This is a genomic window from Pseudoalteromonas sp. APC 3893 (assembly GCF_030408095.1).
In the GTDB taxonomy this organism is placed as follows: domain Bacteria; phylum Pseudomonadota; class Gammaproteobacteria; order Enterobacterales; family Alteromonadaceae; genus Pseudoalteromonas.
The window spans coordinates 1-230,686 of record NZ_JASDCD010000002.1; the positions used below are offsets into that span (position 1 = coordinate 1).

Sequence of the window (230,686 nt, forward strand, 5' to 3'; positions counted from 1 at the left end):
ACTTAAAGATTGGATGTACATATTACCATCGCTCATGTTTTTTTGGTTTTTGTTTGGACCACTCTGGTACACAATATTTCAAAAAACTAAGCCCCAAATTGCCAGTGAATAATATACAAACCATAATCGGGTAGCCGGAGGTCTCCTCCAGCCCCACACCACCCATCATGCGCTTTTTATTAACAGGAAGTGCAATGGGCGGTTCACCTCCCGTAATGAATATTGATCCAAATATCTTTCAATGACACTAAACCTTGTGATGCTAAATAGTCATTGCCTAGCGCAATGTTAATTCCTTTTGTTTTTGAGCTTCTACAAGGGCCTTTACTGGAGATACCACAGGCTATGGCGAGTCGTTCGCTAACACCCAATTTCATTAAACTGCGTACTTTAGTGCGGGCTATACCTTTATAAAGAGTGCCATTGCCGCCAGTAGCTCATCCTTATCCTACGGCGGATCCAATGATTTAAATCCACTGCTAGCTAATTTAAATAAAGGTCAAAATAGACAGCACAATGGGGAGACGGCAGCTTTTTATTGAAGTAATGGCAAATGATTTGATTGTATAGAGCCTGCTTTCCTTTAAATAAAAAGCGGAATATTACAGTCAATAAAGGCATGAATAAATTGACCTTACGGGTCAAACGAAAGTGGATGCATTCACTTGATTCTGCGGCAAATGTATTGCTTAGTTCATAATATAGAAGGCTGTAAAACACGATGTATTAAGAAGGATAAGTCCTTATTGGAGTTTTTCAAGTTAGTTGTCGCCTCGAGAGAACAGAACAAACAACAAAATATGCCTGTCCTTTTTATTTGGCTGTAAGCCTAATAACCCCTCTGGGTATATGCACGAGCTTACCCCATAGTTGAGGTAAGCTCGCAAAGTTATTTTAGAAAGTCCAGTTTAGTCCAACATAGTAACGACGACCGTTAGTCCATTCGTTAACATATACCTTGTCTAAATGGTTTTCATAGTAAGGTTTAAGCTCTTCAACAGAAATGCCACTTGCTTCAGATAATATAGCAAATGCAGCATCGCCAGTCACTGACGATTCAACAATGTTATTGCCATTATCATCAGTTGCAATAACACGGTTACCCGTTGGTACACCATCATCACCAATTTCATCTACCCACTTCATATTATTAATGACTGGATCATTGACAATTTGTGAACGATCTAAGTAGTGCACGACATTTTCGTTGGTCAAGTTGGTCACAGCGAAACTAGCTACTACGTTATCCATGATTTGATAGGTCGCTTTAAAGTCTAATTGCGAGCGAGCGTCTGTGTAACGTATTCCCTCGCTATCGCTTTGGTTAGCAAATTCACTACGATAGTTATACGAAAGTCGCGCAGAAAACGTTTCATTTTCAAAATACACAGAGGCATTTAACGTATCTTGAGATTGACCAAACATAGGTTCCGATTGAACGGTTGTCTTGGTGCTAAAGCCTGTTACTTCAAAATAATCACGTTGTGATGGGTCGCTCACATGCGTTTCAACATCGCTCATATCGCCGACTTCATAGGCGAATGTAGAGTTGGTGAACATCTGATCTGGTACGTCGGTGTAGGTATAGTTAACCAAACCACCAAAGCCATTGCCAAAGTCGTGTTGAAGTTGCATCTCAAGACCTTTAACTTTTTGTTCTCCGGTATTGAAGTAAGAACTGACAACGTAGTCACCAAAAACAGGGTAGCCGTTATTATCCGTTCTGCCTTCGTCTCCTAAATAATCTAAGTTTTGCACTTTAGATGTTGCGCGTACCATATCCTTGATATCTTTTTGGAACGCCGTAACAGAGAATATTGAAGACTTATCAAAATACCACTCAACCCCAATTTCACTGTTAATTGAGGTGTAAGAGCCAAGATCTGGATTACCCACCGAGCCCCTACGTTGTGAGTCCATAGCTAAACGCTCGGCTAAACCTTCTTCGGTTAGGTCTTGCTGGCGTCCATCGTTATATAACCTATAACGTTCGGTGGCTAGGTAAAAGGTGCTTCTCATCTGGTTTAGGCTAGGGTGAGAGATATTTTTCGACGCGGCAGCTCTTAAAATCAGATCATCGGCCAAATCATAAGAAATATTAAAGCTCGGCAAGTAATCTTTTGTGCTACTGGTTTGTACTAATGGTGCGTAAATATTAAAGCCGGCCAACTGTTCTACATAACCTGCTTCACTTGAATCTAAAGGGTAAGATAACGGCTGGCCATTTTCATCTTTGGCTACTTCATTACCGATAGATTCACGTTCGGTGTCTACAACACGTAAACCGACATTACCGCGAAATTTTTCGCCGCTAAAGTTGGCCATGGCATAGTAAGCTAAATATTCTTCGTTTACATCGTAATAGTCACCAGCAGATTCCGTCATACCTGAGCGACAACCGTAATAGTTATTCGGGCCAGAGTAGGCGGCAATGGCGTCTTCACAACTGCCTTTGTTTGGCGTGCCTTCTGAGTGTAATACTAAAAAGTGATCGTTGAGTAGTGCATCTCGCTTATTCTGATCAATAGCAAAATATTCATCTGGGATATCATGGCCGGCGGTATCTAAGCCTGATACGGTGCCGCCTGCAATTTCTCCGGCTAAAATAACTGGGAACGCGCTGACTTCGTTGGAATAACCGTGAAATCTTGCATCTTCAGTAAAGTAGTCTTCAGTGTGGTTTAGCTTACGAAGTTTGCCACCAAATTTCACACTGTCAATGTAGAACTTGTTGTCTAGTTCCCAAGTGATATCAGCCTGAAAGAAGTCTTCGGTATTTTCACGGTAGCGAGCTGTGTTGCGTAAACCACCCGTTAGCAAGTAAAACTCATTGGTTGGGGCAAGTAAGAAGTTTTGGGCGCGCTGCTGTGCAGCTGCTAATTCATCACCAGTTAAAGAAGGGTCGGCTTCTACACCCCAATATACTTTACCTGTATCAGGGTTATAACCGTAGCCGAGGTTGACACCTTCATAGGTTGGAATTTTAAGGGCTGTATCATCACCAGAATAGGGGGTTTCAGAGTCGCCATATCGGCTAGCTAGGGTGGTTGCACGATCTAACACGGTGCTTTCAGCGCTTGTGCGTCCTGCTTGAAGTTTAATCTCAAATTGGTCTGCCGTGTAGTCCATAGTAAGATGGACTCTACTTTGATCGGTTTCGGTACCGCTGCGATCATTGGAATCCCTACGCACCATTTCACCCCATGTAGCTGGGTTCGTACGATAGCCATTGCCATCCCAAATTTCACCAGCATTACCCACTAAGTATACGCCATCAACAGGATAGGTTGCTGATAAAACAATATCTTGAACGGGATCCATTACTAACCGAGGATCAACACCGGGTACACCATTACTATAGAGTAGCTGACTGGCTCTGTAGGTTTGCGCGTATAAGTTATCACTCTTATTGTCGCGATCTGAGCTGTTTTGGTTTAATTCAAGGTTAAAGTTTAGCGCATCGGTTGGCGCCCACTGTAAATTTATTGTTGTGTCAAGACGGCTTTCCTCAGTGGAAAAGGCTGGTGAATAAAGCATATTACCGATATTTAAAGGTGCGGTTTGGCCTAAACCGCCATCTCTACGGCTACCCCAGAAGAGCCCCCAATCAGGATCTATATAAGTGGGATTCATCACTTCATCAAGCTGCCCCCAATTTTGGGTGTTATTGTTCCAGACGCCCGAGTTATTTGACTCAACGCCAGCTTGTGCAAATGGCCAGTACCCTTCGTATAGTCCATCAGCATTAAAGCCATTACCTGCTACGGCTTCTAAGTCACCATAGGTATAACCATTTAAGGCCATATGGCGAGTGACAATTAAGTTATGCCCACTCATATGTCTTAACTTAATATCACTGCTTAAACATTCTTCGGTTGGACAATCGATAGGATCAGTTTTTTGAAAGCCTGTACCACTGCCTACGCCACCTGATTCAAAACCAGAGCGTAACGCATTACGTTGTTGTAAGCTGACGCTAATTGACGCACCAAAAGTTTGCTCGTCATTGACAAAGTTATATGCGGTGGAAACTTGTGGCGATGACTTTTCTGAAGAGTCGTTGTATTCAGCTTCAACATTGAAGTAACCATAACCATCTTCCTGCTCTAACGGTTTTTTGGTATGCAATACAACGGTGCCACCAATACCGCCAGCGTCTAAGTCAGCGCGCGCTGACTTGTATACTTCAATTTTCGATACTTGATCAGCAGGGATGTTAGAAAAGTCAAAAGCATTGCTCTCCGACTGACCGGGTAAATAGGAAACAGATTTTGCTGATTGGCCATTAACTAGGGTATTGGTTAGTTCAGGAGATGTGCCTCGAATTGAAACTTTTGAGCCTTCTCCAAATTGCCGCTCAATTTGCACCCCTGCAACACGTTGTAGAGCTTCGGCCATATTTTTGTCAGGATTTTTGGCAATATCCTCAGTATTAATGGAGTCAACAACGGTATCAGCAAAGCGTTTATTGTTTAAGTTCTCACGCAATGAAGAGCGAATACCGGTTACTTGAATAACCTCTATTTCTTCCTGTGATTTATTTTCTAATATTTTATTTTCTGTTTTCTCTGTGTTGGATTGCTCTGCTAAAACAGTGGTAGAGATACTTGCAGTTAAAAATATAGCCGAATGAATTGCAACGGTTATTCTGGATAAGCGTGGTTTCATGTTTTTCCTATTGATTTATATGTTATTTTAATGCCGTCGCACCTTTTCTATGAAAGGTTTATTACGAATGACCCCTTGAACAACTCTATTGTTACTGAATTGAAGTATTAATATAGTGTAAAAAAAATAAATATCAAGAATATAATATTCTTTATCTTTTATTTGTTCTTTTATTTTATATTCTTGTGAAAAACGAGATACTGAATATATGGGGTCATCGGATGCTACTGCGCCGCAGTACAATAAATAAAATAGGACAGCCATAAAAATTTTTGCAAGAATCATAGTATCAACTACTGTTGTTATACATAGCTAAATAAGGTTGGTATTTTATGACTCGCGCAAGAAAATAGCTGATTGATTTAGCATCCACATCTTATTATCACTTAATCTCACGGTGTGCTAGGCGAGCGTTTTTGTGTGAAGATGATAAAGATACAGATACAGGTAAAAACTGTGATCATCGTCGGGAGTGGCTAGTAGCACGGATAAAGCTATTAAGTAAGTATTTGCCATAGAAATTGCCGCCTACGCGATAATGAGCAATCACTACCACCTTGTTGTGAATGTCAATAGACGTCAGGCACTTGATTAGTTTGATGATGAAGTAATTAACCGCTGGTATCAGCTTTACAATGGTCATGTTTTGGTTGATCGCTGCTAAAATGGAGAGAAGTTAGATAAGGTAAGTGACTTATTTTTTAATGAAGTTATCGTAAAATGGCGAGAAAGATTGTATGACATCAGCTGATATATGAAAAACCTCAATGAGTACATTGCCCGTGAGGCCACTGAAGAAGATAACTGCACAGGAAAGTATTATTCGCAGCCATCCCTGGCGCTCACCCTTCGGGCTGCCTAACGGCATTCAAATTTATTTCCTATTAATTTGTGGGAAGGGCCTTTCCTTTTGTTAAAGATCAATCACAAGCATTATTAGATGAAACCGCAGTGCTTAGTTGCATGGCCTACGTTGATTTAATCCTATCAGAGCAAACATGGCCGATACGCTTGAAGACAGTGATTTTACGTCAATTCAAGAGCGTATAGCGCATTTCAAAGCTCAAGCCATTTGGCGGCAACCACATTAAAGACACGCTCCCTTTTGCCTTATTGGATTACATTGAATTAGTCGATTGGAGTGGCCGTCATATAGCTCCAAAGAAAAAAGGACATATCAACAAGGTTGTGCCAAAAGTGTTGCTCAATTTGAATATAGAAGAAGCGCACTGGCTTGAATCAATTCAACGTTTCAGGCAGCAAACAACGGTTAAAGCAACAAGCTGCAACCAATGACGTGAAATGGTACAAAAGCGCAGGTTGAGTGAAAAGTGAAAGTCTCTTCAAGTGAATTGTCAAAAAAATACAATTAAGTTATTGATAAAAATCAAATCTCTAGATCATATTTACTGCCTAAAATTCATTCCAAGCTACTTAACTTTACGTTTTGCAACAAACATTGCATAAAAAATAATTCCAACGTTATCCACGATGAGAGAGTTGTTAAATTTTTAACCACAAAATATGCCAGTCCTTTTTATTCTATACTTTACGTAAAATCGACGTAACTAATTGAATAAAAATAGGAACTCGGCTATGGTTAATGCATCAATAAAAATAAATTAAAAACGTGTAATTCTACAGGCTCGTTATACGTTTAGTCAGGATTGGAGTTCAATGGACGATCAAGCAATTAAAATTCAACGAAGTGGGTACCTGATAAAAGCTTTGATGTTATTTGTAATGTATTTACAAGTGGCTCAGTATTATCAAACAAACATTTTGGACTTTGGCGAAATAGCTGCCACCTTTGGAATACTGTGTTTCTTTCGTGGTCTTCTGCTAAACCCATTATTACTGGCATCTCCTTTAAAAAGTTGTTTTAAATCAGGCTTCAGATTTACCAAAAGTAGTTACAAATATTTTCTACTTGCTGTAGTTTTAATAGCAGTTGGTGCATTGTAAAAAAATGTACAACACATATGGGCCTTAACTCTATCAATAGGCACTAGTATTTTATTTGACCGTTTTTATACAGTGGCGGTCAATTCCAAATCAACTCTAATTCAATAAGTAAATTCGTTTACTTCGTCTGTCGATGTGGTTATTAAGCAAGTTGCTTACGGCAAACACATTTAGGGTGCGTTACGCAGTAATCTCTTATTGCGATCTCATCGCAGCTAGGCTTTTCCTATATCCTTTTGGGGTTGCTGGAGCACTACGAATAAATGGATTGATGTTTTATGTAAGTTGCAACATTTTGCAATCATCACTTATGCAGTAGACCCTTCAAGGTTCGCTGGGATGTTTCCTGCACGTTTTAAGTTAGACACCTTACAAATCAACGATGAAGAAAAAGCGCTTATTTCAGTAGTACCATTTATTGATGTTGACTTTACTTCCGCAGTTTATCCATTTCCTAAATTTACTATGGGGCAAACCAATTACCGGATCTATATAATAGATAAGCAAACCAATGAACGCTGTGTTTGGTTTTTGGGAACCACGTTAGATTCATGGACTCTCGCAGTACCCAGGTTACTTTGGAATTTACCTTGGTACCCAGGTAAAGTTAAGTTTGATTGTGCGTTTGATGAAACAGAACAAATATACCGTAAATATAAAATGACGACAGAAGCTGCCTGGGCTCCTGTAAGCGTCGAACTAACACAGAGCAAAGATGCAAAAATTGAATTGTTGGGATTCCCTGATACGTAAACGGGGCTTGTGTATTTAACGCATCCATTAGCTGGCTTTTATTATCGTCATGATGGAAAACTAGGTACTTATAGGGTGTGGCACAAGCAATTAGAAGTAGCTTCTGCAAACGTCAATTTAGCTCGTTTTGGTTTATTATCTCGCTTAGGTTTAGTTACAGAAAAAGAGCAACAATTACCGCACAGTGTGCTAATTGAGCCGACAAATGAATTCACTATTTACTTACCGCCAAAAGTAGTGAAATAAAAATATATTATTCAAATTCATTTAAAGAGTGTTTTGAAAACTTAGGTATCACCACCTCTAAAGTAGCAATGACGAATGTTAGTTATACCCGAACAACAAACTAGTTTACTTTGAAATACCACGCGATTATAAAATCGCGTGGTATTTATTATGGCTTATGAGTTAATACGTCCATTTAATTGTAAAGTCGATATTTTGAGGCTCACCGTAGTTGGCAAAATCAATATTAGCCCAATATTTTTCGTCAGTTATATTGGTTGCACTTAGTGTTGCATTCCATGAATTATTAAAGCGCCAGTTAGCGTATAAGTTAACCAGCATGTAAGCACCTTGTTGGTAAGTTACGCCTTCACTTTCTAGTGGATGATTCACACCATATCCAGTGATTTCACTTTGCCAATTAATGCCGCCACCTATATTTAATTTATCTAACGATCCTGTGAATTGATAATGCGTGGAAAGCTGAACAGAGTGTTCTGGTAAATTAGTCCATATGCGGTCATTCTCATTCCGTGTGGTGTCAACATAGGTGTATCCAGCATTGATCTGCCATTCATTGCTGATGCGGCCACTTAAACTAATTTCAACCCCTTTACTTTCAGTGCCATCAACACCTTTATAAGCAGAACTGCCATCTGGCAATGAGTAATCTGGCTGGGTTAGATCTCGTACACCGTAATTATCTTGTTTGGTATTAAATATGGCAAAGGTTGCCATAAGTTGACCATTATAAAATTCACTTTTAATACCTGCTTCTAAGTTGCTACCGAGTACGGGGGCAAGCAAGTTATTATTTTTATCTTTGTAGTTTTGTGGTGTAAAAATATCTGTGTAGCTTGTATAAAGGCTTGTTGCTGGTGTCAGATCATAAACAACACCTACATAGGGGGTAATTTCGTTACTTACTTTATAGTCACCAGTCGTATTGGCATAAGCTGAGTCTGTATCATAATTGTCGGTGCCTGTTTCCCAAGAGGTAACCCGTGCGCCCCCGACGAATGATAAGGCCTCGGTTACCCGAAAGCGCGTTGCCGCATAAAAACCATATTGATCTGTTTGGCTTGTTCGGTACGCCCCAGTAGTAGCATAGCTGGGTTTGGGGGCTTCACCATCATAATCCCACGCATTTGGTACATTGTAAGACCAGTCAGATAGTGAAGAGTAACCTAAGCTTGTTGATTCATGTTGGCTAATGTTAAGGCCGAACATGAGTTCATGCTCACGCTCAAACAAACTGTAACTGCCCGTAAGGTACAAATCTAGGCTGTCGCGCGTGTCTTCAGTAGAGCCCACTGCACCTCGTAAGAATACCCCTTCACCAGTGTCACGATCAGGCAAACCAGAGGCATAAACACGCAAACTTTCAAGCTCACCTTCGGTGTGGTTTAACGCTGCTCGTAATTGCCAATAGTCGTTGAAGTGGTGTTTTACATCAGCAAATACAGTAGATGATTCTCGTTGCCATTTAGTCCACTTAGGCGCATAGCTGGTGGTAACTGGTAAGTTTGCTTCGTTACCATCACTGGCAAAAATTGGGATGGTACCCCATGTACTTCCCTCGGGGTTATTATCTTGGTTTTGATAACCCAATGATACTGTTGTGTTTTGGGTAATGTCGGCTTCAATAATACCCATCATAGCTAACTTGTCTTCTTGATAACGCTCAAGATAACTATCAGAATCTTGATAAGCAACGACTAGGCGACTTCTAACGCTGCCATCTTCGGTTAGGGGTAAAGAAATATCGGCAACACCACGGCGTCGATCCCATGAGCCAATGCCTGCAGATATAGACGCGTCGAACTCTTGTTTTGGGCGCTTTCGTATCATATTAACCGTGGCCGAAGGTGAACCAACACCACTTAATAGGCCATTGGCACCACGGATCACTTCGACTTGTTGATAGAGTGAGGTGTCGTATTCTTGATTGGTTGAGCCACTATAAGTTGGAATGCCATCTACTTGGAAGTCGGTAATTTGAAAGCCTCGAGCAAAGTAGAGCGGGCGCTGACTATCATATTTTGTGACATTCACCCCTGGTACATTCAGCATTATATCGTTTATGTCAGTAATACCGCTTAAATCCATCAGTTCGCGCGAAATACTCGTAACAGACTGCGGTAGCTCTTTGGCTGACAGTGGTATTCTAGTAGGGTTTTGACTTGAAAAAGGGGAGCTTTTTACCTCTATAACTTCTATATCTTGGTTGTTTTTGTTTATATCTTTAGCTTCTTGCGCCAAAAGTGCTGGTCCATAAAGAGCCGCTGTAATAGCTAAGGCTAAAGAGTATCGATTTTTTTTAAAACAGGGAGCTGATGTCGTTGACGTGTTTTGCAAGCTGTGTTCGTTGTTAAAGCTCATGTATCTATTTTCCCTTAAAAGATTACGTTAATGATAATTGTTTGTATTATCTTGATTTGAGGTCTACGAGTCAATCGAAGATCCAGCAAAAAAGGTAAGAAAGATAAATAAACAGCTATGGTATTGATGACTATAATGAAATAGTTAAGGGCAAACTTAGGTAGCAGTAAGTGTTCGTTAATAGAAGGTATAGTAGTTTAGAGTACCTAAATATTTGCGAATATAGGAGTACAGATGGGGTTGTTCAGAGGTATGTTTGCGATATTTAGCACGCTAATTTTATTGAGCGGCTGTGATAAGTTTGACGATAAAGTTGAGGTGTCTGCTGAGCAGCATGCTTATTTACTGCCTGATCGCCAAACACAAAATGCTCAGTTACAGCAGCAATCGGCTAATGGATTATCTCATGAGCAACTTTATCAACGCGCTTTGAGTTTATGGCCTATTGATTATCGTGAGTTAAGTATTCCTACTTCACTTGGTCAAGCTAGAGTTATTGTTGCGGGGCCTATAGAGGGAGAGCCTGTTTTACTATTACATGGTATGCAAGCAAACTCGGCCATGTGGTATCCCAATATTACAGCATTAGCAGAGCATTATCGGGTGTATGCTATTGATGATTTACTGGGCTCCGGTGGTTCGCTTGCCAATACTGATATTACGGACATGACGCAGGTAGTAAGCTGGTATCAAGAATTGTTTAATCTTATGGGGCTAGATTCAATCCATTTAGTTGGAGCCTCTCGCGGTGGATGGCAGGCAACAGCGATTGCTTTAGCTGAGACGCGTAGCGATTCCTCTCGTATAGCAAGCTTGGTATTACTTAGCCCAGCTCAAACCTTTGGGTGGATTGAGTTTAGCGGTGATCTACTGTCGAGCATTCTTTTTACGCTAAACCCTGAGCGGAATAAAGTGCATGAGAGCTTACAAAGTTTGTCGAGCAATGCACATCAGATTGACCCTGTATACCTTGATCAATATGTAGCAGCGCTGGATAACGACCCGATACCCGATCTAATTACTGAGATACGGCCGTTTTCAGATCAACAGTTACAGCAAATAACCTTACCAACATTAGTTATGATTGGTGATAACGACATAATGAATAATCAAAATAGTCTTGATCGGGCAAGAAAAATGTTGAAATCAGTACAGGCTGAGCAAGTTCAAAGTGCGGGCCACTTTTTAACCGTCGATCAAGCAGAGCATGTAAACCGTGTGGTATTAGATTTCTTATCACGGTGATATTTTGTTCTATACTTGTTTTAATAAGGCGGACAAGGCCATTATTCAGTGTATCTGGGTTCTATGCAATCAATGCCGCCTTTTATCAAGTTGCGAGGTTTAACCGATGAAAAATTATAATTATGATGAGTTTACAAGTAAAAACTATGACTTAGATAATTTTTACGGGCCCGATACTGGTGAAAAAGCCATGGATTTCGCATTAACGAACACTGATGGACAAACCGTACAATTACTTGATTTTTATAACGAGTTTTTGGTGCTTGAGCTTGGCAGTATTACATGCCCATTATTTCAAGGTCGACGAGAAGGAATGGCAAAGCTAGTTAGTTTATTTCCCATGGTTAATTTTTCAGTTTTATACGTAAGAGAAGCACACCCCGGAAGTAATATACCTTCACACAAATCGGCAGCTGAGAAAGTTCGCTGTGCGATAGCACTAAAAAATGATCAAGAAATAAGATCTATCCTTATTGATGACATTAAAGGAACTGCACATGATGCTTATGGTGGTTACCCGAATGCCGTATTCATTATTAATCGTAATGGCTGTATTGTGTATAGAAGTGATTGGAATAATGTGTCGGCTATAAAAAAGGCACTTCATAGGCTTTTGAGTGGTAAGCCCGCTAATTCGAAGAGTTACTTTTTGCCAGTGAAACCTACAATAGCTTTAAAAACGTTGAAGCGAAGTGGTCAAGGTGCGATCAAAGATTTTTTGCTGGGGCTACCAACCTTGATATGGAAAAATGTAATTAAAAGAAATGTATTACTTTTCTTTGATTTAACAAAAACTGTCTCGCCAGATAAAAGGTGTTGAACTGTACCGCGAGACGCAAGCTCATGCCTCACGGTACAGTTTGGTTTTTATACGCTTTGCGCACAAAGCTGGTTTGAATTACTTTCTAGCGAAAGCTCTTCACGAACAATGTTTGCTCCTTCACTGAGTGCATTTAGCTTACCTCTCGCTACAGAGCGAGGCAGGGGAGCCATGCCACAGTTTGTACATGGGTAAAGCTTATCTGCATCAACAAATTGCAATGCCTTTCTTAGGGTGTTTGCAACTTCTTCAGCTGTTTCAATGGTATTGGTTGCAACGTCAATTGCGCCCACCATTACTTTTTTACCACGTATTAGTTCAAGTAACTCCATAGGAACATGAGAGTTATGACATTCTAATGAGATGATGTCGATATTTGACTTTTGCAGCTTAGGAAAGGCTTCTTCGTACTGTCGCCACTCGCTGCCCAACGTTTTCTTCCAGTCGGTGTTCGCTTTGATGCCATAGCCGTAACAAATATGCACAGCTGTTTCACATTTAAGGCCTTCAATTGCTCTTTCTAAAGTGGCAATGCCCCAATCGTTTACTTCATCAAAAAATACATTAAATGCGGGCTCATCAAATTGAATAATATCAACGCCCGCGGCTTCTAGCTCTTTCGCTTCTTGATTGAGTATTTTGGCAAATTCCCATGCCAGTTGTTCGCGACTCTTATAATGATCATCATAGAGGGTGTCTATCATGGTCATTGGCCCAGGTAATGCCCATTTAATTGGTTTGTCTGTTTGCTGGCGTAGGAACTTAGCATCCTCGACAAACACTGGTTTTTGTCGTGAAACCGGGCCTATAACACTTGGCACACTGGCGTCGTAACGATCACGGATTTTAACTGTTTGTCGCTTTTCAAAGTCAACACCATTAAGGTGCTCAATAAATGTGGTAACAAAATGCTGGCGTGTTTGTTCGCCATCACTGACAATATCAATACCCGCTTGATTCTGTTCTTGCAATGACACTCGCAGTGCATCCTGTTTGCCCTCAATGAGTTGCTCGTCTTGTAGTTTCCAAGGAGACCAAAGTTTTTCAGGCTCTGCAAGCCAGACAGGTTTAGGTAAACTGCCAGCAGTTGAAGTGGGTAAGAGTATTTTGCTGTTAACTGTATTCATAATAAAATTGAGCCGTTTATTTAGTTAATTTTAAATTTTGCCGTTCTTAGTGCGATACCTAGGCGTAATTTTGAGACCATTGCTCAAGCACATTCTGATATGGCTTTATAAAGTGTTGCTCAGCAAACTTGCCTTGCTCACTCGCTAACTGACTACGCTCTTCTCGGTCATAAACGATTTGTGTTAATGAATGATCAAGGTTTTTTAAATTAGGTTGATAGCATTTTCCAGCAACCGCATTGGCGTTATAGATCTCAGGTCGATAGATTTTTTGAAAGGTTTCCATCGTACTAATTGTGCCTATTAGCTCTAGCTGCGTGTAGTCATTGAGTAAATCACCAAAAAAGAAAAATGCTAATGGTGCAACGCTATTTGGGGGCATAAAGTAGCGTACCTGTAGACCCATTTTTTTGAAATATTGCTCAGTTAACGAAGATTCATTCGGGTGATATTCAACACCTAAAACAGGGTGCTGATTTTCACTGCGGTGATAAGTTTTATTATCAGACACACTAAGGCATATCACCGGAGGCTTCTTAAAGTGCTGCTTGTAAGTTTGTGAGTTAACAAAGTACTGGAATAGTTTACCGTGTAGCTCACCAAAGTTATCAGGAATACTGAATGTGGTTTTTCCTTTATTATGAGCTGGCAGCAATATACTAAAATCGTAATCGCGTACATAAGAAGAAAAGTTGTTGCCAACAATGCCTTCAATGCGTTTATTGGTTTTGCTGTCAATAATGTTTGTTTTTAGTATTTCGATAGATGGAAAGCTATCACCACTGCCTTGCACGTCAATATCAACAGAGACAATTTCAAGTTCAACAGAATAGCGGTCGCCGTTAGGGTTATCCCAATGTGCTAGTGCATTAAAGCTGTTGTCGATCATTTTTAAGGCGTTACGTAAGTTCTCTTGGCGATAACTGCCTCTTGCTAAATTAGCAAAGTTGGTAGTGATACGTGTGCTGTTAGATGGGTGGTAGTTTTCATCAAGGCACTCACTCTTAACTGTAAATGTGAAATTTGTATTCATTGCTGTGGTATCCAATCTGTTTTAAAGCGTGAGTTAGTTATACGTGGATCGATACATGAATAAAAACGGTATAATTTCACATAAAACATGAATCATCTTCATGCTATTTTTTATATACACTCGCTTATTGCGTGATATTAGGTGTTTAAAATAAATTTTTGACCAATGATTTATCTGGATTTCTATACATCTAGACTTCTTTTTTCTTGATGTGTATTTTTTTCATGTGAAACATGAGGATTATTCAGCAGTTATCATCGATTTAAGCCTGAATGGGCATCATTTATATTGATATACTCGCGTTTGGTGGAGTTAGTTACACCTATTTATAAGAGCATTGTAATTATTAAAATAAGAGATAAGTTGAATGAGTGAAATGATATTATTGATTGTATACTGCGCAATACTTGGGTGCGGTGTGGGTTTTTTAGCCGGGTTACTAGGTATTGGTGGGGGGCTTGTCATTGTACCAATATTGAGCAGTATATTGCTTCATTTCGAGATTTTACCAGCTGAACAAGTGGTGATTGGCGCAATTGCCACATCGTTAGCCTCAATTTTATTTACGTCTACGTCATCTGCAATCGCCCATCATAAAAATGGTAACGTGCCTTGGGATTTAGCGCCATGGGTAATGACTGGTGTAGCCTTAGGTGCGCTGATCAGCGGCTTTATTGCTGCACTTTTACCGGAATCAGTTGTACGTTTGGTGTTTGCAGTGAGTGTGGTGCTTATCGCAATCAAGATGTTTTTTAGTAAAAGTACCTCAACGAATGAGCGCGACATTCCTAATAAAGGCGTGCTTACTATTTTTACAACACTCACAGGAGGTCTATCTGCCATGATAGGCATCGGTGGTGGTGCATTATTAGTGCCTTTGTTAACGTTCTTCTCAGTTGATATGAAAAAAGCTATTGGTTGCGCATCTGCTTGCGGCATTGTAATCGCATTATTTGGCTCTTTAGGGTATGTCAGCTCGGGGAGTGCTTATTTTTCGCTTGAAGATGGTTTCGCTGGATTTGTATATTTACCTGCGCTTTTTGGCATTGTTTGTACATCTTGGTTTATGGCACCTGTAGGTGCAAAAGCCACTCACTACTTACCAGTTGCGACGATTAAAAAAATCTTTGCCGCCTTATTGGTTGTGACTGCCATAAAAATGATTATGGGTTAACAGTTTGTTTAACCGCCTAAGTTAGGCTATCTAACGCTTTTGACAGGGTTGGGTAAGTAAAGGCAAAGCCTGCGTCTACTAACTTTTGTGGCAAAACAAATTGACCATGAATAAGCAAATCAGCCATTTCGCCCATCAAAATATTAAGTACCCACGCAGGCATAGGTAATATAGCGGGACGATGAAGCGCTTTTGCGAGTATTTTACTAAAATTGTAATTGCTCACAGGTGATGGGGCTGTGGCGTTTATTGCCCCATTTAGGTGGGGGGTTTCAAGCGTAAACTCTAATAATGAAACCATGTCATCAAGATGAATCCATGACATGCCTTGCTCACTACTTGCTATAGGGCCGCCTAAGCCTAGTTTAAATGGCGGCAGCATTTTCGCCAAAGCACCGCCATGACTTGCTAGTACAATACCTGTGCGAATCACGCAGACTCTGGTGTGTTGTGATTGCGCGCTTAGTGCTGCTTGTTCCCAGTCATCGCAAAGTGTGTGGCTAAATTCTGGATGGATTTTTTCATATTGTTCGTTGATAAGTTGAGAGCCTTGACGACCGTAATAGCCAATGGCGCTGCCTGATATAAAAGTGTGCGGGGGAGTGTCACATTGCATTATTGCATCACTAATTTGGTGAGTTAAGCCGATGCGGCTATCTCTGATTTTTTGCTTTTGTTGTGAACTCCAGCGTTTATTTACAATAGGTTCGCCAGCAAGATTAATTACACAATCAATGGTGTTAAAGTTAATGTTACTTACATCATTTACATAGCATAGTTCGTTACCAAGTTTTTGTTCGGCTGATTGTGTGTCTCTAGTTAAAACGCTCAATGTGTGAACGCGTTTTAATTTTTTACACAAAGCACTCCCAACCAAGCCTGTTGCACCAGTGATGAATATGTTCATTTGCCTACCTCAGCGATTATTCAATTAAATTGTTATACGAAGTAAAGCTGCTTTTGATCACTTTGCAAACATTTCATTTTATTAACTTTTCACATACACTGACTGCAGTTTTTATTTTCAAGGATTGTGGTTTGGCGGGACTAACTGGAGTAAACAAAAGTTTAGTTATTTTTGCGGCATTGGTTGTAGGGCTTGCAGGTATTAAAGCTGCAAGTGTTATCGTAATTCCGTTTGTATTAGCGGCATTTTTGGCGATCATCTGTAACCCTTTGTTAGGATTTTTTGCGCGTTATAACATCCCTAAAGGCATTGCTATTATGTTAGTAATGCTGATGGTAATTGGTATTGGCGTTAGTTTAGGTGGGCTTGTAGGGCAGTCATTAACTGATTTTTCAAAGGATTTACCTGAATACAAAGCTAAGCTACAAGAAGAGTTTATTTGGCTGGTGGATGTAGCTGGGCGTTACAATATATTAATTAATAAAGAACAGTTAATCTCAATGTTTAACCCTGGAAAAATGATAGATGTGGCTACAAACATGCTTACAGGACTAGGTGGCGTAATGGCCAATTTGTTCTTAATCATTTTAACTGTGGTGTTTATGTTATTTGAAGGACCGATGTTTAGTAAAAAAATACATATGGCATTAGATGATCCGGATATGAAAATGAAACAAATCGATCGGTTTTTAAATTCGATTAATTCATATTTAGCTATCAAAACGCTAGTGAGTTTGGGGACAGGTGTATTAGCTGCATTAATATTGTGGGTACTAAACGTTGACTACTTTGTATTGTGGGGAGTGGTTGCTTTTATGTTTAACTACATTCCTAATATTGGTTCGATTATCGCGGCAATACCTGCTGTTTTACTTGCGTTAATTACACAGGGTCCTTTAATTGCGGGGATTGTAGGCGCTAGTTATTTAACTATCAACACGGTAATGGGTAATATTGTCGAGCCAAGGTTTATGGGCAAGGGGCTTGGGCTGTCAACGCTCGTGGTCTTTTTATCTTTAATCTTCTGGGGGTGGTTATTGGGCACTGTGGGTATGCTGTTATCGGTGCCTTTAACTATGATAGTAAAAATTGCACTGGAGACCAGCGACGAAGGGCGTTGGCTTGCTACCTTACTTGGTAATGGTGAAGAGATAGAAAAATAACGAAGCTAATTATGCTTGAGTTAAATTAAATAGCCACGCTCTGATGCGTGGCTTTTTATTGCTTGATTAAAACAACTTAAGTGGCTGCTTTAATACCTCAATATGCTGCTCTAAAATAGCTATTTCACAGCGTTTATAAACAATAGCAGCTTGCGTCGCGTTGGGCATTTTGTGCAGGTAACGCCAACGACAGCTATCTTCTAAAAAGCGGTTTTGGCTTTTAATACTGCGTTTAAAGATTGGCATTAACTGGGTGTTACCCGTATCGTCCTGGATTTTACCTAAATCCAATGTCAGTTTATTGATCCAAGTTTGCTGACTGCGCTCTAAAGAGGCGATTTCTTTATCCAAACATTGAATGTATTTTTTAGATTCATCTGTTGTTGGTTGTTCCGCTAAGGTGCATTCATTTGCATATGATGCAGTGCTAAACATCATACATAGTGTGCTTATATATAGATTTAAGCGGTTATTTTTTGCCATTATAATTAAACTCTAAAGTAAATTGCGCGCCATTAAGTTGCTCTGAATCGGCAATTGTTAATGTGCCGTGGTATGACTTCACAAGATCTGAAACGATAGCCATTCCAACTCCATGTCCGCTTTCGTATGTATCTAAGCGGGTGCCGCGGGTAAGTAATGATTCACGTTTATCTAGGGGTACACCTGGACCATCATCACTTATCACAATGCGAAGCGACTTGCTTTGTATAACTTGTATATCGACCTGAGAGCGACAAGCTTTACAGGCGTTATCGATTAAGTTTCCAAGTAACTCAAGTAAATCTGTTTTGTCCCCTAAAAAGTAATCTTTATCAGAGGCAGTACAATGAAATATAATATCTTTGTCGCGGTAAACTTTACTCATTGCATTCAAAATAGAATCAAGAACAGGCTTAATAGCAGTTTGTTTTTTCCATGTGTCTGATGCGCCAGTTGCTGCACGTTTTAATTGGTGTTCGATCATCACATTAATACGGTCTAGTTGCTCTTGCGCGTCGGCATCATTGGCCAGCGGACTTGATTTTAATACGGCAAGTGGCGTTTTTAGCGCATGGGCTAAGTCACTTAAGGATGCTCTATAGCGCTCTTTTTGGCGTTGTTGTGATTCAAGCAGCAGGTTTAAGTCAGATTTAATCGTTTGTAATTCAACAGGGTAAAGTCCCTTTATTTGTTGAATGTCGCCTGATTCGATGGCTTTGATTTCTTTATCTAAGCGTTGCAGGGGGCGTGCGCTCCACACAAAACCAACGGCCATTAATGCTGCAATGGCAACACCCATTACATACATCCAGTTCACTAAGGTTTGTTTAAAGCCATCCATTAAGCGCAGCAATGCATCGTTGCGCTTTAGCAGAATGAACCGGGCTTGCTCTGATTGATCAATATTATTGAGAATAACAGTAAGACTTAATTGCCAATAAATTGTGTTTTTGTATTGTACTCGTCTAAAATCAGCTGCACCGGCTTTTGTTTCTACATAGTCAGGAACAAAGTTCACATTAACAGCAGATTCTGAGTGCCATACTGGCTGATCATCACGATAGATCATGGCGTAGGTATCGGAGTTTAGCCTATTGAGCTCTGGCGCCAAAATTGTGCTAGGCATAATTATGCCGCGCTCAGTAAAGTCGACTTCTGATATCAGGGAATATAAATGTGCTTCAAGTGTTTTTTCTGTCGCTTCAACAAGTGAAGCGTAATAGGCTTTGCCTATAGAGAAAAACAGAATCGGTAAGGCAACTAATAAAACAAAGACAAGGATAAATCCTTGCCTTACTTTTAACGGGATTTGCGAAGCTACCACTGGCTTTTGAGCCTATATCCACGTCCGCGCAGTGTTTCAACTGGGTTTAAGGTACCATCAGGGTCAAGCTTTTTACGTAAACGCAGCACAAATACTTCAATTACATTTGAGTCTAGGTCAAAATCTTGGTCGTAAATGTGCTCAGTTAACTCTGATTTAGAAATTACTTTTTGTGGATTTACCATCAAGTATTCAAGTACTTTGTACTCGTAGGCCGTTAAGCTTAGCTCTTTATCGTCAACCCAAACTTGCTGTGAACGAGTATGAATTTTGATTGGGCCAGCGGTCATTTCAGGATTTGCTTTACCAGCACTGCGGCGAATTAACGCATTACAACGGGCAATTAACTCTTCAACATGAAATGGTTTAGTAAGGTAATCGTCAGCACCAGCATCAAGTCCTTCAACTTTGTCTTGCCAGCGGTCACGCGCAGTAAGGATTAAAATAGGAATAGTCACGCCTTGTGCGCGAGCTTTATTGATTAACTCGATACCGTCGATTTTAGGCAGGCCTAAATCGACAACGGCCATATCAAGTGGGTATTCTGTAATGTGGAATAAACCAGCCTCACCGTCGTGACAAAGATCAACACTGTAGCGTTCTTTTTCTAAAGCATTACGCAGGTTATCTGCTAAGTGTAAATCATCTTCAATTACTAAAATTCGCATTTCTTAATCCTTTTTCACTTTGCCGGTTTTTTTATTAACGTGAACGTCGACTACATGGCCGTCATTTTTTAATATTCTTACAGTATAAATATCGTTTTGGTCAGTAATTTTTAGTGTTTTACCATCTTCGTTTTTTTTAGCAAGCTCAACAGCTTGCTTTTTGCTTATTGCTGCTTTTTTAACGTGGGGTTCTGCAACGCTATTATTCGAATAAACGCTACACAATAAAGCAAACGCCACAAGATTGAAGGCAAATACAGTACGCATGATGGGGAAACTCCTAAACCAGACCTTATTAGTTTAATGAACCAAGCAACTAAAACTCAAGTAAAAACCGTAAAATAGTGTGATTCATTTTAACTAGTCTAGTTAACAACCAGTGAACAAACCCTGAACTTATTATTGAACTTTTTGGTTTTTATTTACCAAACACTTTTTTAAATGGTTTTACTACGGAGCTATCGTAAACACCGCCACTTACATAAGGATCAGCAGCAGCCCATTCACGCGCCTCTTCTAAAGATTCAAATTGTGCAACTACTAACGAGCCTGTAAAACCAGCTTCGCCTGGGTCTTCACTGTCAATGGCAGGTAAAGGGCCTGCTGTTAACAAGCGGCCTTGGCTATCAAGCTCTTCTAATCGAGCAAGGTGAGCAGGGCGAGCCGCTTTTCTAAATTCTAAACTATTCTCTATATCTTTAGAGTAAATCATATACAACATAATGTGTGCTCTGTGTTTGCGAGTAAGAATAAGTCCCATATTAGCACAGGGAATTTAGTCGGCGAAGATTTTAGCTTTACAGTGTGTAACTATTTTTAAACTGAATCTGCTTGAAAAGCCCAGTAGAACACTGGTAGAGTCGCTGGGATAGTACAAAATAATAATAAGGTTTTTAAATGAGCGATAATCGTGAGCACTTTAGCTCCCGCCTCGGATTTATATTAGCAGCTGCAGGTTCTGCGGTAGGTATTGGTAACCTAGTGGGCTTTCCTGTTTCTGCAACAAAAAATGGTGGTGGAGCATTTTTGCTTATTTATGCACTGTTTGTCATTTTTATTTGCTTACCAGTGATGATGGCTGAAATGGCAATGGGCCGCCAAGCGCAAAAAGATCCACTTAATGCGTACAAGCTGCTTTCTGGCAATGATAAAAAATGGACATTTGCTGGCTTTTTAGCTGTGTTAACGCCTTTTATGATTGCAGTATTTTATATGGTTATTACCGTATGGATTTTTGGGTATTTAAGTCAGGTCGCAATGGGTAATCTCGATCAACTTGCGGATCCTAAAAGTTTTGGTGCGTTTATAAATAGTACCAGCGTATTTGGTTACATGGCCGTTGTTGCAATAATTGTAAACTTAATACTCATGGGTGGGGTTAAGCAAGGTATTGAAAAGGCGGCTAAATTCTTAATGCCGGCTTTGTTTGTATTACTCATTGCTCTGGTTGTTTATGTATTGACACTTGATAACGCGATGGCCGGTGTTAAGTATTATATCATTCCTGATATATCAAAAATGAATGCAAGTGTGCTCAATGGCGCATTGGCTCAAGCGTTCTTTTCATTGTCATTAGGTATGGGTATTTTAATGACCTATGCTTCTTATATATCGAAAAAAGACGATATAGTTGGTAGTGCGAAAATGGTTGCTGTTACCGACTCTTTGGTAGCGTTCATTGCAGGCTTAATGGTGTTGCCAGCTATCTTTAGTTTTAACCCAAATACGGATCCAGCGAAGTTATCTGATTCATCAGTATCTATGATTTTTGAATTTTTACCTAAGATCTTACTCGCATTACAAACTGATATTGGTTATCTGGGTGCATCAGTAGTGGCCTTTATATTCTTTTTGTTGGTGTTTTTTGCTGCGATCACCTCTTTGGTGTCAATAGTTGAAGTACCTACAGCAACACTCAGTGAGCGCAAAGGCATCAGCCGTAAGATGGCATTGTTAATTTTATCTGCCACGGTCGGTTTACTCACTGTTTTGTGTACCATGTCATTTGGGATGGTTGAAGGGTTAACATCATTTGTTAACTATGGCGGCGGTTCAAAAAGCATGTTTGACCTTGTGTACGATGTTTTTTATGACACAATTTTACCGCTCAATGGCTTAATGGTGTGCTTGTTTGTAATGTATCGCTGGAAAAAAGCACGCTTAACTGAAGAACTAAGCCAAGGTTGCCCAAGTTACGCCGGTAGTTTCACTGAAAAGTACGTGAACTTTTCACTGTCTACTTTTATTCCTGTCATTTTAGTACTGATATTTATCAATACCGTTGCAACTAAGTTTTTTGCAGTGAGTATTTTTGGTTTTTAGTTCTAGATAATAACTTCCCATAATCAAGCCGTACATTTTATAGTGCGGCTTTTTTATAAGCGTCATAATGCTCCTGCATCTAAATACTGGCCAATGCCAAGCGTAAACATCCAAAGCCCCCATAAACTATGTTCAATCACACAAACAAAGGTTGAGCGGCTTTGGGCGTAGGTATAAGAGAATAACAACCCGCCCAAAAAAGCTAACAGCACAGCAACCCAATTAGCATACACAATATGGGCTAACGCAAATACAGATGCGCTGATCACAATACGTACTGTTTTATTTGGCATTATGCGTTTATAGCGGTGAAAAAAATAAGTTCGAAATATTAGTTCTTGCGGTAATACTGAAAGTAACGGGTAGAGTACAAGCAGTAATAGCCAATCATTAAACGATGTACGGGGCATTATAAACCAGTTGCCTTGATTCATAATTGAATAAAACACGCCTGAGAATAATGCGCCGATAAAAAAGAAACTAAATAACCTGCGCTTAACAGCTGAAAACTCCCCTAAGCTGGTTAATCGAAAACGTTTAAATTGAGGGTCGCCTAATAACAACATACCACATACACTCATCAAAATGATAAGTGCAGGAATAAGCCAATTTGCTAAATGGGCTCTAAGGCCAAACCCGATTAAGGGTAAGGCAATAAATATTAAGGTAAATTCAAACCAACGGTATTGAGAGGCGTTCAAGGTCATCTCGGCTTTGACTTTGCTCGCTAGGCTATCAAGCTAAAACGACATATTTATGACATAGACGGCGATTTTTGCTTATTTACTAGGCTTCACGTTATCCTCGGGGAAGTATTTGTAAAGCGCTAAAATACTGGCAAAGATACTAACAAAGGTGATTGCCATTAAACCAAATACTTTAAAGTTGACCCAAATATCAAGGGGGAAGTTATAAGCAATGTATAAATTAAGCGCTGCTACACTTGCGGTAATGATTATCCAAACTAGATTAAGCTTTTCCCAGGTAGCCTTTGGTACAGCAATCGGTTGCTGCGTATCAAAGGCATTGTTTAGCATCGACTCTAATGCTTTTTGTACTAAGTTTTTAGCAAAAATATACCGGCTAACGATTAATGAAATTGCTAACCCTGCATAAATAATTGTCGCTTTTAGTTTTACGAATTGTGCATCATGAAATACCAGTGTAAGCGTACCGAGTATTATCGCTAAAGCTAAAAATAACCACTGTCGGGTTGGGACTCTGCCTACTTTTAAATAGCTGTAGGCAACTTGGATAAATGTGGTAGCCATTAATAGAGCGGTTGCCCAATAAATATCAGCTAACTTGAATACAATAAAAAATAACAGTAGCGGAATAAATTCAATAATTGCGTGCATACAGCGCTTAGTAAATAAAATTAGGGTTGACGTTTTACCAAGTTATTTACCTAGATACAAGGTTGACTTACGCGTGTGTAAGGCTTAGCCTGCGTGCCTTTGATTTTTAGACCAATTTGAACCGTAACGTTTCGCAACGGGGATTTAGGAGCATTTTATGAATAAAGCAGAACTTATTAGCGCAATGTCTGAGCACAGTAAATTAACTAAAAAAGATTCAAAAGCAGCCTTGGCTAGCATGCTGACAACAATTACAAACTCACTTTCACAGGGTGATCAAGTACAAGTAAACGGATTTGGTACTTTTGCTTTAAGTTATCATCCTGCGCGCTCAGGGCGTAACCCGCAAACAGGTGAAACTATCGAAATTGAAGGTGCGAACAAACCGGTTTTTAAACCCGCCAAAGCGCTTAAAGACGCACTATAATGTAGATTATTCTCACCCTGTTACGCAATTACAGGGTGTTGCTCCTACCTTTTAAATATCTTTAATAATTTCAATAGGTTAGGCGTGGCATGTTGTCTGCTTTTAATTCTAAAAGGTTTTTAAATAAGGAGATAATATGTCTACATTACAAACAGGTACACAACTTAGCGGTAAAACCATCGCTATATTAGCAACCGATGGCTTTGAACAAAGTGAGCTATTTTCACCGCGTAGCGCATTATTAGATGCGGGTGCAAAAGTTGAAATCATCTCAATTAAAGAAGGTGAAATCACCGGCTGGGATGAAGATGTATGGGGCGATAAAGTCACTGTTGATAAGCTCGCAAGCGACGCTGACAGTGGTGATTACGATGCTTTACTCTTACCTGGTGGACTATTTAACCCAGATAGCTTACGCCAAGATAAAGATGCAAAAGCGTTTGTGGATGGCTTTTTTGGTGCGAAAATGAATAAACCCGTTGCGGCAATTTGTCATGGTTCTTGGCTATTAGCTGAGATCAATAAACTAAGAGACCGTACTGTCACGTCATTCCCAAGTATTAAAACAGATTTAATGAATGCAGGCGCTAACTGGGTTGATGAAGAAGTGAGTGTGGATAAAGGCTTAGTAACCAGCCGCAGTCCCGCTGATTTAGCTGCGTTTAATCGTAAATTTATTGAAGAAATTATCGTAGGCAAGCATCAAGCGCATTAATGGCATTTAAAATATAATAAAAAGGGGGCGCTTTGTGCGCCCCTTTTTATTGGTAAACCTTACAGCTGTGTCGCTGCTTTCATTGATGCGACAAACTCTTTCAGGCCTGTCAGCATAGCATCTGGGTTATCGAGGTTTGTTTCGATAATTTTAACTACTGCAGAGCCTGAAATAGCACCTGTAGCGCCAGCTGCTAGCGCCGCTTTTACATCATCTGGTGTTGAAATACCAAAGCCTAATAGTGCTGGAGCACTGTGGTACTCTTTTAATTTAGTGACAATTGACGATGCGGGCATTTGTGCTTTAGTTTCAGTGCCGGTAACTCCTGCACGAGATAGCAAGTAAGTATAACCGCGGCCATATGAAGCACACTGACGCACAGTATCATCTGAGGCGTTTGGCGTAGCAATAAAGATAGGGTCAATTCCGTTACTCATTGCAGCTTGGCGAAACATTTTTGATTCATGTAGGGGCACATCTGCAACTAAGATTGAATCAACGCCAGCAGCTTTTGCATCAGTATAAAACTTTTCAAGGCCACGCTTAAAAACCAAGTTAGAGTACAGTAATAGGCCGATTGGAATATCAGCATTATATTCGCGAACTTGTTTAATGATATCAAAGCAGTCTTGGGTATTAATGTTTACATCAAGCGCACGAATATTTGCAGCTTGGATCACTGGACCGTCGGCAATCGGGTCTGAAAATGGAATACCGAGCTCTAGTGCATCAGCACCACCGTCAATTAAGCTTTTAATTATCTCTACACTTAGCTCTTTATTTGGATCGCCAATGGTCACAAAGGGGACGAAAGCACCTTGATTTTGCTCTTTTAAGGCTGCAAACGTTTTACCGTAACGGTCAGATTGTTGAGGTGCTTGGCTCATGATTGCTCTCCTTTTGACAGTACATCCATTACATGTGATAAGTCTTTGTCACCTCGGCCACTTAAATTAACCACTAAAACAGTTTCTTCTGTTTGTTGCTCAGCGTATTTTAATGCGTATGCAAGGGCATGACTTGACTCAAGTGCTGGAATAATCCCTTCATTTTTAGCCAGTAGCTGAAACGCTTCAAGTGCTTCGGTATCTGTTATACCCACGTATTGGGCACGGCCTGTTTCGTGTAAAAACGCGTGCTGTGGACCTACAGCTGGGTAATCGAGCCCCGCAGATACAGAGTATGATTCTTCAATTTGGCCATCATCATTTTGCATAATATAGGTATATGTACCGTGTAAAATACCTTTAGTGCCTTTACAAATTGTTGCGCCGTGTTCATGGGTATCTAGCCCTTTACCAGCAGGCTCTACACCGATGAGTTTTACACTCGGCTCGCCAATAAAATCTGTAAACATACCAATGGCATTTGAGCCACCGCCAACGCAGGCAAGTACGGCATCAGGCAAACGGCCTTCTGCTTTTAATACCTGTTGTTTGGCTTCTTCACCAATCATTTTTTGAAACTCACGAACCATGGTTGGGAACGGGTGTGGTCCAGCGGCCGTACCAAGTAGATAGTGTGCATCTTTATAATTAGCAGACCAGTCGCGAAGTGCTTCGTTTACGGCATCTTTAAGTGTGCCAGAGCCTGCGGTTACAGGGATGACTTCAGCGCCCATTAACTTCATACGAAATACGTTTGGCTGCTGGCGTTCAACATCTTTTGCACCCATGTAAATACGACATTTTAAGCCAAGTAAAGCACACGCTAACGCCGTTGCTACGCCATGTTGGCCTGCGCCTGTTTCAGCGATTACTTCTTTTTTGCCCATACGCTTAGTTAACAACGCTTGACCTAATACTTGATTGGTTTTGTGCGCGCCACCGTGTAATAAATCTTCGCGCTTTAAGTATAATTTTACTTTCGGGTTTTTAATTAAATTACGTGTAAGCGTTAGCGGTGTAGGGCGACCTGCGTACTCATTCAGTAATTTTTCAAACTCTGCCTGAAAGGCTGCATCAGTTTGTGATTTATTAAATTCATCTTCTAACTGCTTAAGCGCAGGAACTAGGAGCTCTGGCACAAACATGCCACCAAACTCACCAAAATATGCTGGATTGTTCATTTTAACCTCAATATTTACGGATGCTGTTAAATGCATCATTTAATTTGTTTTGGCATTTTTTGCCTGCGCTTAGCTCAACCCCAGAGTTTAGATCTAGACCTTGAGCACCTTGGTATAAAGTGCCTTGGATATTACTTGCGTTTAGTCCACCTGCTAACATAAATGGCTGTTTCGCATTGTTTAGAATTGACCAATCAAATGTTTTACCTGTGCCACCTTCATGGGTATCGCTGTAGGTGTCGTAAAGGTGGCGATCAACGCTATTAAGTTGATCAGGCAAGTTATCTTTGACCGCTTGGGCTTTCCAGATTTCACAATTGTTTGGTAACAGCGGGCGTAGTTCGTCAATGTAAGCTTGGGTTTCTTGTCCGTGTAACTGCACTGCTGCTAGCTTTAAGGTTTGTGCATGTTCAGCAACCTCACCAATGCTGGCATTTACAAACACACCGACAAACGCAAGAGGCGCGCTCTGAGTAATTTGTAACGCACAATCAAGGTCTATAAAGCGGGGAGATTTAGGCGCAAAAATAAGTCCGCCAAACACAGCTCCACTGTTATAGGCAGCGATAGCATCTTGGCTACGGGTTAAGCCACAGACTTTATTTTCACCTAAAATAACACTACGACAGGCGCGTTCTAAATCGCGTTCAGCCATTAATGAGCTACCAATTAAAAACCCGTTACACAATGGCGCAAGGCGTTTAACATCTTGGTGAGTGTAAATACCAGACTCAGAGATAACGACTTTGTCATTAGGGATCAGTTTACGTAATTTTTCAGTCGTCGCTAAATCAGTGCTTAAGTCACGTAAATCACGGTTATTAATACCAATAATTTGTGCATCAAGAGCAAGAGCTCGCTGTACTTCAGCTTCATTGCTCACCTCGGTTAATACTGCCATATTAAGGCTTTTGGCAACGCTTGCTAAAGCTTCATATTGGCTATCGTCAAGCACTGAAAGCATCAGTAAAATTGCATCGCCACCATAAATTCGAGCCATGTAAATCTGATATTCATCAATGAAAAAGTCTTTACAGATCAGTGGTTGCTCTACTTGACTGCGAACAAATTCTAAATAATCAAAACTGCCTTGAAAATATTTTTCATCGGTTAACACACTGATACAACTTGCATGATTTTTATAGACACTGGTGATTTCGGCTAAATCAAAGGGCTCACGAATAAGTCCCTTCGAGGGAGATGCTTTTTTACACTCTAATATAAACTGTGTGCCAGGGGCCGCTAACGCTTTATAAAAGTCACGGTTTGTTGGTATTGCTTGTGCTTTGAAGCTTTCAAGCGGGCGTTTGGCTTTTCGCTCAGTTAACTCTATTTTTTTATCGGCGACTATTTTGTCTAATACATTAGCCATTGGTTACCTCTGGGTTTATGACTTTATTACTTTGCTCAACAATGGCGTTTAATGTGTTTAAGGCTTGACCAGATTTTAAAACGTCGGCAACTTGCTGTGCGCCTGTTTTAAAATCATCTACTTTAGCAGTTAAATACAGCAGCGCTGCGACGTTAACTATAATCGCTGCATTGTGTGCTGGCATGCCTGTACCAGCTAAAATAGCTCGGCTGGCATTTGCGTTGTATTCTGGGCCTTCACCGGCTAGTAATTCAAGTGAATAGTTTGCAAGACCAAAATCTTCAGGAGTAAGTGTGTATTCTTTAAGCTCACCATTATCAAGCTCAACAACAGTGGTGGTGCCATGTAATGCAATTTCATCCGTGCCGGCACCATGAACGACCATCGCCCGCTGTGTGCCTAACGTTTTCAGTGTTTGTGCCATAGGCAGGCATAAACTTTCATCGTAAACACCAAGTAGTTGTACTTGTGGAGCTGCTGGGTTAGCCAGAGGCCCTAGAATATTAAAGATTGTACGTGTTTTTAATGTAGTACGAACGCCCATCGCATGGCGAACACCACTGTGATAATGAGGAGCGAATAAAAACGTAAAACCTGTTTGCTCAAGGCATGCAACGGCTTGTGCTGGGGTCATATCAATATTAATACCCAAGGCTTTAAGTAAATCGGCAGAGCCTGAATTACTCGATACACTGCGATTGCCATGTTTAACCATATTTATGCCGCAAGCTGCGGCTACAATTGCAGCAGTAGTACTAATATTGATGGTGTTTGAACCATCGCCACCAGTACCGCAACTATCTGCAAGCTGCGTTAATTGTGTTTCAAATTGCACTGCATTGGCACGCATAGAGGCAGCAGCGCCAGCTATCTCGTCGCTGACTTCGCCTTTAATTTTTAATGCGACGAGTAAAGCAGATAACTCAATCTCGCTCACTTCGCCTTGCATGATTGCATTGAACAACTGTTGGCTTTGGCTAAAGCTTAATGATGTTTGTGCGAGTAACACATCAATAAGAGCATGGGTGTTATGCGTTGTTGATTGCTGATTTACTGACATAAAATCCTCTACTGCTGTGCGTTAGCTAAAAACTGCATACTTTTTTGCAAAAGTGCTGCGCCATTAGGCGTTAAAATTGACTCAGGATGAAACTGATAGCCAAGGGCGTTATCTTGCTGGTGGTAAATAGCCATCGGGATAGCGCCGAAGTTTGCAATCACGGCTACACTATCAGGGACCATAGTGGCCATTAATGAATGATAACGTGCAACCGGCATGCGCTCGCCCATCCCATTGAAAACAGGGTGTTCACTGAGCTCTATGATTGATGACTTACCATGCACGGCTTCGCCTGCATGGCCAATAATACCACCGTAACTTTGTGTTAATGCTTGTTGCCCTAAGCATATTCCTAGCATTGGAAATTTCCCTTTGCACAATTCAATTAGTGCCATTAAACAACCTGCATCTGACGGTGTTCCAGGACCGGGTGATAACACTAAAATGACAGGTTTTGTCTCACTGCACATTTTATTAAAAATAAGCTGCGCATCTATGTTGTTACGATATACCACTAAATCGCTGCCCAACATAGAAAGTTCATCGACTAAGTTATAACTAAATGAATCAAAGTTATCTAAAAAATAAATTTTTACATCGGCAAGGCTGCTATTATTCAAGCTCATTTTATTGTCCTTGGTACGTCGATTGAATGGCTGTAATAACCGCTTGTGCTTTAGCGCGCGTTTCATTGGCCTCTGATTGTGGATCTGAATCATGCACTACGCCAGCACCAGCTTGAACGTATGCGGTGTTATTTTTAACAAATGCTGAGCGAATCACAATGCAGCTGTCCATCGTACCATCACCTGTTAAATAGCCTACCGCGCCACCGTAACTGCCACGGCGCTTGCCTTCTGTTTGGCGAACAAGTTCTGCTGCACTTACTTTAGGTGCTCCAACAAGCGTCCCCATGTTCATGCAAGCCTGATAGGCGTGTAAGGCGTCAAGCTCGGGTTTTAAAGTACCAACCACTCGCGACACTAAGTGCATTACCTGCGAGTAGCGGTCAACTTTTAATAGTTCTTTCGCATGGCGAGTGCCCGGTACACTAATACGTGCTACGTCGTTACGGGCTAAATCGACCAACATTAAATGTTCTGCGCGTTCTTTTTGGTCGTTACGTAATTCAAGCTCTATACGGCTGTCTAAGTCTGGGTTGATTTGGCCGTTAGCAAACTTGCCACGTGCACGTGTGCCCGCAATAGGATAAACCTCAACCTGTTGACTGGTCGGGCAAAACTTCAATGCTGATTCAGGAGATGCACCAAATAGAGCAAATTCACTGTCGCGCATATAAAACATATAGGGGCTTGGGTTTTGCTGCTTAAGTTTGCTGTAAGCGTGAAGTGGGTTTGCACATGGCAATGAGAATGTCCGTGAGGGAACGACTTGAAAAATATCACCATCAACAATGTGCTTTTTCAAGCCTTGCACTTGCTCACAATATACCTCATCACTAATATCGACATTAACCGTGCTGGTGCCGCTTGTTTGCTCTGCACTGAAATCGCACGCTTGATCGCATACTTTGTTTAAACGTTCGAGCTTTTTGCCTACTTCAAAGCAGTTAGCATGAACATCAGGGCCATTAAATACATTACCGATTAACTCAGTTGTTTTTGCTTGATGATCAATAATAACGAGTGTTTCTGCAAGGTAGAATACATAATCAGGGCAGGTGTTTTCACCATCAGGTACGTCACTGAGCTGTTCAAAGTTAGCTACCATATCGTAGGCAAATACGCCGCCTAAAAATAAAGAAAATGGATTGTGCGTGGTGCTAGTTATATTATTGATACAACAGCGCAGGGCGCTAAATGCGTTATCAGCAACCAACTTACTGGCTTCATCAATATCAGCCGTAGTGCCTTGGTATTCAATGGTTAATGTGTTCTGATTTAATGTTGTGATGCAATTTTCTAACTTATCGTTTAAATAAGGGAGTAATTGCATACCATTGTTAGATTGTGCTGTGACCGTGACGGTTTTACCTGTGCAGGTAATTTTTAATGCGCAATCGACTAAAATTAAACTCTTTACACTGTCTTTTGAATCGATCTCTGCTGATTCTAATAGTAATGAATTATCAGTATCGAGTAACGCATACAATGCCAGTGGGCTGTGTATGTATTCTCGCATTTCGGTGATGCTAGTAACTTCACCTGGCATTGTTGTTATGTGACTAAAAATCAAACCTCATTCCCTCAAAATAATAAACCCCGCAAGCTATGCTGTGCGGGGTTTGAATAACGATATCTATATTTTAGATAGACCATTACCGTCCCGCTATACCAGGCGCCACCACCAACGATGTGTAAGAGTTGTTACGTTATTCATGTTTGTTACCCTAAAATTTAAATATAAAAAAACCCGCATTAAGCGGGTTTAGAATGTGTTAGACACGACAATTCGTCACCCGATAATTTACGAGTGCCACCACCAGATAGTGTTTTGGATTGAATTGATCATTGTTTTTATTCTTTATGTGTCTGTAAGTGGCTACAGTAAACCGTACCTGAGGCGTTAGTGTCAAGTGTTTATTTAAAACAATTTATTTAAAAAATTTGTTATACTTCATAACAATTAAACGATTATAACTTTAGCAGTCATCTCTTTTGATAAAATACGACTTACATAGCCACACCACACATTCAGACGGGCAATTAAGCGTTGAGCAATTATTGCTGCGCGCCGTTGAAAAAAATATCGATGTGTTTGCAATCACTGATCATGACACTGTTGCGGCTATTGAGCCTGCTCAAGCATTTATAAAAAGCCAACAATTACCGCTGTCATTGATCCCAGGTGTTGAAATATCAACAAAGTGGGAAAGCTTCGAGATCCATATTGTCGCGCTCAACGTAGACGTACAACAGATCGAGCTTTGCGATTTACTATCACAGCAGCAGCAAAAACGTGCTGAACGGGCAAAAGAAATTGGCCGACGTCTTGAAAAAAATGGCTTTGACGGCATTTATGAACAGGCAAAAGCACTTGCAGAAGATGCTCAAATAACCCGTGCGCATTACGCCAGAGCATTAGTAGAGCGCGGTGTTGCTAAAACGATTCCGGGTGTGTTTAAAAAGTATTTAGGCCGCGCTAAAACGGGTTATGTACCAAGTACGTGGTGTGATATGCAAACGGCTATTAGTGCAATTCATGCTGCTGGTGGTGTCGCGGTTATCGCGCATCCTGGGCGCTATCAAATGTCTAATAAATGGCTACGCAAGTTATTGCTACAATTTAAAGAAGCTGGTGGCGATGCAATGGAAGTTGCACAGCCGCAGCAAGCGCCTAGTGAGCGCCAGTTTTTAGGTGAGTTAAGTCGCGAATACGGCTTACTTTGTTCACAAGGGTCAGATTTTCATTTTCCTACCAGTTGGTTAGAACTAGGAAAAAACTTATATTTGCCAAAAGATTGCCAAGGCGTTTGGCAAACTTGGGAAGGCCAAGAAGGAGACGCACATGAGTGATTTTTTTCATATTCATCCAGATAATCCGCAGCCGCGATTAATAAAGCAAGCGGTTGATATTATTAAAAAAGGTGGTGTTGTTGTCTACCCAACAGATTCTGGCTATGCAATTGGCTGCAATTTGGGTAACAAACAAGCAAAAGAGCGTATTGAGCGCATTCGTGGTATTGAGAAACACCATAATTTCACTTTGGTTTGCCGCGATTTATCCGAGTTATCAACTTATGCCAGAGTAGATAATCAGTTATTTAGGCTTATAAAAAATAACACGCCAGGGCCTTATACCTTTATTTTTAAAGGTACTAAAGAAGTGCCTAAACGGTTATTAAACGATAAGAAAAAAACCATCGGGATCCGCGTAATTGAACATCCAATTACTTGTGCATTACTGGCCGAGTTAGGTGAGCCGTTAATGTCATGCTCACTGATTTTACCAGACGAACAATTCACAGAATCAGATCCTGATGAAATTCGTGACCGCATTGGCCCATTGGTTGATTTAATCATCCACGGCGGCTATTTAGCAGAGCAAGCAACCACGGTAATAGATTTATCAGAAGATGATGTTGAAGTGCTACGAGTTGGCTGTGGTGACACCGCACCGTTTGAATAGCGCATATTGTAGTGAACGGTGTGGATAACCCAAACCCTGTTGAGCCTCAAGAGCCAGTGCAGCAAAAGCTGCCGCTGGCTTTTTTGCATGGCAAAGCGGTTATTGATACCCCCGAAGATTTATATATTCCTCCTGATGCTCTTGAAGTTATTCTTGAAACATTTGAAGGGCCGCTGGATTTACTACTTTATTTAATAAAAAAGCATAAACTAGATATTCTTGAGTTGTCCATTTTTAGTATCACTGAACAATATGTTCGATACGTAGAAATGATGAGCGAATTTCAACTTGAACTGGCGGGAGAGTATTTAGTAATGGCGGCGCTTTTAGCGCAAATAAAATCGAGATTATTGTTACCAAAACACGAAGAGCTGGAAGAAGAGGAAGATCCTCGTGCTGAGCTGATACGCCGTTTGCAAGAATATGAACAATTTAAAAAAGCAGCTGAAAACCTAGATGAAATCCCTCGAGTTGGGCGAGAAATATTTACAGCTCACGCTTTAATGGCCGAGCAAGAAGAGCCAAGTCAATTATTACCGGATGTAGAATTAAAAGACCTACTTTTAGCGCTCAGTGATGTGATGGCCAGAGCTAAAACCTTTGAGCATCATCAAATAACCGCTGAAGCACTCTCAACCCGAGAGCGAATGAGCTTAATTTTGGCGAAACTCTCTAATGCGGGCACACAACTGCCATTTACTGAGTTATTCACCCTAGATGAAGGACGCAGCGGCGTAGTCGTTAGCTTTATCGCCATGTTAGAGCTCATTAAAGAAAGTTTGATCACTTGTCTACAAGTAGAGCCTGCCACGCAAATATATATAGGTTTAGTTGAAAATAATTAGTGTTGCGTAGTTCATATTCGATCAGTTAGTTTTGGCTGCTATATCAAATCAACGAGTTAATCTGCTTAATTGCTCAGACTCATCGCGACTGTGTGTTAGAAAATATCATTGCTTAATTGTTAAATATTCGGTTTAATAGGGACATAATGAATGCTGAGTAGCGCAGGGATAGCTTAGATACGATAGGCACGCCAGTAAAGTTGGCTTGATATCGCTTAGGTCATAAAAAACCTTTCCTTATAAGTAAAGTCCATAGCATAAACAACACCAACTCTAACACACCGAGCAGGTAGCGCCTCAGTCCAACAAGCGATTATGCAACATAAACTGCGTGTCGCATAAATACTAAAATGTTATGTGCTTCAGAAGTTGAGATTATGCATTTAAAGTTTTTGAGTATTACAATCCTTTTGATTATGTTGTCGGCGTGTGCTGAACGGCGAATTGATATCATTGATCGAAATGGAAAAATAGTTGGTGGTTGTATTGCTGGGTTTGATTGGCATCTTCATGGATTACAAGACTCAATTGATTACATGCTTTATCAATGCGCTAAAGAGTCGATAGCGGCGGGGTATTCTATAACCGATAACTCACTACTCGAAAAGGATTTTTCTCTACCCGATCCCCCAGCGGGTAAATCGTGGAACAGGAAATTAGCAATAGAGAGTTATAAAAAAGGGGACATTACAGAAAGGAAATTAGGGTATGTTCTTGCTGAGATTGAATACAGTTACCAAAAAATCATAATGGCAGCTGAAGATGACCTGTCTGAGGGTAAAATAGATATGGTCGAATTCAATCAGATAACCAGAAAAGCTAGATTTGAGTGGCTTGGTGAGTAAAGCACATAACAAACAACTGTTGTCGCTCACTGCGTTCGCTGGGACAGTAACATGGAGGCTTCTGTTGCTTCGCTCCAAGTTAAGCCTGCATGTTACTGCCCCAAAGTTGGGCGTTAAAATTTTAGGATAGTCCAATGGTAACTCCAATAATAATTCTTTTAATTCTCTTTTCCCCGTTAGTAATTGCTTTTCTTTATTCGAAATTTAAAAAAGTACCAATTAACATAAACAAATATGCTTGTTGGGGGCTAGGTCTAGCATTCATATTCTTTTTTATCGGTCACATAGTAAAAGCAAATGGAATGGCTGAAATGTTACCGCCTTGGGTGCCTTTTAAAATGCCATTAATATATATTACTGGTGCAATTGAGCTGTTAGTTGGTATCGCTCTTTTTGTATCAAGATTTCAACTTGTCGCTGCAAAACTTGGTATTATTATTTTAATAGTTTTCTTCCCTGCAAATATATATGCTGCATTAAATAGCGTTGGCCTTGGTGGGCATCAATGGGGGCCTATTTATTAATACGCGCTCCCTTACAAATAATATTAATAGTATGGGCGTATTATTTGTGCATAAAAAATTATAACACATATAAGCCTTTACTCTGTCAATAGGCACTAGTATTCTTTTTGACCGTTTTTATACTGTGACGGTCAATCCTAAATCAATAAACAAATTCGTTTTCTTCGTCAGTCGATGTGGCTGTTAAGTAAGTCGCTTATGGCAAACATATAAACAACAAAACAGGACATGCACATTTTTAGAAAAATTATGTGTTTTCTTTTTAATTCTCTCCAATTGTAAGTACAATTGACCTGACTCGCCAACTCGCACTCTTTACAATAAATGCCAACTCGCACCTTTGATATGAGGTAGGCCAAGTTACACTTTCCATACAAATACAAACCTGTCATTTTTATTGTGCATATACGCACATAACTTGTTTATTGTTCGCTATTTTCTTTTTATTCGGTACGGGCTATTCTAGGTCCATCAAATCAAGGAGCCGTTTAGTATGTTTAAAAATACGCAGTCAAGTTATGGTTTAGTCGCAATTTTCCTTCATTGGCTCATGGCATTGATGGTAGCAGGGTTATTTGGCTTAGGGTTATATATGGTTGAATTAACCTATTATGATAGCTGGTATAAAGGGTCAATGGATTTACATAAAAGTGTGGGTATTACACTGGCAGCTTTGCTTATTTTTAGATTTGCATGGCGAGCATTAGGTACACAACCTGATCCAGTTGCAGGCTCAACTAAGTTAGTCAATAAAATAGCGCACAGCGCACACCTAGTGATCTATGTATTATTAATTGGCATCGTGATTTCAGGGTATTTGATTTCAACTGCAGATGGTCGCTCAATTGACGTGTTTACGTTATTTAGTATTCCCGCCATTGAGTTCTCAGTTGAAAATCAGGCAGATATTGCAGGTAAAGTTCATTACTGGGCAGCATGCAGTTTAATAGGCCTCGTAATTTTGCATGCACTTGGGGCATTAAAACATCACTTTATCGATAAAGATAAAACCTTAATTAGAATGATCAAACCACTAAAGGATGATTAGAATGAAAAAGTTATTTGTTACTGCAGCAGTTGCTGCAACACTTTTCGGTGCCACAGCTGCACAAGCCGCTGATTATGTTATTGACACTAAGGGCGCTCACGCGTTTGTTAATTTTAAAATTAAGCACTTAGGGTACAGCTGGTTGCATGGTCGTTTTAATACATTTGACGGTGAATTTAGTTATGATGCTAAAAACCCAAATGCATCAACGATTATGGTCAATATTGATACAAAAAGCATCGATTCAAATCATGCCGAGCGTGACAAGCATTTACGTGGCGGTGACTTTTTAAATGTTGATAAATTCCCAAAGGCGAGCTTTAAAAGCACATCAATAAAATTTGATGATGATGGTGACGAAGCAGATGTAACCGGTGAATTTACACTGCACGGCGTGACGAAAATCATTACCTTTGAGATTGACAAAATTGGCGAAGGTAAAGATCCATGGGGTGGTTATCGCGTTGGTTTTGAAGGTGAGACGAGCCTGAAGCTGGCCGACTATGGTATTGACTATAACTTAGGCCCAGCATCGACTCATGTTGATATTGGCTTATATATTGAAGGTGTACGTAAATAGCCTTTAACTTAACTAGCTAAGTTGACATTGAGCGCCTCATTTTCGTGAGGCGTTTTTTTGTAAGCGCTGGGCCAAAATAGGCCTTAAATTATCGGGTAGCCAACGTAATAAGATTTCATTGTAAGCTTGCTGTTGTTTTACTGCGATAAGGGCTTCATTCAACACATTAATATGCTCATTACCTAGGGTAGTATCTGTACAACCAATGTATCCATCACTCAATTTTGCGGCTTCAATAAGTTGTAATTGAGTTAACTCATCATCGTACCCCATCGATTTTGCAATATAAAAATGCTCACTTGGGTAGCCTAATAAAATATCAATACGTTTCTTTTTTAACATATAAGTAAGACTTGCCAATGTGTCTCGCCCTGGTCTAATAATGATAGAGGCATCGGCACTATTATTAATTATTTTATCTATTTCAACGCCATAAGAGCGACTCATTGAAATACCAAGCGTGAGTTTCTGCTCGTTGAGTAGTTGACTAAAAGATATAGGGTCTGCAGCATCGATTTTTAGCTGGCTAAGAAGTTCTTTATGAATTGATAGCGATGGCGACAAACCCGTTGTGGAGCTTTCCTCACTGAAGCTAATATGTTGGCGGCGATGTTTACTTTGATATAAAGAGAGCATACAGAATGTTTTATTCGGGTTAGACACTTCTTGTAGAGCTCTACTTGACGGGAGTATGACCCTATTAAACGTATAATGAGGTAGTTGTGTTTCTAGTAACGAGATCACACTTTCGTCACGACCTGTACCTGCATATTGCCCATTTAATATATAGTATGGTGCAAAGTCGACTATGACCCAGTTAATTGTTTTGCTTTGCACGTTTAGAGAAACACAACCACATACAATAGAAAAAATGAAAACACGTAACATTGAATAATCTACCGACTTTATGATTCATTAATAGAGTGTAGCAGGGGAATTATTTAAGTAAAAAGTAAAACGCCAGCAAAAGCTGGCGAATATGGTATTGAATGTGTTTATCAAATTAGATTAATTAGCTTTTAGCCATTTAACAAATTGACGAGCATCACTCGCTTTAGTGAATAAGGCGTTTTTTAAACCTTGTGTATCAGAAAAAATGACACGTTGTTTATTCACTGAAATTGATTGCACCGGATGGGCAATTTGGATCATAGATCCGTTATAACTATAAGACATAATAAAACTCACTTTTTTCTTGTTATCTAGGTGCTGCTAATTTTTTATTAGCCTCAAAAGCACATATAGATAGACCATTTGTGTTTAGCTTCATTATAGTGTTGACGATCTTTATGACATTTATGCGACCATATTAAAAATATGTCGTAATCTGAATTAGGGTTCTCGCCGTACAATAACTTAGCTTTATAATATACGTTTTTGCGGGCTTACTGGATCAGGGTAAAGGGGTTAACCGCTAGGCTTTTTAGGACCAAGAGATAATCTTATGTCAGTTTTTTACTTTAGGCAAGTGTTATTTATTTTTTTCTGGTGTTTAGATTCATTTCATTGTAGTTTAAATAGGTAACAGTCGGATGAGCAAATAACAATAAAGTAACCAACTCATGAAATACATATTTGTTAGTGATATTTTTGGTAAGACCGCCCCTCTTAGCCATTTTGCTAGGCAGTTTAATGCTGAGCATCGAATTATTGATCCATACAACGGACAACTTCAAACTGTTGTTGATGAGCCTATCCAATACGCACATTTTATTGATAAGTGTAACCACGATGGTTACTTTCACAAACTTAACTCTATTTTAACTAAGGTTAGTGAATCTACTACGGTAATTGGTTTTAGTGCAGGTGGTGCAGCTGCTTGGCGTAGCGTGGCTAAAGTGAAAAATCCCCATATTAAAAAGCTCATCGCCTTTTACCCGAGTCAAATTAGACATCACCTTGATGTTGCTGCGCCCATTCCCTGTGAAATAATTTTCCCAAGACAAGAACCCCATTTTGATGTGTATACAGTGATGGAAAAAGTCAGTACACAACATAAAATAACCTGCAAAGTTAGTGACTACCAACATGGCTTTATGAATCCGTTATCTGCAGGGTTTAATAGTGCTGGCTACCAATATTTTAGCCAATATTTATTAGCTTAAAATAAGTGTTACCCACAAAGGGGTCTATACTTGTTTTTTTAATTGAAAATATTGACTATGATTTCTTGTTCTAAGCAGTACCAACACTTTTTATCTAACCCAATTGCTAAGCCGCCTTGCAGAATGACTAACGCCAAGATGTATGGCTTTTTTGCTCAAATTGATGAAGTAAAAGTGCAGCGATTCATTGATAACACCTTGAATGTCGCCGCACCACCTCATACTCGATTTGAGGGAGTTGGTGAATATGGCCTTATTACATTCACGGATATCGAAAAAATAGCCTCCCTGACAGCACCTTATGATCAACATGGCTGGATGCAAGAAACTGACATAATCATTTGGTTACCTGTGGCTAAAGTGGTAGAGCAGGGGGGTGATGAAAGTATTACTCACTTGTATTGGTACCCGGCGTTTATTTGCGTTAATAATATTTATGCCTTGATTAATGGCCGTGAAACATGGGGTTATAACAAGTACATGTGTGATTATACAATGCCCCTTACACCTTCCCATGAACTCAACTTTTCGATTTCCATGGATTGCTTTAAGTACTTTGCTCCAGATTCAAAATTACAACAGCACGAGCTTTTTACCATTGTATCGGGTGAAAGTGATGGTCATAGTTTACTCTCAATGCTTGAAAATTTTGGTGAGGATATAGCGGATTTATTCGCACAGAAGCATTTAACAATTGATACAGCTTTATTAAAGCAGTTGTTGAGTGGCTTTGTTAATCCACAAATGGATCAAATATTGTTTAAGCAATTTCCTGATGGCAAAGGCGATGAAGCGGTGTACCAAGCCGTTTTATATTCACCGTCTGAAATTAAAAAGGTGCATAGTTTTAAACTATTAAAACCAGATTTTGATTTAACCTTGAACCAACTTGATAGCTTCCCGTTGGCAGACATGTTTGGTTTTAAAATAGGCAAGCAACCGCTTTATTTACCATTTTATATTGAAATGGACTTTGATCAGCTTGAAGCAAATCACCTCTAACCGGTTATATTGAGAAAAACATGAGTCAAGAAAAGATAGTTATCATAGGTGGCGGAGTTGCCGCTATGACAGCGGCTGTGTACCTTACAGAGCAGAATGATTGGCAAAAAAAGCGTCAAATCACAGTGTACCAACAAGGGTGGCGACTTGGTGGAAAGGGAGCAAGTGGGCGTAACAGTGCCAAAGGAGAACGTATAGAAGAGCATGGATTACATGTTTGGTTTGGTGCTTATGTGAACAGTTTTAAAACCATTGAGACGGTTTATGATAAGTTAAATCGGCCTGCAACTAGTCCTCTAGCCACTTGGCAGCACGCGTTAAAACCGCACAGTTTTATTGTCCTTGAGGAGTTTATAGATAACCAATGGCAAACATGGCCAATTGATTTTCCTTTGCTACCTGGTAATCCAGCACAAGGAAGCCTAGATATTACCCCATGGGATTTTGTGAAAATGACCTTAGCATGGCTTAAAAAATGGATTTTTGAATTACAAACTGTAGCTGATAACGCTAATAGAAAAACACAATTAAGTACAACCAAAAATCGAGACCAATCTTTGCTAAGGCATTTATATCAACAGGTGGAAGACGTGGCTGAAGATAGCCAAGAACTTTGGCAACGATTCAGTGATGACATACATCAGCGAGCAAAAACGATTAGCTCGACTCCGAGTTTATTAATCGATAAGTTAAATAGTTTTGTTCATGCAGATAAAACCTTACTCCCACAGCTTCATGAAAAAAAAGACGGTTTAGTTATTTGGTATATTGTAAGAAAGCTCAAGCGTTGGATAAATGAAGAGCTTATCGAATTAATGGATGAGAATGCTGAACTTAGACGTTTATATATTTGCGCCGATTTAGCTATTGCGATGTTAGTAGGACTCGTCAAGGATAAAGTGTATCGTGACGGCTTTGGTGTTATTAATAAATACGATTTTCGTCAATGGTTAATAAGAAATGGAGCAAATAGAAAGTACAGTGCTGATTCTGCCCCTGTGCGCGGATTTTACGATTTAGTTTTTGCATACCCTAAAGGAGACTTTAGTAAACCTAATGTAGAGGCGGGGGTCGCCGCGTTGGCAATGCTTCGTATAGCGCTGTGTTATCGTGGTGGCGTAATGTGGAAGATGCAAGCGGGCATGGGAGATGTTATTTTTGCACCCATTTATGAGTTGTTAAAAAAGCGGGGAGTTACATTTCACTACTTTCATCAATTGCAAAATATCAGCCCAGGTATTAATCGTCAGGGTGATAACTATATTAAGTCTCTTGAAATACAACAGCAGGTATTACTAAAGCATTCACATTACGACCCATTAATCGAGGTTAAGAACCTACCTTGCTGGCCAAGTGAACCTTTGTACGAACAAATATCCCCTGAACAAGCGACGTTACTGCAACAAAAGAGCGTTAATTTGGAGTCTTTTTGGAGTGATTGGCCATCTATTTATAGGTTACACTTTGGCGAAGACTTACCGTGCGTTAAATTACAACATAAAGTTGATTTTGATTGTGTTGTATTGGGGGTTTCTGTTGCATCATTAAAGCATGTTTGTCCTGAATTACTCTCAGTGGACGCTAAGTTATCAGATCAGGCAAACTACGTTAAAACCGTGGCGACGCAAGCGAGCCAATTATGGTTGAATAAAACAGATGAGCAACTTGGTTGGCAGTTTTCACCTGCGAGTAAAGAAGGGCCGATCCTGAGCGGCTTTAGTGAACCATTTGATACTTGGGCCTCAATGGGGAATTTATTAGATAAAGAATGCTGGCCTAATGCAAATCAGCCAAGCAATATTGCATACTTTTGTAGTGCATTTGCGTGTGATGACACCCCGCCAAAAACAGATCATAACTTTGTAAAAAAAGCACAGGCGCAGGTTAAAGCGAACCTCATAAGTATGCTAAAAGAGAGAATGCAGCCATTGTGGCCACTTAGTTACCATGACAATGAATTTGATTGGTCTGTTTTGTACGGAAAAAACATTGCAGAGCAAAGAGTTGATGAACAATATTGGCGGGTTAATGTCGATCCTAGCGAGCGGTATGTGTTGTCAGTTGCAGGCTCTAGCCAGTATAGAATTGCAACAGATGAAACGATTTTTAACAACTTATTTATTACTGGTGATTGGATCAATACAGGTGTGAATGCCGGGTGTGTAGAGGCCGCGGTAATGGCGGGCATGCAAACTGCAAGGGCTATATGTGGCTATCCAGAATATATAAGTGGAGAGAATGCTTTTGAGCCACCGGAGTATTAAATAAACTTTTTTCTTTGGTGCAGTTTTAGCCAATGAGTTAGTCTATAATCAATGATATAACAGCATATTTACATACACTCACAATAAGGTTGGCTGCATAATGAAAACCCACAGTAACTTTATGTTAAAAAACATAGGGTATATGAGCTCATTTGGTTTATTGCTTCCTTTACAGTTACACGCAACGGGTGAGCAGGTTTTGCATGAAACTAACATCGACGTGATTGAAGTTTATGCACAAAAAAGAGCGCAAAAAATAGAAGAGGTTGGTATTGCCATCAGCCAAGTCAAAGGTGATGTACTTAAAGCTCAGCATTATAAAGATTCAACAGAATTATCGGTATTTTCACCTAATTTTAAAATTAGCCAAAATGCGGCTGAAGGCACCCCGCCAGCGGTAAATATCCGTGGCGTTGGTTTAATTGATTACAACACGGCAAATACATCACCGGTTGCTATATATGTTGATGATATTGCTGTTGGCTCTGCTAGTAATCAATTAGTAAACCTGTTTGATATAGAGCAAGTTGATATTTTACGCGGCCCTCAAGGCACACTATTTGGTCGTAACTCAACCGGTGGAGCGATTTTAATTCGTTCAAAACGCCCAAAGTTCGAGCAAAGCGGCTATTTCACCGCCGGAGTTGCTAATAATAATGCCAATAGTGTTGATGCTATGTTCAACAGGTCGTTGAGTGATAATACGGCCTTGCGGGTAGCATTTAACTACCAAGACTATGACTATTCAACAAAAAATACTTACCCTGCGGCTCCCACAGCAGGGATGGAGCAAATAAATGCACGCATTTCTTTTTTAGCTGATTTTGATTCAGTGCAATTATTACTTAAAGGTCATATTCAAGATTGGGAAGGAATAGTTCAACCTGTAGGGAGTATCGGGGTGGTTGCCAACCCGTTAACGGGAGAGCGATGTAGTCCAGCTCAAGCAGGTTCAACACAATGTTTTGATAGCTTTGGCTTTAATGATGCAAGTGATGATTTTTACACCGTGAGCGTAAATAATGACTCTCCTCATAAAAGTAATGGAAAAGGCGTAAGTGCGCATTTAAATTGGCAACTTAGTGATAATAATGAGCTGATTTCTTTAACCAGCTTTAATGAGCTGGAGCGTCAACATGCTTTCAATTGTGATGGCTCACCCGCTCGCTTATGTGAAGGGAGTCTAGGTTTAGATACACATCAATTTACGCAAGAGCTTAGATTACAGTCGCAATTAAGTGAGCATTTTTTAACAGCTGGGTTGTATTTTGCTGATGAATCTATAAAGCAAGATAACGTGAACGATATTTTACGTGATTTTCGCGGCGTTCTGCCCGCAGATCTCACAGCTACTTTTTTTTACGATAACCACATCACAACACAAAGCATCGCGGCATTTACACAGTTAGATTATCAATTATCTACCAATTGGTTACTGAGTGCTGGTTTGCGTTATTCTTATGAGTCCTTGGATTTTGATTCTCTCTCAGAGCTAAATATTGTGGCCACACCTACAGATTTAAAAGGCGTGCGAGTACCTTTTTACCAAGTACAAGGCGCTCAATCTGATAATGGATTTTCAGGACAGCTAGGGCTAAATTATCAATTTGAGAAACACACGCATGGCTATTATCGCTTTGCAAACGGTGCAAAAAGCGGTGGCTATAATGGTGGTTTTTTATCTTCACCTGAGCAAGCTCAGCTTGCTGATTATCAAAGTGAACGTTTGAATGCACACGAAGTCGGCACTAAATCTTGGTGGCCAGAACAAGGAGTGCGGTTCAATTGGGCTGCATTTTATTATGACTATAATGACCAACAAGTATTTATGAATCAGCCTTCAGCATCTCCCCAAAGCCCACCCGTACAGCTGTTGGAAAATGTGGGAGACTCAATAATATACGGTTTGGAGGCAGAACTTGATTACGCTATCTCAAGGGGACTTAACCTTCAATTTACCTTAGGCTATATCCCTCATGCTGAATTTGAAGAGTATATAGACCCACTTGGCAATGAGCTTACAAATAAGCGGCTCCCATTTACCTCAAAATGGAATGCAAGTGCTGGACTTAAGTACACATTTGAGCTTGCGACAAACCCCTTAACTGCGCAGTTACTTATAGATTATCAGTCAGATTACTATTTTGATCAAAACCAGAACCCGTATGCGATGCAAGATGGTTATAGTATTGTTAATGGTAACCTCCGTTATCAATTAGAACAGTGGGGCTTTGTTGTTTGGGGTAAAAACCTGTTCGATACCCAGTACAGTAATTTAAAGTTTGATTTAAGTTCTTTTCTAGGCATGCTCGAAGATTTTAAAGGTGAAGGGCGACGTTATGGGCTGGATATTAGCTATCAATTCTAGCCATGATATATTTATTTAAGGTGCGATGTATGCCAGCTCGGGCAACGCTAAGACAATTGCTATACATTTTAATGATCTGTTGCTCGCATGTGGCCGTAGCAAATAATTCAGATGTATATATTTATAATACGCCTAATCAAAGTGGAAACTTATTAAATCAAGGGCGTGTACTTGAAGTTCGAAATGGCGCTTTTCCTAGTAGTAGTACCGATATCTCCGCTTGGCTTGAAAATAAAAAGCCTCAGAACAGAACCACCTTTTTTGGCGGAAGTTTTTGGTTTGTTATTCAGCTCGAAAATCAAAGTCAGTTACAGGAGTTAGTGTTATTTCCTTACAATACCTTGTTGTCAAAAATTGAAACGCGTATTTATGACATGTCAGACTCTAGTCGTACTGTTGCGCGTTATGAAACAGGCGGGTTAGTCGAAAATGAATTCGCCTTTCATTATGGTAATAAAATACAGCTTACGCCCAATAAACCCTACTTTTTAATCGCTAAATTTCAAAGTGACTATTTTTATACTCCTCCTAAGCTAGTGCTTACACCTTATGATGAGTTTTTTGCTAAAACGACTATTCAAAATATTATCATGCTGCTGTGCTTTGGAGTGGGTATTGCACTTGGCTTATATAACTTACTGATATACTTTGCCGCTCGTGATGTAACCCATCTTTATTATGCGCTATTCACCGCGTGCTGGGTGCTGGCTTGGAGCCAGTTTTTTCATATTCCGGATCAACTTTTTGGTTTTTACAACGCTCATTTTCATTGGTTGGGCTTTAGTCTTATTCCGATGGCTAATATACTGTTTTATAACAATCTACTAAGGCTGAAAGAAACGTCACCTAAATTATCCTTAGTGTCTTTATCATTAGGGTGTATTGCTACTGCGGGGGTGCCATTAGCGATCATTTGGCCCGGTTTTGGCTTTATTTGGGCCACACTCGTTACTGGATCTACCTTATGCTTAGGTATGCTAGTAGGTATCAGAAGTTGGATGAGTGGCTTTAAACCAGCTCGTTACTTTGTGCTTGCTTATTTAGCAATGGCTATCCCTAATATGATCGGTAATTTAACCAACCTTGGCTTGATTGCGCCGATGGCTTTTGATTTATACTTACTTGGTTTAATTGGTACTGCGCTTGATGCCATGTTATTAGCATTTGCTGTGGCTAATAAATTTAGACTTCTACACGAGGAAAATGTAGCGCTAACGAAAAATTTAGAGCAAAAAGTGCAATCACGTACTCACGAGTTACAACAATTAGCTGAAGAACTGCGTGATGCCAGCGAAGCGAAAAGTCGCTTCTTAGCAAATATGAGTCATGAAATTCGCACCCCTATGACCTCTATAATTGGTTATGCAGATGGTATTATTTTGGGTGATATCAAGCCCCATGAGCGTAATCATGGTATCCGAGTTATTTTGCAAAACAGCCGCCATGTGTTGGGTTTAATCAATGACATATTGGATATGTCGAAAATTGAGGCGAACCGTTTAGAAATTGATTTAGTTGAAACTGACTTATTTGCCACTATCGCAGAGATTGAATCGCTACTTGGTAAGCAAATTCGAGATAAAGGATTAAAATTTGGTGTTGATTATGTCTTTCCGCTACCCGATTGGATTATTTCTGATCCAACGCGTCTTAGGCAGGTCTTATTAAACTTAGCAACGAATGCGCTTAAATTTACCAGTGTTGGGCATATTCAGTTAGTTGTTGCTTGCTCGGCAGAGCAGCTTAAAATTACAGTTAAAGATACCGGAATTGGCATGACACAAAGCGAGCGAAAAGAATTGTTCTCGCCATTTTATCAAGCTGATTCATCAATTTCGCGTAAATATGGTGGGACTGGCCTTGGCTTAAATATCTCTAAGAGTTTAGCTCATAAACTCGGTGGCGATTTAACCGTGAGTTCTGAAGTTGGTTGTGGCAGTGAGTTTTGTTTAGAACTTAACTTAAAAATTACGGATAAAACAAAATGGATTAATTCATTTGATGAGGTGATCTGCCATGAATCAAAAGAGGTCCCCGAAAATATCTGCCAACAAAACCTAGTCGGCGAGGTATTAATTGCAGAAGATCACCCAGAAAATCGCCAGCTTATAAAACGAATTTTGGAACGAATGGGCTTAACAGTAACAGCCGTCGAAAATGGTCAAGATGCAGTTCAAGCAACCCTTGATGAGCAATTTGACTTAATTTTACTTGATATACAAATGCCAATTATGGATGGTGAGCAAGCGATTCATATTATGCAAGCAACAGGACTTTCCACACCCATTGTCGCTTTAACGGCAAACACGATGAAACATGAAATCGACCGCTATTTAAAGCAGGGGTTTATTGATCATATCGCTAAACCAATTGATAGAACACAGTTTAGTCACAAGATTGCCAGTTACTTGGATATAGAAATAGCTGATGATGTGAAGCTCCCTGATCATGAATTTGAATTACTCAAACATGATTATATTAAAGGGCTACGCATTCAAAAAGAAACGTTACTGCAACAGTTTAAATCCGGTGATATGACGGGCTTTGCCCAAAGCGTGCACATGATAAAAGGGACCGCAGGGATGTTTGATTGCTTAAGCCTTTATAAAAAGTCAGTTGAATTAGATAAAGTTATAAAAGCTGATTCAGTCACGCTTGATTCTCAGTTAGTGAATGCTTTGTTTACAGCCATTGATGATGTTCTGGCTGAGCCATCTTAATGGTTAACTATTTAACTGTTGAATAGTCGATATCACTTTTTGAATGCAGACAAGTCAGTAAGTAGATGATTTAATATATTATCTTCTCTGGTATGAATCATGTAAGAGGCTTAATGGATTATCAACACATTTCAGTGCCAAGCGAAGGCGAACAGATTAGCATAAATGCCGAAGGGCAATGGCATATTCCGAATAAGCCCATTATTGCTTTTATTGATGGTGATGGTGTTGGCGCAGATATCTCCCCCTTAGTACGCCAGATTGTTGATAATGCAATAGCTCATTGTTATGGCAGTACTAAAAAAATTTACTGGCTTGAAGTGTTTAATGGTGAAAAAGCTGCAAAGTTATACGACGGTGATTGGTTCCCACAAGAGACAATTCACGCGGTAAGGCAATTTAAAATCGCGATTAAAGGCCCGCTGACTACTCCCTTAGGCGGAGGTTTTCGCTCACTTAATGTAGCGCTACGCCAGGAAATGGACTTATTTGTTAATATGCGGCCAATCAAAGGCTATAGTGCACTGCCTTCACCGTTAAAATATCCTGAAAAAACCAAGATTGTTGTTATTAGAGATAGCTCTGAGGATATTTACTCTGGTATTGAATGGCAAGCAGGTAGTGTTGAAGCCGAAAAAATGTTGGATTTTTTATCTCAAGAGATGGGCGTGACACGATTACGTTTTGATCAGCAATGTGCAATAGGGATAAAGAATATTTCTAAAGAAGGCGCTGAGCGATTAATGCGTTATGCTCTTGAGTATTCACTTGAACAGCAAAGTGATTCACTTACCGTGGTTCATAAAGGCAATGTATTAAAGTTTACAGAAGGTGCATTTAAACGTTGGGGGTTTGATTTAGCTAAACGAGAATTTGGTGCGAAGGAGCATGAAAATGGTCGTTGGCTTATTATAGAGCGTGTTCAGCGAGCCCCACTTATTATTAAAGAAGTGATAGCAGATAATATGTTACAACAAGCATTAATGACCCCCGAGCAATTTGATGTAGTTGTAACGACAAATCAAAATGGGGATTACTTAGCGGATATGCTGACTGCACAAGTGGGCGGCATCGGTATTATGCCAGCGGCAAATTTAAATAATGACGTTGCGTTTTTTGAACCCACACATGGGCCATTTGAACGAATTGCTGGCACTGATACTGCAAACCCTAGTAGTAGTATTTTAAGTGCGGTGATGATGTTGCGGTTTATGAATTGGCATGATGCTGCACAAGCGATAGAAAATGCACTTGCCGCTACATTAGATGCGAATGAAATAACATTTGATCTTGATACAAAATCGCATAGCGCGACGATCCTCAGCTGCAGTGAATTTGCAATGAAGATCATCGAGCGTGTAAAGCAGTCATAATTTAAGCTGCGTTACTATTGGTAAAACTTTCGCGGTACATGCAAGGGCGATTAGTAAGTTTAGCAGCACGTTGATAAATAACTTTAGCGTCATGCTCATTGCTTGGCGTGGCACTGAGTGTATCCATTAGAGCTACAACAATAATTGCAGGCACTTGACAACAAAACTCATCTAAAACGGCCGTTGTAGTTTGAGCATCTGCATGACAATGTGGGTGCGCGTGCTCAACTTGATACGCGTGAAGCAAAGTTTGGGCATCTAAAGCTGCATCATTTTCATGTTTGTTTTTACGGCACTGGCAGCCAAATTCATCCACCAATGTTGCTAAGGCTTGATAAATCTCTTCGCTCGTTAACCTTGTTTTTTGGCAAAGTTGCTGTTCAATAAATGCATGAAGATTACCATCGATGAATAAGCCGTCTTGTTGGGTGAAACGTTCTGTAGTTTGCATCATAATAATATCTCTTAGTTATAGTGTGAGTGAATCATTTGTATGACTTCACTCTAGCGCTAAGAGTACTATTTATGAAATTGTTGTTTTCAATAACTGATATTGATTTTATCAATATTTAAGAGCTTATAATGTGTTGGTCTTTATTCATGGCTTTGAGCACGTGTTTTGCGACCTCAAACAGAGAACATTGTTGGTCCATTGCTTGTTTCTGCAAACGTTTGTGGGCTTGCTCTTCAGTGATATCTAGATGTTGGATCAAGATTAACTTTGCTCTATTTAATGTTTTTTGTTCACTTATTACTTGTTTGGCATCTTGCAAGGCATCGTTCATCTGTTTTAGGTGTTCACTTTGTTCCATGATTAAATCGTAAAAAGTGCGGTTGCTTGTGAGTCGATGCTGCGCTAAGTTGCTATTATTAGAGGTGTAATCAACGCTCGAACCTGACCCATCTAAAGGAATGTCACTCAGTGCTTTTATATGATTTTTGTGTTCATGTAATTGACGTTTAGCAATATGAATCTGTTTCTCGGCGCTAGTTGTTAGTTGCTCTGCGATTAACTTCTCGATTCTATGCATATGATCAATACGTGTGGTTGTGATGTCGTACCAGACTTCGCTTATTTCGTTGAGCTGTGAACTACCTTGCGGTAACTCTTGTATTAAATTGCGCAGCCTTTGTAGTTGAACGCTTGCTTCGTCTTCAGTTAGTTGTGCGTACGCTGTAGTTAAATCATTACCGGCATATTTTAAAAATATAATAAAATTGTCTTGCTGTGTATTTTGTAAGTGAGCTAGCTGGTCTTTGCGCTGTGTGCTAAATGCACCAGATGCAAAACCGATAGCACCGCAAGCACGCTCTTGTCCGGCATGTTCTTTTGCTTGCACAAAATTAAATAGTGCAATTAAAAGTCGGGTGATCAGTGGATCACTTGCGCCATCAGCGGCTTCTAATAGAATATTTAATAATGAACTAATATGTTGTGAAAAAGCTTGGCTGGCATGCTCTGCCGTTACTTTTTGATTGCGAATTTGTTCTCGTAAAATGGGTAATCGTGCAAGGCATTGTAAGCTAAAAGTTATTCGATTAAATAAACGTGTATTACCTATGCTGTGTTTTGAATTTAAGTAATGTTGCTTTAACTCAGTATAAAGTTGTTGCTCGGATTCAATACTCTGCGCAATTTGTTCACGACGTTGTTGCACAAAACGCTCACAACCTGAAGCAATAAAAATATTACTGATACCACGTTCTTTTTGAAGTTGATGAATAAAGTGGCCTAGAGTTATTAATGTTTTACAACTTATGGCTAAGTGCTGTAGCGCATTAATTTCTTCATGTTTTGCTGCAAGTAAAAATTGTTCTGTGAGAGGGCTGACTCTGGGCATAAAATTTAATATGTTTATATTATTATTGTTAATAATAGTGCAACCCTTGTTCCAGTCAGCAAAAATATTAGGTCAGAATAAAGCATCGCTTTTTAAGGTTATGAAATAACGAGAATTAAAAAGTATATAGTTTATTTTAACTAAGCAACTTTTGGCACTTAGTAATATAAAACACTCACTTTATCTGATCTTTTTGGTGCGTAAAATGGAAATTCGCACTATGTTGGCGCAAATGAATTCACCGTTTATTCTGATTAAAAGTGTATAACCATCTGTTTAAAAGTGACTTTTAAACAGATGGTTATATTGGCACTGTTGTTGCTTTAGTAATAAAGTCAATCGGGTTGTGTGCCCTCACAGTGTGTTTTAGTTAAGACGAAGACGTCTACTTATTTGCTCAATAAGCAAGTAGTAGGCGTTTTTTTTTGCCTGAAATATAGCAACGCACAGTGGTAATTAATCAATAACAACGAAGGTGAATACTATGGCTTATTTAATACCCACAGAATTTGTTACAAAAATGGTCGACTCTGGTGAGTCAAAAATCTATATGTCGACTCGCGATACACTAATACGTGCGTTTATGGCGGGCGCTATTTTAGCATTAGCCGCAGTATTTGCGGTGAGTGTAGCAGTGGCAACTGGATCTCATTTATTAGGATCAGTGTTATTTCCTGTTGGATTTATCATGTTGTACTTGATGGGGTTCGATTTATTAACAGGGGTATTTGTATTAACCCCTTTAGCATGGCTTGCCAAGCGTCCTGGAGTCACGTGGTCACAAATTCTACCGCACTGGGGTAAAGTATTCGCAGGTAACTTCTTAGGCGCATTAACTGTTGCATTTATGATGGCGTTTATATTTACCTATGGTTTTAATACTGATGGCGGAGCAATCGCAGCAAAGGTTGGCCACATCGGTGAAGCACGTACGTTAGGGTATGCGGAATATGGTACTGCTGGTTGGCTAACTATTTTTATTCGCGGCATGTTATGTAATTGGATGGTCTCTCTCGGTGTTGTCGGTGCGATGATTTCAACACATGTTAGTGGCAAAGTGATTGCGATGTGGATGCCAGTGATGTTGTTCTTTTTTATGGGTTTTGAGCACTCTGTTGTGAATATGTTTTTATTTCCGTTTGCACTTATGATGGGTGGCGATTTCTCAGTAATGGACTATTTAGTATGGAATGAAATACCAACTGCACTAGGTAATTTAGTGGGCGGGTTGGCATTTACTGGGTTAACTTTATATACCACGCATTATAAAACTGCACCAAAGCGCTCTTTAAATACGCAAGAGCCTATTAGTAAACCTGTTACGGGTTAACGCATAGTGACACAGCTAAGCCTACGGATAGGGCAACACTCAAGCGCCGGTAGCAAAGATATTAATCAAGATTGCTACGGCGCTTTTGTGCCAAATAGTCCTGAACTTGAACTCAAAGGAGCTGTTGTTGCATTAAGCGACGGAGTAAGCAGCTCACAAGTCAGCCAAGTTGCGAGTGAAACAGCAATAAAAAGTTTTCTATCTGATTATTATTGTACCAGTGATGCGTGGTCGGTTAGCCATGCGGCGCAACAAGTTTTGACCAGTACGAATGCATGGCTGTATGCGCAAAATCAGCAAGGTCCTTATCGGTTTGATGTTGAAAAAGGCTATGTTTGCACTTTTTCAGCGGTGATATTCAAAAAACAACATGCCCATATTTTGCATATTGGCGATAGCCGTATCTATCACCTTAGAGAGGGTAATGTATCGCAGTTGACTCGTGATCACCGCTGGTATCAGGGAAGCGATACCAGCTATTTAAGTCGTGCACTTGGTGCCGCAGGCCATTTGCACTTAGATCACGACAGTGTAGAGCTTGTACAAAATGACGTGTTTTTTTTGATGACGGATGGAGTCAGTGATTATTTAACTCCAATCCTGATGCAGGAAATATACGCCGAATATTTGCATGACTTAGATGCTTGCGCTGAGGCGTTTGTTGAAACAGCACTTAATGCTGGTAGTGATGATAACCTCACGGTGCAAATTGTGGTGGTTGATCATGTAGATGATAAAAACCAGCATTGTCTATTTGATGAGCCTCTTCCATTACCACCTATGTTATCAAGTAACGATGAATTTGATGGTTATAAAATACTTCGTTCTATTCATCGTTCAAGTCGCAGCCATGTATATCTAGCTGCGGATTTAACGAGCGCTCAACAATTGATAATAAAAACCCCTTCAATTGATTTATCCTATGACCATGAATACCTAGAGCGTTTAATGCTCGAAGAGTGGGTCGCAAAAAGAGTGAGTAGTCCTCATGTCATTTCGATTCCTCGCATATCACGGGAGCGCAGCTATTGGTACACTGTAAGTGAATATATTCAAGGGCAAACCTTAGCACAGTGGCTTGTTGATCATCCACAGCCTAGCATCATAGACATACGAGCTATCATTGAACAAGTGGCGAAAGGGCTGATGGCTTTACACCGAAGCGATATTTTGCACCAAGATCTACGCCCTGAAAATATAATGGTAGACAATAATGGCACGGTAAAAATTATTGATTTAGGCTCGGTGCGCGTTGCAGGTATTGCAGAGCTTGAGGACTCACAGTTACTTGGCACGGCGATGTATACAGCCCCTGAGTATTTTGTTGGCGGTGGTGGCAGTGCTTGCTCAGATCTGTTTTCATTAGCTGTACTCACATATTATATGCTCTGTGGTCGTTACCCTTATGGAGTCAATGTTGCTAAAGCTCGAACGTTATCAGCACAATATAAATTAAATTATCAGTCAGTTGTTGATCCTGAACGTGATATCCCACTCTGGATTGATGCAACCCTCAAAAAAGCGTTACAGCCCAACCCTGCAAAACGCTATCAAGTATTATCTGAATTCATTTTTGATTTACACAACCCAAATCCTGCATTTTTAACCAATTTAAATCCGCCATGGGTAGAGAAAAATCCAGTGCGTTTTTATCAAGGCTTATCGGTGCTATTAGCTTTGTTACTCGTCGTATCATTAATAACATAGGCACTATCTGTTTCCGATGAAATACAACGATTAGCAAAGTCAGTAGTGAAAAAGTGGGCCTGTAGGCCCATCATAAAGTGGTTAGGAAGGGAGTGGGGAATCTCGTAATAAAAGTGTTAAACCTGTGCTGCGCTTATTTCAAGCAATTGTTTTTCAATAGCCATTTGATGATGTATTACCTCTCCAATCATGATCAAGGTAGGGCCTGTGAGGTTTGCAGTTGCTGATTTATTGGCGATATCTTCAAACGTTCCACTAATTACTTGTTGGCTTGCGGTTGTGACTTGCTCTAGTAAAGCAATGGGGGTGTTTATTGGCCAACCTACAGAGCATAAACCATCTACTAACTGAGATAGGCGGCCTAAACCCATGTAAACAACTAAAGTTGGATTGTCTTGATTAGGCAGGTGATGATAATTTTCCCATTTTGGCTGTTGTTTTGGGTCTGCAAACTGTGCTGTCATAAAGGTAACACTACGGGCAACCCCACGTGCTGTAAGAGGGATACCTGTGTAAGCAGATGCTGCACATGCGGTAGTTACACCCGGCACTATGGCAAAGGGAATATTATGCTCTGCAAGGGCATCAGCTTCTTCATTAACGCGGGCAAAAATACTTGGGTCGCCCCCTTTTAACCGAATGACTGTATGTCCCTGCTGAGCATAGTTAACTAATAACTTACTTATATTAGCTTGTTGCATTGAGTGTTTGTTAGCACGCTTGCCAACAAACACCCGTTGTACGTTTTCAGGAAGAGTACGCAGCAGCTCAACCGAGACTAACCAATCGTATAAAATAACATCGGCACTTTCAATTAACCGCTGCGCTTTAACTGTGATCAGTTCTGGATCGCCAGGTCCTGCTCCAATTAAATAGACATGACCTTGCTTTTGGCGGGTTTTAGATTGATTAAATGGTTTGCTGATCAAATTAGCTAACCAGTTTGATTCTGACCCCATAAAATAAGAAAGTACACTCATAAGTTTTCCCTAAACAATTAACTAAGCTGCGCTAGTTTGCTCTGCACAGACTTGTGCTTGGACAAATACGCGGTCGTTTTCAATTTTGACGGGGTACGTTGCAACACAAACATCGCTTTGTTCTATACATTGCCCTGTTTGAAGGCAAAAATGCTGTTTATATAACGGAGAGGCGACAACTAGCGCGTTTTGCATACTGCCGATAATGCCCCGAGATAAAACATTGGCATCACCGATAGGGTCATAGTTATTGATGGCAAAAACCGCTGCTGGCTCTTGTGGAATATAGAATAAAGCGATTTGTGTATTCTCAACTAATGCACATACGCCGCTGTCTGCTACTAGATCATCAATTGATGCGATATCATGCCACAACATTGTCTTGCTCCTTTTCAATTTCAACAACTGGGATTAACTGCTCGGTACTACGCGAATGGTTTCGTTTTTCTAATTTTGTTGCCGGGCGGATTTGGTTCCGCTCTTGGACAAACAAAATATTACTGTCTTGCTCTGGGCTATTTACAAATTGGCGGAAGCGTTTGACAGCTGTTTGGCTTTCAATAGTGGTTTTCCATTCACATTGATAGGTCGCTACTACATGCTCCATTTGTGCTTCAAGCTCGGAACAAATATTTAAGCTGTCTTCGATAACAACTTTACGTAAATAGTCTAAACCTCCTTCAAGGTTCTCCATCCACACAGATGTACGTTGTAGTTTGTCTGCTGTTTTAATGTAGAACATGAGTATGCGGTCAATATAGGTGATCAGCGTTTGCGTATCGAGATCAGTGGCAAATAAGTCAGCATGGCGTGGACGCATGCCGCCATTACCACACACATAGAGGTTCCAGCCATTTTCAGTGGCAATTACACCAATATCTTTACTTTGTGCTTCAGCACATTCACGGGTACAGCCAGACACGGCCATTTTAATTTTATGTGGTGATCGTAAGCCCTTGTAGCGATTTTCAATGTCTATTGCTTGGCCAACACTGTCTTGTACGCCATAACGGCACCATGTACTGCCAACACAGGATTTAACCGTACGCAAGGATTTACCATAGGCGTGGCCTGTTTCGAAGCCAACATCAATCAGCTTTTGCCAAATAATTGGCAGGTGCTCAAGGCGGGCGCCGAATAAATCAATACGCTGACCACCTGTAATTTTACAGTACAGATTAAACTCTTGTGCTACCTCCCCAAGAACAATGAGTTTATCTGGTGTGATCTCGCCTGCTGCAATTCGTGGAACAACTGAGTATGAGCCATCTTTTTGCATATTAGCTAAGAAGGTATCATTGGTATCTTGTAAGCCAACATGGGGTTTATTGAGAATGAAATCATTCCATGTTGCCGCTAATATGTTAGCCGCTGCTGGTTTGCAAATATCACAACCTTTACCTTGACCAAACTTGTTTAGTAGGTCATCAAAAGTTTTGATGCCATCAACTTTTACGAGATGCATCAATTCTTGACGAGAGTAGGCGAAGTGTCCACAAATGTGATTGTTAACTTCAACACCGCGCGACTCTAATTCTTGATCAACCACTGTTTTTAGTAAGGCGGCACATCCGCCACAGCCACTGGCAGCTTTTGTACAATTTTTAACTTCGCCCAGCTCACAGGCACCCCCATCAATGGCGCTGATGATGTCGCCCTTACTGACATTGTGGCAAGAGCAAATCGTTGCGGCATCTGGAAGTGCTGAACTAGAAAGTGTTGGAGCGTCACCAGTTACTGGTAAAATTAAACATTCAGGGTTTTCTGGTAGGGTCATGTCGTTCAACATGTATTGCAGTAATGTATCGTAATCACTGGTATCGCCAACAAGTACGGCACCAATTAATTTGTCTGTTTGCTCATTAAAAACGATTTTTTTGTAACTACCACGAATAGGGTCTTGATAGACCATCTCTTTACAATTTTCGGTTTTGCCGTGAGCATCACCAATTGAGCCCACTTCAACACCAAGTAATTTTAATTTAGTGCTCATATCGGCGCCAGAGAAGGCTAAATCACCACCACTGAACTGACTTGCGACAACACGCGCCATATTATAACCAGGTGCAACTAAACCAAATATGAAATTGCTCCACAAGGCGCATTCACCGATAGCATAAATATCCGGATCAGATGTTTGGCATTGATTGTTGATAACAATACCGCCTCGGGGACCTATTTCAAGCTCTGTGGCACGGCCTAATTGATCGTATGGGCGAATGCCAGCCGAGAATAAAATAATATCTGTTTCAAGGTGACAGCCATCGCTGAAGTTCATTCGGTAACGGCATTGCTCCCCTTTGACAATTTCTTGTGTGGCTTTACCGGTATGAACGGTAACACCTAATTGTTCTATTTTATTTTTAAGTAATTCACCACCAACTTCATCAAGTTGTACACCCATAAGTTGTGGCGCAAATTCGACCACATGCGTATCTAACCCAAGTTGTTTTAGGGCATTACTGGCCTCAAGACCTAATAGACCACCACCCACTACCACACCTACTTTACTCACTTTGGCGCTTTGTTGAATTGCTTCTAAATCTTCTAATGTACGATAAACCAAACAATGGGGCTGATCATTACCAGGAATTGGCGGTACAAATGGGTATGAGCCGGTTGCTATAACAAGTTTATCGTAGTCATATTGCTGACCAGTTGTTGTTTTAACAACTTTATTTTGTTTATCTATCTGATCAACCCATGTATTAGTGTGTACACTTATATTGAGTTGCTGATAGTTTTCTGCAGTTGTTAAAGCTAAATCAGCAGGGCTTTTACCATCAAAAACGCTCGATAGATATACGCGGTCATAGGCTAAATGAACCTCACCGCATAACACGGTTATGACAGCATTCGCATCGCTGGCACGCATTTGCTCTACAAAGTGATGACCCACCATGCCATTACCAATGACGAGAATTTGTTGGGGTGTTTGCATGTGGTATTCCTTAGTTTTGACGGTTTTACAAACACAAAAAAGCCCGCCACTTAAAGTAATAAAACAGTAAGTATGCGGGCTTCTTTGCCTAAAATTTAAGTTGTTTTTTTTATTGTTTTAGTAAGCGCAATTAAGTGCTCTTAATTCTTATAAAGCAGATAAAGTGCCAACTTATTAAGTTGTTGAATTTAAGTGTAATTTATAAGTGGAGAATGAAATCATAACGAAGTATTGATCTATTTTAGTGCGCCTTAGCACCATCTTGGTCGGTACAATGATACTTAACGATCTGCGACGGTGCTTGCAAAGTTCAGTAATTCACGGCGTAGCCATTGGTGCGGGCTGGCATGATGTAGCAGTGGGCTCCACAACATCTTTATTTCAATCGGGACCACTTGAAATGGCACTGGGCTGATAACTAAATCTGTATGTTTAGCAAGGAGCATGGCTTGTCGACGAGGCAAAGTGGCGATAAGTTTTGCCGATTGGCAAAGTAAGCTTGCCACCATATAGTGGCGGGTGGACACCCGGATATGTCGTGTTTGCTCTAATTGCCACAGAGCCTCATCAACCCAGCCTAGCTTTTGACTGCCTGACTTATTCGTAACGGCGGCTTCAGCCCCCCAACCGGCTCTATTAACCCATATGTGCTGCGCAGCTAAGTAGCTTTGTAGATCAGGTTTATTTAAATAACGATTATTAGGGTGCATTAAGCAGCAATAATTATCGCGCCATACACTGGCTTGATGAAATGAGCGAGGCATGCCATTAAAGCGATTGATTGCTAAATCAATAGTGCCTTTTTCCATATCTTGAAGGTTTACGTCACTGGGACTGAGCACATCAAAATTAAGGCCAGGGTGTTTTTCGAGTTGTTCAGTAATGAAGGGCGCAACTAAGGTAGACTCTAAATAATCGTTAGCCATTATCCTAAAAGTGACTTGGGCATCGGTTGGGTCAAATAAATCACTGGGTTGTGTTATCGCTTCAGCCATTTTGAGAAGCGCTTCTATTTCAGGCTTGAGGCTCAATGCTTTTGCTGTTGGCGTCATATTACCGGCAGCGCGAACGAGGAGTGGATCATCAAATAAATCACGTAAGCGTTTTAGTGCATTACTCATGGCAGGCTGTGTTAACGCAAGTTTATTTGCAGCTTTTGAGACATTTTGCTCGTCAATGAGTACATTGAGATACACTAGTAAGTTGAGATCGACATTTCTTATATTCATCTGATCAATCTTATTCATTCGCTTTATTAATTATCTAAATTAAAGCCTGCTTGCTATGCTCTGTAAACAGCTAAAATAAAATAGTCGTCATAAGTGATAAAAATATGCCAAATCTACAGCCTGCATCATCTTACAATTGTGCGCTTGAACACGTTATTGCAACTAAACTAGCACGAGCAGTATTCGCAGGCTTTGAAGCCATGTTTGCAGAATTTTTAAATATCACCTTGGGCGCACAAAGCCGTTTTGAACAAAGGCAATGGCATGATATACAAGCAGCTATGCGAGCACGTTTACAAGTATACGAGCGCCAAGTTGCCAATGTTAGCGATACGGTAAAACTCATTGCTTACAATGAATATGATGATGCAGCAATCTGGCAACAAGCAAAAAATGTCTATGCTGCGATGGTGTCGAATCATGAAAACCAACCTATCGCCCATACGTTTTTTAATTCAACATTTGGTGCGATATGGCACGATAAAAAAATTCGCACAGTCCACTTATTTGTTTTAAAGGCAAAATATCGTACAGCTCCTCGGCCATTTGATAGTTTAGTGAAGCGAATATCATTACAATTTGGTTTCTCTGAGGCAGTAAAGCAGCTTATTTTAGCGCAAGCATTTCGGGTCAAGTTTAGTAATTTTGAGCATGATGTTACCCAGTTACAGCATACTTTAACAATGGGGGCGAAACACCAGTGCCGCCAAGTATATGAACTTATAAACTTAAATAATGGTTATATAGAATATGCCAATTCATTGTTTTTTAGAAATAAAGCATGTTATTTGATAGGCCGGTGCATTGCTAAAAATGGCGACAACATGCCCTTTGCGATTGCCATATTAAATACCGAGGATGGTTTAAAGTTAGATGCGGTGATGATGGGGGCAGATCAACTCAGTTTACTATTTGGCTTTGCTCGTACTTATTTTATGGTAGATACCGACCAACCAGCACGCTATGTAGATTACCTATCAGTGCTATTGCCACATAAACAGCGGTTTGAGCTGTTTAATGCGATTGGATTTATTAAACATGCAAAAACTGAGTTTTATCGTTACAAGGTAGACACCACTAAAAACAGTCCAAAATCAGATAAGTATATCAGCGCCCCAGGTACCCCTGGTATGGTTATGTTAGTGTTTACCACCCCTGGTTCTGAATACGTTTATAAAGTAATTAAAGATAAATTTAACGCACCCAAAACCGCGACAAAAACCCAAGTTATGGCTAAGTATGATTTTGTAAAGCAAGCTGATAGGGTGGGCCGGCTGGTTGATACACATGAGTTTAGGTATTTAGCGTTTGACTTATCTCGCTTTAGTGATGAACTCCTAAGCCATATGCAACAAATGATTGGTAGCAGTATGGCCATCTCTGAAAAAGCACTTATTTTAAAGCATGTGTATGTTGAGCGTAAAATGACACCGCTTAATTTATACCTGAATCAATGCGATGGCACAGAACTAACCAAAGTGATGATTGACTATGGTAAGGCTATCAAAGATTTAGCTGGGGCAAATATATTTCCAGGCGATATGTTAATGAAAAACTTTGGCGTTACCCGCTGGGGTCGTGTGGTATTTTATGATTATGATGAAATTTGTCCATTAACTGAGTGCAATTTCAGAGATATTCCAAAAAGTGACAGCCAACATGATGAGTTAAGTGCGCACAGTTATTTTGATATTGCAGATAACGATGTGTTTCCGAGTCAATTTAACATTTTTTTTAGCGCTAACGACACGGCATTTACTGTATTTAAGCAACATCATAGCGATATTTTTTCAGCGTCGTTTTGGCAACAATGCCAAGCAAATATAACCGCAGGGCACATATACGACGTTTACCCGTATAAAACTAGTTGGCGGTTTAAGAGTATCGACCCTAACCAGAAGTATGATAGGGATTAATTTCAGTAAAAGGTACAATTTGCAAAAACTTTTAAAGGAAAAATTATGAAAGCCTATTTACTAACAGGGTTACTACTTGTCGCGGGGCAAACATTTGCAAACCCACTGTTGGGGAGTTGGGAGTTTGTAGAGGGAAAATATGCGGTTGATGATGGCTATGTAACAGCCAAAGCCCCGCAGTTAACCTCAGTAAAATTAATAACAAAAACACACTTCAACTACATAACACAAAAAAGCGGCAAGTTTCATTATGCTGGCGGCGGTAAATACATAATTAAAAATCAACAATTCATAGAAACATTTGGTTATGGTAATATTTCTTCATTATTGGGTAAAACAATGGCTTTTGATTACAAAATTGAAGGTGATTTGTGGCATCATTCGCTCACTGAAAATGGTAAGTTAGTAGAAGCTGAAATATGGCGAAAGTTAGACTAAAGACCACACTGAGGAGCCTATGAAATTTATTGCACACGAAAATAAAACATTATCACTGAGTGAAACAACAAAACCAAACTTACAAGCAGATGAAGTACTTATAAAGGTTGCAGCTATAGGAGTTAACCGTGCCGATTGTATGCAACGACAAGGTAAATACCCTGCACCAAAAGGCGATAGCCCTATTTTAGGGCTTGAATGTGCTGGCACTGTGGTTGAGCTTGGCGCTGATGTAGAAAAAAGTTGGCTCAATCAGCGCGTTTTTACATTGTGTGCCGGTGGTGCGTATAGTGAATATGTGGCAGTGGATGCTGCACAAATAATGGCTTTACCAGATAGTATATTGATGGAGCAAGGCGCAAGCATAAGCGAAGTGTATTTAACTGCATATGGTGCACTCTTTGGGTTAGGTAACTTACAACAGGGGCAAACCGCGCTTATTCATGCTGGGGCCAGTGGGGTAGGCGGGGCTGCAATTCAAATGGCGAAACGCGTGGGAGCGACTGTTGTTATTACCGCAGGGAGCGACGAAAAGTGCCAACACGCCAAAGAGCTGGGTGCAGATCATGCCATTAATTATAAAACAGATGACTTTGTTGAATATATGCAAACCCATACATTAACAGCCAATGTCATTGTTGATCCGGTATCTGGCCGATACTTAAATAAGAATGCAGCAATCGCGGCAATGGATTGTCAAATTATTATGCTGGCGTTTTTAGATAGTCGATTTGCTGAGGTTGATTTTGCTCGACTATTACAAAAACGTATTTCGTTTCATGCCTCTACTTTACGTAACCGCAGCAAAGCATTTAAACGCCAATTACGCGATGAGTTCGTTAACCAATTTTATGATGATATTGCTAACCAACATTTTGATTTTAATATTTATAAAACTATGCCATGGCAACAAGCAAATGAAGCCCATGCAATTTTAGAGCGCAATGAAAATGCCGGTAAAGTCGTGTTACAGGTTAAATAAGTAATATCTATTTAAAACTAATTATTTGCCCATATAATTAGTGCAATTAAAAGTAATGTAAGGTAAGAATATGAACCCAATTATAGCAACATTAAAAGAACATGATGTGAGTGATGAAAAAGTTCACGAGCTTTTTCAAGCATTTACGCAAAACCCAATGATGGCAATGGGGTTAGTACAACAATTAGGTATTCCACCAGAGAAACTACAAGCGTTAATGGGTCTTGTTATGACCCAGCCACAGCTAATCAAAGAAGCTGCTGCATCATTAGGTATTTCTGATGGCGAACTTGAAAAAGCCAAAGAGCAATATCAAAATCAGTAATAACTAGTTTTTAAGCTGTTTGACTAATCAAATAACTAATAGAGCATTGCTTTGGTACTGCTCTTTTTTATGTATTTATTTTTTAGAGATATTAATGCGATTGTTTTTGTCCCGTATGGCTGCAACGAGCCAGTGCCCACCACGCAAACCCGTGAGTAAAATCATGTGGTCGTTGTTAGGCTCTTTTTTAGGTATTTACTTAGTAGCCTTAATTGGTAAAACGTTGCAATTTGATCCCTTAACTAACTTATTTTTAATTGGCTCATTAGGCGCAACAGCAGTCCTCATATATGGAGCGCCACTAGCAGAATTTTCACAGCCGAGAAACCTTGTAGGTGGGCATGTTTTAAGTGCTTTGATAGGCGTTACAGTGGCTAAGTTTTTAACTGCTGATTTAATGCTAGCGAGTGCTATTGCAGTGTCACTTTCAATCGCCGTTATGCACTTAACACGAACTTTACATCCTCCGGGTGGTGCAACAGCATTGATTGCAGTTATCGGTGGTGAAGGAATTAATCAACTTGGTTATTATTATGTGATTAGCCCCGTTTTATTTGGCGCGTTGATTATGTTATTGGTGGGTTTACTTGTTAATAACTTATCGCGTAACCCTAAGCGGCATTACCCTGTGTATTGGTGGTAATGCACAAAGGTTTAAGATGGTAGCAGGCTACCATCTTATGACTTACTTACTTTTCTAAGCCTGTTTTGCTATACAAAGATACTTTATCTGAGACTAAGGTGATCTCGATGTTTTTTGTTTCATCTCCCCACGTACAATTAGTATGGAGGGTTTTTTCAACGCAGTCATCAGCACTTCCTAGAATTGCTTCAACCTCAGTTTTATCCATCCCTATTGAGATTTTTTCGTAGTTTTCTAAACTTACTTTTGAGCAAGCAGCAAGTGATAAAGTAGCCGCAATAATTAAAAGCTTTTTCATAGGTAGTGTCCTTTTTAGTGTTTAAATTTTCTTATTTGTACAATCATGCCCATTTTGGGGTGGTCAAAATAATGAACTTCACCACTTATTACGCGTTTAAATTGTGAAAAACGGGCGCTTTGGATTTCTCCGTTAACACGCTTTTCACTGATATCAATATTTGCATTAATATAAAGGTAGTGGCGTAGATAAATATTAAAAAAACCGTCTAATTCCCATTTTTCAGAAGCTTGTTGCATTGCTGGCTCAAATGATTGGCTTGGATTAACTAAGCTTATAAAGTTAGCGTTATTAGCGAGGCTAGTATTTGTAATTGGCGGTGTGGTTAGGTGTTGCCCACCAAATAGTTTGATACTTTGTGAACGCGATTTACTTGCTCCTTCAAATCGCCAACCAGTGTGCAGTAAAGGTTTTAAACCTTTACGCACCAACTCGCGTTGTTGGCTTTTAAATTGTAGCTGCTCAGGGTTTAACAAATAGGTGCTGACCATGTCATCTCTGGTTTCTGCTTCTGGGCTCAGCGGCAAAGAGTCATAGCTAGCAATGTAATCAATAGTATCATCACATAAACTTGAACGGCTGGCGCCAATTACAGTATCAGTTAGCGAAGTTGAACTAAATCGGCTGTCTCCAGCAATACATTCTTGTTTAGCTTGTTGAGCATACAAAGGTGTTAGTAAGTCAATTTTGTTGCTTGCCTTAATAGGCTCTTTTTTAAGGCTAAAATCTTCTTGTAAATAAGGAGCAGGGCGCTGTTTGAATATAAGCACTTCTACTTCAAACCATCGCTCTGCGAATGCTGCGCTGCTAAATACACAACACAAAATTAATAATGATTTTTTTAACAACATTAATGGCTAACCTTTTTAGAGAAATCTGCAATCATTGCAGTGACCATCTTTAAGCGTTCACGGGCATTAGCCTCGCTGATCGCAAAGCGCAGTTTATTTGCGCCATCCATTTTGTACACATGGGGTGCACTTTGTATCAAACCAATGATGAAGCTTGGGTTAACCTTTGTATTTTGGCTAAACTCAAAATAACCACCTTTTGGATTTGCTTCAATCTTTTTAATACCTAATTCACTGGCTTTTAGCTTAAGTTGCTGCAAACTAAATAGGTTTTTAGTTGCATCGGGCAGTAAACCAAAGCGGTCAATTAGTTCAACTTGAAGTTCATCCATATCATCTACAGTAGCACAGCTTGCAATACGTTTGTAAATACCCAAGCGGGCGTTTACATCATGAATATAGTCATCAGGTAGTAATGCGGCGAGTTTTAAATCGACCTCGCTTTGTTGTTGTAATAAATTATCAAGGGTTGGCTCTTTACCTTCGCGCAGTGATTGTACGGCTTGTTCGAGCATTTCCATGTATAAATTAAAGCCAATGGTTTGCATTTGCCCTGATTGGTCATCACCGAGTAATTCACCCGCGCCACGAATTTCTAAATCATGTGTCGCTAATGCAAAGCCAGCACCTAAATCCTCAAGTGATTCGATAGCCTCTAAGCGTTTTACCGCATCTTTAGATAATGACTTAGGGTGACCAGTTAATAAATAAGCGTATGCTTGATGATGGCTACGACCTACACGGCCACGTAGCTGATGCAGTTGGGCAAGGCCTAACTTATCGGCTCGGTCCATGATGATGGTATTGGCGGTTGGAATATCTATACCGGTTTCAATAATGGTGGTACACACTAAGACATTGTATTTTTGATGATAAAATTCACTCATTAACTGTTCGAGTTCACGCTCGCGCATTTGTCCATGCGCTGAAGCAACACTCGCTTCAGGCACCCACTCACTAATCTCTTGAGCCACGCGGTCAATGGTTTCTACATTGTTGTGCAAAAAGTATACTTGGCCACCACGCTTGATTTCACGTAATACAGCTTCGCGAATAAGCTCTGCATCGCGCTGGCGAACAAAGGTTTTTACTGCCAAACGCTTAGCTGGTGGAGTGGCGATAATTGATAAGTCACGCATGCCACTCATTGCCATATTTAATGTACGTGGAATTGGTGTTGCGGTAAGTGTTAAAATATCGACATCGGCGCGTAATGATTTGATCTTTTCTTTTTGACGCACACCAAAGCGGTGTTCTTCATCAACAATAAGTAGGCCTAAATCTCTAAAATTAATATCTTGCTGTATTAACTTGTGCGTGCCAATGACAATATCGAGTTTACCTTCGGCCATTTTTTCAAGGGTGTCTTTTTGCTCTTTAGGTGAGTTAAAGCGTGAGAGCACACCAACTTCAATAGGAAAATCAGCAAACCGGTCTTTAAAGTTTTCAAAATGTTGTTGGGCAAGTAGGGTAGTGGGGACTAATACGGCCACTTGTTTATTGTCGCTAACAGCAATAAATGCGGCGCGCATAGCAACTTCTGTTTTACCAAAGCCAACATCACCACAAACCAGTCTATCCATGGCATGTTTACTTTGCATATCACCAAGCACAGCTTCAATGGCATTGCGTTGATCATCGGTTTCTTCAAATGGGAAGCCATCACTAAATATGCGGTATGCACTGCCATCGAGGGAGAAAGCATTACCGGGTTTTGCTTGGCGCTGAGCATAAATATCAAGCAGCTCTGCGGCGACGTCACGTACTTTTTCAGCCGCGCGTTTTTTGGCTTTCTCCCAAGCGTCAGAGCCGAGCTTATGCAACGGCGCCGTGGCTTCTTCACCACCAGAGTATCGGCTTAACATGTGCAGTGCCGATACAGGGACGTAAAGTTTAGCTTCACCGGCATAGGTTATGGTGACAAACTCAGTGACGAGTCCAGCAGCATCAATAGTTTGTAGTCCTTGATAACGGCCAACACCGTGATCTAAATGCACAATGGGTTGACCAACTTTAAGCTCAGCTAAGTTGCGGATCAGCGCATCTTGGCTTGCTTCGTATTTATGCTTTCGACGACGGCGCTGAGATACTTTAATTCCCAGTAATTCTTGTTCGGTAATAATACTAAGCGCGGGCTTTGCACTTAATAGTACACTTTGCTCAAGGGGGCTGACGATTAAACCTACATCGCTATTGCTAGTGGTAAAGTCATCAAACGAGTCAAACTCTTTGAGTTTTAAGCCACTGGGTTTGAGTAATGCAAGTAAAGACTCACGACGTCCGTCAGATTCTACCGAGATCAGCACGCGGCCTTTTTGTTTCTTTTGCGCCGCTATATATTCAATAAAAGCTTGATACGGTTCATGTTGCTTGTGATCAATTCGTACAGCAGGGAGATCGCTTGTGGCTAAGTTTTTATTCCCTGCTTTGGTCGGTAATTTTGCTTGGCTTAAGCGTATGCGGGCAAAGTTACCTAAGTTTGAAAACAGCTCATTGAGTGGCTGATAAAGCTCAGTTGGCTCAAGTAAAGGTCTTAACGGGTCTACGCGACGGTTTTCATAGCGAACATTTACATCATGCCAAAATTGATCGGCTGCATGCTCTAAATCACCATATTGCATCACTGTTGTAGTATCTGGTAGATATTCAAATATGGTTGCAAGCTGCTCAAAAAACAGCGGCATATAATACTCAATACCCGCAGGCCAGTTTCCTTTAGTGACTTGCATGTAGACGGAATCTTGCTCTGAGCTGGCGCCAAACTTTTCGCGGTAGTTTATTCTAAAACGCTCAATGTCAGTTTCATTGGTCGGAAACTCATGGGCAGGGAGTAGTTCTATTTTATCTACTTTTTCGTCAGAACGTTGAGTTTCAACATCGAATAGGCGAATTGAGTCGAGCTCGTCATCGAAAAAATCTAACCTAAATGGGTGCGGGCTCCCCATAGGGTATAAATCAACTATGGAGCCACGAATAGCGTATTCACCATGCTCCATAACCTGTTGAACATGTAAATAACCCGCTTGCTCAAGATTACTCCGTAAGCTGTGTGTGTCGAGATTATCGCCTACTTTAAAGTTTAGCGTAGAGCCATAAATAAACGAGGCAGGGGCAGTGCGCAGCATTAAGGTAGATACAGGAACAATTAATACACTTTGTTGTTCTTTTTTCAGTGTATTAAGAGTCGCCAAACGTGACGAAATAATATCTTGGTGTGGCGAAAAGTGATCATACGGCAGGGTTTCCCAATCAGGAAACACCATCACCGGGTGATCAGGTAATAAATAATCAAGTTCCGTCTCTAAACGCAGCGCACTGGGTGTATCTGGGGTAACAATCAGCACTAAGCCACTTTGTTGTTTTACCCCTTGTGCAATAGCGATACTGAGACCGCTACCGGTGAGTTGCCCCCATTGAATTTTATCTTTTTGAGATTTTACCCAAGGCAAGGCTGCCCATTGCGCAAACGCCATTTATTACTCCTTAAATGCGCCTCAACTGAGGCGCTAATTTATTCTAATCGCGGTAAATTTTAGTGAGGTCTTGATAGTGATCAATTCGACGATCACGTAAGTAAGGCCATATACGTCTTACGTTCTCTGAGCGTTTTTGATCAAGTTCTACCACTAAAATTTGCTCGTCAGTATTATTTGCTTCGCTGAGCATTTCACCCTGAGGGCCTGCAATAAATGAATTGCCCCAAAATTGAATACCGTCACTTTGCTCGCTTGGATCACTTTCATGACCTACGCGGTTGGCACTGATAACGGGCACGCCATTGGCAACAGCATGGGCACGTTGCGAAATAACCCATGCATCTTTTTGTCGTGTCTTTTCGCCGTCATCGTCACGTGGGTCCCAACCAATCGCGGTTGGGTAAATTAATAACTCAGCACCCGCCATCGCCATCAAGCGTGCAGCTTCAGGAAACCATTGATCCCAGCACACTAATACACCTAATTTACCTACTGAGGTTTGAATCGGCTCAAAGCCTAAATCGCCTGGGGTAAAGTAAAATTTTTCATAAAACCCAGGATCATCAGGAATATGCATTTTGCGATATTTACCCGCAATCGTGCCGTCTTTTTCTAGCACAATAGCGGTATTGTGATAAAGACCTGTGGCACGTTTTTCAAATAATGAGGCCACTATGACAATGTTTAACTCATTTGCTAATGCACCCAATGCGTCACTACTTGGCCCAGGGATAGTTTCTGCTAAATCAAACACATCAACGTCTTCGGTTTGGCAAAAGTAAAGGCTGCGGTGCAGCTCTTGGAGCACCACAAGTTGAGCACCTTGGCTTGCAGCATCACGTATGGCGGCAATTGATTTTGCCATGTTTTGCTCGGCGTTATCACTATTGCTTTGCTGCACTAAGGCAACTGTTAATTTATTTGACGAAGTCATTATGCTGCTCCAACTAAAAATCCGCGAGGTAATTGCATCGTGATGCAATGTAAGCTGCCAAATTGATGAATAATAGGCAAACAGTTTATAGCAATAATGGTGTGCTCTGGGTAAGCACGTTGAACTTGCGCAAGTGCCTGTTCATCGTTTTCATCATTATAGGTAGGCACTAATACGGCATCATTGATAATTAAATAGTTTGCATAGGTCGCAGGTAGTCTATCACCATCGCTGTTATACACAGCTTTTGGCCATGGTAAATCAATCAAGGTATAAGGGTGACCTGATGGTGTTTGAAAACCTTGTAATTGTGTTTGCATTTTATCGAGCGCGTTAAAATGCTCATCCGTTGTATCATCACACTTTACATAAACTAGGGTGTTGTTCGGTGCAAAGCGTACAAGGGTATCAATATGGCTGTCAGTATCATCACCGGCTAAATAACCATGATCAACCCATAAAAATGAACTGACACCTAATTGCTGTTGTAACTGTGCTTCAATTTGCTCAGCGCTAAGTGTTGGGTTACGGTTTGGATTGAGTAAACATTCGCTGGTGGTAAGCAGTACACCGTGCTCGTTTATTTCAACCCCGCCGCCTTCTAATACTAAATCAATTTTTTGGTATTGATTTGCAGGTGCTGCCAACTGTTTAACAAGTATGTTGTTAATTTGATTATCAAGGGTGCTTTCAAACTTGTTACCCCAGCCATTGAAGGTGTAATCAAGAATAGCTAATTGGTTCGCATCCTGTTGGTTTGCACAGGTCAAAGGGCCATGATCGCGCGCCCAGGTATCATTACAAGGGGTGATCACAAAGTGCACCCGAGCAAGGTCAATCTCATTGCTGGTTAATAATTGGCTTATGTGTGTTTTTAATGCAGTGTTATGTGCAACAATAACAACCAATTGATGCTGGCATATATGCTTACAAAGGGTAATATAAACAGGCTCTACAGCACTGAGGTTATCTCGCCAATCAGTATCTTGATGTGGCCAAGTAAGCATAACAGCATCTTGCTCAGCCCATTCAGGTAAAAGTCTAAAGTTCATGAATTTAATAAACAAATAAAGGTGTGCCTAGTTTAGCATTTCAAACAGATATGTCAGCTTTTTATAGCTCAGTAGGTTGCTCATTTTCAGGTTTGTGTAATTGTTGCTGTTGGCGCTTTTTTAGTTGCCTTGTTTGTGCGTGCAAACTGGCTCTTACGACTAGCTCTTGATCAGAATCGCGGATAGCAGTAAATAAAAGTGTGTATTGCTTTTGTCCATCATCAAGTTTATCTATAGCAATTACTTCGGTATAACAATAAACCGCTGACGCTTCATGTTGCAAAAATAGTTTAGTACGAAATGCTTGGCCTATTGTATATTGCTCGCTGGTGGTAAATTTAACCCCACCGCCGCCATAGCTATCGCAGTACATGGCATTATCTTGTGGCTGTTCAGACGCGAGGATATGGCTCATTATGAGGTCAATTTTACGCGATTGGGCTTGTAAAAATACAGCCAGTTCTTGGGCCACATCACCTAAATTACGCAATGGTCTTAATGAGCTTTGCTCAAGCTCGCTTACTTCATTAGCTAGTTTAAATAGTGGGGGAATATCAGCTTCTAATTGAGCAGGGCTTTGTGGCACGCTGTGCTTGTCAACAGCAAATAAATTGACTCGGTTACTTTCTGCTATTTGAAAATACTGCTCAAACTCAGCTATTTTTTCACTACTCATTAGTTTGCTCCACAACGCGCGTTTACTAATAGTAGCGCTGACAAGCTTAAATTGCTAGTGATGTAACTGTTATAAAAAAGGGCAAACCTATGTTTGCCCTTAATTTTTTAAAGGTTAATGGTTATAAATTACCTTCAGTGGTATCTACGTTTTCGCGTTTATGATGCGCGGCTATTTCATCCGCCAGTTCATTACGGGAGCGTTTTTCACTGAGTTTACGATCTGTCAGCCAGTAGAAAAACAAAGGAACAAAGAATACTGCTAAGAAGGTTGCAGCCATCATACCACCCATAACACCCGTACCAACGCTATGACGTGCACCTGCACCCGCACCTGAGCTCAGCACTAATGGCACAACACCTAATATAAACGCCAGTGATGTCATTATGATAGGCCTAAATCTAAGACGCGCTGCTTCAAGTGCTGCCGCACTTGCACTCCAACCTTGCTGGTGTTTCATTAAGGCATATTCAACTATCAAAATGGCATTTTTACTGGCAAGACCAAGTAAAGTAACCAAACCAATTTGGAAATACACATCGTTAGTCATGCCTACCAACCAAATGGACACTAGCGCGCCAAAGGTACCAAAAGGCAGAGCCAGCATTACTGATAATGGCAGTGACCAACGCTCATAAAGCGCAGCAAGAATTAAGAACACCATGATCACAGCAAGACCAAGCGCAATACCGGTTGTGCCCGAGCTGCGTTTTTCTTGGTAGGCAGAGCCAGTCCAATCGTAAGTCATGTCTGGTGGAAGTACGGCTTTTGCAATACGCTCCACTTCGGAAATAGCTTGCCCTGAGCTGTAACCTGGTGCTGCATTACCCAATAACTTAACCGCTGAAAGGTTGTTATAACGGTTTAGGCTTTCAGGACCACGACTAAATTCTATATTAGTAAACGCAGACATGGGCACCATAGTGCCTTGGCTATTTTTAACATAAATACGGCCGATGTCGTCGGGTTTCATTCTAAACTCAGCTTCAGCAGACATAAGTACTTGCCATGCTCGTCCAAATTTATTGAAGTCATTAACGTAGTAAGTGCCTAGCGTACCGGCAAGAGCAGTGAAAGCATCGTCAATTTCAATACCCATGGCACGGGCTTGTTCACGATCAACATCCACTTTTAACTGTGGCGCATTAGGGCGCCAAAGTGTCTGTAAGCCACTTAGAACTGGGCTTTTCTGCGCTTCTGCCATCATTAATCCCATGGCTTGTTGCAGTTTCTCGGGGCCACCAGCGCCTTTGTTTTGAATATAAAACTCAAAACCACCGGTGTTTCCTAAACCAAAAATAGCGGGTGGGTTAAAAGCCAGTACCAGTGCTTCGTTTATATGAGCGGTTTTCATAAATAGCTCATTAACCAAGCTTTTAGTATCTATTTCACGTTCATCCCAGTGTTTTTGCGTAACAAATAAGGTTGCCGCACTATTTTTATAGCCACCACCAATAAAATCAAAACCGGTAAATGCGACAACATTTTCATTTGCAGGGTTTGATTGCACCGCTGCAACGACTTGCTTAACCACTTCTTCAGTGCGCTCAAGGGAAGAACCGTCGGGTAAGAAGATAGCCGAAATGTAATAGCCTTGATCTTCATCTGGCACGAGGGAGCTAGGGGTGTTTTTCCAAAGCCCAATAGTGATAGAGACCATACCTATCATTAATAGCAAACCCAGTGCACCGCGACGAACCATAAAGCCAACAGTACCAACGTATTTACTGGTTATTTGCGTAAAGACTCGATTAAACCATAAAAAGAAGCGTGCGGTTTGTTTGTGCTCTTGTTTCAAAATAAGTACACACAAAGCAGGAGTCATTGTTAGTGCAACAACACCAGATAAACTCACTGCAATTGAAATGGTGATTGCAAATTGGCGGAACAGTTCACCTGTGAGACCACCTAAAAATGCAATGGGCACAAATACAGAGCAAAGCACCAATACAATGGCGACAACAGGCCCAGATACCTCTTTCATTGCTTTAATGGCTGCTTCATGAGCACTTACATGCTCTTCGTGCATAATTCGTTCAACGTTTTCGAGCACAACTATCGCATCATCAACAACAATACCAATTGATAACACCATACCAAATAATGTCAGCGAGTTGATTGAGTAGCCCAGCATGTACATGCCAGCAAAGGTGCCAAGTAATGACACGGGTACTGCTAATGTAGGAATAAGCGTTGCACGCCAGTTTTGTAAAAATAGATACACCACCAAAAACACTAAGATCATGGCTTCGATGAGGGTGATGACCACTTCTCGAATAGATACTTCAACAAAGCGTGTGGTGTCGTATGAATTTAAATGAGCAAGTCCGGTTGGAAATTGCTGTTTAATCTCAGCAAGTACACCGTTTACTTCAGCAGCAACATCTAGCGCATTAGCACCCGGTTGTAAAAATATGCCTAATAAAACAGCTTCTTTGCCATTAATTGTACCACTAAAGTTATAATCTTTTGAGCCAAGCTCAACGCGAGCAATATCTTTTAAGCGTAAACTACTGCCGTCAATATTTGAACGGATAATAATTTCTTCAAATTGTTCAGGCTCCGATAAGCGCCCTTGGGCCGTAACACTGTAGACAAGCTCTTGCGCTGATTGTGAGGTTGGCGTTGCACCAATAGAGCCCGCAGCATATTGCGAGTTTTGGCTACGAATTGCGCCAGCGACTTCTTCAACGGTCACACCGAGTTGGCTCATCACATCTGGGCGTAACCAAATACGCATCGCGTAATCTTTCGCCCCAAATATTTGTACGCTGGTGGTACCTGGAATACGTTTTATGCGATCCAATATATTGAGGGTAACGTAATTTGACGTCCATAAACTATCTCGACTGCCATCGGGTGAGTAAAACGCGTGAACTTGTAAAAAGCTTGAAGACCCTTTTTGCACCACCACACCTTGACGGCGTGTTTCTTCTGGCAAACGGGCTTCAACTTGTTTAACACGATTATTAACGTTAACAGCTGCTTGGTCAATATCAGTGCCAATTTCAAAGGTTACTTCAATGGTGGTCGCGCCTGAGCTGGTTGAGGTTGATGCCATATACATCATGCCTTCAACACCTGTAATTGCATTTTCAATCGGTGCAGCGACAGTTTGTTCAAGTACTTGCGCTGACGCACCGGGGTAGGCTGCTGTAACCTGTACTACAGGAGGGGCAATTTCAGGATACTGTGCAACCGGCAAGCTGCGCATTGCGGCAAGGCCTGCCAGCACAATAACAATTGATATAACAAACGCAAATATGGGTCTGTCTATAAAATAACGAGAAAACATAAGACTCCCTGTGCTTATTCAGCGTTCGCACTGTTTGATGCATTATTTACCGCGACAGGCATGCCTGGGAAGAAAATCTTCGCCATGCCATCGATGATCACTTCGTCACCTTTATTAAGCCCTGACTTAATCAGCCAAAAGTTTTTATCGCCTTCGTTTTCTGGCTTTTGGATCCATTCACCTACTTCTACAGGTGCAGGGCGAGCAATTGTGCCACCTTGTTCATTTTTAGCGACAAGGTAAACAAATTTGCCTGTGCCATTATCAAGTACAGCACGCTGTGGAATAACAAAGGCATTTTTACGCACAGCGCCATTTAAACTAACACGCACAAATTGGCCAGGTCGTAGTTGAAAATCAGGGTTGGGAATAATAGCCTGTAATTCGCTGGTGCCGGTATTTGGGTTGATACGTACATCGGAAAAGTTTACCTCACCGGTTTGGCCATAAAGTGAACCATCTTGCAGTTTGAGAGAGGTTTTCCATTGACCATTTTTAGGTAGAGTGAGTGAGCCATTAGCCATATCTTGGCGCATTTGTAATTGTTCGCGCTCAGAAATACCAAAACGTAAGCGAACAGGGTCAAGTTGTGTGATTTGCGTAAGTAATAAATCAGGGCCAGAGACATAAGTGCCCTCTGAGACAAATTCACGGCCCATAACCCCAGCTACAGGCGCTTTGACTTGAGCGTATTCAAGATTAAGTTTTGCTTCGTTTAGCGCTACTTTAGCAGCCGCTAAATTGGTTTGTGCAATATCTTGTGTTGAGCTGGCATTATCGTAATCACGTTGTGAAACCGATTTATCTGCACGCAGCTTTGCCAACCTTTTAACATCGCGCTGTGCTTGGATAAGCGATGCATTTGCACCATCAAGCGCCGCTTGCGCACGCTCAACGGCCAATTGATAAGGTTCTAGGTTGATTGTAAATAAAGACTGATCTTTTTTTACTGTTTGGCCTTCATCAAAATTACGTGATTCTAATATACCTGTTACACGGGCTCTTACTTCAACTTCTTTAGAACCTGACAGTGTCGCAGGTAATTCAATAGTGAAAGGCGCATCTTCTGTTGTTGCTAAGATGGTCGATACTGACGCAGGATGCATAGCGGCTTGTTGTGCTTTAGGTGCTTCACTACATCCTTGAAGAAAGAGCGAGGCAGAGGTAAATAAAAATAATGACAATTTCGATAGTGCGAAAGGCTGACGCATGGTTACTCCACAGTTCCAATTGTATAAGTATAGGTTCAAAGCAAGTTAAGCTGGTTGAGTATGGTTTGTTGTGTGATTTATAACCATAGCGTTCAATTAATGATAGATATTCAGCTTAAGTAAACGCAAGTGTATACCTATTTTCTAAATGGGTATACACTTGCGTTTACTTTTTTCAATGTTAATGTGAAAAAGAAATTGATTAAAATAGGGGGCGATTTGGAATCAAGTAATAGTAAACAAAATGATGTGTTGTGTGCCGCGATTCAAGAATTTGCACAATACGGATTGCTCGGAACTACAATGGAAACAATTGCCAAGCAAGCCAATGTTTCAAAGCGCACCTTATATAAACATTACCCGAATAAAAATGCGCTATTTGACGACGTTGTTGCATTACTATTAGAACGCTTCTCACAATTACACAAATACCAGTATCAAGCTGATGTCAGTATTTACGCGCAATTGAAAGAATTAGCAAAGGTATGTTTGTCACTTGGCAATGATGAAAACTACGTAACCTTATCGCGTATTGTGATCATTGAGTCGATGCGTGATAAAGAACAAGCCGCACGATTAGAAGAAAAGTTTTTAGACTGCGAGAAGGGGTTACTTACGTGGTTTGAGCAAGCCCATAAAGCGGGTGTATTAAACGATGTGCCTGCGGATATCGCTGCTTCATTTTTTTACGGTGGATTAAAAAATATGGGCTATTGGGAGCAAGTTATAATGTGGAAGCCAGCTCTTGATGAACAACGCTTAGAGCAATTAATAGATTTGACTTCACGGTTTTTTGTTAGCGGTATTAAGTTAAGTTAAATAAAAAGAGGTTGAGCCTATCCTTAAGTTCAACCTCTGGGTATTGATTTATTTCAGTGTAATATAGTTATTTTAGTAGTTCGACTAACTCAGTTAAATTTTGCACATTAAAGTCTGGTTTTTGTGCAAGTGGGTATAATGCCTTACCAGGACGAGCAATAAATGCAGTTTGTAAGCCAGCTTCCTTCGCTCCAGCTACATCCCAACCATGAGCTGCGACCATTAAGGCATCTTCAGCTTTAACGTTTAATTGTTTAAGTGCCCATTCATAGGCTCGTAGGTCAGGTTTATATATTTTGATATCTTCAATACTGTATCTAGCTTCAAAGTAATCAGTTAAACCTGCACTTTCAAATTGAGCTTTTACGCCATTATTAGATGAGTTAGTTAAGCTGACCAATTTATAACCACTGTCTTTCAAAGCTTGCAAGCCTGCTTTAACGTCAGGGTGAGCAGGTAGGCTTAATAATGGTGTGACGATAGCTGTTTTAGCTTGTTCAGCATTAATTTTGATATCATTGTTTTGTGCCACCATTAATAATGATGCAACGCCAATTTTGCCAAAGTCTTGATAATCACCAATTGCAGTGCTTACTAAAGAATGGTGTAACATAGTCGAAAACCAAAGCGGAAGTAAATCTTCTCGTCCACCAAGCGCTTCACCAATCGATTCACGCATTGAATTTAGATCAAGTAAAGTTTCATTTACGTCAAAAATAATTACCTTAGGTTTAGGTTGAACAGATTCTGCTGCCATCGCATCCCCTCCAATTAATTGGCCCAACAGAACTAATGATAGACTTAGTTTTGTTAGCGATTTAAAAATAGTCATATATTTAATGCCTTTTAGTCACAGTTACAGAGGAGTAGTAATTAAAGATAATAACTTTCCAAACCCTCTAGTATAAAACTTTTGATCAGTATAATGTTTGGATTTTATAAATAAACTCTGTAAAACTAAAAGCTATATTCGAAAATATTAAATGTTATTGAGGAGTGTTTATGTATAGTGTGAGTGATCTCGAAACATTTATTGCAATAGTCGAAAACAAAGGCGTACTAGCAGCGGCAAGCGCACAAGGACTTTCAGCTGCGACCGTCAGCCACAGGTTAGCAAAACTAGAGCGTGAATTAGCGACAGTATTGGTTTTTAGGGATAGCCGACGAATTCGTTTATCGCCAGCAGGTAAAGTGTTTTATCACAAAGTGGCAACCATTCTAGAGGCATTGCATGATGCTGAATATTGTATTGGTGCACGAGGTTCGTCAGTGAGTGGCTTGTTGAGAGTAACCATGCCGCCATGGGTGTTTTCAAAGTTTGTAATGCCTAAACTAATCGCGTTTGAGCAGCAATACCCTGATTTGCAATTGGATTTTTCAATTTCTGATAATTTCGTCAATGTGGTCGATGATGCACAAGATATTGCAATTAGAGTCGGTAAGTTAAATGATTCGGCGCTACTGTCACGAAAAATAGTCAATAATCATCGTGTTTTATGTGTTGCGCCAAGTTATGTTGAAAAATACGGTATGCCTGCGTCTTTTGAGCAACTCCAAACACATTTTTGGGTATGCTTACCTTGGCAGCGGCAATTAAAGTTGAAAGATGACAAGGGAAAAATAGTTAATTTCAACGCCAAGACGCGCTTTACTATTTCAAACTCAGACAATATGACCCAAGCGGCTATTGCAGGGCACGGTATTGCAATTAAATCTAAGTTAGCTATTCAAAATGAGTTAGATAATGGAACATTGCTTGAGGTATTACCTGGCATTTTAGCGGATGGTGACGCACCAGTCTGGTTTTTAAAACCACAGAACAGCTTAACAACACGTAAAACAGAAGTATTTTATGAGTTTATGAAGTCATTATTTGTAAGCCAAAATAGCTTATCTTAGCTAGAGTAAACATGGTAACCCTAAAGTAACGATAATTTAACAATTTATCTTGTAATTAGCGCTAAAACTCGTAACCTTAGCGTAATAATAATATTATGGGGTGATAGGATGGCACAAAGTAAAGTACCAAGCGCATTTGTTGAGCTGTCGTCACAAATACGACGTTTTGTTTCCCGCATAGTATTACCAGATGACGTTGAAGACATTGTTCAAGAAACCTTCGTGAAAAGCTATGAAGCTGATTTAAAACAAGATATTAAATATACCCATAGCTACATGCTAAAAACCGCAAAAAACTTGGCGCTAAATCACATAGCTAAATGGGATAATAAGCATAACGATTCACTTGATACGGGTGATGATTATCAGCAGCATCTAAAATCGATGCAGCTCGAAGACGAAGTAACATCGAAAGAACGGTTTTTACTTTTCTGCCGCGCGACTGAACAGTTAAGCCAGCCTGTACGTAAGTGCTTTATTTTAAAAAAAGTCTATGGCATGAGCCAAAAAGAAATTGCACAGCAAATGAAGTTAAGCGAAAGTACGGTTGAGAAACACATAGCTAAAGGGCTGCTAAAATCGATGCAATATATGCAGCAACAAGAGCAAGTATCCACAGGCACCGAGCAAGTAAATGCGACTACCAGGAGGGTGGGTAAATGAGCAATATTCATCAATTTTCATCTAAAGACGTTATTCAGGCGCAAGCAAGCCGATGGATCAGCGCTATGGATCGCGGTTTAAATGACGACGAAAGAGCACAATTCCAGCAGTGGGTACAACAAAGTAAAGCACATCAAGATGCCGTATTTGATTTAGCGCAGCTGTGGGATGAGCTAAGTGTACTCAATGAGTTAAGTAGCTTATTCCCTAATAAACAAGTGCCTTCAAAAAATTCAATTTCAAATACTCGCTTTACATTAGCCGCAAGTATTTTTGCAGTGATGCTAATGGCGACATTTATGTTTGCAGGACACAACTATTACCCGAACTCAGTGCAAGATCAGGCCAAGTACAGCAAAATATACCGCACTAAAGTGGGAGAGCAGGCAACCTACGTATTACCAGATAGCACCATAGTGCAATTAAACACTAATAGCTTATTAGAAGTGGCTTATACCCAAGGACGCAGACAGCTCATTTTAAGTCGTGGTGAAGGGCGCTTCAATGTCGCTAAAGATGCATCACGGCCTTTTAGCGTCATGGCGGGTGACAAATCGTTCACTGCGTTGGGTACTGTGTTTAATGTTCAGCGTAACGACTCATCTGATTTAGAGCTGGTGGTTACTGAAGGGAAAGTGATGATCACTGATCCAAGTGTGGCGGTTAACGCGGATGATTTTGTTAGATTGCAACAGGCTAATAATGAGACTGAGCAAGTGAAGAAAATTAACGCCAGTATTGTTATCTCTGGAGAAAAAGCACTTATTAAAGAAAGCATTACAAAACCAATTAAACAATTATCTATGGATGATGTGCAGCGAGATTTAGCATGGCAGCATGGCATGTTAATTTTTAACGGCGAACCTTTGAGTGAAGCATTACAAGAAGTGAGTCGTTATACTGCTACACGATTTGAGTTAAAAGACCCTTCACTAGCGTCGCTGAAAGTCGCAGGGGTGTTCAAAGCCGGAGATATAATAGGTTTATTAGATAGCCTGCAAGCAAATTTAGCAATAGAGCATGAGCGATTAGGTGAGCATATTGTTAGCCTAACACAAGGCGATCATAGTTAAGTTGGTGAGTTAAACTCTGACTAAAAACATGAAAAGTAGCAATGCTGAAAACAAAAAGTAAAAAAATAACAAATAAAAAGTCAAAGGCATGTAGAGGATTATTCGTTCTCAACTGTTTGTATAAGTTGCGTAGTAACCAAACGTATCCATTATGTGGGTTTATAGCATTAGCACCTTTAGTATGTAGCCTAAATGTGCATGCCAATGCTGTTGAATCACAAATGGTGCAATTTGATATTAAAGCGCAACGAGCAGACCTAGCACTGATTGAATTTGCAAAACAAACTGAACAAACCGTGGTTTTTTCATTTGAATTGGCAAAGCAATATCAAGCTCAATCAGTGTTTGGTTATTACACCCAGTTGGATGCACTTTATACGATGTTGCAAAATACTGAACTCGATGCGGTTGTTGATCAAAATGGTTTACTGAGCGTAAAACTCAAACAAATCAATAGGAATGATAACAACATGAAAAAGCTTTCTGGGGTCAGTGCAGCCGTTATACCACTTTTAATGGCAACAAACAGCCAAGCCGTTAATGCGCAAGAGCAAGCGGCACAAGAGAACATAGAAAAAATAGCTATCGTTGGTAGCCGTGTAGCAGGGCGTTCGGTCGAAGATTTACCTGTTCCTGTTGATATCTTAAGTGCAGAAGCGCTGGAAAATACGGGTCAGACAGAAGTTGGCCGGATGTTACAAGCCATTGCGCCTTCATTTAACTTTTCTAGCTCATCAATCAGTGACGGTACAGATGCACTTCGCCCCGCAACGTTACGTGGCTTAGGGCCAGATCAAACGCTGGTACTTATCAATGGTAAGCGTCGTCACCAAGCCAGTATCATTCATATTAATACATCCGTTGGGCGTGGTACTGCCGGAACAGACATGAATGCCATTCCTGCAGCATCAATTAAACGTATCGAAGTTTTACGTGATGGTGCTGCCGCACAGTATGGCTCTGATGCGATTGCAGGTGTTATCAATATTGTACTTAAAGATGCCGAAGAGGGCGGAAAAGCGGCAATTAACTATGGTCAATACTCAGAAGGTGATGGCGAAACCGTTAACATTGACTTTAATAAAGGCTTTGCTCTGGGTGATGATGGATATTTAAATACCACGATTAATTATCGCGATCGTGCGCCGACTAATCGCGCAGGCCTGCATGGTTCTTGTCAATTTTACGGTTGTGAGGAGCTAAGCGATGGTACTTTACTTGCTTCAGATCCACGTGAACTCACAGCACCGCGAGATACGTTCAGAATTGGTGACGCTGACTCACAACAGTTTGCCTTAACAGTAAACACAGGTTACGAGTTAGCGGGTGGTGAGCTTTATGGTTTTATCACTTATTCAACCCGAGATAATGAGTCTGCGGCGTTTTTCCGTCATAATGCTAATGCAGATGGTAACCCAGTATTACAAGATGGTGATGCTGTTATCCCGATGGGTTTCTTGCCAAAAATAAACACCACGATAGACGACATTTCATATAACTTTGGTTTTAAGAAAGAATTTGATAATGATTCAAGCCTCGACCTTTCATACACCTATGGTGAAAACAGCATAGACTACACCACCAGTGATACTATCAACGGCTCATATGCTAATTTATTACGCTACGAGCAAGGGCTAAGTGCAGATGATATTCGCGCAACTATTCCTCGCGAGGCTTATGCTTATGGCATGGAGCTTTCTTTGCAAACCCTAAACTTGGATTACACAAAAGATTATGATGATTTTTCACTCGCCATGGGGGCAGAGCTGCGAACAGATGAATACCGAATACTTGAAGGCAGTGAATATGCATACCGCGATTACGACACCAATAATGGTGTTAATATTTATGATGGCCTAAGTGGTGGTGTCGGCAGTGAAAATGCAGCGGGTGGTACGCAAGGCTTTGGTGGTTCTTCGCCAGAATCATCAGTAGATGAATCTAGAGATGTTATTTCGTTCTATGTTGATGCTGAAACTTATGTAATTGATGATGTGATCATTTCAGGTGCATTGCGTTACGATAACTATAAAGGTTTTGGTGACACGGTAAACTTTAAACTTGCCGGTAACTGGTCAGTTACTGATGATGTTTCATTACGAGGTGCGGTTAGTACAGGCTTTAGAGCACCTTCAATGCAGCAATTGTACTTTAATAATATTAGTACGCAGTTTGTTGTGGGCCCTAATGGAGATTTAATCGCAGAAGAAGTGGGCACATTTAGAAATGACAGTACCCTTGCACAAAGCATTGGTATTCCAAAACTTAAAGAAGAAAAGTCAGACAATCTCAGCCTAGGTATTGTTTATAACGTGACTGATAACATTAATGTCACTATCGATTATTACTCAATTGACATTGATGATCGCATCGTGATCAGTAACCGTTTAGGTAAAGGTTTATCTTCAACGCTTGATGCTGCGCTGGTTAGTTCAGGTGCTGGTGCTGGCCAGTTTTTCTTAAATGGTGCTGATACCGAAACGCAAGGTGTGGATTTTGTTGCAACGTGGAACACAGAAGGCCTTGGTGGCACGCTAGATTTCACCTTAGCAGCTAACTTCACTGAAACTGATGTGGTTGACTTATTTACCCCTGCAGGCAGTGGCCTTGAAACCATCCCGGTAGAAGATGTTTTTTCAGCTCAAGAAACATCTATTATCGAAGAGTGGCAACCACAAGATAGGGTCAATTTAAGCGCGCTTTACCGTTTAGAAGATTGGACTGTGAACCTATCACTGAACCGTTATGGTGAATACACTGTGGAAGATGGCGGCCGCCAAACGTACGGTGCTGAAATTCTGACAGATGTAAAAATAAATTACTTTGTTACCGACAATCTATCATTAAATATTGGTGCTAATAACTTATTTGATGTCTACCCAGACAAAAACACCATTGGTAACTCAAGATCTGGCACAATTGTAGACGCCTCAGGCAATACAATTGTCAGTTCAACAGGTGTATTTGAATATTCACGTCGTTCTGCACCATTTGGCTTTAATGGTGCTTATTACTATTTAGGTGCCGAATACCGTTTCTAAATAACTTCTCCTACGTTATTTATCTTTTGAAGGGCCGTAAGGCCCTTTTTTTGACTTACCGAATTATATTAGTGCTTTTGTTGCATGCGGCTCATCTCAGTATGGCAGCTTTGCATTGTGAGTAAAACTTTAGATAATGCAGCTTCGCAATCATGAGGCTGGGGTTCTTTCATAGCGGCTTTAATTTCTTCTAGCGTTTTATCTTCAACTTCTTCAAGCTCTTTCACGTAAGTTTGATCGTTGTCTGAGCTGAATTTAGTAATTAATGATGTATACGCACGGCGTGCTTCAACAGCAAACGATGAACCATCTTCGCGTTCACCTTGTTCATTAATAGCATAGGGTTGTAAGCTTTCTACACTTACTTTACGGGCATCTATCATACGTTGAAAAAGTGCGCCAATTGCAGGGTCTTCAACTTTATCTTGGGCTTTTTCATAAAATTCAATGCCGCTGTTCATTACTTGGATAATGTCAGTGATATGATTTGCGTCTTGTCCTTGATGGGTATTCATAATAATGACCTCTTTAAGTTAAATGAATTTAAATGTCACTTACTTCAAGCAAGGCCTGTTCCATCTTGGTTTTTGTTTTTAACACCATGATTCAAAATAACTTATATGAAAAATGAGTTTAACTTACTCACTGGCTTCGCAAATTTTACAAGCTATTATGTAATTGTTTTACTTTAACTCATTTGCCACTTCAGCTATTTTCTGTCTAAGCCAAATATGACTGGCATCACGGTGGAGCAATGGGCTCCATATCATATCTAACTCAAAAGGTGGGATGGGAAAAGGCGGCTCAAGAATTGTTAAACCAGGATCGTCTACATATATATTGGCAGCCTTTGACGGCAGTGTAGCAACTAAGTTTTGTTCTTTGGCTAAATGAATTGCAACGTGATAGTTACGGGTAAATGTGGCAATGTTTCTATGTTTGCCAAAGTGGGCAAGGGCTTCATCAACCCAGCCAAGCTTTTGCACATCTTTAGGATCCATACCTACACCGACGCCAAAACCGGTTTTACTGACCCAAATGTGGCGTGCTTTTAAATAACTATCAAGGCTGAAATTTTCAATGATTGGGTTATCGGTTTTTACTAAGCAGCAAAAGCTGTCTTTCCATATGCGCTTATGATGAAAAGACTGAGGTAAGTTTTCAAAGCGATTGATGGCCATATCAACTTTACCATTTTCAACATCGTGGAAGGTGACATCACTGGGTGTGAGTATATCTAAGGTGGTGTCTGGGGCTTCTTCATGTAATTTACTTAGTAAACGTGGAGCGAGCGTGCTGGCTGCATAGTCACTGGCCATAATTCTAAACACGCGCTTACTCTGACTCGCTTCAAACTCTCTGTTAGGTGCGAGGGTTTCCTCTAGTGTCATTAAAATCCCACGGATCACTGGCTGTAATTCAATAGCGCGCTCTGTCGGGACCATGCCATCACTGGTGCGTACTAAAATAGGATCATTAAATAAATTACGCAGCCGTTTTAGGCCATTACTCATTGCTGGTTGGGTGATACTGAGTTGGTTTGCTGCACGGGTAACGTTGCATTCACGTAGAAGCGTGTCTAAATATACCAGTAAATTTAAATCTATCTTGCTGATGTTCATTGTGTGTCCTTGCGTTTACCAGTGCTGAATAAAACGTTGTGTGTTCGGATATGGATAAATATGGCTCACTACACCATCTTTAATATTCTTTTGAGCCTGCTGCCAGTAACCTACATCCAAAAGCTCTGGATGTGCCTGCATAAAAATAGTTTTATAACGCGGGTTTGGCATTACAAATGTACATAACTGCTCAGGAAATACATCTTGTGGCGCTACAGAGTAACTTTGCTCATCAGTTAAGTAGTCATCATAACTTTGTGCTTTAGGCAGTGTCCGAAAGTTCATGTCTGTCAGGTATTGCACTTCATCATAATCATAAAAAATAATACGATTATGATTACTAACCCCAAAGTTTTTAAGTAACATGTCACCAGGGAAAATATTCACTGCAATCATCTCTTTAAGCGCTTGCCCGTATTCATTGATTGCTGTTACCGCTTCTTCGTCAGTGGCTGATTCTAAAAATAAATTCAGCGGGGTCATACGTCGCTCTATATATAAGTGCTTTATAATGACTAAATCATCTTCGATAACCATTGACTCACCAATAGTGTTTTTAAGCTGTAGGAGTAAGTTATCGTCAAAACGGGATAAAGGAAATACGACGTTCGAATACTCTATGGTATCAGCCATACGACCGACTCGGTCATGACTTTTAACAAGCTGGTAGCGTTTTAGTACGGTGTTTCTGCCAAATGGTTTGCTCTCGCTAAATTTATCTTTAATAACTTTAAATACATAGCCAAATGAAGGAAGGGTAAACACCATCATTACCATACCAGGGGTTCCTGGCGCTATAACAAAGTCATCATTCGAGCGGGCAAGGTGAGTCAAAAACTCTCGATAAAATTCTGTTTTACCTTGCTTGTGAAATCCAATTGCGTTGTAAAGCTCAGCTAATGTTTTATTTGGCATTAGCTGATTTAAAAAGCGGACCAATGCCGAAGGGGCATGCGTTTCGACCATAAAGTATGCACGAGCAAAGCCAAAAATAACCCGCATTTGTGAGGAGTTTGTAAGTAGTGCATCTAGGTAGAGGCCTTTCTCTTTATGATGCAACACTGGAATAATAAAGGGTTGTATACCACTGCTTGATACAACGCGGCCGACAATATAAGCCGCCTTGTTGCGATAAAAAGGAGTTTGCAATATATCAAAACGCATTTGCCATGCGCTGTGATGGGTATCTGGTGCTTGATTATAAAATGCTTTTACGAGTAGGCGAATATCACGTTCTAAGTTTACAAAAGGGGCTTTAAAATCAAATTGGTTTATTATTTTACGGATCGTGGGCTTTAATCCATCAACAACAGGAAAGAAACTTCTATATTCAGCTTCGATTGGTAAAGCTGGGGCATTAGCGAGTGAGGTTTCTACAAAGATAAAATCATTATTAAAATAACGTCGATGAAATAGCCTGCAAAATACGGAGTTATAGAATGTTTCAGCAAGTTCAGCCTGCGGGTGGAACTGTAAAAACTGTTGATAATGTCGCTTACTTTCAAGCCAGAGTTCTTCATCTAATTGATTCGCTAAGGCAAGGTGAGCTTCTTTTAATTGTGTAATGGTTTCATTTACACGGGTGTCGTAGTGGCTAATTCTAAGACGGCTGATTTCATGTAATTGCGGCCAGTCCTGCTCTGAAAAAGCTATTGGCGCTTGCGAAGTGATTTTTTGAAATAACCGATAGTGCTTTTTAAAGCCCTTTAATATGAACTCTGCAATTGTGTGTGCGTGCATGTGTGAGAGTACTCCTAAAAAAACGACATAGAGTTATTACTCTACGCTTGTTAAGAGTATGCTAAATAATAGTAAAACCCAATAGCTTATTCATAACGTTTTAGTTTTTTTTCAAGCTTATCTATTTGCTTTTCGACTTTTTTAACATCTCTAGCATAACGTTTATTAATCTCTTTGAGTTGTTTTTTTATATCTTTAGTAACTTTTTTTATTTCACTGTCACTCAAAATACGCTTTAAGCGTTGTTGTTGATTAAATTCGGCACGATCTCTGTCGCGTGAAAGTATATCAAGCTGGTGATTTTGACTTCGAATTTGTGCATTCAGGTTACGAACTATTTGTTGTTGTTCCAGCGTATTAAGTGTTTTAACATGGTTCGCGTTAGGATCCGAAAAAGCTACATTGGTTTGTTTAATTTTGTGCTCAGTTGCATTGGAACCACAAGGGAATTGACTAAATACAGTGCCACGATCAGTAGTGCATTTGTAGTAATGCGCATTAGCGGCAATACAATAGCCCGAAAATAGCAAGGTAAGTAAAAAAGATAAAAATAGGATGAGGTTGGTTTTCATATCAGCTTCCTTGCATAATTATCTTATACAAATATAACCCAAAATAGGTAAATAACAAGTCATGTAATAGAGCCACTTAAAATAATTACAGTGGCCCTCGCTTCATAGCTTAAGCTTAATTAGTAAACGTTTTTAACTTTTTAATACTTTGCACTAAAAACGGAATATCTAAGCCTTGCTCAATAGAAAAACCTTGCGCTGCAGAGATGTTTTTATAATTCCCGTCTGAATCAATTAATGTGATCCGGTCTTTTTTATAAGCAATAAACACACCTTGTGAGTAGGTTACCCCTGTATCATCTTTTTTAGCGTATAAGTTTACACCCAGCATACTTTGATTGGTGATTTGCGAGCAATTTAAGTACTCACCAATACTAGTTGCAATGATATCACTTGGCTGAATAAGCCCTTCGACTTGGTTAATTTTTTTATCTGAACTGTAAAGAGTGGAAGTAGTTACTACGTCATTGCTATTTTTAGCTAAGCTGAATGCAAAAATATGGGCTGCATCATCGAATATAAGAGATTCAATGTCCGTATCATTTGCATTAATTATACGAATCGCAGCGTTTTTAGATGCTGTCTCATTGATATAATCAAAATCTGCAAACCCTGTTATTGTTAAACTGCGCTGCTTATTTTGCCAAGCAGGAAGCGCTTGCTGTGTAAACAAAGCGGGTTTGTAATAAGCGGGTAAGCCATAAATCAAGTTAAATAAGCTATCTTGGGTATTTACTGGCTGTAAAAACTGCTCTGTTTGATGTAAGTTGCTGTGCTGATTAGCAAATTCAGCTAAAAATTCATTGTCATTAAATACTAAAATTGTAATGTTAGCTGCTTCATTCGCTTCACAACGTGGGAGCGGTGTGGGCAAAACATAATTAATGTTTTGGCTAGATAGCTTCACGTTATGTGCTTGTTTATAGCTTTCGATATCGAGTAAATCGTTTTTTGCCAGTAAGCTTTTGGCGGTAGTAGGGTATGACAATGGTAAAACGTTATCTTGTTTAGTTATGTCAAACTCCAGATTTGCATCAGCCCAAATATGAATACTGTGGCTTAACGCAAAGCAAGTGACCAATACAGACGTGGCATAACGGCCAAACTTATATTGTTTTAAGCGTGCTAAATGGTGCCAGGTATAATTACTAACGAGTAGCTGGAACGCTAAAATTAGTATAACAATCCCGCCTGCTAATAAAGTTGTAAGCGCTGGTGAGCTTGTGAGGCGGTGCCACAACAGAGAGACGATTTCAGGCAGCGCTGAGCTACTTAGATGATACCCTAAATTAAAATATACATAGGCGTCTAATGTTAATAGTGATGCCCCTAATGTGGCTAATACCGCTGCCATACCACGAATGTGGCGAGGATAAGGAAACACTAAACTAAGCGGAAAAACCGTCAGCACAAATGCAATGAAGGTAATAAAGCTAGTGTGGCTAAGCCAAGTAACCAGCATGTAAAGGGTACCCATTGCTGTTGTCGGTGGCGAGTCGGCAAATAAATAGCTTAAACTAATAAATAAGACTAAACCGATATTAGCAAAGGTAAACCAATGCCCCCAGCTTAGTAATTGACTCGCTTTAGACGAAAACTGATTGTGCTGCGATAAATTCATATATGTTATTTAACCGATTGCGCTAATGCTTTGGCAAAGTTATCAGCAACGGCTTGTCTTTTCCCTGTTGGTACATGCTCTTTTAAGATATGCGTGATAGAATTTCCTAAACACATAAGACTTAAATCAACCGGCGCATTGTGCTCAGTTAACACATCAATGAGCTGATCGACGATTTGTTCTACTTCATCATTAGAATATTTTGATAAGATTGGCATCAGTTGGTTCAATAAAAGAGTTATATTCTCGTATTTTAACACCAGAGGCGTGAAAAACAAAGATGACAATAGATGTTAAAAAGTTAGTCGTTCATTATGTAGACAAAAAAGACGACGATACACAGATCCATTTACGCAACGATGAAATGGCTGTTAATGATAAAGTTGCAGTTTTTATTGAGCAACTACATCACGCATACAATGGCAAACCAGGTAAAGGCTATTGTGCTTTCAGTGGTGATAAAAATAGTGTTGTTGCATCAGCAATGCAAAGCTATCGCAACGACGAGCTTGGCTTTTGGCACATGACAGAGCAAGCGACAACAGTATTGAAAGAAGAGTTAAATAAGTACGCGTTCAATGAAACCGGTTATTTAATTTTTTGTCATTACCAGTATGTTGCCACTGATTATATGTTGATTGCCATGATCAATATTAAAGAACATTACTCTATTACTTCAGAGCTTGATTTAGCCTCATCACGTCACTTAGATATTTCACGTATGCAATTAGCAGCGCGAATAGATTTAACAGGTTGGGATACCCAAGCCGATGACAACCGTTATATCTCTTTTATAAAAGGGCGTGCAGGGCGTAAAGTGGCAGACTTTTTCTTAGACTTTTTAGGGTGTGAAGAAGGCATTGATCCAAAACAGCAAAGCCAAGTTATGCTTAACGCGGTTGAAGATTATTTATCTGAGCAGCAATTTGATAAGTCAGAGAAAGACGACTTACGCAAACAAGTGTTTGATTACTGCAATGACTGCGTAACCACAGGGGAAGACGCCAATGTCTGTGAATTATCACAAGCACTTACAAAAGGCGACGACAACCCATTTGACAGCTTTTGCAAAGAGCAAAGCTACGATTTAGAAGAGTCATTTCCAGTAGATAAAAAAACCGTCACGAGCATGGTTAAATTTTCCGGCCTTGGTGGCGGCGTGAGTATCAGCTTTGAGCGAAAGCACTTAGGGGAACGTGTAACCTACAACGAAGCCACTGATACGCTGGTTATTAAAGGTATCCCGCCTAACTTAAAAGATCAGCTGCAACGGTTTATGGAAAGTGAAGACTAGAGCTGTCAGTTTTAGCTTTAAGCCATAAGCGATAAGTCTTAAGCTGTTTTGAGGTAGTTTAAAGCGAAGTGTAGGCACTTCGCTTTTTTTCTTACTGTGATTGTTTGTTTTAGATTAAAACCCATAAAGTTAAGATGATTAGCTTAAGGACACAGCTAGATGTTTTGGAGAAAGAAAAAACAATATATGTTTCCGCATGATTATACTTCCTTCACTGAGGGGTTGTTTGTTGTGTGTGAGTTAAAACATTCAATTAGTTTTATCGAAGTGTGTAATCATAATGGGGTGCAGCACTGTATAAACCGAAAAGCAACAATGAAGCAGTTACTAGCGAATCATGATGGTAATTTGTACTTCAGAGGTTTTTGCGAAGAACTAAAAGATATTCGAGTTTTTGAGTTGTTAATGCCTGAGTATGAAATTGACGGACAGCTTCAAGTCATTTCACAATGGTTTTTTTCGGTAACAGGTGAAACTAAGTATTCGTTTACACAACGTTGCTATAGACAATCACCTAAACTAATGTGGCAAGGGGAGTGTGAAGTCACATTTTTTATCGATGTTTGCACTATAATCGAGAATGGTCAATTGAAAGAAGCATGCATTAAAAGAAAATTTGATGCACTTAAACTTTATACAGATTCAAAAGATGACTTCTTTGTTGAATTCACTGATTTGAATATTAATAAGGTTATTCGTACTTATCCACTACCATTAAAATTCACCACAGGTGAATCAAGCTACCTTTTTGAAGAATGGTGTAAAAATATTCTTGGTTTTAAACTTTGGAATTTTTTCCCTCCGGAACACTAATTCAACCTGAACAATAGCTCCTTAAAAATTGTGATAAATAAGCTAGATGGAATAATCTAAGTCTTTAACTACTAATAAAAAGCCGCGTTAATTTTCATTAACGCGGCTTTTTATTTTACTTTTGGCTAAAGCCAGAGTGTTAGTCAACACTCATGGTTTTAGTCATTTCAGCGCTTGCGCGACCAGCAGGCTTGATCGAACCTGCACGTAAGCCGCTATCTGGGATAGCTTCTCGTTGGTCGTGTGCCATCGCTTTTGGTGTATGAGCAGCAATATCACTATCAGCAACTGGAGTAGGCTGTGCCATTGGTGCGCTTGCATGTCCAGCAGTAATCACTGTTTTAGTGTTTACGCTAGCAGAAGCTACTTTAGCTGTATCTTCAACTATAGCCGCTTCTTTAGCTTCTACAGGCGTCTCTACAGTGCTAACCGGTGCTGCTTCAGCTTCAACTGGTGCTTCTTCAGTTACAACAGGTGCTTCTTCAGTTGCAGCAGGTGCTTCTTCAGTTGCAGCAGGTGCTTCTTCAGTTGCAACAGGTGCTTCTTCAGTTGCAGCAGGTGCTTCTTCAGTTGCAACAGGTGCTTCTTCAGTTACAGCAGGTGCTTCTTCAGTTACAACAGGTGTCTCTTCAGTTGCAGCAGGTGCTTCTTCAGATACAGCAGATGCTTCTTCAGATACAGCAGGTGCTTCTTCAGTTGCAGCAGGTGCGTCTTCAGTTGCAGCAGGTGCGTCTTCAGTTGCAGCAGGTGCGTCTTCAGTTGCAGCTGGGGCTTCTTGAGTTACTTCAACCTTTGCTAAATCTTCAGTCGCAAGTGCTTGCTCTACTTGCTCTGATGCATCAGTCGCTGTTTCTTCTGATTTCGCTTTTAGTTCTGCTTCATATTCTGCAGCGGCTTGATCCGCAACTGGAATAAACGCAGGTGGCTGAGTACTTTGTGTTTCACTGCCTTCTTCACATTGTTCAGGACGACGGCGACGTTGACCTGCAGCGCGTAAATGGCGAGGTGAACGACGTGAGCGAGTACGTGTTTGACCTTGCTCTTCATCAGCTGATGCATCTTGCTCAGGAGCAGCAGTTTGCACTGGCTCTGATTTTGCTGTTTCAGCTGCTTTCTCCGCAGTTGCATTTGTTTGTGCTTCAACTTTTTCAGTTTCAACAACAGGTTTTGCCTCAGGCTTTTCTTCAGCGGCTTTTACAGGCTGTTGTACTGGCGTTTGTTCAGTTGTTGAATCTACAGCGGTAGTTTCGTCATTTTGCACACGAACTTTCTTGCGAATATTACGACGTTGACGACGTGCTTTTGGCTTTTGCTCAGTTTTTTCAACGTTAGCGTCTTTATTTTCTACAGACTCTTTAACATGAGTTGCTGGCTTTTTGTCATCATTGCGGTTTTCATTGCGTTTACGAGAGTTCGGATTACGACGGCGCTTATTGCGGTTCTCGTTTTTGTTCTCTTTTTGCTCAGTGTTGCTGCTATCAACTGCAGTAACTTCCTCTGTAGAGCGTTCATTGCGTTCATTTTGTGGTTTGTTACGTGAGTTGTTATTACGACGACGTTGGTTATTACGACGGCGGTTATCACCCTCGTTGTTACGATTACGGTTATTACGCGTATTTGGTTTGTTGCTTTGTTCTTTTTTCTCTGGCTCTTGCTTTTCACTTGAGTCAGCGAATAAAGACTTAAACCAATTACCAATGCTTGCTAACAGGCCTACTTGCTCGGTGGCATTAGGTACAGCTGTTTGTTGCGTTGGAGCTGGTTTTTCAGCCGCTTGAGGAGCTGGGGTTGAAGGCATTACGACACCTTTCAATCTTGGCTCTTCACGTACTGCAACAGCAGGTGTTTTAGATGTCTCAAACACTTCTGGTTCAGGTGCTACAACTTGGTCATAGCTCACTGTTTCAAGTGTTTCATCTTTACGTAAGCGCATAACTTCGTAGTGCGGTGTTTCCATGTGTTGATTCGGAATGATCACTACATCACAGCTATGACGTTTTTCAATACGGTGTACGCTACGGCGCTGTTCGTTTAGTAAGTAAGCAGCAACAGCAACAGGCACTTGTGCGTTAACTTGCGCTGTATTGTCCTTAATGGCTTCTTCTTCGATTAAACGCAGAATTGATAATGCAATTGACTCGTTTGAACGAATAGTGCCTTGACCACTACAGCGAGGACATGGTCCTTGACTTGCTTCACCTAGTGAAGGGCGAAGACGTTGACGTGACATTTCAAGTAAACCGAAGCGTGAAATTTTACCAATTTGTACACGGGCACGATCTGGGCGAACAGCATCTTTTAAGCGGTTTTCTACTTCACGCTGATGACGCGGTGGTGTCATATCGATAAAGTCGATAACAATTAAACCACCTAAATCACGTAAACGTAATTGGCGAGCAATCTCGTCTGCGGCTTCTAAGTTTGTGTTCAGTGCGGTCTCTTCGATATCACCGCCTTTAGTGGCTTTTGATGAGTTGATATCGATAGAAGTAAGCGCTTCAGTTGGGTCAATCACAATTGAGCCACCAGAAGGCAGACGTACTTCACGTTGGAACGCAGATTCGATTTGGCTTTCAATCTGATAATGTGTAAACAATGGCACTTCGCCAGAATAAAGTTTTACACGGCTCATAAAATCAGGGCGAAAACGCTCGATATGGGCTTTAGCTTCTTCAAATACACGCGGCTTATCAATTAAGATCTCACCAATGTCGCGGCGTAAATAATCACGAATAGCACGGAAAATCACGTTGCTTTCTTGGTGGATTAAAAACGGCGCTTTGCCACTGTTTGATGCTTGTTGAATCGCATCCCAGTGAACAAGGAGTGCTTTTAAATCGTAGTTTAGTTCTTCAAACGATTTACCTACACCTGCTGTACGAACAATTAAGCCCATGCCTTTAGGCAATTCTAAACGGCTCAATGCTTCTTTTAGCTCAGTACGTTCATCACCTTCGATACGACGTGAAATACCGCCAGCACGAGGGTTATTCGGCATAAGTACTAAGTAGCTTCCGGCAACACTGATAAAGGTAGTAAGTGCCGCGCCTTTTTGGCCGCGTTCTTCTTTATCAACTTGTACGATAACTTCTTGGCCTTCTTTTATTACGTCACGAATGTTCGGACGACCTTGGAAGGTGTAACCTTGCGGAAAGTAAGTACGAGCGATTTCTTTTAAAGGAAGGAAACCGTGTCGTTCAGCGCCGTAATCAACAAAGGCTGCTTCTAATGACGGTTCAATACGTGTGATCTTGCCTTTATAAATATTGGCTTTTTTTTGTTCGTGACCCGGGCTTTCGATATCTAAATCATACAGGCGCTGGCCATCAACCAGTGCTACGCGCATTTCTTCTTGCTGCGTCGCATTGATTAGCATACGTTTCATATTGTTACTCTACTGTGTTATGTCGCTGACATGACGAAACTTTTCGCCTGTTCAGTTGCCCCTTTCGCTTCTTTTTATGCAGTCTCACGACTGGAACTGTGGCGGAGCTTGGTGCTGTATTAATTACAAGTATCTTTATGGTGCTGGCTGACAATAACGAGTTGTCACGTTATTAGGTTCATAATGGCGACAAAACTAGCGGCTGTTGTACAGCATCGTCTTGGTGTTTTGTCCTGAGTCGACCATTTATTAAATAAACTTGTGCATTTACAGCACATCTGCTGAACGGCGTTTAACGCCGTCACGATCAGACAAATTATCTGTTCAAATTGCTTTTATTTCTGCAATTAAGGCTGTTCATGCTCAAACTTAACTTACGATATATTACGCGCACCGTAGTTAATTGAACGCACGTGTAAACTAGGTCTGTATAAAAGCTTTGGAAAACTTATCTCGGATCTGTATGATCAATTACCTAGAATGTGCATCACGAATGTCTTAATGTGTTAAAAAGCACCGTTGTTATTGCAAATTTAAATCTGCGACGGTGATTATCCCACTATTATAACCGTGTTAGCAACTAAATTATTTTACTTAAATCAGTGATTAGGCAATGTCAGAAAAAACCGGCTTACAAGTATCTTTCGTCACGATTACCGAAGACCACCTAGGTCAACGGATTGATAACTTTCTTATTACCCATTTAAAAGGGGTGCCTAAAAGCGCTGTTTATAAGATTTTACGTAAAGGTGAGGTGCGAGTTAACAAAAAACGCATTAAACCTGTATATAAACTCCAGCTTGATGATGTGGTACGTATACCTCCGATTAAAATTGGAGATCGTCAAGACGACTTTGTACCAAGTAAACTTGAAAAAGTTAAGCAGCTTGAAGATGCCATTTTATTTGAAGACAAATACCTTATTGTGATCAACAAACCTTCGGGTATGGCTGTGCATGGTGGCAGTGGTCTAAGTTATGGCTTAATTGAGGCATTACGCTCATTGCGCCCAGATGAGCGTAGCCTTGAACTCGTTCACCGACTCGACCGTGACACTTCTGGCTGTTTATTAATCGCAAAACGTCGCTCTGTATTAACGGCTTTACATGAGCAACTGCGTGAAAAAACCATGGAAAAAAACTATTGGGCACTTGTCGATGGCCAGTGGGAGTCTAAAACCAAGAATGTGAAAGAGGGCTTACGCAAAAATACCTTGCAGTCCGGCGAGCGCATTGTCAGGGTAGATAATAGCGAGGAGGGCAAGCCATCACATACCCGTTTTAAAGTACTTGAACGTTTTGATGAATGTTCGTTAGTACAAGCATCACCAGTAACAGGGCGTACTCACCAAATCCGTGTTCACACCCAGTGCCAAGGTCACCCAATTGCCTGTGATGATAAATATGGCGATCAGGCATTTGATGCCGGCATGCGTAAAATTGGTTTGAATCGATTATTTTTACATGCCCATGATTTGAGTTTTTATCACCCTAAAAACGAAACCACTATGCGTGTTGAAGCGCCACTTGATAAAACGTTAACTAATTGCATAAAAACGTTACGCGCAGCTAAATCGTGAAAAATTATAAATTAGTGATATTTGATTGGGATGGCACCGTAATGGATTCGGTGACTAAAATCGTCAATTGTATGCGCGAATCTGCATTAGTATGTGGCTTAGTGCCGTCAAGTGATGAGGCAATAAAAAATATTATTGGCTTATCGCTTGAGCATGCCGTGGCGAAGTTATTCCCCGGTAACGCCAATTTATACGCTGATTTGATTGCACAATATAAGCATCAGTATAAATATGTTGATGTAACACCTACGCCTTTATTTGCCGATGTAGCAGAGACATTGGCAAGTTTAAAAGCCAAAGGCGTTATGTTAGCGGTAGCGACAGGGAAGAGCCGAATAGGGCTTGAGCGTTTATTGGAAGAAACAAAGCTTGGTTATTATTTTTCGACCACACGCACAAGCGATGATGCACAATCTAAACCGTCACCAGATATGTTGCTTCAGCTACTTAAAGAGCTTGATGTAAGTGCTGATGAAGCGCTGATGATTGGTGATACTAAAATTGATATGGCGATGGCTCAGGCTGCTCATATTGACCGGTTAGGTGTCACTATGGGGGTGCATAATGAAGCGCAACTAAACGAATTTGAGCCAATTGCTACGGTTGGCTCATATCAGCAGTTATCTGCGCTGTTACTCGACTAGCCGGCTTGGTTGTCTAGTACGTCTAATCCAAACTCAGTCAACATTTGGCTGAGTTTAATCAGCGGTAGTCCAATTAAGCTATTTGGATCATCGCCGCTTAGCTTTTCAAATAAACAAATACCGAGTCCTTCACTTTTAAAGCTTCCCGCGCAGTTATACGGTTGTTCAGCATCACAGTAAGCACTTATTTGTGCTGATGTGAGTGTTCTGAATGTCACCTCAAAAGGCTCTACAATGGTTTTTGACCTGTCGGTATTTAAATCGTACACAGTTAAACCTGTTAGAAACGTAACCGTATTTGCACTAAATAAGCTGAGCTGTTTAATGGCGTTTTCTTTATTATGTGGTTTACCTAATATTTGATCATTAAAAACCGCGACTTGATCTGAACCAATGACCAGCCCGTTGTCAAATTGACCTTTTGCGGCTTGGGCTTTTAATGCACTTAAGCGCATAACTAACTGGCTGGATGATTCGTTGGCAATAGGTGTTTCGTCAACATCAGGGGAAAAACTGGCAAATGGAAGATTAAATTTTTGCAATAAAGACTGACGAAAGGGTGAACTTGAAGCTAAAATAAGTGAGTGCTGCATGGATTATTTTCCTAATGAAAATCAGATTGAGTTAGGATAAATCAGATCCGTTGGCAAAACAAAGAAATGAATCAGGAAAAACCAGCTAAAAATGGTTTTTTACTTTGACTAACTAAGTAACTATCTATATGATGCAGCCCCTATGCAAAAGGTGAAAATTCCCATCACTCTTCATCCAGGTAAAGCAGCTCAGCACCGTTTAAGTTATGACGGTATTGTACAGCTTGAGAAACTGACTCGTTTACGAGAAGTTATCCAGGAAGAAGTAGGTGAAATAGCGGTAAAAATTCATTGCAAGAATGATGAGCAAGGTTTAGTTGTGATCCGTGGCAATTTGTCCACACACGTAACTGTAACTTGTCAACGTTGTAATGGTGATTTAGGGTTGGATTTGGATCAAGACTTTGTGTATTCGCCAGTCGGTTTGGATGCAGAGTCAGATGATCTTCCAGAAGACTACGATGAAGTAGCACTTGATGAAAATGGTGAAATAGACGTTTACGAGTTAATCGAAGACGAACTATTATTAGCAGTTCCATTAGTGCCTACACACAACGAAGCTTCATGCAGTTATTCAGCAAAGCCTGCCAGCTTTGGTGTATTAAAGGCGGAAGATGATAAACCAAATCCATTTGATATTTTGAAACAACTTAAGAAAGATTCTTAGGAGAAGACTATGGCTGTACAAAAAAGCAAAAAGTCTCGTGCAAGACGCGGCATGCGCCGTTCACACGATGCGATCAGTGGTCCAACTTTAACTGTAGACCAAACATCTGGTGAGACTCATCGTCGTCACCATGTGACTGCAGATGGTTACTACAAAGGCGTTCAAGTAATTTCTAACTAAGAGATTGCTTATATGCTGACCAATCTAACCATTGCGTTAGATATGATGGGGGGCGATTATGGCCCCCGTTCATCTATCCCCGCAGCCGTTAACGCGGTAAATGCCAATGCCAACTTAAGACTCATCTTATGTGGTAATGAGCAAGTAATATCTAAAGAACTTGAATCTCTCGATTCTTTATCTCATCCAAGATTAACTATTCGTCACTGCAGTGAAGTGGTCACTAATGGCTGTGAGCCTGCTTTAGCAGTACGTTCTAAAAAAGATTCATCAATGCGCGTAGCCCTTGATTTGGTTAAATCAGGTGAGGCACAAGCGTGCGTAAGTGCTGGTAATACCGGTGCATTATTGTTTATGGCGCATTACGTATTGAAAATGTTGCCCGGCGTTAAACGCCCCGCATTGATTTCAGCGGTTCCAACCGAGCAAAAACACCCAGTATATTTACTTGATTTAGGGGCAAACGTGCACTGTGATGCGCAAACCCTATATCAGTTTGGTATTATGGGCTCAGTGGTTGCAGGTCAAGCACTCGGTTGTGATAATCCGAAAGTCAGCTTATTAAATATTGGCTCAGAAGACATAAAAGGCCATGAAGATATTAAACAAGCCGCGCAGCTTATGCAGCAATGTGATTACATTAATTACACGGGTTACAGTGAAGGCAGTGATATATTCACGGGTAAGTCAGATGTTATCGTGTGTGAAGGTTTTGTGGGCAATGTTGCGCTTAAAACCTGTGAAGGCATCGCAAAGCTGATTATGTTTAAGCTAACAAAAGCGCTGAGAAAACACTTTTTCTATAAATGCATGGCTTTTATGCTACGCCCTGTCATAAAAAAACTCTATAAAAGGGTGAACCCCGACCAGTATAACGGCGCTTCTCTGGTAGGATTGCGCGGTATTGTTGTAAAAAGCCATGGAAATGCATCAGCTAAAGCATTTCATGCTGCAATCGATGAAGCTGCCAGAGAAGTAGAACGCCAACTTCCCGAGAAAATAGCCGCTATCTTCGAGCAAACACATTCAACTACAAAAGTAACGGCTGACGAGTAATTAATTATGTCAGGCGCTTACTTAAACATTTATTTATTTGTTTAATAAAAAAGAGCAAAGTATGGCACAAAAAATCGCACTTGTTTTTCCAGGTCAAGGCTCACAATCTGTGGGTATGTTAAGTGAGTTACTTGCAGAGTCTGATATTGTAAAAGCAACATTTGCTGAGGCGTCAGACGCACTTGGTTATGACTTAGCAGCACTCGTACTGAACGGTCCAGAACAAGAACTAAACCAAACCCACCGTACTCAACCTGCTTTATTAACTGCTTCGGTTGCTATTTATCGTCAATGGTTAACAGCTAACCCAGACGCAGAGGTTACTATGGCTGGTCACAGTTTAGGTGAATACTCTGCACTAGTGTGTGCAGACGTACTGAGCCTTGCTCAGGCAGTTAAACTCGTTGAAAATCGTGGTTTATACATGCAAGAAGCCGTGCCTGCGGGTGTGGGTTCAATGGCTGCAATCATCGGTCTTGGCGATGATGAAATAAAAGCTGCTTGTAGCGCATCAGCGCAAGATGAAGTTGTAGCACCGGTAAATTATAACTCGCCAGGCCAAGTTGTTATAGCCGGGCACAAAGCGGCCGTAGATAGAGCGTCAGAAGCGTGTAAAGAAGCAGGTGCTAAACGTGCATTGCCACTGTCAGTAAGCGTACCTTCGCATTGTGAATTGATGAAGCCTGCTGCAGATAAACTAGCAGCTGATTTAGCCGCTTTAACATTTAATACACCTAAGTGTGATGTAATTAATAACGTTGATGTCAGTGCTGAGAATGCAGCTGATGCAATTAAAGATGCATTAGTACGTCAATTATATAGCCCAGTTCGCTGGACCGAAACAGTACAAGCATTGGTAGCACAGGGTATAACCCAAAGCTACGAATTTGGCCCAGGTAAAGTATTGACGGGGTTAGCAAAACGTATTGATAAAGCAATGGTATGTGGTTCGGTGAATAGCCAAGCTGCCATTGATGAAGCTAAATAAGAGTAGGATAATAATGGCAAATTTATTTTCACTAGAGGGCAAAGTTGTCCTTATTACTGGCGCGAGCCGTGGTATCGGTAAAGCAATTGCAACGACCTTAGTGGCTCAAAGTGCTAAAGTTGCAGGTACTGCAACGAGTGAATCAGGCGCTGCTAAAATCAGTGAATATTTAGGTGATAATGGTAAAGGCTATGCGTTAAACGTAACCGATCCTGCATCGATTGAGGCGACACTTGCTGCAATAAAAGCAGATTTAGGCGATATTGATGTATTAGTCAATAATGCCGGTATTACCCGTGATAACTTATTGATGCGTATGAAAGACGGTGAGTGGGATGATATCATCGACACCAACTTAAGCTCTATATTCCGTTTATCTAAAGCGGTATTACGCCCAATGATGAAGAAAAAGAATGGCCGTATCATTAACATTGGCTCAGTTGTGGGCACTATGGGTAATGCTGGGCAAGCTAATTACGCTGCGGCTAAAGCGGGTGTAATCGGTTTTTCTAAATCGTTAGCCCGTGAAGTAGCGTCGCGCGGTATTACCGTAAACGTTGTTGCGCCTGGTTTTATTCAAACAGACATGACAGATGAGTTGACAGAAGAGCAAAAAGCAGCAACGCTTGCTAATGTACCTGCAGGTCGTTTAGGTCAACCAGACGAAATTGCGGCTGCTGTTTGTTACTTAGCATCAGATGCTGCTGCGTACGTTTCGGGCGAAACGCTGCACGTTAACGGCGCAATGTACATGGTTTAAGGAACTTTGTTCCTAATTTGTTTTAAGCGAGTTTGTCGAAAAATGTTGAATTTTTTGTGATCTTGCTTTAAACATACTTGAATTCGCTGTGAAAATAAGCGATAAAAGACACAAATAACCCTCAAGAGGTTTGACCAGATAAATAATTATCAGCAAATCCTTGAATCACAGAATTATGCGCCGTAAACTACGCCGCAATCTGAAAATAACGCATTGGCGTTTTTAATAAAGGAAAGAAGAATGAGCGACATCCAAGAACGCGTAAAGAAAATCATCATTGAGCAACTAGGTGTTAAAGAAGAAGAAGTAAAGCACGAAGCTTCTTTCGTTGATGACTTAGGCGCAGATTCACTTGATACTGTTGAATTAGTAATGGCTCTTGAAGAAGAGTTTGACACTGAGATCCCAGACGAAGAAGCTGAAAAGATCACAACAGTACAAGCTGCAATCGATTACGTTACAGCTCACGCTGAGTAATCAATCGCAAATTAAGGGCAGCATTCGCTGCCCTTAATCTATCCGTAATATGATACTAATTAATTTAGTACACACCCCACCTAAAATAATAATTCCCTTATTGGAGGCAACCCGTGGCTAAACGTCGAGTAGTCGTAACTGGCTTAGGAATGTTGACACCGCTAGGTAACGATGTTGAATCAACCTGGCAAGGCTTGTTAAACGGCAAAAGTGGTATTCAAACTATCACGCATTTCGATACTTCAAGTTTTGGCACCAAATTCGCAGGCTTGCTGAATGATTTTAATGCGTCTGACTTTAATATGTCGCCTAAAGATGCTAAAAAAATGGATTTGTTTATCCAATATGGCATAGCAGCGGGTGTTCAAGCACTACAAGATTCTGGCCTTGAAATCACAGAGCAAAATGCACCGCGCGTTGGTGTTGCTGTTGGTTCAGGTATTGGTGGTTTAACGTTAATCGAAGAAAACCACATAAAACTATTAAACAGTGGCCCACGTAAGCTTTCTCCTTTTTACGTGCCGTCGACTATTATCAATATGATCTCGGGTCATTTATCGATAATGCACGGTCTACGTGGTCCAAATATTTCGATTGTCACAGCCTGTACTACAGGTTTACACAACATCGGTCATGCAGCTCGTATGATTGCATACGGTGATGCTGATGCCATGGTAGCAGGGGGCGCTGAAAAAGCCTCGACACCAATTGGTATGGGTGGCTTTAATGCGGCTCGCGCGCTTTCAACTCGTAACGATGACCCACAAGCAGCTTCGCGGCCTTGGGATAAAGACCGTGATGGTTTTGTACTTGCAGACGGCGCCGGTGTTATTGTACTTGAAGAATATGAGCACGCTAAAGCACGTGGCGCTAAAATTTACTCAGAGCTCGTTGGCTTTGGCATGAGTGGTGATGCATACCACATGACTTCGCCTCCTGAAGATGGTGCAGGTGCAGCCCTTGCGATGGAAAATGCGTTAAACGATGCAGGCGTAAATGCTGATCAGGTGGGTTATATTAACGCTCACGGTACTTCTACCAACGCAGGTGATAAAGCAGAAACTTCAGCGGTTAAATCTATCTTTGGTGATGCAGCCAAAGATGTGATGGTGAGTTCATCTAAATCAATGATGGGTCACTTACTCGGTGCTGCAGGTTCAGTTGAATCAATCATTACTATTTTGTCGTTGCAAGATCAAAAAGTAAGCCCAACAATTAACCTTGATAACCCTGATGAGGGCTGTGATTTGGATTATGTTCCTCACACAGCACGTGATGCGAAATTAGACTACGCATTATGTAACTCGTTTGGTTTTGGTGGTACTAATGGCTCGTTGCTATTTAAAAAGGTATAATATTTTTAAACAACGAGACAGAATAATAGCCCAGTTGTGACTGGGCTTTTTTATATGCAGAATACACAACAAATACAACAAAATATAATCACTGAACAGCCTAGTGTTGTTAGTAACCGTGATCGCGGCTTAAACTATGGTGATGGCTTTTTTACTACAGCAAAGATTGTTGATGGCAATGTTGAACATTGGTCATTGCATCGTGCGAGATTAATTGAGTGCGCAAGCCGTTTAGCATTTCCTGAAATAGACTTTATTGAACTTGAAGCTGCAATCAGCCAACTTATTGCAACACAAAAATGTGCAGTCCTTAAAGTGCTCGTTACGCGCGGCGAAGGCGGGCGTGGGTACGGTTTACCTGAGCAACCGTTATTAAACATTGTGCTCAGCGTTGTTGATTTTCCAGCTCATTATGAAGCATTGGCTACAAAAGGCCTTAGCTTAGCTGTAAGCCCCATAAAATTGGCATCTCAACCATTACTTGCTGGCCTAAAAACACTAAACAGGTTAGAGCAAGTCATGATCAAGCAAGCCATGCAAACACAAGATAGTGATGATGTACTGGTTCTTGATTATCAAAACAATGTGATAGAAACCTCTACAGCCAATGTATTTGCAATTAAAGACGGACGACTCTTTAGCCCTTTACTTAATGAGTGTGGAATTAAAGGGGTTTACCTGCAATCGTTATGTGCTAAATTGCCTATAGAGTTTGTGAATTTAACATTAAAACAATTAAAACAAATGGATGCAGTATTTATTTGTAATAGCTTAATAGCTGTTATACCTGTAAAAACAATTGATAATGTTAACTTTGATATTGATAATAGTTTAAGCGTATTAAATGGTTTAATCGCCAAGGAGTTTACGTGTTAAAAGTGATAATGGGCATTATAGCTTTAGCTTTGTTAACAACAGCGATTGGCTATCAGCAATTACAAGCGACTATTAACAGCACCTTAGCCGTTCCCGCTAATACTCAATTTGAAGTAAAAAATGGTACAGGGTTTAATCAGCTATGCCAGCAGTGGCAGGCAAGAAAATGGCTTAATAGCTGTTTTAAGTATCAGATAGTGGCAAAATTAGACCCTAGTCTCACTGATTTAAAAGCAGGCCTTTACGAGCTAAACCAAGGCACAGTACTTGATAATATTCGTCGTATTAATGAAGGTGAACAAGTTAGCTTTAGTTTTACCATTATCGAAGGGCAGACAGTACGGGATGTGCTAGCGGCAATTCAAAATGCAGCTAATTTAAACCAAGATTTAACTCAGGATAACTTAAGTCAACAAATCTTAGGCTCAGATCAGCATTTAGAAGGCTGGTTATACCCAGATACATACCACTACCATGCTGGCGATAGTGCAAGCTTATTGCTCAAGCGTGCGCACACTTTGATGAAACAGATTTTAGCTGATGCTTGGCAGCAACGTGCCGATAATTTGCCAATTAATTCTGCGTACGAGGCTTTGATCATGGCCTCAATTATCGAAAAAGAAACCGGTCTTGCAAGCGAGCGACCTATGATAGCGTCTGTGTTTACGAATAGGCTTAATTCAAAAATGCGTCTACAAACCGATCCTACCGTCATTTATGGTCTAGGGACTGCTTATGATGGCGATATTAAACGCAAAGACTTAACCAGTTACACACCGTATAATACCTATAAAATAAATGGTTTACCGCCAACGCCAATTGCTATGCCCTCGAAGGCGGCGATTTTAGCAGCGGTCAACCCACCAAAATCTGATTATGTGTATTTTGTTGCGAAAGGAGATGGCAGCCATCAATTCTCAAAAACACTTAAAGCACATAACAAAGCTGTGCAAGATTACTTACGTTATCAAAAACAATTAAGTAACTAGCCAGTCGCAATCTGAATTACTAAAAGAGATACCATGACAGCAAAATTTATTGTGATCGAAGGGCTAGAAGGAGCAGGTAAATCAACTGCTATTTCAATTTGTCAGCAGTTTTTAACCCAGCATAATGTTGATTTTGTCAATGTACGAGAGCCTGGTGGTACCCCGCTTGCTGAGCAGCTTCGTAGTTTGATAAAAGCGAATCACCAAGAGCAGATTGCCAGCGAAACAGAGTTGTTGATCATGTATGCAGCGCGTTCTCAATTAGTTAATAATGTTATTCGTCCTGCGCTTAATAATGGTCAGTGGGTACTTGGCGACCGCCATGATTTATCATCGCAAGCGTATCAAGGTGGTGGGCGAGAAATCGAGCATACAACGTTAAAAGCACTTTCTGATATTGTATTAAAAGGGCTGAAGCCTGATTTAACAATTTACTTAGATATTGAGCCTTCAATCGGCTTAGCCCGTGCGAAAGGCCGCGGAGAGTTAGATAGAATTGAACAAGAAGCGTTGAGCTTTTTTGAGCGCACTCGTGCACGCTATTTAGCACTTGCAAATAGCGATGATTCCATTAAAACGGTCAATGCAAATCAAACGATGGCGCAAGTTCATAATGATATCATTGCGGTTTTAGAGCAGCTTTTGCAAAGTAATAATTAATATGACCTACCCATGGCTCAACGATATTGAACAACAACTTAGTACTAGCTTTGCAGCTGGGCGTTTTCATCATGGTCAATTATTTAATGGTCAGCAAGGTGTTGGTAAAGCTGCCTTAGTTGAACAACTTGCCAATGCGCTATTGTGCCAACACCCAAACGGTGTTCAACCTTGTGGTCAATGTAAGAGTTGTCATTTGAATCAAGCGGGCACACACCCCGATAAATTTAATGTCACAATTGAAGGGCAGAGTATTGGGGTTGATGATATTCGTACAGTGAGTCACTTTATGAGTCATTCAGCGGCGCAAAACGGCAATAAGGTGGTGATCATAAAAGACTGCCACAAAATGACCACAGCCGCGGCAAATGCACTGTTAAAAACACTTGAAGAGCCAAGCCCTGAACGGTTTTTATTACTTACCAGCACGACAACCACGCAGTTACCCGCAACCATATTAAGCCGTTGTTCGCGTACTGATGTACAAGTGTCTGATATAGTGAGTGCTCAACAGTGGCTCGCATCATTACAAATAATTGACTACCCTTGGCTTAGTTTGTTTTATAAACAGCCTTTATTAGTTCAAGCTTGGCAAGAGGCTGAGCAATTAGAGAGCGTTGATCAACTCTATAAGTTTGCAACTGAACTAAAACAAGGCCATAATTTCAGTGCGTTAGTAGATATAATAAATAAAGACAGTGAACTAGTACGGGTCTTTTGTTTATTTATTAGTGAGCAGTTAAAGCAACAACTCGTGTCTGGTATGGATTTTGATACTTATCAGCAGTCACAACAGGCTTTAACGGAATTTTATCAAAATAGTACGCAAGTGCTGGGGCTCAATCTGCCTTTAGCTATTTCTCGTTTGGCGTACTCACTACGTAAATAACAATAATTAGGATTTTTATGCAAGAACTACTTGTTGATTTAGAAGACTTAGATGAGCTATATCGCAGCTATATGCCGTATTTAAAAACCGGTGGTTTATTTGTACGGACAAATATGCGTTACGAAATGGGGCATTCACTGGCGTTAAAAGTAACCTTACCTGATGCCCTTGAAGATGATGTCATAACGGGTAAAGTCACGTGGATCACACCACAAGGTGCGCAAAGCTCAAACCCACCGGGTATAGGTATCAGCTTTTTAGATGATAAAACTAACCTTAATGCGAAGATCGAAAAATTACTAGGGACTATGTTAAACTCTGGTAATCCAACTTATACCATGTAGTAAGCAGCAACCGTGATTGTAGATTCTCATTGCCATTTAGACCGACTCGATTTTGATAAACTTGATTTAAACCTAGACCAAGTACTTGATAGCGCACGCGAAAAACAAGTAGAACACTTTTTATGTGTGAGTGTCACGTTAGATCAATTCCCTAGCATGCTTGATAAAATTAAAGATTATAACGATGTTTCGGCTTCTTGCGGCGTACACCCACTTGATCAAAAAGATGCTCTTGATAAACAACGCTTAATTGATTTAGCAAGCCACGACAAAGTGGTTGCGATTGGCGAAACTGGCCTTGATTATTACTATTCAAAAGACACCCATACGATTCAGCAAGAGAGTTTTGTTGGCCATATTGAAGTGGCAAACCAATTACACAAGCCGTTAATTATTCATACCCGTGATGCCCGCGCCGACACGATTAACTTAATGCGCGAGCACAATGCTGAAAAATGCGGTGGTGTATTACATTGTTTTACCGAAGACTGGGATATGGCTAAAAAAGCCATTGATTTGGGTTTTTATATTTCTATCTCTGGTATTGTTACATTCAAAAATGCTGTAGAGCTAAAAGACGTCGTTAAACAAATTCCACTCGATAGACTACTTATCGAAACCGACTCGCCTTATTTAGCACCTGTGCCTTATCGTGGTAAAACAAATCAGCCAGCGTATGTGCAAGATGTGGCTTATTATATTAGTGAACTTAAAGGCATTAGTTATAAAAAGCTCGCAACTGCGACCACAGCCAACTTTTATTCCTTATTTAATTTAGCAGGTTAACACTTTATGAGCCAAGCACCACTTCCTCTACTTTTAATGGGGCCAATGGTGCGCCGTGCTGATATAAATGAGGTTTGTATTCAATTTGCAACCTCGATCCCAATTAACTGTCGTATTGAACTTGCTCATTATGATACCTACTGTGAACATGAGCCGATTCGTTTAGGTGAGCAACTATTCTTACACTTCGTTATTGTAAAGCCTATCGGTGTTGAGTTTCCTTTTGATGAATTAATCAGTTACCGATTGTTTAATAATGACAAAGAAATTGCTCTCAACGCATTTTGTTACCCGAATAAACATACCCCAGAATTTGCAATACCCAACACGCTAAGGCAAATTTTACACGGCTCGTGTCGAAACCCTCATCATCCTGCAAAAGATAGTTTGGTTGCTGCTAATCACTTTGTACAAGCAAAGCGCAGTGATAATGAAATAGGCGCTGATATTTTGCTGCTATCAGGGGATCAAGTTTATGCCGATGATGTCGCCGGTGCCACGCTAATCGCGATTTCTCGTTTAATCGATGTGCTGGGTATTTATAAAGAGCAACCGCTTGATATAGACTTACCCCAAGACTTACAACAACAGCTGTATCAGCGTCATTTGTATTTACCCAAAGTACCTTGGCAAAAGCGAAATAAAATTGGGGTAGGGTATTGGCTGAAAAAAGACGTACCACATTTTTCAAGTTTAAAAGCCGATAACCATTTAGTGTTTTTTGAAGAGTTTATTGCCCTTTATTTATTAAATTTTAGCCCATCTGTTTGGCAGTTAATTGATTTTGACAGCATTCATTACCAAGCGAGTACAGCTAAATGTCAGCAAATATTTGATAATGAAAAAGCGGCCTTATCAGGTTTTAAAGACGGCCTAAAAGACGCACAAGTTTTATTTGCCAATGTACCCAGCTTTATGATGTTTGACGATCATGATGTGACCGATGACTGGAACTTAACCGCAGGGTGGGAGCAAGTTATCTATCAGCACCCAGTTAGTAGGCGAATCGTTAATAATGGTTTAATTAGTTATTGGCTATTTCAAGGGTTTGGCAATGATGCAGGAAATAAAACTAAAAGCCTTTTAAAACCGTTTCAACACAGTTTTACTACAGATAAGCAGTGGCAATTTAAACCCTTTGATAAAACCATTTTAGAGTTTAGCCTTTGGCATTACGAGCTTAATACCGTGCCCAAAGTGGTGGTGCTTGATACACGCACCCATCGTTGGCGCAACGAGCAAAACTTTAATGAACCATCAGGTTTATTGGATTGGGAGCGGTTAACAGAGCTTGAAGACAGCTTATTAACTCATGAGCAAGTAATTATCGTGTCGCCTGCGCCAGTTTTTGGTGTTAAATCGATAGAAGCCATCCAAGCAATGTTTAATATTTGCGGCCAACCATTATTGGTTGATGTTGAGAACTGGATGGCACATGAAGGCTCGGCGAAAAAGTTACTCGATACCTTTCGCCGTGACGACACTCCCAAAGAAACGCTTATTTTATCTGGCGACGTACATTACTCATTTTGTTTTTCAGTGCAAAAACGCTTTGGTAAACACCCTAACCGTATATGGCAACTTACAGCCAGCGGGATTAAAAACGAATTCCCGCGTAAGTTAATAAATATTCTCGACAAGCTCGATTCAATTTTATATGCCCCCAAGAGTCCTCTCAACTTTTTTACCAAACGTTGGCAAATGGAAGTTGATAAACATCAAACCAAAGGTGAAGGACAAAAATATTTAGTGAGTGACTCCGCCATCAGCTTAATTAGTTTGGAGCAAGGTAACCTTGATAAGTACGAGCTAATTCATGGGGATGGGCGCACCACCGAGTTTGATTTAGAGCATTAAATCTCATCTCTATGGTGTTGAATATAATCCGCAACTTCACTCACAGTACCTAGCCAGTATTTATTTTTCGGATCTTTAATATAGCTAATTAATTGCTCGAGTACTTTTACATCAGTGGTAAATTGGTCGCCTTTGCCGATTTCATGGCCAGCTAAAATAAGCCAGCTGTTATTACCTCGAAGTTGCTCTAACATTGCTATGATTTCATCAAAACGTAGGCCATCAATTTTCAGACTCGTTAATTGAGCAAAGTCGGTGAAATTTGGGTTGTTTGCTGTTTCATCTAGCCAAGTACGGCCGGTATCAAAGTGTTTTGCGATCAGCGGAACATAGCTTTGGGTATTTATACCCCGACCAACAAAGGTATTACCGCAAGGGTAGGCAAACGCGCGAGGAGTAACCCCTAAATTAGCTTTTATATACACTTGCGCATCTAAGATATCTTTTTCTAGCCACTTCAAGGTTGTTTGTTCAAGCGATAGATCTAGTTGGCGCAGCCATTCAAAGTTACCTGTGCATACATGCGAACTTGTGTGGTTGGCAATTTCGTGATCAGCAGCCACTGCTTTTTTCCATTTATCGAGTCGCTCTTTAACGTTAAAAGGTGATACATAAAATGTGGCCTTAACATTATGTTTATCTAAAATTGCTAAACCGGTATCAACTTGGCTGTGGCGGGCATCATCAAACGTAATGCTAATAGCGTTTTGAGCTTGATCAGGGTAACCAAAGCCAACGTATTTATTCGTAGCTGCTACATTTTGGGCACAAAAAAGTGCAGTAGAAATTAACAGTAATTGTTTGAACATACTTGTTTCCTTTTTCTTTTATGGAAACAAATTAAGAAAGTGAAATATATGCTACTTAAGCATATTAAAGATAAAAAAATGCCCAGAACGAATCCGCATTGTTCTGGGCTTAGGGGTGGCTCTTGGCGAGCCTGCGCTAACTTTAAAAAACACCTTCTATTCGTTAAGGGAGAAGTAGAAAGTAATATTAAGTGTAGTTAACAAACGTAAAAACGCCCAATAATTGTTGTTTTTTTATACTATGTTAAAACAAGCGCTTGCATAATTAATTTATAAAAAGTGTGATTTTTATACAGGGTTTATTTGCAACTTACCCACAGTTTATGCTTGCCATGTGATTAGTTGACTATTTTGTACCAAATCTCGTGGTAGTGAGTTTTTGATTTTGTTTTTTTGCCATTTACCTAAGCCAATGGGGCAACCACATAAAGTTAATACCACCTCATCAGTTGCATTTGTTACCTCAGCTAAGCGGATGTCTTTACCTTGAAAGTAATCGTTTGCTTGCTGATCAGATAGTGCATAGGTATTTTTTACACAACTCCCACCGAATACAGTGGCAAATTCGTGCGTTAGCCGTACACCGTTTTTATGGATCATACCTAGCTGAATCCCCAACCGCGCATATTTAATTTTATTTTCAATTGCGTTAAACCCATCGGGGAATAACCAAAGCTCTTTATCACGCTGCATCAAGGTCCCTGGTAGTGAGCTTAAACCAAACTGTTTTTTTATAGTCGCGGTAAAACTCTGGCTGGCTTTTTTATCAAATGGTTGAAAAGGGAAGGCCCCTTTTTTGATTTTTTGATTAGGGTTATCAGCACTTACAACTTTTTTAAACTTGGCGATAAAAAAGCCTTCACTATCGAATGTTTGCGGCCAAACGTGTAAATAACCTTCGTCAGTGGTTGCTTGCTCTGCATTTGGAAATAAGTTGGCTAGACTTTGAGCTTCAATACAATCAGGGAATTGCTCAAGCAAATAATCACACACTTGTTGGTTTTCAAGCGGTGTTAAAGTACAGGTTGAGTACACTAAGGTACCACCGGGTTTTAACGCATAAAAGGCGCTTTTAATTAAGCTTTTTTGTACTTTAGCAATATCAATATTCGACTCAATCGACCAGTTTTTTAGGGCGTCAGCGTCTTTACGTACTGTGCCTTCACCCGAGCAAGGCGCATCGAGCAATATGCTGTCAAAGCACTCGAACATGTAATCACCAAATATGACGCCATCAAAATGCGAGAGTGCACAATTACCGACACCCATACGCTTTAACGTAGCACTAAGCACCTTTAAACGAGATGACGATAACTCATTGGCAACAAGCACACCTTGATTGTTCATCAATGCCGCTAATTGTGATGTTTTTGAGCCAGGTGCTGACGCCATATCGAGCACATGCGTAGCATCAAGGAGTGACTCTTTAAGTGCCATGGGTGGTAGCATTGAGCTTGCTTCTTGTACATACATTGCGCCACTTAAATGTAAGTCGGTATTACCGAGGGCAAGGGCATTTTCTTCATCTGCAGGACGCTCTAGCCAAAAACCATCTTCACACCAAGGAATTTGTGTTAACTGCCAGTCTTTTTGTTTTGCCGCAAGTTTAAACTCTTCAACTGACATTTTTAATGTATTTACACGTACGGACTTACGCAGTGGCTTGCGACACGCATTAATAAAATCGTCTAGTGTTAGGTGCGCAGGTAAGTAGCTGGCTACATCATCTATAAAATGCTGAGGAATATACGTGTTGGCGTTCAAGGCTGTGCTCACGAAGAAGAATAAAAGCGTATTCTATCATTTTCAATGTGTACTCATAAACATAAATTTGGTGATATGACCTGTCGACACTTAAAGGGGGCTAACTAGTTATTAGGGATATTAACTAGTATTTACTTTGTTTATGTCGACAATAATTTGTTTTAAGCTCCATTTTTGTCGATTTAAGGTTGACACAATTTCACATAAAGACCATAGTGTAACCATGAATTGTCGACAATCTTAAAGAAGTAACCAATGACACAAGACGCTTTTAGCAAAACGCTTATTACTACCGCATCGGATCAGGTGTTTGTCGATATGCGCCGTGAGATTGTTGAGGGCAGTATTGAGCAAGGCAGTAAAATTTCAGAGCCTGAGCTTGCTAAGCGTTATGGTGTAAGCCGCGCAACGCTTCGGGAAGCGCTGAACCGCCTTGAAAGTTGCTACCTAATTGAACGAAAGGCGAATGTAGGGTGTAGAGTGGTTGCACTTACCGCGGAGCGATTAATCGAAGTGTATCAAGTCCGCAGTGCTCTTGAAGGTTTAGCATGCCGCTTGGCTGCCGACAATATGGCAGCTGATGAAGTGCAAAGCTTAAAACAATTACTCAACCAGCATTTGCAAACACAACGAGTAAAAGAAGGCGAGTCTTATTACCAAGAAGCGGGTGATTTAGACTTTCACTATCGAATAATCAAAGCCAGTAAGAATGAGCACCTTATTCATTTATTAAGCAACGGTTTATATCAGTTAATTCGCATGTACCGTGTGCAAATGGGCATGGTAGGGCCGCGGGTGTCTAAAGCGTTTGATGAGCACTTAGCCATTATTAACGCGATTGAGAACCATGATGGTGAATTAGCAGAGTTATTGATGAAGCGCCACATAAGTGCATCACAATCCAATATCCAAGCAAAATTTGACTTAATAGCAGCACAAAAGAAGGCTGCGCAGTAATTTAAGACAGTCACACTGTCATAGTAAGTATTTAAAAATAAACGCTGCCTCGAGCAGTGACCGTTCAAAGGAGACAGCAATGTCAGCAGGATCAAAGTTTAAACAGGCGATAGCAAACAACCAGCCATTGCAAGTGGTAGGTACTATCAATGCTTATACAGCCATGATGGCTGAAAAAATGGGTCACCAAGCTATTTATCTATCAGGTGCTGGGGTTGCTAATGCCTCTTTCGGCATGCCTGATTTAGGTATGACCAGCCTTGATAACGTACTTGAAGATATCCGCCGTATCACAGGTGCCAGCGATTTACCTTTATTGGTTGACGCAGACACAGGTTGGGGCGGGGCATTTAACATTGCGCGCACAGTAAAAGAAATGACTAAAGCTGGCGCAGCAGGTTTTCATATTGAAGACCAAGTAGCACAAAAGCGTTGTGGTCATCGCCCTAATAAAGAAATTGTGAGCCAAAGCGAAATGGTTGACCGTATAAAAGCAGCGGTTGATGCTAAAACAGACAGCGACTTTTACATTATGGCGCGTACTGATGCGTTTCAAAAAGAAGGCTTAAACGCTGCGATTGACCGTGCTGCGGCTTGTGTTGAAGCGGGCGCAGATGCCATTTTTGCTGAAGCCGTGCATGATCTTGCGGATTATCAGGCATTTGCTAAAGCGGTTAATGTGCCAATCTTGGCAAACATTACCGAGTTTGGTCAAACGCCCATTTATACAAAAGAGCAATTAAGTGATGTTGGCGTGCAAATGGTGCTTTACCCGTTAAGTGCGTTTAGAGCGATGAATAAAGCGGCGTTAAACGTGTATTCAGCTATTTTGAATGAAGGCTCACAACAAAGCCAGATTGAGAATATGCAAACACGTGCTGAGCTTTATGACTTTTTAGATTATCACACGTATGAAAACACTCTTGATAACCTTTTTTTCAGCAAATAAATAATAATAAAAAATAGTAGGAGAATACTCATGGTCGATAAAGCATTAGGTGGCGCAGGACTTCGCGGACAAGTAGCAGGTCAAACAGCATTATGTACAGTAGGGCAAACAGGCTCAGGTTTAACATATTGTGGTTACGATATTAGCGAGCTTGCAGACAAAGCACAATTTGAAGAAGTATCATTTTTACTTTCACGTGGCGAGTTGCCAACTACCTCAGAACTTGCAGAATATAAAGCTAAACTTAAAAGCCTACGTGGTTTGCCAGATGCACTTAAAACAGTGCTTGAGAATATTCCAAAAGACGCTCACCCAATGGATGTAATGCGAACAGGCTGTTCAATGCTGGGCAACCTTGAAATGGAAAACGACTTTAGTGGCGCAGATGATGCAATTGACCGTATGGTTGCAATATTCCCAAGTGTTATTTGTTATTGGTACCGCTTTACTCATGATGGTGTGCGTATTGAAACACAAACGGATGATGACTCTGTCGGCGCGCATTTTTTAACAATGCTGCATGATGAAGCGCCATCTGAGCTTTTTGCTCAAGTAATGAATGTATCGCTTATTTTATACGCAGAGCATGAATTTAATGCATCAACCTTTACAGGGCGTGTATGTGCGTCAACATTATCTGATATTCATTCATGTGTAACGGGTGCAATTGGTACTTTACGTGGTCCATTACACGGTGGGGCTAATGAAGCTGCGATGGACATGATCCAAGCGTTTTCGAGTGCAGAACATGCTGAGCAAGAAATTATGGGTATGCTTGAGCGTAAAGACAAAATTATGGGCTTTGGTCATGCGATTTACCGTGAGTCGGATCCGCGTAATGTGATCATTAAAAAATGGTCTGAAAAATTAGCGGCAGAAGTAGGTGACGATGTGCTTTACCCAGTATCAGTAAGTTGTGAAGACGTTATGTGGCGTGAGAAAAAGCTATTTTGTAATGCTGATTTTTTCCATGCATCGGCGTATCACTTTATGGGTATTCCTACTAAGTTATTTACGCCTATCTTTGTAATGAGCCGTGTAACTGGCTGGACTGCACACGTTAAAGAGCAACGTGCTAATAACCGTATTATTCGCCCAAGTGCCGATTATACCGGGCCTGAAGCACGTAGCTATACACCAATTGAATCAAGAGGCTAATCAGTTAGCGTTTAAGGTGAGCACTCGGCTCACCTTTTATTGTTTATAACGCTTTTACCACACTCTCCTCCGTCACCAAATTAGCGAATTTATTATGACCATTATTAATAACACCCAATACCGAAAGCCTTTACCTGGCTCAAATGTAGATTACTACGATACTCAAGCCGCGGTGGATGCCATTAAACCGGGCGCTTACGCCACTCTCCCTTATAGCTCGCGGGTATTTGCCGAAAATTTAGTGCGTCGCTGTGAGCCCGATATGTTAACCGATGCGCTTAGCCAAATTATTGAGCGCAAAAAAGATTTAGATTTTCCGTGGTATCCGGCACGCGTTGTATGTCACGATATTTTAGGGCAAACAGCCCTTGTTGATTTAGCAGGTCTACGTGATGCAATTGCTGAGAAAGGGGGCGATCCTGCAAAAGTAAACCCTGTGGTGCCCACTCAGTTAATTGTCGACCATTCATTAGCCGTAGAGCACGCAGGATTTGACCCTGAAGCGTTTGAGAAAAACCGCGCTATTGAAGATAGACGTAACGATGACCGTTTTCACTTTATAAACTGGACTAAAACCGCGTTTAAAAATATTGATGTGATCCCACCGGGCAATGGCATCATGCACCAAATCAACCTAGAGAAAATGTCGCCGGTTATTCAAAACCGTGATGGTATTGCGTTCCCAGACACGCTAGTAGGTACCGACAGCCATACTCCTCATGTTGATGCGTTAGGTGTTATTGCTGTAGGCGTGGGCGGCCTTGAGGCTGAAAGCGTAATGTTAGGGCGAGCATCGTACATTCGTTTACCAGATATTGTGGGTGTTGAACTCACAGGTAAACGCCAATCAGGTATTACTGCTACGGACATCGTGTTAGCTATTACCGAATTTTTACGTGAGCAACGTGTGGTATCGACTTACCTCGAATTTTACGGTGAAGGGGCTGATGCACTAACCCTAGGTGACAGAGCGACCATTTCTAACATGACCCCAGAATTTGGCGCAACCGCGGCTATGTTTTACATTGATGATAAAACCATTGATTACTTGCGTTTAACTGGTCGTGATGAAGAGCAAATTGCACTGGTTGAAAACTACGCTAAAACAGCAGGTTTATGGAGCGACAGCTTAAAAACAGCGCATTATGACCGTGTGCTTAAATTTGATTTATCAAGTGTTGGGCGCAACATTGCAGGACCTTCAAACCCGCACCGTCGTGTATCTACCAGCGATTTAGCTAAAGAAGGTATTTCGGGCGTTGTTGAGAGCGAAGAAGGCTTAATGCCCGATGGCGCGTGTATTATTGCCGCTATTACTAGCTGTACTAATACCAGTAATCCGCGCAATGTAATTGCGGCAGGTTTATTAGCGAGAAATGCAAATGCCAAAGGATTAATGCGTAAACCTTGGGTTAAAACCTCATTGGCACCGGGTTCTAAAGCAGTGCAATCGTACCTTGAGGACGCAAACTTATTACCAGAGCTTGAACAGCTTGGTTTTGGTATTGTTGGTTTTGCCTGTACTACCTGTAACGGTATGAGTGGTGCACTAGACCCTAAAATTCAACAAGAAGTAATTGATCGCGATTTATACGCAACAGCGGTGCTTTCGGGTAACCGTAACTTTGATGGTCGTATTCATCCATATGCTAAGCAAGCGTTTTTAGCGTCTCCACCGCTTGTGGTTGCTTACGCAATTGCCGGTACCATCCGTTTTGATATAGAAAAAGATATACTCGGTAAAGATCAGCAAGGTAACGATGTAACCTTAAAAGATTTATGGCCATCTGATGAAGAAATAGATGCAGTGATCAAGCAAAGCGTTAAGCCTGAGCAGTTTAGAAAAGTATACGAGCCAATGTTTAACTTAACCGTTGATTACGGCGAAGATAACGACCCACTCTACGATTGGCGCCCAGAAAGTACCTATATTCGCCGTCCTCCTTATTGGGAAGGTGCATTAGCAGGCGAGCGCAGTATGACAGGTATGCGTGCATTAGCAGTACTAGGCGATAACATTACCACCGATCATTTATCTCCTTCTAATGCAATTATGGCAAGCAGCGCTGCAGGTGAATACTTGACTAAAATGAATGTGCCAGAAGAAGACTTTAACTCATACGCAACCCACCGAGGCGATCACTTAACCGCGCAACGAGCCACGTTTGCAAACCCTAAACTATTAAATGAAATGGTACTGGACGAAAACGGTGAAGTGAAGCAGGGCTCCTATGCACGTATAGAGCCAGAAGGTGAAAATACACGTATGTGGGAAGCAATAGAGACTTACATGGAGCGTAAACAACCGCTTATTATCGTCGCTGGGGCTGACTACGGCCAAGGTTCGTCGCGCGATTGGGCAGCAAAAGGCGTAAGGCTTGCTGGTGTTCAAGTTATTGCAGCTGAAGGGTTTGAACGTATTCACCGTACTAACTTAATTGGTATGGGTGTATTGCCGCTTGAATTTAAACCAGGCACAACACGTAAAACACTTAATCTTGATGGCAGCGAAAGTTATGACGTTAAGGGCGAACCAGCACCAGGTGCAACCTTAGAATTGCTGATCACCCGTAAAAATGGTGAAGTGCTAACTGTGCCAATGAAGTGCCGATTAGACACGCAAGAAGAGCTCTCTATTTATGCTGCAGGCGGTGTATTGCAGCGTTTCGCGCAAGACTTTTTAGAAGCAACACAAGCTTCATAAGGACGTACGTTTATGTTTAAGCCACAAATTAAAGTGCCAGCAACCTACATGCGCGGTGGTACTAGCAAAGGCGTGTTTTTTAATTTAACGGATTTACCAGAGCCTGCCCAAGTGGCAGGTGAAGCCCGCGATAACTTATTGCTTCGTGTTATTGGCAGCCCTGATCCTTATGGCAAACAAACCGATGGAATGGGCGGAGCAACATCAAGCACCAGCAAAACGGTTATCTTAAGTAAAAGTGAACAACCTGATCACGATGTAGACTACTTATTTGGCCAAGTCGCTATTGATAATGCATTTGTCGATTGGAGCGGTAATTGTGGCAATCTCACCTCAGCTGTCGGCGCTTTTGCAATTAGTAACGGGCTAGTTGATAGCGCACGTATCCCACAAAACGGGATAGCGATAGTGCGTGTGTGGCAAGCTAATATTAAAAAAACTATTTTAGTACACGTGCCAATTACACAAGACGAAGTACAAGAAACGGGTGATTTTGAACTTGATGGGGTGACATTTCCTGCAGCAGAAGTAAAACTTGAGTTCATGGATCCAGCTGACGGTGATGGGGCGTTATTCCCAACAGGTAATCTAGTTGATGAGCTTGAAGTGCCAGAGTTTGGCGCACTTAAAGCGACCATGATCAATGCAGGTATTCCTACTGTGTTTGTTAATGCACAAGATATTGGTTACAACGGCACAGAGCTACAAGACGATATAAACAACGACGACGCTGCGCTTAAAAAGCTTGAGTCTATTCGTGCCCACGCTGCAGTTAAAATGGGATTGATCAACAATATTAATGAAGCGGTAGGGCGCCAACACACACCAAAAGTAGCCTTTGTAAACAAGCCAACCTCTTACATTGCATCAAGCGCAAAAGAAATAGCAGCTTCAAGTATTGATTTAGTGGTACGCGCTATGTCGATGGGCAAATTACATCATGCCATGATGGGCACAGCGGCGGTTGCAATAGGCACCGCTGCTGCTATCGAAGGCACTCTAGTTAATTTAGCCGCTGGTGGCGGTGAGTTGAGCGAAGTAAACTTTGGTCATCCATCAGGTACCTTAAAAGTCGGCGCAGAGGCTAAGTTAGTCAATGGTAATTGGCAAGTAACGAAAGCCAGTATGAGCCGCAGTGCACGGGTACTGATGGAAGGGGTTGTTCGTGTACCTTACGATTTCAATGGAGCAAATCACTAAAATAACTGCAAAGTGATTTTACATATGTGAAAGAATGTAAATAGTCCAACAAAGGGGGGAAATCCCCCCAATCTACAGTAAAAAGAATCTATTAAATTAAATCGACAAATTATACTCGCTAGAGTTTAAGTGCATCCTCCTGTTTTTGTTTACTTTTATTTGTCACTTCAATGGTGTTGGAGAGCTTGAAAGGGATTGAATTTTAAATTAGTAATTACCGCAAATTGTCATAAATCAATGCTAAATTAGAAAACTCATGAGAATTAATGGCTCATTACATAAGCATGTACAGTTTGATACAAAATTTTAACTTAATAGTTCAATCATATTGATGTAGTCTTATCTTAAATAGTACTATTTAATAACAAGCGCTCAAGGAGATTTACATGGCGACTAAAATAATAAAATTTACTCCAATTGCAGCCTCGGTTGCACTGACACTCGGCCTAACAGGTTGTGGTTCGGATAATGACAACAATAAATATGTTAAACCGGATCCTGTTACCGTTTATAACGCAGAAGTATCTACAAGTTTTAACACACAAGTATCAGGTAAGGCTGTTAAAGGGGCTTTGCAGTCGGCTCAAGTAAGTGTAATGACACTTAATGATGCAGGTGAAGAAGTTCCAGTTGCTTTTCGTTTAGAGGCCGCTGAAGAAAGCTTTACGGCAGAATCTACAACATCTCAAGCTGATGCGGATGCAAGCGCTCAAGCAAAAATTCTAGAATCAAACCCAGAATCAACAATGACAGCGTTAAACGGTGTTTATTCTATTTTCATTGAAGATGGTTTTACAGGCCCACTGACAATTACAGTAACTGCAGCTAAAGAAGGTGATGAGAGCTACGTTAAGTGTGACTCTTTTGTTGGTTGTGGTGATTACACAGAAACGCCAGCAGCATCTGAAGAAGCAGGAATAGTAAATAATGGCGATATGAGCATTGATTTTGGCGAGTGGTATAAAGATGATTTAACACTGCAAGTTGTTAAATATATTAAAGCACCCGAAACAGCGGTTAGTAATGTTCGAAGCGCAAATTTTGCTGAAGGGGATGCATCGGTCAACTCATACTCTGCAAACGTGACTTTATACACAAGTATTGCTGCGAAAATGCTACTTGACTCAGCTAAAGAAGGAACGGCTGTATCAGATGACACAATTGCAGCTGCGAGCCTTAAAACTTTAGTGCAAGTGCTTGGTCCAGATACGGCAATAAAGGCATCTGCTTTACTTGCTGATATTTCACTGGGCGGTGCAGTCGATTTTACCGATATTAGCGAAGGCGATGCGTTAGATGCTGGAACATTAGCACTTGTTCAAACTGCCGTATCATTGCAGTCACTTGCAGGGACCGGGGAAAATGGCTCGTTGAGCGATGTTATTGCTAACCTTTCAACCGCGGTGCAAGAAGGTAAGGTGGCAAATAATGATAATGACGCGATAAAACAAATTGCGGCTGAGCTACAAAAAGCCGTTGAGAATACAAGTTTAATTTTTGCTGCCGTAATTACTGGTGAAGGTATTGACGAAGCGTTTGCCAAAGTTGCAGAAAATATGGGGATCACTGACCCTGAAGCGATTGCAAAATTAAAAGAAAATGCAACTAAAGCAGTTGAAGATGTAAAAGCTAAAGCGACTGAAGCGGGTGTTGGCGAAGATCTGATTGAAACAGCTAAAGAAGTAAAAGATGCTCTTGAGAAAATTGGTTGTGAAGATAACTGTGATGTAGGTGAAGATTTTGATGCAGAAGTTGCTGCACAAGTAAATGAACAACTTACTGCCGTTCAAAGTTTTATTGATCAAGTTGCACCACAAGTTGAAGTTGCTGAAACAGAATTAAATACAGTTGTTGAGTTAGGTGATGTAGGTCTTGAAACATCAGATCAAGTATTAGCATTTAACGATGCGGTATTTACTCTGTCTACTAACTTACCTAAATACAATGATTGGCAACTTGCTATCCAAACGGCTCTAACTAAAGCATCTGGTTTAGTTAAAACGGCGCAAATCCTAGCCGATAATAATACAATTTATGATCAAACACTTACAACAGCTCAAACCGTTGAAGCTGATTTAACATCTGGCCTAGCTGAAGTGGTTGCTATTATTGCTGGTGTTGAAGCGCAAGTAATTCGTGCTAGTGATGCTGTGACTGAACTTGGTTTAGAGCTTGATGTAGCTATTGCAAATGCGACAGCGGCAACTACAAGCATTGAAACGACACAAAGCGCAGCTAACACCTCAGCAACAGAATTAGATACTGCAATGATAGCAGTAGATGCAGCGATGCTGACAAACTCTGAAACAGCGACTTCTGCCGTTGAAGTTGCTAATACTGCAATTGCCGCAGCTCAGTCACTTGCACTTGATGCTGAACAATTAGAACTTGCCGCAGTAGCAGGCTCATCGGCAGCAAGTGCGTTAGCAGGGCTAGCACAAGAAGAGGCTGATAAAAATTTAGCAACAGAACTTGCTGCATCAGCAACGAGTGCGATGACTTCGTCAACAGAACTTGTAAGCCAAGCGGCAACTGCTTTATCAACAGCACAAACATTACTTAATGATGCAACCATGGCCATTGCTAAGTTTGAGTTTCTTACTCAAGTTAAAGCGGATACAGCAACTATAAGCGACGTTTCACTTGTGACTAAAACAGGTGGTAAAGCTGCATTTGATGTCGGTGAAATGGTGTATGACGTTTTAGATGAGGCTTATGACTTAGGTGATGAAGCCACTGATGTTGTATCAACTCGTTACCCACAATGGACATACAGCTTTAATAAGACAAACCAAGGTGAGCAACGCTTGTTCTTATCACTTAGTCACGAAGATGGTGATCAGTTTGTTGAATTAAAAGGCGAGTATATTTATGACTCAAGTAAAACCGAAGCCCCAGCTCGTTTAGCGTTAGCTTATAATGGTTACCTTGCAGTTGATGTGCTTGATGAAAACGATGAAGTTACTCACACAGTAATGGCATCCTTAGGTAATTCAAACGATGACTTATCAATAGTTGCATCAGCGTGTTTAGCCGGTAATGCAGAGCAAGGTGATACCTGTACTATTTTTGATTTCAGTGGTGATGTGTCATTTGATGATATATTCAACAGCTCACTAGTAGGTGTTGAATCACAAAATGAAGTCACTTTCACAGATGGTGACGTAGGCTTTGTTGGCACTGTTACAGCTAGCGGTGATGATATTACAGAAATGGGTAACATTACAGCCACAGGCGTGACTGGAGATTTAGATTTTACCGCTATGGTTTGGTTGGATGACTCTGTGGAAGATGAAGCATATGGCGTAGAAGTGAAGCTTCATAATGAAATTAGCTACAGCATTTCAATGTTTGCTACTGATAGTAATGATGAATTTACTGGGTCTGTAAATGCAACTTATAACGACATGATGATGCAGTTTGGTACTGTTACTGAAATCACCAATGGAATTTCTGTTGAATACATTGATGGTGAAGTAATCGACTACACTGATATTACATTTTTAGACGAGTCTAAGTAATGTAACACTAAGAGGGAGAAATGTTCTCCCTCTTAACTACAATAATAACAAGTGATAAAAGTATGAAAAAAAAAATTCTTACGTTAGGATTTTCCACATTACTAATTTCCCCATTTAGCTCCGCAGATAGCGATTTTCAAATTTTCTCAACGTTTGATTCTGAAGTTTATACCGAAGCACAACCCGTTAAAGCATTTATTGATGATTTTGATGCACCGTTAACATCAGGTGATAGCGCATTCACTTATAATGTTTTTGAACTTGGTGTTGGTTACGGCAATTTTAAAATAGGGTATCAAAGCCGTTTTGATTATGTGTTAAGTTTTGATCCAGACACAGCCAATTATCTGCATACAGAAAAGAATGACCTGCCATTTGAAGAGCGCGATTATGTTTATTATTTAGATGGTAAACAATCGACTACCAATGGTTTATTTATCTCTTATGATTTTAAATTTTTAGAGTCAGATGCGCTTACAATCACCCCTAAACTTACCGTGTTCGCTAGTACTCATTTTCAAGATGCGAATGTAGAGGGCACTGTATACAGTGATGAAATCCAAGGCGCGTTAGAAGTCGATTATTACTTTTCAAAAGATGTGTTATTCAAGCGTTTTACTCCCGATGAAAACCCATCAGGTGTAGGTTACAGCTTTGATTTAGCCGCTGATTGGAAGGTCAATCAAGATTTAACTCTAGGTTTCTTGGCACAGGATTTATTTTACGAAACAGAATATGAAGACAGCGGCTTCGTTACTGGTTACTCCACAGAGGTGCCATTTACCGAGACTTCAGATGGTGGCATTGCTACTGAACCTACCATACGTTTAGCCACATCTGAACTGGGGCACGAAAAAACACATACATTTGAAATGCCTGTCCGGTTAAAAGCCTATGTGGATTACCGTATTAATTCACAGTTCTCTAGTGAAATAATGATAAAGCGTTACGATCAAGATACTTTTTCACAAGTTAAAGGACGTTTTCACTTTTGGGATCATTGGGCTTTAATTGGCGGTTATGAAACTAATAGTAAATCATTTTTACTTGGTGTAGAAAATGAGTACTTTGGATTAAATGTACAAACAGATAATCTAAACATTGATAAAGCCTATTATGCCAATTTGAATTGGTATATGAAGTTAGCGTTTTAAGGATCACCTATGTTGAAAAAAATATTGTCAACCTGCTTAATTTTGGCGCTATCTGGCTGTGGTAGTTCTTCTGATGACTCATCTGAGAACGAGTTAACGTCAGTTGCTGTTGAAACATCATCGACAGTGAGCTTTTATATTGCCCCGTGGCAAAGCCCAGCAGGTACTTTAATAATAAGTAATGAAGACTCATCACAGGTTCAAACACAGTTAGTCGACGACATTAACAGCGTTACCTTGGCATTAGATAGTTTAGACTTTCACCGAGTAGAGTTTATCTCTGAATCAACAAGTTTAACGTGCCCAAGCTTTGATGGTTGTGGTCGTGCCCTACGAGATAACGAAAATGATCTTAATGGAAACCGCCTAATTGATTTTGAAGAAGTTATGCCGTTTTCTTTAAGTTATAAAGCTATATTCTTTACCGCACCAGGGGAAAATAAAGTATACCTTTCACCTTTGAGCTCACTTGCTGTCGATGAAAGCTTAGATATGAGCCTTGCAAGCTTGAGTGCAACGCCTTTTTATCATCTGACTCATAGTCAACTGAATGATAACCTTGAAGCTGAAATACTGACTAATGCGCTGACTTTTGGTGTCATTTTGCAAGTAGCAAAAGAGATCGAAGCGAATCTTGGTACAGATATAGAACCGCTAACCACCATTGCGACTAGTTTAACTGACATCACAGATTACGCTACTTATGCACAGCAATACGCCACCGAAAACTTGCTAAATACACAAGGCAACCAGCTGATTCAAGCGGTCATTGGTGATGTCAAACAACGGTTATTTTCAATCGGTCAGATGAAAAGTACACAACCTTTTGATATCACCGAGCAAGCGCTTGATTCGCGGGTATTGCTTGAAGATGTTCGTGATGTAATCGGTGTTATTCGACTACAAGAACAAAAATACAGCGATGAGCTTGAAGCAAAATTAACAGAAGTTGAAACTTTATTAGATACTGATTCGCAACAGACAGTGCTGACCCTTAGCAATGTTTTATATGATGTACTTTCTAACTTTTCACCCATATCAAATGAAGATCCGGGAACTTACAGTCTAGGTGATTTAAGCGTTGTGTATACGGATTCTCCTTATACTTGGCAAATCACAGGTACTTATGATGGACAAGACGTTTCTATTGACATGAATGTACCAAAGTGGCAAATAAGCAGTGTACTAGGTAATCAAATCATCGGTGAACTAAATGCAAAAATCAGTAACGAGACGACTGTACTTAGTGTCGATGTAAGTGAGCTGACAATTAGTTTTGACGGTACAGATGATCCATTTGAGCTGGAGCAAGATGAGGTAACAGGTATTGGCACAATCACAACCGATATCTTACTTGAAAAGGATAACGCTCAGCTTGCAGGGACGATAACAGCGTCAATCGATAGATTTGTCAGCCCATTCGAAGAGTTGCTAACGGTGGTGTCAGGATTTGACTTTGATGGCGAAGTTAGTTCAGAGCTACAAAACACAGGGATTATCGTTCAGGCCATTGAAACGACACCTTTTATTAATGAAGAGAATGCAAATATCGCTTTTTCATTAGAGTTGGCTATGGCTTTAAATGGGGCTCCAGAATTTAAACTAGCCTATGTTGGCGAGCTTGATGAGCTAGATAATGTAAGTAATGCTGATCTATTTTTAACGCTGCAAAACAAACCATTAGATGTCAATATTCGCCAAGTTGGTGAAAATATCAATGCGGTAATAAAAGGTCAATATGGTCGCTGGCTTGATATTAAACAAAAGGGTCGAAATTACAGCGGCGGTTTGTACTTTGGTGATACCCAAATTGCCGATGTGACCGCGGTTAGAGGTGTTCCGGGGATATTATTTCCTGATGGCACATTTGAATCTTTGTTTTAAACCTGTTTTGGCTGCCTCACTGGGTGAGGTGGCCATAGGCTTCTTTAGAAACCCTATAATCATTTTTAATATCTCTAAACCTTCAGTTACCAATTAGACTTTACTTTATTAGTTTAACTTCATTATTTTAAACGTGATTTTAACATCAGTACTATTTGTTAAGTGCTCATATTTAACTGCGTTATAAAATAGCTAAGGTTAACATTGGCAATGCATGATCGAAATATCTTCTATGGCCTACTTACTTGCTCCATAATATCGCCATAACTGCAAATATGCGTTTGATTGGATCTCTGCTCCTCATTCAAACCCACACTTGCTCAATGGGAACTAGCTTGAGTGAATAGGGAGGAAATGCTATCACAAACACATATTTAATGCCCTCAGCAATATTACTCTTAAGCCAGCGTGAGCGAGCACCAATGACCACAGAGCGCTCCCCACATTGCGTTGCACCTGAAATAAGTTGTATGCGTAGCCTCTATAATAGCCTCGGTTTGTCCTGTTATTAGACATAATATATCGCCGAACGGTTTTTAATTTCATGAAGTTGGGCATCACAACTTAATAGCGGGTTTTAATCATGCATCTGTGTTGTAGTGAAATCTTATTATCGAGTTCATCAAAAAGTGAAACATTATAGGTGAAGCAGACGCTTTTACGTTGAATTTAAGGCTTATTCGAGAATAAGCCATTAAAATCTTTTGATGAAGAGCTCAAAAGATTTTTTTGCTAAACTTCCAACCCGTGTACACAGCCCATCAAGGTTTTCTTAGCAGACTCTAAATGTTGCTTCATAGCAAGTACAGCACTTGCATGATCGTGTGAAATTAGATGTTCAAGAATAATGATATGCTCGTTAATTGCGACAGTAAAACGTTCTAACTCACCATTTTTATCCCACTGATAATGGTAATGGCAGATAAATGAAACAATCTCATAAAATTGGTCAATAAAACGGTTTGTTTTTTTAGCGCGTAGTTTAAAATGAAAAGCCTTATCTAGATCTGGAAATTCCATATAGCGGTTTTTCATATCAGTTCGTACTTCTTGATGGGCTTGTAATAAATCAGCGAGTTCAGACCAAATTTTGTCATCATTAGGTGCTCGAAGTAAATCATTTAAAGCATTCATTTCAAGCATTTCTCTGAAGTCGATAAGCTCTTTAGCAAAGGCTTCATCAAATTCAACCATTTGCCAACGGCCACGAGGAATTTTTTTTATTAAGCCATTATTTGAAAACTTAATTAAAAACTCCCTTACACTAATTGTTGTACAGCCTGAGTTCTGAGCTAAGCTCAGTTCAGAAAACCTATCTCCTGGGAGTAACTTTCCATGATGAATTAGGCTCATAAAATATTTTTCTATTTGCTCATCTTTAGTAGATGCTTTGTTTTCAATATCAAAGAAATCAGTATCTTCAGGTTGTCGCAATACAATCTTATGGGAGCCTTCACGCTTCACTAAACCATTTTCAATCAAATATTCTATACATGCCCTAACGGTTGTTCGACTTATTTTTAGTTGCCGAGTTAACTCCATATCATTAGCCATAACATTTTGGCCTTCTGGTAACTCATTGATATGATTTAATATCAGGTTAATGGATTGTTTGAACAGATAGGTTTTATTCGACGCCATATTAATCTCACTTTTTATAAACGTTATCCATACTATTGAGACATACCACTAATTAAGTAGAATTTTATAGTTAATAACCATATACAGTAATTTTCATTTTAAGCCTAAACAGGACTTATTTACAAAACAAATAATGTAAATTGTATTTTTTAAGGTGTAAATCAAGTCTAAAACTCAAATTTTCAGTATTAAAGAGATGTTTCATAGAATTTTAAACGTAGTTTATTGAAATGCTTTCTTTGTTATCAAAGAGTGCTTTATTAATTTTAATTATTGACTTCCACTTTATATGTGGATTTGCATATAAAAACACACATTGATTGCGAAGCACCTATAAAGGTTAAAAAATAACAAAGTAGTGTGCAAAGTTTAATAAGTTGATTAGCAATAGAAAATAAAGGGGGTTCAAATAGAGAGATTCAATTTCAAAGACAAAAACATAAAAATAATTTAACGAAAGAATGGCTTTCAGTTCTTTATTTTGTAAGTCCCGTTAGACTGACATCGTCTGTTTTGAGTCCAATTAAATTTCTTAAAGATTAAGCTAGTAGCTAAAAGTGCCAATGATGGGCACTGCCAACGAAAAACCATCACGTTTTCTAGCCATGATTGGTTAGCAATTAATACAGGTCAGGAGGCATGGCTTCCGGGTTTGTTGATGACAAGTTTGGTAAACCGGGTGATAACGTGTCCCTGATAAAGCCAGTTCAAATACCTGGGAAGGTATAGCAACCACCAATCATACAAGGGGCGATAGTTCATATGATCACGATTGGAAAAGCTCAAAGGAATTGCTTTATTGGTTAGTGGAGAATGTGAGTAAAGGTGGTAATTTCTTACTCAATGTAGGTCCTGATGGTCAAGGCGTCATACCTACAGAGTCTGCAGATATCTTAAAGGAAGCAGGGCAATGGCTCGCTGTAAATGGCGAAGCAATCTATGGCTCTAAGCCTTGGGATGTCAATCATGAAGGACCTACAAAAATTGACATTAAAGGGACAAAGTATCGTCAAGATAACCAAGTTACTTTTGACTTTACCGACAAAGACTTTTGGTTCACCGAAAAGGAAAATAAACTATACGCAATCTCGTTTGCTTGGCCTAAAAATAATAAAGTGCTAGTTGCCTCTTTGCATGTACAAAATATAAAATCTATTCGGACACTCGGTCAAAAAGGCCGTGTTCAATGGAAGCAGACATCGAAATTACCTTATCTACTAATACCAATCAGGAACCTGGTTATACTTTAGAGGTTCAGTTATTTTAATTAGATTATTGCAGTAAGTAATGCGCCTTATAGGATCTTATTCACTGAAGTATAAATAGCCTTCAGCGTTAAAGTTCCTCAAAAATTTCTCCTTTAGTATAAAATGTGAACGCTGCTTACACGAGCCACATAAGTAAAGGTAAACGCTTTCCAATATTAAGCAGTCTTAATCTCATAACAACACAGTAACTTAAGTGAGATTGTTCACACTCATGTATTCACTAACCCCAACTTACTAGTTATGATTTATGTGTAATATGAATATAATTAAACCATTTTTATTTTTTGTTTTTTAAATTTATCATTTGTTTTCAATTGTTTATTTTATTTTGTTATTTTTAATTGCTTATTTTGTGTGTTTTTATATGTAAAAGTATTGTCATGCTGATTTAAATATGTCATTGTGAACGTGATGTAAATAATAGTAACTAAAATAATGGGGAACACACACAATGCATAAAGTTCTTAGAGTTAGTGCGCTGAGTTTAGCAATCGTTAACATATTAGCCGTTTCAACATTTGCGAGTGCCGCACAGGAAAATGAAAAAGCACAAAAGGATATTGAAACAATATCTGTCACAGGTATCCGCTCTAGCTTAAGCCGTTCACAAATGGTGAAGCGTTACTCTGCATCTGTTGTTGATGCCATTTCTGCTGATGATTTAGGTAAATTTGCAGATGAAAATATCGTTGATGGATTGTCCCGAGTGCCAGGTGTTCAAGTTGAAAGAAATGATGGTGGACAGCAAGGAGATAGAATTAGTGTCCGTGGTTTAGGGCCGCAGTTTGTGACTGCTACTGTAAATGGGCGTACTTTGCTTTCTGCTGGTAGAGAGGGTGGGCAAGGTAGTGTGCGCTCTGTTAATATGAATGTACTACCACCAAATATGTTTTCAGGTGTTGTAGTTAAAAAAACCCCTACAGCTACAGATACCGCGTCAGGCTTAGGTGGTTCAGTTGATTTACAGTTATTAAAACCTGGTGACCTCTTCAAAAGTGGTGATGAAGGAAATGTAGTCGGTTCTGTATCAATACGCAGTGATTATCCAAGCATCTCAGAAGAGTTTGGTTACAGAGTTAACGGTATTGTTGGTTTTCAAAGTGATGATGAGGCTTGGTCTGGTTATATAACCGCTTTAAAAGGCGAGTCACACCCTTCAAGAAATCAAAACTTTCCAATCAATACTACCAGCCTTGCAGATATTAATTTGGACGATAATGGTGATGGCATTGCAGATCGTACAGAAACAGTCACTGCTTTTGATGCTGTAAACTTAGAACCCATTAGAGAAGATAGAATAACTAACTCAATCTCAGGTGCGATTCAATTTACTCCATCGTCAGATCTTACAATTATAGCTGACTATATTTCTACGGAATTTGATAATAAATCATTTCGAAATCGTGGTCGATTAAACCTCTTACCCAATGGAGGCGGTGATGCATTCCAAGCTGACCATGTTATAGATTCTAGTTCAGTGAACATTAATGAAAATGGCATTTTAACTTCAATTGACTTTGATGGGTGTGCTGGCTGTGACCCTAAGGGCCAATTAATGCCAATTCTATTTAATAACTTAACAAAAACAACGCTTACAGGAATAAACTTTGATTGGCAAATAAGTAATCGTCTGAAGATGGTAACGGATCTGTATTTTTCAGAAACAAAGTATGAACAAGACCTTAAATATACATCATTACTTGTTGACTTAAATGGTGGAAGTGGCGTTAGTTTCGAAGCCACTAATGAGTCTATGATGATTGACTTTGGTGAAAGCCTTTTCGATAAAAGTAATACAATTTTTACAAATGGTGCTACAAGAAGAGATTATTTTGACGCGAAGGATTATGGTTTAAAGTTAGATTTCAGCTATGAGTTAGATGGTGTCATAACATCGGTTGACTTCGGTGGTCGCTATTCTGTTGGTGATGTAGATGCCCAACGTACAGCTGTTGGTTTGGTTGCAAATAATACCGGTTTTGATCAAGGTGATGGTATTAGTTACCCTGCTAACCCTGGGGAAGCTGAAGCGGCTTTGGATGCAACTTTAGCTGGTGGTACTAGTAATTTCGGAAGTATATTTCCAATGCTACCAAATCTTAGCATTGAGAATGCAATAGATGTATTGCCTGCATTGAACGGTATACCAGCAGTAGACCTCTCTTCCTCTTATAAATTGAAGGAAGAAATATTAGCTTTATACACACAAGTAAATTTTGATTTCGATTATAAATGGACTGGTAACCTAGGTTTAAGAGCAGTTCAAGTGAAAAGCACTGCCGAAGGCGCTGAAATTGCCGGTAGCTTAGTTGCGGGTAACTTGCCCCCTAATAGTACGACTATAATCACCCCTGTTAAAATTGAAAATGATTATGTTGAATTCCTTCCATCACTTAATTTAAGCTATAAATTTACAGATGATGTAATTCTACGCCTTGGGGGCTCTAAAACTATAACTATGGCAGATCCCTCAGAACTAGCCCCTCGAGCAAACGTATCAGTAAACGAAAAAGGTGAGGCGCTTTCTGTCTCAAAAGGTAATCCAAATTTAGACCCTCTTAGCTCTATTAATTTTGATGCAACTATCGAATTTTATACAGAGAATGATGGTTCAATTGTTTTTAGTGTATTTAGAAAGCAGGTTAGTAACTTTATTATTCCAGAGGTTGCTTATACTCAATATGGAAACTCTGTTGGTGAAATACCTGTGTCTCAATTTGAAAATTATTCAGATGGTAATCTCGGTGGATTTGAAATTGGAGGTAATCAACCATTAGATTTCATAATCGATGGTTTGGGTATACAAGCCAATTATACTTATGTTGATTCAAGTTTTGACGAAGATGTGGGAGATGAAGGCTTTGGATTTCCTGGATCTTCTAAAAATAATTTTAATGCAATTATTTATTATGAAAAAGCTGGTTTTGGTACTCGCTTAACGTACAGCTATCGTGATGATTACTTAAATTGTTTAGCAGGAAATTGTGATCAAAATGTATCTGGCAGCCCTTTATTTACTCAAGCTCAAAGTATCGTCAACATAAACTTTGGCTATGATATAACAGAGAATATAAATGCAACATTTGAAGTTAATAATATCTTTTCTGAGGATAGGCGAGATTTTGCAACAGATCAGTCACATTTCGCAGGCTATTATGAAAGGGAAAGAACAGTTGTTTTAGGCTTTAGTACTAAATTTTAAATTAACTTAAACTGTAATGTAGCAAAAGTTAGGAGATCATAGAGAGAACTGCACTCTATTGATCTCTATACCAACAACACAGTTCAAAGGTTGGGTTTTATACGTTGGAACTTTAGTCACCTAGCATAGAACCCTCTACTTAATAAACAATATGACAGGGATTAATTGAGATAATTCTATTGCCTATAAACCTTTTGATTTAGTGGTGATAACTGTTCATAAGGACAAGTTATATCATGGGTCTCGATTGTGTAAGTTGATCCATAAACAGCATAAGTTTGAGCTCTAGTGCTTTGAGATTGTTTATGATAGGGAAAGTGAAACTTAGTTAGGTGAGCTCATTCTTCGCTTTATATCTAATGATTACCAGTGACATATATTCGAGCAATAAAAGAAGAATTACAGTGACTTATTACCGTATCAAAGTTCCCTTACTAAAGCCAGCTTTAACTAAAGGCATCTTCACAGCGAGTGAATTCGAGTTTAAAAATATATAGGGGAAAATCCAGTAATGTGTTTGTGGTAAATATGATGAGCTGGCCAAGAGCTGAAGTACTTATGTCAATCGAGGCCTGTTAAAAAATTAAATTTAAAGTCACATAAATTCTTACTTTTCGTTGATATTCTTATAATTGGTGCTGTTATAAATAAAAATACAGTTTTTATGTTTTAATTTTCATGACGATATTTAAATAAACGGCGAATCCATTATTACAAATATTGGGTTCATGCAAAAAGCTAAAAGTAAAGGTAAGAAAGACAAAATGAATACAGCTTTAGTTCAGAGGGTTATAAGAGATTTTATTAAAGCTGGTTAGGTTTAAATTTAACGAATAAGTAACATATAAAATAATAGGAATATTCAATGAAAATCTTCAACACACATTTATTTTCAGGCATTGCTAGTGCCTTTATTTTAAGCAGTACCTTCAGTGTATATGCCCAAGAAAATTCATTATCAATGGATGAGCTGTGGGGGGAGACAAGTATGAAAGCCTCCCAAAATGTTGATAAATCTAGTCAGCAGCAGTTTATGCAAGACAAATATTCAATGTTCATCCATTGGGGATTGTATTCTATTCCCGCTGGTGAGTGGAAAGGCAAAACCTATTATGGAATTTCTGAATGGTTAATGTCTGACCGTGTTGCTGATATTGCCGTAGATGAGTATAAAAAATTAGCGACGGATTTTTACCCTGATCAATTTGATGCAAAGGCGATAGTAAAAATGGCGGTAGATGCCGGTATGAAAAATATCGTTATTACCGCTAAGCATCACGAGGGGTTTGCTATGTATCATTCAAAATCGAGTGATTATGATATTGAAGATGCCACCTCATTCTCTCGTGATCCATTAAAAGAGTTAGCACAAGCTTGTCAAGAAGCTGGGATTGGTTTGGGTTTTTATTACTCGCAAATGCAAGATTGGTATGAACAAGGTGGTGCAGGTGTAAGTTGGTCTTCACCAGAACAAAAAGGTGATTTTGATACCTATTTTGAAGAAAAAGTTGTCCCGCAAGTGACTGAGCTATTGACTCAATATGGGCCAATTCGCACTGTTTGGTTTGATACCCCTGGTAGTATGACTAAAGAGCAGTCGATGAAACTTGTACACTTAGTGCGTAACTTGCAGCCAAAATCATTAATTAATAGCCGTATTGGTAATGGGGTTGGTGATTTTTCTACTTTAGGCGATCACAGTCTTTCAGAAGTAAATCATCCAGGGTTATGGGAGACCATAGACACCACTAATAACAGCTGGGGCTATGCTTGGTACGATAAAAACTGGAAATCTGGCACAGAAATATTACGTCGTTTGATTTCAACCGTTGGTCGCGGTGGCAACTATATGTTAAATATTGGCCCTGATGCTAAAGGACGAGTACCAGAGTTGGCTAAGGCCGGATTAGAAAGTGCAGGACAATGGTTAAAGCAATATGGCTTTACTATTTATGGTGCACAATCATCACCTTGGGGGCGCGCACAAAGTTGGGGTGATATCACAGTACAGGGTAATAAAGTTTATCTACATGTGTTTGATTGGCCTGAAGATGGAAAAATTCACCTGTCAGGTTTACAAAACCGTATCCTATCTAGCAAGTTACTTGGAAGTGATGCAAAAAAAGTCTCTGTCAAAAAACAAAGTAATGGCTGGTTAACCGTGAATGTGCCTTTTGTAGGAGTAGATGAGCGGATCTCAGTTATTGAGTTAGAAGTGGTCGGTGCGCCTAAAGTTGATGACACCCCTGGAATCGATCCGAGCATTACCACGATACTTAATTCAGCCTTTGCTGATTGTAACGGCTGTAAGAATGCAGAAATCCGCTGGATGCAAAAGTTTGGTGATTGGAATTATGCTAATAATTTAATGGATTGGCAGAACAACGCTAAAGGGTCGTGGCATGTAGATGTTGCTAAATCAGGTTTTTATCGCTTAGAAGTAGAGTATTCAGCAGATGACGTTGTTGATTTCAGTGAGTGGTTCATTAATTTTGGCGAGCAATATTTGATGTTACAAGCACTGGACACTGGCGAGCGTAAAAATTCATTGCGCCAATCTAAAGGTCGTACTTTATATCGTTACCGCACCGATGTTGTTGGTGTTATTGAGCTTAATGCAGGTAAACAGAATATCACTGTAACACCCAAAGACAAGGTTGTTGGTGGAGGTATTAATCTCAAAGCTATCCATTTAGTTCCTGTGGAAAAGTAAGCACTGACTGTTAATACTAGTTTGTAAATTAACAAAGCACGCAAGCCAATCTGCGTGTTTTTTTCTTCAGTGATTGAAAATATAGTAATCATAATAAAGTGCTACATCGCATTTAGTGTTTTTCTTGGCTTTACGGTCCAAATCTACAGGTAGCTAAAGTTGAATCTACATGGTAGTTCTTATCCGAAAACTATAATACCAAGCAAACAAGGTATTAAATTACTTTGCTAGTGAGTCTGTCCCGTACGTTTAAATTCCCTGCTAAGTCAGCCCCAACTCGTATTACGATCAAGCGTTATCACTATGAAATCTATATTGCATTTTTGTTAGTAAAACTCATCTGAATACCTATTAAATTCCTTACACAATGTTTGGGTTTATTTTACATTTAAAAAACAACTGCATGATTGGATTTATTACTTAGCCTTTAATCCTTAGATGTACATTTAAATATAAAAATACATAAATTTATTGACGCTAATGTTAATAAGTGATTAAATTAAATTATGTTCAGAGATAGCTTATAAACAGCCAAGTAAATATTTTCAATAAATGTGGGAGGGTCTTTTTACTTGGACATAAACAGCCCGCTGGAAGAATATTGTTAGGATGTAAGAATGATAAATAAACATTTTGTTCTATTGAACAAAGACGACAATGTTTTTGTATGTTGTAGAGAGTTACTCAAAGGTAACTCAATAACGTTAGAAGGCGTTGAAGTAATAATGACTGCAGATATTACTGTTGGTCATAAAATTTCCAGAAAGCAGGTTACTAAAGGTGACAAAATTTTAAAATATGGCGTTTCTATTGGTTCAGCAACTCAAGACATCGCTTTTGGCGAACATGTACACCTGCATAATATGAAAAGTGATTACATAGCAAGCCATACTCGTCAATCGAAAGTAGGGAAAAACTCATGAAAGGCTATTTAAGGAAGGATGGCCGCAAAGGCATTCGTAACGTTATTTTGGTGACTTATTTAGTTGAGTGTGCCCATCATGTAGCAAGAGCAATTGTGAATGGCTCAGCTCAAGACGATGTGCAGTTAATCGGGTTTCCAGGTTGTTATCCAAATGATTACTCTTTAAACATCATGGAAAAATTATGTACTCACCCAAACGTAGCAGGTGTGTTGATTGTGTCTTTAGGGTGCGAAGGGTTTAATCGAGAGCAATTGGCAAATACAATCACTTCGAGTGGCCGTGATGTTGAAACCTTGGTCATTCAAAAAACGGGTGGTACTCGTAAAACAATTGATGCTGGTTTAGCTAGCGTTAAGAACCTTCTCCAAAGTGCATATCAAGCAGAAATCGTGCCTATGGACATCAGCGAATTGGTGGTTGGCACCATTTGTGGCGGTTCAGATGGTACCAGTGGTATAGGGGCAAACCCAGCTGTTGGCGTTTGTTTTGATAAGTTAATTACTGATGATGCCGTTTGTATGTTTGAAGAAACGGGTGAGTTAATTGGCTGCGAACAAATTATGGCTGAACGTGCCATTACCCCAGAGTTGGGCGTGGAGATCATGAAGTCGGTCGAAAAAGCTGAGCGCTATTATACCAAAATGGGGTACGGTAGTTTTGCGCCAGGTAATGCGGAAGGTGGTCTGTCAACGCAAGAAGAAAAATCAATGGGTGCTTACGCAAAGTCGGGTAGTTCAAAAATACATGGTTTAATTAAACCCGGTGATATTCCCACACAAGGTGGCTTATACCTAATGGATGTGGTCCCCGATGGCGAACCCATGTTTGGCTTTCCGAACATTGTTGATAACGCCGAGATAGTCGAAATGATTGCATCTGGTTCGCATATTATTTTATTCACTACCGGTCGCGGCTCGGTTGTTGGCTCTGCGATTTCGCCTGTAATTAAAGTGTGCGCAAACCCAGAAACCTATGACAATTTGTCAGACGATATGGATATTAATGCGGGTAAAGTGATTAATGGCGAGGCAAGTGTCGAGCAAGTTGGTGAAGAAATTTATCAGCTGGTACGCGAAGTTGCTCAAGGTAAGTCATCTAAATCAGAGGCATTAGGCCACCAAGAATTTGTTTTAACTTATAAGAAGTTTGAGGCAATTGGCCCAACTTGTTTACCTACAATTAGGTAGTGGAGTTAAGTTGTATGTTTAAAAATAGACAAATTGGTAATACAGCAGTAAAGGTATCTGAACTAGGTTTTGGTGCGGCATCACTCGGTAATTTATATAAAAAAATATCGGATGATGAAGCCCAAAAAACATTGCATACGGCGTTATCTTTGGGGATCAATTTATTCGACACTGCGCCACGCTATGGCTTGGGGTTAAGTGAACGTAGGGTGGGCGATGTACTGCGCACTCGCGCTAAGTCTGATTATGTTATATCGACTAAGGCTGGGCGGATATTAACCCCCGATCGCAATGCCAAAGTAGATGAATTGAGATATGGCTTTGATACCCCGATGCCATTTGATGCCCATTATGACTATACCTACGACGGTATTATGCGTTCGTTTGAAGATAGTATTCAGCGCTTAGGCTTAGCGGAAATTGATATTTTGCTGGTTCACGATATTGGTGTAGATACGCATGGTGATAAAGACTCTTACTATTACCAACAATTAGTTTCAGGTGGCTATAAAGCACTGGATGAACTTCGCCAACAAGGCTTGATCAAAGCAGTCGGCTTAGGCGTAAATGAAACTGAAGTTTGTGAAAGAGTGATGGGTTTAGGTCAATTTGATTGTTTCTTATTGGCAGGACGTTACTCGTTATTAGAGCAAGATGCCTTAGATAGCTTTTTACCTAAGTGTCAGCAGTATGGCGCTTCGATAATCTTAGGCGGTCCTTATAACTCAGGGATTTTAGCGACAGGCGTACAAAATGGTGGCGTGCCGCATTACAACTATGAACCTGCACCTACAGATATCATCACTAAGGTCAGTAAAATAGAAGATATTTGTAAGGAATTTGCGGTTCCTCTTGCAGCAGCCGCACTGCAGTTTCCACTGGGCCATGATGCCGTTGCAACCGTTATTCCGGGAATGGGCAGTGAAAGCAGAGTGAGTAAGACAGTCGAGTTATTTAAGCACGAAATACCAGACGAATTTTGGTCAAGCTTAATCCAGGCTGGTTTATTAAGAGAAGATGCGCCACTTCCTAATAAAAGGTAAATGTTATGTCTCATACAGTGATAGATAGCCATCATCATTTTTGGCAGTTAAGCCGAGGTGACTACCAGTGGTTAACACCAGCGCTAACGCAATTGTATCGTGATTATTTACCTGAAGACTATACGCAAGCAGTCAGTCTGCATAAACCAGCTCAAACTGTGCTGGTCCAGGCGGCTGCCACAGATGCTGAAACTGATTTTATGTTAGCACTGGCTAAAAATAGTGCAGTTATTGGCGGGGTTGTGGGTTGGATTGATTGGACCTTATCTGAACAACAGGTATGTCAACGATTATCTACCCTTTGCGAGCAGCAAAAATTTAAAGGTGTACGACCTATGCTGCAGGATATTGAGGATGTTGAATGGATTTTAAATCCCGCTTTTGCACCGATATTTAAGCAGTTAGAAACCCGGGGTTTAACCTTTGATGCGTTAGTTAAAACAGAGCATCTGGAGAGTATAAAAAACATTTCACAGCAGTATCCGCAGTTAAACATTGTTATCGACCATTGTGCGAAACCAGACATTGCCAATAATGAGTTTCAGACATGGGCAACTGCGTTAAGTACTTTTAAAACCTGTAGCAATGTGTATATCAAACTATCTGGCCTAACAACAGAAGCTGCGAGTGAGCAAACTGAGGCTGTAAATTTCATTCATTATTTACAGCTCGTGACTGAAATTTTTGGTTCGTCACGAATGATGTGGGGCAGTGATTGGCCGGTGGTCAATATTAACAGTAGTTACACGGATTGGTACTCATTAACCGAGCAACTAACTGATGATTGGTGCGCAGAAGATAAACAAAACCTTTGGTCTAATACGGCGAAAGCTTTTTATAAATTAGTAAGTTAAGGAATATTAAAATGAAAAATAAAATAGCAGTAGTAACCGGCGGTGGCAGCGGCATTGGCTACAGTATTTGTAAAGCTCTCGGCGAGGCTAACTATAAAGTAATTGTCCTTGATTTAAATTTAGCAGCGGCAGAAGCCACTGCCACAGAAATTAAAACTACGGGCTGGCAAGCCGATGCATTCGCGGTAGATGTTTCAAATGCAGCAGCGGTGTCTGACGTATTTGCACAAATTACACAAGACAATAAGAGCATTGATATCTTAATCAATAACGCGGGTATTGGTTCAGTTGGCACAATTGAAGAAACATCAGAGCAAGAACTAGATAAAGTTTATAACGTCAATGTTAAAGGTGTTTACAACTGTGCTGCCGCGGTAGTGCCTATCATGAAGGCGCAACGTGCCGGGATTATTATTAATATGGCGTCGATAGCGTCAACTGTGGGTATCCCAGATCGTTTTGCCTACTCAATGAGTAAAGGGGCTGTTTTAACGATGACCTATTCAATTGCCAGAGATTATGTTGATTACGGTATTCGTTGTAACTGTATTGCGCCTGGGCGTGTTCATACTCCTTTTGTTGAAGGCTATCTAGAGAAAAATTACGCCGATAAAAAAGAAGAAATGTTCGAAAAGTTATCTAAATCTCAACCTATTGGCAGAATGGGAACACCAGAAGAAATTGCGGGTTTAGTACAGTATTTATGCTCAGAGCAGGCATCGTTTATTACTGGCACCAATATTCCGATTGATGGTGGGTTTGTCACTATTAATAACTAGTCAATACAAAGCTAACACACAACACAATACACAATAAAAAAGGTTGTCAAAATGAACAACACATGCGTAATGAGCAATACATCTCAAAAGTATGAAGTCGTACCGAAGGCGTTTTTAGCATCATTTATTTTGGTGACGTTATGTTTCCCTTTATGGGGATTTGCTAATGATATTACTAACCCTTTAGTGAAAGCGTTTTCTAAAATTTTGCAAATGAGCGCTGCTGAAGGCACGTTAGTGCAAGTTGCCTTTTATGGTGGGTATGGTTTGATGGCTATTCCCGCTGCTATCTTTATAAAAAAGTACACTTATAAAGCGGGCTTAATTTTGGGATTAGCTTTTTACGCATTAGGGGCTTTTTTATTTATTCCTGCAGCGGGAGCACAAGCGTTTGCGCCCTTTTTACTGGCATTCTTTGTAATGACCTGTGGTTTGTCTTTTTTAGAAACCAGTGCTAACCCGTATATTTTATCAATGGGGCCAAAAGAAACAGCTACACAACGCTTGAACTTAGCACAAGCATTTAACCCTGTTGGATCTTTATTGGGTATGTTTATTGCCACCCAATTTATTATTCAAAAACTAAATCCGGCAACAGATGCACAGCGCAGAGAGCTCGCTGCCCAAGGATCTAATTCCGCTTTAGAGCAACTGGCTGCAATTACAAGTAATGATTTACAGGTTATTCGTAATCCTTATTTAGTGATTGGCTTTGTAGTACTTGTGGTTTTAATCATTATTGCTATTAAAAAGATGCCTACGACAGAAAAAAAATCGAGTGACTTAGATGTTCGCGGCACGTTTAAACGCTTGTTTGAAAACCGTAACTATCGTGAAGGGGTTATCGCACAAATGTTTTATGTGGGTGCACAAATTATGTGTTGGACCTTCATTATTCATTATGGCACTGAAGTGTTGGTTAAAACGGGTATGTCAGAAAAAGCGGCTGAAGCGCAATCACAAATGTACAACATATATGCCATGATCATTTTTTGTATAAGCCGTTTTGTATGTACGTTTTTACTAAAGTACATTAATCCAGGTCGCTTACTGATGATATTAGCCGCGGCAGGCATTGGCTTTACTATTGCCACTATCTTTTTAGAAGGTATAGCGGGTATTTACGCATTAGTTTGTATTTCAGCTTGTATGTCACTTATGTTCCCTACAATTTATGGTATTGCGCTAGAAGGGACTGGCGATGACGCGAAATTAGGCGCTGCAGGTTTGATAATGGCTATTGTCGGTGGCACGTTCTTACCAATGGCACAGGCATCAATCATCGATATGAACACTGTGCTAGATGGATTCTCTGCGACAAAAGCATCGTTTGTACTGCCACTTATTTGCTTTGTTGTTATTGCGAGTTATGGCAAACGCTCTCAAAAAGTAGGGTAAATGATGAAACAGTATTGTTTGGCGCTGGATCTCAAAGATGATCCTGAGTTAATTAACGAATATAAAAAGTACCACGCTAAGGGCAATGTTTGGCCTCAAGTGATTGACTCAATTAAGCAAGCCGGAATTAGAGATATGCAGATTTATTTGCTAGGTAATCGCTTGTTTATGACTGTAGTGGCAACAGATGATTTTAGCTTTGCACAAAAACAACAAATGGATCTTATGAACAATAAGGTACAAGAGTGGGAAGCATTAATGAGTACATTTCAGCAAGCATTACCAGGTTATGACTTGGGGAGTAAGTGGCAGCTGATGGAAAGAATTTTCGATTTAAATGAATAGTAATAATTAACGAATAGAGGTATTTATGAAATTAGTAAGATTTGGTGAAGTAGGTCAAGAAAAGCCAGGTATTTTAGATGCTGACAATGTACTTAGAGATGTATCAGAGCATATTAATGACTATGACAGCGCCTTTTTTGCTGAAGATGGCCTAGCTAAATTACAGAAAATTGATCTCGCATCTTTACCTGCAGTTGCAGACAATGTACGTATTGCTGAGCCAGTCGCAGAAGTAGGAAAAATGATTTGTGTCGGGCTTAACTATGCTGATCATGCTGCTGAGTCAGGCATGGATGTACCGCCAGAGCCGGTATTATTTTTTAAAGCGACGTCATCAATTGTCGGTCCTAATGACAATGTCGAATTACCTCCTAAGTCTGAAAAAAGTGATTGGGAAGTTGAGCTAGGTGTGGTAATTGGTAAAGAAGCGAAGTACGTATCAGAAGCCGATGCTATGGATTATGTTGCTGGGTTTTGTGTCATTAATGACTTATCTGAGCGCGAGTACCAAATTGAGCGTGCAGGCCAGTGGTGTAAAGGCAAGGGCTGCGATACTTTCGGCCCAGTAGGACCATTTTTAGCCACCCCAGATGAAGTAGGTGACTTTAATAATTTAAGTATTTGGTTAGAGCTTAATGGTAAAACAGTACAAAATGGTAATACCAATACCATGGTCTATAAAGTGCCTTTTTTAGTGCACTATATTAGCCAATATATGAGCCTACAACCAGGTGACATCATCAGTACGGGTACCCCTCCTGGAGTTGGTCTAGGTATGCAACCGCCAGTGTACCTTAAAGAAGGTGATGTAATGCGCTTAGGTATTGGTGGTTTAGGTGTGCAAGAGCAAACCGTTGTGCGCTATAAAGGTTAATAAGTGTAAGAGCAATTGAGAAACATAACTTAATTGCTCTTAATTATTCTAAGGAATAGACGATGATTATATCTGCACCAACAGATTTCAGAGCAGCAGCCAAAAAGCGGCTGCCTCCATTTTTATTTCATTATATTGATGGCGGCTCTTATAAAGAAGATACACTGCGCCGTAATGTTGAAGACTTATCTAATATAGCGCTAAAGCAACGTGTATTAAATGATATGTCTAAGCTTGATTTGAGCACTGAGATATTTGGCGAAAAGTTAGATTTACCGATTGCTCTTGCGCCTGTTGGCTTAACCGGAATGTATGCTAGACGCGGCGAAGTACAAGCGGCTAAAGCGGCTGAAAATAAAGGCCTGCCTTTTATCATGTCAACGGTTTCAGTATGCCCTATAGAAGAGGTTACTCCAGCAATTCAAAGACCGATGTGGTTTCAGCTGTATGTGCTAAAAGATCGTGAATTCATGAAAAATGTCTTGCAAAGGGCTAAGGCTGCAGGTGTAACAACGTTAGTGTTTACTGTTGATATGCCAGTACCGGGCGCACGTTACCGCGACATGCACTCTGGGATGAGCGGTCCTTTTGCTTCTTCTCGGCGTATTCTCCAAGCTATGAAGCACCCTAAATGGGCGTTGGATGTTGGGGTGTTAGGTAAGCCTCATGATCTTGGTAATATCTCTAAATATCGAGGTGCTCCCACCGAGCTTGAGGATTATATTGGTTGGTTAGGCACCAATTTTGACCCTTCAATTAGCTGGAAAGACTTAGAGTGGATCCGTGATTTTTGGGATGGCCCTATGGTCATAAAAGGTATTTTAGATGTCGAAGACGCTAAAGATGCAGTCAAGTTTGGTGCTGATGGTATTGTGGTGTCTAACCACGGTGGCCGCCAACTTGATGGTGCAATCTCTTCCGCTCGTGCACTCCCTGCTATTGCTGATGCCGTAAAAGGCGATATGAAAATATTTGTAGACTCTGGTGTACGCTCTGGTTTAGATGTTTGTCGGATGATGGCTCTCGGTGCAGATTGTGCGCTATTAGGCCGCTCTTACATATATGCTTTAGCTGCTAGAGGGCAACAAGGTGTTGAGGAACTTCTTGATCTATATGATAAAGAAATGCGAGTAGCAATGACCCTCACTGGCGCTAAGACGATTAAAGACTTAACCCGAGACTCATTATACAATATTGATTTTTAATAAATTAACAAGCCTGTTTAAGTTTATTAAACAGGCTTTTTTGTGAGCTAATAAAAAGATAACAACAAGAACTTAAGGTGGATGTTTTTATAGCTAAGTTGCTGTATTTTATAAATAGTAAGACCTTGTTTTGAAAAGGTTTATTTACCTACCTATCTAATTAATTTTTTATCGTTCAAGTGCTTATTTTATATAGCGATATTTAAATATTTAATTTACATCATATGAAGATTGACTTACAGGGAATTGGTGTTTATTCTATATAATTATACACATAGGTTACCCTGGTTTTATTGTTTGGGTTGTCCAGTCAGCCAATCCATTTAAAAACTAGATCCTGCTATAAAGAGCGAACCGTTATTACTAATATTTCGCAGCAGTTTACAATCTTAACTGAATAATTATATAGAAATACACAGTTATAAAATACAGTGGTTATAAACCATAAATAACTTATATCTATAAAAATAAAAACTTACTCTTTGAGTTAAAATGGGAAATATATGAATATATTAAAATCATTAGCGCAAAAGAACCGCAGGACACTTAGTCTTTTCTTATTATGTGTTATAGGCATTACAGGCTGCAATGCACCTGAGCAATCTCAACAAAAAGCTGTACAAGAAGATTTATCTAGTCAGAAACACAAACGTCCAAATATCGTATTATTAATGACCGATGACCAAGGTTATGGTGATTTCAGTATTTATAACAACCCGATTGTTAAAACACCTGAAATTGAAACATTAGCAGCCCAAAGTCAACGTTTCACAAATTTTCACGTAGATCCAACATGTTCACCAACGCGTGCAGCTATTATGAGTGGTAAATATTCATTAAGAGCTGGTGTATGGCATACAGTGATGGGTAGACATATGCTATCTGATAAACATCATATTTTGCCTGAAATATTAAAAGAAGCCGGTTATAACACCGCTATGTTTGGTAAGTGGCACTTAGGTGAGAATTACCCATTCCGTCCACAAGATCAAGGTTTTAATCATGCACTCATTCACGGTGGTGGCGGTGTTGGACAATCGCCAGATTATTGGGAAAATGACCAGTTTGATGATACCTACTTTTTAAATGGTGAAGAAAAGCAATATCAAGGTTTTGCTACTGATGTGTGGTTTAATGAAGCAATAAACTTTATGAAACAACAAAAAGATAAAGACTCCCCCTTCTTTGTTTATTTATCTCTTAACGGCCCGCACATCCCTTGGCGCGCACAAGCCAAATATATCGAACCTTACACCGCATTAGGTTTACCTGAAGATATGGCTAAGTTCTACGGTATGATTGCTAATATAGATGAAAATGTTGGACGCTTGCGTTCTGTTCTTCATGATGAAAAACTTGAAGATGATACTATTTTTATCTTTATGACCGATAACGGTTCATCGATGGCAGCTAAAAGTAATGGTGAACCATTAAATTGGCTTTCAGAAGATGTCAAATTAGCCATTGAAAAACAAACAGGTAAAAAAATAAATACTTTAAATAGTTATATGCGCGGAGGCAAAGCTTCAACTTATGATGGTGGTCATAGAGTGCCATTTTTTATTCGCTGGCCAAATGGTAATTTGGGAGACCCAGCTGATATTAATGATTTAGCTTCTCATTTTGATATTTTACCAACTTTATTAGATTTAGCCGGTATTAAAACCGACAACGTTGATACTGATGGTATTTCGTTAACACCTGTTTTGAAAAACGAAAGTAGCTTACCAAATAGAACATTAGTAGTAACAAACCAAAGAGTGTTAAACCCAGACCCTCAGCGTCCATATTCAGTGATGCAGGGAAATTGGCGTTACGTTCATGCCGTTCAAGATGGGGGAGTGGAGTTATTTGATTTGACAAATGATCCTGGTCAAAAACACGATATTAGCGCGCAACACCCGGAAAAAGTTGCCGAGTTATCTAAATATTATGAACAGTGGTGGCAGTTCACAACGGGTAAAGGTACGCCAACAACTAGACCTATCATTGGTAGTCAATTTGAAAACCCATCACGCTTAACAGGCATGGATTGGTTATCACCAAATACAGGACAAGTGCCATGGTGGCCAGGTTTTGGTGAAGATAAGTGGGGGAAAGGCCACGGCTGGGTTGGTAATGAAGATAAATTTATGGTGTCTCCATGGGCATTAAAAGTGGCTGAAAATGGCCTGTATACCCTGACTTTATATTTACATGATATTCCAGCAAAAAAGGTAATCCCAAAGCGTTTTGCACATTTACAATTAAATGGTGATGTGAAAACTTTGCCAATCCCTCAGGGAGCTACATCAATCTCGTTCAAAGTGCCATTATCGGTTGGTGATTTAGATATACGTGCATGGTTTGATGACCTTAAGGATGAAAGTGGTTTAGCTACAGGCATGCCGGCTTTTTATATGTATGTTGAGAGACAAGAGTAGTAGATAGCGCTCCAACCAACTGAGTTACGGTCGTACAATAGGATTCTTAAATTAAACTTATTACAGGGAGTAATATATTTGGTACGACCGAGTGGATTCGAACCACCGATGTCGGCGTGGGGCATAAAGAGTGGGTAGCGCTCTAACCAACTGAGTTACACTCGTACAATAGAATTCTTAAATTAAATTCATCACAGGGAGCGATAAATTTGGTACGACCGAGTGATTCGAACCACCGATATTGGCGTGGGGCATAAAGAGTAGGTAGCGTTCTAACCAACGGAGCTACGGTCGTACAATAGAATTCTTAAATTAAATTCATCACAGGCAGTAATAAATTTGGTACGACCGAGTGGATTCGAATCACCGATATTGGCGTGGGGCATAGAGAGTAGGTAGCACTCTAACCAACGGAGCTACGGTCGTACAATAGGATTCTTAAATTAAACTTATTACAGGGAGTAATAAATTTGGTACGACCGAGTGGATTCGAACCACCGACCTCTACCATGTCAAGGTAGCGCTCTAACCAACTGAGCTACGGTCGTACAATAGTGCTCTTAAATTAAATTCATCACAGGGAGTGATAAATTGGTACGACCGAGTGGATTCGAACCACCGACCTCTACCATGTCAAGGTAGCGCTCTAACCAACTGAGCTACGGTCGTATCATAAATTTAAGCGCTGTTAATTGCTTAACAACGGTCGATAATATATAGCGTGCGCTTGTGTGAATCAAGCGAGAATAGTGTTTTTTGGTTTGTTTGCCGTTTTTTTATTCATATCGGACTGATTTCGCACGTTTTATAAAATCTTTGCCACCAAATTACATGCTCTTTCGCTGATTGCTTTAAGCCGTTAAGTAGATTGTTTGACTTACTAGGTTGTAACATGGGTGCTAAAGCGTTATCCACATGATCACTTTGCAACCAAAGAGCGCGATAAAGGGGCATGAGTCGCTCTAAAGCACCAGTAAGCTGTGCTTGATACGGCTGTAGCTGCGTCAAATAATATTTTTTAAATACATTGCTGACAATCTGCGCCTGTTTTTTATTTTTTATTGGATTACAGAGACTAGTTAAATCTATATCAGCTAAGTAGTTTGTTGTTACATTATTGAGCTGCGTTTGCTTTCTTACTGCTGTGATGAGTGCTTGATTAAAGTTAAAGCGATTTAACTGCTCTAAACTTTTATAAATATGGTGAGTATTAATTTGCTGATATTGCTCAGCGTTTATTTGATTTTTTATATTCGCTAATTGCTGTAAAGCCAGCTCTGTTTCTACTAAGCCGTTGAGGTTGGTATCGAGTTCATAATGAGTTAGTTGCCAACTTTGTTTGAGTTCAGCTTCGGCATATAAAAATTGCATGAAGTAGGCAGGCAGCTGCGCCTGTTTATAATGCAGTGCGGCCTGTATTTGTTGGTAGCTATTTGATGTTTTGTTGAGGGTCCGCAAACACGTTGGAGCGGTCTTAATGAACTCTATTTGATAAATCAATTTAGTCGCAGGAGTGGCTACTTTACCTAGTTGAGAGTTGTGCTGAGCAATTAAGGTGCTCAGTGCGCATGAGCTAAGTTGCGCTAGTTGTAGAATGCTCACGTTGAGCTGTGTTTGGCTTAATAAAAGCTGGGGGTTTAATTTTATATTAGTAAGCTGTGCGTTCGTTGGCACAGGGGATGACAGCGCATTAGCAAGACGCGACTGGTATTCGTGATACGTGTCACTGGGTTGCTCGCTACAGGCTGTAGTCAGTAAAATTGAGACAAGCATAGTCAGGTAAACAAAAACGCGTTTGTGCTTACCTGATACTGTTTTAAAGTTATTGAATAAATGGTTCACGTTTAAAGCGCTTAGCGACGGTTAACATTAATAAAATAGCAGCTACGGTTAAACCAACAATAATACCTATCCAAAACCCGTGTGGGCCCATCGCTGGCACAATCAAATTAGTACGAGCTAAAACATAGCCTAATGCAAAGCCTATTAGCCAGTACGAAATAAACGTAATGTACGAAATTGGCGCTGTGTGTTTTAAACCTCTTAGAATGCCATTTGCGGCAACCTGTAGAGCGTCTGGTAGCTGATAAATACAAGCTAAAATCATAATCGATGTTGCAAGTGCGATTACTCGCGAATCGTCGGTGTAGAGTTGGCTTATAATATCACGACCAAAAAATGTTATGGCTGCTAATAATATCGCTATCATAACGGCTAATAAGTAGCTGGTGGAGATTGCTTTTTTCAATTGCTCAAAGTGATTTTGCCCATACAAGTTACCAATACGAATACTGATAGCGATAGACAAGCTAAGTGGCATCATAAAAAGTAGAGTGGTGACACTGGCTGCTATTTGATGCCCAGCAACCGCCACCGCTCCTAAATGGGCAATAAAAAGTGGAATACAGGCAAATAAGGTAACTTCAAAAAAGGTGGCCAGTGAAATAGGAATACCTACTTTGGTAATATTCCACATTGTCGCTATCTGTGGTGCTTTAAAATTCGCGAGTAGCCCTTTTGCATCGACTTTTTTACTCATTTGACAATATATCACCTGCGCGATTGCCATGGCAGTAAATACCAGTGCAGTGGCGATACCACACCCAGCGCCGCCCAATTCAGGCATGCCAAATTTACCGTGAATGAATATATAGTTAGCGGGGATGTTAACAGTAAGTCCGAGTAAACTAATATAAAATGCAGGTTTAGTCATGCCCATGCCTTCGGTAATATTACGATAAACACTGAACACTAAAAAACCGCCAATGCCCCATTTTACAAAATGAATATATTCATAGGCCATAGCAGCAATGGCTGGGCTAGTATCAAGTTGCAAAATGATTAAGTCAGCAAAATAAGCAATTGAAAAACCAAGTACACTTAATAAACCGGCTAAATAGAGCCCTTGTTGAAAGTAGTGACTAATGCCGTTTTTATCATTAGCGCCTGAGAACTGGGCAATAATACCCGTTAAGGCCAGTAGTATACCTTGCAGGGCAAGCATTGCAGGGTTCCAAACACCGGTAGCTATTGACAGAGCGGCTAGATCAGTAGGGCTCACTTGACCTGCCATAATGGTGTCAACCACCGACATTAATACTAAGGTTACTTGTGCTAAAAATACTGGGATCGCAAGAGAAATAAGGCGTTTAGCTTCCCAATTACAAAAAGTCATAGTGCTTGCTAAATAAGAAATAATTGGCCGCTAGTGTAATTGATTTATAAAAGAATAAAAGTTTATATCGATGATTCACTAACCCTTAAGTGATAAACTCACTACCAACGTAGAAAAGTGAAGATGATTTAATATGTTTACTGGAATAGTACAAACTAAAGCGACAGTTTTATCGACAGAGCAGCGTGAAGGCGTATTACGCTTAACACTCTCGGTAGGCATCCAATACATTGATAAATTAGAAATCGGTGCAAGCATTGCGATTAATGGTTGTTGTTTAACTGTAGTGAAATTTAGTCCGGCTGAGAACCAATTAGCGCATGTTTATTTTGATGTGATTGACGAAACCCTCAAATTAACAAACTTAGGTCAATTAGCGGCTGATGGCAAAGTTAATTTCGAGCGCTCAATGATATTTGGTTCTGAATTAGGCGGGCATATTATGTCGGGTCATATTCATTGTACAGCACGTATCGATGACATTATTAATACGCAAGATAATTGTAAAATAAGACTAGCTTTAACCTCTCAGTGGCAGAAATTTGTATTGTATAAAGGCTTTGTTGGTGTAAATGGCGCGAGCCTAACTGTGGGTGAAACCGATGATAATGGCTTTTGGTTGCATTTAATTCCAGAGACATTAGCTATTACCAACTTAGGCTTAGCAAAGGTTGGCGAACAGCTAAATATTGAGGTTGATCAACAAACCTTTACAATCATCAACACTGTTGAGAACTATTTAAAGCAAAGCCGTTAAAATATTTGTTCGTCGTCACTATCGATGTGTAACTCTATTTTATTATAAGCATGATCGATATGCATATTAAAATGAATAGGGTTACAGCAGGCACTGCAATCTTCAAAGTAATCTTGGTCGCCTTCGCTGGCGTCTAAGGTTACGTGGATATGATGCCCGCAATGTGGGCAGGTAATGCGTTGTGAGAGTTGATTTTTCATAATTGCTCCAACCTGGCAATTGAGCCAAAGGAAACAGTGCTAAACACGTATCGAGTCATTTTAGCGACTGCACGGGTTTTCAAAATCCTATTTTAAATATAGTCGGTATTACGGCTTTATGACATCGTCTTTACAATAAAAAGTACGTTATTTTAAGAGTGAATCAATTTGTTTTTTAGCTTCAGTGAGATAATGACCAGCAAAAATATTAGCATGATTTAATATTGGGTAAAGTTGGTAGATTTGTTTGCGGCTCTCGTATCCATTACTCAGCGGGTACTGCTTATTGTAAGCTAGGTAAAATGCTTCGGGAAGCGGGGCGAATAGTTCACTCATGGCAATATCGACTTCCCGATCACCATAATAACAAGCAGGATCAAATATACAGGGTACGTTTTGAATAAAGCCCATATTCCCACGCCAATAATCGCCATGCAGTAGCGAGGGCTCCACATGGTGACTATGGAGTAAGTCTTTTATAAATCGGATCAAATATTCTTTATCAACTAAATTAATGCCTTTTTCTTCAAGTAACTGTAATTGCCAACCAATACGTTCTTCAGCGTAAAATACATCCCACTTTTTATGCCATCGGTTGGGCTGTAGAGTTGGGCCAACAAAATTGTCATGATCAAAACCAAACATCGCTTGTTGATGTTTTTGGTGGAGGCTTGCCAGATGTTTGCCCATAATATGCCACATAGTGTGTGGTTGTTGATCGAGCTTAAGCCATTCAAGTACTAAAAATGCATATTCAATGTTGGATCCACTTGTGACGCAATCGGGCACCATAAAGAGGCTTTCTTGGGTTAGAAGTTTTAAGCTATGAGCCTCAGACTCAAACCGCTCTAATTGTGTATGATGGGCAACTTTTACAAAGTATGTGTGAGTACCATCGCTTATTTCAAATAACATATCGTCATTTGAACTTTGCAATTGGCGTTTAAAGGTATACTTAAAGTCAAAATGCATTGCTTGGCTGATCTGCTCATTAACGGTATTCCACATAATATTGCTCGCCTTTTATACATATTACTAAACTATGGCAAAAAGTAGTTAAATAAACAAACTCTTGTATGTAAAATTCAATAATCAGTTTTAAGCAATGATTTAGCCTTCTATGGAGAATAAAATGAACAAAAGTACGCTCACTAATTTTACAGCTGCAATTCTAGTATTAGTTGGTTACTTTTTTAACCAGGCGATTGTACTCTCAATTGGTTTGTTTGCTTTATCGGGGGCTTTTACCAACCTACTTGCAGTGCATATGTTGTTTGAAAAAGTACCATTTTTATATGGCTCAGGTGTTATCCAAGTAAAGTTTGCCAAGTTCAAACAGGCTATCAGAGAGCTAGTTATTACTGAGTTTTTCTCTAAAGACAAAATAGAACAATTACTTGCAACTAAACAGCCGCAGCTAGATTTAAAGCCAGTGATTGAAGAAGTGGACCTAAACCCAGCATTTGACAGCTTACTTGAAGTGATCGAACAGTCTCAATTTGGCGCAATGCTTGCTATGTTTGGCGGCACAGAAGCGGTTGAGCCAATGCGTGAATCATTTATTGAAAAAATGAAAAATTCACTGTCAAATATGAGTGAGACCACACAGTTTAAACAACTTGTAAATGACAAACTAATGCAAAAAGCAATGTCTTCAGACAAGTTATACGATACGGTATTGGGCCTTGTTGATGACAGGTTAAATGAATTAACGCCAGCGATGGTCAAAGATATAATTCAAACCATGATCCGTGAGCATCTTGGTTGGCTCGTGGTTTGGGGTGGGGTATTCGGTGGTTTATTTGGTTTGCTTGCAGCTATTATTTAACTGTAAAAATATTAAGCAGGCCAACTACACGCCTGCTTAATTATGGCTTAAGTATTCCATACTCTATTTTGAACCAGCGACGACTAAAATAGTGCTATCGTTTGTTTTCGCTAAATCATGAATACTTGTTTTGCCAGTTGTATCGAGATTTAAGTATTTCGCGCTTTTATTAAAACCATGCATGCCTGCAAATTTTCCTAGCTCCATATCGTTACAGTGTAACTTGTTTATTGCTACTTTTTTGCTCATTCGTACGTCACGCAAAGTGGCTGACAATGTAATAGGTTTGTTTGAAGTAACGGCCATACATACTACAGTACCTGGGCTGTTATCTGCCGCAACAAATTCTGCTGCTTGAGTTGTGGTTGCTGTCAATGTTGCTGTGCCAATAAGTAAAGTTGTACAAAGAGTAGTTGCTAAAGTTTTCATCATCATTCTCCAGTGTTTGATGTTAGTTGACGAGTTAATTATTGGCTTTATTTATAAAGAATGCTGTAAATGAAAATCGACAATATGTAAGTAACTATGTCAGTCATGTATTACTAATTTAAATGCTTGATTTAAGATAATTTAAAATATGTCTTTTGACACATTTAAGGTGATTTATTTTCCAGTTTTTATTGGCTTTTGATTGTTTTTCATCCTGTTTTCATTGGCTTTACAGCACATTTACTTTAGAGTAAAAGCACTTTATAGATTATCTTGGCTGACATATATTCTCAGGCTGTTATCATTCTCAATAATTATTTTTATCTCGCTATGGAGACTATGTGAGTAGCAAGTTTTCCCGTTACTACCAGCAAGCGTATGCTTGCGAACAACAAAACTTTAATCAGTGTTTTTATTGTGGCTGCGAGGCTACAGAGCGAGATCATTGCCCGCCATTGCATATGCTACAAAGCATTATAGATTTGGGTGAGGATGCGGATTTTATTAGTATAGCTGCCTGTTATGAGTGCCATGCATTACTACATAATGAACGATTATTGACAATTGATGAGCGCTTTACCAAGCTTAAGAAAAAGCTCGCATCTAAATATGCTAAGCCATTACGAGTTTATAATATGTGGCACGAAAGTGAGCTCATTGATATGAGTGATGAATTTGCGCATAGTATCAAGGCCGGTATGACACTCGGTGAAGAAGCGGCACAGCGCATGGCGTTTACGGGCTTTAGTTATGCAACTGAAGAAGCTAAAGTTACCGTTAGAGAGAAAACACCTGAGTTTGATGTTGAGGGCGTGATCTTTACAGACTTTAAAGAAGCACTTAATTACTGTATTACAGAGCTCAAAGTACACAAAAGCGACTTTTATAAAATACTTGTAGAAGACTACCAAGGTGATTTTAATAAGGCACTGAGTCAGTATCGCCATCGCCACGACAAAGTAACAGCAGCAAAAGATGGCAATAGCTTAATAAAAGATTTTTCAAAACAGCATAAACAAAACTCAGACTTTGTTACTCGCACGGTAAAACATTTTATTAATAAAGATCCAAGTTTAACTACAGAAGCTGCTTTAGATAAGCTCTACATTAACTATATAAAAAAATAACATATGATGTAATTAAATTACATTTACCTTAAATAAACGCAGCTTCAGCTTATTTTTTGGCTTTATGCTGCGCATTTATATACATTAATAAAAAAACAACAGAGATTAACATGATGCAAAAATTTGCTCCCTCATTGCTGGTCGTTGCACTGGGTGTCGCTTTAGCCGGCTGCCAAGATAACGGACCACAAGACGAAAAAGTAACAATCAATAAAAATCCATACCCAAGTACCTATCAGCCACTTAAATCAACTAGTACGTTGATCACCAATGCCACAGTTTTAACTGGCACCGGTGAGCGTTTAGAAGAAGCTGACGTTTTACTGGTTGATGGTAAAGTACAACAAGTGGGTAAAGACTTATCAGCCAGTGCCGATCTTACAATTGATGCACAAGGTAAATGGGTAACGCCTGGATTAATCGACGTTCACTCACATTTGGGTGCGTATCCAAACCCATCAGTTGAGTCACATCAAGATGGTAATGAAATGACCAGCCCTAATACAGCAGAAGTATGGGTTGAACATTCTATTTGGCCACAAGATCCAGGTTTTAACCGTGCTCGTGAAGGCGGTATCACTTCGTTACAAATTCTACCTGGTTCTGCAAACTTATTTGGCGGGCGTGGGGTAACACTTAAAAATGTGCCAGCTCATACGATGCAAGGGATGAAGTTCCCAGATGCACCGTATGGCTTAAAGATGGCGTGTGGTGAAAACCCTAAGCGTGTTTATGGTCGTAAAGGCGTATTACCTTCAACACGAATGGGTAATATGGCAGGCTATCGTACTGCATGGATTGGTGCGGCTGAATATAAGCGTGAATGGGATAAATACGAGTCAGATTACGCTGCAGGTAAAAACCCGGAAGTGCCACACCGAGATATCAAATACGATACATTACGTGGCGTATTAGATGGCGAAGTCATGATCCATAATCATTGCTATAAAGCCGAAGAAATGGCAATGATGATTGACCTATCTAAAGAGTTTGGTTATCACGCTGGTACATTCCACCACGGTATAGAAGCCTATAAAATTGCTGATTTATTAGCAGAAAATGGCTCATGTGCTGCACTTTGGCCAGATTGGTGGGGCTTTAAAATGGAAGCCTACGACATGGTTCAAGAAAACGTTGCGATTGTTGATGCGGTTAAAAACTCGTGTGCCATTGTTCACTCGGATTCTGATACAACCATACAGCGCTTAAACCAAGAGGCGGGTAAAGTAATGTTCCGTGCAAATGACAATGGTTTTGATATCTCCGAAGAGCATGCCATTAAATGGATCACTGCTAATGCTGCTAAATCACTGGGTATTGCAGATAAAACAGGCTCACTTGAAGCAGGTAAGCAAGGCGATGTAGTAATTTGGAATCAAAGTCCTTTTAGTGTTTATGCTAAAGCAGAACAGGTCTTTGTTGACGGTGCCAAAGTGTATGATCGTGATGATGAAGCATTCCAAGCACAAAGTGATTTCATGTTAGGTCAAAAATAAGGAGTAACTAGAATGACAAAATTAAAACAATCATTTTCGCTCTCACTAGTTGCTGCTGGTTTAATCGCAAGTGCAACAGCTAATGCAGAGTCTTTAGCCATCATTAATGCCACAGTTCACACATCAACAGAGCAAGGTGTTTTACAAGGTGCCAGTATCATTATTGATGAAGGCAAAATTACTGCCATTAATCCAGCAAAAGTAGATGCAGATACAATTATTGATGCTAAAGGCCAAATCGTAACCGCTGGTTTTATTGGCAGTATGAATCAGTTAGGTCTGGTTGAAGTTGGGGCTGTAGCTGGCTCGCGTGATGCCGGTGATGATAAAGCAGGTATCGACTTTGATCCAAGCTTAGCTTTTAACCCTCGCTCAAGTCTTATCCCTTATGCGCGCAAAGGCGGTATTACTCGTGATGTTGTTACTCCGCACGGCGGTGACAGTATTTTTGCAGGTCTTGCCAGCGTAGTTGATTTAAGTGGTGAGTTTGACAGCGTTGAACAAACACAGGTTGCATTAGTTGTTCACTTAGGTGAAAAGCGTAAAGGCTCTCGTGCTATGTCGCTTAAAACATTGATTGATAAGCTGACTAGCCATCAGCAAAAATCAACGAAAAAAGATAAAAAAGACGATGGCAAGCCGAGTACTGAAGATACAGTATTAACAAAAGTACTTGCCGGTGAGATGCCACTTTTAGCCAGTGCTTCACGTGCATCAGATATCATTGAGCTTATTAAACTAAAGCAGCAATTCTCACTTAACTTAGTGATTGCAGGCGCACAAGATGCGGTGGTTGTTAAACAGCAACTAGCAGACGCGCAAGTTCCTGTGATTGTAAGTTCGATGGACAACTTACCGGGTAGCTTTGATTCATTACATGCTGGTTTAAGTAATGCGGGTGAACTTGAAAAAGCAGGCGTAAAAGTGTTACTCGCAATTGCCGGTGATGGCAGCCATAATGTGTATCAACTGCGCTTTGATGCAGGCAATGCTGTGTCATATGGTATGACACAAGAAGGCGCTTTAAAAGCGATTACAGCTAATGTTGCTGATGTGTTTGGTATTAATGCAGGTCGCGTTGCAGTGGGTACTACGGCAGATTTAGTTATGTGGAATGATGATCCGTTTGAGCTCAACAGCCACGTGACTAAAATGTTCATCAACGGCGAAGAAGTATCAACTGAATCACGTCAGGACAAATTACGTAACCGTTACATGACTGACTCAGAAATGCCACGTGCATACACTAAATAGTGTTTAGTTAGTGTAAAAAAGCCGCAGCAGCGGCTTTTTTTATACACTTTGTCATAGAGCTGGTTTATCCCAGACACAAAAAAGGCGCTCAGTGAGCGCCTTTTGTACATATTAGCGATTAAACTAGTTTAGCTAGAATATCGTTAAATGTTGCGCTTGGGCGCATTGCTTCAAATGCTGACGTATCGTTAGGTTGGAAATAACCACCTACATTTACCGCAACACCTTGTGCATTGTTAAGCTCAGATACGATCTGCTCTTTTTGTGCTTCTAAGTCACTAGCAATTTGAGTGAACTGAGCTTTAAGCTCTGCATCATCGTCTTGCTTAGCCAGTTCTTGAGCCCAGAATAAAGATAAGAAGAAGTGAGAACCACGGTTATCAATTTCTTTTACTTTACGAGAAGGTGATTTGTTTTCTGCAAGGAAAGTACCCGTTGCTTTATCAAGTGTATCTGCAAGTACCTGTGCTTTTTTGTTATCTGTATTCACTGCTAAATGTTCTAGTGAAGCAGCTAAAGCTAAGAACTCACCTAGAGAATCCCAACGTAAGTGGTTTTCTTTTTCGAACTGTTGTACGTGCTTAGGCGCTGAACCACCTGCACCCGTTTCAAATAAACCACCGCCATTCATAAGTGGTACGATAGACAGCATTTTCGCACTTGTACCAAGCTCAAGAATTGGGAATAAATCAGTTAGGTAATCACGTAATACGTTACCCGTTACTGAGATAGTGTCTTTACCTTCTTTAATGCGCGCTAGTGAGAAAAGAGTTGCTTCAAGAGGTGCTAAAATTTGAATATCAAGACCATCAGTATCGTGGTTTGGTAAATATGCATTTACTTTTTTGATGATTTGCGCATCGTGTGCACGGTTTTCATCAAGCCAGAAAATAGCTGGGTTACCTGTAGCGCGAGCACGGTTTACTGCAAGTTTAACCCAATCTTGAATTGGTGCATCTTTAACCTGACACATGCGCCAAATATCGCCTTGCTCAACATTGTGCTCTAGTAAAGTAGTGCCGTTAGCATCAACAACACGAATCACACCGTCAGCTTTTGCTTCAAATGTTTTGTCGTGAGAACCGTATTCTTCTGCTTTTTGCGCCATAAGGCCAACATTTGGCACGCTACCCATAGTGGTCGGATCAAATGCACCGTGCTCTTTACAGAAGTCGATAGTTGCTTGGTAAATACTTGAGTAACAACGATCTGGAATTACAAAGCTAGTATCTTGTAATTTACCATCGTTATTCCACATTTGACCGCTAGAACGAATTGCTGCAGGCATAGATGCATCAATGATCACATCACTTGGAACATGGAGGTTAGTGATACCACGGTCTGAATCAACCATTGCGATAGCAGGGCGCTGTGCATAAACAGCTTGAATATCTTCTTCGATCTCAGTGCGTTTTGCCTCGTCTAAAGATTGAATTTTAGAATATACGTCGCCAAGACCGTTATTTACATCAACACCTATCTCTTCAAATAACTCGCCATGTTTTGCAAATACGTCTTTATAAAATACTTTAACAGCGTGACCAAAGATGATTGGGTCCGATACTTTCATCATGGTTGCTTTCATATGTAATGAAAACAATACACCTTTTTCTTTTGCAGAATCAATTTCAGCTGCTAAGAAAGCTTGTAATTTAGCTGCGCTAATTGATGATGCATCAATGACTTCACCTGCAAGTAACGGAGTGCTTTGCTTAAGAACAGACACATCACCATTTTTAGCAACGTGCTCAATGCGTACATCTGTTGCTTGCTCAACCGTTACTGATTTCTCAGAACCAAAGAAATCGCCTTCGCTCATGCTAGCAACGTATGAAGCAGACTCTTTGCTCCATGCACCCATTGAATGTGGGTTGTTTCGTGCATACTCTTTAACAGAACCTGGCGCACGACGGTCAGAGTTACCTTCACGTAATACAGGGTTTACTGCACTACCTTTGATTTTGTCGTAAGTCGCTTGAATTGCTTTTTCTTCGTCTGTTTTTGGTTCAGCTGGGTATTCTGGAAGAGCATACCCTTTTGCTTGTAGTTCTTTGATCACAGCACGTAATTGTGGAACAGAGGCACTGATATTTGGTAATTTGATGATGTTAGCTTCAGGTGTCTTAGCAAGCTCACCTAGTTCAGCTAGTGCATCGCTAATGCGTTGCTCTTCGGTTAAATACTCAGGGAAGTTTGCAATTACACGGCCAGCTAAAGAGATGTCACGTGTTTCAACTTCAACACCAGCGGCATTTGTGTATGCTTGAATGATCGGTAGCAAAGAGTAAGTTGCGAGTGCCGGAGCTTCGTCTGTTTTAGTATAGATAATTTTTGATGTCATCATCATTCCTAGATAGTAGGCATAAAGCCATATTCAACAATGCAAGAATATCATCACCAATGCTGGCAATGATCAGTCTGTTAGGTGTTAATACTGTAATTCAATAACCACACCTGACGGACTGCTATAAATTTAATGTTAAAAACCCGCCAATGGAATTAGCCATTAGCATAGTTTTACCACTTAAAGGGCCATTTTCGGGCTTTTTAAGCACAAAGAGTGTAACAAGCTTGGCACAAAAGGGCTAATACAAAATATACCCAAACCACCTCAAGATATGAGTTTCAGTTGGAATTAAAAGCGATTTAGGCAAGGCATTGATTGCAAGTAATAGTGGTTCTATTGTTAAAATCAATAACGCAGAATAAATCGCTTTTAAACCAACCCGCAGGGCGCTTCACAGAAACTTACTCTCATCGTTGTTACTTCTTAGAAGGGAGTGCCATTATTGCAAAGTAACGCCTTGATATTAAGCCCCTGTGAAACGCTGAATTCTGAATCTTGAGGTCGCTTGGGTATTATATTGGGGTATTAAAAAGTAATTTCAAGACTAAGGACAGATTTTGTGCTTTTAAAGTATTTAATTAACAAAGCGCAGAGCTGTAATAGAGAAGGGAATAGAAAATATCAGAAAAAGAAGTTAAGCGAGGATCTTTACAGGTCGCTCGCTTGTAGTGTCGAACTTCTATAACAACTACACTAACTCTTCGTTAGGAGCAATATTAGTCGCATGTAGGCCTTTAGGACCTTGTTGCAATTCGAATGTTACATCTTGACCAGCTTTAAGTGTTTTATAACCGTCCATTACAATCGTTGAGTAATGGGCGAATATATCATTCTCGCAGCCGTCTTCTACGATGAAACCAAAACCTTTGGCGTTATTGAACCATTTGACTTTACCACAAGCCATACTTCTACATCCTTCTATAAGTTGACTAATTTAGTTATTCTAAACCGTATAATTTGATAGACTGACTAAGGTTTAATCAATCTATAATTGACTGTAGTTTATTTATACGATCAGTCAAGTGTTTTAAACTATTTTTTAACAATTAATTTATTTTTTTATTCAAGTTTGCTTGAGTTCCAAAGACAAGACTATATTTAATTATGAGTGGCATGAAAGATTCAGGTGTTTTAGACACAGTTCGCGACAGTGAAAAGCAAAAGCTACAACCACCGCGAAAATACAAAGTCATTTTAAATAATGATGATTACACGCCTATGGACTTTGTGATAGAAGTACTAGTGACGTTTTTTAATATGGATAGCGATAGAGCAACAGATGTGATGCTACAAGTTCATCAAAACGGTCGGGCAATATGTGGGGTGTATACCGCAGATGTTGCAAATACCAAAGTTGATCAAGTAAACCGTTATGCACGTGATAACGAGCATCCACTGCTTTGTAGTTGTGAGCAGGAATAATACCAAGGTAGGGTGATCAAAATACCCATCACAACGGTATATATATTTATCTCAGTAAGGGGTTGCCAATGCTAAACAAAGACTTAGAACTAACTTTAAACGCGGCGTTTCGTGAAGCGCGTACTCGCCGCCATGAATTTATGACAGTAGAGCACCTATTACTTGCACTACTAGATAACCCTTCTGCAAGCGAGGCGCTCAATGCTTGCGCAATTGATATGGCAGCGCTTAAAACAGAGCTATCAGAATTTATTGACGAAACCACGCCAGTTATTCCTGATCTAGAGGAAGAGCGAGAAACACAACCTACGCTGGGTTTCCAACGGGTATTACAGCGTGCAGTATTTCATGTGCAGTCGTCGGGCAAAAACGAAGTAACTGGCGTTAATGTACTGGTTGCTATATTTTCTGAGCAAGAAAGCCAAGCGGTTTATCTACTCAAAAAGAGCGATATTTCACGCCTTGATATTGTTAATTTTATTTCCCACGGTATTGCTAAATCTGATGATGAAATAGGCGGTGAAGATGTTGATGATATCCATGAAGAAGTGCAAGAAGTGCAAGGAGAAGAACCCTCTAAGCTTGACAACTTCACCACTAATTTAAACGCTCAAGCGATTGAAGGTAACATTGACCCTCTTGTTGGTCGTGATAACGAAGTCGAACGTACAGTACAGGTTTTATGTCGTCGTAAAAAGAATAACCCGTTACTGGTTGGTGAAGCAGGGGTTGGTAAAACCGCTATTGCTGAAGGCCTTGCGTATCGCATTGTAAATGAACAAGTACCGGATGTAATAGCTGATGCAGTCGTTTACTCGTTAGATATGGGTGCACTATTAGCAGGCACTAAGTACCGCGGTGATTTTGAAAAACGTTTTAAAGCCTTGCTTAAAGAGCTTCAGGCGCAACCAGGCGCGATTTTATTTATCGATGAGATTCACACCATTATTGGTGCAGGAGCGGCATCAGGTGGCGTTATGGACGCGTCTAACTTACTTAAACCGTTATTATCAAGTGGTAAACTTCGTTGTATGGGTTCTACAACTTACAACGAGTACAAAAACATCTTTGAAAAAGACCGTGCTTTAGTGCGTCGTTTTCAAAAGATTGATGTGCTTGAGCCAAGCGTGGCTGATACCACCAAAATTCTTAATGGTCTAAAAGAACGTTACGAAGAGCACCACGGTATTCGTTATACGCAAAAAGCACTTAAAGCAGCTGCGGAGCTCAGTGCCAAATACATTAATGAGCGTCATTTACCAGACAAAGCTATCGATGTGATTGATGAAGCAGGTGCGAGTCAACGCTTACAACCAAGCTCAAAACGTAAAAAGACAATTGGTGTAGCAGATATAGAATCAATTGTCGCGAAAATGGCTCGTATTCCACAGCAAAGCGTGTCATCGAGTGATAAAGAAACACTCAAGAACCTTGATCGTAATCTGAAAATGTTAGTGTTTGGTCAAGACCAATCAATTGACGCGTTAACCTCGGCGATACGCTTGTCTCGCTCAGGTTTATCAAACGAAGATAAACCAGTCGGCTCGTTCTTGTTTGCAGGGCCAACGGGTGTTGGTAAAACTGAGGTCACAAAACAGCTAGCAAAATGTATGGGCGTTGAGTTTATTCGTTTTGATATGTCTGAATACGTTGAACGTCATGCTGTAAGTCGTTTAATTGGTGCGCCGCCAGGCTATGTTGGCTTTGAACAAGGGGGCTTACTAACAGAAGCGGTTATTAAAAACCCACACTCAGTGGTGTTGCTTGATGAAATAGAAAAAGCGCATTCTGATATCTACAATATTTTATTACAGGTAATGGACCACGGTACCCTAACTGATAATAATGGTCGTAAAGCGGATTTTAGAAACGTAGTTGTGGTAATGACAACTAACGCCGGTGTACAAGAGACTGTGCGTAAGTCAATTGGCTTCACTGAGCAAGATCATTCTCATGATGCGATGAGCGAGATAAACAAGGTGTTCTCACCTGAGTTTAGAAACCGTTTAGATAACATTATTTGGTTTAACCACCTAGAGCGTGATGTGATCTTATTAGTGGTCGATAAGTTTATTGTAGAGCTTCAAGCTCAGCTTGATAAAAAATCAGTTAACCTTGAACTGACTTCAAAAGCACGTGAATGGTTAGCTGACCAAGGTTATGACAAGGCTATGGGTGCACGCCCCATGGGACGTGTTATTCAAGAGCAACTTAAAAAGCCATTGGCGAATGAGATTTTGTTTGGCGAGTTAATCGAAGGGGGCACAGTAAAAGTGTCACTAAAAGATAAAAAATTGCGTTTTGATTTTGAAACCGATTTAACGCCTGCATAATCGTTACAATCATGTAGACAACAAAAAGCCCAGCAAATGCTGGGCTTTTTGTTTATTAAATGTAATGGTCTGCAGGTGCTTTCAATTACATTTAATAAACGCTTCAAGCTGTGTAGAAAGTAACTAAGTTACTTAATCAACTTAGCTAAAAACTTGATATTTCGTTAACGCACTAACTTAGCGAGCACGGAATACGATGCGACCTTTTGATAAATCGTATGGGGTCATTTCTACGGTAACTTTATCGCCGGTTAAAATACGGATATAGTTTTTACGCATTTTACCTGAAATGTGAGCCACAACAACGTGACCATTTTCAAGCTCAACTCGGAACATTGTATTTGGTAAAGTATCAAGGACCGTCCCTTGCATTTCGATTACGTCTTCTTTCGCCATGTTTAGCGTAACACCTCTTTAATAGTTAAACGATGCAGATTTTGCCCAAAATACACCAATAAGTAAAGCCACAGCGGCTATTTTTGTAAATTAAATAGCCAGCCAATCATCACCAACCCTATTTTCGGCAGGCAAAAACTGAGTTTTATAACGCATTTTAGCGCATTCGTCTATTTGATAGCCTAAGTAGAGGTGTTCTTTATTATACGCTTGCGCGAACTTTATTTGCTCTAAAATCATTAAAGTGCCCACACTGTAATGCTCAAAATCAGGATCAAAAAATGTATAAATAGCAGAAATTGCATTGTCCATACAATCAGTTACAGCAACGCCGACCAAGGTGTCAGCGTGCCATAGTTCAATGAATGTAATAGGTAACCAATGGCAAAACAGAAAGCTTTTATATTGTGATTGCTCTGGAGGATACATAGAGCCATCCTGATGACGCTCGGTGATGTACTTACTATAGAGTGGGTAATATTCAGCGCGCTCTTGCTCTGAATATTTAACTTCAAAGACCGTTTTTGCTTTATTAAGTTTACGTTTTTGAGATTTAGACGGCAAAAATTTGTTGGCTAACACACGCACCGACTTACACGCACTGCACACAGGGCAGTGTGGTCGGTAAATTTGGTCGCCACTTCGGCGAAAGCCTAAGCCAAGTAAGGCTTCAAATTTACTGCTGTTGTAACAGCTGGGATCTAAGATAACCAGTAATTGCTCTTGGCGGTCGCCCAAATAGCTGCAATCAAATTGTTGGCTTAAACCTAAGCGAGCGGGAAGATGATCAGTCATAAATTGCTTTAAGCTCCTGAGCTTGCCACATAGTTGCTGGAATTTTGTAACTTGCTGCTTGTTCAAGTTTAGTTAAAAAATCAGCTCTAGGTACAATTTTTTCACCTAAAGTAACTAAATAAGGGTTTTCTAGTTGGCAATCAATAAAATGAGCATTGTGGCGTTTAAGCCAATTAACCAACGCCCACATCGCAAGCTTTGAGCAGTTGGTTTGGTAATGGAACATAGACTCGCCACAGAACACCCCAGCTTGCATTATGCCGTACAAACCGCCTACCAGCACACCGTTATCCCATATTTCGACACTGTGAGCCAGAGAGTCTAAATGAGCTTGTTTATAGGCATTGAGCATTTCTTCTGTGATCCAAGTCCCTTCGGCGTCAATACGCTGTTGTTGACATGCTTCAATCACTTCATCAAAAGCGGTATTAATCGTAACAGTCACGGGGTTTTTACGTAAATGCTTACGCAAACTTTTACTGACATGAAAATCAGCAAACTCGATAATGCCTCGCTCACTCGGCGACCACCACATAATAGGCTCGTATTCACTAAACCAAGGAAAAATTCCCTGACTGTAAGCGTTTTTTAACCGCGCAACAGATAAACAGCCTCCTACAGCTAGTAACCCATCAGGATCATCTAGCGCATACTGTGGGTCTGGGAAAATAAAATGGTCTTGGGATAATTGATAGAGTTGTTTTGTCATAACACCGTTTCTTGTGACTACGCCAGCAGATAAATTGTAACTTGTTGCTTTAAAATCACAAACAACAAATTTTAGGCATAAAAAAAGCGCGTTATAAAAACGCGCTTATTTGAACTACTAACTCAATCGAATTAGCTAACAACTTTCACTGGCACTGCTTGCGCAGCGTCATATTTAGTTGTCATCGCTTCTTCAACAGGTGTAAACGATGTTAGATCAATGCCTTCAACTGCAGACTTATACTCGTCCATAGTCGGGAAGCGACCAAGTACAGTAGAAAGTACTACCAGTGGTGTAGAGCCCAGTAGTGATTCACCTTTCTTCTCAGATGTATCAGCTACTACACGGCCTTGGAAAAGACGTGTTGATGTAGCAATAACAGTATCGCCTGGTTCAGCTTTTTCTTGGTTACCCATACATAAGTTACAACCAGGGCGTTCTAGGTATAAAATGTTTTCATACTTAGTACGTGCCGCTGTTTTAGGTTTAGAGTCATCAAACTCAAAACCAGCGTACTTAGCTAGAATATCCCAATCGCCTTCAGCTTTAAGCTCATCAACTATGTTATAGGTTGGTGGCGCAACAACTAATGGCGCTTTAAATTCAATTGAACCGTTTTTCTTTTCTAGGTTACGTAGCATGTGAGCAATAATTTTCATATCGCCTTTGTGAACCATACACGAACCAACAAAGCCTAAATCAACAGGTTTGTCATTGTAGAATGAAACAGGGCGGATCACATCGTGAGTATAACGCTTAGATACATCATCGTTATTTACGTCTGGATCGGCAATCATAGGCTCAACGATTTGGTCTAAATCAACCACAACTTCTGCGTGGTATTTAGCGTTGTCATCTGGAGAAAGAGCAGGCTCTTCACCAGATTGGATACCCGCAATACGCTTATCAGCTAAGTCGATTAGACCTTGCAGTGTTTGCGCTTCGTTATCCATGCCTTTGTTGATCATGATTTGGATGCGTGATTTAGCAAGTTCAATTGACTTGATCAATGTTTCATCGTTTGAAATACAGATTGACGCTTTCGCTTTCATTTCTGCAGTCCAGTCAGTGAAGGTAAACGCTTGGTCAGCCATTAAAGTACCGATGTGAACTTCAATGATACGGCCTTGGAACACATTTTCGCCACCAAATTGCTTCAGCATTTGCGCTTGAGTTGCATGCACCACATCACGGAAATCCATGTGCTTGGCCATTTTGCCTTTAAACGTCACTTTAACTGAATCAGGAATTGGCATTGCTGATTCACCCGTAGCTAAGGCAACCGCAACAGTTCCTGAATCGGCACCGAACGCGACACCTTTTGACATACGTGTATGCGAATCACCACCGATGATGATTGCACGGTCGTCAATTGTAATGTCGTTCAGTACTTTATGGATAACGTCAGTCATTGCATGGTAAACGCCTTTCGGGTCACGTGCAGTGATAAGACCAAACTTATTCATAAATGCCATTAGTTTTGGAATATTTGCTTGTGCTTTGCTATCCCATACTGACGCTGTATGACAGCCAGATTGATAGGCACCATCAACAAGTGGTGAAATTGTTGACGCAGCCATTGCTTCAAGTTCTTGAGATGTCATTGGGCCGGTTGTATCTTGCGAACCAACGATATTCACTTTAACGCGAACATTTGAACCTGCGTGAAGTGGTGTATCAGATAATACACCTACCGCATTACGGTTAAAGATTTTTTCAACCGCAGTTAAACCTTGACCTTCATGTGAAATTTCTTTTGAAGGTGCATAAACAAGCGGTGTTTCAATGCCGAGTGTTTCAGCAGCAAATGTTTGTAGTTTTTTACCGAATACAACAGCATAAGAACCGCCAGCTCTCATGAATTCAACTTTTTGCGGTGTGAATGCTGATGAAATATCAACAAGTTCTTTATCACCGTTATAAAGTTTTTTCTCTTTAGTATCGATTGTTAAAACAGTGCCTGTGGCAACAGAGTACGCTTCTTCAAGAACAGCATCACCATTTGCATCAGTCACTGTATTCCCATCAGTATCGACTTTTTTAACCCAGTTTTTAAGGTCAAGACCAATACCACCGGTAACATCAACCGTGGTTAAAAAGATTGGTGCGATACCATTAGTACCTGCAACAACAGGTGCAATGTTGATGAAAGGAACGTAAGGACTTGCTTGTTTACCTGCCCAAAGTGCGACGTTATTTACGCCAGACATACGTGATGAACCAACACCCATAGTGCCTTTTTCAGCAATCAACATTACTTTAGCATTTGGGTGTTTCTTTTGAAGTTCAACAATTTCTTGCTGTGCTTCAGGTGTGATCATACACTGGCCGTGTAATTCACGGTCGGCACGTGAGTGCGCTTGGTTACCTGGAGACAGTAAATCAGTTGAAATGTCGCCTTCACCAGCAATGTAAGTTACTACATCTATTTTTTCTTCGATGTCAGGTAATTTTGTAAAGAACTCAGCTTTTGCAAAGCTCTCTAGTAAATCTTTAGCAATTGCGTTGCCTGCTTCGTATGCCGCTTTTATACGCGCCATGTCAGCATCGTATAAGAATACTTGTGTTTTAAGAACTTCGGCAGCTTGTGCAGCAATTTTAGCATCTTCGGCCAATGCTAAATCAAGTAGCATTTCAATTGACGGGCCGCCTTTCATGTGTGAAAGAAGCTCAAATGCAAAATCTGGAGTGATTTCTGCTACCGTTTCTTCACCAAGAATGATTTCTTTTAAAAACTGTGCTTTAACGCCCGCAGCACTGGTTGTTCCTGGTAATGTATTGAAGATAAAGAAATGCAGTGAATCTTTACGGTGCTCGTTATTAGTATCTTTAATTTGAGCAATTAATTCAGATACTAGCTCAGCGCTATCGATTGGTTTTGGGTTTAATCCAAGTTCCGTTTTACGGGTTTGGATTTCTTCCATATATTTTGTATACAAACTCATAGAAAACTCTCGGTATTTTACTTGATATGAAGCTGGACATTTTAACTTATTTTACAGTCTTTCGTCATGCCCAAATGAATAAAGCGTTTATGCCCAACTATAATTATAGCTCATTTTACTTGCGTTACTTTGACGGTAATCATTGCACCGTTCAGATCCTACCGTACTTCCACCATTAATTGTATATATAAAATGAATCTTCACTATAAATTTTGTGAATGCCGTTTGATATCAAAAGTAATGGGAATAAAGAAACTATCAAAATAACTCACTAATTAAACATTTTTTGTTAAGCACAAAAAAGGGCTGAAAAAATCAGCCCTTCATGCAATTGGTATAACTGTATAAATTACAGGTTATCTAAAAAGCGTTCAGCATCTAATGCAGCCATACAACCTGTACCTGCAGAAGTAATTGCTTGACGATAAATGTGATCAGATACATCACCGGCTGCAAATACACCCGGTACGCTAGTTTGAGTTGCGTTACCGTTTAGGCCAGACTCAACAACTAAATAGCCGTCTTTCATTTCAAGTTGGTCAACAAACATGTCAGTATTTGGTTTATGGCCGATAGCGATGAATACACCCGCTAAATCAAGCTCTTCGGTCGCATCTGAATTGGCATCTTTAATACGAATACCTGTCACACCCATTTGGTCGCCAAGTACTTCGTCTAATGTGCGGTTATAATGTAGAACCACGTTACCATTTGCTGCTTTTTCTGCTAAACGGTCAGCCAAGATTTTTTCACTACGGAAACTATCACGACGGTGGATAACATGTACTTCATCCGCAATGTTTGATAAATAAAGCGCTTCTTCAACGGCTGTATTACCTCCGCCAACGACCGCTACTTTTTGGCCTTTATAGAAAAAGCCATCACAGGTAGCACATGCTGAAACACCACGACCTTGAAAGTTTGTCTCAGACTCTAAACCTAAATATTTAGCAGATGCACCGGTTGCGATGATTAAAGCATCACATGTATATGTGCCTTGATCGCCAGTAAGAGTAAATGGGCGTTTTGATACGTCAACTTTATTTATGTGATCAAACACAATTTCAGTTTCAAAACGCTCTGCGTGTTCTTTCATACGATCCATTAATGCAGGACCTGTTAAACCATGAGCATCGCCAGGCCAGTTTTCAACTTCAGTTGTTGTTGTAAGTTGGCCACCTTGCTGCATACCTGTAATTAATACAGGGTTTAAATTTGCGCGTGCTGCGTATACTGCTGCAGTATAGCCTGCAGGGCCAGAACCTAAAATTAGTAACTTACAATGTTTTGCTTCACTCATGCTTTTTATCCTAAACGTTTTGATAGCGTATTAATGTGCTCGATTTTAAGAGAAACAAGGGGGAAGTAAATAAAACTATCGATTATTTTTTTTAGCAAATCGCAAAGCTGTCAAATATTGTGTACTAGAATGCACAAAACAACCGTTCTGTATGATATATGAACTATCAAACCATTATTAATCTAACAGACACCGTTAATTCATGACCAAGCTCGGTTTTTTTGATATGTTTTAATTAATTTTGATTTGTCCCCCTGCACAAGGGTGACCTAAGTGAATAGGCAACTATGTTATTTTGGCAGGAAAAACCCGCATTTGGGTTGACTTCAAAAGACGTTAACGTCTTAACCAATGCAAAACAGTACCACACACAATTACTTGCTTTGATCGCAAGCGCACAAACACGTATATATATTACCGCGCTTTATTTACAAGATGACGAAGCAGGGCGAGAAATACTTGAGGCATTACATCAAGCATCATTAGCCAAACCAGAACTAGAAGTAAAAGTACTGGTTGATTTTCACCGTGCCCAACGCGGGTTGATTGGCGCAGCAAAATCAGATGGTAACGCCAGCTTATATTGTGACTATCAACAAAAGTATCAATCTAATGTTCAAGTATATGGCGTTCCAGTAAAAGCAAAAGAGCTATTTGGTGTATTACACTTAAAAGGCTTTGTAATAGACGATACCTTGCTTTATAGCGGTGCAAGCTTAAATAATGTGTATTTACAGTACGATGAACGCTATCGCCTAGACCGTTATTTTTTAGTTAAGCAGGCATCCTTATGTAATGCAGTTGTTGATTTTATTGAAGGGCAATTATTAAGCTCTGAAGCAGTTCCGCGCATTGATACACGTCCGCTTACTAAGTTTAACGACATTAAGCTAGCGCAAAAACAATTAATGCGCTCTTTAAAGCAAGCTAGTTACGCTCACGCAGTCGATGAAAATACGCAGCCGCTTGGGGTTAGACTGTTTTTAGGTTTAGGGCGTCGCAGCAATGAGCTTAATCGACTGATAAAGTCACTGTTTGATAGCACGGAGCAGGAGCTGGTGTTGTACACACCTTATTTTAATTTTCCTGCACCATTAATGCGCTCTTTAAGGCGTTTGCTCAAACAAGGTAAAGAAGTCACCATTGTGGTCGGTGATAAAACTGCCAATGACTTTTATCTACCACCGAGTGAGCCGTTTAGTAAAATAGGTGCATTGCCTTATTTATATGAAACTATTTTGCTTAAGTTTTTGAAATCGCAAAAACGTCATATAACGAATGGTAACTTAAATGTCTATTTGTGGAAGCATGAAAGCAATTCGTTTCACTTAAAAGGTATCTGCTCTGATCGTAAGTATCATTTACTAAGTGGCCATAATTTAAACCCACGTGCATGGGGCTTAGATATTGAAAACGGCATCTTATTGGAAGATCCTGAGCAATCGCTCATGCCTGCAATTGATAATGAAAAAGCAGAGATCCTAAAGCACTGTAGGCGCCTTAATGGGCCAGAAGATTTAGAAACAATGGATAACTATCCGCAAGCGGTGAAGAAGTTGTTAGGGCAGGCTAAGCGCGTTAAAGTTGACTTTATAATTAAACGCTTTATATAACACTAGGGTCTGTTGACAGCAGACTCTAAGATTTAGATACAAAAAAAAGCAGCTAAATTTAGCTGCTTTTTTCATTTATGCGTGTTGCAGTTTATGCATTTTCAACAGCAGTACGTGGGTCCACGTATTCCATGTTGAACGCTTCGGCAACTTCTTTATAAGTAACTTGGCCTTTGATCACGTTTAGACCTTTAAGGAAGTTAGCGTCATCTAATAAAGCTTTCTTATAACCTTTATTTGCAAGGTTAATGATGAAAGGCAGTGTTGCATTGTTAAGTGCAAACGTAGAAGTACGCGGTACAGCACCTGGCATGTTAGCAACACAGTAGTGCACAACTTCATCAACGATGTAAGTTGGATCAGCGTGAGTGGTTGCTTTAGAAGTTGCGATACAACCACCTTGGTCGATTGCAACGTCAACAATTGCAGCGCCAGGCTTCATTGCTTTGATGTGCTCTGCTGTTACAAGCTTAGGTGCAGCTGCACCTGGGATAAGCACGCCACCGATTACTAAGTCAGCTTCTAACACGTGCTTTTCAAGTGCATCAGCCGTTGAGTAAATCGCTTTAACTTTATTACCGAACTGTGCGTCTAGTGCACGTAGTACATCGATATTACGGTCAAGTACAACAACGTCAGCACCTAGGCCTACAGCCATTTGTGCAGCGCTACGACCAACCATGCCACCACCAATTACAACTACTTTAGCTGCCTCAACTCCTGGTACGCCACCTAATAGCATGCCACGGCCGTGGTTTGATTTTTCAAGTGCTTGTGCGCCAGCTTGAATAGACATACGACCAGCTACTTCACTCATCGGAGCAAGAAGTGGTAAACCACCGCGTGAATCAGTGACTGTTTCATAAGCGATACAGATTGATTTGCTCTTAACAAGGTCTTCAGTTTGTGGAAGATCCGGTGCAAGGTGCAGGTAAGTGAAAAGAATTTGGTCTTCACGTAGCATTGCACGTTCAACAGCTTGTGGTTCTTTTACTTTTATAATCATTTCTGCTTTTGCGAATACATCTGCAGCTGTCGGTAAAATTTCAGCACCTGCAAGGGTGTAATCTTCGTTAGTAAAACCAATGCCCATACCTGCATCAGTTTCAACAATCACTTGGTGGCCGTGATTTACTAATTCACGAACACTCGCAGGAACCATACCTACACGGTATTCATGGTTTTTAATTTCTTTAGGTACACCAATAATCATAATCTTTGCCTTGTTGGAACGGGATAAAATTTTTCACTATTATATTCATCATTGACCAGTGTGTCTCACCTTTTTTAAGTTTCTAACTAGTGATATAATCTAAATATAGAAAATAAACAGTGTAAAAAACTAGTTGGCCAAATGCATGAGTTATTAGACCGAATTGATCGTAAAATATTGATGGAATTACAGCATGATGGCCGTATTTCTAATGTTGAACTGGCCCGACGAGTTGGCCTCAGCGCCACGCCCTGCCTAGAGCGCGTAAAAAAGCTGGAACGAGAAGGTTACATTGTAGGTTATAAAGCTGTGGTAGACCCAACTAAGTTAGGGCAGGGCTTATCGGTTTACGTAGAAGTGACCATTACTAAAACATCCCCGGATGTATTTGATGAGTTTAGCGCAGCGGTGAAAAAGCACGATGAAATCATAGAATGTCATTTGGTGTCGGGTAATTTCGATTTTTTACTAAAAACCCGGGTTAATGATATGTCCGAGTATCGAGGGGTATTAGGCGATATTTTATTAAAGCTACCTAATGTCAGTGAAAGCCGTACTTATGTGGTGATGGAAGAAGTAAAAGGCGAACAAGGCGTGATCATTAGACCTTATATCGCGTAAATCTTAAAAAGCCGTTCATAATCAGGCCATCAAGGTTAAGATAAAGTGCAACAAAAAGTATTTCCTGCTAAGGTATTCCACTGCTAAGTGTGAGAATAAAGAAAAATGAGGAATAGGGAATTATGCGCCTAAACGGTGTACAAAGACTATTAGAAACCGGACTAATCATTAGTAGCTTCGCGGCAATATTTATTTTGTGTGCGTTAATTAGTTTCGATCCTGCCGATCCTGCATGGTCGCAAACAGGTGAATTTAGAAACGTCAATAATATTACCGGCGCCGCAGGGGCTTGGATAGCTGATATTTTACTTCTTACTTTTGGTTGGTTAGCTTATTTAGTGCCTGCTGCGATTCAAGTATTCGGTTATTTATTATTTAAACAACCCCATAAAATTTTTCAGCTTGATTACACCACACTTGCCTTAAGAGTAATTGGATTTGCGTTATTTATTACCTCGGCCACAGCAATTAGCAGCATAAATTTTGATGATATTTATAACTTTTCATCGGGTGGGGTAGTAGGAGATGTGATTGCTGGGGCCATGATGCCAGCGTTTAACTTCACCGGTACATCAATCTTATTACTGTGCTTTTTTTTCGCTGGTCTTACATTACTAACGGGTGTGTCTTGGGTGCAGTTTGTTGACTTCTTGGGTGATTGGGTCGTACGTATTTACAAATACATTGCGGCACAATTTAACAGTTGGTTACACCGTGAACGCGAAGCAACACGCCCAGAAAAACAGAGCAATTTAGACGAACCTTTAGTTGAAGCAGACGCAATTAGTTTTAATGATGAACCAACTAACGAACAACCACCAAAAAGATTTACCGCAGATCAAATGCAGTCGCAACCACAGCATAATGCCTTTGATGAACTCGATGATATTCTTGATCAAGAAATTAACTTTAGCGCCATAGATGATGAGCCAATGGATACCGCTGCTGCATTAAATGCACTGGATCAAAGCCATGTGGCTGAGCCTGAAAAACCAGTAACAACGGTTGTTTCACCAGCGAGACCTATGCCTAAGCCAAAAAGCACCTATCAGCCGCCACCTACAGCGAAAGAAAAGTTTGAGCAGTTATTAGATGAAAAGCCGCCAAGTGCGCCGCTGCCAACCCTTGATTTACTTGACAGGCCAGACAAAGCGAAAAACCCAATTTCGCCTGAAGAGCTTGAAGCTGTATCTCGTTTAGTTGAAACCAAATTACTTGATTTTAACGTACAAGCAGCAGTTGTCGGGGTATACCCAGGCCCTGTAGTTACTCGTTTTGAATTAGATTTAGCACCGGGTATAAAGGTGTCTAAAATTACCGGCCTTGCTAAAGATTTAGCCCGTTCATTATCAGCGGTGAGCGTACGTGTTGTTGAAGTCATCCCTGGTAAAACCTACGTGGGGATTGAGCTGCCAAATAAACACCGTGAAATAGTGCGTTTATCAGAAGTCATTGACGCGCCTAAGTTTGAGCAAAATCCATCACCGCTTACTATGGTGCTAGGTAAAGACATCGCGGGTGAGCCAATTTGTGCCGACTTAGGCAAAATGCCGCATTTACTTGTAGCCGGTACAACGGGCTCAGGTAAGTCAGTGGGCGTTAATGTGATGATATTAAGCTTACTGTATAAATCAGGCCCAGATGATGTTCGCATGATCATGATTGACCCGAAAATGTTGGAACTTTCGGTTTACGAAGGTATCCCACATTTATTGTGTGAAGTTGTCACCGACATGAAAGAGGCCGCAAATGCGCTACGTTGGTGTGTGGGCGAGATGGAACGTCGTTACAAGTTAATGTCAGCGTTAGGTGTTCGTAACTTAAAAGGTTACAACCAAAAGGTACTGGAAGCCAAAGAAGCGGGTTATCCAATTCTAGATCCATTATTTAAAGACACCGACGGCATGAAAGAAGGCCCAGATGAGCTTGATAAACTACCAAGCATCGTTGTAGTGATTGATGAATTTGCCGACATGATGATGATTGTTGGTAAAAAAGTTGAAGAGCTGATTGCACGTATTGCGCAAAAAGCCCGTGCTGCGGGGATTCACTTAGTACTGGCAACGCAGCGCCCTTCGGTTGATGTAATAACCGGTTTAATAAAAGCCAATATACCAACGCGTATGGCGTTTCAGGTATCAAGTAAAATTGACTCGCGCACCATATTAGATCAACAAGGTGCAGAAAACCTACTTGGTATGGGTGACATGTTGTATTTACCGCCAGGGACCAGCGTACCTGTGCGTGTACACGGCGCATTTGTAGACGACCACGAAGTACATGCGGTGGTTGATGATTGGAAAAAACGGGGTAAACCAAACTACGTAGATGAAATACTTAACGGTGATGCCACAGAAGAGATATTACTGCCGGGCGAAGCCAGCGAAAACGCGGATGAAGAGTCTGATCCGCTTTATGATGAAGCAGTATCATTTGTGATTGAAACCGGCAAAGTGTCGGTTTCGAGTGTACAACGTAAGTTGCGAGTAGGGTATAACCGCGCAGCGCGTTTAGTCGAGCAAATGGAAACGTCGGGTATTGTGAGCGCACCAGGACATAACGGTGCTCGCGATGTTTTAGTGCCCAACAGTGGAGCAAATTAAATGAAAAAATTTAACTATTTAGCACTAGCAGTAAGTTGTGTTTTATCTACAACTGCAATAGCCAGTGACAGCCAAGCACTACAAGATAAACTTGCCGAGCTAAAAAGTTTTCAAGCGCAGTTTGTACAACAAGTTAATGACGACCAAGGTGAGTCAATCATGCAAGGGAAGGGCAATATTGCCTTACAACAACCTATGATGATCCGTTGGCAACAAGCCAGTCCAGACGATACCTTGTTTATATCAAATGGTGATAAAACGTATTATTTTGACAGCTTTGCTGAGCAAGTGACTATCATGAATACCCATAGCTTGATTGATTCAACACCGTTTGTATTATTAACCTCAAAAGACCCAGCGCAGTGGCAAAAGTACCAAGTGAAAGCCACTGAAACAGGCTTTAGCGTGACACCAAATAAAGGCGTTGAAAGCCAAGTTGAACAGCTTGATATTGTATTTGCTCAAGGCCAAACAGGGCTTGAAAAACTACTGGTTAAAGACAGTTCAGGTCAATCATCTACCTTCACCTTTAGTGATACCAAAGTAAATGAACAATTAGCCAACGCAACGTTTGAATTTACCATTCCTGAAAACGTTGAAATAGATGACCAAAGCCAAGGCGAATAATAGCAGTGAGTAACTTAGGCTTTAATTTTGGCCCAGATGTGCGCCCGCTTGCAGCGCGTATGAGACCAACGAACCTTGAGCAGTATATAGGGCAGCAACACCTATTAAGCCAAGATAAACCACTGTACCAGGCGATATTAGCAGGGCGCTGTCATAGCCTTATTTTGTGGGGGCCACCGGGCGTCGGTAAAACCACCCTTGCGCAAATTATAGCGAATCACGCAGATGCCGCGCTGATTCAAATGTCGGCGGTAACTGCAGGTATTAAAGATATTCGTGATGCAGTGAGTGAGGCTCGCAATAACCTTGAGGGCCGTGGGCAGCGTACATTATTGTTTGTTGATGAAGTACACCGCTTTAACAAATCTCAGCAAGATGCATTTTTACCACACATTGAAGATGGCACCTTTATATTTGTTGGCGCCACCACCGAGAACCCATCATTTGCGTTAAATAACGCGATTTTATCCCGTGCCCGAGTATATGTGCTTAAGTCATTACAAGAAGCTGATTTACATTTAGTTATTGAACGCGCCCTTGAAAGCGATGATGAACTCAGCACAAAAACCATTACCCTTGCCGATAATGCAAAAAAAGCACTGTGCCAAGCAAGCGATGGTGACGCCCGAAAAGTGCTTAATTTACTCGAACAAGCCATTGATTTAACCACACAAAGCAACGGTCAATACTTAGTGGATGAACACGTATTGAGCCAAGTACTACCAACACATTTAGCCAAATATGACAAAGGCGGTGATGAGTTTTACGATTTGATCTCCGCGTTTCATAAGTCAGTGCGCGGTAGTTCACCCGATGGTGCCTTGTATTGGTATTGCAGAATACTGGCTGGTGGCGGCGATCCGCTTTATGTTGCAAGACGATTATTAGCCATTGCCACAGAAGACATCGGTAACGCAGATCCACGCGCAATGGAAGTGGCCCTAAATGCATGGGATATTTTTCAGCGCGTAGGGCCAAGCGAAGGCGAACGAGCTATCGCCCAAGCGACTTTATATTTAGCCAGTGCGCCAAAAAGTAATGCGGTTTATATGGCGTTTAATCAAGCCAAGGTGGATGCGCAAAATGAACCCAGTTACCCTGTGCCTGAGCATTTACGCAATGCGCCTACCAATCTAATGAAAGACTTAGGCTATGGTGCCGAGTATCGTTATGCACATAATGAAGAAGGTGCATTTGCCGCAGGCGAAAATTATTTTCCTGAGCCAATTGCCGACACGCAATATTATTTCCCAACAGAGCGTGGCCTTGAGCAAAAAATTAAGCAAAAGCTTGATTACCTCAAACAACGTGATCAACAAAGTGAGCTAAAGCGCTATGACAACACTTAAGTTCTACCTCATGATTGCAGCGGGTGGGGCATCTGGTGCTTGTTTACGCTTTTTTATTAGCGAAAGCATGCTAAAACTGCTAGGTAGGGGATTCCCTTTTGGCACGTTGGCGGTTAATATTCTGGGTTCATTGTTGATGGGCGTATTATACGGTTTGATAGAGCGCGAAATTATCACCGTCAGCCCCGCTAAATCCCTTATCGGAATTGGCTTTTTAGGTGCTTTGACCACCTTTTCGACATTCTCAATGGATTCGTTGTTGCTATTGCAACAAGGCCACTTTTTAAAAATGGCCCTCAATATCGTCTTAAACGTGACGGTGTGTATTTTTATGGCTTGGCTGGGCCTTCAGCTGGTAATGCAAAAAGGTTAAAAAACTAACATGTTAGATTCTAAATTATTACGTCAAGATATCGAACAAACAGCAGCGCGCCTAGCAGCACGTGGCTACGAGCTTGATACAGCGACTGTCAGCGCACTTGAAGAAAAACGTAAAACACTGCAAGTAAAAACACAAGAACTACAAAGTGAGCGTAACAGCCGCTCCAAAGCGATTGGCCAAGCAAAAGCAAAAGGCGAAGACGCACAACCATTACTTGATGCAGTTAGTAGCTTAGGCGCTCAACTAGATAGCGTTAAAGCTGAGCAAGATGCAATTTTAGAACAATTAAAGCAGCTCTCGCTTGCTATTCCTAATTTGCCTGATGAATCAGTACCAGCAGGTGCAGACGAGTCTGAAAATGTTGAGATTTCAACATGGGGTGAGCCAAAGAAATATGATTTTGAAGTTAAAGATCACGTTGATTTAGGCCAAGACCTAAATGGTTTAGATTTTGAAATGGGCGTTAAAATCACTGGCTCTCGTTTTACTGTTATGCGCGGCGCAACTGCACGCATGCACCGTGCGCTAGTTCAATTTATGCTAGATACCCACACGGATAAAAACGGCTACACAGAAATGTACGTGCCGTATTTAGTTAACCGCGACAGCCTATACGGCACAGGTCAGTTACCTAAATTCGCTGAAGACTTATTTCACACCAAAGGTCTAGTTAATGATGACGGAGAAGAGCAAGAAGGTTTTAGCTTAATCCCAACAGCTGAAGTACCGCTTACTAACAGCGCTCGTGATGAAATTTACGACGAAAAAGACTTACCTATTCGTTTAACTGCGCACACGCCGTGTTTTAGAAGTGAAGCGGGCAGTTACGGCCGTGATACCCGCGGCCTTATTCGTCAGCACCAGTTTGATAAAGTAGAGCTTGTACAATTAGTAAAACCTGAAGATTCAATGCAAGCACTTGAAGAGCTAACAGGCCATGCTGAACAAATCTTACAAGCTTTAGAATTACCGTACCGTAAAGTGATTTTATGCATGGGCGACATGGGTTTTGGCTCTGCAAAAACTTACGATTTAGAAGTCTGGTTACCAGCACAAGACACGTACCGTGAGATCTCATCATGTTCTAACATGGTTGATTTTCAAGCACGCCGTATGCAAGCACGTTTTCGCCGTACTGGTGAGAAAAAGCCAGAATTACTGCATACACTAAACGGCTCAGGTTTAGCCGTTGGTCGTACACTAGTAGCAATACTTGAAAACTACCAACAAGCCGACGGTTCAGTTGTCGTACCAGAAGTACTACGCCCATACATGGGTGGACTTGAAGTGATTAAATAAGCTGAATAGCTTTAATAAGAGAAGCCGCTGTTTGTGACGAACAGCGGCTTTTTTGTTAATTAAGGTTTAGTTAGCGAGTTAGCAAGAGTAAAGTTAGCGAGTTGTGAGATTAACTCGGTGTTAAATTTATTACGTAGGAATAGGCTTTAGCCATGATTTTATCAAGTTCATATGAAGGTTAAGCTTTTGGCATTAAAATTTATGCTCATCGTAGGGCATGCTTTAAATAGCTGTTTTATAACCCGCGTAATTACTTGTTTACATTGGAGTTGTATAATGGAATTATTAGCGCATGCAATATGCACCGTTTTGGGTGTTATAACATCCAAAATTTTATTCAGTAAGGCTTGTTAGCTTTTACTCAAGGAGAGAGTGTTATCGAATATGCAGAAGAGTTCTCTAAAGGAGAAAAATTAAGAAGAATACTTTTAGCAATGTTGCTAGGTTTGTTTATTATGATCACTCATAACAAATGGGTTTTCCCTTTTATCTCTTGGTATGCTGACACAGCACATTGCCATACTCCACTAGGTTATTCTGGAATTTCAGTTTTGTGGTATTCGTTGTTTGTAGGTTTGCCGCTTTTATGTGCTTTCATAATTGGTGTGGTTACTGTTCCAATTGGCTATAAAGGTATTACTCAAAAACAGTTTCCTCCCAAGGGAATGAAAGTTTACAAACCCACGAAAATTCTTAGAGGCTGGAAGGGGCATTTAAAGTCGGTATTGCATTTATTAATACCAACGTTATTAATTTTATTGTCTATTTGGGGGTATTTTCAAGTTGATAAGATGCCGCATGAAGTCGCTAAAGATGTCGACTATAGCCTATGTAAAGCATTGGAGGATAAATGAAAAAAGGACTTACAGACATATTTGAAGTTGACTCTTTGCTAAAGGTTTTAGTTTTATGTGTACTGACTATTGGTACGTGTTTAATATATAAACTTTACTGGTTTTATTCAGTAATGGCCCATCCTAACTCAATAAAAATACGCTTAGTTAGTGTGTAGTTGTGCTTGTGAATCAAGTCGATTACCACGAACACATCTAAGGGGCGTTATGAAGTAATTTTATATTGTGTTCTCAGTACAGCCAAGTTTCCTATATCCTTTAGGGCGTTGGGCACTACTCCTGAATGAATGTAGAAGGTAGAGTGATGCAGTATGCCAGAGCTGAAACAGTTAAAAAATTCATTGTAGCTTTAAATACAATACATCGATACTCTACTAATCAGAAAACGCATACTGATAAATATCACCCTGAACTGGCAGTAATCGAACCCAAAAAATAGATTGTTGATCGGGTGATATTGTATATTGGTGAATAAAGTTATCGGGTTTTTGCATAAGTAACTGCATAGTTTGGGTATCAATGTTATAAGCCCAAACGCCAGTTTCTTGCCGATAAAAATATAGCTGGTTATCGATCACTTGCCAATTTAACCAATTAATACGATTAAAGTCTTTAATTATTAATTCTTCATTTGAATCGTTTATCTTCTTACGCCATAAGCCATCTACAGTAAATTTTGAATAATAAAGATACTCACCAATGATTCTGCCACTATAACCACCATTTTTGGTAATCTGTTCATGTTGATCTGTATTTCGTTGATAATGCCAAAGCTGCCAACTGCCTGAGTGATTGGTGCTGTAAATAATGTTGCTATCAGTATCATAATTGGCGACGTAGCTATTTCTTGGCTCTTTAAAAACAACGGCGTAGGTGTTTGTAGAAAGATTAAGTTCATAAATATCACCATGCTTTGTAAACAGTATGCGCTTGCCGTCATCGGAAAGTTCATACCGAACAAATTGTAAATCAAACGGAAAATTGACATCGATTAACTGCTCGCCAGCGTTGGTAATTTTCCACCAGTGATGGCTTTTATAGCGAGTTGATAATACTAATTGGGTGCCAGCTTTCATGCGAGGCAATAATTCAGATCTGGCACTTTGTTGCCAAGCTACGTGGGTTTGCTTTTCAATACTATACTTTGTGATGTTACTAACAGCATTTAGGCTACTAACTAATAGTGATGAACCAGAAACGTTGTTCAAAAGGGCTAGTGAGTTAATTTTAAAATCTAACTGTTTGATTTTTGAATAGTGGCTATTTGCAGTGTTGAGAGTATAAAGGCGTGTATTGTCAGCTATTATTAAACCATCATTTTTGGGATGCCATAGTAGGTTTTTTATATTTAAATCAATCTGATGTTTTGTTATTACTTGCTCCTCTTTAGTGATGATAATTTCAGAACGGTTTTCACTAAGGTAACGCAGCACTGCAAGTTGGTTGTTTTTTTTGTTATAAGTAAAGTTAAAATCACCTTTAGTGTTATTTTTACTTGTAGGCTTGGTTATTTGTCTTAATCTACCCGTACTTATATTGTAGCTAAATACTTGATATGGGTGTGATTTGCTAAACCGCTTGTTAAAGTAGAATGTATTACTCCCGCCCCAAACTAAGGCTGATGGCATCTCATCACAGTTGAATAAGTGTTGCCGTTTAGCTGTTGGTACATGATAGATGCCAAGCGAGCATTGCTGACGAACATTAGATGCATAAACAACTTGTGACCCGTCAGCATGGATTGTCGCGAGTGAGTCTGTTAGAACTCTTTTTTTTGAATGTGTTTGTGTGTCGTATAGGTATACCCCTTGAGTGTTATTTTCATCGAGGTGATGAAATAGAAGATACTGGCCGGAATTTGTTGTTGATAATTTATACTCCCATCCATTGAGTGCTATTAATGGAGAGCTAATCACTGATAGATTGTCTGGTTGAGTGAGATTATCTGGTTTGATTAAATAGCTAATAAGTATTGTTAGCATGATCAAAGTGGAAATAATAGCGCAGCTGATTTTGGCAACAAACCATGAGCCTTTCTTATTGTCGTCAGAAGTTAACTCTGCCTCTGGGAAAGTAATAGTTTGCTTTATTACATCTTTTTTAACACAAGCAATTATACGATAACCTTGCGTGGGGACTGTTTCAATTATGTTTTCATCAGTTAATGTTGAAAAGTGGCCACGTAATAAAGAGACAGTTCTATTTATTGCTCCTTCACTGACCACTCGATTTTTCCATACATTCTCGATGAGCTTATCACGACTGACAATTTGACCATTAGCCGCCAATAATGTTGTTAATAAATTGAATGCTTTTGGTTCAAGATTTCGACTCAGAGTGCCTTTTGTCAATGTTCGTTGATTGGCGTCAAACAAAACACTTGCGATGCGCACAGCCATATTAATCTCTATGATGTTGAAATAACTTTATATTTTCAAAACATAACACAAATATAACAAAAACATAAGCTCGAAGTATGTGCGTAACTGTAAAAATATGATTTGTTAAGGCTCCATATTCATTAAGAGTAAAAAAATGCGTACTTATCTATGTTGTTTGTTAAAAATAATCGCTATTACATTATTATTGCCAGGTTGTAATAGTCGCGATAATAACCCGGAAATCATCTCGAATGAGCCACAAAATGGCCAGCTAAGAAAAGTAACCGTAAGCGGTAGGAGTTATTATCTTGCACAACCAAAAAATAAGTTTGAGGAAAATAAAGCGTATAAACTGTTATTAGCATTTCACGGCTCTAGTCAAAGAGGAAAAAATATGCAACGTCTTGCAGCTATTGAATCGGCGTCAAATGATTACATAGTCGTTTACCCTCAGGCTAAAGGTGAAGAGTGGAATGAAGGGTGTAACTGTAATAAGGCGCATCGTTTAGGGATTGATGACTTAGCTTTTGTTAGTGATGTTGTTGCAGATGTTAAAACGAAATACAACATCATAGGTGATGAGCTTTATGCCGTTGGTTTTTCCCAAGGCGGATTATTTACACAAAACCTAATGTGTAATAGCACCTTAAAATTTAACGCTATAGCGTCGGTAGCTGCTCCAATGTCAGAGCAATTATCACAAAGTTGCTATATTGAAAACAACACTAACTACATGATGATTCATGGAAAAGTCGATAATACTCTTTCATATAATGGTTTAATTCATTCAAATTTTGGGCTTATTTCTAGTGAAAACGCCATAGCACTGATAGCTGGAGAAAATGGTATAGCAACTGAAGTTGAGGTTGATACAACAGATATCATGACCAAATTTGTCTATCAAAATTCTACACATATTAATCAACTGATCGCCATTGAGAAAGGAGGGCATAGCTGGGCATATACCGGTTTTAACACGACAGATGAAATAGTGAACTTTTTTGATTCAGTCAGTCAAAATAAGCTAGATACTCACTCAAGTTTATATCGTGTAGAATCGCAGCCAAACAAAGATGTTCATGTGCGAAGTATGGGACTACAGCATAAAGGTCCTACAATTGTATTACTCTCAGGCTTTAATAAAAACTATCATAGTGATAGTGCTTGGTTTTCATTACTTCAGCCTTTAATTGCAAAAACTAATCGAGTTCATGCTATTGAACGTTTTGGTAATGGCTTTAGTAGCGACGTAGAGCAGCCATCATACGCCTCATTTGTGCCTGCATTAGATAAAACACTTAATTTACTTAACGAAGACGAATTGATAGTAGTTAGCTTTGCCAGTGCAAATATTTTAGCTCATTTATGGCAAATATCTTCAGACTCACAAGCGACTGTTAATCTTAAAGGGATGCTCTGGATTGATCCTGATATCTTACTACCTCATTCAATCAGGCTCTATCAGGATTGGCCAGTATCGTGGTACAGAGAAGTAAAAGATGACCTTGTTCCTCATATAAAACAAGGGAATTGGACCGAAAGGACTTTAACTAAGCTACTTACTGAACGTGAAGAGATTAATGCATTAATTCCTGTAGAATATAAAAATAATATGGATTGGCAATATTTTGATTTAATTAGTCAAGGCCGTGCTAAGCTTAATAAACAAGTAACAAGAGCGAAAGAAATTATTAATTACCATGACGACTTAGCTAAAGCGTTAAACAGTGATATATCTACTTCAGTCCCAATTACCGTTATAGACACTGATTTCGAATCACATGATATTGAAAATGCAGAGCCTGAGTCTGTTGAAAAGCTAATAATGTGGCAGCAAGAAGGCACAAGGTGGAGCCATTTAATTAGTGAGCAATCAGGTGGGCAATATGTGCCATTAAATGATAGTGACCACATGGCTGTTTTTCAACATCCGAGTGAAATAATAACGGCAATAAAAAACTTACATAAGTGAAGTAGCAAGATCTCATTTGTTTTATGGCCCCAGTAAGTCAATTAGCTGGGGTTAACTATAAATGTTTACTTAGAAAGTAATGAGTGATTGATGAGAAGGCGCTGCAACTATCTTTGAACGAGCATAAATTATAAACGAGTTGATTGCGGCTCGTTACCAAGTAGGGATATTTCCATGTTGAATGATATTATCGATTTTTGGTTTACTGAGCTTGAGCCTAAGCAGTGGTGGCAAAAAGACTATGCGTTAGAGCTTTTTATTAAAAACACGTTTTGCTGAACAGTATGGTCAAGCAATTGCGTCTGAGTTGTCCTACTGGAGTGAAGCCGAACTTGGTAGCCTTGGTGAAATTATTGTCTAGGATCAGTTTTCACGTAACATTTACCGCAATAAGCCAGAATCGTTTGCATATGACTCTATGGCATTAGCGCTTGCACAAAGTGCCATAGCAAAAGGGTTTAATACAGAGTTACTTTGTATTCAGCGAGTGTTTTGTACATGCCGTTTATGCACGGTGAGTCAAAATTTATATATAATCAAGCGGTTGAATTATTTAGCGCTGCTGGTATTAAAAGTAATATTAATTTTGAGTTTAAACATAAGGTAATAATTGGTAAGTTTGGTCGTTACCTTCATCGTAATGAAATTTTGGGCCGTGAATCTATAGATGAAAAATAGAATTTCTTAAACAAACTAATCCAGGTTTTTAGCAGTGCTAAAGCACAAAGTTAGACTGTCTATTTAAAATTAAACATAAAAGCAGTGACATCTTTGAGCTTGAAACTATTTATTTGGCGTTATCAGCAGCAACTTTGCCTCTTTTCCATCGGTTAGCACCGCGATATTTCCTTTTGCTGTTACATACACATCCCGCAAACGCCCAGCAATCTCTGGGAATACATGAGATTGGCTAAACTTACCGTTAGCTAAATTGACAGCATAGAGTTTTTTATCAACTAATGTAGTGATAAGTACATGCTTTTGCAGTGCAGGAAAGGCATTTTGCTTAGAGCCATAATACGCCATACCAGATGGCGCGATAGAGGGCGTCCAATCTATGGTGGGCTTTTTCATGCCGGCATATTCCCTAAAAGGCGAAATGCGGGCTTGAGAATAATCGTTACCGTAGGTTATCACCGGCCAGCCGTAATTGGTGCCAGCAGTTAAGTAGTTTAGTTCGTCGCCGCCAGCAGGGCCATGCTCGTGACTGACTATTTGCTGGGTATCATAATCATAAACCAACCCTTGGGTGTTACGGTGGCCAATTGAATAAATTGCGCGCGCAGCAAGGTTTTCGTGTTCAATATATGGATTATCACTTGGCAAGCTACCATCTAAATTAATGCGTAATACTTTACCTAGTTGGCTGGTAGTAATTTGTGCTTGCTCTCGGTGATCAAAGCCATCACCACTTGAAAATAATAAAGTGTTGTCGGGCAGAACTAAGGCGCGACCAGCATAATGCTGTGGAGTGTCTTTATCTGTTGCTACTTGATAAATTATCTCTGGCTTTGAAAAGTCTGTACCATCAAAGATGGCTTTAGCAATTACGACTCGGTTGGCATCAGCTTCACCTTGAGCATATGTGAAAATTATTTCGTTGGACTGGCTATAGTCAGGAGATAACACGATATCGAGTAATCCGCCTTGACCTGCAACGTATAAACCATCGAGCGCTAGTTTAACTCGGGTTTGTGCGTTATCTTTCACAATGACTACATGACCATCACGTTCGGTGATTAACCATGTGCCGTTTGGCAGCTCAACCATACTCCACGGTGACTGCAATTGCGTGGCAAGTGTGTTGGTATTATATTGTTCTGCTGGTAGAGGAAAATTTGCATTCACAGGAAGTGACAAAGACCATAACGCGGTAAAGCAACAGATACATTGTCTACGGCGCAAGCCTTTGCTAGTGTAGGTAAAAGGTTTTATTTTGATTTGAGATAACCATGCACTTTTTAACACGTTTATTGCCTTCATTTTTAACCTCTTGGTTACTAACATTCACCCTTGCTAGCTTGTTTCATAGTCAATACGTTGTCAATCAATTAGTGAATGTGGGCGTTGTGGTTGGTTTTAGCGATCGCATTAATTTAACGCTCGACGACTGGCTAGGCTTACTGCCCACCTACGGTGCGATAATAGCCGTTGCACTAGCTATCGCATTTTCGGTCGCAGGGCTAATTTATAGAAAATACAATAAATACGCCTTTCAATTATTTGTTTTATCGGGGATTACTGCATTTGCAGTGGTTTTAATAGCGATTGAATCAATTATGAATATTACCATTATTGCCGGCGCTAGAGGATGGGGTTTCTATTTACAATTGGTAGCAGGTGCAATCGGTGGCTTTATTTTTGAGTACTTAACTAAAGCAAGCGGAAGAAATAAACAGCCTAATTTAAACTCATCAGCAGCAATAAACTCCATAGATTAACTTATCAAATGATAGTGATTTAGAAATTAAATAGACTAATGACGTTGCCTATCAGATTGATAATAAACTAAAAGAGGGGCGGGAAGTTTTACGCTTCTTCGAATGATTGATAATAATTAGTTAGAAAATCAACCAACGCCCTTACAGCTGGCAGAAGACCACGTCTAGAAGGGTATACAAGATGAATAATATCAGTTTTAGGTTGCCACTGAGGTAGTAAATGAACCAATGAGCCATCTTTTAATTGCTCCATAACCATAAGTACAGGTAACTCGACGATACCAATTGCTTTTAAAGCTGCATTACGTAACGCAATCATATCGGTTGTTACGTAACGTGGTACATGACTAACTTTAGCTTCTTGATCATCAGGACCATAAAGCAGCCAAGTGTAATGATGCTGCGGTTGGCCTAAGCCTAAGCTTGGCCATGTTGATAATTCTTCAGGCCTTTTTGGCAGGCCATATTTATTGACAAGCGCAGGGCTTGCTACTAAGCATTTTCCTCTTTGTGATAATACTCTTAACACGAGTTCACTATCTTCAATAGGCGCAGGCCTGACTCTAATAGCTACATCTATTCCTTCAGCTATTACATCGACTCGGCGATTAGTTGCTTCGAGTTGAACGTTTACTTTTGGGTATTGTGCCATAAAATCAGCGAGTACTTGGCCAATATGAACATGAAGTAATGCAATTGGGCATGATAGTTTAATGGTGCCGCAGGGCTCTGCATGAATGAATTCTACTGCTTCTTTCGCTGCTTCAGCTTCTACAAGCATTGCTTGGCAATGAGAAAGAAACGTCATACCGATTTCAGTTACTTTAAATTGACGAGTTGAACGATATATCAATCTAACATCTAGTCTATTTTCTAAGGCTGAAATTCGTCTACTTAGCTTTGATTTTGGAATCCCCAGTGCTCGCCCAGCAGGCGCAAAGCCACCATATTCTACTGTTTTTGCAAAATAATATAAATCATTAAGATCTTGCATAGTGTCACTATTATCGTTCTATTTATAGAACTATGATACTCATTTTTGCTATCTACTCAAACTTATATTTAAAAACTAAACTAATAAGCATGTTCAACAATAGGAGTCAGTAATGAAAAAAATTGAAAGTGTTTTTTCTTCTCCCCATTCTCACTGGGTGGGAGATGGCTTCCCGGTAAAAACATTATTCTCATATCAGCAACAGGGACAATCTATTAGCCCTTTTTTGTTACTTGATCATGCTGGGCCAATGCAATTTTATCCCTCTGAGCATCAACGCGGTGTTGGAGAACATCCGCATCGTGGGTTTGAAACAGTCACTATTGTGTATCAAGGAGAAGTCGCACATAAAGATTCCACTGGTGAGAAAGGTGTAATTGGTGAAGGTGATGTGCAATGGATGACAGCGGCAAGTGGAATTTTACACGAAGAGTTTCATTCAAACGCCTTTGCTGAAACAGGTGGCGTATTAGAAATGATGCAGTTATGGGTCAACTTACCCAAGGTCGACAAGATGTCTGCACCTAAATATCAAGAAATTAAAGCAAAGCAAATCCCTAGTGTGGCTTTGCCTGATAAAACCGGTTTTCTACGTGTCATTGCAGGCCAGTTAGCTAACAAAAAAGGACCGGCATCAACTCACAGTCCTATTTTAGTGGCGGATGGTGAAATCAAAACTTCAGGTCACTACCACCTACCGTTACAAAATGGTTGGACAACGATTGTGGTTGTTCGTGATGGACAGTTAAAACTAAATGGAAAAATTTTATCTAAAAATCAAACACTCGCTATTTCGGGATCAGATCATGGGCTTTCTATAGAAGCACTTAGTGATAGTAAGTTGTTAATACTTTCAGGAAAGCCAATTGATGAACCTATTATTGGTTATGGCCCTTTCGTAATGAATAGCGAAGCTGAGATAAAACAAGCGATTACAGACTACCAAACTGGAAAGTTTGGTCGTTTAACGCGCATTTAGGTTTCCTAAATGCATATGGTGCATTGCGCACTTTTATATAGGAGAAATGAAGATGACTAAACCTTATGTTCGTTTAGATAAAGAAGATGCAGCAGTTCTTCTAGTCGATCATCAAACTGGCTTATTATCATTAGTAAGAGATATTGACCCCGATAAATTCAAAAATAATGTGTTAGCGTTGGCAGATTGTGCTAACTATTTTGAATTACCAACTATACTCACTACAAGTTTTGAGGAAGGGCCAAATGGTCCTCTTGTACCGGAACTAAAAGAAATGTTTCCTGATTCGCCTTATATAGCTCGACCTGGTCAGATCAATGCATGGGATAACGAAGATTTTGTTAAGGCAATTAAAGCGACAGGTAAAAAGCAATTAATAATTGCTGGAGTCGTAACAGAAGTATGCGTGGCATTTCCTGTTTTATCAGCAATTGAAGAAGGCTTTGATGTATTTGTAGTCACTGATGCATCTGGTACGTTTAATCCAATGACAAGAGATGCCGCATGGGATCGAATGTCGGCAGCAGGCGCACAAATGATGTCGTGGTTTGGTTTAGCATGCGAACTGCACCGTGATTGGCGAAATGATGTAGAAGGGTTAGGAGAGCTGTTCTCAAACCATATACCTGATTACCGCAATTTGATTAATAGCTATACAACATTTAAATCACAGTAGTAGACAAAATAAGGCGTGAGAAAACACGCCTTATTGTTTCAATACATTATAGTGGGGATAAAAATGAGTAGTCAAAGCCAAATAACTGAAATGTCATGTGATATTGAGGCAGGTTGTGGTGCAATTACAAAAATAGTTCATCCAAAAGAAAAAAACCTTGGCGGTTTTTGTGTACGCCGTACATTACCTAATCAAGCCATAAAGAATATTGGGCCTTTTATTTTTTTCGATCACATGGGACCTGCAACCTTTGCAGCAGGTGAAGGAATTAATGTTAGGCCGCACCCACACATTAATATAGCAACGGTAACTTATTTATTTGAGGGAGAAATTTTACACCGAGATTCAATCGGAAGTGAGCAGGTTATTCGACCAGGAGATTTAAATCTTATGGTAACAGGCTCAGGTATGGTTCACTCTGAAAGAGAGCCTTCAAGGGTTAAAAATCAAGTGCACTCGGTACATGGCTTACAACTTTGGCTAGCTTTACCAGAACAAGATGAAGAAGCGGATCCTGCATTTTATCATTACCGCGCACAAGACTTACCCCAATTGGAAATCGATGGCGTTAGTGTAAGAATAATGATAGGAACAGCATTCAAAGCTACATCACCAGTAAAAACTTATAGCTCGACGCTTTATATTGAATCTTATTTAAAGGCAGGGCAATCATTGCAGCTGCCTAATGCGGCACAAAGAGGTTTGTATGTTGTTTCTGGTGAGTTAAAGTTAAAAAACACTCAAATAACTGAACATTCAATGGTTGTACTAGATGCAAACGAACATGTCACAGTCACAGCACATAAAGATAGCCAAATTGCACTCATAGGAGGCGAAAGTTTAGGTAAGCGATATGTTGATTGGAATTTTGTTTCTAGTAATAAGCAGCGAATAGAGCAGGCCAAACAGCTATGGAATGACAGGCAGTTTCCGGAAATAGTAAATGATGCAGATGAATTCATCCCATACCCAGTTGCGGGGAAATAGGGATAGCTGTAGGTATATAATATGTGCCTATCGTTTTAACTACGGTACCAGCTATATTTACCTTATTACTATTTATACGCATGTCGTATGGCCTTCACTCAATGGATTGGTCTTTGTTTTTATATATTTGGCACGCAGCTCTCTATGCTTGATGTACTAGGAGCTACGTGTTCGTATTTGCCATTTAACACGATGGGCTCAAACCCTCGTCACTCACATGTATGGCTCAGCTGGGGAAAACGTACTGAAAATTGGTTTATTAGTCCTGCGCTACATTAAATTCACTACAGTGATAATCCAAAACACTTTGATACAAATTTAGGCTCAGCCTTAGCCATTTGGGATAAGCTTTTTGATACGTTGATCCGTGTAGATCAAGTTGGGAAAATTTCAATTGGTGTTGGTAAATATGATGCGGCCATAACTCAATTTGGGCAATATACTCTAAACCTGTATTAGATTCGCTTAAAAGCATATTACTTAAACGCGTAAAATTAAGAAAACCAGCTGCTGATGTGGTTAAAAAACAATATAAGATTCTAACCTAAAAAGCCAGCAGTAGCTGGCTTTTTAGGTATTACGAGAACTTAGTTTTCTTTTTGATGATAGTCTTCTAAGTCTTTTGCTGCATCTGGGTCATTAAATACAGTTTCATCTAATTGGCCTTCTGACTTTGCAACAACACAGGTAACCATACAGTCCCCCGTGACATTGACGGCTGTACGAGTCATATCAAGTAAGCGGTCAACACCAATAATAATCGCAATTCCCTCAATCGGTAAACCTACTTGGTTAAGCACCATTGCCAACATTATCAAGCCAACGCCTGGCACACCTGCAGTACCAACAGACGCTAAAGTAGCTGTTAAAATAACCATTAAATAATCTGACAGGGTTAAATCAACACTGAACACCTGGGCTATAAATACAGTCGCAACACCTTGCATGATGGCAGTACCATCCATGTTGATAGTGGCACCTAGAGGAACAGTGAATGAGGCAACTGAGTTATGAGCTCCTAATTTCTTTGTCGCAGTTTCTAAGGTAATTGGCATAGTGGCACTTGAGCTCGAGGTGCTAAAACCAAACAAGCAAGCATGCTTCATTTTCTTTAAAAAAGTCACAGGATTTAGACCGGTAAGAATTTTTAGAAGGATTGAATAATTAATGAACGCGTGGATAGCGAGTGCAGCCATCACCACACCAAAGTATTTTGCTAAGCTGACAATTAAATCAAGCTCTATAGTGGTAAATAGTTTTGCCATTAAACAAAACACACCATACGGAGCGACATTCATCAATAGTGTTACTAATTTAAGAATAACAGTATTTAAATCTTCAAATACTAAAGCGACGCGTTTACCGGCTTTACCACTGAGGGCCATCGCGATACCAAATAAAAGCGAAAACACGATGACTTGCAACATATTGCCACTTGCCATCGCATCGATTGGATTGGTAGGAAACATGTCGATAATAACTTGAGCAAGTGTTGGTGCTTCTTTTGCGCTGTAGGCTGCTTCAGTTGGAAGATTTATACCCTCACCTGGATTGACAAGAAGAGCAAGAGTCATAGCGACTGTTATTGCAATTGCTGTGGTGATTAAATATAAACCAATGGACTTACCACCTAAGCGACCCAATTTTTTAGGGTCGCTTAAGCTACATGTTCCACACACCAGAGACACAAATACTAATGGCACTACCAGCATTTTTAAACTGGCAATAAATATTTGCCCACCAATATGAAATAAACCATCTACAAAGAAGCTTTTAATTGGCAAAGAGAATAACCCAAGCGGAATTAGGTAATCGTCTTCGCCAGCTAAAATAGCTTGGAAAATAAAGCCTACAGCCACACCTAGGGCCATGCCAATCATAATACGGGTTGTTAAACTCATTGAACGGATTTTCGACATAGTAACAATCTATTTTTATAAATTTGCCATAGCCTACCAGCCTGCAGATTTTTATACAGAAAAAATCGATAAATATGTAAAAAAAAGTCGGATCAAAAAAACAACTAATAAACTCATAAAAAGTTGTGATTTTAGTGCCAGTTATAGGTTAATATTGAGTAAATATATATTTTAATATTAATAACAAACGCTAGGGAGAGATCAATGCCTTTAATTCGATGGCTCAGTGTTGTGATGTTCAGTTTTCTACTCGCAGCCTGTGGTGGCGGTGGTTCAATTGAAAAGGACGGGGGATCACTTGATGACAGTACAGATTCTGCAACGTATACATTAACTGTAAGTGGTGTATCTGAAACAACAGGTGAAGCCGCTAATGAGGTCTCCTCAGAACAACGTTTACAGCTAACGGCAAAATTGTTGAAAGATGGAGCTGCAGTTTCAGATGTCAGAGTTACTTTTAGCACAGACGGTGAGTACGGAGTTTTTGAACCAACATCAGGCACTGCGATCACTGATGATGATGGTTCTGCAAAAATTCTTCTTGCGGTGGGTAGTAACGCAGGAGCTGGCACTGTTGATGCTTTTGTCACGATTGAGGGCGAAACGATTAGTAGCGCACAGTCGTTTGCATTTACATCAACTGGAGATGCTGATGGCACTGTACAAGATAACTACACAATTACTGTACAAGGGTATACGCAGGACACTGGGACTGCATCTAATACAGTGACAAATGCTGCGCCACTCGATTTAAGGGCTACATTAAAATACAACGATTCAGTTGTAGCCGGTAAGCGCATTGTTTTCTCCTTAACTGATAGTATCGGTTTGTTACAGCCTACGACAGGCTCTGCTTTAACACAAAATGACGGCGTAGCAACAGTTCAGCTTACCGCAGGTAAAGATGCTGGTGCAGGTATGGTTACAGCTACGTACAGTATAGATGGTGATTCTTACACAGGTACATTTGATTTTCAGTCAACTGGTGGTCAAGGAACTGATACAGGGGTATCAGGTACAATTACTCTCGATTTAAATATTTTAGACCAAAGTGGTGCTGTATTTTCAGAGTTAAACCCGGTAAGTAAAGATAATAAAGGTATCGTCACTGCAACATTAAAAGATGATGGACTTCCATTAGCGTCACAATTAATCAGTTTCACATCTAAATATACAGGTAAAATAACCCCAGAGTTAGGTACAGCATTAACCGATGTAAATGGTGTTGCTACTGTGACACTAAGTAGCGGTAATTTCAAAGGTGCAGGCCAGATTATAGCAAGCTATGGGTCAGAAAGTGACGAAGTCATAACTAAAACAGCTGGTTTTGTTTCAAATGGCGATGATGCCCCGATAGAAAATGCACAAGCCGAGTTAGATATAAAACTTTTACAAGGGTGTAATGCCAATTGGGATGCGAATCGAAATTCCGAGGCATTAAATCCACTCGATCCTTCGACTGGTTGTGCAGTGACTAATACATTTTCATCAGATGTATTGATTGATGTTCTTATTAAAGTGGTTGATACGAGTAGTGGTGACGGCATCGCTGGTATTATCGCTGAATTGTCCACTGATTTAGGGCAACTACTGCCTGATTCAGGAAAAGCATTAACAGATAATTTTGGTTTTGCATTATTAAAATTACAACCTGGAGCAAGTAGTGGTGCTGGAACATTAACTGCAACAGCAAAAGATAGCAGTTTAAATAAAGCTTTCTCAATTAGTACGGCAGAATTAAATGTATCTATTGATAATGGTTTACCCAATTTATTAGATGGCTCGGGCAACCCAGTCGAAGGACAATATCAACCATTAGCGGCGGGCGCAACAACTGTCATTACTGTTGAAATTAGAGACAATAATGATGATTTAATAGTTACTCCTTTTGATGTTCAGTTTACATCAAGTTGTGTAGAAAGTGGCAAATCGATTATTGATGAAAACGTGATCAGCATTGGCGGGATTGCGACTTCAACCTATAGAACAAATGGCTGTAAAAGTACGCAAGGTGATACCGTTATCGCAACGGTATTAACTGGCGGAACACCTGAAATTGCATCTGTTAACATTCCAGTTTCTGAAGCTGATGTGGCATCAATTGAATTTATTTCAGCGGAGCCAAATGTGATTGCTTTAAAGGGTACTGGAGGCATTGGCCGTCAAGAAAACAGTGAACTAAAATTTAAATTAATCGATAAAATTGGTCAAGATGTAAAAAACAAACGCTTAGATTTTCGTCTTACATCGACTAATGGTGGGATCAGTTTATCGCATCATAGTGTTGACACTGATGCGGATGGATTCGCACGAGTTCAAGTTAATTCAGGTTTTGTGCCAATGGCAGTAAGAGTGCAAGCGTGCTTTATTCCAGATGAGCAAATTCCTGCTGATCAAAGTGATGATGTAACGTGTTGGCAAGATGTGTATGCCGAATGCCAAAAAGCAGAGGGTGACCGTGAGGAAGGTGTGAGCTGTCCAACTGGGAATTTATCGCTCGTGTCGTTAGATCAACAAATCATCAGCGTATCTGACTTACTTTCTATTAGTACAGGTCTTCCTGATAATAATAGTTTTACAGCATCCATAACTGATTTTTCAACAGAAACGCTGCAATACGATAATGAAACGTTTGATATTACTGTACTTATTGCAGACCATTTTAATAACCCAGTTCCAGATGGAACCGCTGTCTATTTAACAACAGAGGGAGGGGCTATTGGTACTTTAGATGGCGAAGAGGGTAACCCCCAACTAGAATGCCGATCTATTGATGGTGCCTGTACGGTGCAATGGCGTAGCCAAAATCCTAGACCATTTACGGAAAGTAAGTGGGGGAATAAAGTATCAGATTATAACCCTAAAAAACTACTTCGTGTTAAAGCAAAGTACTTAGAAGATATCGAAGGTATTGTTGATCCAACCTTTGAACAAAGTAATGCAGTATCATTGACACAATTAAATAGTGATGCCAATTTTTCCGGATTGCTAGAAGAAACGCGTAACTGTGATTTATATAGGAATGCACCAGCGCCCTGTTTGAACGGAATTTTAAATGCGAATAGCCATGAGTTCGGAGTGCCGCTTGGGGCCCGTGCAACAGTTTTAGTTACAGCAAAAGGGCAGGAATCATTCATTGATATTAATGGCAATGGGCTCTTTGATAGTAATGAATATTATTCAGGCTATGATTTGAGTGAAGCGTTCGTTGATCATAATGAAAGTGGTACTTACGATGGTTTATCAGCTATTTATGATCCAGTAACAGCTTCTATAGTCAAAGATGCCCAACTTTGTACTGATGGATCAGACACTGATCCATGTAGTGAGTTTGCAACAAACGGTGCCCATTTTGAGGAACCAATTGGTGATATAGACTCTAATGGTATGCATACATTACGTGATGGCAAATATAATGGTTTATTATGCACAGAAGCTGCACAGGCTGCTAATATGTGTAACAAAGAGCTTATAGATGTGCGCCGTTCATTTGAAGTTATTATGTCGGGTAGCACCGTTTATTATCGCTTTGCAATTGATAAAGAGTCATTACGTCGTAAGTTTGCTGCAGCAATGGCAGAACCTGAGTTAGATGCAGATGGCAATCTAACAGGAAATCTTTCAGCAAATGCGTTAGGTGTTACTAATAGTATTAGCACTTGTTCAGATATTCTGAATCAGTATGATAATTCATCTATTGTGGTGCTCGGCCTTGAAGAAAGTGAAGACGATCAACTGTGTGATATTACAGAAGTAAATATTAAGACTTATGACTCTGGTGTGGAGTTGGATGCATTATCTTTTAATTTTTATTACTCAGATATCTATAATAACCCTCTTGCAGCAAATACAAGTGTAGTGGTTGGCAGTGAGAATGGCGATTATAGTGGTGTAGATGATTTTGTGATTGGTAACTCTACAGCAACAAACGCCGCCGTTATTGGACTTGCAATTAGTCGCGAAGCTGAGCCGAATAAAAAATCGGTTGGTGATTTATCTATTTCATTTACGACGCCAAAAGACAATAACACCACAGCACGATTACAAATTAGTGATGATGGTTAGATGCTTTCGAGCACTTAGATAAAATAAATGCCAACCATTAGGTTGGCATTTTTGTATCTATTCTTATATATTCCACTGCAAATATGTAAAAACACCGTTTTGTCTAAATTAAAGGCAATAATTGTTTAATTAATCATTAAATGTAGAAAAGTTTCGATTAAAAGCTTGTAACAATTGGTGTTTGTAGATATACCTATAAATATTCGTGCCCGAAGTGGGCTAAACACATTTAAAATATTTGGTTAGAAATAGGCAACTATGGGCAAATCGCTAGTAATTGTAGAGTCTCCTGCTAAGGCTAAAACAATTAATAAATATCTAGGAAACGATTTTATCGTCAAGTCCTCTATTGGGCATGTACGAGATCTTCCTACCTCAGGTTCTGGCAAAACCAAAACTGCGCCGACAAAAACGCCAGCTGAAGTGCGCAAAATGTCTCCTGAAGATAAAGCGGCTTATAAAAAGCAGCGTGATTACACTAACCTAGTTGCTCGGATGGGGATCGATCCAGAAAAAGGCTGGGAGCCTCACTACGAAGTTCTTCCCGGTAAAGAAAAAGTCGTTCAAGAATTAAAAAAGCTTGCTGAAAATGCTGACCAAATCTATCTCGCAACGGATTTGGATAGAGAAGGGGAAGCCATAGCTTGGCACCTCGAACAAATTATTGGTGGTGAGCCCGAAAAATATAAACGCGTGGTTTTTAATGAGATCACTAAAAATGCGATTCAACAAGCGTTTGAAACACCTGGCGAACTAAACACTGATATGGTTTATGCTCAGCAAGCACGTCGCTTTTTAGACCGTGTTGTTGGCTTTATGGTGTCACCATTATTGTGGGCCAAAGTAGCCCGTGGTTTATCCGCAGGACGTGTACAATCTGTTGCAGTTCGCTTGTTAGTTGAGCGTGAGCGTGAAATTAAAGCATTTATTCCTGAAGAGTTTTGGGATATTCATGCTGATGTTAAAAATACTGAGTCAAACTTACGTTTAGAAGTTGCAAAGCAAGCAGATAAGCCGTTTAAACCGGTTAATGAGTCGCAAGCAATGGCTGCGGTTGCATCACTTGAAAACGCTGAATATAAAGTTATAAGTGTTGATGAAAAACCAAGTAAGAGTAGACCTAGTGCGCCTTTTATTACCTCGACAATGCAACAAGCGGCAAGTACTCGCTTAGGTTATGGTGTTAAGAAGACCATGATGCTAGCTCAGCGCTTGTATGAGGCCGGTTATATCACTTACATGCGTACTGACTCAACTAACTTATCAAAAGACGCTGTAGGCATGTGTCGTGATTATGTTGTTGAACAGTTTGGGCAAAAGTACTTACCAGAAAACCCAATTAATTACAGTTCTAAAGGCAATGCACAAGAAGCGCATGAGGCGATTCGTCCATCGAGTGTAACTGTATTATCAGGCCACCTTGATGGTGTAGACCCAGATGCGAAAAAACTGTATGAGCTAATTTGGCGTCAGTTTGTCGCGTGCCAAATGGTACCAGCTGAGTATGACTTAACAACGCTCACTGTGGCAGCAAGTGATTTTCATTTAAAAGCTAAAGGACGTGTTTTACGCTTTGATGGTTGGACACGTGTACAGCCGGCAGTACGTAAAAAGAATGAAGAAGATCAATCCTTACCTGCAGTAAAAGAAGGCGAAGTACTGACTTTGATAGAGCTTGATCCTAAGCAACACTTTACTAAGCCACCTGCGCGTTTTAGTGAAGCAAGTTTAGTTAAAGAGCTTGAAAAACGGGGTATCGGTCGTCCATCTACTTATGCATCTATCATATCAACAATACAAGATCGTGGTTACGTTCGTGTTGAAAATCGCCGTTTCTTTGCAGAGAAAATGGGCGAGATAGTGACAGACCGTTTAGTTGAAAACTTTACCGATTTAATGAACTTTGATTTTACTGCAAAAATGGAAGGGCGTTTGGATGATATCGCTGAAGGTGAACGTGTTTGGACCCAAGTTTTAGATAAATTTTACGCTGATTTTTCGACTCAACTTACTATTGCAAGTGGTGAAGAAGCTGAAGGTGGAATGCGTAAAAATGAAATGGTCGAAACCGACATCGACTGTCCAACGTGTTCTCGTAAAATGGGCATTCGAACCGCTTCTACAGGGGTATTCTTAGGGTGTACAGGTTATAACCTTCCACCAAAAGAGCGTTGTACGACCACTATGAACTTAGTTTCAGGTGATGAGGCTGTTGCAGCTGATGTTGAAGATGTTGAAACCGAAACATTAATGCAAATGAAGCGTTGCCCAATTTGTGAAACGGCGATGGATTCATACTTAATTGATGAAACGCGTAAGTTGCATGTTTGTGGTAACAACCCTGGCTGTAAAGGTTACGTTATTGAACAAGGTACCTTTAAGATTAAAGGCTATGATGGACCTATTATCGAATGTGATAAATGTGGTTCAGACATGCAGCTTAAATCGGGTCGTTTTGGTAAGTATTTTGGTTGTAGTAACGACGAGTGTAAAAATACCCGTAAGTTATTACGTAACGGCGAAGCTGCGCCTCCAAAAGAAGATCCAGTACAATTACCTGAACTAGAATGCGAAAAGTCGGATGCTTATTTTGTATTGCGTGATGGTGCCGCAGGTATTTTCTTAGCGGCTAATACATTCCCTAAGTCTCGTGAAACTCGTGCACCTAAAGTTGAAGAACTACAGCGTTTTAGAGATCGTATATCACCTAAGTTTTATTACTTAGCTGACGCACCTGCAAAAGATCCTGACGGTAACTTAGCAATTGTACGCTACAGCCGTAAGAATAAAGAGCAGTACGTAATGACCGAGGTTGAAGGTAAAGCAACGGGCTGGACAGCACATTACAATGCTGGAAAGTGGGTTGAAGAGGCAAAGAAAAAAGCCGCGCCTAAAAAGAAAGCAGCCGCTAAAAAAACACCAGCCAAAAAAGCAGCGCCAAAAAAGGCTGCTAAAAAAACTGATGATTAATAGTTGAGCCGTACTGTGCTCAACTATTAATACACCAGTAAGGAAAAATCGGGATGCACGCCCTTGCGTCATCCCGGTTTTAATATGATAAAGCGATTTTTTAAAGATTTACGTCAGTTATTTTTTTGTAGCCTTCATTCTCAAGTTCATCATTGACGCACTTTAGAACGTATGGTTTAAGCGCTTCATTGCTTATATCGTCGTCCTTAGCCCAATCTAAACACATCTCGGTGTATTCTTGAATAGTCTCAACAGAAGCTTCAACAGCGTTTTGAGCGACAGCATAAGTCGTAGCAAGGCTAAAAAAGGGCGCTACGATTAGTGCTAGCAATGGTTTTTTCATTTGTTCATTCCTAAATAAAGTATTTATACCTATTTGATTAAGTAACTAGCTGCTAAATAGCAGGTATTAAATAATGTAATCGGTATGGCGATTACTTATAAAAAGTAACAGTTAGCCAATAGAGAAATGCTCAGTTGGTAGTGAAATTCTTAATCGAAATGACAATAAAAGATAACGAAATATTTTTATCGTTAAGATAAAATAAATATACGATAAAAACTGTTTAAATGTTTGTATCATAATATAAACTCGTTTAAGGTCTGTTTTTTAGTAAATTAAGAGCGTTATGTATCACCAACCAAGCAATAAAACCCCAAGACAAGCAGGCAAAGCAGAACTTGTTCTTGAGTCATTCATTTTTCGCGGACGCTGGCTATTGGCTCCATTTTTTGTTGGTTTATTGTTTGCGGTTATTTTATTACTGATCAAGTTTTTCAAACAGCTATACCTTATGGGAGTTGCGACCTTTACTGCAACAAATCAAGAGCTATTAGTGGGTATTTTAACATTGGTAGACACCGCATTGTTGGCGGGGTTATTACTAATCATCATTTTTAGTGGTTATGAAAATTTTGTTTCCAAGCTCAATATTGATAATCATGAAGATCGTCCTGTGTGGATGGGAAAAGTGGGGTTTTCAGGTTTAAAAATGAAGCTGATCAGTGCGATCGTTGCCATCTCTGCGGTCGAGTTATTAAAAGTATTTATTAGCTCGTCAGCTTATACAAGTGAAGAGCTTATTTTAAAAGTAGTGATACACGTCACGTTTGTCATCTCTGGCGTATTGTTCGCACTAACTGATTTTATTAATAGTAAAACACAAAGTCATTAAACTAGGTAGGCTGGCTTTAGTAGCCTACCTTATTTTATGGTTTGAAAATTGCCAACCACATTGCCTTTAAACTCGGCTCTTTTCCATACATATTCATACCCATTTTAAAAATCCGTGCGGCACAAATGCGTAAATAATAAAAACAGACAATACTCAGAAAAAGTGAAAGCAATGACTGCCAAAATGGTAAGTCAACTAATGACATACGCACTGGCATTACTGCAAATGCAGTAATGGGCAAGTAACTCAGTACTATGCTTAAAGCACTATTAGGTGTGTCCATTATAAAAAAAGCAATAGCGATTGGGGTTATGGGAAGCATCATTAACGCGCTTTTACTACTGTGGTTTGGGTCATCAATACCTGCAGCAATTGCAGCCATAAATGCAGCACATATCCCTAACCCTGATATAGCAAACACAATGAACCAAGGTAGCATTGCCCAGTTTATAAAATCTAAACTTAACGTTTGTTGCTTGATAACAACGGTGAAAAATAGCATAGAAAGTATAATAGAGAGTAATGTGCTGATCATGGTTTTAAGTGCTAATAAAATCTGCCCGCTAAGTTTACCGTCAATCCAGGTTTGCGGTGTCATAGTGGCCATTAACTGCTCGGTTACTCGATTTTGTTTCTCACCAGTAATACTCACAAATAACTGACCAAATACCCCAAACATTGCAACAAACAGTAAAATCAACACACCAAAAGCAGTGTATGTTTGGTTTTTATCAGCCTGATTTTTAAGCTCTTCATTTAGAATATAATGTTCAACGTCTGTATTTTTAGCTAAACCGTCACGTTGTGCTTGAGTTAGGTTAATTGCATCGAGTTGTGCTTGTTTGAGCGCTGAATTGAGCTGGCTTTTAAATGTAGTTTGCCAGGTGTCTTTTTCAGCGGTTATGAGTGTGTACTTTGTAGTTATGAAATCATATTTGAGTAAGCCATCATAGTCAGTGGTCTCATTTAAGTTATGTTCAAGATCACTGATATCACCAAGCTTTATAAAATTAAATGCGGGGTCAATGTGGGATGCTAACTCGAATGTTGTATTGACAGCGATATTATATTGTTTGGCGAGATGCATATTGTTAGTAACAAAAAAATAAATAATTCCCGCAATGACCAACATGATAAGTTTAGAAATAATTTCTTGTTTTAATTTAAAAAAATGCAAGAACTCCCATTTTGCTACTGTCCAAATTTGTTTTTGAGTTAGTGAGCTTTGCTTATTCATGATGCCACTCCCTGATGAACTTCTTTATTATGTTTAGCGACTACTTGTAAATAGATTGAATGTAATGATTGTGATTGGTTTTTAAGCTCACAAATATTTCCAACTCTGATCAAAATTGTCAGTAATTGACTGAGTGGTTGTTGTTCATTCAACGTTATAGACAAATGATTACTGCTAAGCTGTTTGCTTTGGTAAGTATCTAACAATGCGTATTGCTCCGGTTCGATTAATTGTTCAAAAGTCACATCAATCACATTGTTATTATATTGCTTAAAGATATCATTAAGCTGACCATATAGTACGCTTTGGCCTTTATTCAGTAGTAATACTCTATCCGCTAGCTTTTCAACCATAGCCATTTGATGTGCACTTAGCAAAACGGTCATGCCTTGTTGTTTTAATTCAGCTAAAAACTCTACGACTAACTCTTGGTTGATTGGATCAAGCCCTGAGAACGGTTCATCAAGAATAACCCATTTAGGTTTATGTAAGATGGCTGTAATCAGTTGTACTTTTTGTTGATTTCCTTTGGAAAGAGATTTAAGAGGGTCATTTATGCGCTTAACTAAGTTGAATTTGTCCAGCCAATGTTGGCAGCGAAGATCAAAATCAGTCGCTGTAACGCCATGCAATTGAGCAAAAAATTGTAAATTTTGCTTAACTGTTTTTTCGGGGTAAAGCCCTCTATCCTCAGGTAAATAGCCCAATAAGTGGGTTGGAATACTACAATAGGTTGTACTGCCATCAGTGAGTTTAATGGAGCCCGCATCGGGGTAAGTAAACCCAACCAGCATTTTCACAAGAGACGATTTACCAGCCCCATTCGGGCCTAGTAACGCAAAAATTTCACCCGGTTGTACGTCAAATGACAGGTTATTTACTGCGGTTACTGTATCGTAGTGTTTTGCGAGATTTGAGATGATTAACGACATAGGAGCCTTGCGCTGTTGTTTTAGTCAGTGTAAGTTTTTGGTAAATTTAATGTAACAAAATAATTGTAAGAAAAAGTGTAAACAATCAAGGAACAGTGTCATAATAATCGTGATATTTCGCGAATGGATTAATTGTAATGATTAAACAGTTTTTAAATGACCCAAGTTTGTTATTAAATGCAGTAGGTGAGGGAATTTACGGCTTTGATTTGTCGGGAAATGCAGTTTTTGTCAACCCGGCGGCAGAGAAAATGACAGGTTGGAGCGCAGATGAATTATTAGGTAAAAAAATTCATCAGTATCATCACCATAGCCATGCAGATGGGAGGGCGTATCCTGCAGACGAGTGTCAAATCTATTGTACAATGTTTGATGGTATTCATCGGCAAGTTAAAGATGAAGTGTTTTGGCGCAAAGATGGCAGTTTTTTTCCTGTGGAATATACATCGACCCCAGTGTATAAAAACGATCAACTAATTGGTGCGGTCGCTGTATTTCGCGATGTATCAAAACAACACGAAACCCAATTGGCTTTACGTCAAGCACTCACACAAGTTAGTGACTTAAGTGAGCAACTTAAAGATGAAAATAGTTACCTTACAGCACAATTAAACGAAGATTGGCAAGACTCAGGGTTAGTCGGTAAAAGCCATGTTTTTCACGCTATGTTAGAACAAATAAAATTAGTAAGTCCAACCGACAGTACTGTATTAATATTAGGTGAAAATGGCACGGGTAAAGAGTTAGTAGCTCGCAACTTGCATCGGTTAAGCAATCGCAGCACTCAATCATTTATAAAAGTTAATTGCGCAGCATTTACTGCAAGTTTGCTCGAGTCTGAATTATTTGGTCATGAAAAAGGTGCTTTTACAGGCGCAAATGAAAGGCGTAAAGGTCGTTTTGAGTTAGCCCATAATGGGACGCTGTTTTTAGATGAAATAGCCGAATTACCACTTGAGGCGCAGAGCAAATTACTACGAGTGTTACAAGAACAAGAGTTTGAAAGAGTCGGCGGTAGCCAAACAATAAAGGTAAATATACGTGTTATTGCTGCAACAAACCGTGATCTATGGAAAATGGTCGAAGAGGGGACGTTTAGAATAGATTTATATTATCGACTAAATGTGTTTCCGATCAGAGTTCCCGCACTTAAAGAGCGTAAAGAAGATATCCCACTTTTATGTATTAACTTGGTGCAACAGCTAAATAAACGTTTAGGTAAACAGTTAAAAGGGCTCAGCAATAAAGCGCTTAGTCAATTACAAGCCTATGATTGGCCCGGTAACATTCGTGAATTACAAAACGTACTTGAACGTGAAGCTATTTTATCAAAACAAGCAATTTTAAATTTGACCCAACCGTTGAATTCACATTCGAAAACGCCAGTTAATTCATCACTGTCTCTTGATGATTTATTGAGGCAGCACATCAGTAGTGTTCTTTCTCTGACAAACAATAAAATATCAGGTGCTAATGGTGCTGCAAGCTTATTAGGCGTCCCAGAAAGTACACTTAGATCCAAAATGAAAAAATTAGGGTTAGTTAAAAGTTCATGATATAGCGCGTAATTCGTTATATATCGCGAATTTGTTTTTTGATTTTAATCTTAAGATATTGAATTTTAAGTTATAATAAAATCTTTCAGTTTGGTCTGAAAGTTGCAAATACTTATATGTCACCGTCACTATGAAGTAAGTATTATGAAGTTTGATATTAAAGAAGAAGATATGATCATTAAGCCCTACAAGCATGAAGGGCCAATATACATTCGTGAGCAAAAGGGCTTTTTTCAACGCATCCGACAAAATCTCGGGTGGTTATTGATGCTTACTTTTATTGCTATCCCCTGGATCCCTTATAAAGGTCAGCAAGCTGTTTTACTTGATGTCGCAACACAGAAATTCAGCATTTTTGGCTTAACCCTGCTACCGCAAGACTTTATGATACTTGCGCTGTTGTTTATGTTAGGTGCATTTGCGCTTTTTTTTGTTACAAATTGGTTGGGCCGGGTATGGTGCGGATATACCTGCCCGCAGACTATTTGGATGTTACTGTTTTCGTGGGTGGAACAACGTGTAGAAGGGACTCGTAATCAACGTATTAAGCTTGATAAATCACCATGGGGCTTTACCAAATGGCGTAAAAAAATCACCAAACATAGCGCCTGGTTAGTGATCTCAATTTTAACTGCGACTTCATTTATGGCGTATTTTATACCTGCAAAGTCACTATATAGCGACATGCTTACATTACAATGGACAGGTATCACCAGCTTCTGGGTGTTTTTATTCGCTTTTTGTACTTACGGCAATGCAGGGTTCTTGCGTGAAAAAATGTGCACGGTTGCATGCCCTTATTCACGCTTTCAATCGGTTATGTTTGATAAGGATACATTGCTTGTTACTTATGACAGTCAACGAGGTGAAAATCGTGGCCCACGTAAACGTAAAGCAGATCCTAAAAAGTTAGGTTTAGGTGATTGTGTTGATTGTAATTTGTGTGTAGAGGTATGCCCTGCGGGTATAGATATTCGCAATGGTTTACAGTATGAGTGTATTAATTGTGGTTTATGTATCGACGCGTGCGATGATACGATGAACAAGTTTGGCTATGATAAAGGCCTTATAAAATATGCCAGTGAAAAACAAATGTCCGGTGGGACGACCAATCCATTTAGATTAAAGCTTATAGGGTATGGTGGACTAACGTTGTTGTTATCCATTGCGATGATTGCGTGGCTTGGCGCACGAACGCCAATCGAAGTCTCAGTATTGCGTGATAGAAACGCTCTATACAGAGTGAACTATGAGGGATTGGTAGAAAACCCTTATACTTTAACTATTATTAATAAAACACAGCAACCGTTACACTACCGTATTTCATTAAAGGGGCTTGATATAGCAACACTTAAGAGCCCGCAGAATACAAGAGTGGAGCCAGGCGTTATGAAACAAATACCCGTGACTATTGTGGCTGATGGTTATGACTTAGCTAAAAAAATGACAAAGCTTGAGTTTGTTGTAACAGCAAATGAGGATGCGAGTATTACACAAACGCAGCCAAGTTTATTTTATCGAAATTAAATATTCGGTAAGGTTTTTAAAGTTTAGAATGCAGGCTCTGTTATCATTTTTTCAATATATAACTTTGCCTCATCTAAGCTATTAAATAAGTAGTCATGAATGTTTAAGTGATTCAGGCCTGCATTATTCAGTACGCGTTGCATTTGGTTTATAGCCAGAGTTGAACCTAAAATATAGGCACTGGCGATACAGCCTTCTTTAAACATATTGGTTGTTAAATTAACAAAGCTTTTTTCTGCGTCAGGGGTAGCAGCTTGCACTGAAAATGAATTACTTATGTAACCCCAAGGAGCCCCTGCGAATTGTTTAACACAGGTTAATAACTGATGACTAAACTCATTAGCTAAACGCTCATTAATATTGCCGGCAAAGCTAGCTGTAATAATGTTGTTTTTATGTTGCAAAATGACGTGACCATACTTATTTTTAAATTCCAATTTCTGTCCTTGCTAAAATTAAAGAGCGCGAATTTTAAACAAATACAGACTTAAGTCTAGTTCTTTATTATCAAATTATGTGTTTTGCATAAATTTTCTATCATTTTAATTGTTTGTAGTTTATACAGCTTTAAAATTAACCAAAGTAGATATTATAGACTAAAATAATTAGGTTCTACGTCTATATACTTTGGTTTAAATTGTTAACTATTTTGCTAAAATGTAATCTAATCCGCCAGTAATAGCGGCAACTTGGGCAAGGATACATTCTTCATGTGTCGCTGTGGGGCTATCAGGGTATACCTCTGTTGTCGACACATATTGTGCGTCAGTAAAGCCCATACATAAACCTAATTTACGAGCTCTGTAATTAATTACACCTAACTGTTCTTGAGGCACACCAATTAATTGATTGTTTTCATCACTTGGCGCAATGTGCGTGACTTGAGCAACCTTTTTAATAATCGCTGTTTGAAATGCAGTTTCTGGTTTTACTGAATCTGCAACGAGGTAGAACCCATCGGGTATATTCCAATTTGTATTTATCGTACCTTCACGGGCTGCAAGGGCTGGCCTAAACTCGCTGTTATCAGTGTCAGTGGTTTCATGTAAATCAATATGTGCAATTGGCGCGATATTGTTGTTTTGCATATAAGCCATTATGGCTGCTGACTCAGGAGCTGGGCTGTCAATATAAAAAGAGCGGTTAGGATCTATGGCCGCAGGGTTCCAACGATTAATCGTTTCGTATCCCCAAGGGCTGATACAAGGGGCAACAAGCAAATTAAAATGCTCACTGTATTGTGCAGCCTTGGTTTTTACAAATCGTAATGCCCCATGCACACCACTGGTTTCATAACCATGGACACCACCCGTTACTAATACGCATGGTTTATCAGCTTGCCAGTTTTTAGATTTGATAACATAAAGCGGGTAGTGTTCAGTGTTGTACTCCAGTGTACCGTACTGCTGAATATCAAACTGTTCACTTAATTCATTAATCTCAGAGACAACTTGCTGCTGATAGCTGCGCTTAATAGTTTGTTTATTAAACCATTGCTGTTTTTCTTGGTTTGACCAAGGTGTCCCTGCAGTGCCAATTGGGTATCTATTTTCGCTCATAAAATCTTCATCTTTAACAATAAAGGGCATAGCTTATCTATGCTGATACTTTAGCGCAACTAACTGGCATTAATACCGTTGTATAAATTAGCATATTGACGCTTATGCATATTAAATAAATAGGCACGAACTTGTTATTTCCCTTCGCCAAATCCGGTTAACTACATTTTTATCAATTGCTTAATCCGAACTTAAAATCGGAGTAACCTGATTTGGTATTGCACTGTGTACAGTTGGCTGCTGATATTTTGGCAGCTGTGGTTCACTTGGTGTTTTAAATAAATCAGAGAAAAAAGTAATTGCTTGAGTGTTTTTTATCCAACGAAAAATTGCAGCTTTTAACCCTGTCTTAACCCCTAAGTAGATAGACTATTAATATTGAGGTAATTTAGGCATAGTTAAATGGATTCATTTATAAACCGCTCTTCTATAATATTGCTCGCATTAAGCTGTACGCTTACGGCGTGTAGTAATCAGCCAAATTATGAAGGCATAAGCACCGAGTCATCTTTGCTGCAACATTCAAATTGGCGATACACACAAGATGATGCAAAGCAGGTTAGTTATATTACTGACTTGGTCAATATAACGGGATTAAACCAGCTTATAGAGCAAGCTACTGCTAGCAACCCTTCATTTAATCAAGTGCTAGTTGCATTAAAACTCGCTTATGCACAGCGAGAAGTTACATCTGCTAGCCATTGGTTTAGTATTGATGCTGATTTTGATGCGTCGCGCAGTGAAACATTAGGAACTCAATATAGCTCTGCATTGAATGTGAGTTGGGAAGCAGATATATGGCTAAAAGTAGCCGATAAAGTAGCTGCAGAAGATATGGCTATTGCGAGCTCTCAAGCAACCTATCAAAGTGCTAAAGACACACTCATTGCTAGTATTATTCGTACTTACTTAAATATAATTTTGCAGCAAGATCTGCTTGATATAGAGCAACAACGATTAGTAGTGTTACAAAACAATGAACAAAGTATTATTGAACGCTACCAATATGGGTTAGGTGATTTAGAAGCACTTGATACAGCGCGGTCAAATACAGCATCAACCCGTGCAACGGTTGCGCAGTATCAAGAACAAATTGCACAAGCAAAGCGGGCGTTAGAGTTACTTGTTGGTGTTGATAAACTTGAAAATTTACCTACTACTACATCATTTCCTGAGGTGATTGAGCCATTAAGTGCATTGCCAGAGCAAGATTTAGCAAGGCGTCCAGACTTACAAAGTGCTTATTACAATATTCAACAGAAGCACTTTTTAGTTGATGTATCCTACAAAGATTTATTACCAAGCATTACGCTTTCAGCTTCATTAACTGATTTAGCAACCACACCAAGCCAAGCGCTATTAAGCAGCCCTGTATGGAGTTTATTAGGTGGTTTAAGTGCGCCCATTTTCCAAGGAGGAGCACTGCGTGCACAAGTCGATGTTGCTAAATTAAATGCTGAACAAGCATATTGGGAATATCAGGATACGCTTTTGAGTGCAGTAAACGAAGTCGAAAACGCACTCGGGCAGGAACAATCATTAACCAAACAACAAGTTCAAATTAGTAACGCGCTTGCCAGTGCTAAACGAAGTTTCAGTAACTACCAAAGTAAATATCAACAAGGCCTAGTGGATATACTGGACTTGCTCACAGTACAACAGCAAGTTTACGACTTACAAGCGCAGCTTAGCCAAATAAATTACACCCTTTTAACTAACCGTATAGATTTAGGCCTTGCTTTGGGTCTTGGAGTATCGTCATGAAAATTACCCCTGCACCTATTGTTACCATAGTAGCTATCGCACTGATAGGACTTGCCATTGCTTACAACGGTAAAAAAATGGCTGAGCAAGTAAACGCGCCAACTCCAGAGCCAGCACAATCTATAGCGCCTAATGTATCGGTAATTAATGCAATACCGGGAAATTACCAAGCTTATGTGAGTAGTCACGGTGAAGCTAGAGCCCATTGGACGTTAACATTAAAAGCCCAAGTAAAAGGTGAGGTAATGGCCATGAGTGATCAGTTTGCAACGGGGTACAGGGTTAACAAAAATCAAATACTGGCACAAATTGATAATTCAGAATATTTACAAGCTGTATCAAGTGCTAAAGCCACACTGGCTGATGCAAAGCTTGCTTTACAGGAGGAGAAAGACCTAGGTAGTCAAGCAAAGCGTGAATGGCAACGTTCGGGCGTAACGCAAGCACCAAGTTCTCCCTTGGTGTTTAGGACACTACAGCTGGAAGCAGCGCAAGCTACGAGCGATGATGCCCTATATGCACTTAAAACCGCACAGCGTGATGAAGATAACACACGCATCAGTGCTCCTTTTGATGCGGTGATTTTAACGCGAGATATTGACCTTGGTACGTACGTCAGTGTAGGCGATACGCTAGCAACATTAAACAGTACAGACAAAGTCGAAGTGTCTGTTCCGCTATCATTAAGTCAATGGCAAAATCTGGCAAATGATAAAACAAATGAAGTGACCTTGAAGGATGTAACTACGCACACAACGTGGAGTGGTTATATAGACCGTTTTGAGCAGCATTTAGATGATGGCTCACGCCAACGCAGCGTTGTGGTTGCCCTTGATAAGCCTTTTGATCAAGCTACGCCGTTACTCCCTGGCACTTTTTTAGCGGTTGAGATACCGGGAAAACAGCTAACTAATGTACTCAAACTGCCAGCTTCAGCGCTGTCTCAAGATGGTTTGATCTGGTATCTGAATGAGCAAAATCACCTTGTAAGTACGCAAGCCAATCTGCTATTCGAGCGCGGTGAATATGTATATATCTCACCCATAACTAATCACGGTCACGTAAAAATTGTCGCCAGACCTTTAGTGAGTTATTTAAATGATATGCGTGTCACTCCCATTGTTGAGGAGATCCAATAATGAGCGTACAGCCCACATCACAACAGCCTAATAGCAACAGCCCATTGCACGGTATAATTAGCTGGTTTGCCAATAATTCAGTTGCCGCCAATTTATTACTTATTAGTGTCATTGTCATGGGTATTATGTCATTGACTACTTTACGAAAAGAGGCGTTTCCAAGCTTAGAACCAGACACCATTTCGGTATCTGTCGTTTATGATAGTGGCGACGCACTTCAGGCCGAAGAGGGTATTGCATTAAAAATAGAGGAAGCTCTAGAAACTGTACCTGGAATTAAACGTATTACCTCCACTTCGAATGCAAGTGGTAGCCATGTCAGCATAGAGAAAAAAACAGATTACTCGCTTGATGAGTTACTTACAGATGTAAAGAATCAAGTTGATGCGATTAATAACTTTCCAGTTGATGCTGAACAACCCGTCATAGACAAAGCACGTAGACAAGATCATGCATTATCAATACACCTTTATGGTGATACAGATCGTCACACTTTGCAAAACCTAGGCGAACAACTGAAAGCTGATTTATTAGCTAAATCGGGTATTAGCGATGTTGAGCAATCGGGCGTGTTAGATCCTATGATGTCGGTTGAAATTGACGAAGGAAAATTACAAGCGTACGGCTTAACACTCAGTGATATTAGCGAAGTGATCAATAATGAATCATCCAGCCCGTTATCAACAAGCTTACGCGATAGTAATAAAATCATGCGCTTAAAAGCTGCTGAACAAGCTTATTGGCAGCGTGATTTTGCAGATATCGTATTGCTAACAACCGCAACGGGAACACAAATTACCTTAGGTGATGTTGCAACAGTTACCGACACTTTCGCCGAAGATACCAACTCGCTAAGCCGTTATAATCAACAAAATGCCGTTGGTATTGAGATACTAATGGATGAAAACTCAGATATAACCAGTATCGTTGAGCAGGCACACAGTGTTATCGATACCTGGCACGAGCGTGGTTTACTGCCACAAAACGTGGAACTTGAAAGCTGGAATGACAAAAGCACCATGATCACCGAGCGCTTGTCTTTACTTACCAAAAATGCTGCAACAGGTATAATTATGGTGTTTGTTATATTAGCCATATTCTTAAATGTACGTGTTGCACTGTGGGTTGCGGGTGGTTTGCCATTTGTATTTTTTGGCACACTTTATTTTATGACCGACGGCTACACAGCACTAACCATTAATGAAATGACTACGTTTGGTTTTATTATGGCGCTGGGTATTGTTGTTGATGATGCAGTCGTCGTCGGAGAGAGTATTTATACCACCCGCAAAAGTGATGGCGATACACTTCACAATACAATTGCCGGTACGATGAAGGTCGCTGTACCAACGATATTTGGTGTATTAACCACCGTTGCTGCGTTTGTTGCTTTATCCAATGTATCTGGCAACCTTGGCAAAATTTACTCACAATTTGCTACAGTCGTCACTATTTGTTTATTACTTTCAGTTGTTGAATCAAAGCTTATTTTACCGTCGCACTTGGCCCATATAAACACAAAACGTCAATTAAAATCTGGTTTAAGCGGCCTCTGGTCAAAAGTACAACATGGGGCTGACAACGGTTTGAATTGGTTTAGTGATAACGTATATCGTCGTGTCATCGAGTATTCACTTCGTTTTAGGTATGCCATTGTTGCTGCATTTGTCGCCTTTTTTATATTAGTTATAGGCATGCCAATGACTGGAGCTGTTAAAGTTGGTTTTTTCCCGAGTATTGCAGAGGATACAGTTACAGCTGAGTTGGTGATGCAAAATGATGCAGCCTTTGGTCAAACTAATTCAAATTTATTAGCGCTTGAGCAAAGTGCATTGCAAGCACAGCAAAACTTGATGACTCAATTTGATTCTCAAAACAGTGAAATTACCAGCTTACAAGTGGTTAGTAGTAGCGATATCAGTGGTACGGTCACTATAGAGTTATTAAGTGAAGGTGTGTTTACTGCCACTGAGTTTGCACAAGAATGGCAACGTCTGGCAGGCGTCCCTGAAGGCAGTAAAAAATTACAGGTATTAGCAACTCGCAAAATGGTAGATAACTTTAAAGTTGAGCTAAAGGCGTGGGATGATGAAACAGTGATGGCTGCGGGCGCATTATTTAAAAAGCGGCTACAAAATACTGCGGGTGTTAACGGCATTGATGATAATTTAAACCCTGGGCAGCCCCAGCTGAAATTTGCCCTAAACGCACAGGGTCGTGCACTAGGCATGGATACAGCCAGTTTATCACAGCAAGTGTTACAAGCATTTGGTGGTGCAATTGTACAACGTTATCAACGAGACAAAGACGAAGTAAAAGTGCGCGTACGCTACCCTGAAAATGCCCGTAAAACTCCCGCGGATATTATGCAGTCGCGTATTCGCTTACCTGACGGCACAGTGGTTCCTCTGGTTAATATTGCAACAATAAGCAGTGAATATCAGCAAGATGAAATCACTCGCATTGATGGGCTGCGTGCTATCTATTTAGGTGCACAGGTAGATAAAAATGTTATTGCACCTAATGAATTAGTGGACGCCTTAAATCGTGATTTAGTGCCCGAGCTTACAAAGCAGTTCCCTAATTTAAGTATTCATTTTGCAGGAGAAGCAGAAGAGCAAGACGAGACGACCAGCTCTATGAGTAGTATGTTTATTGCTGCCTTATTGGTCATCTATGTTTTGCTAGCTATTCCGCTTAAATCGTATATTCAACCGGTGCTGATAATGGTAGCTATACCATTTGGTATTGTGGGCGCTATTTTAGGGCACTGGTGGAATGATTTAACCATTAGCATATTGTCTTTAAATGGTATTTTGGCGCTCAGTGGGGTGGTAGTAAATGATAGCCTATTACTTGTTTCTCGCTTTAATGAGTTGGTTAAAGATGAAGGTATGAGCACCCATGATGCCATTATTGAGTCGTGTACTAGTCGGTTACGAGCGGTTATGCTTACTTCAATTACAACGTACGCAGGCTTAGTACCACTATTAAGCGAAACATCCATACAAGCACAATTTTTAATTCCCGCTGCAGCGTCGTTAGGCTATGGTATTTTGTTTGCTACAGTGATCACGTTAATATTAATACCCGCATTACTAATGATTCAAATAGATATTAAACGCTTATTGGTCACTATGTTAAACTTTTTTACAGGCAATAAGACTCAAGGAACCACAGCTTAATGATAAACGTGCTACTAGTTGAAGACGACATTGATCTGGCAACAACGATTATCGATTACCTCGATATAGAAGATATTGAATGTGATCATGCAAGTAATGGGTTGCTAGGGTTAAATTTAATACAGAATAATCACTATCAAATGATTATTTTAGATGTCAATATGCCAAAAATGAACGGGTTAACATTATGTAAGCGTTTACGTGAGCTAGGTATAGATACACCTATATTAATGCTTACTGCACGGGACAGCCTCGATAACAAACTAGAAGGCTTTGCCGCGGGCAGTGATGATTACCTCGTTAAACCTTTTGCCATGAAAGAGCTTGTAGCACGGGTACAGGTATTAGCAAAGCGTAAAAGTGGTGAGGCCAAACGCCTCATCAGTGCAAATTTAACTGTCGACCTGACTACGCGAAGTGCAAATGTTGGTGACCATGAGTTAAAGCTCTCCCCAATTACATTTAAGATTTTAGAAACCCTCATACGCAGTGCACCAAATGTTGTGACTAGGGCTGATATTATGCAAGCTGTATGGGGAGAAGATCAGCCTGATAGTAATAGCTTAAAAGTGCACATACATCATTTACGTAAACAGCTTGAAGGTGCGGAAAACCAAATTAAGCTTGAAACGGTGCCGAGTATTGGTTTTGCCTTAAAGCAGGTGCAAGGAAACGTGTAATGAAAATAAGGCTGAGTCTGCGAATATATTTTATCGCAAGTATGGTTGTGTTGAGCTCGATTATGGCAATAGGGTTTTCATTACTGAGTGTCAGTTATTTTGTTGACGGCCTAGACAAAGGGATCAACGCAGTAATGTACCAGCTAGCAGACACAGCTGATGTTAAAGATGGACAGCCTCAAGATATGGTCGGTTTTAATGTTGCAAGTCGTTGGCAAGACATGCCAGCGATAATACAGCAGCGCTTTGAAATACCAACAGAAGTTGGTGTACTACAAAAAACAAAAGATTACACATCTATGTTTACCATACCAACCAACCTGTACTTTGTGATTTATTTCCCTAACTCGCAAGGTGAGCCACGGTATATATCTCGTATTATGCTTGAAGAAGACAGAACCAAACCTAAGTTGGTAACTAATTCTGAACCTGAACAGCGTTTAGTGTGGGTTTTATTAACAGGCATTACTGCTATCGGATTATTTACCTTTTCCTTGTTTATGGTAATAAAAAATATAGCAAAACCCATTGAATCGCTAAAAAACTGGGCTAAGTCACTCAATCAAAATAACTTACAACAGTCGCCGCCTGATTTCACCTATAACGAACTAAATACATTAGCAGGGCTGGTCCGTGATAGTCTACTTTCGGCCCATGATAGTTTAGAGCGAGAACAACGCTTTTTGAGTTATGCAAGCCATGAGTTACGAACACCGATATCGGTCATACGTAGTAATGTTGAATTGCTGAATCGACTTGCTGAAAAAGCGCCTTTAAATGAAAAGCAACAACATACCTTACAGCGGATTGAGCGGGCAGGTTTAACAATGAGCGATTTAACCGACACGTTACTTTGGCTCAGTCGCGATGATGAACAGCAAAGCGCTGACGAACCTATCAATCTTTATGACAAAATAGTCACTTTAAGTCATGAGCTTAATTATTTACTCAATGCAAAAAAAGTAAAAGTAGGGATCAGCAGTGATTCACAAACTAACGTCATTAACACTGAAGCGACGGCATGTCACATTGTGCTCACTAACTTAATGCGAAATGCGTATCAACACACTCAAAACGGTGAAGTCACCATTGAACTCCAAGGTAGTCGCGTCACAATTATTAACATTAATCAGCTAGAGAGTGAACAACAACACATCGCTCATGATACCCAGAAAATAAGTATAGGTTATGGGCTAGGTTTACAGTTAAGTGAAAAAATAATTAAACGCCACGGGTGGCTATATGAAATCAATGATATGCCTGGCAGATATGAAGTCGTAGTAGATTTTAATTAGTACAGCCATCTTTATGGTATTAAACGCGCGCCGCAATTGTTACTTGTGCTTATTAACAATCTAGTTGTCATCGACTTTAAATATAAGTGAGCTTTGCTACCTATTTTCACGTTAGCTAATAGTAGCGGACATATATCCTGTGATGTTCAAAGAAGTTTGTTAAGATCGCTCGGTTTGCTGTTTCAATGAATGAAAACAACCCTCCCCATGGAATGGGCCAGTAGTGTGGGTGATTATCGTAATGGACAAGGGAACCCCTCGTGATTGCACTTTTATTTGATATTATTGGTATGACAGGTACTTTTTTAGTCGTTGGCGCGTTTTTTATGCTACAACTTGGTAAAGCAACACCTACTGGCTTGCTTTATAATATGATGAACCTTTCAGGCGCTATTTTATTGCTTATAAGTCTTTGTTATAACTTTAATTTAGCAAGTTTTGTTATTGAAATATTTTGGATCGCAGCTTCTTTAATTGGCTTGTATAAATATATTAAAGCGAAACGCACTACAGTTACTGCCTAAGTAAATGTAAATAGTTAGAAAAAAACCTCACGCCGCCGTGCATTTGTATTATTATTGTTAATAGTAGTTTGTGTAAACAATCTAATAAATTCAATATAAATCCTAGGTGTAATGCGGCGTAATGACTCTAAAGCATTCTTTTTGTATCCTTTTCTGTTTTCACATGGCTTCCTTATTTGCAACTGAGTCAAATGAATTATTCACTATGCAACTTGAAGACTTACTAGAAGTAAAAGTGGATATTGCATCGAAAACACCAGAAACAGTTGCATCAGCTCCTTCTACAATCACAATATTTAATGAAAAATCCATTCAATTATTAGGGGTTGAAAGTGCCTACGAATTAATGAATTTTGTGCCCGGTATGCAGTCTACCCGAGGCGATTGGGTTGGTGCTGTACCAAAAGATCATGCCCGAGGTGTTTATTTAGATAGCGGCAATATATTAGTGATGATTAACGGTGAGCGAATTAATGAGTCATCCTTTGGTAAAGCATCTGTGTATATGCCGTTTATCCCAATTGAAGTCATCGATAAGGTTGAGTTTATTCGTGGCCCTGGCTCTGCTTTATATGGCAGTAATGCATTTCTCGGTGTAATGAATATAATTACTAAACACACAAATAATGATGTTGCCACAATGATTGGTACTCACGGTAAGTATGGTGTTTCGGCCAGTGTATCTAAGCAACTTACCGATGATCTAATGGGTTTTGCGTCAATTGCGATAAACCAAAAAGAGGGAGAAAAGTACCCGCAAGGTGTAAAAGACCCGCTGCAATCAGTGTATTTTGAATTTGGTCGTGATATAGCTGAATTAGAGTTAAGAGGTCGCTATAATCAAGTTGAACTCGATGAGTTTATTAACTTAGCTGGCTACTCGAAACAAAACCAGCACAACAGTGAAAATAGTTTTGTGTCACTTGCTTATAGCGTGATAAAAAATGCGACGACAGAACTTGCCACAAAAATAGCTTATTCAGATCACAAAATAGCCAGTGCAGGATTGATCTTAGCGGGTGCGAATAACCCTAAGGCAAGTGAAGACTTTTTATTAGGACCTGATTGGCAAACCACTGATTTCAATATAGACATTGATTATAGCCATCACTTTAATAATGATTGGGTGATAAATGCGGGCTATGAATATGCAAATTCAAAACAAATTTCAGCAGATGTCCGCACTAATTATTTTGACCAAGCGAGCGGTGAAATAATCGTTGAACAATCCTATTATTTAGGGGCTATAACGACGATTAAAGGCTATGCAGCATTTAAAAACCTTAAAGCTACGTTTGAAACACACAGTTTATATACACAATTAAAACTACCTTTATCACATCAATTAACATTATTTGTGGGGGGGCGCTATGATGACGTTAAAAACATCGATAGTAAACTTTCTCCTAGAATAGCTGCTATTTACCAACCAAGTTTAGCTAATACAGTTAAATTACAATATGGGGAATCATTTAGAACGCCGGTAACGAACGAGTTGTATTCCAATGATGATGTAACCGTAGGTAATACAAATTTACAATCAGAATATGTAAAAACAACTGAGTTAGTTTGGCGTTATCAGGTAGAAAATTGGTATTTTAATACGGTGTTTTTTCATAACCAACTTAATGATTTTATTATCACAGTTCCTCATGCATCTAACACAAATATGTTTACCTTTGAAAATCAGTTAAATGATACCAACCCTGGGATTGAATTAGATAGCCAGTGGCAAGTTGCACCCGATTTTTCATTAACTGGCACTTATACGCAGTACTTTGATCCACCAATGAATCCAACCTTTAAACGTTTTGCAACCCTTGTGGCGAGCTTTGATATGAAGCCAATGATGGTTAGTGTTAATACGATATGGCGTGATGAGGTTAACGTTACAGGGCATGATATATCTAAATTTTCACAGCCAAGTTACTTATTAATTGGTGCAGTGGCAAGCTATGAACTAACTGAGCAAAGTGATATATCCTTAAAAATTCATAACCTTTTTGATAAATACTATGATAGTTTTGATCCTAGATTGGCTGATGGTGCTGTCGCTGGAGTATCGAGAGAAATATCGTTACACTACCAGCTAAAATTTTAAGTTCTTCTCTTGCAAGCTAGGTAAATAATGCAAGCTCTATTAAAACGAAATGCAGTTTGCTTTGCAGTACTTCTGGTATTATTACTCAGTGCTTATTACTTTGGTCGTCATTACGACCTGTCTAAAAGTCAAAACCAAGCTGAGCAACAAGTTCAGCAATTGAGTCATTACTTAAAAGCCGAGTTAACTCGTTTTGCTTCAATTCCACATTTTATAAGTGATAATCAGCTGCTTAGTCAGTTTATTGAAAATAGCGATCTATCAAACAATGCAATAAATAGTTATTTAGTAGATATTCAGCAAGCAAGTGGTGCATCTGACGCTTATGTGCTTGATACTAATGGAGATGTCATAGCATCTAGTAATTGGTTATTGGATTACAGTTATGTCGGCAGTAACTTCGCGTTTCGTCCTTATTTTTATCAAGCCTTAGCGGGGCAGCCTCTGGCATATTTTGCCCTTGGCCAACGCTCCCAAGAGCGTGGTATTTACTTTTCAGAGCCTATCTATAATGGCAACCAAGTTATTGGCGTAGTCGTGTTGAAAATTAATGTATCTAAATTTGAAAATGATAGGCAATTGCTAAATACCTCTCAAACAAGTGATTTCTATTTGATGCTTGATGATGGTGTGATTGCTATGTCGAACCAGTCTAGTTGGCGCTTAAATACATTTCAGGAGTTAAGCGACACAGTCCTGCAAAAGCTGATTAAATCACGAAGGTATCTTGATCATAAGCCAAGTAATGTAAGCACTACAATAATTAACGTTCAAGGTATAAATTTATTAGACATAAAACAAAATACTACAACGAAGCAGTATGTGTTTGCTGATGCTAAAATTGGTCAATTGAATGGAAAAATATCAGTATTAGTTGATGTGACATCGGTGAGCTTAGAGCAGATACCTCGGTTAATCTGGCTGAGTTTGTTTTATGTTTTAGCGTTAATTATAAGTTACAGCTTAATGGCACGTTTTGCCGGATATAAAAAGCTTCTATTTTCTCGCCATAGCCTTGAGCAAGAAGTGATTGAGCGTACACAGGCCCTTGAAAAAGCGCAGCTTGCACTCATACAAACAGCTAAGCTGGCAACCATTGGGCAACTAAGTGCAGGAATTAATCATGAAATAAACCAACCCTTAAGTGCGATGAATACCTATTTAGTGAGTGCTAAAAGGCTCATTGCCAAGGGTAATATTAATGCTGCACAGGAGAACATTGTTATAGTACAAGGTTTAATTGACCGTGTTCACCAGATAGTTGGCCAACTAAAGCATTTTAGTAAACCAGCGCAAACTCAATTGCGCTCGATAAGTCTTGCTCAGCTATTAAAAAATGCCATGTTGATCGCAAGCGCACAATTAAAGCAAAATCAAGTAAAGGTAAAACCTATCCAGATTAATGATGAAGTTTGCGTCTGGGTTGATGGTATTAAGTTTGAACAGGTACTGGTGAATGTGATCACAAATGCAAGTCAAGCTATGGATAAGCAATCGGTTAAAGAACTAAGTTTTGAACTTGAACTTTTTGATGACCGAGTGAAGTTATCCATTTTAGATACTGGCCCAGGTATTGAACAACATGCTTTGAACTCCATTTTTGAGCCGTTTTATAGCACTAAATCAAGTAATGGCTTAGGCCTGGGCTTATCTATTTCAAAACAAATTATTCAGTCATTTGATGGCTGCTTAACTGCGCATAATAGGCCTAATGGTGGTGCTCAGTTTATTATAACGTTGGCCTCAGATAAGGGAGCTTTATGAGCGAATTAAATCAAGATTGTAACCATGTCATTGTAATTGACGATGAATTGATAATTCGAGATTCATTATCACAATTACTCTCGCTTGAAGGCTATAAAGTTCAATGTTTTAGTGATCCGATTAGTGCGCTTAGTAAATTAAATCGCCGTTTTAATGGTATTGTTTTGAGTGATATAAATATGCCAAAAATGGACGGCTTGGAATTGCTTGAACAAATAAAAGCTTTTGATAGTGAACTTCCCGTCATTTTTTTAACCGGTTTTGCTGATGTCTCAATTGCTGTTAAAGCAATGCAGTTAGGCGCATATGATTTATTTGAGAAACCACTTACTGAGCAGTTATTAGATTGTTTAGCCCGAGCATCTGATAAGCGTGCGTTAGTAATGGAAAATAGGGCATTAAAGCTAGCTGTTGAGAAAACATCTGCGCCCGGGGTGAGAATTTTAGGTGACACCCCGCAAATGCAGCATATGATGCACTTACTTAACACTGTTATTGATACCCCAGCAGATGTGATGATCGAAGGTGAAACCGGGACAGGTAAAGAACTTGTAGCGCGGTATCTACACGATCAGAGTACACGCTCTAATTGTAATTTTGTTGCAATAAACTGTGGGGCTGTGCCAGAGCAACTTATTGAGAGTGAGCTGTTTGGTGCAGTTAGTGGCGCTTACACAGGCGCTACCCAAAGTCGTCAAGGTAAATTTGAATTTGCCCAAGGTGGCACCGTATTTTTAGATGAAATAGAAAGTACACCAATGGCTTTGCAAATAAAGTTATTAAGGGTTCTGGAGGAGCGTAAAGTAACGCCTGTAGGAGAAAATAAACCGATTGATTTAGATGTGAGAATAGTCGCTGCTACTAAGGTTGACCTATTACATTTGGTTGAGCAAGGCGAATTTAGGGCTGATTTATATTATCGTTTAAACTTGGTGAAAGTGAGTATTCCAGCCCTTCGAGATAGAAAAGCCGACATTCCATTATTATTTAAACATTTTAGCTCAATCGCTGCGACTCGTTTTCATAAAGCCCCAGCACCTCTTAACTGCGAAGCACAACAATACTTAATGCAATATGATTGGCCTGGGAATGTTCGTGAGCTGAGAAACCAAGCCGAGCGTGCAGTATTACTTGGTGCTGAGCTTGCATTTGCAAAAACCAATAGACATCACAATGTCTTGCCTACTGATCTGAGTTTGGCTGAAAAAGTTAGTTTTTATGAGCAATCTTTAGTAGAAGAAGCCCTTGAACGTCACCAAGGCAGCATAAAAGATACAATGCAAACATTACAGCTCGCGCGCAAAACCCTCTATGACAAAATGAATAAGTACGGACTCAATAAAGAAATGTTTAAAGATTAATAAGCTTATAAATGGGTGGTTTTAGTGACAGGCGCTATAAAAAAATAGGTGTAAATCCACCCATTAATTTATCTTTCATTTTGTTTTTATTATTAAGTCATTGATAATTAGTTGGTTATTTTGATTGGTGCACATTGGCAGTAAAGTTGCCTTTATTGATTAGGAACAACATATTCTCCTAACAATAGGGCACACAATGATAACAAAATATAAACCCCATAAAACCGCGCTGACTATTTTTACAGCGCTGACTACTACAACAGCTACTCATCAAGCGTACGGCGCAGACTACGATATCTATGGTAAAGCTGAGGTGCAAATAGCTAAAACAGATACAGGTACTATGCGCTATGCGCAAGAAGGCACACAGATTGATGCACCTTTTTCTCGTATTGGTGTTAAAGGAAGTCACAAGCTGAGTGAATCACTCAGTGCAATTTTTAAATACGAGGTGCAGGTAAAGGGGTTTGAACACGATAATACCAGCGAACCTTTCAGCGCGCGTAATACATACTTGGGTTTGAGGGGGAGTTTTGGTCAAGTGGTTTTTGGCCGTAATGATACGCGATTTAAGTATTCTGAAGGTAAAGTAGATAACTTTAATGAGACTCAAGCTGATATTGCCCAGCTCTTACCAGGGCAAGATAGACTAGGTGACACGCTAACCTACACATCTAAATCTTTTTCGGGTGCACAACTATCTCTTACTTATGCACCTAAAGATGACAGTGCAAATAACGAAGCAGGGTATGCAGCTACAATAATTTATGGTGATCGCGGTTTAAAAAATAAAAATTACTATGTGGCTATCAGTCATGTTGATTCGCTCAATAATATTAATGCTACGCGTATAGCGGGTGTCATCAAGCAAGCGCAGTGGCAGTTTGGCGCAATCTATCAGCGCAGTGAATCACTTGATGGCAGTAAGTCGGGTAATGGCTATGTACTCAGTGCTAGTTACAAAATGGGTCAATGGGCACCAAAAGTACAGTTTGCTAGTGATGACTCGCAGTTGCGCCATGCTACTGATGGTAGTCAGTGTACTGGCGGTGTAGATTATGTATTTGATAAGCAAACAACCGCTTACTTGCTTTATACAAATTTAGACCTCGATCAACAAAGTGATAGCAGCCTTGCATTTGGCCTTAAGTATAAATTTTAGAGGATAAGTGATGAGTGTATTAACCAGTAATAATCAAAAGAAATCACCCCTCATGCAATACTTTATGCTATTGCTAGGACCGTGTGTTATGTTAATTACCTGCTTGGTAGATCCTCCAACAGGATTAAGTGTTGCTGCTTTTAGAGTCGCAGGATTGGCTTTTTGGATGGCTTCGTGGTGGGTCAGTGAGGTTGTGCCAATACCTGCAACAGCATTATTACCACTCGTGTTCTCGCCGCTTGCTGACATAGCAGCAATTAAAAGTGTCGCTGCACCCTATGCTCACCCATTAATATTTTTATTTTTAGGTGGTTTCTTAATTTCTATAGCGATGGAGCGCTGGGGTCTTCATAAGCGTATTGCGCTTAAGACAATGATGTATGCAGGCAGTAAACCTAGTTTACAAATTCTTGCCATGATGCTTGTAACTGCATTTTTATCGATGTGGATGTCTAATACGGCCACGGCAGTGATGATGCTACCTATAGCGTTATCAATTACGCATTTAGTACAAAAATCAAACCCTAATAATAATGGCTTTGGCAAAGCGTTACTATTGTCGATTGCCTATGGTGCGAGTATCGGAGGAATTGCGACGCTAATTGGAACTCCGCCGAATGCCTTGATGGCAGCGTATTTATCTGACAGTTATCAAATAGAGATTGGTTTTGCTCAGTGGATGAAAATAGGCGTACCGTTATCAATCACCATGTTATTAATTTGCTGGGTTTGGTTAACCAAATTTGCTTATAAAGTGGATAAGACCAAACTTGGTGCAGGAAAAGTTGATACTAAATCTTTATTTAGCAGGCAGTTAGTAGAACTTGGTCGAATTCAACGTGCTGAGAAAGGTGTGCTATGTGTATTTACGCTGGCTGCATTATGTTGGATTTTTAGACCTTTATTGGCTGATTTTACAGGCTTAAAAATATCAGATACCGGTATCGCTATTGCTGCAGCATTATTGCTATTTGTATTGCCTGCTAACAAAGGCAGTGACGAGCGAATTTTAGATTGGCAAAGCGCTGCCGGTGTGCCATGGGGCGTGTTGCTATTATTTGGTGGCGGCTTAACGTTAGCTGCACAAATAAAATCCTCTGGTTTGGCTGAATATATCGCACATATGATAGAGGGGGCGAGTACAATCCCGCTTGTATTGAGTATATTAGTCATTGCTACATTGATTACCTTTCTTACAGAAATAACCAGTAACACAGCTACTGCAGCAGGCTTTTTACCTTTACTGGGCCCTGTTGCTGAGTCCGTTACAGGCACTCCGTTAGTATGGGTTATTCCTGCGGCTATAGCGTGTAGTTGCGCGTTTATGATGCCGGTTGCAACACCACCGAATGCAATTGTATTCGGTTCAGGACAAATACAAATACGCGACATGATACGTTCTGGCTTTGTATTAAATATCATTGCAATTGTTTTTATTACTTTAGTCACTATGACCATTGCTGCATCAGTATTTGATTTTTAATCAATTAGTTACCCAACCAGGAGTGCTTAGTTTATATTAGGCACTCTTTATTGCCCCAACCTTTAAACACCGTTATAGTGTCTACATATTAATCTTATTCGTGGATATGCGCTTGACTGAAAATGCAACGAATACATCACTGACAGGTGATTTAATGCCGCATTTTATAAAGATGCAACAGCGGTTTAATGAAGCTTCTTATTTAGCAATTGCAGAACGAATACGTTTACTTAAACAGTTAAAGCGTCAACTTATTGCGCTTGAGAACGACTTGGTTGCTGCTACTTCAAAAGACTTTGGTTATCGTACTGCCTTTGATACTGTTATGGGTGATTTACTACCCAGTGTTAAGGCTATAACCCATACAGTTGAGCACTTACCAAAATGGGTAAAGGATTCACCGCGTAATCCAGGACTGAGCTTAGCACCGTCTAAGGTGTCGGTTAGCTATCAGCCCAAAGGCGTCGTAGGTATTATCGCTCCTTGGAATTACCCAATTCAATTAGCTTTAGTGCCCGTGATCACAGCATTGGCTGCTGGTAATCGCGTTTTATTAAAAGTCAGTGAGTTTACCCCGCATACTAATCAAGTATTAAAGCGGCTATTCATTGAAGGGCTAGATGCACATTGTTTGCTAATTGAAGGCGATGCCCGGTTAAGTCAAGAGTTTTCAAACTTGCCCTTTGCGCATTTATTTTTTACCGGCTCGACGAATGTAGGGCGTCATGTTATGGCCGCGGCGAGTAAAAACCTAACGCCAGTAACTTTAGAGCTAGGTGGAAAGTCACCTGTAATTATCACCAGCGATGCAGATATTAACAAAGCAGCAAAAACAATCTTATTTGGTAAAATGTCTAATGCTGGGCAGATATGTGTGGCTCCCGACTATATATTTGTACCAAAAAAGTTGCAGCACCAATTAATACATAGTTTATGTACTTTGTATAAAAAGTACTACCCACAAGGGGTTGAAGGTAAAAATTTAACCTCTGTTATCAGTCAGCAACATTTTAAAAGATTAAGTGAATTACTTAACGATGCCAAAGGTAACGGAGCGCAAGTAGTCAAGCCGCTTGATGAGAATATGGCTGATGAGCAAAAACACCGTATGGGTCTGCATATTGTGACACATGTGAATGATGGCATGGCCGTAATGCAAGAAGAAATTTTTGGCCCCATTTTACCTATATTAGAATATGACAATATCTCCGAGGTAATATCATATATTAATGCGCGCCCGCATCCACTTGCTTTGTATGTAATGGGATATAACTCTCAGCTTATTCAAACGATTGAGCTACAAACTCAAAGTGGAACATTTGCGGTTAATGATACCTTACTGCAAGTAACCTCTGATGATGCGCCATTTGGAGGGATAGGGGAGTCGGGAATGGGCAACTACCATGGCAAAGAAGGGTTTATAACTTTTAGCCATGTGCGTAATAAACTACACACAGGTAAATTTAACCCAAGGCTGAAGCTGCTATTGTCACATAATAAATTATTGGTCAAAGCACTTAAATGGTTGTACTTACGACCTTAAGACGTCAGTACAACCAGTGCATTATATTAATAAAGTCGGCCTTCACCGCCATATAGCCCAGCTTGTATGCGCTCGTATAGCTCATTGGCTTTTTCTTTTGCTTCAATGATTTCTGCGGGTAACATTTTTTGCTCGTCTAACTTTCTACTGTGACTAGCATTTAAATTACCATTAAATTCTGCCACAGTATTCCAGATGTAAGATTTTTCAATATTCTTATCTACGCCTAAACCCTCAAAGTACATAAGTGCCATATTAAACTGCGCTAAAGAATAGTTGTTGCCAGCTGCCTTTTCGTACCATCTCATGGCTTGTTTGTAATCTTGCGGCACACCTTCACCATTTGAGTACATAACACCTAGATTAAACTGGGCAGCAGGCATATTTTTTTCGGCCGCTTGTTTAAATAATGACACCGCCATTTGTTTATCGAGCTTAACGCCTTTGCCTTCATCATAGAGAACTGCGAGGGCAAACATAGAGTCTACGTGCCGTTTTTTTACTGCTTGTTGATATAAATCAGCGGCTTTGCGGTAATTTTTAGTAACGCCGTGACCACCTTCATAAAGTTTGCCAAGTTCATAAATACCAGGGGCGTAGCCTTTATCAGCTAGATAATTAAATTCTTTCAACGCTTCTTCGAATTGACCTTCATTCGCTGCTTTAATACCTTCATCTAAGCCTGCATGAGTTGCACACGATAAACTCAAGGCTCCAACCATTAACCATATTTTTAATTTAGGCTGCCACATGACAAGACCTCCAATCAATTTGAACTGTTTAATTTTAGCTCCAAGTAAGGGTAAACCCCAAACTAAGGCTGATAATCAGAATTATGTAGATAAGATACAGATTTTACAGAAAATTTAAAGCAATAAAAAAAGCCCCTGAGGGGCTTTTCGGATTCATATCAACCGTCACCGATATGAGCAATGTAGCAAGTAAGTGTGTTTTAATGCGGCGGCTTGGGTCGAGTAATCCGCTTTATTGAAGAGGCACGATCTTCATCAACACGTTAATAAAATTCCAGCATCCTTACTGGTTATTCTTCCCTAGGCACTGAGGTCGGTACTGCCCATTAATTACATCAAGCTTTATACTTAATGTGTTGGGTTATCCTATGTTGATGCGAACGATTATCACTTAGTTTAATCAAGTGGTCAACACTTAAATGATAATTATTTTCAATAACATCAAAATCAATCGTTTACAGTTCATAATAAGTTGATTAACGTAAGGCAAAAGATACTTTAGGCTAAATATACATGTTGAAAAAAATAGTAAATTTAAAAACAGGGCTGTTGTTAGCTTTCATCCTATTATTGGGTGGCTGTTCGGCAAGTTTTACTTACAACAATATAGGCTGGCTGTCAGGTTTTTGGATTGACGACTATGTCGACCTAGATAAACAACAAACTAAAACGATAAAGCGATTAGTAAAGGAGACTCGTGATTGGCACCGAAAAACGCAGTTACCCTTGTATAAGACCGATCTCGTCCATTTACAGCAATTATTAGCTGAGTCACCTTCGCAAGCTGAGCTGATCACGCATTTTACCAATTCAAAAGGTCATTGGCAGATATTAGTTAACAAAATTGCACAACCACTCATTGATGTCGCAATGACACTTGACCCTGAGCAACGTCAGTACTTTATTGAGGCAATTAAGGAGCAGATGGAAGAAGAGCTACACGAGTTTTCTGACCAAACAGCTAAAGAAAGAAAAGCTGAGCGTCTTGAGGAGCAGCTGCAAAGGTATAAGGACTGGCTAGGTAAACTATCAACTGAACAAGTTAGTTTAATTACTGAGGCTAATGAGCAACACATATCTACATTTATAATGTGGCAACAATACAAACAAATACGGCTAAATGCGTTAGCTGATACATTTTCTGGCCCTTTACTCTCAGAAAACCAGTTTACAGAAAATATGATGCATATTATTACTCAGCGTCACGCTTTTATGAGCGATGCATTGAAGCAAGCTGATAAACAAAATTTAGCACTTTATGCCACATTACTGATTGACTTGAGAGCTACGTTAACTGCAAAGCAAATTGAAAAAGCAAATAAGAAATTTAATGAAATGATAGAACAAATAGATGACTTAATTGCTGGTTAACTGCAACACATATTAAATGTTAATTGGATTTGAGCTAACAGAGTGAGCTGAAAAGTAATACGAAATCCTCATTTTTATTGATTTATTCAGCTATTTCCCCTTGAGATATGGTTAATTCAGTTTACACTTAAGTTAATAATTAAAATATTAAGTTTTTTGATGGATATTACAGCTTTAAACGGTACTCAGGTACTTAGAACAAAAGTTTTAAAGTGGATGTGCTTGTGTTTAGCTAGTTTGTCTGCTGTATTTACATATTTTAATATATTTATTAATGACTTTATTGTATTAGGCGTACTTGAAGCCGCGTTTTCTGTGTATTGTTTTAGTGTGTTTGTACTTATCTCAAGAACTAAACTTAAATTATGGCAGCCACTCAGTATTTGCGCATGTGTTAGTTTACTTGTTGTGTTAGGCAGTTATCTTTCGAAGATGAGCCATGCATTATTTGTTTGGATGCTTGCTTTGCCTGTTTTATATTATTTATTACTAGGTACTCTTTGGGGGGTTGTTTTATCTGCCGCTTTATTATTATCAGAAGGTATTGCCCTTTGGGCTAAGAATGATATCTCGCCTTTTTTAACGCTCAATTTATCTTTAAACCTTTCTTTAAGTTATGTCGCTATTTGGGTTGTCGCACATGTATTTGAAAATAGCCGAGAAAACTCTTACAAACGATTACAAAATTTAGCATTACTAGATCCCTTAACGGGTGTAGGTAATCGCCTTGCAATGAATCAATATTTTGAAATCGAATTACAAAATAAACTTGGCTTATTTGCAATGATCCTTGATCTGGATTTTTTTAAACAAGTTAATGATAAATACGGTCATGCAGTGGGTGATAGGGTATTAGTTGCAGTTACACAACTGCTTAATGATAATTTGCCGCAGGGAAAAGTGTTTCGAATTGGTGGAGAAGAATTTGCTATTTTTTCTCCATCGACAACGAGTGAGTATGCACAAAACTACGCACAGCAAATACGCCGTAGCTTAGAGGCTCACGAGTTTTTAATCGAAGGGTACTCTATTTCTATCACAGTTAGTATTGGCGTAGTAAAATATCAACCGGGCGATTCCCTAAAACAGACAATAAAAGCAGCGGATAAACAGCTATATCAAGCAAAGCGCAATGGCAGAAATCAAGTTATGATGGATACCCTAGACGGTGAGACACAATTAGAAAGTGTGTGCTAACGGCCTGAGTATAGTTTATCAAAATTTGGAATGTTTTTTTCCCAGAGTGGCGTATCCTTACCTAGATATTCTCTTATAGCATCAAAGAAAAGCCGTGTTCTTACTGGTAAGTCGCGGTGCGGATAAACCGCATACATAGCACTGTAATGAGCGAGATTTACATCTGTTAGTAATGGCACTAAGCGTCCTGATTTTATTTCGTCTCCAATAATAAACGCGGGGGCAAGTACATATGCTGTGCCTGACAGCGTTTTTTCAACTAACACTTCCGCATCGTTTGCTCTAAAGACACTTTTTATTTTTTGCTCTTGGGTTTCACCTTTATGGTCAATATAGCGTATTCCATCTACTCGCAATGATGAACTATAATAGCTTGCAGCAGGCAAATCGGCTAAATCTTCAATAGTTTTTGGCATGCCATAGGTATTGATAAACTCCGGTGCAGCTAATAGTAACAGCCTGTTACGAGCAATTTTACGTGCTATGAGCGATGAGTCTTTTGGCTCGCCAACACGAAAAGCCAAATCAAACCCTTCGGATACTAAATCAACTAATTTGTCATCGAGTCTGAGCTCTACTTCGACTTGTGGGAAGCGCTTTTGAAAATCATTAATTACTGGCTGTAAGTAGCGCCTACCAATAATGGTCGATGAGGTAATTTTAAGTACACCTCGTGGCTCTTGATGATAGTTTTCTGCTAAACGAATGGTCTCGCCTAGCAACTCTCTGAGATCGGCTGCTTTTTTTACCATTTCGGCACCTGCTGCCGTTAACGAGAATGAACGCGTAGTTCGGTTTAGTAAGCGTACTCCCAAATCATCTTCTAAGCGGCTTATTTGTTTTGAAATAACTGAACGGTCTATATTGCGGGTTTCTGCCGCTTTGGCAAATGAGCCTCGTTCGACAACCTCTAACAACATTAATAAACGACTTGTGGTATCCATAATATGCTCAATTAAATTCAATTGATGCCATATTGGCATTAATGAATTTAAAAATCTACGCTTTTTGTCCGCATGTTACTTCCGTAGTATTAAAAATATATACAAAAGGAGCGTCGACATGAACAAACACTTAATCGCCACTGCAATTTTAGCAGCATCAGCCACCTTGGTTGGTTGTGCTGAAGAGCCTGCGCAACAAGCATCACAACAACACTTACAACCTATTGATGTAGCGCCTGTTATTACGAAACCTGTGCAGAGTTGGCATACATATACCACCCGTCTAGAAGCCCCCGAAGAGGTTTCTTTAATGCCGCGTGTAGCGGGTGTTATCGAAAAAATCACTTTCAATGAAGGTGATTCAGTAAAGCAGGGTGATTTATTATTTGAATTAGATGCACGCACGTTTGCTGCGGTAGTTGCAAGCTTAGAGGCGCAAGTAGCCAGTGCTCAGGCTGCATTAGAACAAGCGCAAAGTGAAGCGAATAGAGCTGAGCGATTAACACAGCGTAAAGCGATTTCAACTGAGCAAGCTGAGTCACGTACTTCGACTTTACATCAGCGTAAAGCACAGCTAGCGGCTTATGAAGCACAATTAACATCAGCTAAATTAGATTTAGAGTTTACCCAAATACGCTCACCTATTGACGGTATTGTGTCTCGCGCCAATATTACCAAAGGCAATAACGTACTTGCTGGTCAATCCGTTTTAACCTCAATCGTATCGAATAAAACAATGTACGCGTATTTCGATGTAGATGAACGTACTTGGAATAGTGCATTCAGTGAGGTAACGAGCTCTGATAAGCAGCAGGTTGTAATGCAAAGGGTTGGTCAAAAGGCATTTGAACACACGGGATATATTGATTTTATTGATAACCAAATCAATGTTGCGACCGGTACTCTTCGTGTTCGCGCACGTTTTGATGAGCAAAAATCACCACTTCGTGCAGGTTCATTTGCGCGTATTAAGTTGGCTGCAAACGAAGTACAAGAACACATTATTGTTCCTGATAGAGCGATTGGCACTGATTTGAAAAATCGTTTTGTATTAACTGTCGGCGAGAACGATGTTTTAGAATATAAGTTAGTGACTGTTGGTGAGCGTTATGGCCGCTTTAGAGTTATTACTTCAGGGTTATCTGGCTCTGATGTTATTGCTGTGAATGGACCTGCTCGAGTCGGTCCGGGTATGCCAATTGCGCCAAAAAATGTCGAGTTGGATACTTCGGGTATTGCGTTTACTTTAAAACCAACAGCTTCGCCTGTATTAATGGCTAGGAAGTAGGATAAACAATGAAATTTTCACATTTTTTTATTCAACGGCCTATATTTGCAGCCATGTTGTCGCTAGTGATTTTAATCGCAGGGGCAATTTCTCTATTCCAATTACCGGTTAGCGAGTACCCAGAGGTAGTGCCACCGACTGTAGTCGTAACGGCGAATTACCCTGGCGCAAATCCAACGGTAATTGCACAAACCGTTGCAACGCCGCTTGAGCAAGAGATAAATGGGACAGAAAACATGTTGTATATGTTTTCTCAAGCCACCAGTGATGGCCGAATGACGCTCACGGTTACTTTTGCACTGGGTACTGATTTAGACCGCGCGCAAGTACAAGTACAAAACCGAGTAAACAGTGCACTGCCTCGTTTACCGGAAGAAGTACAACGTTTAGGTGTGGTGGCTGAAAAGTCATCGCCAGATCTGACCATGGTTGTTCACTTATATTCACCTGAGAAAACACACGACACAGCGTATTTATCTAACTATGCAGATCTATATATTAAAGACCAAATTGCCCGTCTAGCAGGCGTTGGTGATGTTAAACTGTTTGGGGGTGGTCAATACTCTATGCGTGTGTGGTTAAACCCTGATGCATTAGCCGCACGAGAATTGACCGCAATGGATGTAGTTACAGCACTGCGCTCACAAAATCAACAGGTCGCGGCGGGAAGTTTAGGCGCACAACCTGCTTCTACAGATAGCCAATTTCAAGTATTGTTGAACGTTAAAGGCCGTTTAAATAGTATTGAAGAGTTTGAACAAGTCATTATTAAAGTGGGTGAGCAGGGGCAGTTAACCCGTTTAAGTGATGTCGCGCGCTTGGATTTAGGCCAAAACACCTATTCATTGCGTGCAGAGCTTGATAACCAACCCGCATTAGCTATGCCAATATTTCAACGTCCTGGTTCGAACGCGATTGAGCTTTCAGACCAAGTGCGTGAGACTATGGCTCGCTTGTCTAAAGATTTTCCATCAGGGGTAGAATACGACATCGTTTACGATCCTACCGTGTTTGTGCGTGGTTCCATTGATGCCGTTATTACGACTTTACTTGAAGCGGTTGCGTTAGTTGTTATTGTCGTGGTGCTGTTCTTACAAACTTGGCGAGCTTCAATAATCCCGTTAATTGCGGTGCCAGTGTCTTTAATTGGTACGTTTGCGGTGATGCAATGGCTAGGCGTGTCTATCAATACCTTATCTTTATTTGGTTTGGTATTGGCTATAGGTATTGTAGTTGATGATGCCATAGTTGTGGTTGAAAATGTTGAGCGTAACATTGAGCAAGGCTTATCTCCGCTCGAGGCGACACGTGTTGCAATGACAGAAGTAACCGGGCCAATTATTGCTATTGCATTGGTATTATGTGCTGTGTTTATTCCAACTGCGTTTATTAGTGGCTTATCGGGTCAATTTTATAAACAGTTTGCGTTAACGATTACTATTTCAACCGTGATTTCAGCTTTTAACTCATTAACGCTGTCTCCAGCTTTATCGGCACTACTACTAAAAAGTCATGATGCAAAGCCTGATGCATTAACGCGTTTATTAAACCGTTTATTTGGTCGCTGGTTATTTAAGCCATTTAACCGCGTATTTGATAAAGGTGCTAACGGCTATCAAAAATTAGTACAAAAGTTAATGCGTATGAGCGTTATCGTCATGGTTGCATATGTTGCTCTATTAGGCGGTACGATTAAGTTGTTTGATGCCGTACCAGGCGGTTTTATTCCAGCGCAAGATAAACAGTATCTTGTTTCAATTGCTCAGCTACCTGATGCAGCAAGCCTTGATCGTACTCAAGAGGTGGTAAAGCAAATGCAAGAAATAGCACTGCAAGTGCCAGGCGTTGCCAATACTGTTGCATTCCCGGGACTTTCGGTTAATGGTTTTACTAACAGCCCGAATAGCGCAATTGTATTCACACCTCTTGAAGCATTTAGTGAACGCACTGATCCGAGTCAATCTGCGATGGCTATTGCCGCGCAACTTAATAAGCGTTTTACTGCCATAGATGAAGCATTTGTTGCTGTATTTCCGCCACCACCCATTCAAGGACTCGGCACTACCGGTGGGTTTAAATTGCAAATAGAGGATCGTGGAAATAAGGGATTTGAAGCATTATTTAATAGCCTGCAAGCAGTTATCGGTAAAGCACAACAAGATCCTGCGCTAATGGGCTTGTACTCAAGTTTTAGAATTCAAGTACCACAAATGGATATTGATATCGACCGTGAGCAAGCGCTTATACAAGGTATCCCATTAGACGAAGTATTTAACGCACTACAAGTTTATTTAGGTTCTATGTATGTAAATGATTTTAATCTATTTGGTCGAACGTATCAG

185 protein-coding genes, 3 tRNA genes and 3 pseudogenes (1 of these 191 cut by a window edge) are annotated in these 230,686 nt (G+C 40.0%); 117 read left to right on the forward strand and 74 right to left on the reverse strand.

Features of this window, described 5'->3' with window-relative positions; all coding sequences use genetic code 11:
- Positions 1 to 203: 203 nt before the first annotated feature.
- Positions 204 to 477: pseudogene (locus QMA12_RS04115) on the reverse strand (group II intron reverse transcriptase/maturase); the annotation flags it as partial.
- A 417-nt stretch (positions 478 to 894) separates the two neighbouring features.
- The gene (locus QMA12_RS04120) at positions 895 to 4,668 is read right to left on the reverse strand and encodes a TonB-dependent receptor (RefSeq protein ID WP_290208845.1); all 3,774 of its coding nucleotides are present in this window, start codon (positions 4,666 to 4,668) and stop codon (positions 895 to 897) included.
- Positions 4,669 to 6,345: 1,677 nt separating this feature from the next.
- Between QMA12_RS04120 and QMA12_RS04125 the strand changes: the two genes are divergently transcribed.
- From QMA12_RS04125 to QMA12_RS22175, 3 genes are all read left to right on the forward strand, one after another.
- On the forward strand, positions 6,346 to 6,633 hold the full coding sequence (locus QMA12_RS04125) for a hypothetical protein (RefSeq protein WP_087531801.1): 288 nt from the start codon (positions 6,346 to 6,348) through the stop codon (positions 6,631 to 6,633).
- 285 nt (positions 6,634 to 6,918) lie between these two features.
- Positions 6,919 to 7,386, forward strand: a complete 468-nt coding sequence (locus QMA12_RS22170; RefSeq protein WP_356948016.1) for a DUF2071 domain-containing protein — start codon at positions 6,919 to 6,921, stop codon at positions 7,384 to 7,386.
- Positions 7,387 to 7,395: 9 nt separating this feature from the next.
- The gene (locus tag QMA12_RS22175) at positions 7,396 to 7,632 is read left to right on the forward strand and encodes a hypothetical protein (protein WP_356948017.1); all 237 of its coding nucleotides are present in this window, start codon (positions 7,396 to 7,398) and stop codon (positions 7,630 to 7,632) included.
- Positions 7,633 to 7,794: 162 nt separating this feature from the next.
- On the opposite strand, the gene QMA12_RS04135 is transcribed toward QMA12_RS22175, so the two are convergent.
- Positions 7,795 to 9,993 carry a TonB-dependent siderophore receptor gene (locus QMA12_RS04135; RefSeq protein ID WP_290208846.1) on the reverse strand — a complete coding sequence of 733 codons (2,199 nt, stop codon included), beginning with the start codon at positions 9,991 to 9,993 and terminating at the stop codon, positions 7,795 to 7,797.
- 234 nt (positions 9,994 to 10,227) lie between these two features.
- Here QMA12_RS04135 and QMA12_RS04140 point away from each other — a divergent pair, with 234 nt between their 5' ends.
- Complete coding sequence (locus QMA12_RS04140; protein WP_290208847.1) at positions 10,228 to 11,238, forward strand: alpha/beta hydrolase; 1,011 nt, start codon at positions 10,228 to 10,230, stop codon at positions 11,236 to 11,238.
- Between the two features lie 106 nt (positions 11,239 to 11,344).
- A complete protein-coding gene (locus QMA12_RS04145; protein WP_290208848.1) occupies positions 11,345 to 12,058 on the forward strand; it encodes a deiodinase-like protein in 714 nt (237 codons plus the stop codon).
- A gap of 47 nt (positions 12,059 to 12,105) precedes the next feature.
- Here QMA12_RS04145 and QMA12_RS04150 read toward each other — a convergent pair whose 3' ends face one another.
- Together QMA12_RS04150 and QMA12_RS04155 are read right to left on the reverse strand one after the other, a co-directional pair.
- A complete protein-coding gene (locus QMA12_RS04150) occupies positions 12,106 to 13,185 on the reverse strand; it encodes a methionine synthase (protein ID WP_290208849.1) in 1,080 nt (359 codons plus the stop codon).
- A 58-nt stretch (positions 13,186 to 13,243) separates the two neighbouring features.
- Positions 13,244 to 14,218 (reverse strand): DUF1852 domain-containing protein, encoded by a 975-nt coding sequence (locus tag QMA12_RS04155; protein ID WP_087531807.1) that lies wholly within the window; start codon positions 14,216 to 14,218, stop codon positions 13,244 to 13,246.
- Between the two features lie 367 nt (positions 14,219 to 14,585).
- On the opposite strand from QMA12_RS04155, the gene QMA12_RS04160 reads away from it, so the two are divergent.
- Positions 14,586 to 15,392: a sulfite exporter TauE/SafE family protein gene (locus QMA12_RS04160; RefSeq protein ID WP_087531808.1), complete on the forward strand. Its 807-nt coding sequence runs from the start codon at positions 14,586 to 14,588 to the stop codon at positions 15,390 to 15,392.
- A 16-nt stretch (positions 15,393 to 15,408) separates the two neighbouring features.
- Here QMA12_RS04160 and QMA12_RS04165 read toward each other — a convergent pair whose 3' ends face one another.
- Complete coding sequence (locus QMA12_RS04165; RefSeq protein WP_290208853.1) at positions 15,409 to 16,299, reverse strand: TIGR01777 family oxidoreductase; 891 nt, start codon at positions 16,297 to 16,299, stop codon at positions 15,409 to 15,411.
- A 131-nt stretch (positions 16,300 to 16,430) separates the two neighbouring features.
- On the opposite strand from QMA12_RS04165, the gene QMA12_RS04170 reads away from it, so the two are divergent.
- Complete coding sequence (locus tag QMA12_RS04170) at positions 16,431 to 17,462, forward strand: AI-2E family transporter (RefSeq protein ID WP_290208854.1); 1,032 nt, start codon at positions 16,431 to 16,433, stop codon at positions 17,460 to 17,462.
- Between the two features lie 66 nt (positions 17,463 to 17,528).
- Here the strand turns inward: QMA12_RS04170 and QMA12_RS04175 are convergent, their stop codons facing one another.
- The 5 genes from QMA12_RS04175 to QMA12_RS04195 form a co-directional block, all read right to left on the reverse strand.
- A complete protein-coding gene (locus tag QMA12_RS04175; RefSeq protein WP_254911152.1) occupies positions 17,529 to 17,900 on the reverse strand; it encodes a hypothetical protein in 372 nt (123 codons plus the stop codon).
- 31 nt (positions 17,901 to 17,931) lie between these two features.
- Positions 17,932 to 19,269, reverse strand: a complete 1,338-nt coding sequence (locus tag QMA12_RS04180) for an ATP-binding protein (RefSeq protein WP_087531812.1) — start codon at positions 19,267 to 19,269, stop codon at positions 17,932 to 17,934.
- Positions 19,263 to 19,937, reverse strand: coding sequence for a response regulator transcription factor (locus QMA12_RS04185; RefSeq protein WP_087531813.1), 675 nt, complete (start codon positions 19,935 to 19,937; stop codon positions 19,263 to 19,265). Before QMA12_RS04185 ends, QMA12_RS04180 begins: the two co-directional genes overlap by 7 nt.
- A gap of 3 nt (positions 19,938 to 19,940) precedes the next feature.
- Positions 19,941 to 20,204 (reverse strand): PepSY domain-containing protein, encoded by a 264-nt coding sequence (locus tag QMA12_RS04190; RefSeq protein ID WP_140394305.1) that lies wholly within the window; start codon positions 20,202 to 20,204, stop codon positions 19,941 to 19,943.
- A 151-nt stretch (positions 20,205 to 20,355) separates the two neighbouring features.
- Positions 20,356 to 20,658 (reverse strand): YciI family protein, encoded by a 303-nt coding sequence (locus tag QMA12_RS04195; protein ID WP_087531814.1) that lies wholly within the window; start codon positions 20,656 to 20,658, stop codon positions 20,356 to 20,358.
- Between the two features lie 176 nt (positions 20,659 to 20,834).
- Between QMA12_RS04195 and QMA12_RS04200 the strand changes: the two genes are divergently transcribed.
- Complete coding sequence (locus tag QMA12_RS04200; protein ID WP_087531815.1) at positions 20,835 to 22,259, forward strand: sodium-dependent transporter; 1,425 nt, start codon at positions 20,835 to 20,837, stop codon at positions 22,257 to 22,259.
- 62 nt (positions 22,260 to 22,321) lie between these two features.
- Here the strand turns inward: QMA12_RS04200 and QMA12_RS04205 are convergent, their stop codons facing one another.
- Positions 22,322 to 22,960, reverse strand: a complete 639-nt coding sequence (locus QMA12_RS04205; protein ID WP_290209066.1) for a CPBP family intramembrane glutamic endopeptidase — start codon at positions 22,958 to 22,960, stop codon at positions 22,322 to 22,324.
- Positions 22,961 to 23,038: 78 nt separating this feature from the next.
- Positions 23,039 to 23,617: an inner membrane-spanning protein YciB gene (locus QMA12_RS04210; protein ID WP_087531816.1), complete on the reverse strand. Its 579-nt coding sequence runs from the start codon at positions 23,615 to 23,617 to the stop codon at positions 23,039 to 23,041.
- A 157-nt stretch (positions 23,618 to 23,774) separates the two neighbouring features.
- Here QMA12_RS04210 and QMA12_RS04215 point away from each other — a divergent pair, with 157 nt between their 5' ends.
- Together QMA12_RS04215 and QMA12_RS04220 are read left to right on the forward strand one after the other, a co-directional pair.
- A complete protein-coding gene (locus QMA12_RS04215; protein ID WP_087531817.1) occupies positions 23,775 to 24,044 on the forward strand; it encodes an HU family DNA-binding protein in 270 nt (89 codons plus the stop codon).
- Between the two features lie 136 nt (positions 24,045 to 24,180).
- Positions 24,181 to 24,759, forward strand: a complete 579-nt coding sequence (locus QMA12_RS04220) for a type 1 glutamine amidotransferase domain-containing protein (protein WP_290208856.1) — start codon at positions 24,181 to 24,183, stop codon at positions 24,757 to 24,759.
- Positions 24,760 to 24,818: 59 nt separating this feature from the next.
- On the opposite strand, the gene trpA is transcribed toward QMA12_RS04220, so the two are convergent.
- Genes trpA through QMA12_RS04250 form a run of 6 tightly spaced genes read right to left on the reverse strand, consistent with a single transcriptional unit; the run spans position 24,819 to position 31,455 of the window.
- Entirely contained in the window at positions 24,819 to 25,646 is an 828-nt protein-coding gene (gene trpA, locus QMA12_RS04225; protein WP_290208857.1) for a tryptophan synthase subunit alpha, read from the reverse strand.
- A complete protein-coding gene (gene trpB, locus QMA12_RS04230) occupies positions 25,643 to 26,827 on the reverse strand; it encodes a tryptophan synthase subunit beta (protein ID WP_087531947.1) in 1,185 nt (394 codons plus the stop codon). The genes trpA and trpB overlap by 4 nt, the downstream gene beginning before the upstream one ends.
- A 7-nt stretch (positions 26,828 to 26,834) precedes the next feature.
- Positions 26,835 to 28,199, reverse strand: coding sequence for a bifunctional indole-3-glycerol-phosphate synthase TrpC/phosphoribosylanthranilate isomerase TrpF (trpCF, locus tag QMA12_RS04235; protein WP_290208858.1), 1,365 nt, complete (start codon positions 28,197 to 28,199; stop codon positions 26,835 to 26,837).
- The gene (gene trpD, locus QMA12_RS04240; protein WP_087531821.1) at positions 28,192 to 29,259 is read right to left on the reverse strand and encodes an anthranilate phosphoribosyltransferase; all 1,068 of its coding nucleotides are present in this window, start codon (positions 29,257 to 29,259) and stop codon (positions 28,192 to 28,194) included. The genes trpCF and trpD overlap by 8 nt, the downstream gene beginning before the upstream one ends.
- A gap of 8 nt (positions 29,260 to 29,267) precedes the next feature.
- Positions 29,268 to 29,885: an aminodeoxychorismate/anthranilate synthase component II gene (locus QMA12_RS04245; protein ID WP_290208859.1), complete on the reverse strand. Its 618-nt coding sequence runs from the start codon at positions 29,883 to 29,885 to the stop codon at positions 29,268 to 29,270.
- A 1-nt stretch (position 29,886) separates the two neighbouring features.
- Positions 29,887 to 31,455, reverse strand: coding sequence for an anthranilate synthase component 1 (locus tag QMA12_RS04250; protein ID WP_290208860.1), 1,569 nt, complete (start codon positions 31,453 to 31,455; stop codon positions 29,887 to 29,889).
- 422 nt (positions 31,456 to 31,877) lie between these two features.
- On the opposite strand from QMA12_RS04250, the gene QMA12_RS04255 reads away from it, so the two are divergent.
- The 7 genes from QMA12_RS04255 (at position 31,878) to QMA12_RS04285 (ending at position 37,190) form a co-directional block, all read left to right on the forward strand.
- Positions 31,878 to 32,735, forward strand: coding sequence for a PHP domain-containing protein (locus QMA12_RS04255; RefSeq protein WP_290208861.1), 858 nt, complete (start codon positions 31,878 to 31,880; stop codon positions 32,733 to 32,735).
- Positions 32,728 to 33,348, forward strand: a complete 621-nt coding sequence (locus QMA12_RS04260) for an L-threonylcarbamoyladenylate synthase (protein WP_087531825.1) — start codon at positions 32,728 to 32,730, stop codon at positions 33,346 to 33,348. The genes QMA12_RS04255 and QMA12_RS04260 overlap by 8 nt, the downstream gene beginning before the upstream one ends.
- A gap of 20 nt (positions 33,349 to 33,368) precedes the next feature.
- Positions 33,369 to 34,193: a ScpA family protein gene (locus QMA12_RS04265; RefSeq protein WP_087531948.1), complete on the forward strand. Its 825-nt coding sequence runs from the start codon at positions 33,369 to 33,371 to the stop codon at positions 34,191 to 34,193.
- A 377-nt stretch (positions 34,194 to 34,570) separates the two neighbouring features.
- Positions 34,571 to 35,038 (forward strand): hypothetical protein, encoded by a 468-nt coding sequence (locus tag QMA12_RS04270; RefSeq protein WP_087531826.1) that lies wholly within the window; start codon positions 34,571 to 34,573, stop codon positions 35,036 to 35,038.
- 134 nt (positions 35,039 to 35,172) lie between these two features.
- The gene (locus QMA12_RS04275) at positions 35,173 to 35,562 is read left to right on the forward strand and encodes a hypothetical protein (RefSeq protein ID WP_290208862.1); all 390 of its coding nucleotides are present in this window, start codon (positions 35,173 to 35,175) and stop codon (positions 35,560 to 35,562) included.
- 493 nt (positions 35,563 to 36,055) lie between these two features.
- On the forward strand, positions 36,056 to 36,610 hold the full coding sequence (locus QMA12_RS04280) for a cytochrome b (RefSeq protein ID WP_290208863.1): 555 nt from the start codon (positions 36,056 to 36,058) through the stop codon (positions 36,608 to 36,610).
- A 1-nt stretch (position 36,611) separates the two neighbouring features.
- On the forward strand, positions 36,612 to 37,190 hold the full coding sequence (locus QMA12_RS04285; RefSeq protein WP_290208864.1) for a YceI family protein: 579 nt from the start codon (positions 36,612 to 36,614) through the stop codon (positions 37,188 to 37,190).
- Positions 37,191 to 37,226: 36 nt separating this feature from the next.
- Here the strand turns inward: QMA12_RS04285 and QMA12_RS04290 are convergent, their stop codons facing one another.
- Together QMA12_RS04290 and QMA12_RS04295 are read right to left on the reverse strand one after the other, a co-directional pair.
- A complete protein-coding gene (locus QMA12_RS04290; RefSeq protein WP_087531830.1) occupies positions 37,227 to 38,078 on the reverse strand; it encodes a TIGR02285 family protein in 852 nt (283 codons plus the stop codon).
- A gap of 120 nt (positions 38,079 to 38,198) precedes the next feature.
- Entirely contained in the window at positions 38,199 to 38,366 is a 168-nt protein-coding gene (locus tag QMA12_RS04295; RefSeq protein ID WP_167850818.1) for a hypothetical protein, read from the reverse strand.
- Positions 38,367 to 38,752: 386 nt separating this feature from the next.
- Here QMA12_RS04295 and QMA12_RS04300 point away from each other — a divergent pair, with 386 nt between their 5' ends.
- The 6 genes from QMA12_RS04300 to icd all read left to right on the forward strand — a co-directional run bounded on the left by QMA12_RS04300 (position 38,753) and on the right by icd (position 49,022).
- Positions 38,753 to 39,295 carry a dienelactone hydrolase family protein gene (locus tag QMA12_RS04300; protein ID WP_290208865.1) on the forward strand — a complete coding sequence of 181 codons (543 nt, stop codon included), beginning with the start codon at positions 38,753 to 38,755 and terminating at the stop codon, positions 39,293 to 39,295.
- Positions 39,296 to 39,418: 123 nt separating this feature from the next.
- Positions 39,419 to 40,297 carry an acetoacetate decarboxylase gene (locus QMA12_RS04305; RefSeq protein ID WP_356948018.1) on the forward strand — a complete coding sequence of 293 codons (879 nt, stop codon included), beginning with the start codon at positions 39,419 to 39,421 and terminating at the stop codon, positions 40,295 to 40,297.
- 20 nt (positions 40,298 to 40,317) lie between these two features.
- Positions 40,318 to 42,561, forward strand: coding sequence for an NAD(P)-binding protein (locus QMA12_RS04310; RefSeq protein WP_290208867.1), 2,244 nt, complete (start codon positions 40,318 to 40,320; stop codon positions 42,559 to 42,561).
- A gap of 100 nt (positions 42,562 to 42,661) precedes the next feature.
- The gene (locus QMA12_RS04315) at positions 42,662 to 44,929 is read left to right on the forward strand and encodes a TonB-dependent receptor (RefSeq protein WP_290208868.1); all 2,268 of its coding nucleotides are present in this window, start codon (positions 42,662 to 42,664) and stop codon (positions 44,927 to 44,929) included.
- A gap of 29 nt (positions 44,930 to 44,958) precedes the next feature.
- Positions 44,959 to 47,649: a 7TM diverse intracellular signaling domain-containing protein gene (locus QMA12_RS04320; RefSeq protein WP_290208870.1), complete on the forward strand. Its 2,691-nt coding sequence runs from the start codon at positions 44,959 to 44,961 to the stop codon at positions 47,647 to 47,649.
- Between the two features lie 113 nt (positions 47,650 to 47,762).
- On the forward strand, positions 47,763 to 49,022 hold the full coding sequence (gene icd / locus QMA12_RS04325) for an NADP-dependent isocitrate dehydrogenase (protein ID WP_087531836.1): 1,260 nt from the start codon (positions 47,763 to 47,765) through the stop codon (positions 49,020 to 49,022).
- Position 49,023: 1 nt separating this feature from the next.
- On the opposite strand, the gene QMA12_RS04330 is transcribed toward icd, so the two are convergent.
- Positions 49,024 to 49,473 (reverse strand): hypothetical protein, encoded by a 450-nt coding sequence (locus QMA12_RS04330; RefSeq protein ID WP_290209067.1) that lies wholly within the window; start codon positions 49,471 to 49,473, stop codon positions 49,024 to 49,026.
- Between the two features lie 118 nt (positions 49,474 to 49,591).
- Complete coding sequence (locus QMA12_RS04335; protein ID WP_290208871.1) at positions 49,592 to 50,863, reverse strand: nitrate regulatory protein; 1,272 nt, start codon at positions 50,861 to 50,863, stop codon at positions 49,592 to 49,594.
- Positions 50,864 to 51,347: 484 nt separating this feature from the next.
- On the opposite strand from QMA12_RS04335, the gene QMA12_RS04340 reads away from it, so the two are divergent.
- Together QMA12_RS04340 and QMA12_RS04345 are read left to right on the forward strand one after the other, a co-directional pair.
- Positions 51,348 to 52,193, forward strand: coding sequence for a formate/nitrite transporter family protein (locus QMA12_RS04340; protein ID WP_087531838.1), 846 nt, complete (start codon positions 51,348 to 51,350; stop codon positions 52,191 to 52,193).
- A gap of 6 nt (positions 52,194 to 52,199) precedes the next feature.
- Complete coding sequence (locus QMA12_RS04345) at positions 52,200 to 53,900, forward strand: protein kinase (protein WP_356948019.1); 1,701 nt, start codon at positions 52,200 to 52,202, stop codon at positions 53,898 to 53,900.
- A gap of 116 nt (positions 53,901 to 54,016) precedes the next feature.
- Here QMA12_RS04345 and cobA read toward each other — a convergent pair whose 3' ends face one another.
- The 4 genes from cobA to QMA12_RS04365 all read right to left on the reverse strand — a co-directional run bounded on the left by cobA (position 54,017) and on the right by QMA12_RS04365 (position 59,050).
- A complete protein-coding gene (cobA, locus tag QMA12_RS04350; RefSeq protein ID WP_290208872.1) occupies positions 54,017 to 54,880 on the reverse strand; it encodes a uroporphyrinogen-III C-methyltransferase in 864 nt (287 codons plus the stop codon).
- 21 nt (positions 54,881 to 54,901) lie between these two features.
- On the reverse strand, positions 54,902 to 55,258 hold the full coding sequence (gene nirD / locus QMA12_RS04355; RefSeq protein ID WP_290208873.1) for a nitrite reductase small subunit NirD: 357 nt from the start codon (positions 55,256 to 55,258) through the stop codon (positions 54,902 to 54,904).
- Complete coding sequence (gene nirB / locus QMA12_RS04360; protein WP_290208874.1) at positions 55,245 to 57,821, reverse strand: nitrite reductase large subunit NirB; 2,577 nt, start codon at positions 57,819 to 57,821, stop codon at positions 55,245 to 55,247. The genes nirD and nirB overlap by 14 nt, the downstream gene beginning before the upstream one ends.
- Positions 57,822 to 58,102: 281 nt before the next feature.
- Positions 58,103 to 59,050, reverse strand: a complete 948-nt coding sequence (locus QMA12_RS04365; RefSeq protein WP_290295254.1) for a LysR family transcriptional regulator — start codon at positions 59,048 to 59,050, stop codon at positions 58,103 to 58,105.
- A gap of 104 nt (positions 59,051 to 59,154) precedes the next feature.
- Between QMA12_RS04365 and aceK (QMA12_RS04370) the strand changes: the two genes are divergently transcribed.
- From aceK (QMA12_RS04370) to QMA12_RS04390, 5 genes are all read left to right on the forward strand, one after another.
- Complete coding sequence (gene aceK, locus QMA12_RS04370; RefSeq protein WP_290208875.1) at positions 59,155 to 60,966, forward strand: bifunctional isocitrate dehydrogenase kinase/phosphatase; 1,812 nt, start codon at positions 59,155 to 59,157, stop codon at positions 60,964 to 60,966.
- 45 nt (positions 60,967 to 61,011) lie between these two features.
- Positions 61,012 to 61,404: a hypothetical protein gene (locus QMA12_RS04375; protein WP_087531845.1), complete on the forward strand. Its 393-nt coding sequence runs from the start codon at positions 61,012 to 61,014 to the stop codon at positions 61,402 to 61,404.
- A gap of 19 nt (positions 61,405 to 61,423) precedes the next feature.
- Positions 61,424 to 62,386, forward strand: a complete 963-nt coding sequence (locus tag QMA12_RS04380) for a zinc-binding dehydrogenase (protein ID WP_087531846.1) — start codon at positions 61,424 to 61,426, stop codon at positions 62,384 to 62,386.
- Between the two features lie 70 nt (positions 62,387 to 62,456).
- Positions 62,457 to 62,711, forward strand: a complete 255-nt coding sequence (locus tag QMA12_RS04385; RefSeq protein ID WP_087531847.1) for a DUF2999 family protein — start codon at positions 62,457 to 62,459, stop codon at positions 62,709 to 62,711.
- 94 nt (positions 62,712 to 62,805) lie between these two features.
- Positions 62,806 to 63,354 (forward strand): HPP family protein, encoded by a 549-nt coding sequence (locus QMA12_RS04390; protein ID WP_087531848.1) that lies wholly within the window; start codon positions 62,806 to 62,808, stop codon positions 63,352 to 63,354.
- 46 nt (positions 63,355 to 63,400) lie between these two features.
- Here QMA12_RS04390 and QMA12_RS04395 read toward each other — a convergent pair whose 3' ends face one another.
- From QMA12_RS04395 to QMA12_RS04430, 8 genes are all read right to left on the reverse strand, one after another.
- Positions 63,401 to 63,652 carry a DUF3862 domain-containing protein gene (locus QMA12_RS04395; RefSeq protein WP_087531849.1) on the reverse strand — a complete coding sequence of 84 codons (252 nt, stop codon included), beginning with the start codon at positions 63,650 to 63,652 and terminating at the stop codon, positions 63,401 to 63,403.
- A gap of 14 nt (positions 63,653 to 63,666) precedes the next feature.
- The gene (locus tag QMA12_RS04400; protein WP_087531850.1) at positions 63,667 to 64,503 is read right to left on the reverse strand and encodes a peptidoglycan binding protein CsiV; all 837 of its coding nucleotides are present in this window, start codon (positions 64,501 to 64,503) and stop codon (positions 63,667 to 63,669) included.
- Complete coding sequence (mfd, locus tag QMA12_RS04405; protein WP_290208876.1) at positions 64,503 to 67,976, reverse strand: transcription-repair coupling factor; 3,474 nt, start codon at positions 67,974 to 67,976, stop codon at positions 64,503 to 64,505. The genes QMA12_RS04400 and mfd overlap by 1 nt, the downstream gene beginning before the upstream one ends.
- Before the next feature lie 43 nt (positions 67,977 to 68,019).
- Complete coding sequence (locus QMA12_RS04410; RefSeq protein WP_087531852.1) at positions 68,020 to 68,913, reverse strand: carbon-nitrogen hydrolase; 894 nt, start codon at positions 68,911 to 68,913, stop codon at positions 68,020 to 68,022.
- Positions 68,913 to 69,965, reverse strand: coding sequence for an agmatine deiminase family protein (locus QMA12_RS04415; protein WP_087531853.1), 1,053 nt, complete (start codon positions 69,963 to 69,965; stop codon positions 68,913 to 68,915). Before QMA12_RS04415 ends, QMA12_RS04410 begins: the two co-directional genes overlap by 1 nt.
- A 61-nt stretch (positions 69,966 to 70,026) precedes the next feature.
- Positions 70,027 to 70,641 (reverse strand): PilZ domain-containing protein, encoded by a 615-nt coding sequence (locus tag QMA12_RS04420; RefSeq protein WP_290208877.1) that lies wholly within the window; start codon positions 70,639 to 70,641, stop codon positions 70,027 to 70,029.
- A gap of 121 nt (positions 70,642 to 70,762) precedes the next feature.
- Positions 70,763 to 73,936, reverse strand: a complete 3,174-nt coding sequence (locus tag QMA12_RS04425; RefSeq protein WP_290208879.1) for a multidrug efflux RND transporter permease subunit — start codon at positions 73,934 to 73,936, stop codon at positions 70,763 to 70,765.
- A 14-nt stretch (positions 73,937 to 73,950) separates the two neighbouring features.
- A complete protein-coding gene (locus tag QMA12_RS04430) occupies positions 73,951 to 75,147 on the reverse strand; it encodes an efflux RND transporter periplasmic adaptor subunit (protein ID WP_290208880.1) in 1,197 nt (398 codons plus the stop codon).
- Between the two features lie 219 nt (positions 75,148 to 75,366).
- On the opposite strand from QMA12_RS04430, the gene QMA12_RS04435 reads away from it, so the two are divergent.
- Entirely contained in the window at positions 75,367 to 75,966 is a 600-nt protein-coding gene (locus QMA12_RS04435) for a TetR/AcrR family transcriptional regulator (protein WP_290208881.1), read from the forward strand.
- 67 nt (positions 75,967 to 76,033) lie between these two features.
- Here the strand turns inward: QMA12_RS04435 and QMA12_RS04440 are convergent, their stop codons facing one another.
- Positions 76,034 to 76,798: a haloacid dehalogenase type II gene (locus QMA12_RS04440; RefSeq protein WP_087531858.1), complete on the reverse strand. Its 765-nt coding sequence runs from the start codon at positions 76,796 to 76,798 to the stop codon at positions 76,034 to 76,036.
- A gap of 170 nt (positions 76,799 to 76,968) precedes the next feature.
- On the opposite strand from QMA12_RS04440, the gene QMA12_RS04445 reads away from it, so the two are divergent.
- The 4 genes from QMA12_RS04445 (at position 76,969) to QMA12_RS04460 (ending at position 82,642) form a co-directional block, all read left to right on the forward strand.
- Positions 76,969 to 77,865, forward strand: coding sequence for a LysR family transcriptional regulator (locus tag QMA12_RS04445; protein WP_290208882.1), 897 nt, complete (start codon positions 76,969 to 76,971; stop codon positions 77,863 to 77,865).
- Positions 77,866 to 77,973: 108 nt separating this feature from the next.
- The gene (locus QMA12_RS04450; RefSeq protein ID WP_087531860.1) at positions 77,974 to 78,528 is read left to right on the forward strand and encodes an RNA polymerase sigma factor; all 555 of its coding nucleotides are present in this window, start codon (positions 77,974 to 77,976) and stop codon (positions 78,526 to 78,528) included.
- Positions 78,525 to 79,601, forward strand: a complete 1,077-nt coding sequence (locus tag QMA12_RS04455; protein ID WP_087531861.1) for a FecR domain-containing protein — start codon at positions 78,525 to 78,527, stop codon at positions 79,599 to 79,601. The genes QMA12_RS04450 and QMA12_RS04455 overlap by 4 nt, the downstream gene beginning before the upstream one ends.
- Positions 79,602 to 79,726: 125 nt before the next feature.
- A complete protein-coding gene (locus tag QMA12_RS04460) occupies positions 79,727 to 82,642 on the forward strand; it encodes a TonB-dependent receptor (protein ID WP_290209068.1) in 2,916 nt (971 codons plus the stop codon).
- Between the two features lie 68 nt (positions 82,643 to 82,710).
- Here QMA12_RS04460 and QMA12_RS04465 read toward each other — a convergent pair whose 3' ends face one another.
- The 6 genes from QMA12_RS04465 to QMA12_RS04490 form a co-directional block, all read right to left on the reverse strand.
- Positions 82,711 to 83,157: a PA2169 family four-helix-bundle protein gene (locus QMA12_RS04465; RefSeq protein WP_087531862.1), complete on the reverse strand. Its 447-nt coding sequence runs from the start codon at positions 83,155 to 83,157 to the stop codon at positions 82,711 to 82,713.
- A gap of 168 nt (positions 83,158 to 83,325) precedes the next feature.
- Positions 83,326 to 84,264 (reverse strand): LysR family transcriptional regulator, encoded by a 939-nt coding sequence (locus QMA12_RS04470; protein ID WP_087531863.1) that lies wholly within the window; start codon positions 84,262 to 84,264, stop codon positions 83,326 to 83,328.
- Between the two features lie 15 nt (positions 84,265 to 84,279).
- Entirely contained in the window at positions 84,280 to 86,004 is a 1,725-nt protein-coding gene (gene aceK, locus QMA12_RS04475; protein ID WP_290208886.1) for a bifunctional isocitrate dehydrogenase kinase/phosphatase, read from the reverse strand.
- A gap of 86 nt (positions 86,005 to 86,090) precedes the next feature.
- Positions 86,091 to 86,576, reverse strand: coding sequence for a DUF4124 domain-containing protein (locus QMA12_RS04480; protein ID WP_290208888.1), 486 nt, complete (start codon positions 86,574 to 86,576; stop codon positions 86,091 to 86,093).
- 115 nt (positions 86,577 to 86,691) lie between these two features.
- Positions 86,692 to 88,197, reverse strand: a complete 1,506-nt coding sequence (locus QMA12_RS04485; protein WP_087531866.1) for a DUF3413 domain-containing protein — start codon at positions 88,195 to 88,197, stop codon at positions 86,692 to 86,694.
- A 5-nt stretch (positions 88,198 to 88,202) separates the two neighbouring features.
- On the reverse strand, positions 88,203 to 88,415 hold the full coding sequence (locus QMA12_RS04490) for a DUF1414 domain-containing protein (RefSeq protein WP_058558974.1): 213 nt from the start codon (positions 88,413 to 88,415) through the stop codon (positions 88,203 to 88,205).
- A 62-nt stretch (positions 88,416 to 88,477) separates the two neighbouring features.
- Here QMA12_RS04490 and yejK point away from each other — a divergent pair, with 62 nt between their 5' ends.
- On the forward strand, positions 88,478 to 89,491 hold the full coding sequence (gene yejK, locus QMA12_RS04495) for a nucleoid-associated protein YejK (protein WP_290208890.1): 1,014 nt from the start codon (positions 88,478 to 88,480) through the stop codon (positions 89,489 to 89,491).
- Between the two features lie 159 nt (positions 89,492 to 89,650).
- The gene (locus tag QMA12_RS04500; RefSeq protein WP_290208892.1) at positions 89,651 to 90,304 is read left to right on the forward strand and encodes a hypothetical protein; all 654 of its coding nucleotides are present in this window, start codon (positions 89,651 to 89,653) and stop codon (positions 90,302 to 90,304) included.
- A gap of 139 nt (positions 90,305 to 90,443) precedes the next feature.
- Here the strand turns inward: QMA12_RS04500 and rne are convergent, their stop codons facing one another.
- Entirely contained in the window at positions 90,444 to 93,689 is a 3,246-nt protein-coding gene (gene rne, locus QMA12_RS04505) for a ribonuclease E (protein WP_290208893.1), read from the reverse strand.
- A gap of 613 nt (positions 93,690 to 94,302) precedes the next feature.
- Here rne and rluC point away from each other — a divergent pair.
- Both rluC and QMA12_RS04515 read left to right on the forward strand, forming a co-directional pair.
- On the forward strand, positions 94,303 to 95,268 hold the full coding sequence (rluC, locus tag QMA12_RS04510) for a 23S rRNA pseudouridine(955/2504/2580) synthase RluC (RefSeq protein WP_290208895.1): 966 nt from the start codon (positions 94,303 to 94,305) through the stop codon (positions 95,266 to 95,268).
- Entirely contained in the window at positions 95,265 to 95,912 is a 648-nt protein-coding gene (locus QMA12_RS04515; protein WP_290208897.1) for an HAD-IA family hydrolase, read from the forward strand. The genes rluC and QMA12_RS04515 overlap by 4 nt, the downstream gene beginning before the upstream one ends.
- Here the strand turns inward: QMA12_RS04515 and QMA12_RS04520 are convergent.
- Positions 95,909 to 96,505, reverse strand: a complete 597-nt coding sequence (locus QMA12_RS04520; protein WP_087531871.1) for a Maf family protein — start codon at positions 96,503 to 96,505, stop codon at positions 95,909 to 95,911. The genes QMA12_RS04515 and QMA12_RS04520 overlap by 4 nt on opposite strands.
- A gap of 142 nt (positions 96,506 to 96,647) precedes the next feature.
- Here QMA12_RS04520 and yceD point away from each other — a divergent pair, with 142 nt between their 5' ends.
- The 14 genes from yceD to QMA12_RS04590 all read left to right on the forward strand — a co-directional run bounded on the left by yceD (position 96,648) and on the right by QMA12_RS04590 (position 108,389).
- On the forward strand, positions 96,648 to 97,172 hold the full coding sequence (gene yceD / locus QMA12_RS04525; RefSeq protein ID WP_087531872.1) for a 23S rRNA accumulation protein YceD: 525 nt from the start codon (positions 96,648 to 96,650) through the stop codon (positions 97,170 to 97,172).
- A gap of 9 nt (positions 97,173 to 97,181) precedes the next feature.
- A complete protein-coding gene (gene rpmF, locus QMA12_RS04530) occupies positions 97,182 to 97,352 on the forward strand; it encodes a 50S ribosomal protein L32 (RefSeq protein WP_008109865.1) in 171 nt (56 codons plus the stop codon).
- Positions 97,353 to 97,364: 12 nt separating this feature from the next.
- Positions 97,365 to 98,408 carry a phosphate acyltransferase PlsX gene (plsX, locus tag QMA12_RS04535; RefSeq protein WP_290208900.1) on the forward strand — a complete coding sequence of 348 codons (1,044 nt, stop codon included), beginning with the start codon at positions 97,365 to 97,367 and terminating at the stop codon, positions 98,406 to 98,408.
- Between the two features lie 61 nt (positions 98,409 to 98,469).
- Positions 98,470 to 99,396 carry an ACP S-malonyltransferase gene (gene fabD, locus QMA12_RS04540; protein WP_290208902.1) on the forward strand — a complete coding sequence of 309 codons (927 nt, stop codon included), beginning with the start codon at positions 98,470 to 98,472 and terminating at the stop codon, positions 99,394 to 99,396.
- Between the two features lie 13 nt (positions 99,397 to 99,409).
- Positions 99,410 to 100,156 (forward strand): 3-oxoacyl-ACP reductase FabG, encoded by a 747-nt coding sequence (gene fabG, locus QMA12_RS04545; protein ID WP_290208904.1) that lies wholly within the window; start codon positions 99,410 to 99,412, stop codon positions 100,154 to 100,156.
- Positions 100,157 to 100,396: 240 nt separating this feature from the next.
- Positions 100,397 to 100,633 carry an acyl carrier protein gene (gene acpP, locus QMA12_RS04550; protein WP_016707440.1) on the forward strand — a complete coding sequence of 79 codons (237 nt, stop codon included), beginning with the start codon at positions 100,397 to 100,399 and terminating at the stop codon, positions 100,631 to 100,633.
- A gap of 113 nt (positions 100,634 to 100,746) precedes the next feature.
- Complete coding sequence (gene fabF, locus QMA12_RS04555; RefSeq protein ID WP_290208906.1) at positions 100,747 to 101,988, forward strand: beta-ketoacyl-ACP synthase II; 1,242 nt, start codon at positions 100,747 to 100,749, stop codon at positions 101,986 to 101,988.
- Positions 101,989 to 102,042: 54 nt separating this feature from the next.
- Positions 102,043 to 102,864 carry an aminodeoxychorismate lyase gene (gene pabC, locus QMA12_RS04560; RefSeq protein WP_290208907.1) on the forward strand — a complete coding sequence of 274 codons (822 nt, stop codon included), beginning with the start codon at positions 102,043 to 102,045 and terminating at the stop codon, positions 102,862 to 102,864.
- A complete protein-coding gene (gene mltG, locus QMA12_RS04565; RefSeq protein ID WP_290208908.1) occupies positions 102,858 to 103,853 on the forward strand; it encodes an endolytic transglycosylase MltG in 996 nt (331 codons plus the stop codon). The genes pabC and mltG overlap by 7 nt, the downstream gene beginning before the upstream one ends.
- Positions 103,854 to 103,886: 33 nt before the next feature.
- Positions 103,887 to 104,513 (forward strand): dTMP kinase, encoded by a 627-nt coding sequence (gene tmk / locus QMA12_RS04570; protein ID WP_087531879.1) that lies wholly within the window; start codon positions 103,887 to 103,889, stop codon positions 104,511 to 104,513.
- Position 104,514: 1 nt separating this feature from the next.
- The gene (gene holB, locus QMA12_RS04575; protein ID WP_087531880.1) at positions 104,515 to 105,402 is read left to right on the forward strand and encodes a DNA polymerase III subunit delta'; all 888 of its coding nucleotides are present in this window, start codon (positions 104,515 to 104,517) and stop codon (positions 105,400 to 105,402) included.
- Between the two features lie 17 nt (positions 105,403 to 105,419).
- A complete protein-coding gene (locus QMA12_RS04580) occupies positions 105,420 to 105,746 on the forward strand; it encodes a PilZ domain-containing protein (RefSeq protein WP_087531881.1) in 327 nt (108 codons plus the stop codon).
- 12 nt (positions 105,747 to 105,758) lie between these two features.
- Positions 105,759 to 106,532, forward strand: coding sequence for a YchF/TatD family DNA exonuclease (locus QMA12_RS04585; protein ID WP_290208909.1), 774 nt, complete (start codon positions 105,759 to 105,761; stop codon positions 106,530 to 106,532).
- A 6-nt stretch (positions 106,533 to 106,538) separates the two neighbouring features.
- Positions 106,539 to 108,389, forward strand: a complete 1,851-nt coding sequence (locus QMA12_RS04590; protein ID WP_290208910.1) for an alkaline phosphatase D family protein — start codon at positions 106,539 to 106,541, stop codon at positions 108,387 to 108,389.
- Here the strand turns inward: QMA12_RS04590 and QMA12_RS04595 are convergent.
- Together QMA12_RS04595 and rsmF are read right to left on the reverse strand one after the other, a co-directional pair.
- Positions 108,386 to 109,198 carry a polysaccharide deacetylase family protein gene (locus QMA12_RS04595; RefSeq protein WP_290208911.1) on the reverse strand — a complete coding sequence of 271 codons (813 nt, stop codon included), beginning with the start codon at positions 109,196 to 109,198 and terminating at the stop codon, positions 108,386 to 108,388. The two genes, QMA12_RS04590 and QMA12_RS04595, sit on opposite strands and share 4 nt — an antisense overlap.
- 321 nt (positions 109,199 to 109,519) lie before the next feature.
- Entirely contained in the window at positions 109,520 to 110,962 is a 1,443-nt protein-coding gene (rsmF, locus tag QMA12_RS04600) for a 16S rRNA (cytosine(1407)-C(5))-methyltransferase RsmF (protein WP_087531885.1), read from the reverse strand.
- 255 nt (positions 110,963 to 111,217) lie between these two features.
- Here rsmF and QMA12_RS04605 point away from each other — a divergent pair, with 255 nt between their 5' ends.
- The 8 genes from QMA12_RS04605 (at position 111,218) to QMA12_RS04640 (ending at position 124,489) form a co-directional block, all read left to right on the forward strand.
- Entirely contained in the window at positions 111,218 to 111,919 is a 702-nt protein-coding gene (locus QMA12_RS04605) for a GntR family transcriptional regulator (RefSeq protein WP_087531886.1), read from the forward strand.
- A gap of 79 nt (positions 111,920 to 111,998) precedes the next feature.
- The gene (prpB, locus tag QMA12_RS04610) at positions 111,999 to 112,868 is read left to right on the forward strand and encodes a methylisocitrate lyase (RefSeq protein ID WP_290208912.1); all 870 of its coding nucleotides are present in this window, start codon (positions 111,999 to 112,001) and stop codon (positions 112,866 to 112,868) included.
- A gap of 30 nt (positions 112,869 to 112,898) precedes the next feature.
- Positions 112,899 to 114,026, forward strand: coding sequence for a 2-methylcitrate synthase (gene prpC, locus QMA12_RS04615; protein WP_290208913.1), 1,128 nt, complete (start codon positions 112,899 to 112,901; stop codon positions 114,024 to 114,026).
- Positions 114,027 to 114,120: 94 nt separating this feature from the next.
- A complete protein-coding gene (acnD, locus tag QMA12_RS04620; RefSeq protein WP_290208914.1) occupies positions 114,121 to 116,730 on the forward strand; it encodes a Fe/S-dependent 2-methylisocitrate dehydratase AcnD in 2,610 nt (869 codons plus the stop codon).
- A gap of 12 nt (positions 116,731 to 116,742) precedes the next feature.
- Positions 116,743 to 117,930 (forward strand): 2-methylaconitate cis-trans isomerase PrpF, encoded by a 1,188-nt coding sequence (gene prpF / locus QMA12_RS04625; protein ID WP_087531890.1) that lies wholly within the window; start codon positions 116,743 to 116,745, stop codon positions 117,928 to 117,930.
- Between the two features lie 386 nt (positions 117,931 to 118,316).
- Complete coding sequence (locus QMA12_RS04630) at positions 118,317 to 121,451, forward strand: hypothetical protein (protein ID WP_290208915.1); 3,135 nt, start codon at positions 118,317 to 118,319, stop codon at positions 121,449 to 121,451.
- A gap of 62 nt (positions 121,452 to 121,513) precedes the next feature.
- Positions 121,514 to 122,605, forward strand: a complete 1,092-nt coding sequence (locus tag QMA12_RS04635; protein ID WP_087531892.1) for a hypothetical protein — start codon at positions 121,514 to 121,516, stop codon at positions 122,603 to 122,605.
- A 9-nt stretch (positions 122,606 to 122,614) separates the two neighbouring features.
- Positions 122,615 to 124,489 (forward strand): hypothetical protein, encoded by a 1,875-nt coding sequence (locus tag QMA12_RS04640; RefSeq protein ID WP_087531893.1) that lies wholly within the window; start codon positions 122,615 to 122,617, stop codon positions 124,487 to 124,489.
- A 732-nt stretch (positions 124,490 to 125,221) separates the two neighbouring features.
- On the opposite strand, the gene QMA12_RS04645 is transcribed toward QMA12_RS04640, so the two are convergent.
- Complete coding sequence (locus tag QMA12_RS04645; protein ID WP_290208916.1) at positions 125,222 to 126,130, reverse strand: FCD domain-containing protein; 909 nt, start codon at positions 126,128 to 126,130, stop codon at positions 125,222 to 125,224.
- Positions 126,131 to 126,831: 701 nt separating this feature from the next.
- On the opposite strand from QMA12_RS04645, the pseudogene QMA12_RS04650 reads away from it, so the two are divergent.
- The 14 genes and pseudogenes from QMA12_RS04650 to QMA12_RS04715 all read left to right on the forward strand — a co-directional run.
- Positions 126,832 to 127,050: pseudogene (locus QMA12_RS04650) on the forward strand (alpha-L-fucosidase); the annotation flags it as partial.
- A gap of 69 nt (positions 127,051 to 127,119) precedes the next feature.
- Positions 127,120 to 127,380 (forward strand): alpha-L-fucosidase C-terminal domain-containing protein, encoded by a 261-nt coding sequence (locus tag QMA12_RS04655; RefSeq protein ID WP_290209069.1) that lies wholly within the window; start codon positions 127,120 to 127,122, stop codon positions 127,378 to 127,380.
- A 469-nt stretch (positions 127,381 to 127,849) separates the two neighbouring features.
- On the forward strand, positions 127,850 to 130,600 hold the full coding sequence (locus QMA12_RS04660; protein ID WP_290208917.1) for a TonB-dependent receptor: 2,751 nt from the start codon (positions 127,850 to 127,852) through the stop codon (positions 130,598 to 130,600).
- A gap of 865 nt (positions 130,601 to 131,465) precedes the next feature.
- On the forward strand, positions 131,466 to 133,313 hold the full coding sequence (locus tag QMA12_RS04665) for an alpha-L-fucosidase (RefSeq protein ID WP_290208918.1): 1,848 nt from the start codon (positions 131,466 to 131,468) through the stop codon (positions 133,311 to 133,313).
- A 617-nt stretch (positions 133,314 to 133,930) separates the two neighbouring features.
- A complete protein-coding gene (locus tag QMA12_RS04670) occupies positions 133,931 to 134,236 on the forward strand; it encodes a UxaA family hydrolase (protein ID WP_290208919.1) in 306 nt (101 codons plus the stop codon).
- Positions 134,233 to 135,426, forward strand: coding sequence for a UxaA family hydrolase (locus QMA12_RS04675; protein ID WP_087531928.1), 1,194 nt, complete (start codon positions 134,233 to 134,235; stop codon positions 135,424 to 135,426). The genes QMA12_RS04670 and QMA12_RS04675 overlap by 4 nt, the downstream gene beginning before the upstream one ends.
- A gap of 14 nt (positions 135,427 to 135,440) precedes the next feature.
- Positions 135,441 to 136,469: an aldo/keto reductase gene (locus tag QMA12_RS04680; protein ID WP_290208920.1), complete on the forward strand. Its 1,029-nt coding sequence runs from the start codon at positions 135,441 to 135,443 to the stop codon at positions 136,467 to 136,469.
- 5 nt (positions 136,470 to 136,474) lie between these two features.
- Positions 136,475 to 137,323, forward strand: coding sequence for an amidohydrolase family protein (locus QMA12_RS04685; RefSeq protein WP_290208922.1), 849 nt, complete (start codon positions 136,475 to 136,477; stop codon positions 137,321 to 137,323).
- An 11-nt stretch (positions 137,324 to 137,334) separates the two neighbouring features.
- On the forward strand, positions 137,335 to 138,102 hold the full coding sequence (locus tag QMA12_RS04690) for an SDR family oxidoreductase (RefSeq protein WP_290208924.1): 768 nt from the start codon (positions 137,335 to 137,337) through the stop codon (positions 138,100 to 138,102).
- A 51-nt stretch (positions 138,103 to 138,153) separates the two neighbouring features.
- Positions 138,154 to 139,500: an L-fucose:H+ symporter permease gene (gene fucP / locus QMA12_RS04695; protein ID WP_217896178.1), complete on the forward strand. Its 1,347-nt coding sequence runs from the start codon at positions 138,154 to 138,156 to the stop codon at positions 139,498 to 139,500.
- Positions 139,501 to 139,845, forward strand: coding sequence for an L-rhamnose mutarotase (locus tag QMA12_RS04700; protein ID WP_290208925.1), 345 nt, complete (start codon positions 139,501 to 139,503; stop codon positions 139,843 to 139,845).
- A gap of 25 nt (positions 139,846 to 139,870) precedes the next feature.
- Positions 139,871 to 140,719: a fumarylacetoacetate hydrolase family protein gene (locus tag QMA12_RS04705; protein ID WP_290208926.1), complete on the forward strand. Its 849-nt coding sequence runs from the start codon at positions 139,871 to 139,873 to the stop codon at positions 140,717 to 140,719.
- Positions 140,720 to 140,781: 62 nt separating this feature from the next.
- A complete protein-coding gene (gene lldD / locus QMA12_RS04710) occupies positions 140,782 to 141,924 on the forward strand; it encodes an FMN-dependent L-lactate dehydrogenase LldD (protein WP_290208927.1) in 1,143 nt (380 codons plus the stop codon).
- A gap of 503 nt (positions 141,925 to 142,427) precedes the next feature.
- Positions 142,428 to 144,347: a sulfatase-like hydrolase/transferase gene (locus QMA12_RS04715; protein ID WP_290208928.1), complete on the forward strand. Its 1,920-nt coding sequence runs from the start codon at positions 142,428 to 142,430 to the stop codon at positions 144,345 to 144,347.
- Positions 144,348 to 144,687: 340 nt separating this feature from the next.
- Here the strand turns inward: QMA12_RS04715 and QMA12_RS04720 are convergent.
- The 5 genes from QMA12_RS04720 to QMA12_RS04740 all read right to left on the reverse strand — a co-directional run bounded on the left by QMA12_RS04720 (position 144,688) and on the right by QMA12_RS04740 (position 147,522).
- A tRNA-OTHER gene (locus QMA12_RS04720) sits at positions 144,688 to 144,773 on the reverse strand.
- A 45-nt stretch (positions 144,774 to 144,818) separates the two neighbouring features.
- Positions 144,819 to 144,895 (reverse strand) — tRNA-Val (locus QMA12_RS04725).
- 44 nt (positions 144,896 to 144,939) lie between these two features.
- Positions 144,940 to 145,016, reverse strand: a tRNA-Val gene (locus QMA12_RS04730).
- 111 nt (positions 145,017 to 145,127) lie between these two features.
- Complete coding sequence (locus QMA12_RS04735; RefSeq protein WP_290208929.1) at positions 145,128 to 146,189, reverse strand: DUF3080 family protein; 1,062 nt, start codon at positions 146,187 to 146,189, stop codon at positions 145,128 to 145,130.
- On the reverse strand, positions 146,170 to 147,522 hold the full coding sequence (locus QMA12_RS04740; RefSeq protein WP_087531937.1) for an MATE family efflux transporter: 1,353 nt from the start codon (positions 147,520 to 147,522) through the stop codon (positions 146,170 to 146,172). The genes QMA12_RS04735 and QMA12_RS04740 overlap by 20 nt, the downstream gene beginning before the upstream one ends.
- 133 nt (positions 147,523 to 147,655) lie before the next feature.
- On the opposite strand from QMA12_RS04740, the gene QMA12_RS04745 reads away from it, so the two are divergent.
- Positions 147,656 to 148,279, forward strand: a complete 624-nt coding sequence (locus QMA12_RS04745; RefSeq protein WP_290208930.1) for a riboflavin synthase subunit alpha — start codon at positions 147,656 to 147,658, stop codon at positions 148,277 to 148,279.
- On the opposite strand, the gene QMA12_RS04750 is transcribed toward QMA12_RS04745, so the two are convergent.
- A complete protein-coding gene (locus QMA12_RS04750) occupies positions 148,276 to 148,479 on the reverse strand; it encodes a CPXCG motif-containing cysteine-rich protein (protein WP_087531939.1) in 204 nt (67 codons plus the stop codon). The two genes, QMA12_RS04745 and QMA12_RS04750, sit on opposite strands and share 4 nt — an antisense overlap.
- 147 nt (positions 148,480 to 148,626) lie before the next feature.
- Positions 148,627 to 149,487, reverse strand: coding sequence for a fructosamine kinase family protein (locus tag QMA12_RS04755; protein ID WP_087531940.1), 861 nt, complete (start codon positions 149,485 to 149,487; stop codon positions 148,627 to 148,629).
- 124 nt (positions 149,488 to 149,611) lie between these two features.
- Between QMA12_RS04755 and QMA12_RS04760 the strand changes: the two genes are divergently transcribed.
- Complete coding sequence (locus QMA12_RS04760) at positions 149,612 to 150,307, forward strand: DUF445 domain-containing protein (RefSeq protein WP_087531941.1); 696 nt, start codon at positions 149,612 to 149,614, stop codon at positions 150,305 to 150,307.
- Between the two features lie 63 nt (positions 150,308 to 150,370).
- Here the strand turns inward: QMA12_RS04760 and QMA12_RS04765 are convergent, their stop codons facing one another.
- Positions 150,371 to 150,742, reverse strand: a complete 372-nt coding sequence (locus QMA12_RS04765) for a DUF3718 domain-containing protein (RefSeq protein WP_290208931.1) — start codon at positions 150,740 to 150,742, stop codon at positions 150,371 to 150,373.
- 335 nt (positions 150,743 to 151,077) lie between these two features.
- On the opposite strand from QMA12_RS04765, the gene QMA12_RS04770 reads away from it, so the two are divergent.
- From QMA12_RS04770 to QMA12_RS04780, 3 genes are all read left to right on the forward strand, one after another.
- Positions 151,078 to 151,863 carry a hypothetical protein gene (locus QMA12_RS04770; protein ID WP_087531943.1) on the forward strand — a complete coding sequence of 262 codons (786 nt, stop codon included), beginning with the start codon at positions 151,078 to 151,080 and terminating at the stop codon, positions 151,861 to 151,863.
- Positions 151,864 to 151,976: 113 nt separating this feature from the next.
- Positions 151,977 to 153,359, forward strand: a complete 1,383-nt coding sequence (locus QMA12_RS04775) for an amidohydrolase (RefSeq protein WP_087531961.1) — start codon at positions 151,977 to 151,979, stop codon at positions 153,357 to 153,359.
- Positions 153,360 to 153,371: 12 nt separating this feature from the next.
- A complete protein-coding gene (locus QMA12_RS04780; RefSeq protein WP_087531944.1) occupies positions 153,372 to 154,613 on the forward strand; it encodes an amidohydrolase family protein in 1,242 nt (413 codons plus the stop codon).
- Between the two features lie 118 nt (positions 154,614 to 154,731).
- Here the strand turns inward: QMA12_RS04780 and QMA12_RS04785 are convergent, their stop codons facing one another.
- A complete protein-coding gene (locus QMA12_RS04785) occupies positions 154,732 to 156,954 on the reverse strand; it encodes an NADP-dependent isocitrate dehydrogenase (protein WP_290208932.1) in 2,223 nt (740 codons plus the stop codon).
- 694 nt (positions 156,955 to 157,648) lie between these two features.
- A complete protein-coding gene (gene cspD / locus QMA12_RS04790) occupies positions 157,649 to 157,864 on the reverse strand; it encodes a cold shock domain-containing protein CspD (protein ID WP_058558936.1) in 216 nt (71 codons plus the stop codon).
- Positions 157,865 to 158,073: 209 nt separating this feature from the next.
- Here cspD and clpS point away from each other — a divergent pair, with 209 nt between their 5' ends.
- Entirely contained in the window at positions 158,074 to 158,382 is a 309-nt protein-coding gene (gene clpS, locus QMA12_RS04795; RefSeq protein ID WP_176372570.1) for an ATP-dependent Clp protease adapter ClpS, read from the forward strand.
- 68 nt (positions 158,383 to 158,450) lie between these two features.
- Positions 158,451 to 160,715: an ATP-dependent Clp protease ATP-binding subunit ClpA gene (gene clpA / locus QMA12_RS04800; protein ID WP_087533742.1), complete on the forward strand. Its 2,265-nt coding sequence runs from the start codon at positions 158,451 to 158,453 to the stop codon at positions 160,713 to 160,715.
- Positions 160,716 to 160,892: 177 nt separating this feature from the next.
- Here the strand turns inward: clpA and infA are convergent, their stop codons facing one another.
- From infA to trxB, 5 genes are all read right to left on the reverse strand, one after another.
- Entirely contained in the window at positions 160,893 to 161,111 is a 219-nt protein-coding gene (infA, locus tag QMA12_RS04805; RefSeq protein ID WP_002962494.1) for a translation initiation factor IF-1, read from the reverse strand.
- Positions 161,112 to 161,201: 90 nt separating this feature from the next.
- Positions 161,202 to 161,906 (reverse strand): arginyltransferase, encoded by a 705-nt coding sequence (locus tag QMA12_RS04810; protein ID WP_087533741.1) that lies wholly within the window; start codon positions 161,904 to 161,906, stop codon positions 161,202 to 161,204.
- Entirely contained in the window at positions 161,899 to 162,615 is a 717-nt protein-coding gene (gene aat, locus QMA12_RS04815; RefSeq protein WP_087533740.1) for a leucyl/phenylalanyl-tRNA--protein transferase, read from the reverse strand. Before aat ends, QMA12_RS04810 begins: the two co-directional genes overlap by 8 nt.
- Before the next feature lie 131 nt (positions 162,616 to 162,746).
- Positions 162,747 to 165,560 (reverse strand): bifunctional aconitate hydratase 2/2-methylisocitrate dehydratase, encoded by a 2,814-nt coding sequence (locus QMA12_RS04820; protein WP_290208933.1) that lies wholly within the window; start codon positions 165,558 to 165,560, stop codon positions 162,747 to 162,749.
- Between the two features lie 349 nt (positions 165,561 to 165,909).
- Positions 165,910 to 166,860 (reverse strand): thioredoxin-disulfide reductase, encoded by a 951-nt coding sequence (trxB, locus tag QMA12_RS04825; RefSeq protein WP_087533738.1) that lies wholly within the window; start codon positions 166,858 to 166,860, stop codon positions 165,910 to 165,912.
- A gap of 287 nt (positions 166,861 to 167,147) precedes the next feature.
- Between trxB and pssA the strand changes: the two genes are divergently transcribed.
- Complete coding sequence (gene pssA, locus QMA12_RS04830) at positions 167,148 to 168,473, forward strand: CDP-diacylglycerol--serine O-phosphatidyltransferase (RefSeq protein ID WP_290208934.1); 1,326 nt, start codon at positions 167,148 to 167,150, stop codon at positions 168,471 to 168,473.
- 91 nt (positions 168,474 to 168,564) lie between these two features.
- Here pssA and ald read toward each other — a convergent pair whose 3' ends face one another.
- A complete protein-coding gene (gene ald / locus QMA12_RS04835; protein WP_087533736.1) occupies positions 168,565 to 169,686 on the reverse strand; it encodes an alanine dehydrogenase in 1,122 nt (373 codons plus the stop codon).
- A 141-nt stretch (positions 169,687 to 169,827) separates the two neighbouring features.
- On the opposite strand from ald, the gene lrp reads away from it, so the two are divergent.
- From lrp to QMA12_RS04870, 7 genes are all read left to right on the forward strand, one after another.
- Positions 169,828 to 170,307, forward strand: coding sequence for a leucine-responsive transcriptional regulator Lrp (lrp, locus tag QMA12_RS04840; protein WP_087533735.1), 480 nt, complete (start codon positions 169,828 to 169,830; stop codon positions 170,305 to 170,307).
- 122 nt (positions 170,308 to 170,429) lie between these two features.
- On the forward strand, positions 170,430 to 172,910 hold the full coding sequence (locus tag QMA12_RS04845) for a DNA translocase FtsK 4TM domain-containing protein (protein ID WP_290208935.1): 2,481 nt from the start codon (positions 170,430 to 170,432) through the stop codon (positions 172,908 to 172,910).
- Positions 172,911 to 173,537 (forward strand): outer membrane lipoprotein chaperone LolA, encoded by a 627-nt coding sequence (lolA, locus tag QMA12_RS04850; RefSeq protein ID WP_290208936.1) that lies wholly within the window; start codon positions 172,911 to 172,913, stop codon positions 173,535 to 173,537.
- A 5-nt stretch (positions 173,538 to 173,542) separates the two neighbouring features.
- Positions 173,543 to 174,886 (forward strand): replication-associated recombination protein A, encoded by a 1,344-nt coding sequence (locus QMA12_RS04855; RefSeq protein WP_290208937.1) that lies wholly within the window; start codon positions 173,543 to 173,545, stop codon positions 174,884 to 174,886.
- On the forward strand, positions 174,873 to 175,259 hold the full coding sequence (gene crcB / locus QMA12_RS04860; protein ID WP_087533731.1) for a fluoride efflux transporter CrcB: 387 nt from the start codon (positions 174,873 to 174,875) through the stop codon (positions 175,257 to 175,259). The genes QMA12_RS04855 and crcB overlap by 14 nt, the downstream gene beginning before the upstream one ends.
- A 9-nt stretch (positions 175,260 to 175,268) precedes the next feature.
- Positions 175,269 to 176,567, forward strand: a complete 1,299-nt coding sequence (gene serS, locus QMA12_RS04865) for a serine--tRNA ligase (protein ID WP_087533730.1) — start codon at positions 175,269 to 175,271, stop codon at positions 176,565 to 176,567.
- A gap of 347 nt (positions 176,568 to 176,914) precedes the next feature.
- Complete coding sequence (locus tag QMA12_RS04870) at positions 176,915 to 177,421, forward strand: hypothetical protein (RefSeq protein ID WP_140394342.1); 507 nt, start codon at positions 176,915 to 176,917, stop codon at positions 177,419 to 177,421.
- A gap of 374 nt (positions 177,422 to 177,795) precedes the next feature.
- Here QMA12_RS04870 and QMA12_RS04875 read toward each other — a convergent pair whose 3' ends face one another.
- Positions 177,796 to 179,820, reverse strand: a complete 2,025-nt coding sequence (locus QMA12_RS04875) for a winged helix-turn-helix domain-containing protein (protein ID WP_290208938.1) — start codon at positions 179,818 to 179,820, stop codon at positions 177,796 to 177,798.
- A 136-nt stretch (positions 179,821 to 179,956) separates the two neighbouring features.
- Here QMA12_RS04875 and QMA12_RS04880 point away from each other — a divergent pair, with 136 nt between their 5' ends.
- Both QMA12_RS04880 and QMA12_RS22180 read left to right on the forward strand, forming a co-directional pair.
- Entirely contained in the window at positions 179,957 to 181,774 is a 1,818-nt protein-coding gene (locus QMA12_RS04880; protein ID WP_290208939.1) for an alpha/beta hydrolase, read from the forward strand.
- Positions 181,775 to 182,192: 418 nt separating this feature from the next.
- Positions 182,193 to 182,452 (forward strand): annotated as a pseudogene (locus tag QMA12_RS22180) (DUF924 family protein).
- 105 nt (positions 182,453 to 182,557) lie between these two features.
- Here QMA12_RS22180 and QMA12_RS04890 read toward each other — a convergent pair.
- Positions 182,558 to 183,742: a PQQ-dependent sugar dehydrogenase gene (locus QMA12_RS04890; protein ID WP_290209070.1), complete on the reverse strand. Its 1,185-nt coding sequence runs from the start codon at positions 183,740 to 183,742 to the stop codon at positions 182,558 to 182,560.
- Between QMA12_RS04890 and QMA12_RS04895 the strand changes: the two genes are divergently transcribed.
- A complete protein-coding gene (locus tag QMA12_RS04895; protein WP_290208940.1) occupies positions 183,727 to 184,215 on the forward strand; it encodes a hypothetical protein in 489 nt (162 codons plus the stop codon). The genes QMA12_RS04890 and QMA12_RS04895 overlap by 16 nt on opposite strands.
- Positions 184,216 to 184,303: 88 nt before the next feature.
- Here the strand turns inward: QMA12_RS04895 and QMA12_RS04900 are convergent, their stop codons facing one another.
- Positions 184,304 to 185,209 (reverse strand): LysR family transcriptional regulator, encoded by a 906-nt coding sequence (locus tag QMA12_RS04900; RefSeq protein WP_087533725.1) that lies wholly within the window; start codon positions 185,207 to 185,209, stop codon positions 184,304 to 184,306.
- Positions 185,210 to 185,321: 112 nt separating this feature from the next.
- Here QMA12_RS04900 and QMA12_RS04905 point away from each other — a divergent pair, with 112 nt between their 5' ends.
- The 3 genes from QMA12_RS04905 to QMA12_RS04915 all read left to right on the forward strand — a co-directional run bounded on the left by QMA12_RS04905 (position 185,322) and on the right by QMA12_RS04915 (position 187,851).
- Entirely contained in the window at positions 185,322 to 186,188 is an 867-nt protein-coding gene (locus tag QMA12_RS04905) for a pirin family protein (RefSeq protein WP_087533724.1), read from the forward strand.
- A gap of 52 nt (positions 186,189 to 186,240) precedes the next feature.
- Entirely contained in the window at positions 186,241 to 186,864 is a 624-nt protein-coding gene (ycaC, locus tag QMA12_RS04910) for an isochorismate family cysteine hydrolase YcaC (protein ID WP_087533723.1), read from the forward strand.
- Positions 186,865 to 186,927: 63 nt separating this feature from the next.
- Entirely contained in the window at positions 186,928 to 187,851 is a 924-nt protein-coding gene (locus tag QMA12_RS04915; protein ID WP_087533722.1) for a pirin family protein, read from the forward strand.
- Between the two features lie 587 nt (positions 187,852 to 188,438).
- Here QMA12_RS04915 and QMA12_RS04920 read toward each other — a convergent pair.
- Positions 188,439 to 189,770, reverse strand: coding sequence for a dicarboxylate/amino acid:cation symporter (locus QMA12_RS04920; protein ID WP_087533721.1), 1,332 nt, complete (start codon positions 189,768 to 189,770; stop codon positions 188,439 to 188,441).
- 204 nt (positions 189,771 to 189,974) lie between these two features.
- Here QMA12_RS04920 and QMA12_RS04925 point away from each other — a divergent pair, with 204 nt between their 5' ends.
- Positions 189,975 to 193,835: a hypothetical protein gene (locus QMA12_RS04925; protein ID WP_290208941.1), complete on the forward strand. Its 3,861-nt coding sequence runs from the start codon at positions 189,975 to 189,977 to the stop codon at positions 193,833 to 193,835.
- Positions 193,836 to 194,093: 258 nt separating this feature from the next.
- The gene (gene topA, locus QMA12_RS04930; RefSeq protein ID WP_290208942.1) at positions 194,094 to 196,805 is read left to right on the forward strand and encodes a type I DNA topoisomerase; all 2,712 of its coding nucleotides are present in this window, start codon (positions 194,094 to 194,096) and stop codon (positions 196,803 to 196,805) included.
- A gap of 100 nt (positions 196,806 to 196,905) precedes the next feature.
- Here topA and QMA12_RS04935 read toward each other — a convergent pair whose 3' ends face one another.
- Positions 196,906 to 197,148 (reverse strand): hypothetical protein, encoded by a 243-nt coding sequence (locus tag QMA12_RS04935; protein WP_087533718.1) that lies wholly within the window; start codon positions 197,146 to 197,148, stop codon positions 196,906 to 196,908.
- Positions 197,149 to 197,434: 286 nt separating this feature from the next.
- On the opposite strand from QMA12_RS04935, the gene QMA12_RS04940 reads away from it, so the two are divergent.
- The gene (locus tag QMA12_RS04940; protein ID WP_290208943.1) at positions 197,435 to 197,980 is read left to right on the forward strand and encodes a TIGR00645 family protein; all 546 of its coding nucleotides are present in this window, start codon (positions 197,435 to 197,437) and stop codon (positions 197,978 to 197,980) included.
- Between the two features lie 34 nt (positions 197,981 to 198,014).
- On the opposite strand, the gene QMA12_RS04945 is transcribed toward QMA12_RS04940, so the two are convergent.
- Both QMA12_RS04945 and QMA12_RS04950 read right to left on the reverse strand, forming a co-directional pair.
- Positions 198,015 to 199,217 carry an ABC transporter permease gene (locus tag QMA12_RS04945; protein WP_290208944.1) on the reverse strand — a complete coding sequence of 401 codons (1,203 nt, stop codon included), beginning with the start codon at positions 199,215 to 199,217 and terminating at the stop codon, positions 198,015 to 198,017.
- Entirely contained in the window at positions 199,214 to 200,149 is a 936-nt protein-coding gene (locus QMA12_RS04950; RefSeq protein ID WP_290208945.1) for an ATP-binding cassette domain-containing protein, read from the reverse strand. The genes QMA12_RS04945 and QMA12_RS04950 overlap by 4 nt, the downstream gene beginning before the upstream one ends.
- A gap of 137 nt (positions 200,150 to 200,286) precedes the next feature.
- Here QMA12_RS04950 and QMA12_RS04955 point away from each other — a divergent pair, with 137 nt between their 5' ends.
- Together QMA12_RS04955 and ccoG are read left to right on the forward strand one after the other, a co-directional pair.
- A complete protein-coding gene (locus QMA12_RS04955) occupies positions 200,287 to 201,705 on the forward strand; it encodes a sigma 54-interacting transcriptional regulator (protein WP_290208946.1) in 1,419 nt (472 codons plus the stop codon).
- 144 nt (positions 201,706 to 201,849) lie between these two features.
- Positions 201,850 to 203,232, forward strand: coding sequence for a cytochrome c oxidase accessory protein CcoG (gene ccoG / locus QMA12_RS04960; RefSeq protein WP_087533713.1), 1,383 nt, complete (start codon positions 201,850 to 201,852; stop codon positions 203,230 to 203,232).
- Between the two features lie 23 nt (positions 203,233 to 203,255).
- On the opposite strand, the gene QMA12_RS04965 is transcribed toward ccoG, so the two are convergent.
- Positions 203,256 to 203,669 (reverse strand): hypothetical protein, encoded by a 414-nt coding sequence (locus QMA12_RS04965; protein WP_087533712.1) that lies wholly within the window; start codon positions 203,667 to 203,669, stop codon positions 203,256 to 203,258.
- A 207-nt stretch (positions 203,670 to 203,876) separates the two neighbouring features.
- Positions 203,877 to 204,791: a M14 family metallocarboxypeptidase gene (locus tag QMA12_RS04970; protein WP_290208947.1), complete on the reverse strand. Its 915-nt coding sequence runs from the start codon at positions 204,789 to 204,791 to the stop codon at positions 203,877 to 203,879.
- Between the two features lie 402 nt (positions 204,792 to 205,193).
- Here QMA12_RS04970 and QMA12_RS04975 point away from each other — a divergent pair, with 402 nt between their 5' ends.
- The 12 genes from QMA12_RS04975 to QMA12_RS05030 all read left to right on the forward strand — a co-directional run bounded on the left by QMA12_RS04975 (position 205,194) and on the right by QMA12_RS05030 (position 222,792).
- Positions 205,194 to 206,555, forward strand: a complete 1,362-nt coding sequence (locus QMA12_RS04975) for a TolC family protein (RefSeq protein ID WP_290208948.1) — start codon at positions 205,194 to 205,196, stop codon at positions 206,553 to 206,555.
- A complete protein-coding gene (locus tag QMA12_RS04980) occupies positions 206,552 to 207,694 on the forward strand; it encodes an efflux RND transporter periplasmic adaptor subunit (RefSeq protein ID WP_290208949.1) in 1,143 nt (380 codons plus the stop codon). Before QMA12_RS04975 ends, QMA12_RS04980 begins: the two co-directional genes overlap by 4 nt.
- Positions 207,694 to 210,879, forward strand: a complete 3,186-nt coding sequence (locus QMA12_RS04985; protein ID WP_290208950.1) for an efflux RND transporter permease subunit — start codon at positions 207,694 to 207,696, stop codon at positions 210,877 to 210,879. Before QMA12_RS04980 ends, QMA12_RS04985 begins: the two co-directional genes overlap by 1 nt.
- The gene (locus QMA12_RS04990) at positions 210,879 to 211,559 is read left to right on the forward strand and encodes a response regulator transcription factor (protein ID WP_290208951.1); all 681 of its coding nucleotides are present in this window, start codon (positions 210,879 to 210,881) and stop codon (positions 211,557 to 211,559) included. Before QMA12_RS04985 ends, QMA12_RS04990 begins: the two co-directional genes overlap by 1 nt.
- Positions 211,559 to 212,854, forward strand: a complete 1,296-nt coding sequence (locus QMA12_RS04995) for a HAMP domain-containing sensor histidine kinase (protein ID WP_290208953.1) — start codon at positions 211,559 to 211,561, stop codon at positions 212,852 to 212,854. The genes QMA12_RS04990 and QMA12_RS04995 overlap by 1 nt, the downstream gene beginning before the upstream one ends.
- A gap of 260 nt (positions 212,855 to 213,114) precedes the next feature.
- Positions 213,115 to 213,378 carry a hypothetical protein gene (locus QMA12_RS05000; RefSeq protein ID WP_087533711.1) on the forward strand — a complete coding sequence of 88 codons (264 nt, stop codon included), beginning with the start codon at positions 213,115 to 213,117 and terminating at the stop codon, positions 213,376 to 213,378.
- 163 nt (positions 213,379 to 213,541) lie between these two features.
- Positions 213,542 to 215,479: a TonB-dependent receptor gene (locus tag QMA12_RS05005; RefSeq protein ID WP_290208954.1), complete on the forward strand. Its 1,938-nt coding sequence runs from the start codon at positions 213,542 to 213,544 to the stop codon at positions 215,477 to 215,479.
- Between the two features lie 27 nt (positions 215,480 to 215,506).
- Complete coding sequence (locus QMA12_RS05010) at positions 215,507 to 217,243, forward strand: cache domain-containing protein (protein WP_290208955.1); 1,737 nt, start codon at positions 215,507 to 215,509, stop codon at positions 217,241 to 217,243.
- Entirely contained in the window at positions 217,240 to 218,604 is a 1,365-nt protein-coding gene (locus QMA12_RS05015) for a sigma-54 dependent transcriptional regulator (protein ID WP_087533708.1), read from the forward strand. The genes QMA12_RS05010 and QMA12_RS05015 overlap by 4 nt, the downstream gene beginning before the upstream one ends.
- Positions 218,605 to 218,800: 196 nt before the next feature.
- Positions 218,801 to 219,766 carry a porin gene (locus QMA12_RS05020; protein WP_290208957.1) on the forward strand — a complete coding sequence of 322 codons (966 nt, stop codon included), beginning with the start codon at positions 218,801 to 218,803 and terminating at the stop codon, positions 219,764 to 219,766.
- A 10-nt stretch (positions 219,767 to 219,776) separates the two neighbouring features.
- Positions 219,777 to 221,249, forward strand: a complete 1,473-nt coding sequence (locus QMA12_RS05025; protein WP_087533706.1) for an SLC13 family permease — start codon at positions 219,777 to 219,779, stop codon at positions 221,247 to 221,249.
- 154 nt (positions 221,250 to 221,403) lie between these two features.
- Complete coding sequence (locus QMA12_RS05030; protein WP_290209071.1) at positions 221,404 to 222,792, forward strand: coniferyl aldehyde dehydrogenase; 1,389 nt, start codon at positions 221,404 to 221,406, stop codon at positions 222,790 to 222,792.
- Positions 222,793 to 222,818: 26 nt separating this feature from the next.
- Here the strand turns inward: QMA12_RS05030 and QMA12_RS05035 are convergent, their stop codons facing one another.
- Entirely contained in the window at positions 222,819 to 223,514 is a 696-nt protein-coding gene (locus tag QMA12_RS05035; protein WP_290209073.1) for a tetratricopeptide repeat protein, read from the reverse strand.
- Between the two features lie 543 nt (positions 223,515 to 224,057).
- Between QMA12_RS05035 and QMA12_RS05040 the strand changes: the two genes are divergently transcribed.
- Complete coding sequence (locus QMA12_RS05040) at positions 224,058 to 224,915, forward strand: DUF6279 family lipoprotein (protein ID WP_290208958.1); 858 nt, start codon at positions 224,058 to 224,060, stop codon at positions 224,913 to 224,915.
- A 159-nt stretch (positions 224,916 to 225,074) separates the two neighbouring features.
- A complete protein-coding gene (locus QMA12_RS05045) occupies positions 225,075 to 226,112 on the forward strand; it encodes a GGDEF domain-containing protein (protein WP_290208959.1) in 1,038 nt (345 codons plus the stop codon).
- On the opposite strand, the gene QMA12_RS05050 is transcribed toward QMA12_RS05045, so the two are convergent.
- Positions 226,109 to 227,056 (reverse strand): LysR family transcriptional regulator, encoded by a 948-nt coding sequence (locus QMA12_RS05050; protein WP_087533703.1) that lies wholly within the window; start codon positions 227,054 to 227,056, stop codon positions 226,109 to 226,111. The genes QMA12_RS05045 and QMA12_RS05050 overlap by 4 nt on opposite strands.
- Before the next feature lie 118 nt (positions 227,057 to 227,174).
- Here QMA12_RS05050 and QMA12_RS05055 point away from each other — a divergent pair, with 118 nt between their 5' ends.
- Both QMA12_RS05055 and QMA12_RS05060 read left to right on the forward strand, forming a co-directional pair.
- Positions 227,175 to 228,344, forward strand: coding sequence for an efflux RND transporter periplasmic adaptor subunit (locus tag QMA12_RS05055; protein ID WP_290208960.1), 1,170 nt, complete (start codon positions 227,175 to 227,177; stop codon positions 228,342 to 228,344).
- An 8-nt stretch (positions 228,345 to 228,352) separates the two neighbouring features.
- A protein-coding gene (locus QMA12_RS05060) for a multidrug efflux RND transporter permease subunit (protein WP_290208961.1) crosses the window boundary here: on the forward strand, positions 228,353 to 230,686 show its 5' portion. It continues 822 nt past the right edge of the window; 2,334 of the gene's 3,156 nt are visible here — the first part of the coding sequence; the start codon lies at positions 228,353 to 228,355; its stop codon lies beyond the right edge, outside the window.

What these genes read in the sequence shown, in the direction of transcription:
- holB (WP_087531880.1), top strand. Translation starts at nt 104,515, where the DNA reads ATGACCTACCCATGGCTCAACGATATTGAACAACAACTTAGTACTAGC.
- tmk (WP_087531879.1), top strand. Translation starts at nt 103,887, where the DNA reads ATGACAGCAAAATTTATTGTGATCGAAGGGCTAGAAGGAGCAGGTAAA.
- QMA12_RS04680 (WP_290208920.1), top strand. Translation starts at nt 135,441, where the DNA reads ATGTTTAAAAATAGACAAATTGGTAATACAGCAGTAAAGGTATCTGAA.
- aceK (WP_290208886.1), bottom strand. Translation starts at nt 86,004, where the DNA reads ATGCACGCACACACAATTGCAGAGTTCATATTAAAGGGCTTTAAAAAG.
- QMA12_RS04320 (WP_290208870.1), top strand. Translation starts at nt 44,959, where the DNA reads ATGCCAGCTCGGGCAACGCTAAGACAATTGCTATACATTTTAATGATC.
- rne (WP_290208893.1), bottom strand. Translation starts at nt 93,689, where the DNA reads ATGAAACGTATGCTAATCAATGCGACGCAGCAAGAAGAAATGCGCGTA.
- QMA12_RS04920 (WP_087533721.1), bottom strand. Translation starts at nt 189,770, where the DNA reads ATGTCGAAAATCCGTTCAATGAGTTTAACAACCCGTATTATGATTGGC.
- QMA12_RS04270 (WP_087531826.1), top strand. Translation starts at nt 34,571, where the DNA reads ATGCATTTAAAGTTTTTGAGTATTACAATCCTTTTGATTATGTTGTCG.
- QMA12_RS04335 (WP_290208871.1), bottom strand. Translation starts at nt 50,863, where the DNA reads ATGCCCAGAGTCAGCCCTCTCACAGAACAATTTTTACTTGCAGCAAAA.
- QMA12_RS04715 (WP_290208928.1), top strand. Translation starts at nt 142,428, where the DNA reads ATGAATATATTAAAATCATTAGCGCAAAAGAACCGCAGGACACTTAGT.
- QMA12_RS04915 (WP_087533722.1), top strand. Translation starts at nt 186,928, where the DNA reads ATGAGTAGTCAAAGCCAAATAACTGAAATGTCATGTGATATTGAGGCA.
- serS (WP_087533730.1), top strand. Translation starts at nt 175,269, where the DNA reads ATGTTAGATTCTAAATTATTACGTCAAGATATCGAACAAACAGCAGCG.
- QMA12_RS04120 (WP_290208845.1), bottom strand. Translation starts at nt 4,668, where the DNA reads ATGAAACCACGCTTATCCAGAATAACCGTTGCAATTCATTCGGCTATA.
- QMA12_RS04420 (WP_290208877.1), bottom strand. Translation starts at nt 70,641, where the DNA reads ATGAGTAGTGAAAAAATAGCTGAGTTTGAGCAGTATTTTCAAATAGCA.
- clpA (WP_087533742.1), top strand. Translation starts at nt 158,451, where the DNA reads ATGCTAAACAAAGACTTAGAACTAACTTTAAACGCGGCGTTTCGTGAA.
- trxB (WP_087533738.1), bottom strand. Translation starts at nt 166,860, where the DNA reads ATGAGTGAAGCAAAACATTGTAAGTTACTAATTTTAGGTTCTGGCCCT.
- trpA (WP_290208857.1), bottom strand. Translation starts at nt 25,646, where the DNA reads ATGAGCCAAGCACCTCAACAATCTGACCGTTACGGTAAAACGTTTGCA.
- QMA12_RS04275 (WP_290208862.1), top strand. Translation starts at nt 35,173, where the DNA reads ATGGTAACTCCAATAATAATTCTTTTAATTCTCTTTTCCCCGTTAGTA.
- QMA12_RS04480 (WP_290208888.1), bottom strand. Translation starts at nt 86,576, where the DNA reads ATGAAAACCAACCTCATCCTATTTTTATCTTTTTTACTTACCTTGCTA.
- cobA (WP_290208872.1), bottom strand. Translation starts at nt 54,880, where the DNA reads ATGAGTGTACTTTCTTATTTTATGGGGTCAGAATCAAACTGGTTAGCT.
- QMA12_RS04200 (WP_087531815.1), top strand. Translation starts at nt 20,835, where the DNA reads ATGAGCGATAATCGTGAGCACTTTAGCTCCCGCCTCGGATTTATATTA.
- QMA12_RS05035 (WP_290209073.1), bottom strand. Translation starts at nt 223,514, where the DNA reads ATGGTTGGAGCCTTGAGTTTATCGTGTGCAACTCATGCAGGCTTAGAT.
- mfd (WP_290208876.1), bottom strand. Translation starts at nt 67,976, where the DNA reads ATGGCGTTTGCGCAATGGGCAGCCTTGCCTTGGGTAAAATCTCAAAAA.
- acnD (WP_290208914.1), top strand. Translation starts at nt 114,121, where the DNA reads ATGACCATTATTAATAACACCCAATACCGAAAGCCTTTACCTGGCTCA.
- QMA12_RS04640 (WP_087531893.1), top strand. Translation starts at nt 122,615, where the DNA reads ATGTTGAAAAAAATATTGTCAACCTGCTTAATTTTGGCGCTATCTGGC.
- QMA12_RS04310 (WP_290208867.1), top strand. Translation starts at nt 40,318, where the DNA reads ATGAGTCAAGAAAAGATAGTTATCATAGGTGGCGGAGTTGCCGCTATG.
- aceK (WP_290208875.1), top strand. Translation starts at nt 59,155, where the DNA reads ATGCCAAATCTACAGCCTGCATCATCTTACAATTGTGCGCTTGAACAC.
- pabC (WP_290208907.1), top strand. Translation starts at nt 102,043, where the DNA reads ATGCAGAATACACAACAAATACAACAAAATATAATCACTGAACAGCCT.
- nirD (WP_290208873.1), bottom strand. Translation starts at nt 55,258, where the DNA reads ATGTTGTGGCATGATATCGCATCAATTGATGATCTAGTAGCAGACAGC.
- QMA12_RS04215 (WP_087531817.1), top strand. Translation starts at nt 23,775, where the DNA reads ATGAATAAAGCAGAACTTATTAGCGCAATGTCTGAGCACAGTAAATTA.
- QMA12_RS04745 (WP_290208930.1), top strand. Translation starts at nt 147,656, where the DNA reads ATGTTTACTGGAATAGTACAAACTAAAGCGACAGTTTTATCGACAGAG.
- QMA12_RS04450 (WP_087531860.1), top strand. Translation starts at nt 77,974, where the DNA reads ATGGCACAAAGTAAAGTACCAAGCGCATTTGTTGAGCTGTCGTCACAA.
- QMA12_RS04340 (WP_087531838.1), top strand. Translation starts at nt 51,348, where the DNA reads ATGGCTTATTTAATACCCACAGAATTTGTTACAAAAATGGTCGACTCT.
- QMA12_RS05020 (WP_290208957.1), top strand. Translation starts at nt 218,801, where the DNA reads ATGATAACAAAATATAAACCCCATAAAACCGCGCTGACTATTTTTACA.
- QMA12_RS04750 (WP_087531939.1), bottom strand. Translation starts at nt 148,479, where the DNA reads ATGAAAAATCAACTCTCACAACGCATTACCTGCCCACATTGCGGGCAT.
- prpB (WP_290208912.1), top strand. Translation starts at nt 111,999, where the DNA reads ATGTCAGCAGGATCAAAGTTTAAACAGGCGATAGCAAACAACCAGCCA.
- QMA12_RS04150 (WP_290208849.1), bottom strand. Translation starts at nt 13,185, where the DNA reads ATGAATACAGTTAACAGCAAAATACTCTTACCCACTTCAACTGCTGGC.
- QMA12_RS04400 (WP_087531850.1), bottom strand. Translation starts at nt 64,503, where the DNA reads ATGTTGTTAAAAAAATCATTATTAATTTTGTGTTGTGTATTTAGCAGC.
- QMA12_RS04755 (WP_087531940.1), bottom strand. Translation starts at nt 149,487, where the DNA reads ATGTGGAATACCGTTAATGAGCAGATCAGCCAAGCAATGCATTTTGAC.
- QMA12_RS04430 (WP_290208880.1), bottom strand. Translation starts at nt 75,147, where the DNA reads ATGCGTCAGCCTTTCGCACTATCGAAATTGTCATTATTTTTATTTACC.
- QMA12_RS04290 (WP_087531830.1), bottom strand. Translation starts at nt 38,078, where the DNA reads ATGTTACGTGTTTTCATTTTTTCTATTGTATGTGGTTGTGTTTCTCTA.
- QMA12_RS04775 (WP_087531961.1), top strand. Translation starts at nt 151,977, where the DNA reads ATGCAAAAATTTGCTCCCTCATTGCTGGTCGTTGCACTGGGTGTCGCT.
- QMA12_RS04630 (WP_290208915.1), top strand. Translation starts at nt 118,317, where the DNA reads ATGGCGACTAAAATAATAAAATTTACTCCAATTGCAGCCTCGGTTGCA.
- QMA12_RS04595 (WP_290208911.1), bottom strand. Translation starts at nt 109,198, where the DNA reads ATGTTCAAACAATTACTGTTAATTTCTACTGCACTTTTTTGTGCCCAA.
- QMA12_RS04605 (WP_087531886.1), top strand. Translation starts at nt 111,218, where the DNA reads ATGACACAAGACGCTTTTAGCAAAACGCTTATTACTACCGCATCGGAT.
- QMA12_RS04425 (WP_290208879.1), bottom strand. Translation starts at nt 73,936, where the DNA reads ATGTTTTCTCGTTATTTTATAGACAGACCCATATTTGCGTTTGTTATA.
- icd (WP_087531836.1), top strand. Translation starts at nt 47,763, where the DNA reads ATGGATTATCAACACATTTCAGTGCCAAGCGAAGGCGAACAGATTAGC.
- QMA12_RS05005 (WP_290208954.1), top strand. Translation starts at nt 213,542, where the DNA reads ATGGCTTCCTTATTTGCAACTGAGTCAAATGAATTATTCACTATGCAA.
- prpC (WP_290208913.1), top strand. Translation starts at nt 112,899, where the DNA reads ATGGTCGATAAAGCATTAGGTGGCGCAGGACTTCGCGGACAAGTAGCA.
- QMA12_RS04185 (WP_087531813.1), bottom strand. Translation starts at nt 19,937, where the DNA reads ATGCGAATTTTAGTAATTGAAGATGATTTACACTTAGCAGATAACCTG.
- QMA12_RS04985 (WP_290208950.1), top strand. Translation starts at nt 207,694, where the DNA reads ATGAGCGTACAGCCCACATCACAACAGCCTAATAGCAACAGCCCATTG.
- QMA12_RS04175 (WP_254911152.1), bottom strand. Translation starts at nt 17,900, where the DNA reads ATGATGTTTAGCACTGCATCATATGCAAATGAATGCACCTTAGCGGAA.
- fabD (WP_290208902.1), top strand. Translation starts at nt 98,470, where the DNA reads ATGGCACAAAAAATCGCACTTGTTTTTCCAGGTCAAGGCTCACAATCT.
- QMA12_RS04520 (WP_087531871.1), bottom strand. Translation starts at nt 96,505, where the DNA reads ATGCAGCACTCACTTATTTTAGCTTCAAGTTCACCCTTTCGTCAGTCT.
- QMA12_RS05045 (WP_290208959.1), top strand. Translation starts at nt 225,075, where the DNA reads ATGGATATTACAGCTTTAAACGGTACTCAGGTACTTAGAACAAAAGTT.
- prpF (WP_087531890.1), top strand. Translation starts at nt 116,743, where the DNA reads ATGTTTAAGCCACAAATTAAAGTGCCAGCAACCTACATGCGCGGTGGT.
- QMA12_RS04580 (WP_087531881.1), top strand. Translation starts at nt 105,420, where the DNA reads ATGCAAGAACTACTTGTTGATTTAGAAGACTTAGATGAGCTATATCGC.
- QMA12_RS04195 (WP_087531814.1), bottom strand. Translation starts at nt 20,658, where the DNA reads ATGTTGTATATGATTTACTCTAAAGATATAGAGAATAGTTTAGAATTT.
- QMA12_RS04845 (WP_290208935.1), top strand. Translation starts at nt 170,430, where the DNA reads ATGCGCCTAAACGGTGTACAAAGACTATTAGAAACCGGACTAATCATT.
- nirB (WP_290208874.1), bottom strand. Translation starts at nt 57,821, where the DNA reads ATGCAAACACCCCAACAAATTCTCGTCATTGGTAATGGCATGGTGGGT.
- QMA12_RS05025 (WP_087533706.1), top strand. Translation starts at nt 219,777, where the DNA reads ATGAGTGTATTAACCAGTAATAATCAAAAGAAATCACCCCTCATGCAA.
- QMA12_RS04300 (WP_290208865.1), top strand. Translation starts at nt 38,753, where the DNA reads ATGAAATACATATTTGTTAGTGATATTTTTGGTAAGACCGCCCCTCTT.
- QMA12_RS04635 (WP_087531892.1), top strand. Translation starts at nt 121,514, where the DNA reads ATGAAAAAAAAAATTCTTACGTTAGGATTTTCCACATTACTAATTTCC.
- fucP (WP_217896178.1), top strand. Translation starts at nt 138,154, where the DNA reads ATGAACAACACATGCGTAATGAGCAATACATCTCAAAAGTATGAAGTC.
- QMA12_RS04980 (WP_290208949.1), top strand. Translation starts at nt 206,552, where the DNA reads ATGAAAATTACCCCTGCACCTATTGTTACCATAGTAGCTATCGCACTG.
- QMA12_RS04490 (WP_058558974.1), bottom strand. Translation starts at nt 88,415, where the DNA reads ATGCCAATCTTATCAAAATATTCTAATGATGAAGTAGAACAAATCGTC.
- QMA12_RS04765 (WP_290208931.1), bottom strand. Translation starts at nt 150,742, where the DNA reads ATGATGATGAAAACTTTAGCAACTACTCTTTGTACAACTTTACTTATT.
- QMA12_RS04390 (WP_087531848.1), top strand. Translation starts at nt 62,806, where the DNA reads ATGCGATTGTTTTTGTCCCGTATGGCTGCAACGAGCCAGTGCCCACCA.
- QMA12_RS04410 (WP_087531852.1), bottom strand. Translation starts at nt 68,913, where the DNA reads ATGACTTCGTCAAATAAATTAACAGTTGCCTTAGTGCAGCAAAGCAAT.
- trpB (WP_087531947.1), bottom strand. Translation starts at nt 26,827, where the DNA reads ATGAACAATCCAGCATATTTTGGTGAGTTTGGTGGCATGTTTGTGCCA.
- QMA12_RS05050 (WP_087533703.1), bottom strand. Translation starts at nt 227,056, where the DNA reads ATGGATACCACAAGTCGTTTATTAATGTTGTTAGAGGTTGTCGAACGA.
- QMA12_RS04155 (WP_087531807.1), bottom strand. Translation starts at nt 14,218, where the DNA reads ATGAATACAAATTTCACATTTACAGTTAAGAGTGAGTGCCTTGATGAA.
- QMA12_RS04935 (WP_087533718.1), bottom strand. Translation starts at nt 197,148, where the DNA reads ATGAAAAAACCATTGCTAGCACTAATCGTAGCGCCCTTTTTTAGCCTT.
- yceD (WP_087531872.1), top strand. Translation starts at nt 96,648, where the DNA reads ATGCAAAAGGTGAAAATTCCCATCACTCTTCATCCAGGTAAAGCAGCT.
- QMA12_RS04415 (WP_087531853.1), bottom strand. Translation starts at nt 69,965, where the DNA reads ATGAACTTTAGACTTTTACCTGAATGGGCTGAGCAAGATGCTGTTATG.
- QMA12_RS04260 (WP_087531825.1), top strand. Translation starts at nt 32,728, where the DNA reads ATGAGTGATTTTTTTCATATTCATCCAGATAATCCGCAGCCGCGATTA.
- QMA12_RS04675 (WP_087531928.1), top strand. Translation starts at nt 134,233, where the DNA reads ATGAAAGGCTATTTAAGGAAGGATGGCCGCAAAGGCATTCGTAACGTT.
- QMA12_RS04210 (WP_087531816.1), bottom strand. Translation starts at nt 23,617, where the DNA reads ATGCACGCAATTATTGAATTTATTCCGCTACTGTTATTTTTTATTGTA.
- QMA12_RS04315 (WP_290208868.1), top strand. Translation starts at nt 42,662, where the DNA reads ATGAAAACCCACAGTAACTTTATGTTAAAAAACATAGGGTATATGAGC.
- QMA12_RS04485 (WP_087531866.1), bottom strand. Translation starts at nt 88,197, where the DNA reads ATGAATTTATCGCAGCACAATCAGTTTTCGTCTAAAGCGAGTCAATTA.
- topA (WP_290208942.1), top strand. Translation starts at nt 194,094, where the DNA reads ATGGGCAAATCGCTAGTAATTGTAGAGTCTCCTGCTAAGGCTAAAACA.
- QMA12_RS04875 (WP_290208938.1), bottom strand. Translation starts at nt 179,820, where the DNA reads ATGGCTGTGCGCATCGCAAGTGTTTTGTTTGACGCCAATCAACGAACA.
- cspD (WP_058558936.1), bottom strand. Translation starts at nt 157,864, where the DNA reads ATGGCTTGTGGTAAAGTCAAATGGTTCAATAACGCCAAAGGTTTTGGT.
- QMA12_RS04945 (WP_290208944.1), bottom strand. Translation starts at nt 199,217, where the DNA reads ATGAATAAGCAAAGCTCACTAACTCAAAAACAAATTTGGACAGTAGCA.
- aat (WP_087533740.1), bottom strand. Translation starts at nt 162,615, where the DNA reads ATGACAAAACAACTCTATCAATTATCCCAAGACCATTTTATTTTCCCA.
- QMA12_RS04700 (WP_290208925.1), top strand. Translation starts at nt 139,501, where the DNA reads ATGATGAAACAGTATTGTTTGGCGCTGGATCTCAAAGATGATCCTGAG.
- QMA12_RS05055 (WP_290208960.1), top strand. Translation starts at nt 227,175, where the DNA reads ATGAACAAACACTTAATCGCCACTGCAATTTTAGCAGCATCAGCCACC.
- QMA12_RS04125 (WP_087531801.1), top strand. Translation starts at nt 6,346, where the DNA reads ATGGACGATCAAGCAATTAAAATTCAACGAAGTGGGTACCTGATAAAA.
- ycaC (WP_087533723.1), top strand. Translation starts at nt 186,241, where the DNA reads ATGACTAAACCTTATGTTCGTTTAGATAAAGAAGATGCAGCAGTTCTT.
- QMA12_RS04705 (WP_290208926.1), top strand. Translation starts at nt 139,871, where the DNA reads ATGAAATTAGTAAGATTTGGTGAAGTAGGTCAAGAAAAGCCAGGTATT.
- QMA12_RS04900 (WP_087533725.1), bottom strand. Translation starts at nt 185,209, where the DNA reads ATGCAAGATCTTAATGATTTATATTATTTTGCAAAAACAGTAGAATAT.
- QMA12_RS04940 (WP_290208943.1), top strand. Translation starts at nt 197,435, where the DNA reads ATGTATCACCAACCAAGCAATAAAACCCCAAGACAAGCAGGCAAAGCA.
- trpD (WP_087531821.1), bottom strand. Translation starts at nt 29,259, where the DNA reads ATGTCAGTAAATCAGCAATCAACAACGCATAACACCCATGCTCTTATT.
- QMA12_RS04810 (WP_087533741.1), bottom strand. Translation starts at nt 161,906, where the DNA reads ATGACTGATCATCTTCCCGCTCGCTTAGGTTTAAGCCAACAATTTGAT.
- QMA12_RS04470 (WP_087531863.1), bottom strand. Translation starts at nt 84,264, where the DNA reads ATGAACATCAGCAAGATAGATTTAAATTTACTGGTATATTTAGACACG.
- QMA12_RS04905 (WP_087533724.1), top strand. Translation starts at nt 185,322, where the DNA reads ATGAAAAAAATTGAAAGTGTTTTTTCTTCTCCCCATTCTCACTGGGTG.
- QMA12_RS04895 (WP_290208940.1), top strand. Translation starts at nt 183,727, where the DNA reads ATGCACTTTTTAACACGTTTATTGCCTTCATTTTTAACCTCTTGGTTA.
- QMA12_RS04220 (WP_290208856.1), top strand. Translation starts at nt 24,181, where the DNA reads ATGTCTACATTACAAACAGGTACACAACTTAGCGGTAAAACCATCGCT.
- QMA12_RS04145 (WP_290208848.1), top strand. Translation starts at nt 11,345, where the DNA reads ATGAAAAATTATAATTATGATGAGTTTACAAGTAAAAACTATGACTTA.
- QMA12_RS04285 (WP_290208864.1), top strand. Translation starts at nt 36,612, where the DNA reads ATGAAAAAGTTATTTGTTACTGCAGCAGTTGCTGCAACACTTTTCGGT.
- QMA12_RS04955 (WP_290208946.1), top strand. Translation starts at nt 200,287, where the DNA reads ATGATTAAACAGTTTTTAAATGACCCAAGTTTGTTATTAAATGCAGTA.
- QMA12_RS04165 (WP_290208853.1), bottom strand. Translation starts at nt 16,299, where the DNA reads ATGAACATATTCATCACTGGTGCAACAGGCTTGGTTGGGAGTGCTTTG.
- QMA12_RS04375 (WP_087531845.1), top strand. Translation starts at nt 61,012, where the DNA reads ATGAAAGCCTATTTACTAACAGGGTTACTACTTGTCGCGGGGCAAACA.
- QMA12_RS05040 (WP_290208958.1), top strand. Translation starts at nt 224,058, where the DNA reads ATGTTGAAAAAAATAGTAAATTTAAAAACAGGGCTGTTGTTAGCTTTC.
- QMA12_RS04590 (WP_290208910.1), top strand. Translation starts at nt 106,539, where the DNA reads ATGAGCCAAGCACCACTTCCTCTACTTTTAATGGGGCCAATGGTGCGC.
- QMA12_RS04455 (WP_087531861.1), top strand. Translation starts at nt 78,525, where the DNA reads ATGAGCAATATTCATCAATTTTCATCTAAAGACGTTATTCAGGCGCAA.
- QMA12_RS04685 (WP_290208922.1), top strand. Translation starts at nt 136,475, where the DNA reads ATGTCTCATACAGTGATAGATAGCCATCATCATTTTTGGCAGTTAAGC.
- QMA12_RS04245 (WP_290208859.1), bottom strand. Translation starts at nt 29,885, where the DNA reads ATGAGCTTGAATAATAGCAGCCTTGCCGATGTAAAAATTTATTTTTTA.
- ccoG (WP_087533713.1), top strand. Translation starts at nt 201,850, where the DNA reads ATGAAGTTTGATATTAAAGAAGAAGATATGATCATTAAGCCCTACAAG.
- plsX (WP_290208900.1), top strand. Translation starts at nt 97,365, where the DNA reads ATGCTGACCAATCTAACCATTGCGTTAGATATGATGGGGGGCGATTAT.
- QMA12_RS04995 (WP_290208953.1), top strand. Translation starts at nt 211,559, where the DNA reads ATGAAAATAAGGCTGAGTCTGCGAATATATTTTATCGCAAGTATGGTT.
- QMA12_RS04365 (WP_290295254.1), bottom strand. Translation starts at nt 59,050, where the DNA reads ATGAATATAAGAAATGTCGATCTCAACTTACTAGTGTATCTCAATGTA.
- QMA12_RS04445 (WP_290208882.1), top strand. Translation starts at nt 76,969, where the DNA reads ATGTATAGTGTGAGTGATCTCGAAACATTTATTGCAATAGTCGAAAAC.
- lrp (WP_087533735.1), top strand. Translation starts at nt 169,828, where the DNA reads ATGCATGAGTTATTAGACCGAATTGATCGTAAAATATTGATGGAATTA.
- QMA12_RS04975 (WP_290208948.1), top strand. Translation starts at nt 205,194, where the DNA reads ATGGATTCATTTATAAACCGCTCTTCTATAATATTGCTCGCATTAAGC.
- QMA12_RS04665 (WP_290208918.1), top strand. Translation starts at nt 131,466, where the DNA reads ATGAAAATCTTCAACACACATTTATTTTCAGGCATTGCTAGTGCCTTT.
- QMA12_RS04140 (WP_290208847.1), top strand. Translation starts at nt 10,228, where the DNA reads ATGGGGTTGTTCAGAGGTATGTTTGCGATATTTAGCACGCTAATTTTA.
- QMA12_RS04925 (WP_290208941.1), top strand. Translation starts at nt 189,975, where the DNA reads ATGCCTTTAATTCGATGGCTCAGTGTTGTGATGTTCAGTTTTCTACTC.
- QMA12_RS04295 (WP_167850818.1), bottom strand. Translation starts at nt 38,366, where the DNA reads ATGTCTTATAGTTATAACGGATCTATGATCCAAATTGCCCATCCGGTG.
- QMA12_RS04690 (WP_290208924.1), top strand. Translation starts at nt 137,335, where the DNA reads ATGAAAAATAAAATAGCAGTAGTAACCGGCGGTGGCAGCGGCATTGGC.
- lolA (WP_290208936.1), top strand. Translation starts at nt 172,911, where the DNA reads ATGAAAAAATTTAACTATTTAGCACTAGCAGTAAGTTGTGTTTTATCT.
- QMA12_RS04160 (WP_087531808.1), top strand. Translation starts at nt 14,586, where the DNA reads ATGAGTGAAATGATATTATTGATTGTATACTGCGCAATACTTGGGTGC.
- QMA12_RS04135 (WP_290208846.1), bottom strand. Translation starts at nt 9,993, where the DNA reads ATGAGCTTTAACAACGAACACAGCTTGCAAAACACGTCAACGACATCA.
- infA (WP_002962494.1), bottom strand. Translation starts at nt 161,111, where the DNA reads ATGGCGAAAGAAGACGTAATCGAAATGCAAGGGACGGTCCTTGATACT.
- QMA12_RS04395 (WP_087531849.1), bottom strand. Translation starts at nt 63,652, where the DNA reads ATGAAAAAGCTTTTAATTATTGCGGCTACTTTATCACTTGCTGCTTGC.
- crcB (WP_087533731.1), top strand. Translation starts at nt 174,873, where the DNA reads ATGACAACACTTAAGTTCTACCTCATGATTGCAGCGGGTGGGGCATCT.
- QMA12_RS04740 (WP_087531937.1), bottom strand. Translation starts at nt 147,522, where the DNA reads ATGACTTTTTGTAATTGGGAAGCTAAACGCCTTATTTCTCTTGCGATC.
- acpP (WP_016707440.1), top strand. Translation starts at nt 100,397, where the DNA reads ATGAGCGACATCCAAGAACGCGTAAAGAAAATCATCATTGAGCAACTA.
- QMA12_RS04380 (WP_087531846.1), top strand. Translation starts at nt 61,424, where the DNA reads ATGAAATTTATTGCACACGAAAATAAAACATTATCACTGAGTGAAACA.
- QMA12_RS04305 (WP_356948018.1), top strand. Translation starts at nt 39,419, where the DNA reads ATGACTAACGCCAAGATGTATGGCTTTTTTGCTCAAATTGATGAAGTA.
- QMA12_RS05010 (WP_290208955.1), top strand. Translation starts at nt 215,507, where the DNA reads ATGCAAGCTCTATTAAAACGAAATGCAGTTTGCTTTGCAGTACTTCTG.
- QMA12_RS04440 (WP_087531858.1), bottom strand. Translation starts at nt 76,798, where the DNA reads ATGACTATTTTTAAATCGCTAACAAAACTAAGTCTATCATTAGTTCTG.
- QMA12_RS04645 (WP_290208916.1), bottom strand. Translation starts at nt 126,130, where the DNA reads ATGGCGTCGAATAAAACCTATCTGTTCAAACAATCCATTAACCTGATA.
- rpmF (WP_008109865.1), top strand. Translation starts at nt 97,182, where the DNA reads ATGGCTGTACAAAAAAGCAAAAAGTCTCGTGCAAGACGCGGCATGCGC.
- lldD (WP_290208927.1), top strand. Translation starts at nt 140,782, where the DNA reads ATGATTATATCTGCACCAACAGATTTCAGAGCAGCAGCCAAAAAGCGG.
- QMA12_RS05030 (WP_290209071.1), top strand. Translation starts at nt 221,404, where the DNA reads ATGCCGCATTTTATAAAGATGCAACAGCGGTTTAATGAAGCTTCTTAT.
- rluC (WP_290208895.1), top strand. Translation starts at nt 94,303, where the DNA reads ATGTCAGAAAAAACCGGCTTACAAGTATCTTTCGTCACGATTACCGAA.
- QMA12_RS04330 (WP_290209067.1), bottom strand. Translation starts at nt 49,473, where the DNA reads ATGCAAACTACAGAACGTTTCACCCAACAAGACGGCTTATTCATCGAT.
- QMA12_RS04465 (WP_087531862.1), bottom strand. Translation starts at nt 83,157, where the DNA reads ATGAATACCCATCAAGGACAAGACGCAAATCATATCACTGACATTATC.
- QMA12_RS04950 (WP_290208945.1), bottom strand. Translation starts at nt 200,149, where the DNA reads ATGTCGTTAATCATCTCAAATCTCGCAAAACACTACGATACAGTAACC.
- QMA12_RS04500 (WP_290208892.1), top strand. Translation starts at nt 89,651, where the DNA reads ATGTTTTGGAGAAAGAAAAAACAATATATGTTTCCGCATGATTATACT.
- QMA12_RS04990 (WP_290208951.1), top strand. Translation starts at nt 210,879, where the DNA reads ATGATAAACGTGCTACTAGTTGAAGACGACATTGATCTGGCAACAACG.
- QMA12_RS05015 (WP_087533708.1), top strand. Translation starts at nt 217,240, where the DNA reads ATGAGCGAATTAAATCAAGATTGTAACCATGTCATTGTAATTGACGAT.
- QMA12_RS04820 (WP_290208933.1), bottom strand. Translation starts at nt 165,560, where the DNA reads ATGAGTTTGTATACAAAATATATGGAAGAAATCCAAACCCGTAAAACG.
- yejK (WP_290208890.1), top strand. Translation starts at nt 88,478, where the DNA reads ATGACAATAGATGTTAAAAAGTTAGTCGTTCATTATGTAGACAAAAAA.
- QMA12_RS04385 (WP_087531847.1), top strand. Translation starts at nt 62,457, where the DNA reads ATGAACCCAATTATAGCAACATTAAAAGAACATGATGTGAGTGATGAA.
- QMA12_RS04970 (WP_290208947.1), bottom strand. Translation starts at nt 204,791, where the DNA reads ATGAGCGAAAATAGATACCCAATTGGCACTGCAGGGACACCTTGGTCA.
- QMA12_RS04785 (WP_290208932.1), bottom strand. Translation starts at nt 156,954, where the DNA reads ATGACATCAAAAATTATCTATACTAAAACAGACGAAGCTCCGGCACTC.
- pssA (WP_290208934.1), top strand. Translation starts at nt 167,148, where the DNA reads ATGTTATTTTGGCAGGAAAAACCCGCATTTGGGTTGACTTCAAAAGAC.
- fabG (WP_290208904.1), top strand. Translation starts at nt 99,410, where the DNA reads ATGGCAAATTTATTTTCACTAGAGGGCAAAGTTGTCCTTATTACTGGC.
- QMA12_RS04760 (WP_087531941.1), top strand. Translation starts at nt 149,612, where the DNA reads ATGAACAAAAGTACGCTCACTAATTTTACAGCTGCAATTCTAGTATTA.
- QMA12_RS04670 (WP_290208919.1), top strand. Translation starts at nt 133,931, where the DNA reads ATGATAAATAAACATTTTGTTCTATTGAACAAAGACGACAATGTTTTT.
- QMA12_RS04280 (WP_290208863.1), top strand. Translation starts at nt 36,056, where the DNA reads ATGTTTAAAAATACGCAGTCAAGTTATGGTTTAGTCGCAATTTTCCTT.
- ald (WP_087533736.1), bottom strand. Translation starts at nt 169,686, where the DNA reads ATGATTATTGGTGTACCTAAAGAAATTAAAAACCATGAATACCGTGTA.
- QMA12_RS04780 (WP_087531944.1), top strand. Translation starts at nt 153,372, where the DNA reads ATGACAAAATTAAAACAATCATTTTCGCTCTCACTAGTTGCTGCTGGT.
- QMA12_RS04880 (WP_290208939.1), top strand. Translation starts at nt 179,957, where the DNA reads ATGCGTACTTATCTATGTTGTTTGTTAAAAATAATCGCTATTACATTA.
- trpCF (WP_290208858.1), bottom strand. Translation starts at nt 28,199, where the DNA reads ATGGCTAATGTATTAGACAAAATAGTCGCCGATAAAAAAATAGAGTTA.
- QMA12_RS04190 (WP_140394305.1), bottom strand. Translation starts at nt 20,204, where the DNA reads ATGCGTACTGTATTTGCCTTCAATCTTGTGGCGTTTGCTTTATTGTGT.
- QMA12_RS04660 (WP_290208917.1), top strand. Translation starts at nt 127,850, where the DNA reads ATGCATAAAGTTCTTAGAGTTAGTGCGCTGAGTTTAGCAATCGTTAAC.
- clpS (WP_176372570.1), top strand. Translation starts at nt 158,074, where the DNA reads ATGAAAGATTCAGGTGTTTTAGACACAGTTCGCGACAGTGAAAAGCAA.